The organism is Halopseudomonas laoshanensis (assembly GCF_008365385.1).
In the GTDB taxonomy this organism is placed as follows: Bacteria; Pseudomonadota; Gammaproteobacteria; order Pseudomonadales; family Pseudomonadaceae; genus Halopseudomonas; species Halopseudomonas laoshanensis.
Map to the genome: position 1 here is coordinate 1,204,834 of NZ_QOVF01000001.1, position 230,686 is coordinate 1,435,519.

The 230,686-nt window shown below is 57.6% G+C and carries 213 protein-coding genes and 1 pseudogene (2 of these 214 running past the window's edge); 82 read left to right on the forward strand and 132 right to left on the reverse strand.

Going from position 1 to position 230,686, the window contains the following annotated elements:
* Window positions 1-2,221 carry the 3' portion of a TonB-dependent receptor domain-containing protein gene (locus tag DT594_RS05535; protein WP_149331717.1) on the forward strand. Its footprint begins 38 nt before the window's first position, so only the last 2,221 of its 2,259 coding nucleotides appear in the window; its start codon lies off the left edge, out of view; its stop codon occupies window positions 2,219-2,221.
* Window positions 2,222-2,274: 53 nt separating this feature from the next.
* On the opposite strand, the gene DT594_RS05540 is transcribed toward DT594_RS05535, so the two are convergent.
* Together DT594_RS05540 and DT594_RS05545 are read right to left on the reverse strand one after the other, a co-directional pair.
* On the reverse strand, window positions 2,275-3,327 hold the full coding sequence (locus DT594_RS05540) for an AraC family transcriptional regulator (protein ID WP_149331718.1): 1,053 nt from the start codon (window positions 3,325-3,327) through the stop codon (window positions 2,275-2,277).
* The gene (locus DT594_RS05545) at window positions 3,324-4,241 is read right to left on the reverse strand and encodes a GGDEF domain-containing protein (RefSeq protein WP_149331719.1); all 918 of its coding nucleotides are present in this window, start codon (window positions 4,239-4,241) and stop codon (window positions 3,324-3,326) included. Before DT594_RS05545 ends, DT594_RS05540 begins: the two co-directional genes overlap by 4 nt.
* Window positions 4,242-4,598: 357 nt before the next feature.
* Between DT594_RS05545 and DT594_RS05550 the strand changes: the two genes are divergently transcribed.
* The 9 genes from DT594_RS05550 (at window position 4,599) to DT594_RS05590 (ending at window position 15,798) form a co-directional block, all read left to right on the forward strand.
* On the forward strand, window positions 4,599-7,124 hold the full coding sequence (locus DT594_RS05550) for a TonB-dependent receptor (RefSeq protein ID WP_149331720.1): 2,526 nt from the start codon (window positions 4,599-4,601) through the stop codon (window positions 7,122-7,124).
* Window positions 7,125-7,180: 56 nt separating this feature from the next.
* Entirely contained in the window at window positions 7,181-9,175 is a 1,995-nt protein-coding gene (locus DT594_RS05555) for a phytase (RefSeq protein ID WP_149331721.1), read from the forward strand.
* An 82-nt stretch (window positions 9,176-9,257) separates the two neighbouring features.
* Window positions 9,258-9,944, forward strand: coding sequence for a protein TolQ (gene tolQ / locus DT594_RS05560; RefSeq protein ID WP_149331722.1), 687 nt, complete (start codon window positions 9,258-9,260; stop codon window positions 9,942-9,944).
* Between the two features lie 5 nt (window positions 9,945-9,949).
* Window positions 9,950-10,390: a protein TolR gene (gene tolR / locus DT594_RS05565; protein WP_149331723.1), complete on the forward strand. Its 441-nt coding sequence runs from the start codon at window positions 9,950-9,952 to the stop codon at window positions 10,388-10,390.
* Between the two features lie 4 nt (window positions 10,391-10,394).
* The gene (locus tag DT594_RS05570; RefSeq protein WP_149331724.1) at window positions 10,395-11,258 is read left to right on the forward strand and encodes an energy transducer TonB; all 864 of its coding nucleotides are present in this window, start codon (window positions 10,395-10,397) and stop codon (window positions 11,256-11,258) included.
* 3 nt (window positions 11,259-11,261) lie between these two features.
* Window positions 11,262-13,241: a PhoX family protein gene (locus tag DT594_RS05575; protein WP_149331725.1), complete on the forward strand. Its 1,980-nt coding sequence runs from the start codon at window positions 11,262-11,264 to the stop codon at window positions 13,239-13,241.
* A 70-nt stretch (window positions 13,242-13,311) separates the two neighbouring features.
* Window positions 13,312-14,196, forward strand: a complete 885-nt coding sequence (locus tag DT594_RS05580; protein ID WP_149331726.1) for a metallophosphoesterase family protein — start codon at window positions 13,312-13,314, stop codon at window positions 14,194-14,196.
* A gap of 124 nt (window positions 14,197-14,320) precedes the next feature.
* Window positions 14,321-15,601 (forward strand): benzoate/H(+) symporter BenE family transporter, encoded by a 1,281-nt coding sequence (locus tag DT594_RS05585; RefSeq protein ID WP_425460511.1) that lies wholly within the window; start codon window positions 14,321-14,323, stop codon window positions 15,599-15,601.
* Window positions 15,602-15,639: 38 nt separating this feature from the next.
* On the forward strand, window positions 15,640-15,798 hold the full coding sequence (locus DT594_RS05590; RefSeq protein WP_096345018.1) for a YqaE/Pmp3 family membrane protein: 159 nt from the start codon (window positions 15,640-15,642) through the stop codon (window positions 15,796-15,798).
* Window positions 15,799-15,820: 22 nt separating this feature from the next.
* Here DT594_RS05590 and DT594_RS05595 read toward each other — a convergent pair whose 3' ends face one another.
* On the reverse strand, window positions 15,821-16,594 hold the full coding sequence (locus DT594_RS05595; RefSeq protein ID WP_149331727.1) for a CHAD domain-containing protein: 774 nt from the start codon (window positions 16,592-16,594) through the stop codon (window positions 15,821-15,823).
* Between the two features lie 129 nt (window positions 16,595-16,723).
* Here DT594_RS05595 and DT594_RS05600 point away from each other — a divergent pair, with 129 nt between their 5' ends.
* Window positions 16,724-17,176, forward strand: coding sequence for a DUF411 domain-containing protein (locus tag DT594_RS05600; RefSeq protein WP_149331728.1), 453 nt, complete (start codon window positions 16,724-16,726; stop codon window positions 17,174-17,176).
* On the opposite strand, the gene DT594_RS05605 is transcribed toward DT594_RS05600, so the two are convergent.
* The 10 genes from DT594_RS05605 to DT594_RS05650 form a co-directional block, all read right to left on the reverse strand.
* Window positions 17,160-17,507, reverse strand: coding sequence for a YkvA family protein (locus tag DT594_RS05605; protein ID WP_218574477.1), 348 nt, complete (start codon window positions 17,505-17,507; stop codon window positions 17,160-17,162). The two genes, DT594_RS05600 and DT594_RS05605, sit on opposite strands and share 17 nt — an antisense overlap.
* Before the next feature lie 67 nt (window positions 17,508-17,574).
* Window positions 17,575-18,579, reverse strand: coding sequence for a GGDEF domain-containing protein (locus DT594_RS05610; RefSeq protein ID WP_149331729.1), 1,005 nt, complete (start codon window positions 18,577-18,579; stop codon window positions 17,575-17,577).
* A gap of 208 nt (window positions 18,580-18,787) precedes the next feature.
* Window positions 18,788-19,204 carry a SufE family protein gene (locus DT594_RS05615; RefSeq protein WP_096345014.1) on the reverse strand — a complete coding sequence of 139 codons (417 nt, stop codon included), beginning with the start codon at window positions 19,202-19,204 and terminating at the stop codon, window positions 18,788-18,790.
* A gap of 54 nt (window positions 19,205-19,258) precedes the next feature.
* The gene (gene sufT, locus DT594_RS05620) at window positions 19,259-19,792 is read right to left on the reverse strand and encodes a putative Fe-S cluster assembly protein SufT (RefSeq protein WP_178091429.1); all 534 of its coding nucleotides are present in this window, start codon (window positions 19,790-19,792) and stop codon (window positions 19,259-19,261) included.
* Window position 19,793: 1 nt separating this feature from the next.
* A complete protein-coding gene (locus DT594_RS05625; protein WP_149331730.1) occupies window positions 19,794-20,150 on the reverse strand; it encodes a HesB/IscA family protein in 357 nt (118 codons plus the stop codon).
* A 31-nt stretch (window positions 20,151-20,181) separates the two neighbouring features.
* Window positions 20,182-21,429 (reverse strand): aminotransferase class V-fold PLP-dependent enzyme, encoded by a 1,248-nt coding sequence (locus tag DT594_RS05630; protein ID WP_149331731.1) that lies wholly within the window; start codon window positions 21,427-21,429, stop codon window positions 20,182-20,184.
* Window positions 21,422-22,732: a Fe-S cluster assembly protein SufD gene (sufD, locus tag DT594_RS05635; RefSeq protein ID WP_149331732.1), complete on the reverse strand. Its 1,311-nt coding sequence runs from the start codon at window positions 22,730-22,732 to the stop codon at window positions 21,422-21,424. Before sufD ends, DT594_RS05630 begins: the two co-directional genes overlap by 8 nt.
* Window positions 22,733-22,736: 4 nt before the next feature.
* On the reverse strand, window positions 22,737-23,492 hold the full coding sequence (gene sufC / locus DT594_RS05640) for a Fe-S cluster assembly ATPase SufC (protein ID WP_096345009.1): 756 nt from the start codon (window positions 23,490-23,492) through the stop codon (window positions 22,737-22,739).
* Window positions 23,493-23,544: 52 nt separating this feature from the next.
* The gene (gene sufB, locus DT594_RS05645; protein WP_149331733.1) at window positions 23,545-24,981 is read right to left on the reverse strand and encodes a Fe-S cluster assembly protein SufB; all 1,437 of its coding nucleotides are present in this window, start codon (window positions 24,979-24,981) and stop codon (window positions 23,545-23,547) included.
* Between the two features lie 126 nt (window positions 24,982-25,107).
* Window positions 25,108-25,590 carry an Rrf2 family transcriptional regulator gene (locus DT594_RS05650; RefSeq protein WP_096345007.1) on the reverse strand — a complete coding sequence of 161 codons (483 nt, stop codon included), beginning with the start codon at window positions 25,588-25,590 and terminating at the stop codon, window positions 25,108-25,110.
* A gap of 271 nt (window positions 25,591-25,861) precedes the next feature.
* On the opposite strand from DT594_RS05650, the gene DT594_RS05655 reads away from it, so the two are divergent.
* The gene (locus DT594_RS05655) at window positions 25,862-27,298 is read left to right on the forward strand and encodes an aldehyde dehydrogenase family protein (RefSeq protein ID WP_149331734.1); all 1,437 of its coding nucleotides are present in this window, start codon (window positions 25,862-25,864) and stop codon (window positions 27,296-27,298) included.
* A 120-nt stretch (window positions 27,299-27,418) separates the two neighbouring features.
* Here the strand turns inward: DT594_RS05655 and DT594_RS05660 are convergent, their stop codons facing one another.
* The 5 genes from DT594_RS05660 to DT594_RS05680 all read right to left on the reverse strand — a co-directional run bounded on the left by DT594_RS05660 (window position 27,419) and on the right by DT594_RS05680 (window position 32,249).
* On the reverse strand, window positions 27,419-28,843 hold the full coding sequence (locus DT594_RS05660) for an NAD(P)(+) transhydrogenase (Re/Si-specific) subunit beta (RefSeq protein ID WP_149331735.1): 1,425 nt from the start codon (window positions 28,841-28,843) through the stop codon (window positions 27,419-27,421).
* Between the two features lie 2 nt (window positions 28,844-28,845).
* A complete protein-coding gene (locus DT594_RS05665; protein WP_149331736.1) occupies window positions 28,846-29,178 on the reverse strand; it encodes an NAD(P) transhydrogenase subunit alpha part 2 in 333 nt (110 codons plus the stop codon).
* A gap of 2 nt (window positions 29,179-29,180) precedes the next feature.
* Window positions 29,181-30,308: an NAD(P) transhydrogenase subunit alpha gene (locus DT594_RS05670; protein ID WP_149331737.1), complete on the reverse strand. Its 1,128-nt coding sequence runs from the start codon at window positions 30,306-30,308 to the stop codon at window positions 29,181-29,183.
* Between the two features lie 82 nt (window positions 30,309-30,390).
* On the reverse strand, window positions 30,391-31,299 hold the full coding sequence (locus tag DT594_RS05675) for an AEC family transporter (RefSeq protein WP_149331738.1): 909 nt from the start codon (window positions 31,297-31,299) through the stop codon (window positions 30,391-30,393).
* A gap of 125 nt (window positions 31,300-31,424) precedes the next feature.
* Window positions 31,425-32,249 carry a metal-dependent hydrolase gene (locus tag DT594_RS05680; RefSeq protein ID WP_149331739.1) on the reverse strand — a complete coding sequence of 275 codons (825 nt, stop codon included), beginning with the start codon at window positions 32,247-32,249 and terminating at the stop codon, window positions 31,425-31,427.
* 211 nt (window positions 32,250-32,460) lie between these two features.
* Between DT594_RS05680 and DT594_RS05685 the strand changes: the two genes are divergently transcribed.
* Entirely contained in the window at window positions 32,461-33,873 is a 1,413-nt protein-coding gene (locus DT594_RS05685; protein WP_149331740.1) for an alanine/glycine:cation symporter family protein, read from the forward strand.
* A gap of 52 nt (window positions 33,874-33,925) precedes the next feature.
* On the opposite strand, the gene DT594_RS05690 is transcribed toward DT594_RS05685, so the two are convergent.
* From DT594_RS05690 to DT594_RS05700, 3 genes are read right to left on the reverse strand one after another with little or no spacing between them, the layout of a single operon-like run.
* Window positions 33,926-34,690: an SDR family NAD(P)-dependent oxidoreductase gene (locus DT594_RS05690; RefSeq protein WP_149331741.1), complete on the reverse strand. Its 765-nt coding sequence runs from the start codon at window positions 34,688-34,690 to the stop codon at window positions 33,926-33,928.
* Window positions 34,691-34,707: 17 nt separating this feature from the next.
* The gene (cysS, locus tag DT594_RS05695) at window positions 34,708-36,093 is read right to left on the reverse strand and encodes a cysteine--tRNA ligase (RefSeq protein WP_149331742.1); all 1,386 of its coding nucleotides are present in this window, start codon (window positions 36,091-36,093) and stop codon (window positions 34,708-34,710) included.
* On the reverse strand, window positions 36,093-37,760 hold the full coding sequence (locus DT594_RS05700; protein WP_149331743.1) for a glutamine--tRNA ligase/YqeY domain fusion protein: 1,668 nt from the start codon (window positions 37,758-37,760) through the stop codon (window positions 36,093-36,095). Before DT594_RS05700 ends, cysS begins: the two co-directional genes overlap by 1 nt.
* Window positions 37,761-37,926: 166 nt before the next feature.
* Here DT594_RS05700 and DT594_RS05705 point away from each other — a divergent pair, with 166 nt between their 5' ends.
* Entirely contained in the window at window positions 37,927-38,421 is a 495-nt protein-coding gene (locus DT594_RS05705; protein ID WP_149331744.1) for a peptidylprolyl isomerase, read from the forward strand.
* A gap of 11 nt (window positions 38,422-38,432) precedes the next feature.
* The gene (locus DT594_RS05710) at window positions 38,433-39,155 is read left to right on the forward strand and encodes a UDP-2,3-diacylglucosamine diphosphatase (protein WP_149331745.1); all 723 of its coding nucleotides are present in this window, start codon (window positions 38,433-38,435) and stop codon (window positions 39,153-39,155) included.
* A 583-nt stretch (window positions 39,156-39,738) separates the two neighbouring features.
* On the opposite strand, the gene DT594_RS05715 is transcribed toward DT594_RS05710, so the two are convergent.
* A complete protein-coding gene (locus DT594_RS05715) occupies window positions 39,739-40,668 on the reverse strand; it encodes an electron transfer flavoprotein subunit alpha/FixB family protein (RefSeq protein ID WP_149331746.1) in 930 nt (309 codons plus the stop codon).
* Window position 40,669: 1 nt separating this feature from the next.
* Window positions 40,670-41,419, reverse strand: a complete 750-nt coding sequence (locus DT594_RS05720) for an electron transfer flavoprotein subunit beta/FixA family protein (protein WP_149331747.1) — start codon at window positions 41,417-41,419, stop codon at window positions 40,670-40,672.
* A gap of 300 nt (window positions 41,420-41,719) precedes the next feature.
* On the opposite strand from DT594_RS05720, the gene DT594_RS05725 reads away from it, so the two are divergent.
* A complete protein-coding gene (locus DT594_RS05725) occupies window positions 41,720-43,384 on the forward strand; it encodes an electron transfer flavoprotein-ubiquinone oxidoreductase (RefSeq protein WP_149331748.1) in 1,665 nt (554 codons plus the stop codon).
* Between the two features lie 399 nt (window positions 43,385-43,783).
* Here the strand turns inward: DT594_RS05725 and DT594_RS05730 are convergent, their stop codons facing one another.
* The 3 genes from DT594_RS05730 to DT594_RS05740 are packed head-to-tail and all read right to left on the reverse strand — an operon-like array spanning window position 43,784 to window position 50,693.
* The gene (locus DT594_RS05730) at window positions 43,784-44,695 is read right to left on the reverse strand and encodes a transglutaminase family protein (protein WP_149331749.1); all 912 of its coding nucleotides are present in this window, start codon (window positions 44,693-44,695) and stop codon (window positions 43,784-43,786) included.
* Window positions 44,696-44,709: 14 nt separating this feature from the next.
* Window positions 44,710-47,304 (reverse strand): circularly permuted type 2 ATP-grasp protein, encoded by a 2,595-nt coding sequence (locus DT594_RS05735; protein ID WP_149331750.1) that lies wholly within the window; start codon window positions 47,302-47,304, stop codon window positions 44,710-44,712.
* A 59-nt stretch (window positions 47,305-47,363) separates the two neighbouring features.
* Window positions 47,364-50,693 carry a transglutaminase family protein gene (locus tag DT594_RS05740; RefSeq protein WP_149331751.1) on the reverse strand — a complete coding sequence of 1,110 codons (3,330 nt, stop codon included), beginning with the start codon at window positions 50,691-50,693 and terminating at the stop codon, window positions 47,364-47,366.
* Window positions 50,694-50,947: 254 nt separating this feature from the next.
* Here DT594_RS05740 and DT594_RS05745 point away from each other — a divergent pair, with 254 nt between their 5' ends.
* Genes DT594_RS05745 through DT594_RS05755 form a run of 3 tightly spaced genes read left to right on the forward strand, consistent with a single transcriptional unit; the run spans window position 50,948 to window position 54,562 of the window.
* On the forward strand, window positions 50,948-52,402 hold the full coding sequence (locus DT594_RS05745; RefSeq protein WP_149331752.1) for a circularly permuted type 2 ATP-grasp protein: 1,455 nt from the start codon (window positions 50,948-50,950) through the stop codon (window positions 52,400-52,402).
* A gap of 2 nt (window positions 52,403-52,404) precedes the next feature.
* Window positions 52,405-53,367 carry an alpha-E domain-containing protein gene (locus DT594_RS05750; protein WP_149331753.1) on the forward strand — a complete coding sequence of 321 codons (963 nt, stop codon included), beginning with the start codon at window positions 52,405-52,407 and terminating at the stop codon, window positions 53,365-53,367.
* A 49-nt stretch (window positions 53,368-53,416) separates the two neighbouring features.
* Window positions 53,417-54,562, forward strand: coding sequence for a zinc-binding metallopeptidase family protein (locus DT594_RS05755; protein WP_178091431.1), 1,146 nt, complete (start codon window positions 53,417-53,419; stop codon window positions 54,560-54,562).
* On the opposite strand, the gene DT594_RS05760 is transcribed toward DT594_RS05755, so the two are convergent.
* Window positions 54,563-54,931: a YkgJ family cysteine cluster protein gene (locus tag DT594_RS05760; protein ID WP_149331755.1), complete on the reverse strand. Its 369-nt coding sequence runs from the start codon at window positions 54,929-54,931 to the stop codon at window positions 54,563-54,565.
* Window positions 54,932-55,138: 207 nt separating this feature from the next.
* Here DT594_RS05760 and DT594_RS05765 point away from each other — a divergent pair, with 207 nt between their 5' ends.
* The gene (locus DT594_RS05765; RefSeq protein WP_218574479.1) at window positions 55,139-56,368 is read left to right on the forward strand and encodes a serine hydrolase domain-containing protein; all 1,230 of its coding nucleotides are present in this window, start codon (window positions 55,139-55,141) and stop codon (window positions 56,366-56,368) included.
* Window positions 56,369-56,437: 69 nt separating this feature from the next.
* Here the strand turns inward: DT594_RS05765 and DT594_RS05770 are convergent, their stop codons facing one another.
* The 10 genes from DT594_RS05770 to DT594_RS05815 form a co-directional block, all read right to left on the reverse strand.
* Complete coding sequence (locus tag DT594_RS05770) at window positions 56,438-56,959, reverse strand: lipocalin family protein (RefSeq protein WP_149331756.1); 522 nt, start codon at window positions 56,957-56,959, stop codon at window positions 56,438-56,440.
* Complete coding sequence (locus tag DT594_RS05775; protein ID WP_149331757.1) at window positions 56,956-57,660, reverse strand: type 1 glutamine amidotransferase; 705 nt, start codon at window positions 57,658-57,660, stop codon at window positions 56,956-56,958. Before DT594_RS05775 ends, DT594_RS05770 begins: the two co-directional genes overlap by 4 nt.
* Before the next feature lie 71 nt (window positions 57,661-57,731).
* Complete coding sequence (corA, locus tag DT594_RS05780) at window positions 57,732-58,793, reverse strand: magnesium/cobalt transporter CorA (protein WP_149331758.1); 1,062 nt, start codon at window positions 58,791-58,793, stop codon at window positions 57,732-57,734.
* Between the two features lie 48 nt (window positions 58,794-58,841).
* On the reverse strand, window positions 58,842-60,647 hold the full coding sequence (locus DT594_RS05785; protein WP_149331759.1) for a diguanylate cyclase: 1,806 nt from the start codon (window positions 60,645-60,647) through the stop codon (window positions 58,842-58,844).
* Between the two features lie 218 nt (window positions 60,648-60,865).
* The gene (gene cysG, locus DT594_RS05790; protein ID WP_149331760.1) at window positions 60,866-62,308 is read right to left on the reverse strand and encodes a siroheme synthase CysG; all 1,443 of its coding nucleotides are present in this window, start codon (window positions 62,306-62,308) and stop codon (window positions 60,866-60,868) included.
* A 1-nt stretch (window position 62,309) separates the two neighbouring features.
* Window positions 62,310-63,593, reverse strand: coding sequence for a serine--tRNA ligase (serS, locus tag DT594_RS05795; protein WP_149331761.1), 1,284 nt, complete (start codon window positions 63,591-63,593; stop codon window positions 62,310-62,312).
* 38 nt (window positions 63,594-63,631) lie between these two features.
* Window positions 63,632-64,003 (reverse strand): fluoride efflux transporter CrcB, encoded by a 372-nt coding sequence (crcB, locus tag DT594_RS05800; protein WP_149331762.1) that lies wholly within the window; start codon window positions 64,001-64,003, stop codon window positions 63,632-63,634.
* Entirely contained in the window at window positions 63,993-65,285 is a 1,293-nt protein-coding gene (locus DT594_RS05805; protein WP_096346578.1) for a replication-associated recombination protein A, read from the reverse strand. Before DT594_RS05805 ends, crcB begins: the two co-directional genes overlap by 11 nt.
* 49 nt (window positions 65,286-65,334) lie before the next feature.
* Window positions 65,335-65,970 (reverse strand): outer membrane lipoprotein periplasmic chaperone LolA, encoded by a 636-nt coding sequence (gene lolA, locus DT594_RS05810; RefSeq protein ID WP_149331763.1) that lies wholly within the window; start codon window positions 65,968-65,970, stop codon window positions 65,335-65,337.
* Window positions 65,971-66,023: 53 nt separating this feature from the next.
* Window positions 66,024-68,441, reverse strand: a complete 2,418-nt coding sequence (locus DT594_RS05815; protein ID WP_149331764.1) for a DNA translocase FtsK — start codon at window positions 68,439-68,441, stop codon at window positions 66,024-66,026.
* 236 nt (window positions 68,442-68,677) lie between these two features.
* Between DT594_RS05815 and aat the strand changes: the two genes are divergently transcribed.
* From aat to DT594_RS05845, 6 genes are all read left to right on the forward strand, one after another.
* Window positions 68,678-69,388, forward strand: a complete 711-nt coding sequence (gene aat, locus DT594_RS05820) for a leucyl/phenylalanyl-tRNA--protein transferase (protein WP_149331765.1) — start codon at window positions 68,678-68,680, stop codon at window positions 69,386-69,388.
* A gap of 30 nt (window positions 69,389-69,418) precedes the next feature.
* Window positions 69,419-70,126, forward strand: coding sequence for an arginyltransferase (locus DT594_RS05825; protein ID WP_149331766.1), 708 nt, complete (start codon window positions 69,419-69,421; stop codon window positions 70,124-70,126).
* A gap of 155 nt (window positions 70,127-70,281) precedes the next feature.
* A complete protein-coding gene (gene infA, locus DT594_RS05830) occupies window positions 70,282-70,500 on the forward strand; it encodes a translation initiation factor IF-1 (RefSeq protein WP_036989719.1) in 219 nt (72 codons plus the stop codon).
* A gap of 166 nt (window positions 70,501-70,666) precedes the next feature.
* Complete coding sequence (modA, locus tag DT594_RS05835) at window positions 70,667-71,452, forward strand: molybdate ABC transporter substrate-binding protein (RefSeq protein WP_149331767.1); 786 nt, start codon at window positions 70,667-70,669, stop codon at window positions 71,450-71,452.
* 8 nt (window positions 71,453-71,460) lie between these two features.
* Window positions 71,461-72,135 (forward strand): molybdate ABC transporter permease subunit, encoded by a 675-nt coding sequence (gene modB / locus DT594_RS05840; protein ID WP_149331768.1) that lies wholly within the window; start codon window positions 71,461-71,463, stop codon window positions 72,133-72,135.
* On the forward strand, window positions 72,128-73,222 hold the full coding sequence (locus DT594_RS05845) for an ABC transporter ATP-binding protein (RefSeq protein ID WP_149331769.1): 1,095 nt from the start codon (window positions 72,128-72,130) through the stop codon (window positions 73,220-73,222). The genes modB and DT594_RS05845 overlap by 8 nt, the downstream gene beginning before the upstream one ends.
* 77 nt (window positions 73,223-73,299) lie before the next feature.
* Here the strand turns inward: DT594_RS05845 and DT594_RS05850 are convergent, their stop codons facing one another.
* Window positions 73,300-74,508 (reverse strand): acyl-CoA dehydrogenase family protein, encoded by a 1,209-nt coding sequence (locus tag DT594_RS05850; RefSeq protein ID WP_096346566.1) that lies wholly within the window; start codon window positions 74,506-74,508, stop codon window positions 73,300-73,302.
* Window positions 74,509-74,695: 187 nt separating this feature from the next.
* Between DT594_RS05850 and DT594_RS05855 the strand changes: the two genes are divergently transcribed.
* The 7 genes from DT594_RS05855 to DT594_RS05885 all read left to right on the forward strand — a co-directional run bounded on the left by DT594_RS05855 (window position 74,696) and on the right by DT594_RS05885 (window position 82,765).
* Window positions 74,696-75,637, forward strand: coding sequence for a LysR family transcriptional regulator (locus DT594_RS05855; protein WP_096346567.1), 942 nt, complete (start codon window positions 74,696-74,698; stop codon window positions 75,635-75,637).
* Window positions 75,638-75,812: 175 nt separating this feature from the next.
* Window positions 75,813-76,208, forward strand: coding sequence for a MerR family transcriptional regulator (locus DT594_RS05860; RefSeq protein WP_149331770.1), 396 nt, complete (start codon window positions 75,813-75,815; stop codon window positions 76,206-76,208).
* Between the two features lie 39 nt (window positions 76,209-76,247).
* Window positions 76,248-77,411 (forward strand): isovaleryl-CoA dehydrogenase, encoded by a 1,164-nt coding sequence (locus DT594_RS05865; protein ID WP_149331771.1) that lies wholly within the window; start codon window positions 76,248-76,250, stop codon window positions 77,409-77,411.
* Window positions 77,412-77,444: 33 nt separating this feature from the next.
* Window positions 77,445-79,052, forward strand: coding sequence for a carboxyl transferase domain-containing protein (locus tag DT594_RS05870; protein WP_149331772.1), 1,608 nt, complete (start codon window positions 77,445-77,447; stop codon window positions 79,050-79,052).
* 56 nt (window positions 79,053-79,108) lie between these two features.
* Window positions 79,109-79,909, forward strand: coding sequence for a gamma-carboxygeranoyl-CoA hydratase (locus tag DT594_RS05875; RefSeq protein ID WP_149331773.1), 801 nt, complete (start codon window positions 79,109-79,111; stop codon window positions 79,907-79,909).
* Between the two features lie 7 nt (window positions 79,910-79,916).
* Window positions 79,917-81,866 carry an acetyl/propionyl/methylcrotonyl-CoA carboxylase subunit alpha gene (locus DT594_RS05880; protein ID WP_149331774.1) on the forward strand — a complete coding sequence of 650 codons (1,950 nt, stop codon included), beginning with the start codon at window positions 79,917-79,919 and terminating at the stop codon, window positions 81,864-81,866.
* A complete protein-coding gene (locus DT594_RS05885) occupies window positions 81,863-82,765 on the forward strand; it encodes a hydroxymethylglutaryl-CoA lyase (RefSeq protein ID WP_149331775.1) in 903 nt (300 codons plus the stop codon). Before DT594_RS05880 ends, DT594_RS05885 begins: the two co-directional genes overlap by 4 nt.
* A gap of 67 nt (window positions 82,766-82,832) precedes the next feature.
* Here DT594_RS05885 and DT594_RS05890 read toward each other — a convergent pair whose 3' ends face one another.
* The 3 genes from DT594_RS05890 to DT594_RS05900 all read right to left on the reverse strand — a co-directional run bounded on the left by DT594_RS05890 (window position 82,833) and on the right by DT594_RS05900 (window position 86,010).
* Window positions 82,833-84,290, reverse strand: a complete 1,458-nt coding sequence (locus DT594_RS05890; protein WP_149331776.1) for an aminotransferase-like domain-containing protein — start codon at window positions 84,288-84,290, stop codon at window positions 82,833-82,835.
* A gap of 150 nt (window positions 84,291-84,440) precedes the next feature.
* Window positions 84,441-85,307: a substrate-binding periplasmic protein gene (locus DT594_RS05895; RefSeq protein WP_149331777.1), complete on the reverse strand. Its 867-nt coding sequence runs from the start codon at window positions 85,305-85,307 to the stop codon at window positions 84,441-84,443.
* 67 nt (window positions 85,308-85,374) lie between these two features.
* On the reverse strand, window positions 85,375-86,010 hold the full coding sequence (locus tag DT594_RS05900) for a MiaE family protein (RefSeq protein ID WP_149331778.1): 636 nt from the start codon (window positions 86,008-86,010) through the stop codon (window positions 85,375-85,377).
* Between the two features lie 174 nt (window positions 86,011-86,184).
* Between DT594_RS05900 and DT594_RS05905 the strand changes: the two genes are divergently transcribed.
* Window positions 86,185-87,045 (forward strand): universal stress protein, encoded by an 861-nt coding sequence (locus tag DT594_RS05905; protein WP_149331779.1) that lies wholly within the window; start codon window positions 86,185-86,187, stop codon window positions 87,043-87,045.
* A 20-nt stretch (window positions 87,046-87,065) separates the two neighbouring features.
* On the opposite strand, the gene DT594_RS05910 is transcribed toward DT594_RS05905, so the two are convergent.
* Window positions 87,066-87,527 (reverse strand): DUF1289 domain-containing protein, encoded by a 462-nt coding sequence (locus DT594_RS05910; RefSeq protein ID WP_149331780.1) that lies wholly within the window; start codon window positions 87,525-87,527, stop codon window positions 87,066-87,068.
* A gap of 370 nt (window positions 87,528-87,897) precedes the next feature.
* Here DT594_RS05910 and acnB point away from each other — a divergent pair, with 370 nt between their 5' ends.
* The 10 genes from acnB (at window position 87,898) to DT594_RS05960 (ending at window position 100,650) form a co-directional block, all read left to right on the forward strand.
* The gene (gene acnB / locus DT594_RS05915) at window positions 87,898-90,507 is read left to right on the forward strand and encodes a bifunctional aconitate hydratase 2/2-methylisocitrate dehydratase (protein WP_281290886.1); all 2,610 of its coding nucleotides are present in this window, start codon (window positions 87,898-87,900) and stop codon (window positions 90,505-90,507) included.
* A gap of 156 nt (window positions 90,508-90,663) precedes the next feature.
* Window positions 90,664-90,882: a YgdI/YgdR family lipoprotein gene (locus DT594_RS05920; RefSeq protein WP_149331781.1), complete on the forward strand. Its 219-nt coding sequence runs from the start codon at window positions 90,664-90,666 to the stop codon at window positions 90,880-90,882.
* A gap of 343 nt (window positions 90,883-91,225) precedes the next feature.
* Window positions 91,226-92,218, forward strand: coding sequence for an XdhC family protein (locus DT594_RS05925; RefSeq protein ID WP_149331782.1), 993 nt, complete (start codon window positions 91,226-91,228; stop codon window positions 92,216-92,218).
* Entirely contained in the window at window positions 92,215-92,820 is a 606-nt protein-coding gene (locus DT594_RS05930; RefSeq protein ID WP_149331783.1) for a nucleotidyltransferase family protein, read from the forward strand. Before DT594_RS05925 ends, DT594_RS05930 begins: the two co-directional genes overlap by 4 nt.
* Window positions 92,821-92,939: 119 nt before the next feature.
* Entirely contained in the window at window positions 92,940-93,479 is a 540-nt protein-coding gene (locus DT594_RS05935) for a (2Fe-2S)-binding protein (protein ID WP_149331784.1), read from the forward strand.
* Window positions 93,476-94,459: an FAD binding domain-containing protein gene (locus DT594_RS05940; protein WP_149331785.1), complete on the forward strand. Its 984-nt coding sequence runs from the start codon at window positions 93,476-93,478 to the stop codon at window positions 94,457-94,459. The genes DT594_RS05935 and DT594_RS05940 overlap by 4 nt, the downstream gene beginning before the upstream one ends.
* A complete protein-coding gene (locus tag DT594_RS05945; RefSeq protein WP_149331967.1) occupies window positions 94,459-96,663 on the forward strand; it encodes a xanthine dehydrogenase family protein molybdopterin-binding subunit in 2,205 nt (734 codons plus the stop codon). The genes DT594_RS05940 and DT594_RS05945 overlap by 1 nt, the downstream gene beginning before the upstream one ends.
* A gap of 134 nt (window positions 96,664-96,797) precedes the next feature.
* Entirely contained in the window at window positions 96,798-98,129 is a 1,332-nt protein-coding gene (gene rimO, locus DT594_RS05950) for a 30S ribosomal protein S12 methylthiotransferase RimO (RefSeq protein ID WP_149331786.1), read from the forward strand.
* Between the two features lie 477 nt (window positions 98,130-98,606).
* Window positions 98,607-99,839 (forward strand): nuclease-related domain-containing protein, encoded by a 1,233-nt coding sequence (locus DT594_RS05955; protein WP_149331787.1) that lies wholly within the window; start codon window positions 98,607-98,609, stop codon window positions 99,837-99,839.
* 4 nt (window positions 99,840-99,843) lie between these two features.
* The gene (locus DT594_RS05960) at window positions 99,844-100,650 is read left to right on the forward strand and encodes a hypothetical protein (protein WP_149331788.1); all 807 of its coding nucleotides are present in this window, start codon (window positions 99,844-99,846) and stop codon (window positions 100,648-100,650) included.
* Window positions 100,651-101,017: 367 nt separating this feature from the next.
* Here DT594_RS05960 and DT594_RS05965 read toward each other — a convergent pair whose 3' ends face one another.
* Entirely contained in the window at window positions 101,018-101,461 is a 444-nt protein-coding gene (locus DT594_RS05965; protein ID WP_149331789.1) for a DUF3010 family protein, read from the reverse strand.
* Between the two features lie 179 nt (window positions 101,462-101,640).
* Between DT594_RS05965 and DT594_RS05970 the strand changes: the two genes are divergently transcribed.
* Together DT594_RS05970 and DT594_RS05975 are read left to right on the forward strand one after the other, a co-directional pair.
* Window positions 101,641-101,889, forward strand: a complete 249-nt coding sequence (locus DT594_RS05970; RefSeq protein WP_096346390.1) for a DUF3297 family protein — start codon at window positions 101,641-101,643, stop codon at window positions 101,887-101,889.
* A 64-nt stretch (window positions 101,890-101,953) separates the two neighbouring features.
* Entirely contained in the window at window positions 101,954-102,436 is a 483-nt protein-coding gene (locus DT594_RS05975) for a YehS family protein (RefSeq protein ID WP_149331790.1), read from the forward strand.
* A gap of 41 nt (window positions 102,437-102,477) precedes the next feature.
* On the opposite strand, the gene katG is transcribed toward DT594_RS05975, so the two are convergent.
* Window positions 102,478-104,709 carry a catalase/peroxidase HPI gene (gene katG / locus DT594_RS05980; protein ID WP_149331791.1) on the reverse strand — a complete coding sequence of 744 codons (2,232 nt, stop codon included), beginning with the start codon at window positions 104,707-104,709 and terminating at the stop codon, window positions 102,478-102,480.
* Window positions 104,710-105,148: 439 nt separating this feature from the next.
* Here katG and DT594_RS05985 point away from each other — a divergent pair, with 439 nt between their 5' ends.
* A complete protein-coding gene (locus DT594_RS05985; RefSeq protein WP_218574480.1) occupies window positions 105,149-105,568 on the forward strand; it encodes a P-loop NTPase family protein in 420 nt (139 codons plus the stop codon).
* Window positions 105,569-105,589: 21 nt separating this feature from the next.
* On the opposite strand, the gene DT594_RS05990 is transcribed toward DT594_RS05985, so the two are convergent.
* Window positions 105,590-106,153: an ATP-dependent Clp protease proteolytic subunit gene (locus DT594_RS05990; RefSeq protein ID WP_149331793.1), complete on the reverse strand. Its 564-nt coding sequence runs from the start codon at window positions 106,151-106,153 to the stop codon at window positions 105,590-105,592.
* A 264-nt stretch (window positions 106,154-106,417) separates the two neighbouring features.
* On the opposite strand from DT594_RS05990, the gene DT594_RS05995 reads away from it, so the two are divergent.
* The 7 genes from DT594_RS05995 to DT594_RS06025 all read left to right on the forward strand — a co-directional run bounded on the left by DT594_RS05995 (window position 106,418) and on the right by DT594_RS06025 (window position 110,217).
* A complete protein-coding gene (locus DT594_RS05995; protein ID WP_149331794.1) occupies window positions 106,418-106,813 on the forward strand; it encodes a VOC family protein in 396 nt (131 codons plus the stop codon).
* A gap of 33 nt (window positions 106,814-106,846) precedes the next feature.
* Entirely contained in the window at window positions 106,847-107,284 is a 438-nt protein-coding gene (locus DT594_RS06000) for an HIT family protein (protein WP_149331795.1), read from the forward strand.
* Between the two features lie 9 nt (window positions 107,285-107,293).
* A complete protein-coding gene (locus DT594_RS06005; RefSeq protein WP_149331796.1) occupies window positions 107,294-107,899 on the forward strand; it encodes a hypothetical protein in 606 nt (201 codons plus the stop codon).
* A 21-nt stretch (window positions 107,900-107,920) separates the two neighbouring features.
* Window positions 107,921-108,286 (forward strand): glyoxalase superfamily protein, encoded by a 366-nt coding sequence (locus DT594_RS06010; protein ID WP_149331797.1) that lies wholly within the window; start codon window positions 107,921-107,923, stop codon window positions 108,284-108,286.
* Between the two features lie 161 nt (window positions 108,287-108,447).
* Window positions 108,448-108,780, forward strand: a complete 333-nt coding sequence (locus tag DT594_RS06015; protein ID WP_149331798.1) for a DMT family transporter — start codon at window positions 108,448-108,450, stop codon at window positions 108,778-108,780.
* 23 nt (window positions 108,781-108,803) lie between these two features.
* A complete protein-coding gene (locus DT594_RS06020; protein ID WP_149331799.1) occupies window positions 108,804-109,202 on the forward strand; it encodes a DUF6632 domain-containing protein in 399 nt (132 codons plus the stop codon).
* A gap of 223 nt (window positions 109,203-109,425) precedes the next feature.
* The gene (locus tag DT594_RS06025; RefSeq protein ID WP_218574481.1) at window positions 109,426-110,217 is read left to right on the forward strand and encodes an AraC family transcriptional regulator; all 792 of its coding nucleotides are present in this window, start codon (window positions 109,426-109,428) and stop codon (window positions 110,215-110,217) included.
* Here the strand turns inward: DT594_RS06025 and DT594_RS06030 are convergent.
* On the reverse strand, window positions 110,203-110,796 hold the full coding sequence (locus tag DT594_RS06030; protein ID WP_149331801.1) for a LysE family translocator: 594 nt from the start codon (window positions 110,794-110,796) through the stop codon (window positions 110,203-110,205). The two genes, DT594_RS06025 and DT594_RS06030, sit on opposite strands and share 15 nt — an antisense overlap.
* Before the next feature lie 121 nt (window positions 110,797-110,917).
* Window positions 110,918-111,598, reverse strand: a complete 681-nt coding sequence (locus tag DT594_RS06035) for a TetR/AcrR family transcriptional regulator (RefSeq protein ID WP_218574482.1) — start codon at window positions 111,596-111,598, stop codon at window positions 110,918-110,920.
* 82 nt (window positions 111,599-111,680) lie between these two features.
* Between DT594_RS06035 and DT594_RS06040 the strand changes: the two genes are divergently transcribed.
* Genes DT594_RS06040 through DT594_RS06050 form a run of 3 tightly spaced genes read left to right on the forward strand, consistent with a single transcriptional unit; the run spans window position 111,681 to window position 114,971 of the window.
* Window positions 111,681-113,156, forward strand: a complete 1,476-nt coding sequence (locus DT594_RS06040; protein WP_149331802.1) for a flavin-containing monooxygenase — start codon at window positions 111,681-111,683, stop codon at window positions 113,154-113,156.
* A gap of 14 nt (window positions 113,157-113,170) precedes the next feature.
* Window positions 113,171-113,989: an SDR family NAD(P)-dependent oxidoreductase gene (locus DT594_RS06045; protein ID WP_149331803.1), complete on the forward strand. Its 819-nt coding sequence runs from the start codon at window positions 113,171-113,173 to the stop codon at window positions 113,987-113,989.
* 31 nt (window positions 113,990-114,020) lie between these two features.
* The gene (locus DT594_RS06050; protein WP_218574483.1) at window positions 114,021-114,971 is read left to right on the forward strand and encodes an alpha/beta fold hydrolase; all 951 of its coding nucleotides are present in this window, start codon (window positions 114,021-114,023) and stop codon (window positions 114,969-114,971) included.
* Here the strand turns inward: DT594_RS06050 and DT594_RS19060 are convergent.
* Window positions 114,968-117,181, reverse strand: coding sequence for a molybdopterin oxidoreductase family protein (locus tag DT594_RS19060; RefSeq protein ID WP_425460513.1), 2,214 nt, complete (start codon window positions 117,179-117,181; stop codon window positions 114,968-114,970). The genes DT594_RS06050 and DT594_RS19060 overlap by 4 nt on opposite strands.
* Before the next feature lie 777 nt (window positions 117,182-117,958).
* A pseudogene (locus DT594_RS19065) lies at window positions 117,959-119,041 on the reverse strand (FAD-dependent oxidoreductase); the annotation flags it as partial.
* Window positions 119,042-119,074: 33 nt separating this feature from the next.
* Here DT594_RS19065 and DT594_RS06060 point away from each other — a divergent pair.
* The gene (locus DT594_RS06060; protein ID WP_149331805.1) at window positions 119,075-120,067 is read left to right on the forward strand and encodes an AraC family transcriptional regulator; all 993 of its coding nucleotides are present in this window, start codon (window positions 119,075-119,077) and stop codon (window positions 120,065-120,067) included.
* A 6-nt stretch (window positions 120,068-120,073) separates the two neighbouring features.
* Here the strand turns inward: DT594_RS06060 and rarD are convergent, their stop codons facing one another.
* A complete protein-coding gene (gene rarD / locus DT594_RS06065) occupies window positions 120,074-120,982 on the reverse strand; it encodes an EamA family transporter RarD (RefSeq protein ID WP_149331806.1) in 909 nt (302 codons plus the stop codon).
* A gap of 162 nt (window positions 120,983-121,144) precedes the next feature.
* Here rarD and DT594_RS06070 point away from each other — a divergent pair, with 162 nt between their 5' ends.
* From DT594_RS06070 to DT594_RS06080, 3 genes are all read left to right on the forward strand, one after another.
* Window positions 121,145-121,804 (forward strand): glutathione S-transferase family protein, encoded by a 660-nt coding sequence (locus DT594_RS06070; protein ID WP_149331807.1) that lies wholly within the window; start codon window positions 121,145-121,147, stop codon window positions 121,802-121,804.
* 148 nt (window positions 121,805-121,952) lie between these two features.
* Complete coding sequence (locus DT594_RS06075) at window positions 121,953-123,101, forward strand: endonuclease/exonuclease/phosphatase family protein (protein WP_149331808.1); 1,149 nt, start codon at window positions 121,953-121,955, stop codon at window positions 123,099-123,101.
* Window positions 123,102-123,274: 173 nt separating this feature from the next.
* A complete protein-coding gene (locus DT594_RS06080) occupies window positions 123,275-124,195 on the forward strand; it encodes a transglutaminase-like domain-containing protein (protein WP_149331809.1) in 921 nt (306 codons plus the stop codon).
* A gap of 69 nt (window positions 124,196-124,264) precedes the next feature.
* On the opposite strand, the gene DT594_RS06085 is transcribed toward DT594_RS06080, so the two are convergent.
* The 3 genes from DT594_RS06085 to DT594_RS06095 form a co-directional block, all read right to left on the reverse strand.
* Entirely contained in the window at window positions 124,265-126,730 is a 2,466-nt protein-coding gene (locus DT594_RS06085; protein ID WP_178091433.1) for a S8 family peptidase, read from the reverse strand.
* A gap of 445 nt (window positions 126,731-127,175) precedes the next feature.
* Window positions 127,176-127,934, reverse strand: coding sequence for an alpha/beta fold hydrolase (locus DT594_RS06090; RefSeq protein WP_149331811.1), 759 nt, complete (start codon window positions 127,932-127,934; stop codon window positions 127,176-127,178).
* Between the two features lie 162 nt (window positions 127,935-128,096).
* Window positions 128,097-130,022, reverse strand: a complete 1,926-nt coding sequence (locus DT594_RS06095; protein WP_178091435.1) for an alpha/beta fold hydrolase — start codon at window positions 130,020-130,022, stop codon at window positions 128,097-128,099.
* 307 nt (window positions 130,023-130,329) lie between these two features.
* Here DT594_RS06095 and DT594_RS06100 point away from each other — a divergent pair, with 307 nt between their 5' ends.
* Window positions 130,330-131,589, forward strand: coding sequence for a DUF1835 domain-containing protein (locus DT594_RS06100; protein ID WP_149331813.1), 1,260 nt, complete (start codon window positions 130,330-130,332; stop codon window positions 131,587-131,589).
* Between the two features lie 257 nt (window positions 131,590-131,846).
* Entirely contained in the window at window positions 131,847-133,067 is a 1,221-nt protein-coding gene (locus tag DT594_RS06105; protein ID WP_149331814.1) for a GAF domain-containing sensor histidine kinase, read from the forward strand.
* 25 nt (window positions 133,068-133,092) lie between these two features.
* Here DT594_RS06105 and DT594_RS06110 read toward each other — a convergent pair whose 3' ends face one another.
* Both DT594_RS06110 and fusA read right to left on the reverse strand, forming a co-directional pair.
* The gene (locus DT594_RS06110) at window positions 133,093-133,956 is read right to left on the reverse strand and encodes an isocitrate lyase/PEP mutase family protein (RefSeq protein WP_149331815.1); all 864 of its coding nucleotides are present in this window, start codon (window positions 133,954-133,956) and stop codon (window positions 133,093-133,095) included.
* A 176-nt stretch (window positions 133,957-134,132) separates the two neighbouring features.
* Complete coding sequence (fusA, locus tag DT594_RS06115) at window positions 134,133-136,220, reverse strand: elongation factor G (protein ID WP_149331816.1); 2,088 nt, start codon at window positions 136,218-136,220, stop codon at window positions 134,133-134,135.
* Between the two features lie 211 nt (window positions 136,221-136,431).
* Between fusA and DT594_RS06120 the strand changes: the two genes are divergently transcribed.
* Together DT594_RS06120 and DT594_RS06125 are read left to right on the forward strand one after the other, a co-directional pair.
* Window positions 136,432-137,223, forward strand: a complete 792-nt coding sequence (locus DT594_RS06120) for a pseudouridine synthase (RefSeq protein ID WP_218574484.1) — start codon at window positions 136,432-136,434, stop codon at window positions 137,221-137,223.
* A gap of 51 nt (window positions 137,224-137,274) precedes the next feature.
* Window positions 137,275-137,469 carry a DUF3185 family protein gene (locus tag DT594_RS06125; protein WP_096347742.1) on the forward strand — a complete coding sequence of 65 codons (195 nt, stop codon included), beginning with the start codon at window positions 137,275-137,277 and terminating at the stop codon, window positions 137,467-137,469.
* A 58-nt stretch (window positions 137,470-137,527) separates the two neighbouring features.
* Here the strand turns inward: DT594_RS06125 and DT594_RS06130 are convergent, their stop codons facing one another.
* The gene (locus DT594_RS06130) at window positions 137,528-137,863 is read right to left on the reverse strand and encodes a hypothetical protein (RefSeq protein WP_149331817.1); all 336 of its coding nucleotides are present in this window, start codon (window positions 137,861-137,863) and stop codon (window positions 137,528-137,530) included.
* A 101-nt stretch (window positions 137,864-137,964) separates the two neighbouring features.
* Here DT594_RS06130 and DT594_RS06135 point away from each other — a divergent pair, with 101 nt between their 5' ends.
* The gene (locus DT594_RS06135; RefSeq protein ID WP_149331818.1) at window positions 137,965-138,570 is read left to right on the forward strand and encodes a DJ-1/PfpI family protein; all 606 of its coding nucleotides are present in this window, start codon (window positions 137,965-137,967) and stop codon (window positions 138,568-138,570) included.
* Window positions 138,571-138,645: 75 nt separating this feature from the next.
* Window positions 138,646-138,984, forward strand: a complete 339-nt coding sequence (locus tag DT594_RS06140; protein ID WP_149331819.1) for a zinc ribbon domain-containing protein YjdM — start codon at window positions 138,646-138,648, stop codon at window positions 138,982-138,984.
* Window positions 138,985-138,990: 6 nt separating this feature from the next.
* On the opposite strand, the gene DT594_RS06145 is transcribed toward DT594_RS06140, so the two are convergent.
* The 4 genes from DT594_RS06145 to DT594_RS06160 form a co-directional block, all read right to left on the reverse strand.
* Window positions 138,991-139,455, reverse strand: a complete 465-nt coding sequence (locus DT594_RS06145; RefSeq protein WP_149331820.1) for a DUF3429 domain-containing protein — start codon at window positions 139,453-139,455, stop codon at window positions 138,991-138,993.
* Between the two features lie 133 nt (window positions 139,456-139,588).
* Window positions 139,589-141,613, reverse strand: a complete 2,025-nt coding sequence (locus DT594_RS06150; protein ID WP_149331821.1) for a transglutaminase TgpA family protein — start codon at window positions 141,611-141,613, stop codon at window positions 139,589-139,591.
* Window positions 141,610-142,611 (reverse strand): DUF58 domain-containing protein, encoded by a 1,002-nt coding sequence (locus DT594_RS06155; RefSeq protein ID WP_149331822.1) that lies wholly within the window; start codon window positions 142,609-142,611, stop codon window positions 141,610-141,612. Before DT594_RS06155 ends, DT594_RS06150 begins: the two co-directional genes overlap by 4 nt.
* The gene (locus DT594_RS06160) at window positions 142,611-143,528 is read right to left on the reverse strand and encodes an AAA family ATPase (RefSeq protein ID WP_149331823.1); all 918 of its coding nucleotides are present in this window, start codon (window positions 143,526-143,528) and stop codon (window positions 142,611-142,613) included. The genes DT594_RS06155 and DT594_RS06160 overlap by 1 nt, the downstream gene beginning before the upstream one ends.
* 165 nt (window positions 143,529-143,693) lie before the next feature.
* Here DT594_RS06160 and DT594_RS06165 point away from each other — a divergent pair, with 165 nt between their 5' ends.
* The gene (locus DT594_RS06165) at window positions 143,694-144,575 is read left to right on the forward strand and encodes an alpha/beta hydrolase (protein ID WP_425460514.1); all 882 of its coding nucleotides are present in this window, start codon (window positions 143,694-143,696) and stop codon (window positions 144,573-144,575) included.
* Here DT594_RS06165 and DT594_RS06170 read toward each other — a convergent pair.
* The 10 genes from DT594_RS06170 to DT594_RS06215 all read right to left on the reverse strand — a co-directional run bounded on the left by DT594_RS06170 (window position 144,545) and on the right by DT594_RS06215 (window position 153,687).
* Window positions 144,545-146,056: a TAXI family TRAP transporter solute-binding subunit gene (locus tag DT594_RS06170; RefSeq protein WP_149331825.1), complete on the reverse strand. Its 1,512-nt coding sequence runs from the start codon at window positions 146,054-146,056 to the stop codon at window positions 144,545-144,547. The two genes, DT594_RS06165 and DT594_RS06170, sit on opposite strands and share 31 nt — an antisense overlap.
* Before the next feature lie 176 nt (window positions 146,057-146,232).
* Entirely contained in the window at window positions 146,233-146,820 is a 588-nt protein-coding gene (locus DT594_RS06175; protein WP_246164554.1) for a HupE/UreJ family protein, read from the reverse strand.
* 2 nt (window positions 146,821-146,822) lie between these two features.
* Entirely contained in the window at window positions 146,823-147,470 is a 648-nt protein-coding gene (gene ureG / locus DT594_RS06180) for an urease accessory protein UreG (RefSeq protein ID WP_096348136.1), read from the reverse strand.
* 39 nt (window positions 147,471-147,509) lie between these two features.
* Entirely contained in the window at window positions 147,510-148,190 is a 681-nt protein-coding gene (locus DT594_RS06185; RefSeq protein WP_149331826.1) for an urease accessory protein UreF, read from the reverse strand.
* Window positions 148,183-148,683: an urease accessory protein UreE gene (gene ureE / locus DT594_RS06190; RefSeq protein WP_149331827.1), complete on the reverse strand. Its 501-nt coding sequence runs from the start codon at window positions 148,681-148,683 to the stop codon at window positions 148,183-148,185. The genes DT594_RS06185 and ureE overlap by 8 nt, the downstream gene beginning before the upstream one ends.
* A gap of 9 nt (window positions 148,684-148,692) precedes the next feature.
* On the reverse strand, window positions 148,693-150,393 hold the full coding sequence (gene ureC, locus DT594_RS06195; RefSeq protein ID WP_149331828.1) for an urease subunit alpha: 1,701 nt from the start codon (window positions 150,391-150,393) through the stop codon (window positions 148,693-148,695).
* Window positions 150,394-150,421: 28 nt separating this feature from the next.
* The gene (locus DT594_RS06200) at window positions 150,422-150,727 is read right to left on the reverse strand and encodes an urease subunit beta (protein WP_149331829.1); all 306 of its coding nucleotides are present in this window, start codon (window positions 150,725-150,727) and stop codon (window positions 150,422-150,424) included.
* Between the two features lie 12 nt (window positions 150,728-150,739).
* Window positions 150,740-151,042: an urease subunit gamma gene (gene ureA, locus DT594_RS06205; RefSeq protein WP_022962440.1), complete on the reverse strand. Its 303-nt coding sequence runs from the start codon at window positions 151,040-151,042 to the stop codon at window positions 150,740-150,742.
* 13 nt (window positions 151,043-151,055) lie between these two features.
* Window positions 151,056-151,913 carry an urease accessory protein UreD gene (locus tag DT594_RS06210; RefSeq protein ID WP_149331830.1) on the reverse strand — a complete coding sequence of 286 codons (858 nt, stop codon included), beginning with the start codon at window positions 151,911-151,913 and terminating at the stop codon, window positions 151,056-151,058.
* A 181-nt stretch (window positions 151,914-152,094) separates the two neighbouring features.
* Window positions 152,095-153,687 (reverse strand): DNA recombination protein RmuC, encoded by a 1,593-nt coding sequence (locus DT594_RS06215; protein WP_149331831.1) that lies wholly within the window; start codon window positions 153,685-153,687, stop codon window positions 152,095-152,097.
* A gap of 191 nt (window positions 153,688-153,878) precedes the next feature.
* Here DT594_RS06215 and DT594_RS06220 point away from each other — a divergent pair, with 191 nt between their 5' ends.
* Both DT594_RS06220 and DT594_RS06225 read left to right on the forward strand, forming a co-directional pair.
* On the forward strand, window positions 153,879-155,693 hold the full coding sequence (locus DT594_RS06220; protein ID WP_149331832.1) for a DUF1302 domain-containing protein: 1,815 nt from the start codon (window positions 153,879-153,881) through the stop codon (window positions 155,691-155,693).
* Between the two features lie 17 nt (window positions 155,694-155,710).
* On the forward strand, window positions 155,711-157,084 hold the full coding sequence (locus DT594_RS06225; protein ID WP_149331833.1) for a DUF1329 domain-containing protein: 1,374 nt from the start codon (window positions 155,711-155,713) through the stop codon (window positions 157,082-157,084).
* A gap of 70 nt (window positions 157,085-157,154) precedes the next feature.
* Here the strand turns inward: DT594_RS06225 and DT594_RS06230 are convergent, their stop codons facing one another.
* Together DT594_RS06230 and DT594_RS06235 are read right to left on the reverse strand one after the other, a co-directional pair.
* Window positions 157,155-159,899 carry a LuxR C-terminal-related transcriptional regulator gene (locus tag DT594_RS06230; protein WP_178091437.1) on the reverse strand — a complete coding sequence of 915 codons (2,745 nt, stop codon included), beginning with the start codon at window positions 159,897-159,899 and terminating at the stop codon, window positions 157,155-157,157.
* A 203-nt stretch (window positions 159,900-160,102) separates the two neighbouring features.
* Window positions 160,103-162,184: a PQQ-dependent dehydrogenase, methanol/ethanol family gene (locus DT594_RS06235; RefSeq protein ID WP_149331835.1), complete on the reverse strand. Its 2,082-nt coding sequence runs from the start codon at window positions 162,182-162,184 to the stop codon at window positions 160,103-160,105.
* A 237-nt stretch (window positions 162,185-162,421) separates the two neighbouring features.
* Here DT594_RS06235 and DT594_RS06240 point away from each other — a divergent pair, with 237 nt between their 5' ends.
* The gene (locus tag DT594_RS06240; RefSeq protein WP_149331836.1) at window positions 162,422-163,753 is read left to right on the forward strand and encodes a sigma-54 dependent transcriptional regulator; all 1,332 of its coding nucleotides are present in this window, start codon (window positions 162,422-162,424) and stop codon (window positions 163,751-163,753) included.
* A 24-nt stretch (window positions 163,754-163,777) separates the two neighbouring features.
* Here DT594_RS06240 and DT594_RS06245 read toward each other — a convergent pair whose 3' ends face one another.
* The 30 genes from DT594_RS06245 to DT594_RS06390 form a co-directional block, all read right to left on the reverse strand.
* Window positions 163,778-165,058 carry a hypothetical protein gene (locus tag DT594_RS06245; RefSeq protein WP_394244296.1) on the reverse strand — a complete coding sequence of 427 codons (1,281 nt, stop codon included), beginning with the start codon at window positions 165,056-165,058 and terminating at the stop codon, window positions 163,778-163,780.
* Window positions 165,059-165,095: 37 nt separating this feature from the next.
* Window positions 165,096-165,827, reverse strand: a complete 732-nt coding sequence (locus DT594_RS06250) for a hypothetical protein (RefSeq protein WP_149331837.1) — start codon at window positions 165,825-165,827, stop codon at window positions 165,096-165,098.
* 38 nt (window positions 165,828-165,865) lie between these two features.
* A complete protein-coding gene (locus tag DT594_RS06255; RefSeq protein ID WP_149331838.1) occupies window positions 165,866-166,564 on the reverse strand; it encodes a C39 family peptidase in 699 nt (232 codons plus the stop codon).
* Window positions 166,565-166,644: 80 nt separating this feature from the next.
* Window positions 166,645-167,403: a hypothetical protein gene (locus DT594_RS06260; protein WP_149331839.1), complete on the reverse strand. Its 759-nt coding sequence runs from the start codon at window positions 167,401-167,403 to the stop codon at window positions 166,645-166,647.
* Window positions 167,404-167,456: 53 nt separating this feature from the next.
* Window positions 167,457-168,044, reverse strand: coding sequence for an adhesin (locus DT594_RS06265; protein WP_149331840.1), 588 nt, complete (start codon window positions 168,042-168,044; stop codon window positions 167,457-167,459).
* A 1-nt stretch (window position 168,045) separates the two neighbouring features.
* On the reverse strand, window positions 168,046-168,456 hold the full coding sequence (locus DT594_RS06270; RefSeq protein ID WP_149331841.1) for a hypothetical protein: 411 nt from the start codon (window positions 168,454-168,456) through the stop codon (window positions 168,046-168,048).
* Between the two features lie 407 nt (window positions 168,457-168,863).
* A complete protein-coding gene (locus tag DT594_RS06275) occupies window positions 168,864-169,565 on the reverse strand; it encodes a TSCPD domain-containing protein (RefSeq protein WP_149331842.1) in 702 nt (233 codons plus the stop codon).
* An 82-nt stretch (window positions 169,566-169,647) separates the two neighbouring features.
* Complete coding sequence (locus tag DT594_RS06280; protein WP_149331843.1) at window positions 169,648-171,801, reverse strand: adenosylcobalamin-dependent ribonucleoside-diphosphate reductase; 2,154 nt, start codon at window positions 171,799-171,801, stop codon at window positions 169,648-169,650.
* A 248-nt stretch (window positions 171,802-172,049) separates the two neighbouring features.
* Window positions 172,050-172,634 carry a DUF1285 domain-containing protein gene (locus tag DT594_RS06285; protein WP_149331844.1) on the reverse strand — a complete coding sequence of 195 codons (585 nt, stop codon included), beginning with the start codon at window positions 172,632-172,634 and terminating at the stop codon, window positions 172,050-172,052.
* Between the two features lie 10 nt (window positions 172,635-172,644).
* Window positions 172,645-173,241, reverse strand: coding sequence for a DUF4823 domain-containing protein (locus tag DT594_RS06290; protein ID WP_149331845.1), 597 nt, complete (start codon window positions 173,239-173,241; stop codon window positions 172,645-172,647).
* Window positions 173,242-173,263: 22 nt separating this feature from the next.
* Window positions 173,264-174,154, reverse strand: a complete 891-nt coding sequence (locus DT594_RS06295; RefSeq protein WP_149331846.1) for a radical SAM protein — start codon at window positions 174,152-174,154, stop codon at window positions 173,264-173,266.
* Window positions 174,154-175,119: an amidohydrolase family protein gene (locus DT594_RS06300; RefSeq protein WP_178091469.1), complete on the reverse strand. Its 966-nt coding sequence runs from the start codon at window positions 175,117-175,119 to the stop codon at window positions 174,154-174,156. The genes DT594_RS06295 and DT594_RS06300 overlap by 1 nt, the downstream gene beginning before the upstream one ends.
* 143 nt (window positions 175,120-175,262) lie before the next feature.
* Window positions 175,263-175,901: a TetR/AcrR family transcriptional regulator gene (locus tag DT594_RS06305; protein WP_149331848.1), complete on the reverse strand. Its 639-nt coding sequence runs from the start codon at window positions 175,899-175,901 to the stop codon at window positions 175,263-175,265.
* Window positions 175,902-175,986: 85 nt separating this feature from the next.
* Entirely contained in the window at window positions 175,987-176,838 is an 852-nt protein-coding gene (locus DT594_RS06310; RefSeq protein WP_149331849.1) for an ABC transporter permease, read from the reverse strand.
* Window positions 176,835-177,713 (reverse strand): ABC transporter permease, encoded by an 879-nt coding sequence (locus DT594_RS06315; RefSeq protein ID WP_096348107.1) that lies wholly within the window; start codon window positions 177,711-177,713, stop codon window positions 176,835-176,837. The genes DT594_RS06310 and DT594_RS06315 overlap by 4 nt, the downstream gene beginning before the upstream one ends.
* Before the next feature lie 2 nt (window positions 177,714-177,715).
* On the reverse strand, window positions 177,716-178,861 hold the full coding sequence (locus tag DT594_RS06320; RefSeq protein ID WP_149331850.1) for an ABC transporter ATP-binding protein: 1,146 nt from the start codon (window positions 178,859-178,861) through the stop codon (window positions 177,716-177,718).
* A gap of 94 nt (window positions 178,862-178,955) precedes the next feature.
* Window positions 178,956-180,017, reverse strand: coding sequence for an extracellular solute-binding protein (locus tag DT594_RS06325; RefSeq protein WP_149331851.1), 1,062 nt, complete (start codon window positions 180,015-180,017; stop codon window positions 178,956-178,958).
* Window positions 180,018-180,394: 377 nt separating this feature from the next.
* On the reverse strand, window positions 180,395-181,171 hold the full coding sequence (locus tag DT594_RS06330) for a TatD family hydrolase (RefSeq protein ID WP_149331852.1): 777 nt from the start codon (window positions 181,169-181,171) through the stop codon (window positions 180,395-180,397).
* 9 nt (window positions 181,172-181,180) lie between these two features.
* Window positions 181,181-181,537, reverse strand: coding sequence for a PilZ domain-containing protein (locus DT594_RS06335; RefSeq protein WP_096348103.1), 357 nt, complete (start codon window positions 181,535-181,537; stop codon window positions 181,181-181,183).
* Window positions 181,538-181,569: 32 nt separating this feature from the next.
* The gene (locus tag DT594_RS06340; RefSeq protein ID WP_149331853.1) at window positions 181,570-182,556 is read right to left on the reverse strand and encodes a DNA polymerase III subunit delta'; all 987 of its coding nucleotides are present in this window, start codon (window positions 182,554-182,556) and stop codon (window positions 181,570-181,572) included.
* Window positions 182,549-183,181: a dTMP kinase gene (gene tmk, locus DT594_RS06345; protein ID WP_149331854.1), complete on the reverse strand. Its 633-nt coding sequence runs from the start codon at window positions 183,179-183,181 to the stop codon at window positions 182,549-182,551. Before tmk ends, DT594_RS06340 begins: the two co-directional genes overlap by 8 nt.
* The gene (gene mltG / locus DT594_RS06350; protein WP_149331855.1) at window positions 183,181-184,311 is read right to left on the reverse strand and encodes an endolytic transglycosylase MltG; all 1,131 of its coding nucleotides are present in this window, start codon (window positions 184,309-184,311) and stop codon (window positions 183,181-183,183) included. The genes tmk and mltG overlap by 1 nt, the downstream gene beginning before the upstream one ends.
* On the reverse strand, window positions 184,251-185,081 hold the full coding sequence (gene pabC, locus DT594_RS06355) for an aminodeoxychorismate lyase (RefSeq protein ID WP_149331856.1): 831 nt from the start codon (window positions 185,079-185,081) through the stop codon (window positions 184,251-184,253). The genes mltG and pabC overlap by 61 nt, the downstream gene beginning before the upstream one ends.
* Before the next feature lie 5 nt (window positions 185,082-185,086).
* Window positions 185,087-186,325 carry a beta-ketoacyl-ACP synthase II gene (gene fabF, locus DT594_RS06360; RefSeq protein ID WP_149331857.1) on the reverse strand — a complete coding sequence of 413 codons (1,239 nt, stop codon included), beginning with the start codon at window positions 186,323-186,325 and terminating at the stop codon, window positions 185,087-185,089.
* Between the two features lie 211 nt (window positions 186,326-186,536).
* Window positions 186,537-186,773, reverse strand: coding sequence for an acyl carrier protein (acpP, locus tag DT594_RS06365; protein WP_096348098.1), 237 nt, complete (start codon window positions 186,771-186,773; stop codon window positions 186,537-186,539).
* A gap of 183 nt (window positions 186,774-186,956) precedes the next feature.
* Window positions 186,957-187,700: a 3-oxoacyl-ACP reductase FabG gene (fabG, locus tag DT594_RS06370; RefSeq protein ID WP_149331858.1), complete on the reverse strand. Its 744-nt coding sequence runs from the start codon at window positions 187,698-187,700 to the stop codon at window positions 186,957-186,959.
* A 2-nt stretch (window positions 187,701-187,702) separates the two neighbouring features.
* Window positions 187,703-188,650: an ACP S-malonyltransferase gene (fabD, locus tag DT594_RS06375; protein ID WP_149331859.1), complete on the reverse strand. Its 948-nt coding sequence runs from the start codon at window positions 188,648-188,650 to the stop codon at window positions 187,703-187,705.
* 108 nt (window positions 188,651-188,758) lie between these two features.
* On the reverse strand, window positions 188,759-189,781 hold the full coding sequence (gene plsX, locus DT594_RS06380; protein ID WP_149331860.1) for a phosphate acyltransferase PlsX: 1,023 nt from the start codon (window positions 189,779-189,781) through the stop codon (window positions 188,759-188,761).
* Between the two features lie 3 nt (window positions 189,782-189,784).
* Window positions 189,785-189,967 carry a 50S ribosomal protein L32 gene (gene rpmF, locus DT594_RS06385; protein ID WP_084671990.1) on the reverse strand — a complete coding sequence of 61 codons (183 nt, stop codon included), beginning with the start codon at window positions 189,965-189,967 and terminating at the stop codon, window positions 189,785-189,787.
* Between the two features lie 21 nt (window positions 189,968-189,988).
* Complete coding sequence (locus DT594_RS06390) at window positions 189,989-190,513, reverse strand: YceD family protein (RefSeq protein WP_149331861.1); 525 nt, start codon at window positions 190,511-190,513, stop codon at window positions 189,989-189,991.
* A gap of 112 nt (window positions 190,514-190,625) precedes the next feature.
* Here DT594_RS06390 and DT594_RS06395 point away from each other — a divergent pair, with 112 nt between their 5' ends.
* Window positions 190,626-191,204 (forward strand): Maf family protein, encoded by a 579-nt coding sequence (locus DT594_RS06395; protein ID WP_149331862.1) that lies wholly within the window; start codon window positions 190,626-190,628, stop codon window positions 191,202-191,204.
* Between the two features lie 11 nt (window positions 191,205-191,215).
* Here the strand turns inward: DT594_RS06395 and sppA are convergent, their stop codons facing one another.
* The 3 genes from sppA to rluC are packed head-to-tail and all read right to left on the reverse strand — an operon-like array spanning window position 191,216 to window position 193,871.
* Window positions 191,216-192,229, reverse strand: a complete 1,014-nt coding sequence (gene sppA / locus DT594_RS06400; protein ID WP_149331863.1) for a signal peptide peptidase SppA — start codon at window positions 192,227-192,229, stop codon at window positions 191,216-191,218.
* Window positions 192,230-192,232: 3 nt separating this feature from the next.
* The gene (locus DT594_RS06405) at window positions 192,233-192,940 is read right to left on the reverse strand and encodes an HAD-IA family hydrolase (RefSeq protein ID WP_149331864.1); all 708 of its coding nucleotides are present in this window, start codon (window positions 192,938-192,940) and stop codon (window positions 192,233-192,235) included.
* A complete protein-coding gene (gene rluC / locus DT594_RS06410; RefSeq protein ID WP_231703211.1) occupies window positions 192,933-193,871 on the reverse strand; it encodes a 23S rRNA pseudouridine(955/2504/2580) synthase RluC in 939 nt (312 codons plus the stop codon). Before rluC ends, DT594_RS06405 begins: the two co-directional genes overlap by 8 nt.
* Window positions 193,872-194,565: 694 nt before the next feature.
* On the opposite strand from rluC, the gene rne reads away from it, so the two are divergent.
* Window positions 194,566-197,802 carry a ribonuclease E gene (gene rne / locus DT594_RS06415; RefSeq protein ID WP_149331866.1) on the forward strand — a complete coding sequence of 1,079 codons (3,237 nt, stop codon included), beginning with the start codon at window positions 194,566-194,568 and terminating at the stop codon, window positions 197,800-197,802.
* Window positions 197,803-197,871: 69 nt separating this feature from the next.
* Here the strand turns inward: rne and murB are convergent, their stop codons facing one another.
* From murB to DT594_RS06455, 8 genes are all read right to left on the reverse strand, one after another.
* Window positions 197,872-198,891, reverse strand: a complete 1,020-nt coding sequence (gene murB, locus DT594_RS06420; RefSeq protein ID WP_149331867.1) for a UDP-N-acetylmuramate dehydrogenase — start codon at window positions 198,889-198,891, stop codon at window positions 197,872-197,874.
* A complete protein-coding gene (locus DT594_RS06425) occupies window positions 198,885-199,355 on the reverse strand; it encodes a low molecular weight protein-tyrosine-phosphatase (protein ID WP_149331868.1) in 471 nt (156 codons plus the stop codon). Before DT594_RS06425 ends, murB begins: the two co-directional genes overlap by 7 nt.
* On the reverse strand, window positions 199,352-200,110 hold the full coding sequence (kdsB, locus tag DT594_RS06430) for a 3-deoxy-manno-octulosonate cytidylyltransferase (protein WP_149331869.1): 759 nt from the start codon (window positions 200,108-200,110) through the stop codon (window positions 199,352-199,354). The genes DT594_RS06425 and kdsB overlap by 4 nt, the downstream gene beginning before the upstream one ends.
* A 2-nt stretch (window positions 200,111-200,112) precedes the next feature.
* Window positions 200,113-200,298 (reverse strand): Trm112 family protein, encoded by a 186-nt coding sequence (locus DT594_RS06435; RefSeq protein WP_096348086.1) that lies wholly within the window; start codon window positions 200,296-200,298, stop codon window positions 200,113-200,115.
* A gap of 29 nt (window positions 200,299-200,327) precedes the next feature.
* A complete protein-coding gene (gene lpxK, locus DT594_RS06440) occupies window positions 200,328-201,317 on the reverse strand; it encodes a tetraacyldisaccharide 4'-kinase (RefSeq protein WP_149331870.1) in 990 nt (329 codons plus the stop codon).
* Window positions 201,318-201,340: 23 nt separating this feature from the next.
* The gene (locus tag DT594_RS06445) at window positions 201,341-201,775 is read right to left on the reverse strand and encodes an ExbD/TolR family protein (protein WP_149331871.1); all 435 of its coding nucleotides are present in this window, start codon (window positions 201,773-201,775) and stop codon (window positions 201,341-201,343) included.
* Between the two features lie 2 nt (window positions 201,776-201,777).
* A complete protein-coding gene (locus DT594_RS06450) occupies window positions 201,778-202,446 on the reverse strand; it encodes a MotA/TolQ/ExbB proton channel family protein (protein WP_096348084.1) in 669 nt (222 codons plus the stop codon).
* A gap of 66 nt (window positions 202,447-202,512) precedes the next feature.
* Complete coding sequence (locus DT594_RS06455) at window positions 202,513-204,861, reverse strand: DNA internalization-related competence protein ComEC/Rec2 (RefSeq protein WP_149331872.1); 2,349 nt, start codon at window positions 204,859-204,861, stop codon at window positions 202,513-202,515.
* A 21-nt stretch (window positions 204,862-204,882) separates the two neighbouring features.
* Between DT594_RS06455 and DT594_RS06460 the strand changes: the two genes are divergently transcribed.
* Window positions 204,883-205,407, forward strand: a complete 525-nt coding sequence (locus DT594_RS06460; RefSeq protein WP_096348082.1) for a DUF2062 domain-containing protein — start codon at window positions 204,883-204,885, stop codon at window positions 205,405-205,407.
* A gap of 98 nt (window positions 205,408-205,505) precedes the next feature.
* On the opposite strand, the gene lolD is transcribed toward DT594_RS06460, so the two are convergent.
* The gene (gene lolD, locus DT594_RS06465) at window positions 205,506-206,192 is read right to left on the reverse strand and encodes a lipoprotein-releasing ABC transporter ATP-binding protein LolD (protein WP_149331873.1); all 687 of its coding nucleotides are present in this window, start codon (window positions 206,190-206,192) and stop codon (window positions 205,506-205,508) included.
* Window positions 206,185-207,429, reverse strand: a complete 1,245-nt coding sequence (locus DT594_RS06470; RefSeq protein ID WP_149331874.1) for a lipoprotein-releasing ABC transporter permease subunit — start codon at window positions 207,427-207,429, stop codon at window positions 206,185-206,187. The genes lolD and DT594_RS06470 overlap by 8 nt, the downstream gene beginning before the upstream one ends.
* Window positions 207,430-207,542: 113 nt before the next feature.
* Here DT594_RS06470 and DT594_RS06475 point away from each other — a divergent pair, with 113 nt between their 5' ends.
* The 3 genes from DT594_RS06475 to DT594_RS06485 are packed head-to-tail and all read left to right on the forward strand — an operon-like array spanning window position 207,543 to window position 209,185.
* Entirely contained in the window at window positions 207,543-208,133 is a 591-nt protein-coding gene (locus tag DT594_RS06475; RefSeq protein WP_149331875.1) for a PilZ domain-containing protein, read from the forward strand.
* A complete protein-coding gene (locus DT594_RS06480; RefSeq protein WP_246164556.1) occupies window positions 208,130-208,447 on the forward strand; it encodes a phosphodiesterase in 318 nt (105 codons plus the stop codon). The genes DT594_RS06475 and DT594_RS06480 overlap by 4 nt, the downstream gene beginning before the upstream one ends.
* Before the next feature lie 6 nt (window positions 208,448-208,453).
* The gene (locus DT594_RS06485; RefSeq protein WP_149331876.1) at window positions 208,454-209,185 is read left to right on the forward strand and encodes a glycerophosphodiester phosphodiesterase; all 732 of its coding nucleotides are present in this window, start codon (window positions 208,454-208,456) and stop codon (window positions 209,183-209,185) included.
* 59 nt (window positions 209,186-209,244) lie between these two features.
* Here DT594_RS06485 and sthA read toward each other — a convergent pair whose 3' ends face one another.
* The 9 genes from sthA to DT594_RS06530 all read right to left on the reverse strand — a co-directional run bounded on the left by sthA (window position 209,245) and on the right by DT594_RS06530 (window position 217,814).
* Window positions 209,245-210,642 carry a Si-specific NAD(P)(+) transhydrogenase gene (gene sthA / locus DT594_RS06490; protein ID WP_149331877.1) on the reverse strand — a complete coding sequence of 466 codons (1,398 nt, stop codon included), beginning with the start codon at window positions 210,640-210,642 and terminating at the stop codon, window positions 209,245-209,247.
* 55 nt (window positions 210,643-210,697) lie between these two features.
* Window positions 210,698-210,937, reverse strand: coding sequence for a (Na+)-NQR maturation NqrM (gene nqrM, locus DT594_RS06495; RefSeq protein WP_096348075.1), 240 nt, complete (start codon window positions 210,935-210,937; stop codon window positions 210,698-210,700).
* A gap of 4 nt (window positions 210,938-210,941) precedes the next feature.
* Window positions 210,942-211,874 (reverse strand): FAD:protein FMN transferase, encoded by a 933-nt coding sequence (locus tag DT594_RS06500; RefSeq protein WP_342780280.1) that lies wholly within the window; start codon window positions 211,872-211,874, stop codon window positions 210,942-210,944.
* 91 nt (window positions 211,875-211,965) lie between these two features.
* Window positions 211,966-213,189: an NADH:ubiquinone reductase (Na(+)-transporting) subunit F gene (gene nqrF, locus DT594_RS06505; RefSeq protein WP_149331878.1), complete on the reverse strand. Its 1,224-nt coding sequence runs from the start codon at window positions 213,187-213,189 to the stop codon at window positions 211,966-211,968.
* A 14-nt stretch (window positions 213,190-213,203) separates the two neighbouring features.
* Complete coding sequence (nqrE, locus tag DT594_RS06510) at window positions 213,204-213,812, reverse strand: NADH:ubiquinone reductase (Na(+)-transporting) subunit E (protein ID WP_149331975.1); 609 nt, start codon at window positions 213,810-213,812, stop codon at window positions 213,204-213,206.
* A 6-nt stretch (window positions 213,813-213,818) separates the two neighbouring features.
* Entirely contained in the window at window positions 213,819-214,490 is a 672-nt protein-coding gene (locus DT594_RS06515; RefSeq protein ID WP_096348073.1) for an NADH:ubiquinone reductase (Na(+)-transporting) subunit D, read from the reverse strand.
* Window positions 214,491-214,492: 2 nt separating this feature from the next.
* A complete protein-coding gene (locus DT594_RS06520) occupies window positions 214,493-215,269 on the reverse strand; it encodes a Na(+)-translocating NADH-quinone reductase subunit C (RefSeq protein ID WP_096348072.1) in 777 nt (258 codons plus the stop codon).
* Entirely contained in the window at window positions 215,259-216,473 is a 1,215-nt protein-coding gene (locus DT594_RS06525) for an NADH:ubiquinone reductase (Na(+)-transporting) subunit B (RefSeq protein ID WP_096348071.1), read from the reverse strand. The genes DT594_RS06520 and DT594_RS06525 overlap by 11 nt, the downstream gene beginning before the upstream one ends.
* A 3-nt stretch (window positions 216,474-216,476) precedes the next feature.
* Window positions 216,477-217,814 (reverse strand): Na(+)-translocating NADH-quinone reductase subunit A, encoded by a 1,338-nt coding sequence (locus DT594_RS06530; RefSeq protein WP_149331879.1) that lies wholly within the window; start codon window positions 217,812-217,814, stop codon window positions 216,477-216,479.
* Between the two features lie 278 nt (window positions 217,815-218,092).
* Here DT594_RS06530 and DT594_RS06535 point away from each other — a divergent pair, with 278 nt between their 5' ends.
* Window positions 218,093-218,653: a chalcone isomerase family protein gene (locus tag DT594_RS06535; RefSeq protein ID WP_149331880.1), complete on the forward strand. Its 561-nt coding sequence runs from the start codon at window positions 218,093-218,095 to the stop codon at window positions 218,651-218,653.
* A gap of 71 nt (window positions 218,654-218,724) precedes the next feature.
* Here DT594_RS06535 and DT594_RS06540 read toward each other — a convergent pair whose 3' ends face one another.
* A complete protein-coding gene (locus tag DT594_RS06540; RefSeq protein ID WP_149331881.1) occupies window positions 218,725-220,167 on the reverse strand; it encodes a glyceraldehyde-3-phosphate dehydrogenase in 1,443 nt (480 codons plus the stop codon).
* Between the two features lie 151 nt (window positions 220,168-220,318).
* Here DT594_RS06540 and mfd point away from each other — a divergent pair, with 151 nt between their 5' ends.
* Window positions 220,319-223,804 carry a transcription-repair coupling factor gene (gene mfd / locus DT594_RS06545; RefSeq protein WP_149331882.1) on the forward strand — a complete coding sequence of 1,162 codons (3,486 nt, stop codon included), beginning with the start codon at window positions 220,319-220,321 and terminating at the stop codon, window positions 223,802-223,804.
* A complete protein-coding gene (locus DT594_RS06550; RefSeq protein WP_149331883.1) occupies window positions 223,801-224,358 on the forward strand; it encodes a CsiV family protein in 558 nt (185 codons plus the stop codon). Before mfd ends, DT594_RS06550 begins: the two co-directional genes overlap by 4 nt.
* 11 nt (window positions 224,359-224,369) lie before the next feature.
* Here the strand turns inward: DT594_RS06550 and DT594_RS06555 are convergent, their stop codons facing one another.
* From DT594_RS06555 to DT594_RS06575, 5 genes are all read right to left on the reverse strand, one after another.
* Window positions 224,370-225,113: an S-methyl-5'-thioinosine phosphorylase gene (locus DT594_RS06555; protein ID WP_149331884.1), complete on the reverse strand. Its 744-nt coding sequence runs from the start codon at window positions 225,111-225,113 to the stop codon at window positions 224,370-224,372.
* Window positions 225,110-226,270: a mechanosensitive ion channel family protein gene (locus DT594_RS06560; RefSeq protein WP_149331885.1), complete on the reverse strand. Its 1,161-nt coding sequence runs from the start codon at window positions 226,268-226,270 to the stop codon at window positions 225,110-225,112. The genes DT594_RS06555 and DT594_RS06560 overlap by 4 nt, the downstream gene beginning before the upstream one ends.
* A 50-nt stretch (window positions 226,271-226,320) precedes the next feature.
* A complete protein-coding gene (nagZ, locus tag DT594_RS06565; protein WP_149331976.1) occupies window positions 226,321-227,307 on the reverse strand; it encodes a beta-N-acetylhexosaminidase in 987 nt (328 codons plus the stop codon).
* Between the two features lie 67 nt (window positions 227,308-227,374).
* A complete protein-coding gene (locus DT594_RS06570) occupies window positions 227,375-227,860 on the reverse strand; it encodes a L,D-transpeptidase (RefSeq protein WP_218574485.1) in 486 nt (161 codons plus the stop codon).
* 97 nt (window positions 227,861-227,957) lie between these two features.
* A complete protein-coding gene (locus tag DT594_RS06575) occupies window positions 227,958-228,647 on the reverse strand; it encodes a TetR/AcrR family transcriptional regulator (RefSeq protein ID WP_149331886.1) in 690 nt (229 codons plus the stop codon).
* A 237-nt stretch (window positions 228,648-228,884) separates the two neighbouring features.
* On the opposite strand from DT594_RS06575, the gene lexA reads away from it, so the two are divergent.
* Window positions 228,885-229,493 (forward strand): transcriptional repressor LexA, encoded by a 609-nt coding sequence (gene lexA, locus DT594_RS06580; RefSeq protein ID WP_149331887.1) that lies wholly within the window; start codon window positions 228,885-228,887, stop codon window positions 229,491-229,493.
* 11 nt (window positions 229,494-229,504) lie between these two features.
* Window positions 229,505-230,053, forward strand: a complete 549-nt coding sequence (sulA, locus tag DT594_RS06585; protein WP_149331888.1) for an SOS-induced cell division inhibitor SulA — start codon at window positions 229,505-229,507, stop codon at window positions 230,051-230,053.
* Between the two features lie 154 nt (window positions 230,054-230,207).
* Here sulA and DT594_RS06590 read toward each other — a convergent pair whose 3' ends face one another.
* Both DT594_RS06590 and DT594_RS06595 read right to left on the reverse strand, forming a co-directional pair.
* Complete coding sequence (locus DT594_RS06590; RefSeq protein WP_096347291.1) at window positions 230,208-230,441, reverse strand: hypothetical protein; 234 nt, start codon at window positions 230,439-230,441, stop codon at window positions 230,208-230,210.
* Window positions 230,442-230,503: 62 nt separating this feature from the next.
* Window positions 230,504-230,686 carry the final stretch of a DUF6586 family protein gene (locus DT594_RS06595; protein ID WP_149331889.1) on the reverse strand. The gene runs 327 nt beyond the window's last position, so only the last 183 of its 510 coding nucleotides appear in the window; its start codon lies beyond the right edge, outside the window; the stop codon is at window positions 230,504-230,506.

Sequence of the window (230,686 nt, forward strand, 5' to 3'; positions counted from 1 at the left end):
CGGGATTATTGCCGGGCTGTCATTGCTGGCCAGCAGCGTAGCCATTGCCAATGATGAGGCTATTCGGCTGGCTGATACCGTAGTGACAGCGTCAGGGTTTGAGCAAAAAATCACCGATGCCCCTGCCAGCATCAGCGTCATCAGTAATGAAGACCTGCAACAGAATCGCTATGCAAATCTAGCCCAGGCGCTGGACGGTGTTGAAGGCGTGGATATCCGTCAAGGCACAGGTAAAACGGGCGGCTTGGATATCAGCATCCGCGGCCTACCGAGCGAATACACACTGATACTCATCGATGGCCGCCGGCAGAATACCGCAGGCAACGTGACGCCGAACGGTTTCAACGACACTGCTACCAGCTTTATGCCGCCGTTATCGGCGATTGAGCGTATCGAGGTTATCCGCGGCCCAATGTCCACCTTGTATGGCTCTGATGCCATGGGCGGCGTGGTCAACATCATCACCAAAAAAGTCGGAACGCATTGGGGCAGCTCCGTCACCGTCGATCATACCTTCCAGGAAGATAGCGATTACGGCGCCACCAGCAATGCAAATCTGTACAGCAGCGGCCCGCTGATTGATGGCCTGCTAGGGCTTGCGGTGCGCGGCAGCATCTTTGACCGCCAGGAATCGGACCTGACTTTTGCTGACGACAGCACCGTCAGCAAGCGCGGCGCTTCACCTGTTGAGGGTGGCAACTACACCGTCGGTGCGCGCCTTAACTTGACGCCGACGGCTAACCACGATTTTTCACTGGATTTGGACCGCAGCATCCAGCGATATGAGAATGACGATTGCCAATTGGGCAATCTGGACGGCCGAACTGGTGGTAGCGCTGTCACCGGCTGTAACGTCGCGGCACCGACCCGAGCCAATGGCTATAGCGATGAGCTTCGCTTCGAGCGCGAGCAGGTTGCCCTCACCCACCAGGGACGCCTGGGTTTTGGCACGGCAACCAGCAGTCTGACGCACAGCACTACCGAAACCCTAGGGCGAACCATCCCAGGCACGCCCATTGGCGACAGTTACGACGGCTATCCGCAGATCGTCGTAGGCGATGACCGCGAACTGAAATCGCGTGATCTGGTTTTGGATACCAAGCTCGTCGCCCCGCTGGGACAGGCGCATATAGCCACCGTTGGCGCCCAGTGGTGGGATGCCGAAGTCACCGACGGCATTGCTGACGATACATTCCAGCAGACCTCGTGGGCGTTATTTGCTGAAGACGAATGGCGTATTCGCGACGACTTGGCGCTGACGTTGGGTGGCCGGTACGAAGATCACGAAGCCTTCGGCGGTAACTTCAGCCCACGCGCTTATTTGGTCTGGAATACCACTGATAGCTGGACCATGAAGGGCGGGGTAACCCAAGGCTATAAGACCCCCACATTGAACCAACTGCATGACGGTATAAGCGGTGTCACCGGCCAGGGTTCAACGCTGACGATCGGTAGTCCCGACCTAGAGCCTGAAACCACCACAAATACTGAATTCGGCGTGTACTACGACAACCTGAATAATTTCAGTGCCAACGTTACCGTATTCCATAACAAATTTGAGGATAAGATCGACGACGGCACGGCACTACCCAATTGCTTTTCAGCTGATGCCGACGTGCCCGCAGGCCAGCCTGGCTGCATTGAATTTGGACCCGGCTTCACCCAAGGTAGCTTCGCGCAAAGCACCAACATAGGCGAAGCAGAAACCCAGGGTATCGAACTGGGCAGCCGCTGGGAGTTCGCTCCGGCCTGGAGCCTGAGTGCCAACTACACCTATACCGATAGTGAGCAAAAGAGCGGCGATAACAAGGGTGCGCCCCTGACCAATACCCCGGACCATTTGCTATTCGCGCGTTTGAACTGGGCAGCCACTCAGCGGGTCAATCTTTGGCTCAAGGGTGAATATCGCAGTGAACGTGCTAGGTTTATTGACCGTTATGACAATTTGAGCGCAGGCAATCAGGCGCTACAGGACGCAGCGGGCGATCTCAAAGCCTACGAAGTCTTTCACCTCGGTGGTTCATTACAAGCGACCGATGATCTGACCCTGAACGCAACCATCTACAACGTGCTGGGGAAAGATTTCACCGAGGGCAGCTACTACACCACCAACACCGGTGCCACTGGCTGGGCATCAGATTACATCCAGAGCGGACGGTCAACTGACGGCACACTGGAAGAAGGTCGGCGCCTTTGGCTGTCTGCCACCTATCAATTCTAAACCTACGGTGACCAAAACGCCCCGTCTAACTTGGTTAGCCGGGGCGTTCTATTTTACGCCAGCCTACCAATCAAATCGCTAGGCAGGTGTCCGGTCCAACGTTTGAAGGAACGACGAAAATTGGCGCGGTCATTAAAGTTGAGGTAAGCGGCGACTTCATCACTGGAGAAGCCTTTGCTGAGATACAGGTCGAGCGCGATATAGGTTCGCACTTGATCGAGCTGCTGTTGAAACTGCGTATCGTGGCGTTTCAATTTGCGCTTAAGCGTCGCGGCGCTCATTCCATGCGCCTCGGCCAAACGTTCCAACCCCAATGGCTGGCGCATCCGAGATTGGCTGATGTGATCATGGATGTGATCGAACAGGGCATCAAGAATGCTTGGCGCCAGTTCATTGGCCGCAGCCAGTTCATGGAGACTGGCCTGCTCGGCGACTTGGCCAACTGTCACCGACGCATGTGGCCATGACTTGACCAGATACTCACGCGGCAAGCGCATCAGGTTCTGCGGGCAACTGAAACGCACGTCCTCCCCCAGATGGACCCAATACTGTTCAATGTAGCCCGGCTGTGTGTGTCGCAACTGGTACTGCCATGGCAGAGGCTCGCCGGAAAGCCACCGGCACATTGCGGTCACTGCGGTCATCGCCGCCTCTACCAGGAAGACTTCACGTGCTCCGGTGCCGCAACTGTCAAACCAATGCAGGTAGACGAACTTGTCGTCTAGTCTGACGCGCGGTGTAAGCAGAGGTGACACGCGCCGCCGCAGCAATACCAGGCGTTCCAGCGCCTGACTCAGGTTCTGCGCATGCCGCAGCGCGTGGCTGGCATGGCCGTAATGACCTGGCAGCAGTTGTTGGCCAAATAGAAAGCTGCAATCGTCACTACCTTGCAGTTGCTGGGCGTTGTCGATCAGGCGCAGGAATTGCTCGGTGCAGATGCGTTGTTGGCCGGTCAGAATATCCTGATAGAAAAGCCCGGTACCACGCAACAGACGATGGCTGTCTATACCGCGTGTCAGCGCCAGATCAATCAAGCATGCAGGCTGATGATGAGCCTGAATAAAGCGCTCGTCACGTTCGTACCAAGGGTTTGGCTGAGCACTCATGCGCTACGCGCCAACGGTGTTTGCTTGGCGCGCGCCATCGTCATGTTCAAACGCTCAAGCAGACGCTCCGCGCTCTCTTGCCGTGCCATAGCTGCCACGGTAGTCGCGCTAAGTATTAGCCGCTCGCCCTGGCCGGCAGTTCGGTAGGCAAGATGTGCGATAGCCATAGAAAGCTCAGTCGCCACGATCACGGCCTGAGACTCCAAGGTATTGGGCAGTACAACGACGAAACGGTCGCCCGCCAGACGGCAGAGCAAGTCATGCTCACGCAGGTTCAGCAACACCAGTTGGGTCACCACCTGCAATACGCGGTCCCCCTCCTTCTGGCCAAAATCGCGGTTGATCATATTGAAGCTGTCCATATCCAGCATGATCAGCGACAAGGGCTGCCGGTCTATCTCCGCTTGCTTGATGGTCAGTTCAATCTGGGTTTTGAGGTAGGCTGCGCCGCCTAGAGGCGTAAGTTTGTCGAACTGACGGTGCTCGCGGTAGAGCCGTTCTCGGTTGCGCATTTGCGCGCTGATGGCTAATTGCTCGCGATGCCAGTGATAAATCCCGAACGTCAGCAGGACAAACCCCACCGGCATTGGCCCTGACTCCAGCCAGGCGTCCCATCTGACGCTATCAGCCATCTGCACGAACTCATCGGTGACATCCATCCACAGCGAAAAGAACAGGCAAGCCAGCCCCAGAAACAGCAGATCCGTCACACGTCCTGCCGGCCGACTTTTCAGCAGCAGGCAGATCCAGATCAACACCAGAGCCGCAGAGCCGCCCTCGCCTGCTATATCCAGCCAGGCCCAGGCTGCAACGGACTTCACGTCACCGAGCGACAAATGCAGGATCAAGCCCAGATTCGATATCACCAGCAGTGACAACAGCTTGATACGGTGCAGCGCGAACAACGAGGGCATATTGGCCTCCGACTATAAGGGTCCGCCCAGAACAACAGATGCATATGACAGAGAGATGGCAGCCCCTGGGTCATTTCGGCTCAGGCCAGTGCAACACCTTTAGTTTAATTCGGCTGAATACCCCGCTTCGCTGCCGCAGGACCGCGTAAAACCGTTGGGGTAATCCGGGCTGAACGAGTCATATCAGCTCAAAACCGCCACCATATCGCTCCAGAACCCCCTGAATCCGCACCATGGCGGCGCAGCTGTAACCAAAGTGACATCTGCGCTCCCTAAGGTCCGTTAGCAGCTAAGCACGCCAGCCACGTTAGCTAACCACGTGATGCTCATAAGCAGCCAACCAGGGGAGAACGAATCATGTCAGGACCGAAGCAACCGATTAAAAGCAGAGGCTTCAGAATCAGCCTCATGGCGCTGGCGATCAGCACCTGCACTCAGGTGTGGGCAGCCGAGACTCAGCCAGAAGTTGTCGAGGTCATCGGTCAGGCCGCGCAACTGGAGAAGGCGCTCGAAGAGCAGCGTCAGTCCAGCTCGATCAAGAGCGTCGTGCATGCCGACGCCATCGGTCAATTGCCTGACGACAATGCGGCAGAAGCCCTGCAGCGCGTACCAGGCCTCTCGGTCGAACGCGACCAGGGCGAAGGACGCTTCGTTCGAGTACGCGGGCTGGGCTCTGATCTCAACAGCGTGACCATCAATGGCACGCTGGTGCCTGCTCCGGAGGACGACCGCCGCGCAGTGGCGCTGGACGTGTTGCCCAGTGAGTTGGTGCAATCACTCTCTGTGGTTAAAACGCTGACCCCGGACATGGACGCCAACTCCCTCGGCGGCACCATCGAAGTAGAGAGCCTCTCCGGCTTCGATCACGATGAGCTGTTCTACAGCCTGAATGCCGAAGGCAGTTACGACGACAACACCAGCCAGACCAGCCCGAAAGTCTCGGGGTCATTCAGCAATCGCTTCAGTCTCGGCGATGGGATTGACAACTTTGCGGTGGCAGCCGCGGTCAGTTGGCAAGACCGCGACTTCGGTTCGGATAACGTCGAAACCGGAGGCGCCTGGGATTTCGATAACGGCGCTGCGCTCGAGGAGATCGCCCAACGCCGCTATGACATTACCCGCGAGCGCTCTGGTGCCGGACTCAATTTCGATTACCGGCCTGATGAAGACACAGAAGTGTACTTGCGTACGCTGTACAGCCGGTTCAAGGACGATGAAGTACGTCAAGCGAGCATCGTCGAGTTTGCCGATCCCCAGCAGGCGGGTCAGATCGGTGAAGCCGAAGCAGTTCGTGAGCTTAAGGCCCGCGAAGACACCCAGGAGGTCAAGAGTCTGGTGCTCGGCGGCAAGCGCCGAATGGGTGATTGGACCCTCAGCGCCCAGGGCGGCTATAGCCAGGCCAGCGAGAAAAGCCCGGAGGGCATCGCCAACGCCGCCTTTGTAGGCAATACCGGCGATATTGATGCGGGCTTCAGCGACACCCGCAAGCCGCAGCTGAATATTGGCGACAGCTTCTACGATCCCGCCAGCTATACCCTCGAGGAAGTCGAGTGGGAAAAGCAGACGACCACAGATACCGAACGCAATATCCGTATTGATCTGACCCGTGATTTCTACGTCAACAACATGCCCTCACAGTTGCAGTTCGGCGGCAAAGCCAGCCGACGCAAGAAGGACAACGATCTGGATGTCTGGATCTACGAAGACTTTGCCGACCAGGGTTTCACCGACGAACAGCTGAACATGACCAATTTCACCAGCGGGGATGTCGATAGCGGGCTCGGACGCTTCGGGCCCGGAGCTTCTCCGGAGGCTGTGCGGAACCTGATAGGTGGGCTGGATCGCGACAGCTTTTACGCTGAAGAAGAGTCGCGCATCAATGACTTTGACATCAATGAAGACATCAACGCCGGCTACATCATGAACACCCTGGATATAGATGCTCTGCGCATCATTGCCGGGGTGCGTTATGAAAGCACCAAGCTCGATGCGCGTGGTACTGGTCTGACTGACGGGGTGTTTGAACAGAGCAACACGACCAACGGTTACCACCATTGGTTGCCGGGCCTGCATGCGATCTATCAGCTCAACGCCGATACGCAAATTCGCGCCGCCTGGACTAACAGCGTGGTACGACCCACCTTTGGTCAGCTATTCCCTGGCTTCGTACTGGACGGCGATGAAGCCGAGTTTGGCAATCCTGAACTCGATCCCCTCGAAGCGCGCAATTTCGACCTGGGCATTGAGCATTACATGGGCCGCGCGGGCGCCGTATCCGCGTTTGTGTTCTACAAGGATATTGAAAACTTCATCTATACCGCTGACGTAGCCGGCACGGGTGACTACGTCGGCTTTGATGAGGCATTCACCTCAGTCAATGGCGACAAAGCCGAAGTCTATGGCCTTGAGTTGGCCTACTCGCAAAAATTCAACTGGCTGCCCAGCCCTTGGAACGGTTTATTGCTCAATGCCAATTCCACCTTTACTCGCTCCAAGGCACGTATAGATCAGTTCGACCAAGACCTGGGCGCTCAGCGTGGCCGCACCATCAGCCTGCCTGGGCAGTCGGACGTCACCGGCAACCTGACGCTCGGCTGGGAGAACGACAAGCTCAGTCTGCGCCTGTCCAGCAACTACAAGTCTGACTACCTGGATGAAGTAGGCGATGTCCTGGATGAGCGTTACGACTATCAGGTCGACGACCAGTTGTTTATCGACTTCAGCGCCAGCTACTTCCTCACTGAGAGTCTTCAGGTGTTTTTCGAGGCGCAGAACCTGACCGACGAATCCTATTACGTCTACACCGGCAGCCGGCGCTTCAACGCCCAATACGAAGAGTACGGCCCGACCTACAAAGTCGGCCTGACGCTCAGCCAGTTCTGACCCTTTACCGCCCCGGTCGATGCAGGCCGGGGCCCATCCGATATTGGAAGCACATGATGACTAACAGTTTCACACTCTCATTGGCCGCTACATTGGTCTCTACGGGAATCCTGCTGAGCGGCTGCGCTCCGGCCGAAAGCCAGGCCAGCGGCGAGCAACAGCATGCTGCCGCACCAGTAGCCAGCAGCACTACCGCTGACGAACAACCGGCACTGGCGCTCACAGGCTGGGAACCCGATGCTGCGGGGAAAGCGGAAAGCTGGAAAATGCTGGCTATAGCGAACAACGATGCTGATATCGACCGCGCTGCTGCCAATAGTAAAGGTCTGTGGTTAATGAATGCCCAAGGCCAAGTACAAGCCCAGTTACCTGGTCGTTTTGCCGCCCTGGACGCTCGCGAGCACGCAGACGGTTTGACCCTGGCCACCGTTGACAGCCTCACAGCCAGGCCCATGCTGATCAGGTTCAATAGCGAAGACCTGAGCTTTGGCCAACCCCTGTATTTGCCCGCTACCGACTACAAGGTCGAAAACCTCTGCTTGTACCGCGACGAAAGCCAAAACCTTTTCGTCTTTCTGCTCGGCGAAGAGGGTATTGGCGAACAATGGCTGGTAGCGACTGATCAGCGCCTGCTCGACGCCGGTCTGCCGGTGCGACGACTGAGCATGCCGCCAGAAAGCGAGTTTTGCTCGGTTGATGAACAGCAGCATCTGTTGTTCGTTAACGAAGAATCCGTAGGGGTCTGGGCCTATGGAGCCCATCCGGAAGCCGAGCTGAGCCGCGAGGCGATCGATATGGTCGTTCCCTTTGGTTCGATAGCTGGAAGCGTTGCGGGAGTCTCATCCATTCCCGGCGGATTGCTGGTGCTGGATGCCGAAAGCCAGCAGCTGCACCGCTATCAGCAAACCGATGAGCGCTGGAATGCCCTGCCTTCGATTCTGCTCGACCAACTGGCAGAACCAGAGCGGATCAGCAGCAGAATCAACGATAGCGGCGTGGAGCTGCTGCTGGTCAACGACGGTGAATCAATGCTTAACGTGGGCGAGCTGCACTGGCAACCGGAGCCGTTCAAACAGCCCGCACCTTTGCCAGTGCTGGTATCCGCAGTGCACACCGACCCAGTGCCCAGCGCTGGCGATGCCGCAGATGATCCGGCGATCTGGGCGCATGCCAGCCAGCCTGAGCATAGCCGTGTACTAGGCACAGACAAGCGTGCAGGCCTGGGCGTCTATGACCTGCAGGGCAAGGAGCTGCAATTTCTGCCGGGGGGCAGGCTGAACAATGTCGATCTGCGTCACGACTTTGCCTTCGACGGTCGCACCGTCGACCTCGCCGTTGCCAGCAATCGCGATAAGAACAGCCTGCATCTGTTTGCCATTGACCAAGCTAGCGGTGAGTTGAGTGACATCGGCCAGATCGCCACGCCGCTCAGTGAGATCTACGGATTGTGCATGAGCCAGTCGCCCGACGGTGATATCTACGCCATCCCCAACGACAAAAGTGGCCGCTTCCTGCAATACCGGATCAGCTCCGAAGGCAAGCAGGTCAAGGGTGAACTGGTGCGCGAATTCGCCACGCAAAGCCAGCCAGAAGGCTGTGTTGCCGATGATCAACGCCAGATGTTGTTTATCGGTGAAGAGGATGTAGCGGTATGGGCGCTGGATGCCCGCGCTGATGCCCCGATCGATCTGCATCAGGTAGTCGGCATTGGTGGGTTGATCAAGGACGACATCGAAGGCCTGGCCTTTTATCAAGATCCCGAACATCCCTATCTGGTGATCTCCAGCCAGGGTAACAACAGTTACGTGGTATTGGACGGCGCAGCGCCTTATGCCTTACGCGGCGCTTTCCGAGTCGGGCTGAACGCCGAACAAGGCATCGATGGCGTTTCTGAAACCGATGGACTGGAAGTCAGCTCCCGCAATCTGGGCGGCGCATGGGGTGCCGGCATGCTGGTGCTTCAGGACGGCCGCAAACGCATGCCAGAGGGCAACCAGAACTACAAGTACGTGCCTTGGCAGGCTGTCGCAGAAGCGCTGAATCTGGACTGAACCCGCCACAAACCGTCATACAACCATCATTCAATAAGTGTACGGGCTGTCGACGACAGCCCCTTGCCGGAGAAACCAAGCCATGCCTACTACGGTAGACAGTATGTCCATTTGGGGATTAGTTGAAGAAGCCAGCGTGCTGGTGCAGATCGTCATGCTGATCCTGGTCGCAGCGTCTATCGCTTCCTGGTTCGTGATCGTCCAACGCACTGCGTTGATGGCGTCTGCCAGACGCTCGCTGCGCCAGTTCGAGAATCGCTTCAAGACTGAAGGCAGCCTCGATCAATTGTTCTCCACACCCGGCGAACAACACAGCGCCGCCGAGCAGGTGTTCCGGTCGGGCTTCAGTGAATACCGGCATCTGAGCCAGCATGCTGACACCGAGTCGACCGCGGTAATGGAAGGTAGTCAGCGCGCAATGATGACGGCCATCGCCCGGGAAGAGAAACGCCTGGAGAAGCAACTGCCGTTTCTCGCGACTGTCGGCTCAGTAAGCCCCTATATCGGCCTGTTCGGCACCGTATGGGGGATCATGAACTCCTTTATCGGTCTATCGCAGGTGCAGCAGGCAACCCTGGCCGCCGTTGCGCCAGGGATTGCCGAAGCGCTGATCGCCACCGCAATCGGCCTGTTCGCAGCGATACCCGCGGTCATCGCCTACAACCGCTTTGCCGCCAGCAGTGAAGATCTGATCGCCAGCTATTACACAGTGGCGGATGAACTCGCCACCTTGCTGCATCGTCGCCTGCACACCCCTGGCCAGAGGTAATCCGCATGCGCCCAGTCAGGCACAAACGCAAGCCAAAAGCGGAGATGAATGTGGTGCCCTATATCGATGTGATGCTGGTGCTGCTGGTGATCTTTATGGTCACGGCACCCATGCTGACCCAGGGCATTCAGATCGAGCTACCGAAAGTGGCCAGCGAAGCTCTGCCCAGCGAAGACACGCAGTCCATTGTCACGCTGTCGGTCGAGGCCGACGGCACCTACCACTGGAATCAGGGCGAGACGGTAGACACAGAGGAGTACAGCAATAGTGCTAGCAGCCTGCAGGACATGTCCGCACGCGTGTCCGGACTGGTTGCCGCCGATCCTGACACGCAGGTATTCATCCGTGCCGACAGCCAAGCTGGTTATGGGCTGGTAGTCGCCGGTATGGCCGCACTGCAGCAGAACGGTGTAACCCAGATAGGCCTGATAACGGAGGCGCCTTGAGCCGATGACTGCCATGCTCCCCCCTACCACGCCACTGCATTCTACTGCAGCGCAACCCGGAACAGTCGGCCATTATGTGTGGCCCGCCGTGACCACCGTCATTCTGCATGCTGCGGTTTTTGCGCTGCTGTTGGGCAACTGGTCGCCGGCAGCACCGGCTGTGGACAAGGAAAAGGTACTGAAAACACGACTGGTGACCCTTAGTGTTGAGCCGGTTGTCGAGCCCGCTCCTGCGCCAGTCCCAGAGCCAATATCAGTGGCGCCGATAACGCCCGCCGAACCGCCGCCCGCCCCTGTTCCGCCAGCAAAAGTGGCGCAACCAGCAGAGCCAGCCGAGCCGAGAGTCGATCAGGCGGCGATAGCTCGCAAGCGGGCCAAGGAGCAAGAGCGGTTGGAACAGCAGCGCGAAGCCCGGCTGGCGGAACAGAAACGCCAGGAACAAGCGCGCCTGGAAGAACTGCAGCGCCAAGCGCAAGAACAGGAGCGCGAGCGGCAACGCCAGGCATTGGCTGCCGAGCAGGCGCGCCAGCAGGCTGAGGCACAGCGCCTGCTTGCAGCACAGGCGAAACAAGCGGCTGAAGCCGCGAGCATCAGCCAGTATCAACCTGTCAGTAAAAAGCCGCCAGCCTATCCAAAGCGGGCGCTTGACCAACGTAAGGAAGGCGATTGTACCGTGGAGTACACGGTCACCGAACAGGGCAAGGTGGACAACCCAGTCGTGGTCGACGGCGGCTGTGATGACCCCGTGTTCGCCCGCCCCGCCCTGGCGTCGGCAAAAAGCTTTCGTTACAAACCGCGTGTCGTCGATGGCGTGGCAGTGGCCGTGCCTGGCGTACGCAATACCTTTCGTTTTCGTCTGGAGCACTAACCCATGCGACAGGAGCATCAGCTCTATCACGCCAGTCTTGAAGCAGTGGATGACCAGAGCATCAACCCCAGTACGGCCCCCAGCCTGGACAGCATGATCAATCAGAGCCGGCGCAACCTGCTGAAGGGCAGTCTCGCTGTAGCAGCGTTCGGCTTTTTTGGCGGTAATCTACTTCTGAGTCGGGAAGCCGTCGCGGGCACGTCTCCACTACTGGGTTTCAAGGGCGTCGCTGCGCAGACATCGTCTACTTTTGACCGGGTCATCGTCGCACCGGGGTACACCGCTAAAGCGTTTTTTAGCTGGGGTGATGCGGTATTGGCCGGAGCCCCGGCCTGGCAGCCAGATGCCTCGGATGATTGGCAGGCGCAATTGCAGCAGGCTGGCGACAATCACGACGGCATGCATTTTTTCCCCTTCGCCCAGGCGCCCAATAGCCACGGTCTGCTGGTCATCAACCACGAGTACATCAACCCTACGCTGCATCCCCAGGGACTGACCTTTACCCAGGACGCAACCGGCGCAAAACAGCGCCCAATCGATCAGGTGCGCAAGGAGCAGGCGGCGCACGGCATCAGCATTATCGAAGTTCGCCGTGACGCTCTTGGCGCTTGGCAGCGGGTCGCTACGTCAGCCTATAACCGCCGAATCAGCGGCATGACGCCGATCAACATTGCTGGCCCGCTCAAGGCCGACGCGCGGATGAAAACCCTGAGCGACCCGAGCGGTACTCAGGTTCTGGGCACGTTAAACAACTGTTCCATGGGCGTCACACCCTGGGGTACTTACCTGGCCTGCGAGGAAAATTTCCATAACTATTTCGTCAACCGCGATGCCGAGGATTATCAGCAGCGTGCCGAACACCGCCGTTACGGGATTGGCAACGGCGTCAGTAGTGTCTACTACGCCTGGGAATCAGTGGACGCACGCTTCGATGCCACTCCCTACGCGGGCCAGCAACATAATGGCCACTGCAACGAGCCCAATCGGTTTGGCTGGGTAGTAGAGATAGATCCCTTTGATCCAGACAGCACGCCGGTCAAGCGTACGGCCATGGGTCGTTTGGGTCGTGAGTGCTCAGTGCTTTCTCTACATGCCAACGGCAGCATGGCGCTCTATTCCGGAGACGACAGCCGCGGTGAATATGTCTACAAATTCGTTCCCCAAGGTCGGTTTGATCCGGCTCAACCACAAGCAAATCGCCAGTTGCTAGATGCTGGGACCCTCTATGCGGCGCGGTTCAATGCAGATGGATCCGGCGAGTGGCTGGCTCTGGTCTGGGGTGAGAATGGTCTGACCGCTGAGAATGGGTTTGCCGATCAGCAAGCGGTATTGCTGAACGCCCGGGGCGCGGCTGATGTATTGCAGGCGACGCCAATGGACCGTCCGGAGTGGGTGGCAGTGCACCCGCAGAGCCTGGAGGTCTACGTCACCCTGACCAACAACACCGAGCGCGGCGAGCGCTTTGCAGTAGATGCCGCCAACCCCCGGCCGGACAACCTGCACGGCCAGATTCTGCGCTGGAATGAAGCCGGCGGCGACCCTACAGCCACTCGTTTTACCTGGGAACTGTTCCTGCTCGCCGGGGACCAGCCTGGGGCCCTGGATAACGAAGGTCAGCCCATTCCCGAGCACCTGACGGGCACGATCAAGGGCGATATTTTTTCATCGCCGGATGGTTTGGCATTTGATGCCGGCGGCAGGCTGTGGATCCAGACCGACTCTGATGAGGATGCCGCGCACACCGCCAACACTGGCTGCAACCAATTGCTCTGCGCTGACCCGGTCAGCCGTGAGGTACGGCGTTTTCTGGTCGGCCCCTGGGGCGCCGAAATCACCGGCCTTACCTGGACGCCAGACTATCGCAGCATGTGGATCAATGTGCAGCACCCCGGCATCAGCTACCCCGCCAGCGACGGTAAGTCTCGCCCGCGAAGCACAACGGTGCTGATTACCAAGGACGATGGCGGCGTAATAGGGACCTGAGCCTAGACGCCACGTTATTTCCGCACCAGTAAATCAACATTAGGTCTCTGCCAACAAACCCTGGAGTCATATGAACATTTTTACCTACACGCGCACTTGCTCGATCGCTGCACTGTTGGCGATAGCTTCACCCCTGGTGAACGCTGATATCGCTGCGCACGCCGAGCCAGTGTTGAGCTTTGCTGTACTGGGGGATGCCGAGCCCAAGCCTTTAGCGGAGTTCCCACACCTGGCCAGGTCTGTCGATCATGTGAACGCACTGGCCGCCGTACAACCAATGGACTTCGTCGTCGGCGTAGGCGACATCGCCCACAAGGGCACGCTGGTACAATACGACAACGCCACCAAGGAACTGGAGCGTCTTGACTTACCCTTCTACCCCATCATGGGTAACGAGGAGCACGGTTCGAGCGTTGCTCGTTTTTTGCATTACGCAAACCTTTGGAATGCGGGCAAGGTGCATATCGCTGACGCCCGTTACGTCGTGGAGCAGGAGCAGGTCGCCCTGGTGTTTGCGTCACCGGATCACGGTCGTGATTTCGACAACAGTGGAGTTGATTGGATTGCCGAACAGATTTTCCGGCTGCATCCCAAGCCGGTCTTTCTGGTAGTGCATGGCGCCCAGGCTGGCGCCTTTCCAGAAAATGCCGAGAAAGGCATAACCAATACCACCTTTGAAAAGATCACGCGCATGGACAATCTTGCCGCGGTCATTTCCGGCGATCTGCATATGGATATGGACCGGGTCGATCATTCGAAAAGGATCGACGACGTGCATTATTTGCACATCCCGGCGCTGGAGCGCACCAAAATTCCGGATGAAAGCAACCACACAGCGATGTTTAGAGTGGTTTCTCTGTATAACAACGGCGAGGTAGTGGTAGACACCTTTGAAAGCGGTAGCGGCAATAGCCCACTCGAGCGCCATGATTACAGGTTTTCTCTGCACCGCTAAACCCGCTACCGGCGCAGCGTGTTTACAACTGTTGCTACCACTCCCGGTCTTGCTGTATCACCGCTTGGCCGGGCGTTCCCACTATCATGCAGTGAACCGCCCTCACCTTTTAGAGCTGTTCACTATGCGCCTGTCGAAACCATCCTCTACTGCTCGCCCGCTTCAGGTGTGGCGCGATCTCAATCTATCGACCCTGACCGCCGGCTTTGTTGCCATGCTGACCGGCTACAGCAGCTCGGTGGTGCTGATGGTGCAGGCCGGACAGGCAGCGGGTCTGAGCAATGCCCAGATCGCCTCATGGATCTGGGCTCTCTCCATCGGCATGGCAATCTGTACGCTGCTGCTGTCTCTGCGTTATCGTCTGCCGCTGGTGGTTGTCTGGTCTACGCCCGGTGCGGCTTTGTTGATCACCAGCCTGCCCGGCGTGTCATACAGTGACGCGATTGGCGCTTTTATATTCTGCGGGCTGCTGTTGCTACTCAGCGGAATCAGCTCAACCGTCGCCCGGCTGATGCGCTGGCTTCCCGCTTCTCTTGCTGCGGCCCTGTTAGCCGGCATCCTGTTTCGGATTGGCAGCCAGATTCTTCAGGCTGCGCAGGAGCAGATCGGCCTGGTGCTGGTGATGTTCGTCAGTTACCTGCTGGCCAAACGCTGGGCGCCGCGCTACGCCGTACTGTTAGCACTGTTCTGCGGCACTTTGATCGCCTGGGTGACCGGCATGCTGGATCTGCCTGAGGTGCAATGGCAAATCACGTTGCCAGAATGGACCACACCGAGCTTTTCCCTTAGCGCGATGATCAGCATCGGCTTGCCTTTGTATATCGTGGCCATGACCTCGCAGAACCTGCCAGGCCTGGCGATCCTCAAATCCGATGGCTACGAAGTGGACCCTGCACCGATCCTATCGCTGACCGGACTCATGTCCGTGTTGCTGGCCCCTTTTGGCTCTCACGGTCTGAATCTCGCGGCAATCAGTGCCGCGGTGTGTACCGGTCACGAAGCGCATCCTGATCCGGCCAAACGCTATACCGCAGCGCTCTGCTGCGGTGCATTGTTTGGCGCCATCGCCCTGTTTGCCGGGACCCTGACGGTGCTGTTCATGGCCCTGCCGCAAGCGCTGGTTATTTCTATTGCAGCCTTGGCGCTGTTAGGCTCGATTGCCAGTGGCCTGGCAAAAGCAATGGAAAGCCCAGGCGAGCGTGAGGCGGCATTGATTGCCTTTATGGTCGCAGCATCCGGCTTCACTCTGTTCTCGATCGGATCGGCTTTCTGGGGTCTGGTCGCGGGGGCCGCCACCTTGTTGCTTCTTCCCGGGACACCCCGGCAAACACCCGAACAGCCGCTGCAGAACCTGCCCCAACCGGCCATAGACGCTGAATTGGCTGGGGAACAAAAACAGCAATAACGCGTCGGAGGGGTGAAGCCAATGACAGGAGTAACCCTATGGATCTGATCCGCATTCTTATAGCAATCCTGCTGCCGCCGCTCGGCGTGTTTCTGCAAGTAGGCTTGGGTGGCGCATTCTGGCTGAATATTCTGCTCACGCTGCTCGGCTATATTCCGGGCATTGTTCACGCGGTATGGGTTATCGCCCGCCGCTAGGTTTCATGCTATGAGCCTTTTACTAACCTTTAGGGCTGCGCAGTAACTTGCGCAGTTTTTTAAGCCTTTTCCACGCACGCTCCGCCCTTTGATCAATCTGCGTCTGCCAGTGATCCCGACAACAGTACAGGTCAGTTTCACGCTCTGACATCATCAACCATTGCAGGTTATCGTGCCATTCGCCCAACTCATTCTGTGCACGCTTCAGCGCCTTGGTTAGCTCGGAACTGGGCAAAAGATATTCAGAATACGCTTGATATAAGTAACGCAGCTTTTTGATTTCCTTACGAACCTCATGCAAATCCGGGTTCTTTTTTCCCAGCGTTTTACGTAACTTTCGCGTCAGTTTGTAGGCGTAGTTGTCGAGCGTGTCAGACTCCAGCCGGTAATCATCCGACCCGACAGCCAACCGTTGCTCCAGATTGATGATCGCCAGCTGGAGCAGCCTGTAACGCAAGTCGCCAGCAAGCAACGCACAACTGGTCTGCATGGCTTCTTGGCGGCAGACGGCCTGATAATGCGCACCGCGCTTCTCCAGCTCCTGCACCAGCACCTGCCGATCCCGTAACGGCCCGGTCTCTCGACCTAACTCTGCCGAGAGGCTGTCAACACCGGAAAACCAATCGCCCTGCTCCCTCCATGGTCGCAACAAGCTGCGCAGCCTGCGCATCGCGATGCGAGTCTGATGTAAGGCTTCAGTGGCTGATGGATCCGCCAGCTGCGCAATATTCAGATCCAGAACACGATATTGATCTACCAGTGAGTCTTGTAAATACTGCAACACATTATCGCCCATGCAGCCCCACTCCAAAGGTATGATTCAACACAATAGCCTGCCCGTAGCGTGGCAGTGAAGGTGCCGAAATAGCGAAATTGTCAGTAAAAGTGTGACCAGGTAAACCGAAAAAAATTTGGGAGTAACTGCATGAAATCTTTGTTCGCATCGATCGCACTGGCCGCCAGCCTGTTCGTCGTTACCTTCTCTTCCGTACTCCAAGCGGCAGACCCAGTGGCGATTGACGTCTATCGCGACCCCAATTGTGGGTGCTGCAAGGCCTGGATAACGCATCTTGAAAATAATGGTTTCAACGTGACAGATCACGTCGAGAATAATATGAGTGCGCTCAAGAGCGAGCTGGGAGTACCACAGGAACTGGCTTCCTGTCATACCGCGGTGCTGGATGGTCGGTTTATAGAGGGACATGTTCCCGCCGCTGACATACTGAAAATGCGTCAGCAGCCGGACATCATTGGCTTGGCGGTTCCGGGGATGCCCGCGGGCTCACCCGGGATGGAGATGGGCGATCGGGTCGACGCCTATGATGTCATCAGTCTTGATGAAAATAACGACACTTCGGTGTTCAGCTCTTACCCTTGACCGGGCCAAACCAGCGCGCCAGCGTTTGGCGTGCGCGCTGTTTTACCTCGTCGTTGATATACAGCGAAACCAAGCCCAGCGCACCGGCCAAAGCGCCGAGGTCATCAGAATAACCCGCGAGCGGAATAAAGTCGGGGATTACGTCGATAGGCATAATGAAATAGGCCAGGGCGCCGTAGATGATGGTTTTCGCCCAGGCCGGTGTTTCGGGGCGTTGCGCGGCGTAATACAGGTACAAAGCGCGCTCCACCACTGCCAGTCCGGCCTTTTTGGCATAGTTGCCGAGTTTTAGCCAAAAACTTGCATCGGTATATTTGTCAGCCAGCGTCATGATTACACCTCCGCGTGAAGTCGAAAGCCTAACATGGAATGCACCCGCGCTCCGACGGAGTCGGCCCTCAACCCTTGGGGCTTATGATGTAGCGATTACGGCCCAGCTCTTTGGCCTTATACAAACATTGATCCGCTTCGTGCAGCCACTCATCGCTGTTGCCGTGTTGATGCAGCATGCATCCGCCGATGGATACGGTCACTGGGCCATCGGGCGTTTGTAACTGCTCTGCCACGGTGCCGCGAATGTGACTGGCGGCCTGCTCCAGCCCCGTGCGGTCTACCATCGGCAGCAAGAGTACGAATTCTTCCCCACCCATGCGAAACAACCGGTCAGACTGCCGACAACTGAGTTTAACGATCCGGGTAAACTCAGTCAGCACGTGGTCGCCGGCCTTGTGCCCATGTGCGTCGTTTACTTCCTTGAATAGATCCAGATCCAGCACCAGCAGACCGTAAGCGGTTTTATGTCGTTGATAATCGGCCATGGCGATATCCAGCTCCGCATCCATGGCTCTGCGGTTGCCGGCCCGTGTTAACGGATCCAGTGTCGCCAATTCGATCAGTTGCTCGCGCTGACGTCGGCCACGGTAGGCGAACACCGAGGCAAACAGGCTGGCGATCAAGCAGGTGACAGCGAAAGAGGTCATCTGATAATGGCTTTCAAAAACCAGACCTGGATTCAGATAGCCATAGGTACAAACCACGATCAAAGACGCGACCGTGGCCACCGCGCTTTGCAATGGCGGTACTACAAAGAAATTGAACAGAATCAGTGTGTAGAACCAGAACAGACCGTTGACGCCGAGCTTGATCGACACCAGTACCGCGCCTGCAGAGTAGATCAGTGCGAGAAACTGGCCAGGTCTGATGGTATCGCCGGTACGCCAGGCATAGAGAACCGCAAGCCCGGTACTGACAACGAGGAAAGCATCAACCAGCCCTACCCACAGATTCCCTTCAAGCAGCCGAAAGACAATATAGGGGGTAATACCAATCAGCGAGCACAGCCCGACCAGAGTGATGATGGAAAGTTGAAAGTCTTCTTTGAGACGTATCAAGATGCTCTGCATGGAATCCTGCGTAGAATTCTAAAGTGGCGCTATTATTGTTGTGCCCGAGACTCTCATCTGGGATAGCCCATCTCGGATTGCCCGCCCGGGACTTTCCGCCTGAGCCATCATCAGGATGGCCGCACTTTATAATCTGTTACCGCTGCCTACAATAGCTCAACGCCAGCATGGCACAATTGCCTGCACATCAATCCCTGATAGTCCTGTTTTAGACGGCCGCAGTCGCCTGGATGCGTTTGACCATAGCACGTAAACCGTTGCCGCGTGTCACGCTCAAATGCTTGATCAGATTCAATTGTTCAAAATAGTCTTCAATATCGAACTCACGGATAGCCGCGGGAGTCTTGCCGTTATAAGCCGCTAGCACCACGGCGAGCAAGCCCTTGACGATAAAAGCATCGCTGTCAGCGGCGAAATAGAGACGCCCGTCACGCTCTTCGCTGGCCAACCATACCTGGCTCTGACAGCCGCGCACAATATGCTCCTCGGTCCGCTGGCTGTCATCCATCGGCGGCAGCTCGCGACCCAGGTCGATAATGTACTTGTAGCGATCTTCCCAGCTGTCGAAGAATGCCAGCGTATCGACGATGTCTTCGCTACTGATGTCGGTACCAAACTCACTCATGCAACTTTTACCTTGAAGAAATCACCTTGAAAGAATCCCATTGAACAAACCAGATTAAAAGAACATTCCGGTTTCCAACTGGGCCTCTTCGCTCATCATGTCGCGGCTCCAGGGTGGATCAAATACCAGATCGACCTTGACCACATCCACATTGGGCACGCGACGCACGCGGTATTCGACATCACCGACCAGCACCGGGCCCATACCGCAGGCGGGCGCTGTCAGGGTCATGCGGATATCCACGCGCTTGGCCGCCTGATCAACCGCCACCGAGTAGATCAAGCCCAGATTCACCAGATCTACCGGAATCTCTGGATCATAGACCGTGCGCAGGGCTTCCCAGACCTGATCCTCGTTGATGGAATCGTCAGTCGGCTCCGGAAAGCTGAGCAATTCAGGCTCCAGGCCCAGGCTGGCCGCGTCAGTACCATCAACCCGCACCATCTGCCCGTGATAGGTCACGGTGTAGTTGCCACCCAGCGCCTGGGTAATGGTTACAAAGGTATCTTTGGGGATGGTCAACGGCGTGCCATCAGGAACCCGGCGCGCAGGACAATCTGCCTGCGCCACCACCATACGTCTTTCCATGTCAGCTCACACTAAAGCTTTCGCCGCAACCACACTGGTCTTTGACGTTGGGATTGATAAACCTGATCTGACGGTTGATACCCTCTTTGACCAGGTCGATTTCAGTGCCGGACAGCACGTTAAGGCTGTCGCGATCAATCAGCAGCTCAACCTGCTCATCGAGATGATAATGCAGGTCGCTGTCTGCGCCCTGCTCGACCATGTCGATCACGTACATAAAGCCGGTGCAGCCACTCTTCTTCACGCTCAGCCGCACGGACTTGCCGGCATCCGAGCCTAGCTGCCGACGGAAATGCTCCAGCGCTGCGGGTGTCACAGTGACTACCTGGCTGCCTGGATCGAAGGATTCAACGCTCATGCCATGACTCCTTTTGGAATGCAGATCCTGATCATAGAAACTGCCTGACCTTGGTCAGGGCTTCAAACAAACGATCAACGTCTGCGAAAGTATTGTAAATACTGAAACTGGCACGCACCGTACCGGGTATGCCGTACTGATCCATGATCGGCTGCGCGCAATGGTTACCAGTACGCACCGCCACACCTTGCTGGTCGAGCAGCATGCCGACATCATGCGGGTGCGCCCCTTCCAGCAGAAAGCTCATGACGGCGGTTTTGTTCGCCGCCGTACCCACCAGTTTCAAGCCGGGCGTGGCCCGTGCCTTGTCTTCAGCATACGCCAGCAACGCCTGCTCGTGGGCCGCTGCGGCTACGCGATCATAGCTGTTCACATAGTCCACCGCCGCGCCGAGGGCGATCACCCCGGCAATATCCGGCGTACCGGCTTCAAACTTGTAGGGCAACTGGTTATAAGTAGTGCCGGCGAAGCTGACGCTTTCGATCATCTCGCCACCGCCCTGGTAAGGCGGCATGCACTCGAGCAGCTCGACCTTGCCATACAGCACGCCCAGGCCAGTCGGGCCGAACAGCTTGTGCGCGGAAAACACGTAAAAATCACAGTCCAGCGCCTGTACGTCCACCGCCCAATGGCTGATCCCCTGCGCACCGTCAATCATGCAGAGCGCGCCGGCTTCATGGGCCAAGCGGATGATGTCCTGGATCGGATTGATAGTACCGAAGGCGTTGGAGACATGCCCGCAGGAGACCATCTTGACCCGCTCATCCAGCATCGCAGCGTAGGCGTCCATATCGATGGTGCCGGTCGCATCCACCGGGATGGCTTCCACTGTGGCGCCCTTCTCTGCCGCTACCATCTGCCAGGGCACGATATTCGAGTGGTGCTCCATGCCCGACACCAGCACCCGGTCACCCGGTTTCAGATTGGTCCGGCCCCAGGTAGCAGCGACAAGATTCAAGCCTTCTGTGGTGCCCTTGGTCCAGATCACCTGACGCGATTCGGCGGCGTTGATAAATGCCGCCACTTTGCTGCGTGCGTTCTCGAACTTCTCGGTCGCGCGCTCGGCCAGCGCATGCGCACCGCGGTGCACATTGCTGTTGTCGTGACGGTAATAATCAACAATTGCCTGAATCACCGCCTCGGGCTTCTGCGTCGTCGCCGCGTTATCCAGATACACCAGCGGGTGGCCATTGACCTGCTGATCGAGAATCGGAAAATCCGCGCGAATACGCTCGGCATCAAAAGCCGGAGCGCCTTTCAGCGACACCTGCTCACTCATAGGCCAACTGCCCCAGCTCGGTGTCTTCACGCCCGAACAGCGCCGCCAGACGTGGGCGCAGATAATGCTGAATCGCAGGCTCTGGCACATCGTTCAACAGTTCATTGATAAAGCCGAAACTGAGCATACTCATCGCATCGGCCTTGGACACACCGCGGCTCTGCAGATAGAACAGCGAGGTCTGATCCAACTGACTGATGGTTGCACCGTGGGCACAACGCACATCGTCAGCATAAATCTCCAGCTCAGGCTTGGTGTTGATCTCGGCCTGATGCGAGGTCAGCAGGTTCTTGTTGCTCAGCTCTGCCAGGGTTTTCTGCGCCTGCGGATGAATATGAATCCGCCCGTTGAATACCGCTTTGGACGCATCGCCAACGATGCCGCGGAACACTTCATTGGTAGTGCAGTGCGGTACGCAGTGCTCAACGTTGGTGTGATAGTCGATCAACTGCTTGTTGCGCGGCAGATAAACGCCGTGCAGCTCCAGGTGCGCGCCCTCGCCGCGGTGATTGACCTGATAATCAATGCGCTTGAGGCGGCTGCCCTGGGCCAGGGTAAAGCCGTAGAAGCGTGACGAGCGATGCAGGTCAACATGTACGCCACCCACATGCAGCAGGTCTTCCTGTTCCAGGTTGATGCGGTAATGCTGTACCTGCGCATTCGCACCCACCACCACTTCAGTCAGGGTGTTAACGAAGCCATTCTGCTGCTCGGTACTGGACAGAAAGTGTTCGATGACTTCAGCCTGGCTGTTGTCATCCAGCACCATCAGCAGCCGCTGGTTACTCACAGCAGGCTCCGCCTCAGGGGTGGATACATTGAGGACATACACCGGCTTGGCAAGTTTCTGGCCGGCCGCCACATGTACCAGGATACCGTCGGCGGCCCAGGCGTTGCTCAACGCAGCAAACAGATGGCGCTCGGCGTCAACAACCTTGCCCAGATGCTGTTTGATCAGTTCGCTTTGCGCGGCGTCAGCATCGGCGAAGCGCACCACACCGTCAGGCAAAGCGCTGGAATGCTCGGCAGAGAACTGCCCATTGATAAACACCAGGCGCGTGGCATCCAGTTCTTCAATCGGCTCGATACCCTGCTGCCAGTCGCCACTGGGCTTGACCGCCCATTGGCTGGGGCAGTCATTTTGCAGCGGCGTCAGCGGGGTGTATTTCCACATTTCCGTCTTGCGCGTCGGCCAGGCGGTCGCAGCCCAACGGGCAGCACCCTGCTCACGCAGCGGCGCTAGCCATTCGGGGCTGCTCTGCTGTTCTGCCAGTGCCAGCGCATGTCGTTGAAAATCTGTCATAGGTTCAAGCAACCTCGTTTTCCAGCCAGCCGTAGCCTTTGGCTTCCAACTCCAGAGCCAGGCTCTTGTCGCCGGATTTGACGATGCGGCCGCCGGCCAGCACATGTACGTAGTCCGGCACGATATAGTCGAGCAGACGCTGGTAGTGGGTAACGACGATAAAGCTGCGCTCGCTGTCACGCATGCTGTTCACGCCATCGGCGACTACCTGCAGGGCGTCGATATCCAGCCCTGAGTCGGTCTCGTCAAGAATGCACAGCGACGGCTCAAGCAGCATCATCTGCATGATCTCGTTGCGCTTCTTCTCGCCACCAGAAAAACCTTCATTGACGCCGCGCTTGAGGAAGCTCGCATCCAGATCTACGCGCTTGCTGGTCTCACGCGCGAGCTTCATGAACTCCACCGAAGACAGCTCCGGCAAACCCGCGTGCTTGCGCTTGGCATCCAGGGATACCTTGAGAAATTCCATGTTGCTAACGCCGGGGATCTCGACCGGGTACTGAAACGCCAGAAACAAGCCTTCACGAGCACGTTCTTCGGTATCCAGTTCCAGCAGGTTCTGGCCCTTGAACGTGATGGTACCGCCGGTGGCTTCGTAACCGGGGCGGCCAGACAATACATTGCCCAGCGTGCTCTTGCCTGAACCGTTAGGGCCCATGATGGCGTGCACTTCACCCGGTTTGATGTCGATACTCAAACCCTTGAGAATATCTTCATCCTTATCACCCACTTTCGCGTACAAATCCTTGATATGTAACATATTCACTGCCTGATAACTGTTGAATTAAAGGGAGGCCAGTCGTTGATTCGGGTTAACCCACCGAACCTTCCAGACTGACTTCCAGCAACTTGCCCGCTTCCACCGCAAACTCCATCGGCAACTCCTTGAACACCTCACGGCAGAAACCGTTGACGATCATGGAGATGGCCTTTTCCGCATCCAGGCCGCGTTGCTGGCACAAGAACATCTGGTCGTCGCTGACCTTGGAGGTGGTCGCTTCGTGCTCGACCACAGCCGTTGGATTGCGGCTTTCGATATACGGGAAGGTATGCGCACCACACTGATCGCCGATCAGCAGGGAATCGCACTGGGTGAAGTTACGCGCACCGTCCGCACCCGGGTTGAAACGCACCAACCCGCGGTAGGCACTGTTACTGCGACCCGCCGAAATACCCTTGGCGATGATCGTCGAGCGGGTGTTCTTGCCCAGGTGGATCATCTTGGTGCCGGTATCGGCCTGCTGAAAATTATTGGTCAGCGCCACCGAGTAGAACTCGCCGACGCTGTTATCACCCTTGAGAATGCAGCTGGGATACTTCCAGGTTACGGCAGAGCCGGTTTCAACCTGGGTCCAGGAAATTTTCGCGTTGGTGTGGCAGATCCCGCGCTTGGTCACGAAGTTGTAAATGCCGCCCTTGCCTTCCGCGTTACCCGGATACCAGTTCTGCACGGTCGAGTACTTGATGGTTGCGTTATCCAGCGCCACCAACTCGACGACCGCCGCGTGCAGCTGATTTTCATCGCGCATGGGGGCGGTACAGCCTTCGAGGTAGCTCACATGCGAGCCTTCCTCGGCAATGATCAGCGTGCGCTCGAACTGCCCGGTGTTCATTTCGTTGATGCGGAAGTAGGTTGAAAGCTCCATCGGGCAACGCACGCCCTTGGGGATGTAGACAAAGGAGCCGTCCGAAAACACCGCGGAGTTCAGGGCGGCGTAGTAGTTGTCTTTCTGCGGAACAACACTACCCAGGTACTTTTTCACCAATTCGGGGCAACGGTGTACTGCCTCGCTGATCGGGCAGAAGATAACGCCCGCTTCTTCCAGCTTGGCGCGAAAGGTGGTTACTACCGAGACTGAGTCGAATACCGCGTCGACGGCCACGCCAGCGAGCATTTCCTGCTCGTGCAACGGAATGCCCAGCTTTTCGTAGGTCGCGATCAGTTCAGGATCAACTTCGGCCAGGCTCTTGGGTTTGTCAGCCATGCTTTTCGGCGAGGAGAAGTACGAGACGGCCTGAAAATCGATCTCTGGGTAATGCACGTGGGCCCAGGTCGGTTCTTCCATTTCCTGCCAGGCGCGGAAGGCTTTCAATCGCCACTCGAGCAACCACTCCGGCTCACCCTTCTTCTCTGAGATGAAGCGCACAACGCTTTCATCCAGACCGGGCGGCAAAGTATCGGACTCGATGGCTGAATGAAATCCAGCCGCATAGTCCTTCTTGATAAGACTCTCGACTTGTTCAGTCACGGTATCACCTCAATCAGGCAGCCAGAGCAAACGGCTCGGCTGCTACGTCAAATCAGGCTTGCTGGCGCTACTGCCCCGGTGTCGGGGCTACCGCCAGCAAAGATAGAGCGGCTCTTGCAGGCCGCTTCAGATAATGCGCTGTAGCTCGGACACGGTCTGGCTACTGATCGCGCCTGCCCTGTCCTGACGATTGCGCACACGTTGAATATCTTCGCGAGACACCAGATCAGCCAGGCTGATATCGCTCAGAAATTGATGCAACCGGTCACTCAGATCGGACCACAGATGGTGTGTCAGGCAAACTTCACCCTGCTGGCAGTCACCCCGACCCAGGCAGCGGGTAGCGTCCATGGAGTCATTCACAGCTTCGACAATTTGCGCGACACTGATCGCAGCGGGACCACCAGCCAGTCGGTAACCACCACCCGGCCCTCTGACACTCTCCACCAAACGACAACGGCGCAGTTTGGCGAACAGCTGTTCGAGATAGGAGATGGACACGCCCTGACGCTGCGAAATATCGGCCAGGGTAATGGGGCCCTGATCTTCGTGCAGTGCCAGATCGAGCATCGCTGTCACCGCGTAGCGGCCTTTAGTGGTCAATCGCATTGGCAATCCCGAGCCGGTTGAACATGCTGGCCATGATGCAATAGCCAAGCAATTTAGTCAAGTATTCGACCGCCCCAGGAAGCGCTAAACGCGGGCATTATAAAGACATTTGGCTCTCGGCTGAACAGCCATTGCGCTGATAGCGACAGGCTATTTTCATCCAGAACACCGCTTAAAACATAAAATGCCTGATACTTAGGTGCAGGTATGCCGCAGGTAGTGCTATCGTTTTGGCTGAACTGCGAACAGTACAATAAGGAGTCTATTTAGCATGAGTCACTACACCGAGTTCTTTATCAACGGCCAATGGGTTAAACCCAAGGGCGAGCAGACCCTGGACGTTATCAATCCAGCCAATGAAGAAGTGGCTGCGACCATCGCCCTGGGCAACAAGGAAGATGTGGATCTGGCGGTCGAAGCCGCGCGCAAGGCGTTTGAAACCTATTCCCAGACCAGCCGCGAAGAGCGTATTGCGCTGCTGGAGAAAGTGCTGGCGGTGATGACCAAGCGTCAGCCCGATCTGGCCAAAGCCATCTCCATCGAGATGGGCGCACCCGCCAAGCTGGCGAAGGCCGCGCAAGCCCCATCAGGCATCGGGCATTTTTCCGCGGCGCTGGATGCATTGAAAGAGTTCAAGTTTGAAGAAGAGATCGGTACTACTCTGGTGGTCAAGGAGCCTATCGGTGTCTGCGGTCTGATCACCCCCTGGAACTGGCCGATGAACCAGATGGCCTGCAAAGTCGCTCCTGCCCTGGCCACCGGCTGCACCATGGTACTGAAGCCGTCCGAAGTGGCGCCGCTGTCCGCGCTGATTCTGGCCGAGATACTTGAGGAAGCGGGCGTTCCCGCCGGCGTATTCAACCTGGTGAATGGCGATGGCCCAACCGTGGGCGCGGCCATGTCTTCGCACCCGGGTATCGATATGATGTCCTTCACTGGCTCCACCGGTGCGGGTCGTCAGGTGATGAAATCCGGTGCAGACACCATCAAGCGTGTGGCCCTGGAACTGGGCGGCAAGTCAGCCAATATTCTGCTGGATGACGTCAACTTCGAGAAAATGGTTGGTCACGCGGTCATGTCTTGCATGAACAACAGCGGCCAATCCTGCAACGCTCCTACCCGTCTGCTGGTGCCTAACAGCCGTATGGAAGAAGTCGCAGAAATCGCCAAGACCGTCGCTGCCAAGGTGAAGGCTGGCGATCCCGATGCAGAAGATACCGTGATCGGTCCAGTGGTTTCCAAGGCGCAGTGGAGCAAGATCCAGGGTTTGATCCAGGATGGCATTGCGGAAAACGCCAAGCTGATTGTCGGTGGTCCGGATCGTCCTGAGGGTCTGACCAAGGGCTATTACGTCAAGCCGACCATCTTCAGCCACGTGACCAACGATATGACCATCGCCCGGGAAGAAGTTTTCGGCCCGGTGTTGGTAATCATCGGTTATGAGAATGACGATGAAGCCGTGCGCATTGCCAATGACACCAATTACGGCCTGTCTGGCTATGTGTCGTCGGCAAATCTGGATCGCGCACGCAATGTGGCCCGCCGCATCCGTACCGGCATGGTTCACCTCAACGGAGCCCCGCTGGACAACAAGGCACCCTTCGGTGGTTACAAGGAGTCAGGCAATGGCCGCGAGTGGGGTCACTATGGCTTTGAGGACTTCCTGGAAGTTAAATCCATCTATGGGTATAACGTGAAGCAGGCTTAAGGGCCTAACGACCAGCTTCATGCGATAACCTGCAAGCGAGACCCGAACCCCGGCTTAATGCCGGGGTTTTTGCGTTTGGCCTACGACGGGATACCTGCAGCTTGCCGCCAGGGTGGCAAGCTAGCCCAGCGACTTCACCGCTTCGATCATCTGCGCCATGACCTTCTGCGCATCGCCGTAGACCATCGAAGTATTTTCGGCATAGAACAGCTCGTTCTCGACCCCGGAATAGCCTTTGCCTTGCCCGCGTTTAACCACGTAAGCCTGATGCGCCATGTCGACATTGAGAATCGGCATACCATAGATCGGGCTGGATTTGCGCGTGCGAGCGGCGGGATTGACCACATCGTTGGCACCTAGCACGATGGCGACGTCGGCCTGGGCGAAGTCTTCGTTGATGTCTTCCAGGTCGTGGATGATGTCGTAGGGCACGCCGGCTTCCGCCAGCAATACGTTCATATGCCCAGGCATGCGTCCTGCAACCGGGTGAATAGCGAATTTGACGTCCACGCCCTGTTTTTGCAGCAACTTAACGAACTCGTACAGCTTATGCTGAGCCTGTGCTACAGCCAGGCCATAGCCAGGCACGATGATTACCTTGCTCGCGTAGTACATGGCAATGGCTGCATCGGAGGCTTCGGCCGCCTTCATGCTGCCTTCGATATCCGAGTCACCTTCCCCGCCGCTTTCACCAAACTGGCTGAAGATCACATTCGACACCGGGCGGTTCATGGCTTTGGCCATCATTAGCGTCAGCAAGGTACCAGCCGAACCCACTACAGTACCGGCAATGATCATCGCCGGGTTCTGCAATACAAAACCCTCGAAAGCGACTGCCAGGCCGGTAAAGGCGTTATACAGAGAAATGACCACGGGCATATCGGCGCCGCCGATGGGTGTGGTCAGCATTACGCCCAGCACCAGCGCAAGAATGAAAAACAGCGAGATCAACAGCATGGACACTTCACCACCGGTCACGCCTGCCGTGGTGATGGCTGCGCCCAACCCCAGAGCCGCGAAAAACAGCACCGCATTGATCAACTGTTGCCCAGGTAGTCGTATGGTTTTGCTCATGCGCCCATCGAGTTTGGCCCAGGCGACCAGCGAACCGGACAGCGCAACAGCGCCTATCAAACCGCCGAGTACCGCCAGCACACTCACCACCACGCCATGCGACTGGGCATTGCCCGAGAACAGCTCAATGGCCGCAATCGCCGCGGCGGCGCCGCCGCCCATACCGTTATAAAGCGCAACCATCTGCGGCATGTCAGTCATCGCGACTTTCTTGCCGCTATACCAGGCCCAGCCGACGCCAAGCCCGAGAGCAATCATCACCAGGCCCAGATTCAAGGCCACATGCGGCTGTGCCCGCTCATTGACGTCCAGGCCGTATAGAAAGGCCACCACCACAGCCAGCACCATGCCCCAGCCCGCGACAACAATGCCCGAACGCGCGGTTTTTGGGCTGGCCATGCGCTTCAGACCATAGATAAACAACAATGCGGCTATGAAATACGCCCCTTCGATAATCAGACTGGTATCCATAACTACTCCTTGTCTGCCGAAGAGGATTGATCCGCTTTCTTGTCACTGGACTTGAACATCTCCAGCATGCGTTCGGTAACGACATAGCCGCCAGCGGCGTTGCCGGCACCCAGAAGCACGCCGAAGAAGCCGATCACCTGTTCTAGTGGAGTGGCCGCGTTGAGCAACGCCCACATGGCGCCGACGACGACGATGCCGTGGATAAAATTCGAACCGGACATGAGTGGCGTGTGCAGAATCGCCGGCACCCGGCCGATGATTTCGTAGCCGGTAAAGGCCGCCAGCATAAAGATGTAGAGTGCAACGAAACCGGTAATGGTTGTGGTCACGTCCATGGTCATTCTCCCCCTGATTCGGCAGCCTTTCTGGCTGTCTCGTTTTTAATCTGGCCTTCGTGCGTGAGTACTGCGCCGGCGAGAATCTCGTCCTCCCAGTCCAGCGTCAGCGTGCCCTCCTTGACCATCAGCCCCACCAGCGCCAGCAGATTGCGGGCATAGAGTTCGGAGGCGTGTTCGGCCAGGTGGCTGGGAATATTCAGCGGCGCGACTATGGTGGTTGGGCCTATTTCTACCGTATCGCCTGGCTGCGTGAGCGGCGTATTACCGCCACCCTCCGCTGCTAGGTCGATGATGACGGATCCAGGCTTCATGCCCATGATCTGCGCCTCGCTGATGATTTTTGGGCTGGGCCTGCCGGGGATCGATGCGGTGGTAATCACCGCATCGGCACTCTGAATATGCCGGGTCAATACTTCCGCTACCTTGGTCTGCTCTTCTTCGGTCAGCTCGCGGGCATACCCACCCTGACCACTGGCAGACACGCCGGTGTCAACAAACTTGCCGCCGACCGATTCCACCTGCTCTTTGACCTCAGGACGCACGTCGTAGCCTTCGACCATCGCACCCAGGCGCTTGGCAGTAGCCAGCGCCTGCAAACCGGCGACGCCAGCGCCCATCACCAGCACACGCGCCGGGCGCAAGGAGCCTACCGCAGTAGTCATCATCGGCAGGATGCGATTCAAGTTGGTGGCGGCCAACAGCGCAGCGTAATAACCTGCCAGCGCCGCCTGGGAAGATAGTGCATCCATCGCCTGGGCACGGGTGATACGCGGCACCAGCTCCATGGCAAAGCAGGTAATATTGCCGTCGCGCAGCGCGCGGACTGTGGCTAGCTCCCTATGCGCGTAGACGAAGCAGCAAAGCACAGTGCCTGGCTTCATCTGCCCGATTTCCGCAATTGAAGGGGGCTGCACGCTGAAGATCAGGTCTATTTCGCCTTCTGGATTAGCTAGGGTCACCCCGGTAGTTTCGTAGGCGGCGTCAGGAATGCGTGCGGCCAAACCGGCTCCCGGTTGCAGGCTTATATCGATTCCTAGTTTCTGAAGTTTTTCTACTACGGCGGGAACCAGGGCAACGCGCTTTTCATGCAGGCGGGTTTCTCTGGGGACGTACAGCTTGACTGGCATGGAGGCTCCTTTGACGAGTCTTGTTTTGTCCCAGCATAGACCAAGACTGCACACAAAGGCACCTCAACGGCAACAACGGCGGCTATCCCCCCAACAACACCAACCACAAAGGTAACGTCACCGCAGAGAGCAGTGTTGACATGAAAATGACCGAGCTGATGATACGGTTGTCCTGCTGACCCATATGGAAGGCCAGCACGTTTACGCCGGTCGGGCACGCAGCCATGATCACCAGCACGGTGCGGGCTTCCGGCTCCAGCCCGGGTATGGCGATACCAGCGATCAGCACCCCTATCGGAAACAGCACCAGCTTGCTCAGGGTCAGCAGGCTCATGCTCGCACTCAAGTGCAAACGGTAGTGGGACAGGCTCAGGCCCAGCACCAGGAGCGCACAGGGCAATGCGGCCGATGCCAGCCACTCTACCGCCTTCCACAGCGGCGAAGGCACTTGCCAACCGGACAGGTTCAACAGCGCACCCAGCAGCAAGCCGATGATCAGCGGATTGGCCAGGCTCCTGAGCGTACTACGCAGATCAAACCCCTTGCCGTCCTCCTTGGCCCAGAACGCGTTGTAGAGACTCTGCGCTGTGAACAACACCAGACTATGGAAAATCAGAATGGCGAATAGATACACCAGATAGTCAGACCCCAGCACCAGCGTCACCACCGGAATACCCACCAGCACATTATTGGAGTAGCTGGCAGCCAGACCCATGCTGGTCGGGTGACCGATCCTGCGATGCATGATCAGATTGACCACGCTGAAGACCGCCAGAGCAGGTAAAAAGTAGACCAGCACCAGCAAGGGCGATAGCGCCTGACCCAAATCGGCCTTGGCCAATCCAGAGAACAGCAGCACCGGCATGAACAGTTTGAAGGTCACTGCGTTGAGGGAGCCGCCCGCATCACTTGGCACCCAACGACGCCAGCCGAGCAAATAGCCAAGCAGGATCAGACCAAAAACGGGAATAAGGGCGTGGATGACGACCATGCTGCGCTCCTGAAAGGCGGGTTGCGAAAGGCAACACCGCCAAGCGCGCAGTCTACCAGTGCATTCCCCCTGGAGCGCTTACGTCATGGGGAACACACCGTTGCATCTAGGATGCAACCACTTGCTCAGGCCGGATGGCCCTGAAACTCCTCTGCTACAGACGCCATCAATTGGGCATTGTCATGCTGCCAGGGGTGAAAATCTTCCTTGTAGAAATCCCGGTAATCGCTGATCAGGTGGGAGAAAAAACCCTGGGGCCCCCAAAGCCAGTACATGCCTTTGCACCAGGTCTTCACACTCAAGGCGCCATCTTTTCTCAGCATGTGCCAGGTGCCCACGGTAACGTCTTTGAGAAAGAAGAAGGTCGCCTGGCGCATGGCCTTGCGCAGAATGCTGCGGTCACCACAGACCTGCATATACACGTCAAACGCGACGGCCTTGTGCTCGGTCTCCTCCAGTGCATGCCAACGCCATAGTTGGCGCAATTGCGGGGTGGCACCCTGGATCCACTGTGGGTCGCGCAGCATGGCGTTGGCCATGATCGCGGTAAAGTGCTCCATGGCCACGGTGCCGGCCAGTTGCCTCTCAGCGGAAAACTGCTTCTGCACAAAACGAATACGCTTCTTCACCGTGATCTCTAAGCGGTCTATGTCATACCCCAGATCGCGCAAGCGATTGTTATACTCCACATGTTCACGGCTGTGATGGCCTTCCTGACCGATAAAACCGCGAATCTGCTCTTTGAGCGCAGGGTCGGTAACCTGGTCGCGGAACTGCCTCACTGACTCGATAAAGTAGCGCTCGCCATCGGGAAACAACACCGACATGGCGTTGAAAAAATGCGTCTTGAATGGGTCATTACTGTGCCAATGCCGCGGTAGCGGATTGGGCAGATCAAAATCCATATGGCGCGGTCGTATGCTCAGGTTCGCGGGCGTCAGACTGGACATGGGAGCTCCGGTTGCTTAATTCGGCATGGCACCTCGGACGGGTGCCTAGGCTAAATATAAGCTGCGCAGTTGCCTGGCAACAGGTCGGATACAGCCAATTAACAGGCTGTTTCTGGCTCGATTCGAGGATGTTTGACGCTCAGGCTGGCGCTTTAGCCGTGCACAACTAATATTGGTTCAAATCCTTACCTCAACTTACGCAGGACGCTACATGACGGCGATCATCGACTTTCTGAATAATATCTTCTGGGGCTATGTGCTCATTTACGGGCTACTGGCAGTGGGTGTGTTCTTCACCATCAGGCTGGGGTTTCTGCAGTTCCTGCATTTCGGCGAAATGATCAAGGCCATTCGTGGCTCGCGAGAGAGCGACGAATCGGGTATCTCGCCCTTTCAGGCGCTCTGTACCAGCCTGGCTTCGCGGGTGGGTACGGGCAACATCGCCGGCGTAGCCGTTGCGCTCTACTTGGGTGGCGCAGGCGCGATTTTCTGGATGTGGATGGTAGCATTGGTGGGTATGGCCACAGCCTACTCGGAAAGCACCCTGGCGCAGCTGTACAAGGTCCGTGATGGCAAGGGCCAGTACCGCGGGGGGCCGGCTTTTTATATTTCCAGTGGCCTCAAGGCGCCCTGGGCTGGTGGCATATTTTCCGTCTGCCTGATCATTTCCTTCGGGTTGGTATTCAACGCGGTGCAGGCCAATTCCATTGCAGATGCCATGGAAGGTGCTTTCGGCTTCTCGAAAATGTGGGTCGGTTTGGCAATTGCTTTCTTTGCCGGATTGGTCATCTTTGGCGGGCTGCGCTCAATCGCACGCTTCGCCGAATTGATTGTGCCTTTCATGGCAGCCGCCTATGTGCTGATGGCGCTGGTGGTCATGGCGTTGCACTTTACCGAGGTGCCCGGCGTCCTGGCGATGATCGTCAAGAGTGCCTTTGGCCTTGAAGAAGCAGCAGGTGGCGCGGCAGGCTCCGTTACAGCGGCGATGCTCAACGGCATCAAGCGCGGTCTGTTTTCCAACGAAGCGGGCATGGGTTCTGCACCCAACGTCGCTGCGACGGCCACGCCCGCCCCGCACCATCCTTCTTCACAAGGTCTGGTGCAGGCGATGGGCGTCTTTATCGACACCATCGTCATCTGTACCGCGACCGCGGTGATGATTCTGCTCTCCGGCGTGCTTGAGCCTGGCTCCGGCATCACCGGCACCCAGCTGACCCAGCAAGCCATGGAGTCGCATATCGGTGTTGCAGGTACTTACTTTATCGCCATTGCGATCCTGTTTTTCGCCTTCACGTCGATTGTTGCCAACTACTCCTATGCCGAAAACGCGATGATCTTTCTCGGCGTCGGCAACACTGCCGGCCTTACCGTATTGCGCGTTGCGGCACTGGGCATGGTGATCTGGGGCGCGATGCAGGCGGTGGCCACAGTGTTCAATGCGGCGGATGCGTCCATGGGCCTGATGGCAACCATCAACCTGATCGCTATCGTGATGCTCTCGGGCACCGTAGTGAAGCTGACCAAGGATTATATGGCGCAGCGCAAAGCAGGCGTGGTGCCGAAGTTCAAGGCAACCGACTATCCTGAGTTGAAAGAGAAAATCAAGAACGATATCTGGCGTTAATCCAGTTGGGCGGACTCAGGAGTAGAGCCATCTAAAACATCAAGGGCTGAAATCAGCCCTTGATTTCCTGCAGGCTGTTCCCGCCATCCACTACCAGCATTTGCCCGGTCAGATAGCTGCAACCCTCACTCGCCAAGAACACCACCACACGCGCTATTTCCTCCGGCGTGCCTGGTCGCCCTACCGGCGTATGCAAACCCGCTGCTATCTCCTCCGGCTGACTGGAATGAGTCGCTATCCAGCCTGGCGCCACGGCGTTCACCGTTACACCCTGCCCTGCTACTTCATGCGCCACCGCACGCGTCAACCCGACCATGCCGGATTTAGCTGCGCTGTAACCGGCAGTACCGGGGAAAGTCACCAGGGGCCCGGTGACCGATGCGATATTGACGATGCGTCCGTAGCCGCTTTGCAGCATATGCGGCACCACCGCGCGGGTTACGTGAAAGCAGGTATTCAGGTTCAGATCGAATTCGCGCTGCCATTGCAGAAAAGGCAGTTTATGAAACAGTTCGGGTAGCGGTGTGTCGACACCGGTTTGCGTCATCCCGGCATTGTTGATCAGGATATCGATGCGGCCAAACTGCTGCATTGCCCGCTGGACCAATTCCTCCACCTGATCGGCATCTGTCAGATCGGCGACGTGCGCCAGACAGCGCTCACCACTGTCATCCAGCGCTCGCTGGCGATCAAATATCCGGTTGGTGGTAGAGGTCAGCACCAGACTGGCACCGGCCTCAAACAGCAACCGCGCGGTAGCGAAGCCAATCCCCTCGGCACTCCCGGCGCCGGTGACCAATGCTACCTTGCCTTGCATGTTGTGCGTCGCCACAGTCAGTCCGCCAGTCGCCAGGTAGTACCGCCCTTGCCGTCTTCCAGCACCACACCCATCGCAGTCAGCTCATCGCGAATACGGTCTGATTCGGCCCAGTTCTTGTCCGCGCGCGCCTGCAGGCGTTGCTTGATCAATAGCTCGACCGAGTCAGCATCAACTCGGCCTTCGGCGCCGGCACGCAGGAAGGTATCCGGCTCCAATTGCAGCAACCCAAGGCTTTCGGCCAGCTCACGCAGGCGCGCAGCCAAGCCAGCCGCTGCCTCCATATCCGTGTCCTTGAGGCGGTTAACCTCGCGGACCATATCAAAGAGGACCGCACAGGCCTCAGGACTGTTGAAGTCATCATCCATGGCCGCGCCGAAGCGCTCGGCAAAAGCCTCGCCGCCAGCGGCAGGCGCCTGGGGCAAGCCTTTCAGTGCGTGATAGAAACGCTCCAAGGCGCCCTTGGCTTCCTTGAGGTTGTCTTCGGAGTAATTGATCGCGCTGCGGTAGTGGCTGGATACCAGCAGATAACGCACCACCTCAGGGTGATACTTCTCCAGCACCTCGCGAATGGTGAAGAAGTTACCCAGAGACTTGGACATCTTCTCGCCATCTACACGCACCGCACCGGCATGCATCCAGGCCATGGCGTAGGGCTTTTCGTTGGCCGCTTCACTCTGGGCGATCTCGTTTTCATGGTGCGGGAACACCAGATCCGGCCCGCCACCGTGAATATCGAAGGTATCGCCCAGACAGCAATTGGACATCACCGAGCACTCGATATGCCAACCCGGACGCCCGTCGCCCCAGGGTGACGGCCAGCTCGGCTCGCCAGGCTTGACGCCTTTCCAGAGTACGAAATCCAGCGGATCTTCCTTGGCTTCGTCGACTTCCACCCGCGCACCGATGCGCAGGTCTTCAATCTTCTTGCGCGACAGCTTGCCGTAGCCGACGAACTTGGCCACACGATAGTAAACGTCACCGTTTCCCGGTGCGTAAGCGTACCCCTTGTCGATCAGCGTCTGAATCATCGCATGCATGCCCGGCACATGGTCACTGGCCTTGGGCTCCATGTCCGGGCGCAGCACGTTCAGCCGCGCCTCGTCCTCGTGCATGGCAGCGATCATGCGTCCGGTCAGATCAAGGAAGCCCTCACCGTTCTCGTTGGCGCGGCGGATGATCTTGTCGTCAATATCAGTGATATTGCGCACATAGGTCAGCTTGTAACCGCGAAAGCGCAACCAGCGAGCAACTACATCAAAGGCCACCATGACGCGGGCATGACCGATATGGCAGTAGTCATAAACAGTCATGCCGCACACGTACAGGCGTACGTGGTTGTCTTCCAGCGGCTTGAGTGGAGCTTTGGTCTTGCTCAGGGTGTTGTAGATCGACAGCGTCATTATTGGCCCCAGGAGTCTCTGAGTGTCACGGTACGATTGAATACCGGCTGGCCCGGTTTGGAATCCTTGCGATCAACACAGAAATAGCCTTCACGCTCGAACTGGAAGCGCTCTTCCGCTTCGGCACTGGCTAATGACGGCTCCGCGCGGCAGCCCTTGAGCACCAACAGGGAATCGGGATTGATGTTCTCTAGGAAGGTATTGCCCTCCTCGTTCTTGTCCGGATTCGGCGCGCGGAACAGACGGTCGTACAGCCGCACTTCGCATTCAACGCTTTGCGCTGCCGGCACCCAGTGAATCACGCCTTTGACCTTGCGGCCTTCGGGGTTCTTGCCCAGCGTTTCCGGATCGTATGAGCACAATAGCTCAACAATATTGCCCTGCTCGTCGGTTACCGCTTCATCAGCACGGATCACGTAACTGCCGCGCAGGCGCACTTCGCCGCCTGGCAGCAAGCGCTTGTAGCCCTTCGGCGGATCGACCATGAAATCGTCCTGATCAATATATAGCTCGCGGCTGAACGGCAGCTCGCGTACGCCCATATCGTCCTTGGGATGACGCGGCAGATGCAGTTGCTCGGTCTGGCCTTCCGGGTAGTTGGTGATGGTCACTTTCAACGGGCGCAAGACGCACATGGCGCGTGGTGCGCTGGCATCCAGATCCTCACGAATACAGAACTCGAGTACGCCCATATCCACAACCGCATCGGAGCGGGTAACACCGATACGCTCACAAAACTCGCGCAGCGAGCCAGGGGTATAGCCACGGCGGCGGAAGGCGCTCAGGGTCGACATGCGCGGATCATCCCAGCCATCCACATGACCTTCGTCGACCAATTGCTTGAGCTTGCGCTTGCTGGTCACGGTGTAATTCAGATTCAGGCGCGCGAATTCGTACTGACGCGGCGTGGCCGGCACCGGCAGATTGCTCAGGCACCACTCATACAACGGCCGGTGATCTTCGAACTCCAGAGTACAGATGGAGTGGGTAACCCCTTCCAGCGCATCAGACTGACCATGGGTAAAGTCATAGCTGGGGTACACGCACCACTTGTCACCGGTCTGGTGATGATGCGCGTGGCGGATGCGATACAGGATCGGATCACGCAGGTTCATGTTTGGCGCAGCCATATCGATCTTGGCGCGCAGCACCTTGGCGCCATCGGCAAACTCACCCGCTGTCATGCGCGCGAACAGATCCAGGTTTTCATCCACACCGCGATCACGGAACGGGCTGTTGCGGCCCGGCTCGGTCAGATTGCCGCGGTATTCGCGCGCCTGCTCCGGCGTCAGATCACAGACGTAGGCCTTGCCAGCCTTGATCAGCTCAATGGCCCAGGCATGCAGTTGGTCGAAATAGTCCGAGGCGTAGCGCACGTTGCCGGCCCACTGGAACCCCAACCACTCCACATCCTGCTTGATCGCATCGATGTACTCCTGCTCTTCCTTGGCCGGGTTGGTGTCATCGAAGCGCAGATGACAATCGCCACCGAACTCCTGAGCTAGGCCGAAGTTCAGGCAGATGGATTTGGCGTGACCAATGTGCAGATAGCCGTTTGGCTCAGGCGGGAAACGGGTCACTATTTTGCTGTGCTTGCCGCTGTCCAGGTCAGCCCGAACGATCTGCCTGAGGAAGTGGGCGGGTGCGGTAGTTTCCGGTTTGTTCATAAGGTGTGCGAGGCTCGTTACGGGTGACGCCATCGGGCATCACGGATTTTGGCTAGGCCATAGTGGCCAAAACGCTTATCATACCGCAAAGTGTCAAGCGCCTGAACGCGGTCTGTGCCTCAGTCGCTGGATTCATTCAACTTTATTTGTCCGAGGATTGCCTTACATGGTCAAGCTGCATACCAACCACGGTGTCATCACCCTGGAACTCTTTGCCGACAAGGCGCCGGAAACTGTCGCAAACTTCGAGCAGTACGTGCGTGACGGTCATTACGACAACACCATCTTCCACCGCGTCATTTCCAACTTCATGGTCCAGGGCGGTGGTTTTGAGCCGGGCATGAAGCAGAAAGAAGCGCGCGCGCCAATCAAGAACGAAGCCGACAATGGCGTAGCCAACGCGATGGGCACCGTCGCCATGGCCCGCACCATGGAGCCGCACTCCGCCAGTGCGCAATTCTTTATCAACGTGGCCGACAACGATTTCCTCAACCACAGCGCGCCTACTGTTCAAGGCTGGGGTTACACGGTATTCGGCAAGGTGGTTGAAGGCATGGACGTGGTCAACAAGATCAAGGCCGTTCCTACTACCATGCGCGCCGGCCATCAGGATGTTCCCGCTGACGATGTGATCATCGAACGCGCCGAACTGACCGAGTAAAGCCGCTACTGATGCGCTATCTGTTTATTTCAGACCTGCATCTTGAAACAGAACGCCCGGACATTACCCGGGCGTTTCTGTATTGTCTGGAACATCGTGCCCGCCAGGTCGACGAGCTGTATATCCTCGGCGATTTTTTTGAAGTCTGGCTCGGTGACGATGACCCTAACCCCCTCGCCGCTCAGGTGATCCGTGTGCTTGCCGAGCTGGCTGAAGCCGGGGTTAACGTTTTTGTGATGCATGGCAATCGCGACTTTCTGATTGGCAAACGCTTTTGCCGTGCCGCACGCTGCACCCTGCTCCCCGACCCCTATGTCGCCAATCTCAATGGCGAGCGCGTGCTGCTGATGCATGGCGACAGCCTGTGCATTGATGACCTGGGCTATATGAAGATGCGCCGGCTGCTGCGTAATCCGCTGAGCCTGTTCATTCTGCGCAACCTGTCGCTCAAACAGCGACACAAGATCGGCCGCAAGCTACGCTCGGAAAGCCAGATCCAGACCCGCCAAAAACCCAGCGACATTACCGACGTCAACCTCGGCCAGGTCGCGAAAGTCATGCGCGAACATCAGGTTCGCACGCTGATTCATGGCCATACCCACAGACCCGCGGTGCATACGCTGATGATTGATGGCGAGCCTGCCGAACGGATTGTGCTGGGGGATTGGGATAAGGCTGGCTGGGTGCTGGAAGTGGATGAGGATGGTAAACGGCTGGAGAGTTTTCCGCTCTAGGCAGACGGTTTAATGATTCCGGGACAAAGGTCAACGTGGATTCCCGCTTTCGCGGGAATGACGGTATCCGTGCTCAGGGGATCAAATCTGCGGCGGTGATGTTGATCTGAAAGTCCGCCTGGATTCCCGCCTGCGCGGGAATGACGCTGTGGGAGCGGCAAGCCGCAAATTACAAGCATTCAAAATCGAGTCAGACTTTTCCCGACCCGGGTCTGGGTCTGAAAAGCCAAATGGATTCCCGCTTTCGCGCGAATGACGTAGTTTGGGATATCGGTATTATCCTGCTACGCCTTTCTTACGGCCCCGTTCCCACTCCTCCATATCTTCAACACCTCTGTCATTCCCGCACAGGCGGGAATCCAATCGGACTCATGCCCAGAATCACTAAACCCAATCCACACTCCTGTCCGAGTCGTTCAGGCTAGCCCTTACGCCTACAAACCCACAAACCCACCCCAATCCGGTCATTCCCGCGCAGGCGGGAATCCATTTTGACTGTGACTTTGACTTTCCAAAAGCCCAATAAAAAACCCCGGCTCTCGCGAACCGGGGTTTTCTTAAGGCGTGTAGCGTTAAGCGGCTATTACACCTTGCTTTCCAACTCCGGAATCGCTTCAAACAGATCCGCAACCAGACCGTAATCGGCAACCGAGAAGATCGGCGCTTCTTCGTCCTTGTTGATCGCGACGATCACTTTGGAGTCTTTCATACCGGCCAAGTGCTGAATCGCACCGGAGATACCGACAGCGATATACAGGTTCGGCGCAACGATCTTGCCGGTCTGACCGACCTGCATGTCGTTGGGCACAAAGCCTGCGTCAACCGCGGCACGCGAAGCGCCCACAGCCGCGCCAAGCTTGTCGGCCAGCGAGTACAGGTGCTTGAAGTTGTCACCGTTCTGCATGCCACGGCCGCCGGAGATAACGATCTTGGCACCGGCCAGTTCTGGACGGTCGGACTTGGCCAGCTCTTCGCCAACAAAGCTCGATACACCGGCATCCTGGGCGCTAGAAACTGCCTCGACGCTGGCGCTGCCGCCTTCGGCGGCAACGGCGTCAAAGCCGGTAGCACGCACGGTGATGACCTTGACCGCAGCGCTGGACTGCACGGTGGCAATCGCGTTACCGGCATAGATCGGGCGCTTGAAGGTATCAGCGCTATCGACCGCAATGATCTCGGAGATCTGATCCACGTCCAGCAGCGCAGCCACGCGAGGGGCGTAGTTTTTGCCGTTGGTGCTGGCAGCGCAGAGGATGTGGCTGTGGCTCTTGCCGACTTCGGCAATCAGCAGCGCCAGGTTTTCTGGCAACTGGTGGCCATAGGCAGCATTATCCGCCAGCAGCACCTTGGTCACGCCTTCAGCCTTGGCCACTTGATCAGCGACCGCAGAGCAGCCTTCACCAGCAACCAGTACGTCGATATCACCACCGATCGCTTTAGCGGCAGCCAGGGTGTTCAGCGTCGCGGCGTTCAGTTCGGCGTTGTTGTGTTCAGCAATAACTAGAATCGTCATCTCAGATCACCTTGGCTTCGTTCTTGAGTTTGTCGACCAGCTCGTCGACGCTCTTGACCTTGATACCCGCGCTGCGGGCAGCCGGCGCTTCGACCTTGATGGTCTTGACGGTAGAGGACACGCTCACGCCGAGATCTTCCGGCTTGAGGTTTTCCATCGGCTTTTTCTTGGCCTTCATGATGTTCGGCAGCGACGCGTAGCGTGGCTCGTTCAGGCGCAGGTCGGTGGTGACGATCGCCGGCAATTTCAGGTCGACTGTCTGCAGGCCGCCATCGATTTCACGGGTGACCTTGACGCTCTCGCCGGAGACTTCAACAGCAGAGGCGAAGGTGCCCTGGCCGTAGCCGCTCAGCGCAGCCAGCATCTGGCCGGTCTGGTTGTTGTCGGAATCAATCGCCTGCTTGCCGAGGATCACCAGCTGGGGCTGTTCTTTATCGACAACAGCCTTGAGCAGCTTGGCAATCGCCAGCGAGCTCAGGTCATCGGCGGACTCGACCAGAATGGCGCGGTCAGCACCCAGAGCCAGTGCAGTACGCAGTTGCTCCTGAGCAGCCACGGGGCCGACGGAAACGGCGATTACTTCAGTCGCAACGCCTTTTTCTTTCAGGCGCACGGCCTCTTCCACGGCGATTTCGCAGAAGGGGTTCATGGACATCTTGACGTTGGCGAGATCGACACCGGAATGGTCCGCTTTGACGCGAACCTTGACGTTGTAATCGACCACGCGCTTAACGGCGACGAGTATCTTCACAGGGGCCTCTCTATTGATAGATGACTAAACGAGACACGGTCGATCGTGACCATATTTAAAATATTGTTCACGTTTCGACCATTAAAATAGCTCGCGTACGGATCGTGATCTTGCCCCGCCCGCCGCGTCGGGTCAATATTGGCATACATGCATCTGCGCATAAAGTCGCATTGTCAAAGCTGATGAGACATATCTATGCATTGGAGCATGCCCTGCAGACTGTTATACTCGCGGGTTACACGATCACGGAAGATCACTCACACAATCGATTCAGATTAGGCCTAGAGTAGGAGATACATAGTGGAACGCGAATTCATGGAGTTTGACGTTGTCATCGTAGGCGCCGGGCCTTCTGGTCTTGCCGCCGCTTGTCGCATCAAGAAACAAGCCGCCGAAACCGGCCAGGAAGTCAGCGTTTGCGTTGTAGAGAAAGGTTCCGAAGTCGGCGCTCACATCCTCTCTGGGGCAATCTTCGAGCCGCGCGCTCTGGAAGAGCTCTTCCCCGATTGGAAAGAGCTGGGTGCTCCGCTGAACACTCCCGTCACCCGTGACGACATTTACATGCTGACCAGCGAAGAGAAATCCAGCAAAGTGCCCGGTCTGTTCGTACCCAAGACCATGCACAACGAAGGCAACTACATCATCTCCCTGGGCAATCTGTGCCGGTGGATGGCTCAGCAGGCCGAGAACCTTGGCGTAGAAGTCTACCCGGGCTTTGCCGCCCAGGAAGCGCTGATCGATGAGAACGGCGTTGTTACCGGTATCCTCACTGGCGACCTGGGTGTCGACCGTGAAGGCAATCCGAAGGAAGGCTTTTACACTCCCGGCATGGAACTGCGTGCCAAGTACACTTTGTTCGCTGAAGGTTGCCGCGGCCACATCGGCAAGCAACTGATCAAGCGCTTCAATCTCGATTCCGACGCGGATGCCCAGCATTACGGTATCGGCATCAAGGAAATCTGGGACATTGATCCCTCCAAGCACGAAGAAGGCCTGGTAGTGCACACCGCCGGCTGGCCGCTGGATATCACCAAGAATGAAAACACCGGCGGTTCTTTCCTGTATCACATCGAAGGCAATCAGATTGTTGTCGGCCTGATCGTTGATCTGTCCTACAGCAACCCGCACCTGTCCCCCTTCGATGAGTTCCAGCGTTACAAGCATCACCCAGTGATCAAGCAGTACCTGGAAGGCGGCAAGCGCGTTTCCTACGGTGCCCGTGCGATCTGCAAAGGTGGTTTGAACTCCCTGCCGAAAATGGTCTTCCCCGGTGGCGCACTGATCGGTTGCGATCTGGGCACTTTGAACTTTGCCAAGATCAAGGGCAGCCACACCGCCATGAAGTCCGGCATGCTTGCAGCAGACGCCGTGCTCGAAGCACTGAAAGCGGGTCGCACTGGTGGTGATGAGTTGACCGGTTATGTTGACGGCTTCAAGTCCAGCTGGCTGTACGATGAGCTGTTCGGTTCACGCAACTTCGGTCCGGCGATTCACAAGTTCGGTCCGTTGCTGGGTGGCGCGTTCAACTTTGTCGACCAGAACCTGTTCGGCGGCAAGATCCCGATGACCCTGCACGACACCACGCCGGATTATGCCTGCATGAAAAAGGCAGCCGACGCACCCAAGATCGCCTATCCGAAGCCGGACGGCGTGATCAGCTTCGACAAGCTGTCCTCGGTATTTCTGTCCAATACCAACCACGAAGAGGATCAGCCGGTTCACCTGAAGCTCAAGGATCCGAGCATTCCGATCGAGAAAAACCTGCCGCTATACGATGAGCCTGCTCAGCGTTACTGCCCGGCCGGTGTTTACGAGGTCGTCACCGCTGATAACGGCGACAAGCGCTTCCAGATCAATGCTCAGAACTGTGTTCACTGCAAGACCTGTGACATCAAGGATCCTTCGCAGAACATCAACTGGGTAGCGCCTGAAGGTACTGGCGGGCCGAATTACCCTAATATGTAAACGGCACGTGCAAGCGTCTAGCTTGATGAAAACCCGGCTCGCGAGAGCCGGGTTTTTTATGCGCTGCTGGAAAGTCAAAGTCAAAATGGATTCCCGCTTTCGCGGGAATGACGGGACAGGTTGGATGAGCGGGTGTTGGCGGGTTTGAATGAAGCGGGAGCAATCAATATGTTTCGTTAGCGGGTCATAAGTCCGCTTGGATTCCCGCCTGCGCGGGAATGACAAGGGTGCCGAAAATGGGGAGGTGTAGGAACGGAGCAGTAGAAAGGGAGTGGCAGAAAAAACCGATATCCCAAAATACGTCATTCCCGCGAAGGCGGGAATCCAAGCGGTGTCAGGAAGACCCCAACCCTTTACATCCACGACCACGACTGGCTTGTAACTTATAGCTTGCAGCTGCTAAATCGGCAAAGACACCAACGCCTCATCCCGCACCGGCAACACATCCACCGCCACTGTCAGCTTATGCTCACCACCACCGGTCATCACCCCCTTGAGCGGAGTCACATCGGCAAAATCCCGGCCCCAGCCGAGCACAATGTAGCGCTCATCCGGCACACAGCCGTTGGTGGGATCGATCTCCAGCCAGCCCCAACCGGGAATAAATACCGCCAACCAGGCATGGGTCGCGTCGGCGCCGAGCAGCTTTTCCTGGCCTGCTGGGGGCATGGTTTCCATATAGCCGCTGATATAGCGTGCAGCAAGCCCCAGCGACCGCAGACAGCCAATGGCCAGATGAGCGAAATCCTGGCAAACACCGCGCCTGCTGGCGAGCACTTCCTTGAGCGGCGTGGCCACTGTGGTGAAGTCCGGGTCGTAGACGAACTCGTTGAATATCCGCTGATTGAGATCCAGCACCGCATCGAGCAAATTGCGCCCTGCAGCAAAGCTGCTCAGCGCATAGTTGGCCAGACTCTCGTGCTGATGGATAAAGGGCGAGTCGAGCATGAACAGCCGCGCTTCCAGACAATCACGATTGCTGTAGCGAATATCGGCTGCGGTTTCGCGCACGGCCTGTTCCCAGGCTATGGTAGAAAAGAAATCCTGCGTCGGCCGCGGTCGAGTTTCGATCTCGCTGGTGACGTTTACCTGCAACTCTTCATGTAGCGATTCGAGGGAAAAATACACCACTCGATTACCGAAGAAATCAATACGCTCACGCATCCTCACCGGATTCGGTGAGATTTCCAGCTTGGCGTTGGTACACCATTGCCAGGGCAGATTGCGTGGCAGAATGCGCGCCTCGTTATGGCTCAGGCTGACGGGGCCGCTGTATTCATAGAGCGTGCTGTGGCGTAACTGGTATTTCATTTGCCGGAGCCCTATTAGGAGTTGTTGCTGTATTGCATGGTGACCAACTGGCGAGGCGGTTCCACGTGGCTGAAATGACTGTGCGACAAGGCGTTGGACAATTCAGACATTGGCTCAATCAGTTGATCCAGTAGCTGAGCAAGGAGCTCGCGTGCCTCTTCGGAAGTCTCCAGATCCGCCAGCATGCTGATATCCACCAGATGCAGCTTGCTGGTCGCCTCGATGATCAGGCGCTTTTCCAGGTTGCGGTAAGGCGAGCTGCCCTGGGACGGCAACCGGGTGATCTGCCGTTCCAGACGTTTGAGCATATAACCGACCGAGCGCGGATTGGTTTCATCGAACAGCAGCAGATCGAGAATCGCCGCGGGATGCAGCTGGGACCGATAGCGGCGACGGTACACGGTAAAGTTGTCGGTAGACGCGAGCACCACTTCCCATAATGGAATGCCCGGTTGAGTCGCAGTCAGCAGCGCCAGCTTGAGCAATTGCAGACTGCCCAGCGTGCGTTCGATAAAACGCCCCATGTCCAGAAAGCGCCAGCCGTAATGGTGCGGCATGGTTTCATTGCACAGGCCGAAAAACGCCGAAAGATCCAGCACCATGGCCTCCAGCAAACGCTGGCCAACCACTACGCCACGGGTTCTGGGCATGCTGTTGAAACGCTGACGCAGGCTGTTGATCGCGCGCCAGCTGTCATCGCCCAGATGATCGCGCACTGCTCTGCTGTTGCGCACGAAATGACCGAAAAGCATCGGCAGCCCTTCTGGCTGATCATCGGCGAACAACAGCAACAGACGATCCCGCGTGAGGATGTGTTCAGGTGAAAACCGGGAATGGCCGCGGGCCGCATCCAGCTCCTCTTCCAGGGTCTCTGGATCCAGGCTGATGTCCAGCGCCGCCAACAAGTCAGGCAGGATATTACTGTTACTCTCGTGCCGATCATCCTGCAGCAGCCGCCCCAGGGCTTCGCGCAACAGGCGCGCACGGGTATCCAGACGTTCGCCATAGCGGCCCATCCAGAACAGGCTCTCCGCTACTCGGCAAGGCAGATCTTTGCCATCCCGGGTCACCACTATGGGTCCCTGAGCCTGGCGCAACATACTGATATGCGGTTGCGGTACCGGCGCCAGCACCCACACATCCTTGACCGTACGGCTTTGCATCAGCGGCGCGCCAGGCTCGCCAACCCAGGCCAGCCCGCCGGGCATCACACGGAAATGCCGTTCGTGTACCGGTTTGCCCAGATCCTCCGGCTCGACCAGACTGAAAAACCGCAGCGTCGTATGTTGCCGCTCCAGCTTTCTGGTCTGCGGATTAAAGCCTGGGGTAACCGAAGACACCACCGGACGCTGCGCGGTAAAGAGATAGGGACGCTGCTGCAGATCACGGCGCAGTCCCTGGATAGCTTCCAGACTCATCTGCCCTGCCCTGAAAACTTTCCCGGGCTGGCTGATGTCGCGCAGTATCCACTCATCCAACGACTGGTTAACCTGCGCCAGGCCTTCGCTATTCCCGCACCAGAGCGTCTCACGGCAGCGTAACAGCAGGGTTTCACCCAACAGCCGTTGGCATAGACCCGGCAGGAACGCAGCGAGTGCCGGATGCTCAAGGATTCCGGCGCCCAGGGCGTTGGCAATCCGCACTTCACCATTGCGCGCCGCCTGCAGCAAGCCCGGCACGCCAAGCAAGGAGTCGGGGCGCAGCTCCAGCGGGTCGCACCAGGGGTCATTGATCTGCCGAACGATCACGTCAACCTGGGTCAAACCGCCCAGCGTACGTACTGATACCTGCCCCTCGCGCACGACCAGATCATCACCCTCGACCAGCGCAAAGTTCATATAGTTGGCCAGCCAGGCATGCTCGAAGTAACCAGGGCTGCCCGGACCGGGTGACAACAGCACGATATTCGGCTGTTCGCGACCGGAACCGGCCAGACCGGCAAGACAGCGATGCTGGGCCTGATGAAAGCCGGCCAGACGGTTGATCGGTGCTTCCCGGTAGATACTCGGCAACGCACGGGCCAGCGTAATTCGGTTTTCCAATGCATAGCCGGCACCGGACGGTGACTGCGTCCAGTCGCCCAGCACCTGCCACTGCCCCTGCTCATCGCGGATCAGGTCAGTACCATGAAAAATCAGCAGCGGGCGGTCCAGCTGGGACGGCGAATCGGCAGCGGCAAACAGAAAGCCGGGATGGGTAAATACCAGCTCCGGCGGCAATAGCCCTTCATTGATGACGTTACGGTCACCGTAAAGATCATCGAGCAAGTGTTCCAGCAGCCGGCTGCGCTGCTTCAACCCGGCTTCAAGAGTCTGCCATTCATGGGTATTGATCACCCATGGCAAGCAATCCAGCTGCCAGGAGCGCAGTTGGCCAGGGTCGTCCTCGTAGGGATTGAAAGTAACGCCGTTCTCATGCAGCAGGTTCTGCGCTTCTTCGCTGCGGCTGACCAGAAAGTCCGGACCCAGCGCAGAGAACTCCTCGATAAGGGCTTGCCAATGGCTGCGCGGCTGCTGATCGCTGCCCAGCAGTTCGTCATGCTCTTCATGTCCGGGATAATCCCCGAGAAGCGATTTAAGCGATGGATCCAGATTACCCGATAACAGCATGAGTTAGTTCCTGAGCGGCGCTCGAAGCGAGCGCCGGTGTGCGCTGCAGCAAAAAACTATTATAGACCAGAGGCAGGCACGGCAGCACGTCGCAGGTCGAGTGTATGCGGGTATTCCTGGCCGGGAGCCTGCTCAATTCGTTTCATCTCTCCCTGGGTATGTCCATGCGACCAGAAACGCGCCATACGGCGAGCTTCAGCTTCATTGGCATTCACCGGGAAGGTTTCATAATTGCGCCCTGCCGGATGCACTACGTGATAGGTGCAGCCGCCCAGGGAACGGTTGTTCCAGCTGTCGACCAGGTCGAATACCAGGGGCGCATGTACCTCAATCATCGGATGCATAGCCGAAGGCGGCTGCCAGGCACGATAGCGTACTGCAGCCACGCCCTCCCCAGGGATGCCGGTAAACTGCAATGGCACCTTGTAACCATTGCAGGTCAGTACGTGGCGTGAAGGATTGAAGTCGCTGACTTTCACTTCCATACGTTCGACCGACGAATCCACATAGCGGGCAGTACCGCCCCCGCTGACCTCCTCCCCCAACACGTGCCAAGGCTCGATAGCCTGGCGCAACTCCATACCCACACCGTCGTAGCGCACTTCGCCGCAATGCGGGAAGCGGAACTCCAGGAAGGGTGCAAACCAGTCAGCTTCAAAGGCAAAGCCATGCGCATTCAGATCGGCAATCACATCGCGCAGATCCTGCCAGATAAAGTGCGGCATCATCCAGCGATCGTGCAGTGCTGTACCCCAGCGCACCAGTGGCTTGCGGTAGGGTTTGGCGTAGAAGCGAGCGACCAGCGCCCTGATCAACAATTGCTGCATCAGACTCATTTGCGCGTGCGGCGGCATTTCGAAACCGCGCAGCTCAAGCAGCCCCAACCGCCCGGTAGCGGTGTCGGGCGAATAGAGCTTGTCGATGCAGAACTCCGCGCGGTGGGTATTGCCGGTGATATCAGTCAGCAAATGCCGCAGCAGGCGGTCCACCAGCCAGGGCTGGGGCACTTCGCCCTCGGGCATCTGCGAGAGCGCGATCTCCAGCTCGTACAAAGCTTCATGGCGTGCTTCATCGACCCGGGGTGCCTGGCTGGTCGGGCCGATAAACAGCCCGGAAAACAGGTAAGACAGGCTCGGGTGGTGCTGCCAGAAGGTCAACATACTGGCGAGCAAGTCCGGGCGGCGCAGAAACGGCGAATCCGCAGGCGTTTTACCGCCCAGCGTGACATGGTTGCCACCGCCAGTACCGGTATGCCGACCATCGAGCATGAATTTCTCGGTACCCAGCCGGGTCAGGCGCGCTTCTTCGTAGAGGATATGCGTATTGTCGACCAGATCGCGCCAGTTGGATGCCGGCATCACGTTGACTTCAATCACACCCGGATCAGGCGTAATCATGAACTTCTCGATGCGCGAATCCGAAGGCGGAGCATAACCCTCAATGCACACGGGCATCTTCAGGTGAGCAGCGGTCTGCTCGATAGAGGCCAGCAGCTCGAGGTATTCCTCAAGTTGAGCCAATGGCGGCAGGAAGATAAACAGTTTGCCGTCACGCTCTTCCAGACACAGCGCCGTGCCGATAACACCCTCTTCACTCAGATCGGTCAACTGCTCCTGCCAATCCTGGCCAACTGACTGATGATGGCGGCCGTCTGTCTGGTTGCTGGCCGCCTGCACTTCGCTGTAGCGGCTGGCCACTTCACCATGAACATCCGACAGTGCCGGCGGCGTGTCGAACAACGAGCGCGGCTGTGGCTCATCAAGCTTGCGCAGCGGCAAAGCGGAAAGTGGTAAACGCAGGCCCATGGGCGAGTCGCCGGGAACCAGGTACAGATTCTGCCGGCGGATCGGCCAGCGGCTGCTTTGCCAGCGATCGGTGCTCAGATCACGGGCCAATGGCAACGCCAGGCCGGTCATCTTGTCCAGGCCGCGTTCAAGCAACCGCACCAGTCTGGCGCGGCCCTCGTCATCCTGCAGCTCGTCATCACTGAGTTTCACGTCGCTGGGCTGTTGCTGCTCGAGCCACAGGTAATAGTAGGTATCTTCAAAACAGGGAATCAGATAGCGCTCATCCAATTCCAATCGCTTGGTCAGCTCAGCAGCAAAACGCTGCACGTCCTTTTCGCCGAACTGGTAGTCTTTTTCCACATCTGCCAGCCACTGGTCATCCTGCCACATGGGCTTGCCGTCGCGGCGCCAGTAGCAGGCCAGGGCCCAGCGCGGCAGCGGCTCACCTGGGTACCATTTGCCCTGCTGGTAGTGCATCAGGGAATGTGGCGCGTAATGCGGGCGCAGACGCCGCAGCAATTTCTCGGCGAGCCCTCTTTTGGTCGGCCCTTGCGCGGCGATGGTCCATTCTGGTGCATCCATGTCGTCAACTGATACAAAAGTGGGCTCGCCGCCCATGGTCAGACGCACGTCAAGCTCTTCAAGTTGCTGATCAACCTGATCGCCCAGCGCATCAATTCGTGCCCACTGGTCTTCGGTATAGGGTTTGGTCACGCGCGGATCTTCATGCACGCGCGTGACGCTCATCTTGAAGTCGAACTCCACCTTGCACGGCTCGGAAGCACCGGTGATAGGTGCCGCACTGGAAGGCTCTGGTGTCGCCGCCAAGGGAATATGCCCTTCCCCAGCAAACAGGCCGGATGTGGGATCCAGACCAATCCAGCCCGCACCGGGAATGAATACTTCGGTCCAGGCATGCAGATCGGTAAAGTCCACTTCGGTCCCTGAGGGACCGTCGAGCGCTTTTACATCAGCGGTTAGCTGAATCAGATAGCCCGACACGAAGCGCGCTGCCAGACCCAACTGGCGAAATATCTCCACCAGCAGCCAGGACGAATCACGGCATGAACCACGCTGCAGGGTCAGGGTTTCCTCCGCGCTCTGCACGCCCGGTTCCATGCGGATCAGGTATTCGATGTCCTGCGACAAACGCTGATTGATCGATACCAGGAAGTCCGCCACGGACCTGGGCTCTTTGCTGACGGTGGTCAACCATGCCGCAAGCAAGGGGCCTGGCTCATTCTTTTCCAGGTACGGCCCCAACTCCTTGCTCAACGCCTTGGGATATTCGAAGGGGATCTGCTCGGCGTAATCCTCGACGAAAAAATCGAAGGGATTGACCACCGTCATCGGTACCACCAGCTCTACGTCCACATACAGATGGTCGATCTTGTCCGGAAACACGACGCGGGCCACATGATTGCCGAAGGGGTCCTGCTGCCAGTTGATAAAGTGCTGACCACCCTCTATTTTCAAGCTGTAGGCGTCAATCGGCGTGCGGCAGTGTGGCGCGGGCTTCAGACGAATATGGTGAGCTCCAACCGCTACCGTTCTATCGAAGTCATAACGAGTGGAATGTTTAAGCGCTACACGAATAGTCATGAATCGTTTCCCGGAGCAATGGCAAGGTTAGCCCAAGAGCATAGCAACGCCTGTGCCAAGCGCCCTGGGTAAACTCTTTTGAATATAGCTGGTCTGTGTTGAGGATAACTCTTTTGGCATCCAGCAGTATGACAATCATGGACCAGCACATATCTACTAACATCAATCCTAATGGCTAAAGCGGCAAATGCGTATTAGGCTGGTATAGCAATTGCAGCGTTTCGTCCCATCACCCAGCACACAAGAGTGGCTTAATGAGCAAAGTTAATTGGGAAGACTACGCCTCTAAGGGTTTTTTTGACGAACTCATCTCTGCTTCCGGACAGGCAAGACCGGAAGCAGCCATGCTTTGCCAGTATCTCGCCGATCTGGACGCGCGCGAGCTGAGCGAGCATAAAACGGCGGCTGAGGTCGCCATCCAGCTGATGGGCATCACCTTCACGGTGTATACCGAAGGCAACATGATCGACCGCGCCTGGCCGTTCGACATCGTGCCCCGCATCATACCGCTGGCCGAATGGCAGAAGACCGAAGCCGGTTTGAAGCAGCGGGTACAAGCGCTGAACATGTTTATCGATGATTTATACCACGATCAGAAGATCATCAAGGACAAGGTCTTCCCTGCCGAAATCCTCGCCAAGTCAGTGAACTTCCGCAAACAATGCGTCGGCGTCCACCCCCCGCACAATATCTGGGCGCATATCTGCGGCTCTGACCTGGTGCGCGACAAGGACGGCACGCTCTATGTGCTCGAAGACAACCTGCGCATACCCTCTGGCGTGTCGTACATGCTGGAGAATCGCAACGTCACCAAACGGGTGTTGCCCGATCTCTTTGCTACCGGCCGCATCCAACCGGTGGATGATTACACCTCGCAGCTGTATGACATGCTCGCCTCCATGTCCCCGCGCCCCGGCGACGACCCCTGTATCGTCATTTTGACGCCGGGCATCTACAACTCCGCCTATTACGAGCACGCCTACCTGGCGCAGCAAATGGGCATTGAGGTGGTTGAGGGCTCCGACCTGGTGGTCGGTGAAGACGACTGTGTATATATGCGCCGTATCGACGGCCTGAGCCGCGTCGACGTGATCTACCGCCGTGTTGATGATCTGTTTATTGATCCCGAGGTGTTCAATCCGGACTCAGCCCTGGGCGTCAAAGGCCTGATGCGCGCCTGGCGCAAGGGTAAGGTAGCGCTGGCCAACGCGCCGGGTGCTGGCGTAGCCGACGACAAGGTGGTCTACGCCTTCGTGCCAGCGATCATCAAATACTATCTCGACCAGGAACCGCTGTTGCCGAACGTCCCCAGCTACCTGTGCATGTTCGACGACGACCGCAAGTACGTGCTCGACAACCTCGACAAGTTGGTGGTCAAACCGGCCAATGAGTCTGGTGGCTACGGCATGCTGATCGGGCCGCATTCAACGAAAAAGGAACGCGATAAATTCGCTGAATTGATCAAGGCAGATCCGCGCAACTATATGGCCCAGCCTACTCTGGCCCTCTCTACCTCACCTACCCTGTGCGAAAACGGCGTTGAGCCGCGCCATGTTGATCTACGCCCATTCATCCTCTCCGGCGAGACCCCGTGGGTAACCACCGGCGGCTTGACCCGCGTTGCCCTGACCAAAGGTTCACTGGTGGTCAATTCGTCCCAGGGTGGCGGCAGTAAAGACACCTGGATCGTCGACATGGCGGGGAACTGATTATGCTTTCAAGAGTTGCGGAAAATATCTACTGGTTGGCTCGCTACATTGAAAGAGCTGAAGACACTGCCCGACTGCTGAGCGTCAACAGTCACCTACTGCTCGACCTGCCCCGCTCTACCAAACTCGGCTGGTCTGAAATCATCGCCATCACCGGTAATGACGAATTGTTCGATGAGCACTACGAGACCCGTGATGAAGCCAGCGTGCTGTTGTTCATGTGCGGCGACCGGCGCTATTCAGGTTCGATCATCAGTTCACTGGCGGGCGCCCGGGAGAATTTGCGCACCACACGCGAGGTGATTCCGAGGGAAATATGGGAAGAAATCAACCAGTTATATCTGAACGTTCAGGAACAAGTTGAAGCCGGGATTACACCACGACGGCGCGATGCGTTTCTCAACCGGGTGATTCGTAGTTGCCAGACGGTGAATGGACTGGTCGAAGGTATGCTCAGCTATACCACTGCCCGCACCTTCCTGATGATTGGCCGCCAGCTGGAACGCGCGGACATGACCACGCGCATCATCGACGTGCGTTCGGCCAACCTGCTGCCACGCAGTCCCGAAGAACTGACTCCGTTCGAAAATCTGCAGTGGATGAGTGTACTCAAATCACTCAGCGGTTTTCAGATGTACCGCCAGCATGTTCGCTTGCGCATCCGTGGCCCGGATGTGCTGCAATTTCTTCTACAGGATCGGATGTTCCCCCGCGCGGTAGCCTGCAGCCTTGAGCGTCTGGCCATTGCGTTGAAGAATCTGCCGATGCACGAGCTGGCTTTGGAAGAAGTTGAAACTTGCAGGAAACATATTGCCGAAGCAGAGATCATACGTATGGCAGCAGAGCCGGATCTGCTGCATGCATTCGTGGACGAGATCCAGATAGATTTCACCGAATTGCACGATGCCATTCGCAAGACCTATTTTGCCGAACCGGAAGAGGCAACCCAATCACAGGAGCAATGACCTGCCCGCTCCGGCGCAGGTCGGAGCGTCCCTTCATGGATATTCACCCATGAGCTATTTTGATCAGTTGGTTCAGCGCAGCGATGGTAGTCAGCTATTTGATTACCATCCCAACGGCCATGTGCAGCGCTGCCAGTGCGGCCAGACGGTGTTCTTCGACAACCAGTTTTGTCTGCGTTGCGGTTCGGCGCTGGCCTATCATCCAGAGCAGGGCAAGCTCTGCAGCATTGAGCAGGAGCCCAACAGCGACAAATGGGTAATCCGCTCTGATGGGCCTTTGGCAGGCCAATCCTTCAGGCTCTGCCAGCATCGCCAGAGCGCGGCTCAATGCAACTGGCTGGTCAGCAAGGAAGAGAACGCGCCTTACTGTGTAGCCTGCGCTCTGAACCTGACCATCCCCGACCTGAGCATTCCAACCAATGCCGATTACTGGCTTACCACTGAGCAAGCCAAACGTCGGCTGATAGCCCAGCTGACCATGCTTGGTTTGCCCACGGTGTCCAAAAACCTGGACGCGAAACAGGGCCTTGGCTTCAAGCTGCTACGTCCCATTCCCGAAGGCCCCGCAGTGCTTACCGGGCATATGGACGGCGTGATTACGCTGAATATAGAAGAAGCTGACCCCGCGCATCGCGAATCGGTCAGGCAGAACATGCACGAACCCTACCGCACCATGCTCGGGCATTTTCGCCACGAGTCCGGGCATTACTACTGGGATCGCCTGGTTATGGATACGCCCTGGCTGCCAGTATTCCGGGACCTGTTTGGTGACGAGCGCCTGGATTACAAACAAGCGCTGGAAACACATTACTACCAGGGCCCGCCGGCAGATTGGTTTCACACCTTTATCAGCAGCTATGCCGCATCGCATCCCTGGGAAGACTGGGCAGAAACCTGGGCGCATTACCTGCATATGACCGACACGCTGAATGTGGCGCTGGATTTCGGCATCCGCCTAGACACCCTCAAGCTGCATATCGATGAATTCAACGCTAGCCATTTGCAGGGCTGCCCCAGAGGTAACGACGATCAGGAGGTGTTCCTGGCCTTTATCAATCGCTGGGTGCAGCTGAGCAGTGTGCTGAACGTGTTGGCCCGCAGCATGGGTCAGGCCGATATCTATCCTTTCGTGCTGACCACCCCCAGTTTGCGCAAGCTCTATCTTGTGCACAGCATCGTGGCGGATGTCGGCTAATCAGGCCGCCACAATCGGAATACGCTCCAATACGTCCGGCAAGGGTGGTAACCCATGTCGGGCGCGAGCCCGCTGACAGTCCTCATTGCCCAACCCGTTTTCGCCATGCCAGGCGAACTCGCGGCAACTCGTTGAGCGTTTTTCATAAATATTGCAACGCACGCCTTCGCCCACCTGCCCCATCAGTGCAGTGCAGCGAGGGATCGGTTGGTTGGTGCCTTGCATACAGCTCAAAAAGGGAGAGATCTGCTCCGTCAGATGTTGCGGGACCAGCCCGCCGGGGGAGTCGTCCGTCTCGCCCCAGTAAAACGAAACCCTGAATGTAGCGCAACACGCGCCGCAGTTCAGACAGGGTGATGGTTGGCTCATTTAATTGCTGTACTCACATGGCTTCGGAGCATGACTTGTACAACCTCTGCAGGCGCCGCACAAGAGGGGCTCCAGCGCTTTTACAAGTATTTTTTCCGGGCACTATTCATTGCCTTATGAAAAGACATAGCCAGCATCATTGCAGCCACCCCTGCGAGGCGTTAACAGGTAAGATCGAGGTTTGTCAGTACAGCCAATGGATAGCTCATGAACAGCCAGACGCCCCCCTCTACCGTGATTGCCGGAATGGACACCCAGCGCCTCGAGCGCATAGCCACACACCTGGACCGGGCTTATCTGCAGCCGGGCAAACTGCCTGGCGCAATGACCCTGGTCGCCCGTCGCGGGGAAATCACTTACCTGCACTCCCAGGGTTTGATGGACGTGGAGCGCAACAAGCCAGTGCAGCGCGACACCCTGTTCCGTATCTATTCAATGACCAAGCCGGTCACCTCCATTGCGTTGATGCAGTTGTACGAACAAGGCCGCTTTCTACTCGATGATCCGGTGCACAAGTACATTCCCTCCTGGGCAAAGTTGCGCGTTTACAAGTCCGGCATTCACCCGCAGTTTCTCACCACCGCACCTGAGCGGCCGATGAGCATCCGTGACCTGCTGACTCACCAGTCCGGCCTGACCTACGGCTTTATGAACCGCACCAATGTGGACGCGGCTTACCGGGCACTGAAACTCGACGGCGGCACCGGGCATACCCTGGAGCGGCTGGTAGATGAGTTATCGCGCCTGCCGCTGGAATTCTCTCCCGGCAGCGCCTGGAATTACTCCGTGTCCACCGATGTGGTCGGCTATCTGGTTCAGGTATTGTCGGGTATGACCCTGGATGAGTATCTGGCGGAACATGTGTTCAAACCCCTCGGCATGATCGATACCGCCTTTACCGTACCTACCGACAAGATTGAGCGGCTGGCAGCCTGTTACCAATACCAGCCAGGGGATCAGTTCAGCTTGCAGGACGATCCAGCGCATTCCGCGTTTACCCGTGCACACGGTTATTTATCTGGCGGCGGCGGCCTGGTCAGCAGCATGGATGATTACTACCGTTTTGCGCAGGCGCTGGCTAACCGCGGCGAGTATCAGGGCGCGCGGATCATCGGGCGCAAGACGCTGGAGTTCATGCGCATGAATCACTTGCCAGGCAATCAGGACCTGCCGGGTGTGTCCGTGGGTGCGTTCAGTGAAACGCCCTACGAAGGCTCCGGTTTTGGACTGGGTTTCTCGGTGAAGACCGATGTCGCGAAGTCACAAACTAACGGCTCGGTGGGGGAATACGGTTGGGGCGGCATGGCCAGCACCAACTTCTTTATCGATCCGCAGGAAGACCTGCTGATGATCTTCCTGACCCAACTGATACCTTCGTCGAGTTATCAGATACGCCAGGAACTGCGGGCCATCATCAACGGCGCATTGGTAGACTAAAAATTGCCAGGCTAGAAATTGCCAGGCTGGAAAATCGACCGGGCTACGCCATCAGCGCAGCCCGGTCTATCATTCGTGTTCTACCCAGATCAACTCATCGGTATCAAAACCCAGTGCCGCGGCACGCTCGACAAACGCCTGCTTGTCTTCCTCGGCCACTTCCGGCTCGCGGGCCAGAAGCCACAGATAATCGGTATTGGGGCCGGAAACCCAGGAGTATTGATAGTTTTCCTTGTCCAGACCGAAGATGCCATAAGCACCATAAAACGGGCCAAAGAACGACACTTTCAAATAGCCGGTCTGCTCGTCCTCAACAAAGTAAGCCTTGCCTTCAGCCTCGTTCCACTCGCCCTTTTCTTCCGAGTAGCCCTTGTTCAGTACCTTGATGCCACCATCTTCGCGCAGACTGTATTCAGCCGTCACTCTGCTCAGACCCTCTTCGAAGGAATGGTCCAGGCGGGCAATTTCATACCAGGTGCCCAGGTAGCGATTGGGCTCAAAGCCGGTGACCGGCTCTACGTTATCCGGCAGTTTTACGCAGCCGGCCAATACCAATGCCAACAAGCCGACTAATACGCCTATTTTCTTCAAGTGCCGCTCCTTTTCTGGTGCAGATACTCCAGCACCTCGCCCATTAATACCGTTGCCTGTTCAAGTTCATCCTCGGGGATGCTCAGCAGGCGTTCGGCAGATTGGACCCATTCTTCAGGTTCCAGTTCAGCGGCGGGTGTCGCCTCGACAAAGGCCTTTACTTGCGCTGGAGTAGATTCGAGGTGGCATTGCAGTCCTATGACCCGGTCGCCGAGCTGAAACGCCTGATGGTCGCATGCGGGGCTGCTGGCCAGAAGCACGGCACCGACCGGCAGCTCGAAGGTTTCGCCATGCCAATGCAGCACCTTTGTCTGTGCCGGAAAGCGAAAAACATCGCTACGTCCATGATCAGTGGCCTGGATCGGGAACCAGCCGATTTCGCGCACGCTATTGGGCATGACCCGGCTGCCCATTACATTGGCGATCAATTGCGCCCCCAGGCAAACGCCCAACACAGGCAGGCCATGGTCGATTGCGCTGCGTATAAAGGCTTTCTCAGGCACGAGCCAGGGATGCTCCTGCTCGTCGTTCACACTCATGACGCCGCCCATGATCACCAGCAGGTCGATGTCGCCCAGCGGAGGCAGCTCCTCGTCCAGATGCAGTCGCGTGCAGGTGATGTGGTAACCCCGGCTTTCCAGCCAGGGACGGATACTGCCAAGACGTTCAAAGTCAGCATGTTGAAGATAATGCGCGCGCATGAAGCCCCCCAATTTCTAATCCAACGCGTGTGGCCGGCTGGCCTGCACCCGAGTCTAAAATACCGCCCGATTTATATCCATCCGCGGCGGCGGAACGTAAACAGCAACGCAGCTGACACGCCCAACATCAACAGCAGCACTGCCGGATAGCCCCAACGCCACCCCAGTTCTGGCATAAATTCGAAATTCATCCCATACACGCCAGCGATAAAGGTCAGCGGCATGAACACCGTGGCAATGATGGTCAGAACCTTCATCACTTCATTCATCCGATTGCTGACACTGGAAAGATACAGATCAAGCATGCCCACCAGCAGCTCGCGCAGGGTATCAATGGTGTCCATCACATGGATGGTATGGTCGTAGACATCGCGCAGGAATACTTGGGTTTCCGCGCTGATCAATGGGCTTTCATCGCGGGACAGCCGGCTTAATACCTCGCGCAATGGCCAGACCGCCTTGCGAAACATCAGCATCTCGCGCTTGTAATGATGAATCCGTTTCAAGGTGGCAGGCTCGGGCCGGTCAATCAGCTCATCTTCAAGCGCTTCAATCTCATCACCCAAGGCTTCCAGCGTCAGGAAGTAATGGTCCACCACCGCGTCGAGAAGGGCGTAAGCGAGATAATCGGCCGGCATTGAACGGATCTGCCGGCCATCTTCCAGGCGACTGCGCACGCCATCGAACAGGTCACTGGGCAGCTCTTGCAGGGAGAGTACGAAATGATCACCGAGGATCAGACTAAGCTGCTCTGACTGAACTTCCCGAGTCGCTTCGTCATAGCGCAGAATGCGCAAAACCAAGTACAGATAGCCGTCATAATCCTCGACCTTGGGCCGCTGATCGACGCTAAGAATATCCTCCATTACCAGGGGATGCAGGTTGAACGCCTGACCAACCGCCTCGACCACCTCCACCTGATGCACGCCATCGACATTCAACCAGGCAACGTGCTTGCCTTTGCTAACCCTGTAATCGCCCGCTGTTTCGATAAGCCGGTCAGAGATCTCGTGCTGGTCATATTCAATGACCCGAATGGCCGGCTGCTCCGCACGCGGTGTACCAAGATGAATCAGCGTACCTGGCTCGGAACCGGCCTTGCGGCCGCGCTTGACCACTAGCTTGCGCGCCATTCCCTTCCCTCCCAGCGTGATATTGAAGCCATCATGCCAGAGCGAGGGTTATCTGGCACTCATCGGAGGTACTGGCTTGGCTGAATACATCGCGCGATCGGCCACGCTGACCAGCAACTCGATATCCTGAGCATCCTCCGGGTACATCGCCACCCCGATACTCATGCCGATCGACACCCAGATATCATCGGTCAGATGTATCGGCTGCAGCACCGCGTGCGACAGCTTGTGGCGAATGACTGACAGAGCCGCGCGATTGGATACCGACTCGATAACCAGCACAAATTCGTCACCGCCCACCCGCGCTACCGTATCCACCTCGCGCAGGCTAGCCTTGAGCCTGTCAGCCACTTCAATCAGCACCCGATCACCCGCCTGATGGCCGTGCTGGTCATTGATCGCCTTGAACCAGTCCAGGTCAATCATCATCAGGGCAAAACTGCTGTCATTGCGCTTGGCTCTGAGCAACGCTCCTTCCAGACGGTCATTCAGCAATTTGCGATTGGCCAGACCGGTCAAGGCATCGTGGTTAGCCTGCTGCTCCAGCAGTTGCTTGCTGAGCTGCAGCTGCACGTTCGCCGCTTCCAGAGCCAAGGTACGCTCGGCCACCCGGCTCTCAAGCAGGCGCTCATTGTCACGCAGCGCCGCGAGCATCTCGCGATTGACCGCCAGGGCATCCTGCTGGGCCTGATCCTGGGCATGCTGAATACTGTTGATACGATCAGCCAAGGCCAGCGACAGCAGGAGCATTTCCGCAGCCGAACCGAACAGCAAGGCATTGGCGGTAAAGGCGTTGGACGGCAGTGTGCCGAGATTGTGCAGCGCCATGACCAGAATGCTCAACAACAACGAGATCCACGCCAATACGAAGAAACGTGCACCGGGATGCCGTCGGTACAGGCTCACGCCGCCCATGATCAGCGCGGTAAAAGCGAACACCAGCGAAGTGAGATTCACTACCACCGCGGCGATGAAATAGGACACAAATACCGTACACAGGAACGTCAGAGCGTAGATCACCCCGATCAGGGGCATGACCCACTGCATCTTCATGCTACGCGGCGTACCTGCCAGAAAACGCTGCACGAATATTGCGCCAAACAATCCCGCCAGCGAAACGCTGGCGGTGGGTGAAAGATGCGTCAGCAATGCATTATCTGGCCAGATAAATTGCCCGACCAACCCCGCCAGCCCGGCTTGACCGAATGCGAGGAAGGCTACAAAAGGGACGTAGATGAGGTACAACTTTTCGCGCAGGGAAAAGTACAGAAACAGGTTGTAGATCAGCAGCCCCAGGGCTAGCCCGTAGTACAGACTCAGGAACGAATAGCTGAGCTGGTCACTGGCCCAAAGTGCGTCTGGCTGCCACAGCGTGACCGGCACAGACAGGGTGCCTTGCGAGGTCACACGCAGGTAGAGGCTGTGTTCGGTATCCGGTTTGAGCGACAGCTCAAAGAGATGATGACGATGCTTCAGCGCCTTGGCTGAAAAGGGCAATAAATCACCGGCATGCTCATGGCGGTATTCAGCATTCTGCTCGGCAATATATAAATCTATGTTATCCAGCGAGGCATGGCCTACTTCCAGCAACCAGCGTTCAGGCAACATACGGGCGGTCTTGAAGCTGAGTCGCAACCAGACTTCATCCCGGGTCAGCCCAAAATTGGTTGCGGACACCGAGTGCGGCTCAGGGGCATTGAACTGGTCGCTTTGCATCAGGACTTGAGTCAGCGTCAGCCCTGGCCCGGCATTCTGCAGCGAGGCAAAATGCCTCGACAGTGCGTAGCTGCTTTCATCGCCAATGCGCAGCTCAGCGGAAAAAGCGGTAGTGCTCAGGAAAAAACTGGCCAACAAACAGAAAAGCCACCACCTCACACGAGCGGCCGCTTTGTTGGTGAGTCGAAAGCCACCGGAGGTTGTCACTGAATTCAACACGGTAACTGAATTCAACAAACTAAGAGTAGACAGGGCAGGAACTCCGTTTCGATTGCGGCGCCATAGCCGTACCTTCCAGGGCGGAAAATGATATCAAACCGCCATGCGAACCTGTCTACTACTTTAGTTGATTTTTATTAGTTGTCAGCCTGCCCGCCAGTCTGGTCGAGTACGCCGCCGCTGGCATTTTGCACTTGCTCGGGCGCAAACCATTTCAGTTTATCGTGGAGTTTCACCACTTCGCCGACAATCAATAACGTCGGCGGCTTGATCTCAGTGCTTTCAACTAACGCTGGCAGAGTGGCCAAAGTACCAATAAGCACCTTCTGGTTTGCCGTCGTACCCTGCTGAATAAGCGCCATGGGCGTATCCGCAGCGCGTCCGTGTTTGATCAGCTGCTGGCAGATATCCGGCAAACCCACCAGGCCCATATAGAACACCAGCGTTTGGCCCGGCGCCACCAGATCAGCCCAGGGTAGATTGGTGGTGCCATCCTTGAGATGCCCGGTTACGAAGCGTACGGACTGGGCATGATCGCGGTGAGTCAGGGGGATACCTGCATAGGCCGAACAACCGTTAGCCGCAGTGATGCCCGGCACCACCTGGAACGGTATGCCATGCGCCGCCAACTCTTCGATTTCTTCCCCGCCGCGCCCGAAAATAAACGGGTCGCCACCTTTAAGCCGCAATACGCGCTTGCCTTCGCGGGCGAGGCGCACCAACAACTGGTTTATCTGTTCCTGCGGCACTGCATGCTCTGCACGCGCTTTACCGACATAAATACGCTCAGCATCGCGGCGGCAAAGATCAATGATTGGCGTCGGCACCAGACGGTCATACAGCACCACGTCCGCCTGCTGCATCAGTCGCAGTGCGCGGAAGGTCAGCAGGTCCGGATCACCAGGACCGGCGCCGACCAGATAGACTTCACCAACGTAATGCTGCCCGGCCTGCTCAGCCAACCGTCTTGCAAGCAGATCCTCGGCGGCCTGATCCTGGCCGGCGAAAATACGTTCGGCGATATCGCCCTGAAACACATTTTCCCAGAATACCCGGCGTTGATTGATTTGCGGAAAGCTGGCCTTCACCTGACTGCGAAATCGCTTGGCCAGTTGCGCCAACTTGCCATAGGTATGCGGGAATAGCGTCTCGATTCGCGCCCGGGTCAAGCGTGCCAACACGGGCGCGTGGCTGCCACTGGACACGGCAATAATCAGCGGCGAGCGATCGACAATCGCCGGGAAGATCACCGTACACAGATCCGGTGCATCCACCGCGTTGACCGGCAGGAAGCGTGCTTGCGCATCGGCGGAGACACGAGCATTAAGCGGCTCGTCGTCGGTGGCTGCGATGACCAGATGAACACCGTTCAGATCCTCGGACTGATAGCCGCGCAGCACACATTCACCGCCGCCCTGCTCCACCAGCAAACGCAACGGCTCCTCGATCTCCGGTGCGACCACGCGCAACACCGCGCCGGATTCGGACAGCAGCCGCGATTTGCGCAGCGCAATCTCGCCACCGCCAATGACCAGCACCCAGCGGCCCTGGAGGTTATGAAACAGCGGTAGATATTCCATATCAGCCGATGGTCTCGAGGCCAGCCATATAAGGGCGCAATACCTCAGGCACGCTGATGCTGCCATCGGCCTGCTGGTAGTTCTCGAGAATGGCTACCAGGGTGCGACCCACGGCCAAACCGGAACCGTTCAGGGTATGCACCAACTCCGGCTTGCCGGTTTCCGGATTACGCCAGCGGGCCTGCATGCGCCGCGCCTGGAAGTCGCCACAGCTGGAGCACGACGAAATCTCCCGATACTTGTCCTGGGTCGGAATCCACACTTCCAGATCATAGGTACGGGTAGCACTGAAGCCCATATCACCGGTGCACAAGGCCAGCACCCGATACGGCAGATTGAGCAGCTTGAGAATATTTTCCGCATGCCCGGTCAGCTCTTCCAGCGCAGCTGCGGAATCCTCTGGGCGCACTATCTGGACCATCTCGACCTTGTCGAACTGGTGCTGGCGGATCATACCGCGCGTATCACGACCGGCCGAACCGGCTTCGCTGCGAAAGCAGGCGGTGTGTGCGGTCATTTTCATCGGCAGTTGGTCAGCAGCGAGAATGCTCTGGCTAACAATATTGGTCAGGGTGACCTCAGCCGTCGGGATCAGGTACAGATCGCTCTGCCCTTCCCCACGCGGCACCTTGAACAGGTCCGCCTCGAATTTAGGCAACTGCCCGGTGCCTTGCAGCGCTTCAGCCTGGACCAGGTAAGGTGTAGAGACTTCCTCGTAACCGTGCTCATTAACGTGCAGGTCGAGCATGAACTGCGCCAGCGCCCGGTGCAGCCGAGCGATAGGTCCACGCATCAAGGCAAAGCGCGCACCCGACAGCTTGGCCGCCGTTTCAAAGTCCAGATAGCCGTGCTGCTCGCCCAGAGCGACGTGGTCCTTGACTGCAAAATCGAATTCACGCGGCGTCCCCCAGCGGCGGACTTCGACGTTGTCGTCTTCATCCTTGCCGGCGGGCACGTCTTCTTCTGGCAGATTGGGCATGGTCAGCATCAAGGCATCGAGTTCGGCCTGAATGCTTTCCAGCTCCTGTTTGGCGTCGTTCAGCTCGCTGCCCATGCGCTCGACATCAGCCAGCAAAGGTTGAATATCTTCGCCTTTGGCCTTGGCGTGACCGATCGCCTTGGAGCGGCTATTACGCTCGGCTTGCAGTGTTTCGGTACGGGTTTGAACCGACTTGCGGCGCGATTCGAGTGCTTCCAACTGCGCGACGTCCAGGGTAAAGCCGCGGCTGGCGAGGCGCTCAGCGACCAATTGGGGTTGGCTACGAACCAGTTTTGCATCAAGCATGGGGCATCATCTTATGGTTGCGGGTTGCAGCCTGGTGACTATCGAGTCAATGCCAGGCCGGCCCAGGTGGCGAGCAGGCAAACGCACACGCTGAGCAGAATATATCCAATGGCCAATAAGGCCTCACCGTTCTCCATCAGCCGCAAGGCGTCGAGGGAAAAGGTCGAAAACGTGGTAAAGGCGCCAAGGAAACCGATAAACAGACCTTGGCGCAGCAGCGGCGAAAATTCCGGGCGATGCAGCCACAGGCCGTAAAGTATACCTATCAGCAGACAACCAATCAGGTTGACCGCAAAGGTAGCGAGCGGAAAGGCCTTAGGCCAGGCAGTCATGGTCCAATGCGCCACACCGAATCGCGCTAGTGCACCGACGGATCCACCCACTGCAATAGCTAAGACGCTACTCAACATCCTTTGGCTGCCTCCTTTGCATCGGGCTTGCCGCATCCAGACTGCGCAAGTACTGCAACTTTTGCCCGATCTTTAGCTCAAGCCCTCGATTGACCGGATTATAATAACGTCTCGGCTCCAAGGCTTCAGGAAAATAATCCTCTCCGGCGGCGTAGGCTTCCGGCTCATTGTGCGCGTAGCGATAGCCCTGGCTATATCCCAGCTCTTTCATCAGTTTGGTCGGCGCGTTCCGCAGGTGCAGCGGCGGCTCGTGGGAGGTCTGGCTGGCGACGTCCTTCATTGCCGCGTTGAAGGCGTTGTAAACCGCATTGCTCTTCGGCGCGCAGGCCAGATAGACGATGGCCTGTGCTACCGCCAACTCGCCCTCCGGACTGCCCAGTCGCTCTTGCACATCCCAGGCATTCAGGCACAGGGTCAGCGCCCGCGGATCGGCATTACCGATATCCTCGCTGGCCATACGTACCACTCGGCGGGCGATATACAGCGGATCACAACCACCGTCGAGCATGCGCGCGAACCAATACAGCGACGCATCAGGATTGGAGCCGCGCACGGACTTGTGCAGCGCGGAAATCTGGTCGTAAAAGGCTTCACCGCCCTTGTCGAAGCGCCGGCGCGTGTCATTCAGCAGATCGCTCACCAATGCGGTATCAATGGTGCCGCCGTCCTCGACCAGGTCAGCGGCAATTTCCAGCAGATTCAGTACCCGGCGCGCATCACCGTCGGCAGCTTCAAGCAGGATATGCTTGGCCTCGCTGCTGATTGTCAGCCGGTGGTTACCCAACCCTCTTTCGCTATCGGCCAGCGCACGCTCAAGCAAGTCGCCCAGCGCCTCCGCATCCAAGGATTTGAGCACGTAGACCCGAGCCCGTGAGAGCAAGGCGTTGTTCAATTCAAACGAAGGGTTTTCGGTGGTCGCACCGATGAAAAGTAGCGTGCCGTCTTCAACGTAAGGCAGGAAGGCGTCCTGCTGCGCCTTGTTGAAGCGATGCACCTCGTCGACAAACAGGATCGTCTGACGACCATTCTGCGAGGCTTGCTGCCGCGCCAGATCCACCGCCTGGCGGATATCCTTGACCCCGGCCATCACCGCCGACAACGTAACGAAGTGCGCATCGGCCAGCGTGGCAATCAAGCGCGCGAGTGTGGTCTTGCCGACACCGGGAGGGCCCCAGAAGATCATCGAGTGCAGCGCGCCCTGTTCCAGCGCGACTCGCAACGGCCGGCCGGCAGCCAGGAGATGCGCCTGCCCGGCGTACTCTTCCAGATTCGCCGGCCGCATGCGTGCAGCCAGCGGTTGGTGAGATTTTTGCTCCGGAAACAGCCCGCCCTTACTCACTGATGACGTCGATCCCGTCAGGAATATCGAAAGTAAACTGCTCCTCGTTCATGCTCTGATTCAGCTGCACGTCCTGGAACAGGATGTTGGTGCGTTGGCCAACGGCATCGCTCATCTGCATGTCGTTGATAACGCCATCACGGAACGACAGACGCAGGCTGTCGAACAGCGTGTCACTGACTTTGGGCGTCAAGGTGAAGTCGATCACATTGCCCGAATCTTCCCAGGTAATAGTGAAGTTTTCCTGCAGCTTGCTGACATCGCCCGAGAGCAACAAAGCGGGTGTATGGGTCAGACGCTGGTCCATTTCCTGAATGGTGACCTGCTCCAGATCCGGATCGTAGAGCCAAATTGTCTGGCCGTTGGATACCAGCTCCTGTTCGGCGGGTGCATCGGTATGCCAGCGGAACATGCCTGGACGCTTCAGCGCCAGATTACCGGTGGTTTCCTGCATGCTCGCGCCATTGGCGCTGAGGGTCATCTGGGAAAAATCCGCGGTCATGGTGCTGGCGTTAGACAGCAAGGTGTTCAAGCGCTGCGCGGCAGCGTCTTCGTCAGCCATGACCATGGCTGGCAGGCTGAACAGGCAAAGCGCTGCGAGGCTGTGACGAAAAAGGCTTTTCAACATGGCAGAGTGGGTTCTCCGAGTGCTCTATCGAGCTTCATTGGGCGTCGGCCCGCTCAGTCACGCACCGGTGGCGGTGCAATGACCTCACGCGAGCCATTGGTATTCATCGAGGTTACGACCCCGGCCATCTCCATGGCTTCGATCATCCTTGCGGCACGGTTATAACCGATCTTCAGCTTGCGCTGCACGGCCGAAATCGAGGCTCTTCTGCTTTCACAGACAAAGCGTACTGCTTCGTCATACAGCGCATCTTCTTCGCTGTCACCGCCGCCCATGCCACCAGATGTGTCAAAACCGCTACCGGCGCCATCATCCGCGCCATCGAGGATGTCCTGAATATAATTCGGCTCACCGCGCTTTTTCCATTCATCGACCAGACGATGAACCTCTTCGTCGGAAACGAAAGCGCCGTGCACCCGTACTGGCAAGCTGGTCCCTGGCGGCATATAGAGCATATCGCCATGGCCCAACAGTTGTTCGGCACCACCCTGATCAAGGATGGTCCTGGAATCGATCTTGCTCGATACCTGGAAAGCCATACGTGTCGGGATGTTGGCCTTGATCAGACCGGTAATGACGTCAACCGACGGCCGCTGGGTTGCCAGGATCAGGTGAATACCGGCGGCACGCGCCTTTTGCGCGATCCGTGCAATCAACTCTTCAACCTTCTTGCCGACAATCATCATCATGTCAGCAAATTCGTCGATCACTACTACGATCACCGGCAGCGTTTCTAGTTCCGGGGCGACATCCTCCATGGATTCGCGGCGGTACAGCGGATCAGTCAGGGGTGTACCGGCCTTTTCCGCATCCTTGACCTTGCGGTTGTAGCCGGCAAGGTTACGCACGCCCATCGCAGCCATCAGCTTATAGCGACGCTCCATCTCCGCCACGCACCAGCGCAATGCATTAGCGGCTTCTTTCATGTCGGTTACGACCGGCGCCAACAGATGCGGGATGCCCTCATAGATAGACAGTTCGAGCATCTTCGGGTCAATCATGATCAGGCGCACTTCTTCCGGCGGCGACTTGAACAGAATGCTTAGCAGCATGGCGTTCACGCCCACCGATTTACCCGAGCCTGTAGTACCGGCTACGAGCAGGTGCGGCATCTTGGCCAGGTCAGCCATCACTGGATTGCCGCCAATATCATGGCCCAGCGCCAGGGTTACCGGCGACGTAGCCTCGTCGAACTCGCGGGTCTGCAGTACTTCCGAGAGCCGCACTATCTCGCGGTCCTCGTTGGGAATCTCGATACCTACGGTGGTCTTGCCGGGAATGACTTCGACCACGCGCACGCTGATAACCGCCAGCGAGCGCGCCAGATCCTTGGCCAGATTGGAAATCTTGCTGACTTTTACACCAGCGGCCGGCTGAATTTCGAAACGGGTAATCACCGGGCCTGGTTGGACTTTCTCGACCTCGGCCTCTACGCCAAAGTCCTTGAGCTTGAGCTCCAGCAGGCGCGACATGCCTTCCAGTGACTCGGCGGAAAAACCCTTCTGTTTCTTGCTCGCAGGATCCAGCAGCGAGATCGGCGGCAGTGAACCGGGCTCGACTGACTCACTGAACAACTTGGATTGTTTTTCCTTGTTCAGGCGCACGCTCGGCTCTACCGGCTTGGTATCCAACGGCACGATTTCCGGCGGCTGGCGATTCTCCTGGGAAGCCACATGCTTGGCAAGCGACTCGTGGCGCTGTGCCCGCGATGCTTCAGCCTGCCGCTGCTCTGCCGGGCTGAACACCGGCTCGTTACGTGGCGGGCTCTTCTGCGGGCGGCCAGGCAAATCGCGCTCTACTGCGGAAGAGGCCCGGCGGGCACGCCAGCTGTGCCAGGCACGCTTGAGCAAATCGAGCAGATCCAGGGTGATGCGTCCAGTCAGCTCCATGACCTTGAACCAGGACAGGTTGGTAAACAGCGTCAAACCGAACAGGAACAATGTCAGGAACAGCAAGGTACTGCCTTGCATGTTAAGTACTGGCTGGGACAAATCGGACAACAGCTCGCCCAGCACCCCGCCCGCTTCGGCGCCTTCAGGGAATGTTTCCGGCGGCGTACCGTGCAATGCAGCCAACGCGGTACCGGCGAACAAGGTGAGGAAGAAGCCAATCAGGCGCCAGGAAAATAACCAGCCGTTCCAGATGAACGGCAGATGACGGCGGCGAAACATCTGCACAGCCTTGACGATCACGATGATCGGGAACAGATAGGCGAGATACCCGAGACTCAGCAACAGCACATCGGCAATCCACGCGCCCATGCTGCCGGCAGCATTGCCAACCTGGTCCACATCGCCACTGCGGGTCCAACCGGGATCCGACGTCTGATAAGTAAACAGCGCCATACACAGGTATAAACACAGGGCAACCATGGCCAGCAACGCGCCTTCGCGAAGACGCAATGTTAACTGTTCACGCCATAGGGGCAGCGCTGTTCGGGCTTTGGTATCCTTCAAAACGGGTGTATCCATCGTTGGTCAGCCGGTCATTGTACGAGTCCGGCAGGAAAATTCACAATCACTGCCGACAGACTGAAGGCAGATGATTACCAGAAGTCGCTAGATTGACTACCTAAACAAGTTTGCGTTCCATTGTATTATGGAACTATATTCATAAATGACAATAACTTATATCAGCTTCTTGATAAACCTTTTAAATCTTGCGATTGGCTTGACCGACCCTTTCGCTTAACACCACCAGGCGCAACATGCTTCAACTGACTTGGCTTGATGAACAGGATCTGGAGTTCCCCTCCGCTGATCTGGCGCTGGATGAGCCGCCTGGCCTGCTGGCCGTGGGTGGCGACCTTTCGCCTGCGCGCCTGGTGAAAGCCTACCGCTCCGGCATCTTCCCCTGGTATCAGGATGGTCAGCCACTGCTCTGGTGGTGCCCCGATCCGCGCACGGTGCTGCAGCCGTCACAACTGCACGTTTCGCGGAGCATGCGCAAATTCCTCAGGCAAACGGATTTTCGCGTGTCGCTCAACAGCGCCTTCGCCGATGTAATGCAAGGCTGCGCCGAGCCGCGAGATTACACCTCTGCCACCTGGATTACCCAGGATATGCAACAGGCCTACCGCGAACTGCATCGGCTCGGCATTGCTCACTCGGTAGAAGTCTGGGAAGCTGACCAACTGGTTGGCGGGCTCTACGGCCTGGCACTGGGAAGGGTTTTTTTTGGCGAATCCATGTTCAGCCGGCGAACCAATGCCTCAAAAATGGCATTTATCCATCTGGCAGACCAGTTGGCGCACTGGGGTTTCGAACTGATCGACTGTCAGATGCCCACCGATCACCTGTTCAGCTTCGGCGCTCAAAGCCTGGACAGGAGCCAATTTATCCAGCGTTTGTCCACTCTTTGCCCGGAAGGAAGCGAGAGCGCATGGGGAACTTCATCAGGTGAAAAACTGCCCCTATAATGAATACAGCAATTTGTAGAGCCCGCGATCATGACTAACCTTGCCCACCTCAAGTTTTATGCGACGCAGCCGCATGCGTGCAGTTACTTGCCGGAGCAGCGGGCAACCACCCTGTTTCTCGATCCGCAACAGCCGATTGATCTGGAGACCTACAGCCAATTGTCCGAGCTGGGTTTCCGGCGCAGCGGCGATCACCTCTATCGCCCGCACTGCCAGGCTTGTTCGGCCTGTATTGCCTCGCGCATTGCCGTCGACGACTTCATTCCCAACCGTCAGCAGGCGCGCATTCTCAAGCGCAACAGTGATCTGCGCGTCAGCGCGCACCCACCCGCCCTGACCGAAGAGAATTATCAGCTGTATGCACGTTACATAGAATCGCGCCATCGGGACGGCGACATGTATCCCCCCAGCCGCGAGCAGTTTGCTTCCTTCCTGGTGCGTGACTGGTCGTTCAGTCAGTTTCATGAATTTCGCCTGGGTGATGAACTCGTCGCGATCGCCGTGACCGACCAGATGCAAAACGGCCTATCCGCGGTATACACCTTCTACGCACCCGAGCACGCTCGCCGGAGCCTGGGGCGTTACGCGATTCTCTGGCAGATTGAGCAAGCGCGGCGCCAGCAATTGCATGCCGTGTATCTTGGCTACTGGATCAAGGGCTGCCGGAAAATGAATTACAAGACCGAATACCGCCCGCTGGAGATGTTGGTCAACCAGCGTTGGGTGCGGCTCAACTGAGAATGCTCTTGGCAAGATTGCCCGCCAGATAGCGATATTTGCCAGTTTTTATCAATGAAACTTGGCTGTTGTGCTCTTTTCAGGCACAATTGCTCACCTTTTTTGCGGGCACGACTTGAATCGCCCGCTGATTTTCCGACATGTGAGAGGCCTTAATGGCGAAAGAAGACAGTATTGAAATGGAAGGCACCATTGTAGACACATTGCCGAATACCATGTTCCGCGTCGAACTGGAGAACGGTCACGTTGTTACTGCCCACATTTCAGGCAAGATGCGCAAGAACTACATCCGCATCCTGACCGGTGACAAGGTTCGCGTTGAATTGACGCCCTATGACCTGACCAAGGGTCGTATCACCTACCGCGCTCGTTAATCCGGGCTGTTTCTGCCCGGTTGCCCTGGCCACCCCTGGCCAACATCAACGCCAGCTTGTATCGCATCCGAATAACATTCGGGTGGGCGTTGTTATGTCTGCCGAAAGCCGGAAAATTGTGGAAGAATGGTAGCGCTTCACCCTCTCTCCTTCCACGGCAGCTTTTATGCTTAAACTCAGTACCTGGCGCACCCTGATAACGGCATCGATCCTTCTGATCTCCGGGTCCGTTTCAGCCGCTAGCAGTCCCCCAGTCATCGCCGCAGCATCAGATCTTCAATTTGCCTTGACTGAGATTGCCGAGGACTTTACCCGGGAGTCAGGCCAGCGGGTCAAGCTAGCCTTCGGATCATCCGGCGTTTTCTATCGTCAGATCATGCAGGGCGGCCCCTTCGAGCTGTATCTCTCCGCGGACGAAGCCTATGTCGAACGTTTAGCCACCAATGGCATGACGCAAGATGCCGGCACCCTGTATGCGCTAGGTCGACTCGCACTGGTGATACCGGATACTGCCGCGCGCAACGCAGACAAACAGCTGGGTGATATGCGCGAAGGAAACGTCGACAGCAGCATTCAGCGCTTTGCGATAGCCAATCCGGAGCATGCGCCTTACGGCCAGCGGGCCGAAGAAGCCCTTCGTCATATCCGGCTCTGGGACATTCTGAAAGATCGCCTGGTACTCGGCGAAAACGTCTCCCAAGCCGCTCAGTTTGTCGCCAGCGGCAACGCTCAGGCAGGCATAGTGGCGTACTCGCTGGCCCTTGCACCGGCACTGCAGGAACACACCAGCATGGCGCTGTTGCCGGCCGCTTGGCACCAACCGCTGCGCCAGCGTATGGTTCTGACGAACAAGGCTGGCCCGGTCAGCGAAGCTTTCTATCAATATATGCAGACGCCTGCGGCCAGGGCGGTGATGCAGCGCTACGGCTTTGATTTGAACAACGGAGAATAAACACACCCATGGATTGGTCGGCTCTCAGATTGTCGCTGGAACTGGCGTTCTGGACACTGGTGATACTGCTGCCCGCCGGTATTCTGATCGGCCGCGCGCTGGCCTGGCACCAGTTCCGCGGCAAGATTCTGGTCGAAGCCTTGCTTGCCCTGCCCCTGGTGTTGCCACCGACGGTGCTGGGTTTTTACCTGCTGCTAGCGATGAGCGCGGACTCACCAGTCGGGCGTCTCTGGCAATCGCTGTTTGGCGCGCAACTGACTTTCTCCTTCAGCAGCCTGCTGATCGCCTCAGTCATCTTCAATTTACCCTTTGCCATCCAGCCAATGCAGCGAGCGTTCGAATCCATACCCCGGGATGTGCGCGAAGCCGCTCGGTGCTGCGGCATGTCGCGCTGGCGCGCGCTGCGCCGCATCGAGCTGCCGCTGGCGTGGCCGGGTATTCTCTCCGCATTGGTGTTGACGTTCGCGCATACGCTAGGCGAATTTGGCGTAGTGCTAATGGTCGGCGGCAATATTCCCGACGAAACCCGCACCATCGCTATCGCCATTTATGATCGGGTCCAGGCCTTTGATGATCTGGGCGCCGGCAGGATGTCAGCCGTTCTACTGTTGATCTCGATTTTGGCCATCAGTCTTTCCTACCTGGCCACGGCGCGGCTTTATCGAGGCCAACGGCATGACTGACGGATTACGTCTGAGCCTGAGCCAGCAGAACGAGATACCGCTTAACGCGACGATCAGTTGCGAACCGGGCAAAGTGACCGCACTGATCGGCCCTTCCGGCAGCGGGAAATCCACCCTGTTACGCAGCATTGCCGGGCTGAACCAGCCACAGGCCGGGACCATCATGTGCGCCGGAGAAACCTGGTTCGACAGCCAAAACCAGATCAACCTGCCGACGCAGGCCCGCAGGATCGGTATGGTTTTTCAGCACTTTGCGTTATTTCCCCACCTAAGTGCCCGGGCCAACATTATCGAAGCCTTGCAGGATCACCCGCGCGCTCAGCGACAGGCCATCGCCGAGTCCTGGCTTGAGCGCGTGCATCTGCATGGTCTGGGTGATCGACTGCCGCACCAGCTGTCCGGCGGGCAGCAACAGCGTGTCGCAGTGGCCCGGGCGCTAGCCCGAGAACCCAAGGTGCTGCTGCTGGATGAGCCTTTCTCGGCGGTGGATCGGCGTACCCGCGAGGCTCTGTACCTTGAGCTGGCAGAGTTGCGCGGCGAGCTACGCATGCCGGTGCTGCTAGTTACCCACGATGTTCAGGAAGCAACCTTGCTGGCTGATCAGATGTGCATCATTTCAGCCGGTAACTGCCTGCAAACCGGCACACCCAACCAGCTATTGCAGGCGCCAGCCAGCGCGCAAGTGGCTCAACTGCTGGGCGCACGAAACCTGTTTCCTGCGCAGATTATCAGTCACACAGCAGACCACAGCCTGCTGCGCTGGCAAAACCTGAGCATCAAGACAAAGCCCTGCCATGAACTTGCCAACGGCGAGCCAGTGGACTGGTTCATACCTGAGACCGGCATACTGCTGATGCCCCTGAATGAAAGACCCGGCACCGCGCTGGACAATCCGGTGGAAGTGATCGTCGAGAGTATCTTGCTGTTGGGTGATGAGTGTCGCGTCACTCTCAAAGCGGGTGACTTCGAGCTGGCCATGCGCGTACCCCAGCATGTCGCCCAGCGCTATGCGTTGGCTGCCGGTCAGCGCCTCCAGGTGCGACTGCGCGGTGAAACGATTCACGCCATGCCGCGCCAGCCTGGTTAACAAAACTACCGTCAGCAGACAGCAAAAAGCCGCCCCCAGGATGTCCCGGGGGCGGCTTTTTTATTGCTATGGCTGTATCAGCGAGCCATGTACTTGCCCAGCTCGTGCTTGCCAATCGCGGCGCGGTGCACTTCATCCGGACCATCGGCCAGACGCAGAGTACGCTGCATGGCGTACATGTGTGCCAGCGGAGTATCTTCCGATACGCCAGCACCACCGTGCATCTGAATCGCACGGTCGATCACGCGCAGCGCAATGTTCGGCGCCACTACCTTGATCTGTGCGATGTCGCTCTTGGCGACCTTGTTGCCCACGGTATCCATCATGTAGGCAGCGTTCAGGGTCAGCAGGCGAGCCTGGTTGATTTCGATACGTGATTCAGCGATCAGGTCGATGTTGCCACCCAGCTGAGCCAGACGCTTACCGAAAGCTTCACGCTCTACCGAGCGACGGCACATCAGTTCAAGCGCACGCTCAGCGGCGCCGATGGAGCGCATGCAGTGGTGAATCCGGCCTGGCCCAAGGCGACCCTGAGCAATTTCAAAACCACGACCTTCACCCAGCAGCACGTTTTCGTAGGGAACGCGCACGTTCTCCAGCAACACTTCAGCGTGGCCGTGCGGAGCATCGTCATAGCCGAATACAGGCAGCGGACGAATCACTTTCAGACCGGGGGAATCCATGGGTACCAGGATCATCGAGTGCTGCTGGTGACGCGGCGCATCGGGATTGGTCAGACCCATGAAGATCATGATCTTGCAGCGCGGATCGCAGGCGCCGGAGGTCCACCACTTGCGGCCGTTGATGACCCACTCGTCACCTTCGCGACGGGCGTTGGCCTGCATGTTGGTTGCATCGGAAGACGCCACGCCCGGCTCGGTCATACCGAAGCAGGAGCGGATCTCGCCAGCCAGCAGCGGCTTGACCCAGCGCTCTTTCTGCTCTTCGTTGCCGTAGCGAACGATGGTTTCCATGTTGCCGGTATCCGGCGCGCTGCAGTTGAAGGCTTCGGAAGCCAGACCGGAACGGCCCATCAGCTCGGCCAGCGGTGCGTATTCCAGGTTGGTCAGGCCGGCGCCCAGCTCGGACTCGGGAAGAAACAGGTTCCACAGGCCAGCAGCGCGGGCCTTGACCTTGAGTTCTTCGACAATGGCGGTAGGCTGCCAGCGATCACCTTCATTTACCTGTTGGTGAAAGATGTGCTCGGCGGGGAACACGTGCTCCTGCATGAATGCGTCAACGCGTTCGCGGAGGTCATTAACCTTGGGTGAGTATCCAAAATCCATAGTTGCGGGCCTTTTTTGATGACGATGGTGTAGCGACCCTGATGATGCTAGATGAGGCTCCCCGAATTATCTAACCTATTTTCTGCGTGTATAAAGCCGTATAAGCAATATATACTTCACTTATTATGATTGGGTGATGTCTCGAAGTGAGTCACCTTGCCGAAGCCCTACCGAAGGACACGTTGCGATGAACCTCAGTAAAGTCGACTTGAACCTGTTCATTGTATTTGATGCCATCTATACCGAAGCCAATCTGACCCGCGCCGGACAGATTGTTGGCATCACCCAGCCTGCAGTGAGCAACGCCCTCGCCCGTCTGCGCGAGACCTTCAATGATCCGTTGTTCGTCAGAACCGCCCAGGGCATGGTGCCTACACCCATGGCGCAGAACATCATCACGCCGGTGCGCCACGCCCTGCAATTGCTGCGCGTATCTGTGCAAGAAAGCCGAAGCTTCAATCCCGATCAGGCGACCAAGACCTACCGTATCAGCATGACCGATTTGACCGAGGCGGTAATTTTGCCTCACCTGGCGTCACGTATTCGCCGCCTGGCTGCCAACATCAACATCGACAGCTTCCTGACCAAGCGCCGTGAAACGACCAAGGAACTGGCTGCAGGTCGCCTGGATTTCGCTATCGATGCGCCGCTGAATACCGATACCCAGGTGCGTCACGTCAAACTGTTCGAAGACCGCTACGTCTGCGTTATGCGCCGCGACCATCCGCTGACCGCAAAAACCAAGATCACTCTGGATGATTACCTCAGCCAATCGCACATCCATATCTCCAGCCGCCGCAATGGCTTGGGGCATGTGGATCTGTCGTTGGGCAAAATCGGCCTGCAGCGCCGCGTGGTATTGCGCTCGCAGCATTACCAGATGGCGCCACTGGTGCTGGAATCAACCGACATGGTCATGACGGTGCCCGAGCGCTTCGCCCGCCGGCATCAGCTGCATTACTCCGAGCTGCCAATCGACGACGTGCCACCGATCGAAACGCACCTGTTCTGGCACGAAAGCACCGACCAGGATCCGGCCAACCGCTGGATGCGTGAACAGATCATAGAGCTGTCGCAGCAGCTGGAACGCAAGATCATGCGCGAGCGCGAAGCCGCCGCCACCGAGTAATTTTCAAGCAGAGCCGCAGGTGTTTAGCCTGCGGTTCTGACAACTGCCTCCCCCATTTTCTGCCTCCCCATTCAATTTCGTCATTCAGCATCGACATCCCCCACCAATGATCAATTGACAGAGTTCGCACGCTTCTTTACGTTAACGTAAAGGTTAACCAAAGGACTGTCCGCCCATGACCAGCTACTCCATCTCCGATCTCGCCCGCGAACTGGATATCACCACCCGTGCGATACGTTTCTACGAGGAACAAGGGCTGTTAAGCCCAGAGCGCCGCGGTCAGGAAAGAATCTACGCCGCCCGCGACAAGGTCACTTTGAAATTGATTCTGCGGGGCAAACGCATTGGCTTTTCTCTGGCCGAGTGCCGTGAACTGATCAGCCTCTATGACCCGGCCGGCGGCAACCATAAGCAGTTGCAAACCATGCTCGACAAGATTACCGAACGCCGCGCGCAGCTGGACCAGCAAATGCTCGATATTCAGCAGATGCAGATCGAACTCGACACCGCCGAAGAACGCTGCCACGCGGCACTGATCAGCGCCCGCGCTGGCCAACCGGTTAGCGCTTGAGCCTCGCCCCGACAACAACAATGCTGCACAGGTGACCACATGCATTACAGCTCTTTGAACTTCGGCCTGGACGATACCGTGAACATGCTCCGGGAGCAGGTCCAGGCCTTCTGCCGCAGTGAACTTGCACCGCGCGCCGCGCAGATCGACAAGGACAATCTGTTCCCCGCCGAGATGTGGCGCCGATTTGGTGACATGGGATTACTCGGCATTACCGTCAGCGAAGAGTTTGGCGGTGCCGGCCTGGGCTACCTGGCGCATGTGGTGGCCATGGAGGAAATCAGTCGCGCCTCTGCCTCCGTCGGGCTTTCCTACGGCGCCCACTCCAATTTGTGCGTGAACCAGATCAATCGCAATGGCAGCCAGGAGCAGAAAGCCCGCTACCTGCCCGGACTGATCAGCGGTGAGTATATCGGCGCGCTGGCGATGAGTGAACCGAACGCCGGCTCGGATGTGGTGAGCATGAAACTGCGCGCCGACAAGCGTGGCGAGAATTACGTGCTAAACGGCACCAAAATGTGGATCACCAACGGACCGGATGCGCATGTGTATGTGATCTACGCCAAGACCGAGCCGGAAAAGGGCCCCCACGGCATCACCGCCTTTATTGTCGAACGCGATTGGGCTGGCTTCTCCCGCGGGCCCAAATTGGACAAACTGGGCATGCGCGGCTCCAACACCTGCGAACTGATCTTCGACAACGTCGAAGTGCCCGCGGAAAACGTGCTGGGCACTGTCAATGCAGGCGTCAAGGTGCTGATGAGCGGCCTGGACTACGAGCGCGTGGTGCTGTCCGGCGGCCCGGTTGGCATCATGCAGGCCTGCATGGACGAAGTGGTGCCCTATATCCACGACCGCAAACAGTTCGGCCAGAGCATCGGCGAATTCCAGCTGATCCAGGGCAAGGTGGCGGACATGTATACCCAACTCAACGCCAGCCGCGCTTACCTCTATGCGGTGGCCCAGGCCTGTGACCGCGGCGAAGCGACACGCAAGGACGCCGCCGGGGTGATTCTCTATACCGCCGAGCGCGCCACTCAGATGGCCCTGGAAGCGATCCAGATTCTCGGCGGCAATGGCTATATCAATGACTACCCCACCGGCCGATTACTGCGTGACGCCAAGCTCTATGAAATTGGTGCTGGCACCAGCGAGATACGGCGGATGTTGATTGGCCGGGAGCTGTTTAATGAAACGCGCTGAGTTCAGCGGCAAGCAGCTTCGGGAGGCAGTGCTATGAGTGTACTGCGTACCCAGCTCAACCCAGCGGCGGCGGATTTTGCCAGCAACCGTGATGCCATGCGCCAACTGGTGGACAATCTGCAAAGCCTGTTGAACAAGGTCGCTGAAGGCGGTGGCGCAATGGCGCAGGAGCGGCACTTGTCGCGCGGTAAGCTGCTGCCGCGCCAGCGTATCGATACATTGCTGGATGCCGGCTCGCCCTTTCTGGAAATCGGTCAGTTGGCCGCGCATGAGGTTTACGGCGAAGACGTACCAGCGGCGGGGATCATTGCTGGCATCGGCCTGGTGGAAGGCGTGGAATGCATGATCGTCGCTAACGATGCCACGGTCAAAGGTGGCTCCTACTATCCGCTGACGGTAAAGAAACACCTGCGCGCACAGACCATCGCCCAGCAGAACCGCTTGCCCTGTATCTATCTGGTTGATTCGGGGGGTGCCAACCTGCCCCGTCAGGATGAAGTCTTTCCGGACCGCGAACATTTCGGCCGCATCTTTTTCAACCAGGCCAATATGAGTGCTCAGGGCATTGCGCAGATTGCCGTGGTCATGGGCTCCTGCACCGCCGGTGGCGCCTATGTGCCGGCGATGGCGGATGAAGCCATCATGGTCCGTGATCAGGCAACCATCTTTCTCGCTGGCCCACCGCTGGTCAAAGCCGCGACCGGTGAAGTGGTCAGCGCCGAAGAGTTAGGCGGCGCCGATGTGCATTGCAGAACCTCAGGTGTGGCCGACCATTACGCCGAGAATGACGAACACGCCCTCGCCCTCGCCCGCCGCTGTATTGCCAATCTGAACTGGCGTAAACAGGGCGAACTGAATCTGCGCGCGACCATCGAGCCACGCTACCCGGCAGAAGATCTATACGCGATAATCCCAGCCGATCCCAAGCAGCCCTTCGATGTGCGTGAAGTGATCGCCAGGCTGGTGGATGACAGCCAGTTCGATGAATTCAAAGCGCTGTATGGCACCACGCTGGTGTGCGGTTTCGCGCATTTGCATGGGCATCCAGTAGCGATTCTGGCCAACAACGGCATCCTGTTTGCCGAGTCGGCGCAAAAAGGCGCGCACTTTATTGAGCTAGCCTGCCAGCGCGGCATTCCGCTGGTGTTCCTGCAGAACATCACCGGTTTTATGGTCGGACAGAAATACGAAGCTGGCGGTATTGCCAAGCACGGCGCCAAGCTGGTGACCGCTGTTGCCTGTGCTCAGGTGCCGAAATTTACCGTGATCATTGGTGGCAGCTTCGGTGCCGGGAACTACGGCATGTGTGGCCGCGCCTATGATCCGCGCTTCCTGTGGATGTGGCCCAACGCACGGATCTCGGTGATGGGAGCCGAACAGGCCGCCGGTGTGCTGGTGCAGGTCAAGCAGGAACAGGCCGAGCGCAGCGGTACTACCTTCACTGAAGAACAGCAGGCACAGCTGCGCGACCCGATTCTGGAGCAATACGAGCGCCAGGGGCATCCTTATTATTCCAGCGCCCGGCTCTGGGATGACGGCGTGATCGACCCGGCCCAGACCCGTGACATACTCGGGCTTGCGCTGTCCGCCTCATTGAACGCGCCAATAGCCCAGACCCGCTTTGGGGTCTTCAGGATATAAGCGCGGCTGAAACGTCCAGCTTCAGACCAAAAACACCCTATTACACAGAGAACCACATGCCCGACTTCAATACCCTGCAACTTGAGTTCTCCACCAGCGGCATCGCCACGCTCTGGCTTAATCGGCCGGAGAAGAACAATGCGTTCAACGCCGAGATGATTCGCGAGCTGCTGTTGGCCTTTGACGAAGTCGAAGCGCGACCGGAGCTGCGTTTTATGTTGCTGCGCGGCCGCGGCAAACACTTTTCCGCGGGGGCAGATCTGACCTGGATGCAGGAAAGCGCCAAGCTGGATTACAACGCCAATCTGAACGACTCGCGTGAACTGGCGCAAGTAATGGCCAGCCTCTATCAGCTGAAACTGCCAACGTTGGCGGTAGTGCAAGGTGCGGCCTTTGGCGGCGCGTTGGGGCTGATCAGCTGCTGCGATATGGCTATCGGCAGTAAAGATGCGCTGTTTTCTCTCTCGGAAGTGCGCATTGGCATTCTCCCGGCGGTGATCAGCCCTTATGTGGTCAAGGCGATTGGCGAACGTGCCGCGCGACGTTACGCTCTGACCGCCGAACGCTTCGACGGCCTGCGTGCAGAACAGCTTGGATTACTCGCCGCCACCTACCCCGCTGACGCCTTGGACCAAGCAGTAGCAGACTGGACGGCCAACCTGCTACTCAACGGCCCCGCCGCGATGCGCGCGACCAAAGCGCTGATGCAGGAGGTCAAACACGGCGAACTGACCACGGCTCTACGCCGCTATACCGAAGCCTCCATCGCTCGGGTGCGCGTTAGCCCTGAAGGGCAGGAAGGGCTGACGGCGTTCCTCGACAAGCGCAAGCCGAGCTGGCAACAGAATCAGGAATAGGCCCACGATGAGCACACCCATCACCACGTTGTTGGTCGCTAACCGCGGCGAAATCGCCTGCCGCATCATGCGCACCGCCAAGGCCATGGGTATTCGTACCGTGGCCGTGCACAGCGAGATAGACCGCCACGCAAGACATGTACGTGAAGCGGATATGGCTATCAATCTCGGCGGCGCCAAACCCGCTGACAGCTATCTACGCACCGAGCTGATTCTGGCGGCGGCGCTCACATCCGGAGCTCAGGCAATACACCCAGGCTATGGCTTTTTGTCCGAGAACGCCGATTTTGCGAGGGCGTGCGAAAGCCAAGGGCTGATCTTTATCGGCCCGCCGGCCAGCGCCATCGATGCCATGGGCAGCAAATCTGCCGCGAAGAATCTAATGGAGAAAGCTGGCGTGCCGTTGGTGCCCGGCTACCATGGCGAAGACCAAAGCCTGGAGTGCTTCCGCCGTGAAGTTGCATCGATGGGCTATCCGGTGCTGCTCAAGGCGGTGGCGGGCGGCGGCGGCAAAGGCATGAAAGTAGTGGAAAGCGATGCCGAGCTGGCTGATGCGCTCGAGTCCGCTCAACGTGAGGCCCAGGCCAGTTTTGGCGATAGTCGGATGCTGGTTGAGCGCTATCTGATCAAGCCCCGGCATATCGAGATCCAGGTATTCGCTGATCAGCATGGCCACTGTATTCACCTGAATGAACGTGACTGCTCGATCCAGCGCCGCCACCAGAAAGTCATTGAAGAAGCGCCAGCCCCTGGGCTAAGCCCGGAGTTGCGCGAAGCCATGGGCGACGCTGCAGTAAAAGCCGCACAGGCGATTGGTTATGTAGGCGCCGGCACGGTCGAGTTTCTGTTGGACGAGCAACAACGCTTTTATTTTATGGAAATGAATACCCGGCTGCAGGTCGAGCATCCCGTCACGGAAGCGATCACCGGGCAGGATCTGGTTGCCTGGCAATTGAGTGTTGCCCAGGGCAAGCCGCTGCCATTGGAGCAGGCTCAGGTGCCGCTCAATGGTCATGCGATCGAAGCGCGGCTGTACGCCGAGGATCCCTCCAACGGCTTTCTACCCGCCAGCGGGCGTTTGGCACTTTACCGTGAACCGGCTGACGGGCCCGGTCGACGTATGGATAGCGGCGTGGACCAAGGCGATGACGTCTCCCCCTTCTACGATCCAATGCTGGCGAAACTGATTGCCTGGGGTGAAACCCGCGAAGCGGCTCGCCTCAACCTGCTTGGCATGTTGCGGGAAACGGCCATTGGGGGCTTGCAGACCAATCTGAGCTTCCTGACGGGCATTATCGAACACCCGGCCTTTGCCGACGCGCAGCTGGATACCGGCTTTATTCCGCGCCATGAAACTGCTCTGATCCCTGATCGCCCGACGTTGGACGACGACTTCTGGGCTCTGGCCGGCTGCTCCTGGCTGCTGAGCAAGCGGAAAACACAGCCCATGCCCTCCCCCTGGCAAACACTAAACTCTGGCTGGCGTAGCGGCCTGCGAGCAATCAGCCGACTGCACCTGCGTTGTGGTGAGCAAGATCGACAGCTGGATGTGAATATCACGCCGGACTGTCAGTTTGATCACACAGAGCAAGTGCTGACTGTGATGCAGGATGGCGTCACCCAACGTCACCCCCTGCTGGTCACCGAGCAATCGGTGTTTCTGCGCTGGCATGGCCAGTGGCAGCAACTCGAGGCCTTCGATCCCATCTCCGAAGCAGAGCAGGCTCATCACCACAGCGGTGGTCTTCAGGCGCCGATGAATGGCAGTATTGTGCGCCTGATGGTCCAGGTGGGCGATCAGGTCGAAGCCGGCAGCGTACTGCTGGTACTCGAAGCAATGAAGATGGAGCACAGTATCCGCGCGCCGCACGCAGGCAATATCACCATGCTGTTCTGCAGCGAAGGTGATCTGGTCGCCGAGGGTGCCGTACTGGTCGAGTTGGAGGAGAGCCAATGACATTGCCGCAAAAGGTGCGCCTGGTCGATGTCGGCCCGCGTGATGGCCTGCAGAATGAATCTCAGCCGATCAGCGTGGCCGACAAGGTGCGCCTGGTTGACGATCTGACCGCCGCCGGGCTCAGCCATATTGAGGTAGGCAGCTTTGTATCTCCCAAATGGGTGCCGCAAATGGCCGGCTCGGCTGAGGTGTTCGCGGGTATTCAGCAACGTGCCGGTGTGTCCTATTCGGCACTCACGCCCAATCTCAAGGGCCTGGAAGCCGCCCTTGAGGCTGGCGTGCGAGAAGTCGCCGTATTTGCTGCCGCTTCCGAAGCGTTCTCCCAGCGCAATATCAATTGCTCTATCGCCGAAAGCATCGAGCGCTTCACACCGGTGCTCGAAGCTGCGCAGGCTGCAGGAATCAAAGTGCGCGGTTATATCTCCTGCGTGCTGGGTTGCCCTTATGAGGGCGAGGTCGGTGCAGACCAGGTCGCCGGTATCGCGCGCGATTTGCACGCGATGGGCTGTTATGAGGTGTCGCTGGGAGACACCATCGGCACCGGTACGCCAGGCGCGACGCGTAAAATGATTGAAGCCTGCGCAGTGCATGTTCCGCGTGACCGCCTGGCCGGGCATTTTCATGATACCTACGGCCAGGCGCTGGCGAATATTTATGCCAGCCTGCTCGAAGGTGTCAGCGTGTTCGACAGTTCGGTCGCGGGATTGGGCGGCTGCCCCTACGCCAAGGGCGCGACAGGTAATGTGGCTACCGAAGATGTGCTCTATATGCTCAATGGGCTGGACATTGAAACCGGGATTGATCTGGACTTGCTGGTTGATGCGGGTGCGCGAATCAGCCAGGTGATTGGGCGGGAGAATGGTTCGAGAGTGGCGCGGGCTATATTGGCTGCTCGGTAGTCTACTGAATCTCACGGTTGCACTTTCGCGGCGCCGCCGCCGCGAAAGGCTCTATAATACAAAAATCTTAAGCCACTTCCTCATCAACCTTCTCTACTGCTCTGTTTTTACTCAGCAATCCCTTGGCCAAAACACCCAGCGTCATCACCGCCCGCTCGGTTTCCTGATTCCACGGCACGCCACAGTTCAGCCGCAAGCAATGGTTGAATTGATCGGAATTACTGAACACCGCACCCGGCGCAATGCTGATGCCATGTGCCAGCGCCTGGGTAAACAGCAGCTGAGCATCGATATTACCCGGCAGGCTGACCCACAGAATAAACCCGCCGCGGGGCCGAGTGATCTGCGTGCCTTCAGGAAAGTACTGCTGCACTGCCAGCTGGAAATGGCTGAGATTGCGCCGGTATTCCTGGCGTATATAGCGCAGGTGTCTGTCGTACCCACCGTTCTCCAGGTACGCGGCCACCGCCATCTGGCTGACGCTACAGGCGGACAGCGTGGTAAAGGTCTGCAGCTTCTCGATGGTGTCCTGATGCTTGCCGGCAATCACCCATCCGGTACGTACACCCGGGGAGATGGTTTTGGAGAAGCTTGAGCAATACAGCACGGTATCCGAGCAATCGAACGCCTTGAGCGCTTTGGAGCGGCCCGGGTCGAACATCAGCTCACCATAGATATCGTCTTCCACCACCGGAATACCGCGTTGCGCCATCATGCTCACCAGCTTGCGCTGGCGGTTTTCAGACATGGTAGCGCCCATCGGGTTACCGGCGCGGGTGGTCACTACCAGCGCCTTGATCGGCCATTTTTCCGCAGCTTTTTCCAGCGACTCCAGGCTCAAGCCAGTCTCAGGATCGGTAGGAATTTCGATTACTTTCAAGCCCAGCAATTGGCACAACTGCACCAGGCCGTAGTAACTAGGCGACTCACTGGCAATCAGATCGCCGGGGCTGGTCAGCGCGCGCAGGCACAGTTGCAAGGCTTCCACGCAGCCGTTGGTAATCACGATCTCAGATGGATCAACCACCGCGCCGGCATCACGCATGCGAATCGCAATCTGGCGTCGTAACGGCTCATAACCTGGGCTGAAGATATAGCTATAGGCCTGCCTGCTATGAAAGCGCGTGACCTTGCTCATCTGTTGGTGCAGCGCACGCAGCGGTAAAAATTCGCTCGAGGGTACGGCGGCGCCAAGCGGCATCATATCGCCGCGGCGCGAGAGGCTGAGAATCTCACTGATAATGCCGCTGCGGGTAACCGCGTAAGGCGGCTCGACGCGCGAAATGGGTGGCGTCGGGGCTGTCAATGCGGGGGTCTGATGCACGTAATACCCGGACTGTGGGCGTGCACGAATCAGGCCCTGGTCTTCGAGGGTGGCGTAGGCATGCAGAACCGTGGCGTGACTGACGCCCTTCTGCGTGCTCAGCTTGCGTACTGAGGGCACGCGCTCACCGGGCTGATAAAAACCTTTGTGAATATCGTCGGCCAGCTGACGGGCTATCTGCTGGTATAAAAGGCTGGTCATGGCGTCTCTCCCTGCGTCACTGAATACCCTAACGCAGGGAGGGAACAGTGATCACCGTACAGTTGCTCGAGAATGAGCCTGTACAGAATAGCAAAGCCACCAAGTGTGCAGGTGCAAAAGCTTTAGAAACAAACTGTTCTGCTTAGCAACCTATTCCGCTAACGGCTCCTCTGTAATCGACCCAGGGTCTGGGGCGAACTGACCAGCCCATAGCTCCCGGTATTTTTCCAGCAACCGTCGTGGCTCACCTTTACTGGTAAGGTCCTGCATGTTCTGCGCAAGAATCGCGCGCAATTGCGGTGAGTTGCAGGCCGAATTGTGCGACAGCGTGTAATACAACTGCTCATTGATCAGCGAGCCTTCGAGAATTTCCAGCTCACCTTCGATACCCAGTTGCTGCGCCAGGGCCAATCCCTGGTAGCGCTCATAGATCACGTAATCCACCCGTCCGCGCACCAGCGTCTGAAAGGACTGCTCGATGGACGAGACCTTGTCGATCTGCAAATGGTCACGAGAAAAGGTATCGAAGGCCATGCCGTAGCTGTTATTCAACAGGGTGCTGCCCTTCTTGTCGCGCAGGTCATCCCACCCGCTGTAAGGGAACACCTCCCCTCGCTTGACGAACAGCACGCTCGGTACTTCGACATAGGGCGGGTAAACATAATCCATGAAACCCAGCCGCTCACGGGTCAGAAAGGCTCCTGCGAGCATATCCACCCGGCCGCTGCGAACTTCTTCCTGCGCGCGGGACCAGGGGCCAACATTCAACACTTCCGCCTTGACGCCGGTACCCTCCAACGCCATATCCAGCAGCTCGACGGCAGCACCGGTGAGGTGCTTATCGTCCGCGGGATCAACCCAGAGAATCGGTGGATACTGCGGGTTACCGGTAACGACAATACGCTCACAAACGCCGTTGGCTGCCTGCGCTGCGCCAGCGCTCAGCAGCCCGAGTAACAAGGTGGGCAGTACTAGTGTGCGATGAATCCCAGCTTTGGCCGTTCGCTTGATCGCCATCTGAACTCCTTAAATTGGGGTCTGGAATTCGTATCCAATGCCTCAGTATAGACACTTCACGGCTGATTTATAGCGCTGTGCCTGCCGCGTTCTTCGCAGGTGCATCCAGCGCGCCGCTATGAAATCGGAACTCGGTATCATTTTCCATTACCGCCTGACCTTCCAGCTGCGCAAACAGGGCGATGCGGTCATCAATCGGCCCCTCGGCAAACTGCCGGGCAAGGCCCAGATAGTCCTGATAATGCCGCGCTTCCGACTTCAATAACGAACGATAGAAATCGCCCAGTTCGGCATCCAGGTGTGGCGCCAGACAGGCAAAACGCTCGCAGGAACGTGCCTCGATAAAAGCGCCAACGATGAGCGTATCCACCAACCTGCCGGGCTCGACGGTGCGCACATGCTGGCGCAGTCGCTGGGCGTAATGGCTGGCAGACAGCCCGCGATAAACCACGCCGCGTTTCTGCATAAGCGCAGTCACCTGCTCAAAATGCCGTAGCTCCTCGCGCGCCAGTCGCGACATTTTCTGTAGCAGCACAGGTTTGTCGATGTAACGGAACATCAGGTTGAGCGCCGTTGAAGCCGCCTTCTTTTCGCAATTAGCGTGATCAATCAACAGTTCTTCCGGATGCGCCAGCGCCTGATCGACCCAGGCATCAGGTGTACGGCAGGGCAAAAAATCAATTAATTCTTGCGGCAAATTCATCAGCGTAATCAGGTCTCAAGCAGCGGTAACGGGGGATAAGGGTTTGATTATCCATGACAACTGCAGCGAACGCACCTACCTGGATTGATCCATATCAACAGCGGATACGCGAAAACAGGCTACATTTAAGGAAGAAATCAAAATAGCAACTCACGCGCAGTAACGGAGAAAGCCATGCAAGCGATCAAACGAATTCTCGTCGTCATCGATCCTACCCAGACGGATCAACTGGCACTCAATCGAGCCAAGCTCATAGCCGGCGTTATCGATGCGGAATTGCACCTGTTGGTCTGCGAAGACCGTGACGATCACGTGCGCACTCTGGACAAGCACTGTGCCGACCTCAAGGCCGCAGGCCTAGAGGCCACCTCCAGCCAAGCCTGGCACGGCAACCTTACCGATACCGTCATTCATGTACTGAGCAGCCAGGGCTGCGAGCTGGTGGTGAAACAACATCTGCCGGACAACCCGCTGAAAAAGGCGCTGCTGACACCCGATGACTGGAAGCTGCTGCGCTACTGCCCTGCCCCGGTCCTGCTGGTGAAAACCACTGCGTCCTGGATGAAGGGCAACGTACTGGCGGCGGTGGATGTGGGTAATCACGATGATCAGCACCATGTGCTGCACGACACCATCGTCAGCCACGCCGCTGACATAGTCGAGATGATCAACGGTGATCTGCACCTGGTCAGCGCCCACCCCGCGCCGATGCTCTCTGCGGCCGACCCGATCTATCAGTTACGCGAAAACATTGCCACGCGCTACCGCGATCAGGCCCAACGTTACGCCGAGGCAAACGGGCTGGATCTGGAGCACATGCACATTGCTGAAGGCCCGGCAGACACCTTGATTCCCAAGGTAGCCCGGCAGATTGGCGCCAGCGTCACGGTCATTGGCACGGTCGCACGCAAGGGCATTGCCGGCGCCTTGATTGGCAATACCGCCGAGGTGATCCTCGATCAACTGGATTCAGACATTCTGGTGCTCAAGCCGGAAGATACCCTGGCTCATCTGGAACGGATTCTGGAAAAATAACGGCTCGTCTCCAGCCAGGCTCAGTCGCAGGAGCCTGGCTGGGGAGTAACATGCCGCTGGTAATAGGCCAGCGAAAGATCGAAGAAGGTCTGGTCGATGTCATCGCGCAATTGCTTGAGACTGACGCTGGCATAGGCCGGACGCAACCGTAGCCCGGTACCCTGAACCCCCTCCTCCATGCATCGTGTCAACAAGCGGTACGCCTGGCACGCCAACGGCTGTTCGCTCCAATACACCACCTTGCGTTCGCTCAGCGCCTGATGCAGCGCCAGGCTGGATACAATCTCGATCCGCGCATTTACCACCCGCTCCAGCAACTGCTCCAGGCGCTGCCATACCGCAGCCTTCTCATCGCTGGCGTAGCCATTCCACAGGATGATTTCATGGCTGAAACGCTTGCAGCCCCTGCATACCTGATCGCCGTAAACGGTCGAACACAGCCCGATGCAGGGTGTTTTATCGGTATAGGCGGGGTCAGACATGCACTCTCTCCAGCAGGCAGGACGCACAGGGTAAACCAGGCGGCGCTCTACTTGAACTCTATCAAGGCCGTTTAAACTAAGGTCAAAGGACTTGGCCGCTTAACTTTACCCGGCGCTTACTGTAGAATCAGCCCGCCGTTAGGGCTGTGTGTCAGGCGTCACCGCAACCCCATCCGTATCTGCCGCGCCACCATCAGGTCAGTTACCGGGTTGCCCGCCACCCGCACCAGGCTCATGCCTGCACCCAGCCGTATCCGGCACGTAAGGGGAAGCACTGAATAACTCCCTTCATCAAGCTGTTCAAAGATGCTTATTCAGTGCTTCTCTGGGTCCGTGAGGATGACCGTTCCGCCACAAGCAGAACAGACTGATGAGGGTAATAATTGTGCTTGAAGCCTATCGCAAACACGTAGAAGAACGCGCAGCACAGGGCATCGTGCCCCAGCCGCTGAACGCCGAACAAACCGCCGGTCTGGTTGACCTGCTGAAAAATCCACCGGCTGGCGAAGAAGAGTTTCTGCTCGATCTGCTGACCAACCGTGTACCCCCGGGCGTAGACGAAGCTGCCTACGTCAAGGCTGGCTTCCTGTCCGCCGTCGCCAAGGGCGAAGTCTCCTCTCCACTGCTGACCAAACTGCGTGCCGTTGAGCTGCTGGGTACCATGCAGGGTGGCTACAACATCGTCACCATGGTTGAGCTACTGGACAATGAAGAGCTGGCCGCAGCCGCTGCCAAGGAACTCAAGCACACGTTGCTGATGTTCGATGCCTTCCATGACGTTGCCGACCGCGCGAAAAAGGGCAATGCCCACGCCAAGGAAGTGCTGCAATCCTGGGCCGATGGCGAGTGGTTCACCAACCGCCCCGCCGTAGCCGAGAAAATCAGCCTGAGCGTATTCAAGGTGCCTGGCGAAACCAACACCGACGACCTGTCACCCGCTCCGGATGCCTGGTCACGCCCTGACATCCCGCTGCACGCTCTGGCCATGCTGAAAATGGCCCGTGACGGTATCGTGCCGGACGAGCAAGGCGCCATCGGTCCGCTGAAGATGATCGAAGAGGTCAAATCCAAAGGCTTCCCGGTTGCTTACGTCGGTGACGTAGTCGGTACTGGCTCCTCGCGTAAATCTGCCACCAACTCGGTATTGTGGTTCTTCGGCGACGACGTTCCTTACGTGCCGAACAAGCGCGCAGGCGGCTTCTGCTTTGGTAACAAGATCGCTCCTATCTTCTACAACACCATGGAAGATGCCGGCGCACTGCCGATCGAGTTCGATGTCAACGACATGAACACCGGCGACGTTATCGACGTCTACGTTTATGACGGCAAGGTATGCAAGCACGGTACTGACGAAGTCATCACTACTTTCGAACTCAAGACTCAGGTTCTGCTCGATGAAGTACGCGCCGGTGGCCGTATTCCGCTGATCATTGGCCGTGGCCTGACCGACAAGGCTCGCGCCGAACTGGGTCTGCCGCAAGCTAACCTGTTCCGCATGCCCGACGTACCCGCTGCCAGCACCAAGGGTTTCACCCTGGCGCAGAAGATGGTCGGCAAGGCTTGTGGCGTAGAAGGCGTTCGCCCTGGCACGTACTGCGAGCCGAAGATGACCACTGTGGGTTCACAGGACACCACTGGCCCGATGACCCGTGACGAGCTGAAAGACCTGGCTTGCCTGGGCTTCTCCGCTGACCTGGTAATGCAGTCGTTCTGTCACACCGCGGCTTACCCCAAGCCCATCGACGTGACCACGCACCACACGTTGCCTGACTTCATCCACAACCGTGGTGGTGTTGCACTGCGTCCTGGCGACGGCATCATCCACAGCTGGTTGAACCGCATGCTGCTGCCTGACACCGTCGGCACCGGTGGCGATTCGCACACCCGCTTCCCGATGGGCATTTCCTTCCCGGCCGGTTCCGGCCTGGTTGCCTTTGCTGCGGCCACTGGCGTTATGCCGTTGGACATGCCGGAATCCGTTCTGGTGCGCTTCAAGGGTGAAATGCAGCCCGGTATCACCCTGCGTGATCTGGTGCATGCAATCCCCTACTACGCAATTCAGGAAGGTCACCTGACCGTTGAGAAGAAAGGCAAGAAGAACGTCTTCTCTGGCCGTATTCTCGAGATCGAAGGTCTGGACCACCTGACTGCCGAGCAGGCATTCGAACTGTCTGATGCGTCTGCCGAGCGTTCTGCTGCCGGCTGTACCATCAACCTGAGCGAAGAGTCGGTTGCCGAGTACCTGAAGTCCAACATCGTCCTGCTGCGCTGGATGATTGCCAACGGTTATCAGGACCCACGTACCCTGGAGCGTCGCGCCCAGGCCATGGAAGCCTGGCTGGCTGAGCCGAAGCTGATGAAAGCTGACGCCGACGCCGAATACGCCGCCGTGATTGAAATCGATCTGGCCGACGTAAAAGAGCCCGTTCTGTGTGCGCCGAACGATCCGGACGATGCCCGTCTGTTGTCTCAGGTAGCTGGCGAGAAGATTGATGAAGTCTTCATCGGCTCCTGCATGACCAACATCGGTCACTTCCGCGCCGCCGGTAAACTGCTGGAGAAAAACAAGGGTGCCTTGCCGACCCGTCTGTGGCTGGCTCCGCCAACCAAAATGGATCAGTTCCAGCTGACCGAAGAAGGCTACTACGGCATCTACGGCAAAGCTGGTGCGCGCATGGAAATGCCTGGCTGCTCGCTGTGCATGGGTAACCAGGCACGTGTGGCTGCCAAGTCCACCGTGGTTTCCACCTCCACACGGAACTTCCCGAACCGTCTGGGTGATGGCGCCGATGTGTACCTGGCCTCTGCCGAGCTGGCTTCGGTTGCTTCGATTCTGGGTCGCCTGCCGACCGTTGAGGAATACATGGGCTACGCTGCTGAACTCAACAGCATGTCCGCCGATATCTATCGCTACATGAACTTCAACGAAATCGAGTCTTACCAGAAAGCCGCAGCGTCCATTCCGGTCGCTCAGCTGTAAGCAACAAGCAAGTCAAAAACCCCGCCTCGTGCGGGGTTTTTTTATGCCTGCAAGGCCCTGCCAAAGGGCCTACAGAGCAACTCGATTGAACGTTTTAAAATCTCTTGGGTCAATAATTCTGACAATTTGGAACAACCTAATGTGAGAGAACACGATATGAAGAAATCCATTCTGGCGAGTATTTGCGCTCTTGGCATGCTGACCCTGGTTGGTTGTGCCAGCGATTATGTAATCAGCACCAACGATGGCCGCATGATCGATAGCCAGGACAAGCCCGAGATCGACGAAGACACCGGCATGATCATGTACGAGGACGAAGAAGGCCGGGAAAATCAGATCCCGCAATCTGACGTCAAGGAAATCAAGGAGCGCTGAGTTTCGCCAGCCTTCTCAACCGCCGCCCACTCAGTGGCCGGCGGTTTTTTGTTCTTTACGGTTTAGGAAATGGCAGCAACATGAAGGTCAAAATAGATTCCCGCCTGCGCGGGAATGACGGGGTTTGGAGTACCCTTGGGTACAGGAGTGAGGCACGCTAGATATCCTGGGGGCGATGCGGCCGCAACCTCGTCATCCTCGCGAACGCGGGGACCCATTTTTCGAGCTTAAGGGCCTGGAGCCGAACCTATGATGCAGCTCGGAGTCGATTTCCGCATGAGCATTAATAATGCTGAACGGCTTTAATGATGAACCTACCAACCATCTTGAACGGAGCACCAGCGTGGATAGCGTAGATCTCGCAGTACTCAAGCGCGCCAGTGACTGGCTACATGACGGTCACGCTGTGAAGTTGTACACCGTCATTCAGACCTGGGGCAGCGCGCCACGGCCGGTCGGGTCATTGCTCGCCCTGCGTGCCGACGGTCGTATCGAAGGCTCGGTATCCGGCGGCTGCATAGAAGATGACCTACTTGCCCGTCAGGCTGACGCAGATGCACGCCCTGCAGGCTGCGAACTCATTACCTACGGCATCACCCGTGAGGAATCGGCGCGCTTCGGCTTGCCCTGTGGCGGCACCTTGCGTCTGGTTAGCGAGCCGCTGAAGTCTTCCGAGTGGATAGACGCACTACTCGCCAGCTGCACGCAGCATCAACGTGTGTGTCGAGAGCTGCAATTATCCACCGGCGCAGTGCAGCTGCACCCGGTAACGCGGGATGAAACCTTCCAGTTTGACGGAGAAACCCTGCGTGCGCCCTTTGGCCCGGGTTGGCGCATTCTGATGATCGGCGCCGGCCAATTATCACGCTACGCAGCCGATCTGGCGATAGGTTTGGGTTTTGAAGTGCTGATCTGCGATCCACGCGAAGCCTACAATCAGGATTGGCCAGTAGCCGGTGTGCGCTTTGTTGATGGCATGCCTGATGACGCGGTGCTGGCCATCCAGCCGGACGCACACACCGCCATCGTCGCGCTGACCCACGATCCACGCCTGGACGACATGGCACTGCTCACCGCGCTCGAATCGGATGCTTTTTACGTGGGCGCATTGGGCTCACGCGGCAACAGTGCCAAGCGCAAGGAACGGCTGATCTCGTTGGGCATCTCCAGTGCCAAGGTTGAGCGGTTGCACGGCCCTATCGGCCTGGCGATTGGCAGCCGTACCCCGGCGGAAATTGCGTTGTCGATGATGGCTGAGGTAGTCGCCATCAAGAATGCCATCCTGGCTGGCGAACGCGAAAATCAGGCCGATCAACAGCAGCGTAGCTGCGCGTGAGTTCCTGGACTCCGGTTGCCGGCTGCACCTTGATTCTAGCGGCGGGCCAGGGCGAGCGTTATCGCCAGCACCGCGGCGAAGACAAGCTTCTGGCTCCCAGCCGAGCTAATGATGCCAGCGCCGCTCCCATTTTATTAGCCACTCTGCGGGCCTGCGCCGGACTCACTGAGCGCTGCGTGCTGGTGCTATCGGACGATCAGCCAGAGCGTATCGCACTGGCGCAGCAACATGCGCCGGCATTGGGAATCGAGTTGCTGTGCATCAGCTCCCACGGCCTGGGCCACAGCCTCGCCCAGGCGACTGAAGCAACCGAGTCCGCGCCCGGCTGGCTGGTCGCGCTGGCGGATATGCCCTACTTACAAGCTTCTACCTGGCAGCGGATGGCTCAGGCCATTCAGCCAGACGCTTTAGTGTTGCCTACATTCCAGGGCCAGCGCGGACACCCGCGCGTCATCGGCAGCCGGTACGCCCGCCAGCTACGCGAACTGGACAGCGATCAAGGCGCTCAGCACCTGTTCAGACTGCCAACGGTGCAAGAAATTGAAATAGATGACCGCGGCATACTGCTGGATGTCGACGTCCCAACTGATCGCATTCAGTAATAACCGCCGTCAGAAATTCCTGAACGATTTGCTCCCCTCCCAGTCGTAATTTCTAGACGCACACACTGCGCAACTTTCGGCGCGCCGCCTTTGGCGCCCACCCCTACCGTGAGGCACGCATGAGTTCAACAACCGACCCCCAGGGCGCAACGACCGTTGCGACCTGCCCCATGATCATTGAAATCAACGGCGAAACTCGTCAACTGGACGTCTACCCCTGGACCACCCTGCTGGACCTGCTCCGCGAGCAGATCGGCCTGACCGGCACCAAGAAGGGTTGCGACCACGGCCAGTGTGGCGCCTGTACCGTGCTGCTGAATGGCACCCGCATCAATTCCTGCCTGACTCTGGCGGTCATGCATGACGGCGCCAAGCTGACCACAGTGGAAGGTCTCGCCAACGGCGATGAGCTGCATCCCATGCAGGCCGCCTTTATCAAGCGCGACGCCTTCCAATGTGGTTATTGCACCCCCGGGCAGATCTGCTCCGCCATCGGCATGACAGCCGAAGGCCGCGCGGAAACGCCGGATGAATTACGCGAACAAATGAGCGGCAACCTGTGCCGCTGCGGTGCCTACCCGAACATTCTCTCCGCCATTGAAGACGCCATGCCGGAAACGCGTAAGCAATTGGCCGACAGCACCGAGGTGAGCCGATGAACCCGTTCAACTACGCACGCCCCGCCGGGGTGGATGAAGCCATCGGTCTATTCAAGGCCAACAGCCGCTATATCGCCGGCGGCACCAACTTGCTGGACCTGATGAAAGAGAATGTCACGCGCCCAGAGCAACTGATCGACATCACCCGCTTGCCGCTTAAAGACATAGAAGAAACTGAAGACGGCGGCCTGCGTATCGGCGCATTGGTCAGCAACTCCGACCTGGCCTGGGACGAGCGCATCGAACAGCGTTACCCACTCCTATCCAAGGCTATTCTCGCCGGTGCATCACCACAGTTGCGCAATATGGCTACCACCGGTGGCAACCTGCTGCAACGCACCCGCTGCTATTACTTTTACGACGCCGGCACGCCCTGCAACAAGCGCGAGCCCGGCTCCGGTTGCCCGGCGCGGGACGGCCTGAACCGCATCCATGCGATCCTGGGTCACAGCGCGCAATGCATCGCCGTGCACCCCTCTGATATGTGCGTAGCGCTGGCTGCATTGGAAGCTACCGTGATCGTCAAAGGTCGCCAGGGCGAACGACGCATCACCTTTGCGGACTTCCATCGTCTGCCCGGCAGCGCACCCGAGCTGGACAACACCATGGCTGATGGCGAGCTGATTACCGCTATTGAGCTGCCCGCAGAAAACTATGCCACTCACTACTCCTACCTGAAGATTCGCGACCGCGCCTCCTACGCCTTTGCACTGGTGTCAGTCGCCGCTGCCCTGGAGATGGATGGCCAGGTTATTCGCAGTGCCCGTGTGGCACTCGGTGGCGTGGCACATAAGCCATGGCGCAGCGAGGAAGCCGAAGCGCTATTGGTGGGTAAGACCGCCGGTGCGGCAGCATTTGGCGAACTGGCCGACGCATTACTCGCCGGTGCCAGTGCCTTCAGTGATAACGAATTCAAAATCGAGCTGGCCCGCCGCGCCATTGTGCGCGCGCTGAGCGACGCCGTAGAAGGAGCCGCATGATGAACGCCAAAACCTCCCCCGTCGGCAAGCCGCTGGACCGTGTAGATGGTCCGCTGAAGGTCCAGGGCCAGGCGCAATACGCCGCTGAATTTTCTCTGCCAGGCCTGCTCTATGGCAGCGTAGTCAACAGCACCATTGCCCGCGGCCGTATCGCGCATATTCATACCCGCGCGGCAGAAGCCGTACCCGGCGTTGAGCTGGTACTGACCCACGATAATCGTCCGCCGATTGCCGGCTATGACAAACCCTATGAAGACGACGACGCTGCAGACGGCTCGCCGTTTCGACCGCTTTTCAATGACCGCATCCTCTACAGCGGCCAACCGATAGCGCTGGTAGTGGCAGAAAACCTGGAGCTGGCACGTTATGCTGGCAGCCTGATCAAGGTCGAGTACGAGAAAGAAAATCACGCCACCGACCTGATGGCCAATCTCGAACAGATGCACAAAGCCCCGGCTGACCTGCCCGACCCGCGCGGTGATACCCAGCAGGCGCTGAATAGCGCTGCGGTCAAGGTCGAGGTCGAATACACCACGCCGGTCGAGCATCACAACCCGATGGAACCGCACGCCTCCACCGTGCATTACCTGGTCGATGGCAAGCTGGAAATCTACGACAAGACCCAGGGCGTGCAGAACTGCATGCGGTATCTGGAAGACGTGTTCGGCATGAAAGACCAGATCCGCATCCTCTCGCCCTATGTAGGCGGCGCTTTCGGCTCTGGTCTGCGGCCGCAATACCAGTTGCCGCTGGCAGTCATGGCTGCGCTCAAACTCAAGCGCTCGGTGCGGGTTACGCTCAAACGCCAACAGATGTTCACCTTCGGCTATCGCCCGCGCAGCGTTCAGCGTTTGACTATTGGCGCTTCCAGCGACGGTCAGTTGCAAGCGATTTACCACCAGGCTATCGCCCAGACTTCCTCCTTCGAGGACTTCACCGAGCAGGAAGTCGAATGGTCCGGCATGCTCTACAAATGCCCCAACGTTAAGCTGGATTACCAACTGGTGCCGCTGGACGTGTACACACCACTGGATATGCGTGCACCCGGCGCGACCATCGGCGTGTATGCGCTGGAATGCGCAATGGATGAACTGGCCTACGCCGCCAATATCGACCCGGTCGAGCTTCGCCTGAAGAACTTCACCGCGCACAACGCCAATGAAGACAAGCCCTACTCCAGCAAAGCCCTGCGCGAATGCTACGAGCAAGGCGCCGAGCGCTTCGGTTGGTCCAAGCGCAGCATGCAGCCACGCAGCATGCAGGACGGTCATCAACTGGTCGGCTGGGGCATGGCCAGCGGTGTATGGGAGGCCATGCAAATGCCCGCCAGCGCCAAGGCCTGCATCGACGCCACCGGCAAGCTGATCGTCAGCAGCGCGACCACGGATATCGGCACCGGCACCTATACCGTCATGACCCAGATCGCCGCCGAGGCTATGGGCTTCCCGATGGAGCAGGTGGAGTTCAAGCTGGGCGATTCAAGCATGTCTGAAGCGCCATTGCAGGGCGGCTCATTCACCGTGTCTTCAGTCGGCAGTGCAGTACAGAAAGCTTGCCTGGAGCTGCGCCGCAAGCTGCTGGATACCGTGCAGCAAAGCCCGGCCTCCCCGTTCAGCGGCAAGACGCTGGAAGAAATCGACTTTGCCGACGGTTGGCTGTTCGTCAAAAACGACCCCGAGCAGAAGGTCAAACTGACGGATATCGCCGCCGAAACCGGCGCGATGGAAGCCGAGGCCAGCGTCAAGCCAGGTGAAGAGCGCGATGGTTACGCCACCGGCACGCACTCGGCGGTATTCGTCGAAGTGAAAGTGGATGAAGATACCGGCATGGTCAAGGTCAGCCGCGTGGTCAGCGCCATCGCTGCTGGGCGCATCGTCAACCCGAAGACCGCAGGCAACCAGATTGTCGGCGGCGTGGTCTGGGGCGTCGGTCAGGCCCTGCATGAAGAAACCCAGATGGATCATCACCTGGGCCGTTTCATGAACCACAATTTTGCCGAGTACCACATACCAGTACAGGCGGACATTGGCGATATCGATGTGATCTTCGTTGAAGAACACGACGAGATCGTCAACGCGCTGGGCTCCAAGGGCGTGGGTGAAATTGGCATTGTCGGCGTCGCCGCTGCGGTGTCCAACGCCATCTTCCACGCCACCGGCAAGCGCGTGCGCGACCTGCCGATTACCCTGGATAAACTGATGTAACGCCGGCCCGACAAACCTCTTCCTCATGCGCACCTGACCAGCGGCAACACCCGCTGCTGGTCAGTCAGCGACCTCGCCGCTAGAATACGCCGTCTTTATTCTGTGGCCACGGCCGCGCGCCCCTGAGGAGCAATATGTCTACTTCCGCATCGATCAACCCCAAAGTCGGGTTCGTATCACTCGGCTGCCCCAAGGCGTTAGTGGATTCGGAACGCATCCTCACTCAGCTGCGTATGGAAGGCTATGACGTAGTCGGCTCCTATGAAGACGCCGATGTGGTAGTGGTTAACACCTGCGGCTTTATCGACACCGCCAAGGCCGAATCCCTCGACGCCATCGGCGAAGCCATCGCTGCCAACGGCCGGGTTATCGTCACCGGTTGCATGGGCGTGGAAGAAAGCGTCATCCGCGATGTGCACCCCAGCGTGATGGCTGTCACCGGCCCGCAGCAATACGAGCAAGTGGTCAATGCCGTGCACGAAGTCGTGCCGCCGCGCGCTGATCACAACCCCTTGATCGATCTGGTACCACCGCAAGGCATCAAGCTCACGCCCCGCCACTACGCCTACCTGAAAATATCCGAAGGCTGTAACCACAGCTGCAGCTTCTGCATCATCCCCAGCATGCGCGGCAAACTGGTCAGCCGCCCGATTGGCGATGTGCTGGGTGAAGCCGAGCGCCTGGCCAAGGCCGGCGTGAAGGAACTGCTGGTTATCTCCCAGGACACCAGCGCCTACGGCGTTGATATCAAATACCGCACCGGTTTCTGGAACGGCCGCCCGGTCAAATCACGCATGACCGAAATGTGCGAAGCGCTTAGCGAGCTGGGCATCTGGGTACGCCTGCACTACGTTTACCCCTACCCGCACGTAGATGAACTGATTCCGCTGATGGCCCAAGGCAAGATCCTGCCGTACCTGGATATCCCCTTCCAGCACGCCAGCCCGAAAGTGCTCAAGGCCATGAAACGCCCTGCCTTTGAAGACAAGACCCTGGCGCGCATCAAGAAATGGCGCGAGATCTGCCCGGAGCTGACCATCCGTTCGACCTTTATTGTCGGCTTCCCCGGTGAAACCGAAGAAGACTTCCAGTACCTGCTCGACTGGCTGACCGAAGCCCAGCTCGACCGCGTCGGCTGCTTCAAATACTCCGCCGTCGAAGGCGCCCCCGCCAACCTGTTGGCCGACTCAGTACCTGAAGAGGTCAAGGAAGAACGCTGGGAACGCTTTATGGCTCACCAGCAAGTGATCAGCAGCGCGCGCCTGCAGCAGAAGATCGGCAACGTGATTCAGGTAGTGATCGACGAAGTGGACGAAGACGGTCCTATCGGCCGCTCCATGGCCGACGCCCCGGAGATCGACGGCAACGTCTATATCGACACCGAACAAGACCTGCAGCCAGGCGATATGATCACCGTCAGAGTCACCGACGCTGATGAATATGATCTTTGGGCTGAGCAGATCTAACCAACACCGCCCCGCGTCAACGGCTCCCTGCAAATGGCCGAGCCCCTCGGCCATTAATCAGTTCCACGACGCCCGACATTTTCCCCGACACAAACCTTGGCACCACCAAAAAACTCCGGCACTATCCAGTGACTGCAAGCCCGCTTGTCAGCACCCTTCCCCTCTCGGCACGGATGCCCGATAAACCCGCCTGCACACAGTTTTTGCATAACCCTGCCATTGCAGGTTCCTGAAGCTGTGCAGAACGGGCGGTAGCGTGCTTGAACAACGATTACAAGAGCAATTGGCTCGCAAACCGGGATAGAGAGCGAACTCGGTACGGCCATAATGGAGTTATATCGAATGCAGTCTAAGGTGCTTAATATAGTAGAGAACGCGTGATGTACGTTGTGGTTTTTATTATAAATTCCTTAAAATAATAAGAACATTAAAACGCTTATTAATGATGCGCTCGATCTAATCACCGTTAGGAGCAACATGCATATACCAAGTGAACGAGTCTACTCTGAGATGCGCTCCGAAGCCGCTTCACTTTGGATAGTGCCTGCTAATGAAGGTGAAGAAATCGCGATTCTAATTAAAGCACCAAGCTCATCCATAAAAGCATTGATTGCTGGCTGTACCTTAGAGTTTTTATTTGGAAAGCATAATGAATATCTATGTAACGGTGTGAGAATTCACGATATGCCCGATGCGCCAATATTGATATCTGGTGCACAGCGAAATAATGAAGAGCATCGAGCATTATTAAGGCTACTAAACGACCTTACAGGTCCAGTATTTCTTTTCAATGAAATGGATGTATGTCTTGCCTGGACAAATCTAACAATAACTGAATCTGATGCAAGCAGGCTAAAGGAAAGTATTGGAGAGAGTTCTTCCATATATACAGGTAATTTTACAAGCGATTGCTCGCATGCACTTGATTGCTTCTGTTACTCAGCTGATCAAACAAAAACATATCCAGGTGCTTCATTAATTCCCCTTGAGCTTGTAGGGCCTGGCCTAGAGCCGTGGAGGATTAATAATAATAGCTTTATTGGTATTCGCGAGAACCACTCCCTAGTAATAGACGAGAAAAATGAAGGTGAAATTTTCGAGCGTGCTATATGGGCATCACTTGAATCAGTATTTCCATTCAATATATATAAAAACCCGAAAGTTATAATTGGTAAAAAAACCAGAGAATTAACCGACATTCTAGCATTTCATCAATATGGCAGCATTTTAATAGAAGCAAAAGATCTGTCCGTATTTCAGGCGGGGTTTGTACGAGACCAAGAAAGAAGAACAAATGGGGTAAAAAAGCAGATATCGAAAGCAATTAAACAACTCATTGGCTCAATTAATGCTGTAAAAAGCGGAAGCGATATTTTTGATTCAAGAGGAGATTCAGTAGATATCGTTCGCGACCAACCATTTCACTGCATAATTCTTATTACTGAAATGATGCACTGGGGTGAATGGAATGAAATAGAGAAAGAAATTGTGGAGGCAATGAGATCAACCGGCTCATTTTTTAATCTATTAGATTTGCGTGAATTTATTACCTTGTTAAAAGGCAGCTCTGGTCGCGCAGAGTTGCTCGATTATAATCTAATGGAGCGATGTAAAGCCTTTGTCGAATGCGGCTCTGTTCATTTGAGAAGCCAGATCGCTCCTAACAATACACTGCAGCCGACGCCAAAAAGCGGCGCGTCTGAGCTTTAACGTTATGGATAAGAAAGTTGAGCAGGCATACAAGGAAATGACACTTTTATACCTGAAAGACGAGATCTTCTCTTGGTACCCGCGTACAGAATCCGGAGATTACGCGAAGCAAGATGGCTGGAATAGACCGTACGACTATCTTGATATCGCATACAAGATCATCGAGACGCACTCCTCATCGTTCGAGCTAATCGACTGCGTCTCCAACCTGAAAAGAGCAATCGATCACCGCATAAAGAAAATATCGACTGACTATCAATTCAAAAGCATGAACCGGTTTGGTCTACCCAAAGAGAGCTTGCAAAAGCTTGAAGCATTGGGTTTGGCTAAACCCGCGATCATTAAGACCATTACCAGCATCAGAAACGTCGTCGAGCATCAATTTGAAGATCCTCCGGGAGTAGACAGATGTTCAGAATTGGCTGACTTCACTTGGTATTTCCTTAAATCCACCGATGGCGTGTCCAGAAACATTCCAAACACATTCTTGCTAAGCAATGACTTTGTGAGCGGATACGACGACGAATTTTGGCTTTGTTTTTCCATTGGCGACGACAAGCTATGGCAAGGTGTCAGTGTCTACGGGTGGGTAAAGGCTTCTCACCTTTCATTGCAGCAAACATCGGAGCTCAAGATCAATCTTGAGACTCTCCAGATACGAGGGGAAAGTGAAAGAACTGAAATCGATCACCAAGTGCTGGCGGGGCTTAACGGCGATGCACCGCTCTTTGTTCGGGGCCAATGCTGCTTTACAGATTCAGCCTATGTCAGGCTCATTCATTCCTACTTCTCGGCCGACCGGCATCTTTAATTAACTTTGCAGGAGCAGGTCTTGTCTTTCGCTACCACTTCAACCGCTTATGCCCCTAACCAATCGTTAATCAATCAAGGAAGCGCATGAGGTACTACGACGATATTCTCTCGGGCGAGGTTATAACGCTTGGACCGCGACAAATCACCAAGGAGGCCTCTTTGCGGTTCTGCAATGAATTCGATCGTCTTCCGGTTCACCTAGAAAAACCAGAAAGAGCTACGGTGTCGTCAGGTGCAAGCTTGAAACCTTAGGCCAGGATCGCGGCTTAGTCATGTCGGCAACGGTCGATTATCTCCTGGCGTCAAAGCCACCCAGCTCCGAAACGGCTGATTAGCGCGGCCGGCCGCACTGGGTAGTGCCTCTATTATTCCTTGGCGGCGTATTTGTCTTTCATCAGATAGGCATAAGCCGTATTAAACGCAACCTCCTGATAGACCTTCAGATCAGTTTCGGCATAATCAATCTGTATCGGATTGCGCTTCAGTGATTCCTTGATATCGGTCGTGGACATGATGATCACGTCCAGGTCGCTGATCAGCTCGATGGCCGCTTCCAGCTTGAAACCCACTGCGCCGCCGGCAAACTTACCCTTCATCGGTCGCTGGCGAATAACCACCCGGTCAACCTTGTAATCTTCCATCAATTTGGCAAAGGTCTGCTGAAAGTAGCGCAGCTCGCGGGTGCTGTTGATGTCTGTCAACGTCAGCCGCCGGGAGCGAAAATCAGGCAGCTCAAAAATTTCGTCTGTCAGCGATAACAAACATACGTTCACGTCATTACTGTTGATTTCAACACCACACACTTTCATAGAGCACCCGATTTGGCTAGATGCGCGTATTGTAGCGCAAAATGCCTGGGCATTAGGCTGTCGCCAGCAAAACGCCGCCCAGCGTCGTTGGCGAGCGCTGAAAACCTTGCGTCCGTTCTTGAGTGCGGATTCTTTACTGTCTAAGATGGTCGCCTTTATTTCCGACTCAGGGCCACCGCATGACCGATACCAAATCGCTACCACCTCTACCGGATCGACTCTCGAGCAATCCCCGTAGCCCACATTATGTAGAAGCGATTTTCGAGAATGATGTTGGCATCATGCTGAACGGCAAAGAGCGCACCAACGTTGAGGAATACTGCATCAGCGAAGGTTGGATCAAGACCCCCTCCCCTAAAGCATTGGACCGCCGCGGCCAGCCGCTGCTGATCACGCTGAAGGGCACGGTTGAAGCCTTTTACAGATAACTAGAACCCGTACTGCAGTTAGCCTTTGAACACGTTTGGCTTATCTGAAACCAGGAATTGCAACTTGACCAACAACGATATTTTACGCCGCGTACGTTATACCTTTGACCTGAAAGACAGCACTGTGATCGACATACTCGCCTTGGCCGATACGGAGGTGACCGCAGAGCAGGTAGCTGGCTGGTTGAAGAGAGAGGACGACGATGGCTTTCTGAAGATGAAAGACGTTGAAATGGTCGCTTTTCTGAATGGTTTTATTAACTTCAAGCGTGGCAAGCGTGATGGCGCGCAGCCGCCGCTGGAAGAACGCCTTAACAATAATATGGTGCTGCAAAAACTCAAGATCGCTCTGAATTTGCAGGCCGAAGGCGTTTTGCACCTGTTGGAGCTGGCCGACTTCCGGCTGAGCAAGCACGAACTAAGTGCTTTTTTCCGCAAGCCCGGCAACAAGAACTACCGGGAATGCAAAGATCAGATCCTGCGCAAGTTCTTGCTCGGTATGCAACTGCAAGCAAGACCCGGTGAGACTGACCCAGAGTTAGAGTAAAGCTGATCGTCGGCGGCACCCAGAGGGCGCCGCCGCGAGCATTATGCCGAGAGTTTTTGACTGAACTTATCCGCCGGTTTGCCGATGTCCATTCTGTCGGCGTTCATCACCTTGTCCCAGGCCTTCACGAAGTCCTTCACGAATTTCTCGTTACCATCGGTCATGCCGTAAACCTCAGCCTGCCCACGTAACTCCGATTGCGCACCAAAGATCAGGTCCACACGAGTAGCAGTCCAGGTCGGTTGGTGGGTTGTGCGGTCGCGGCCCTGGAAGCGATTCTTGTGCTCGGTCGCGACCCACTCATTCTGCATGTTCAGCAGGTTGATGAAGAAGTCATTCGAGAGGGTACCCACGCGGTGGGTGAAGACGCCATCCTGGCTGCCATCAGCGTTGGTGCCGAGTACGCGCATGCCACCCACCAGCACGGTCATTTCCGGTGCGCTGAGGCGTAGCAGGTGCGCCTTGTCGACGAGTGCTTCTTCCGGCGCCATGAAGTGGGACTCGTGGTAGTAGTTGCGGAAACCGTCTGCAACCGGGCGCAGCGCTTCAAACGAGTGCGGATCGGTCCACTCTTCCTCCGCATCCATTCGCCCTGGCGTGAACGGCACCTGGATAGTGACACCGCCATCCTTCGCTGCCTTTTCGATAGCGGCGCAGCCAGCCAGCACGATCAGGTCCGCCATTGAGACCTTTTTGCCGCCGGTGGCCGAGGCATTAAACTGGTTCTGAATATCAGTCAGCTTTTCCAGCACGCGGGCCAGCAGGGCCGGGTTGTTGATATCCCAATCCTTCTGCGGCGCAAAGCGGATGCGCGCGCCATTGGCACCGCCACGTTTGTCCGAGCCGCGATAGGTCGCCGCGGAGGACCAGGCTACTGACACCAGTTCCGACACGGAAAAGCCCATGTCCAGCATCTTCTGCTTGAGCGCTGAGATATCTGCTTCGTCAATTACCGGGTGGTCGCACTCGGGAATCGGATCTTGCCAGATGAGTTTTTCCTTGGGCACAAGCGGGCCCAGGTAGCGACCGGTGGGGCCCATGTCGCGATGGGTCAGCTTGAACCACGTCCGAGCAAAGGCATCAGCGAACTCCTCTGGATTTTCGAGGAAGTGGCGCGAAATCGGTTCGTAGACTGGATCGAAGCGTAACGCCAAGTCAGAGGTCAGCATGGTCGGCTTGCGCTTCTTGCTCGGGTCGAACGGGTCAGGAACCATCTCGGGCGCGTCCTTGGCTTCCCACTGGAAAGCACCGGCAGGGCTCTTGGTAAGCTCCCATTCAAAGTTAAACAGGTTTTCAAAATAGTTGTTGGACCATTTTGTTGGGGTCTGGCTCCAGATGACTTCCAGCCCTGAGGTGATGGCGTGTGCACCTATACCGCTCTCGAACTTGCTACGCCAGCCCAGACCTTGATCTTCGATAGCGGTGGCCTCCGGCTCCGGTCCAATGAAGGACGGATCGCCCGCGCCGTGGGTCTTGCCGAACGTGTGGCCGCCGGCGATCAGCGCTACCGTTTCATAATCGTTCATCGCCATACGGGCGAAGGTCTCACGGATGTCGATGGCTGAGGCTTTGGGATCAGGCTTGCCGCCTGGGCCCTCAGGGTTGACGTAAATCAGCCCCATCTGCACTGCGCCCAGCCCCGGGTGCAATTGCCGCTCGCCGCTGTAACGCTCATCGCCCAGCCAGGTGCCTTCTGGCCCCCAGAACAATTCTTCCGGTTCCCAGGTGTCCGCACGGCCGCCAGCGAAACCAAAGGTTTTCAGGCCCATGGATTCCAGTGCCACATTGCCGACCAGCACGAAAAGGTCAGCCCAGGAAATCTTGCGCCCGTACTTCTGTTTGATCGGCCATAGCAAGCGCCGAGCCTTGTCCAGGGAGGCATTGTCCGGCCAGCTGTTGAGCGGGGCAAAACGTTGTTGCCCGCCGCCAGCGCCGCCTCGGCCGTCGGTGATGCGGTAGGTGCCCGCGCTGTGCCACGCCAGTCGAATGAATAGCCCGCCGTAGTGACCAAAATCCGCCGGCCACCAGTCTTGCGAATCCGTCATCAGTGCGTGCAGATCGGCGATGACCGCATCCAGATCGAGTGACTCGAACTCGGCCGCGTAATTAAAATCGCCCCCGTACGGATTGGAGCGTGGTGAGTGTTGGTTGAGTGACGTCAGGCTAAGTGCTTCCGGCCACCAATCGCGGTTTCCGGGGCGTTTGCGGGGTTTACCGGCGTCGTGACCAAACGGGCATCCACCACCTGCATTTTCTCCAGATTCAGCGCTCATGTTCTGTTCCTCATATGATTGTCATTGTTGCGGTCAGGCGCCGCTGCATTGAAATTAGCACCGAGATGCGGACTCGACAAAAACCACAGGTCGGGCGTTCAACGGATCAGAAACTGCCGAATAATTCTGAAAACCCAGATATTAGAAGGGTTTGAACGCTTGGCTGCGCCCAAAAAATGGTCCAATACCCAGACATGGTATTTATTTATAGGCATGATAGGTCGCGCTAATGCTGGTCCTGACTAGAGCTTTCCTGATCTGCTTTCTACACAGGATCGTCGCTTGGCTCGCTGGCTTGGTAACGCTGATCGTCTTTAATTTGAGACAACCACCACGAATACGAAATCCCAGACAGCCAGCTGAGGTTCGAGCAGTGAAAATGGTCATACTTGGTAATGCAGGGTCGGGTAAGAGCACACTCTCGAAAAAACTCATTGCCATGGAACCAGCTGCGCGCCTGTCATTGGATGACGTGGCGTTTGACGCCGGCCCTGAAAGGCGTCAGCTGCAAGACAGCATCAACCAGGTTAAGCGCTTCATTGCTGATAACGATAGCTGGATAATCGAAGGTTGTTACGCGGATATTATCGAAGCCATTTTGGCGGATTGTGATGAGCTGATTTTCCTTAACCCCGGAGTTGATGTGTGCATTGCGCACTGCCGCTCCCGACCTTGGGAGCCCGATAAGTTCAGCTCCAAACAGGAACAGGATGACTACCTGGCCAACCTTCTCGTCTGGGTGCGCACCTATGAGACCCGCGCAGACGAGTATGGGCTACACCAACACCGGGCGCTGTATGAGTCTTTCGATGGCAAGAAGCGGGAGCTCAACCACCCAAGCGAGTACTCAATGGTGTAGCCATCGCAACCGCAGCGCAGCTCAGATCACAGCGTGGACCAGCCCGAGCTCGAGCGCCTCGTTGCTATCGATATACCAATTTTCAGGAGCTCGGTCGCGGATCGTTTTGAAATTGACCTTCAAGCCCTTGATGATTGCCCGGAAGCCCTCCTCCTCGATGGATATCGAATGTTCGATCTCGTGCAGCGTGGCCTTGAGCGCCGCAACGCAGGTTCGCAGTGGCCCGTCGACAAGCAACTTCTTGTGCATCTGGCGCTCGTGGATCATCAGCCAGGTCGTTTCGGTCAGGAAGCGGCATTCGACCGGGAAGGACGACATGAAGGTCGCACCCGCCGAATAGACCGCAACTTTGCCGAGGAAGATCATCTCGCGCCCCTTCTGCTCACGCAGCAAACGCACATCGTCACCCATCGTGCGCGCCACCTCAGGATCGCCGCCAAGAGTTGTGATCGCAACAATGATCGGCCCGGTGGCCGAGCAACCGTCAAGCTGCTGCCGGAAGCTGTCATACATGTCCTGATCGACAGTGCCGGACAGTCGTATGTGCGGGCTGGCAAGTTGGGCGTGACGTTTGGAATCGGGCATCAGAAAGCTCCGGAGTCTAGGGATAGGTTGGTCGGATAAGTTGATCAGGTCGTCTTGGAGTATAGAGAGAATAAACAGGTGTACCTGCCGTCGGGACTAATTGCCGCGACCGCATCGTTCGTGATCTATGCTTGCCTGTATGCTCCGTCGGCCGCCCTACTCCCAAGCTTAGACCCATCGTGGTGATGGTAATCGGGCCGATTGGAGGCTGCTCTGAGCAGCAAATGTTGGCCATTACCACCCACCATTCACAGGAGAAGTTTGATGAAAAGCAATCCTGTTGTGCATTTTGAGATTTACGTACAAGACATGGCCCGCGCCAAGGCGTTCTATGAGGCTGTGCTGGAGACCAAGCTTGAGCAAATGCCCAATCCCACTCCCGAGGTGGAGATGGATATGTGGTTCTTCCCTATGGATAAAGAGCACGGCATGAGCAGCTACGGTGCAGGCGGCATGCTGGTGAAAATGGAAGGATTTACTCCGGGCGGCGGTGGCACCCTGGTGTATTTTGGCTGCGATGACTGCGGCGTGCAGGCTGCCCGAGCTGCAGCGTCAGGGGGAAGTGTATCCCAGGAAAAAACAGCCATCGGTGAACATGGCTTCTGCGCGCTGGCCAAGGATACCGAAGGCAATCTGATTGGATTTCATTCAATGGCGTAGTGCCTGATCGTCATATTTTTCTGAGGTCTATTTATGGCTGAGTGCCCTTTTTGCGACATTATCCAAGGCAATCTCGAAGCAAGTGTCATTTATGAGGATGATCTGGTTCTGGCCATCGTGCCTCTGCATGCGCCTTACCCAGAATCAGCGCTGGTTTTCCCCAAGGAGCATATCGATCACTTTACTGATCTGCCCAGGGATTTGGCCACGCATGTCATGAGCGTCGGCTTCGATCTGAGCAAAAAGATCATGAGTGAGTATCAGCCGGGGCGCATGGGTATGGGGGTACATGGGTATGGTGTTCCCCATGCCCACTTCAACGTCTTCCCACAGAACCATCCGATGGATGTTGTATTCAGAAAAATGGCTTATATCAAGGACGGTGAAGTCAGATTCGGCTTCAAGAATTTGCCTGTTCCATCCCGTGAACAAATGGATGAAATAGCACGAACTTTAAGAGAGAAAACATAAGGAGAGCGTGTGAGCTCTGGGCACGATTTTGAGATCTCTGGAAAAACCCCGGTTGCTGAAGAAGTAAAGCGGCTCGGATTTAATCGTTTTATGGCACTCGCCGAGTATGTCCGCGACCTGCCGTACGGTAGACCCTTAGACAGCGAAGACATTTTGGCGCCGCTGAAAGAAAAGCGCGGCACATGTAGCTTCAAACACCGCCTGCTCAGTACCGTGGCCGATGACTGTGACCATAGCGAGGTCAAACTGATTGTGGGTCTTTATGAGATGTCTGAGCGTAATACACCCGGCGTTGCAGCCGTTCTGGATCGTGCAGGCATTGCCTGGATTCCCGAGGCACACTGCTATCTTCAGATTGATGGCCAGAGATACGACTTTACGGGTTTGAGCAGCGGAGGCAGCTCCCCTTTTGAGTCATTGCTGCAAGAGCATATCGTCGCCCCGGCCCAGCTTCACGATGAAAAAGCCCAGCTGCATCAGGACGTAATAAGCAGGTGGGCCAAGAGCTATGATTGGTCTTTTGAGGAAGCATGGGCACTGCGAGAGGACTGTATTAAAGCGTTAGGATCTAACAAAGCACACCAGCCACCCGCGGACTTCCGCCACTCCAGTTGACCCGCAGACCGAGTAACGAGCATGGAATTTCAAACAATACCTATTTTGCGAATTTTCGATGAGCAAAAAGCCAGGGAGTTCTACGTTGAATTTCTTGGTATGAAGGTGGATTGGGAGCACCGTTTTGAAGCGGATTTTCCTATTTACATGCAAGTATCGATGGGTAACCTTGTATTCCATCTTAGTGAGCACTCCGGAGACTGTACTCCGGGCGGCAAGGTATTCGTTAATGTCAGCGATCTTGACTCGCTCTACCAGGACATCGCCTCCAGACCTTACAAGTACAGCAAGCCGTCTATTGAGCAGGCACCCTGGGGTGACCGATGCTTTACCGTGACTGATCCATTTTCGAACCGGGTGCTCTTCAATGAGCCACAAAAGGTCTAAGCGATCCATCGTTGATCGTCAGGTGCCAAGCGTGAACGGTCTGTTCGAGAAGCAGATCTGTCTTACGAACTTTGCTCACAGCTATACCGTTATAACAAGACTGCACCACACCCGGCTCCTCCCGTAAAATGCGGCTTACGGTTTTATTGGAGGGCTTGGTAATGAAAAACTGGCTGTTTCTTGGCGTTGCCATTTTCGCTGAAGTGATTGCAACTTCGAGCTTGAAAGCCAGCGCCGGCTTCACAAAATTCTGGCCGAGCCTTCTCGTTGTTCTAGGGTACGCGATCGCTTTCTATTGCCTGTCGCTGACCATAAGGACCATCCCGATTGGTATTGCCTATGCCATCTGGGCGGGCTTGGGAATCGTCTTGATCTCGCTGGCCGGCTGGCTAATATTTAACCAGAAGCTGGATTTGCCCAGCATCATCGGCATGGCGTTGATTATCGCTGGCGTGGTTGTGATCAATGTCTACTCCAAGGTGAGTGCCCATTAGTGCTCGTTAAAGAGGCTGCAGCTATGACTGTTGTCGACCGTCTTAGATATTTGCGCATCGTTTTAGTCTTGACCGGCATCGCTTGCCTGGCTCTCTACCCACTTATGCTGTTCTGGCCATCCGGATGGGCCTGGCACACCGGCCATTCAAACTACCCGATGATGATCGTTGGCATCTATGCCACGCTGGGCGTGTTCTTGCTCCTGGCCGCGCGAGACCCAATGGCCCATCTAAGCCTGATCTGGTTCACTGTTTGGTCTAGCGCCGTGCACGGGGGAATCATGACTGTTCAGGCAGTTACTCAACCCGAGCATATGGGGCACTTAGCCGGTGACGTGCCGGCGCTCTTTATCGTGGCGATTGCCTTGGCATTCCTTACACCGCGCTCGGAATCCAGCAATTTGACGCAGGTGCCGCACTGAAACCAGGTATCAGACGGTTGAGCTTTATATCAACGAAGCAATAACGGAGAATTTGGAGATGTACCCAAACCTCGCTAAGCGGTAGAAGAGCAGCAAGATTTAACTAGGTACTGTTCCGCAAACCGCTCCTTGGTGAGGGGCCTTCAAAACCAGTGGCGCCTGACAAATGCATCCAGCAGACATGACTAATCCAAGCAAACCTATCTTCTGGCGGGACCCGCGCATGCCGCACCTGGAGCTACGCAAGGTAGAGGACGGGCGCAAAGTTTGTTATGCGCTTCACAGCCATACCCAATGGTCCCTGGGTGCGATTACTGAGGGTGAGAGTACGTTCATCTATCGTGATGATCAGTATCAGATCAACGCCGGGACTCTGGTACTGATGAACCCAGGCTGGGTGCACGCTTGCAATCCCATCGCTGACCAGCCTTGGGCTTACCTGATGCTGTATGTGGATGTCGATTGGCTTAGCCGACTGCGGTATGAGGCGGGATTGCTGGATGAGGTCCAATGGCAAGATATCTCGACCGCCGTGATTTCAGATACAGGTTGGTATAGCGGGTACCTCCGAATGGTTTCCTGTTTGCTGGACCCACTAAGCACCCTGCTCGAAAAGCAATCCGAAGCGGTCGAATACCTCTCCGCCTTGATGCTCGATCTAGCTGGACAGCAAGCCCGGTCATTTACCAAGGCACCTGGCATTCTGCGGGAGTTGGCTGCCTATCTGGATGACAACGCCGCCGAGGAGATTTCCTTGGACGCATTATGTGAGCGCTCTGGTTACAGCCCCGGACACCTCATTCGTGCTTTCAAGCAGTATTTCGGGCTCACCCCGCATGCTTACCTGATCAACCGCCGAATCCAGCTTGGTCAGCTTGAACTCAAAGTTGGCAGGCCAATCGCCGAGGCCGCATTGAATGCCGGTTTTACCGATCAACCGCACTTCCAGCGCACCTTTAAACGCTTGGTCGCGGCCACACCAAGGCAGTATCAACAAGCTTCACTCAAGCACTAGGTACACACAACTGGCCAATAATAACGCCGCCAGTATCCGGTTGATTGCCTTGAGAACCTGTGGACGCTGTACATACCGGCGAAGAAAAGCGCCGGCATACACCCAACTGGCCAATGACAACCAACAGATAGGCATATAAAGCGATGCGAAGATCAGGACCTGCTGCAGGTCGTTCCCGCTGGTGTAAGCGCCTATGCCTGACGCCGACGCAAGCCAAGCCTTTGGGTTGAGCCACTGCATCACCGCACCGGTCATAAAGCCAGGTGCTTTGTGGGTATCCCCTTCTGTCAGCCGGCCATCATCTACTGCCAGTCGATAGCTTAAGTAGACTAGAAAAGCGACACCTGCCCATCGCAATAGTGCCTGCAAGCCTGGCATAACATTCATTGCCGAATATAGGCCCAGGCCGATAGCGATAAACAGCGCGATAAAGCCCAGGGTAGCGCCGGTGACAAAGATCAAACCCTGGGACAGGCGATAGCGGGTACCACTGCTCAGGCATACCAGATTCACCGGGCCTGGTGAAATGGATGCGGCTAGGGCGAATGCCGACATCGGCAGAATCATCGAAAGGCTCATGGTCATTCTCTTGAGGCTGGGCAATGGCCAAAGTCTGCGGTAATAATCAACATGGTTATTGAACAAAATTGCGCTGTCCGACGTCCCCTCGTGGCGGATGAATACGACCGTTCAGCGGTGCTCACTCATCATCAAGCAAAGACACACCCAGCTTGAGCGCAGTATCCGTGACCACATCCACCGGCGTGCTGTATCCATTGGCCATCCAGTGCAAAGCGATGTGGATGACACCACCGAGGATGCCGGCCTGAAGTAACTCATCAAAGTGTTTACCGGGGCGCGCGAGTACGCGGGCGATATCGTCACTGGTGGCCTTGAGTGCTTTTTCGATTGCCTGGTCAACCGCTGGGCTGATGCCGCGAATTTCGATTAGTAGCAATCGGCCGATGGTGGGGTTTTCTTTGAGCTGTTGAAAGTACGACTGCAGCATCGCCCTGCTGCGCAAAACCGGATCCTTCCCCGCGGCCTTGGCCGCCGCCATGTTGTCTTCACGCATCCAGCGCGCCGCCTGCTCGTAACAGGCAATGAGCAGCTCGTCGCTGTGGCCAAAGGATTCGTAGAAGTAGCGTTGGGTCAGGCCCGCTGCATCACACACCTGCTTGACGCCAGAGTGGCGGTAGCCGTTCTCGCCGTAGACTTGAATCGCCGCATCAATCAGCTGTTGGCGGCGTTGCGCCCGGCGCTCTTCAACCGCCGAGCCGCGATAGCGCCTTTTGCTTACGGGCGTGGCCGCTGCTGCAGTCGGGGTTTTAGCCGCTTTGCTGCTGGGAGCTTTGTCCGACTTGGTGGTTGTCATATTCATCAATTTAATTCTGACAATAGGGATTGCCAAATCTTATATGACAATTTAGATTGTCACCACCACCCATCGTCGGGATATGAGCATGAGCACAGCACAACAACAATTCGAACCCACGCCCCTGAACGTTCTCATCATCGGCGCCGGGCTCTCCGGCATTGGCGCTGCCCGCGCGCTAACCGATCAATGCCCGGACAAACGCTACCTGATTCTTGAGCGCCGCGCGGCCATGGGTGGCACCTGGGATCTGTTCCAGTATCCCGGCATTCGCTCCGATTCGGACATGTACACCCTGAGCTACAGCTACAAGCCCTGGACTCATCGCAAGGCGATTGCCGATGGCGCAGACATCAAGCGCTATATTGAAGACATCGCCGAAGAATCGGGCATCACCAGCCATATTCGCTTCCAGCGCAAAGTGGTTTCCGCCAGTTGGTCGAGCGAACAGGCACTCTGGACAGTTACTTCGCTGGCGACAGACAGCCAGGGTCAGGAGCATGAAGAAGTCACCCAGGCGCGCCTGCTGTCTGTCTGCGCCGGCTATTACAGTTACGACGAAGGCTACCGGCCGGACTTCCCCAATGAGGCCGACTTCAAAGGTCAGATTGTTCACCCGCAGTTCTGGCCAACGGATCTGGATTACAGCGGTAAGCGCATTGTGGTTATCGGCAGCGGCGCGACCGCGGTAACGCTGGTACCGGCGCTGGCGCAGACTGCCGCGCATGTCACCATGCTGCAGCGCTCGCCCAGTTATGTGGTGTCACGGCCGCTGGAAGATGGCTTTGCTCAAAAACTGCAGAAGTGGCTGCCAATGTCGGCGGCGCATTCCCTCACCCGCTGGAAGAATGTGCTACTGGGGTCGTTCTTTTATCGCATCGCCCGAAACAAGCCGGAAATGTTCGCCCAGCGGCTGTTGCATATGGTTAAAACACAGGTCGGCCCCGAGCTGGATATGAAGCACTTCACCCCGGCGTACAAGCCCTGGGATCAGCGTGTGTGTGCGGTGCCGGACGGCGACCTGTTCCACGATCTGCGTGCCGGGCGCGCCTCGGTAGTGACCGATACCATTGAAAGATTCACCGCCGACGGCATTCGCCTGGCGTCCGGCGAGGAACTGCCGGCAGATATCATCATCACCGCCACTGGATTGAAGTTGAACGCCCTGGGCGACGTGCAAGTGAGTGTCGACGGTCAGCCCATCGCCTTTGGTGAACAAACCGCTTACAAGGGCATGATGCTCAGCGACATCCCCAACCTGATCCTCACCTTTGGTTATACCAACGCATCCTGGACGTTAAAGGCCGAGTTGACCTCCAACTATACCTGCCGCCTGCTGCGTTATATGGACACCAAGGGCTACAAGGTGGCAGTGCCCCGCCGTGGTGCTGAGGTGCAGGATGAGCCCTTCCTCAACTTTACCTCTGGCTACGTGCAACGCGCCGAAGGCATGCTGCCCAAACAGGGCGACCGTAAACCCTGGCAGGTGCACCAGAACTACCTGCAGGACAAGCTGACCATTCAATACGGCCGGCTAGATGACGGCGTAATGCAGTTCCAATAACAAGGATAAAAACCATGCAAGTAAACGATTGCGTTGCGGTATTGACCGGCGCCGGCAGTGGCATAGGCCGGGCCCTAGCCGTGGCTCTGGCGCAGCGCGGCTGCCACTTGGCATTGGCTGATGTGAATGCCGCGGCGCTAGCGCAAACCGCTGAGCAGGTCCGCGCAGAGGGCGTGCGCGTGAGCGAGCACCCGCTGGACGTCGCCAACCGCGCCTCTGTCGCCGCCCTGCCCCAGGCCGTTATGGCTCAGCACGGTCAGGTAGATCTGCTGATCAACAATGCTGGCGTCGCGCTGGGTGGCAACTTCGATCAGGTCAAGACAGAAGATTTTGACTGGTTGATGGCGATCAACTTCGACGCTGTGGTGTGCATGACCCGCGCCTTCCTGCCGCTGCTCAAGCAGCGTCAGGCGGCGAGAATCGTCAATGTATCGAGCCTGTTTGGGTTGATCACGCCAGCCGGGCAAACTGCCTATTGCGCGAGCAAATTTGCCGTGCGCGGATTCTCCAATGCGCTGCGTCTGGAACTGCAAGGCGGCCCGGTCGGCGTCACCGTGGTACATCCGGGCGGCGTTGCCACGGCTATCGCCACTAGCGCGCGGCCGCCGGCAGGCGTTGACGAGGCAGAGCATGCGCGCAAACTGAAACAGGCTGAGAAGCTGCTGCGCATGCCGCCGCCCAGGGCCGCCGAGATTATTCTCAACGGCATCGAGCGTGACAAGCCGCGAGTGGTTGTTGGTAATGATGCACGCATATTATCTTGGCTGGAGCGTTTGATGCCGGTCAACTACTGGCGCCTGTTGCCCGGCATAGCTACGCAGAAAACCAATTGATCACCCTTCCAGCCCTAAAAGGAATTTCACGGTGAATTATTTCTTTAGCGTAATCATGATTGGCCTGTTCATGTTCCTTGGCGGGCTGTTTCTGTTCACCCTGTTTATCACCATGCGCGTGCAGATGGGTCTGCCTGCCGAAGGCCGGTTTGTGACCGTGATGGGTAACCGCATTCATTACCTTGAACAGGGGAAAAAGCAGAATAGCGAATCGACCATTCTGATGATTCACAGCCTGGGTGGTGTATCGCAGAACTTCAGCTATAGCGTGCTCGGTCAGCTGGCCAAAGACCACCGGGTGGTCGCAATTGATCGCCCTGGTAGCGGCTATTCCGAGCGCCACCCGCGCTCCTCCGCATCGCTTGCGGTGCAGGCCGATGTCGTCGCCGGCGTGATAGATACACTCGGCTTGGGCAAGCCACTGATCGTCGGTCATTCTCTCGGCGGCGCCGTCGCGCTGGCTACTGCACTACGCCACCCGGACAAAGTCGCCGGCCTGGCGCTGGTAGCCCCGCTCACGCATATGCCGAAAGATACACCCAAGGCTTTTGCTGCTCTGGGCATTACCTGGCCGTGGCTGCGCAAGTTGGTGGCCTGGACGCTGGCAACACCCATGTCGATTCTGCAGAAAGACAAGGTGATGGATATCGTCTTTGGCCCCGAAAGCGTACCCAAGGACTTTCCCATACGCGGCGGCGGCCTGCTGGGCCTGCGCCCCAGCCAGTTCATCAGCGCCTCGGCCGACATGAACGCCCTGCCGGATACCTTGCCGATGATGCAGCAGCAATACCCGACACTGACGCTACCGGTTGCTGTGCTCTATGGCCGTCAGGACCGCATTCTGAACCACATTGAGCAGGGCCAGGGCCTGGCTGATGTAGCACCCACCGCCGAGCTGGAGCTGATCGATGGCGGGCATATGTTGCCGATTACCCAGCCCGACGTTACCGCTGAGTTTATCCGGCGCCGCGCGGCGCTCTAAAGCCGCTGCAAGGTTACCGGCACGCCGTTCAGCACCGCGTTACCAGACAGTTCATCGACAAACTGCTCATCGGTAATATCGTTGATGCTGACGCCTGGATTGGCCTCGGCGGTGCTGATACGCATGCCGGGGCGGTGGTGGCCCCAGCCATGGGGCAAACTGACCACGCCGCGCATGATGTCTTCGGTGATCTTCACCGTCACCAGCAACTCGCCCTTGTTGGATGCCAGGCGTGCCTGGTCGCGATTGTTCAGACCATAGGCTGCCGCATCGTCGGGGTGCAGAAATAGCGCGCAGCGGTCTTTGCCTTTCACCAGCCGGTAACTGTTATGCATCCAGGAATTGTTGGTGCGCAGGTCGCGACGGCCAATCAGCAAAAGACCGGATTCAGCCACTTCACCGCCAAAGCGCCGACACAGCCGGTCCAGGTCGCCAACCAGCACTGCTGGTGCCAGATCGATTTTCTTGTCATCGGTGAACAGGCGGCTCGGCAGCGACGGCTTTAGCGACCCCAGATCCAGGCCGTGTGGATGCTCCTTGAGCTTGGCCAGGGTCAGCCCTTTGCGACCAAAGGGATTGAGCCTGGTCAGCAGCTTGCCGCCGTCGCCATAAGCACTCTTGCGCAGGGCCTGGTCGAGGATACGCTGGGGCGTCATCAGCTCACCCAGGCGCGCGTTAAGTTGATACTGCAACCGCTGCTTCAACGGTCTGTTGGCGATTTTACGAGTCTCGATGCGCTTACACAGATCGGAGAAGATATCCCAATCTGAGCGCGTACCCTGCGGGTGCGGAAACAATGGCTCGGCAAACTTGGCGGTGTTGTGCACCGCGAACAGGTTGAAAATCAGGTCGTACTGTTCATGCTCCATCGGCCCGGTGGGCGGCAGAATGATATGCGCATGGCGGGTGGTCTCGTTGAGGTAGAAGTCCACCGACACCATAAAGTCCAGTTGCTCCAAAGCCTGGTCAAGCTGCCGGCCGTTAGGCGATGTCAGTACCGGATTACCCGCCACCGTCACAAAGGCTTTTATCTGGCCCTTGCCTGGCGTGAGCATTTCCTCCGCCATTACCGGCGCGGGAAACTCGCGACTGAACTCCGGCAGCCCACGCACGCGGCTACGGTAACGGTCGAAGCCGCCACGCCCGGAGATTTGCAACAGATCCACCGCTGGGGTGGTAAACATCATGCCGCCTGCGCTGTCGAAGTTGCCGGTGAGAATGTTAAGCAGATTGGTCAACCAATGGTTCAGAGCGCCAAACTCCTGCGTTGAGATACCCATGCGCCCGTAGCACACGGCCCTCTCGGCGCTGGCGTATTCCACCGCGATGCGCTCAATGTCCGCCTCAGCGATGCCGGTCTGCTCGGCAATCCGGGTCAATGGAATACGGTTGAGCAACACTGCCAGTTGTTCCCAGCCCTTGGCCAGCTCCAGTAGCCGGCCCGGTTTGGTTAACCGGCGATCAATGATCACCTGCAGCAGGCCGAGCAGAAAGAGCGCGTCGGTGCCCGGTTTGATGAACTGATGCTCACTGACGTAAAGCGCAGTTTCCGTACGCCGCGGGTCGATCAGTACGATCTTGCCGCCGCGCTCGGTGATAGCTTCCAACCGGCCGAGTACATCACCGGCGGACATCAGGCTGCCGTTCGAGGCAGCCGGGTTGGCGCCCAGGATCAGCATGTAGTCGGTGCGGTCGATGTCCGGGATGGTGAACAGCTGACTGTGGCCGTACATCAGGTAGGACACCAATTGGTGTGGCATCTGATCCAGGGTCGACGCGGAAAACAGGTTGCGAGTGGATAGCGCCTTACGGAATCGGCCCATAGTCAGCATGATGCCCATATTGTGCGACGTTGGATTGCCCCAGTAAGCGCCCACAGTGTCATTGCCGTGCTCGGACTGGATAGCCACCAGGCGGCTGGCCACTTCCTCCAAAGCATCGTCCCAGGAGATTGGCAGCCATTGATCGCCGACCCGCTTCATCGGTGTTTTCAGGCGCTCCGGATCATTATGCAAATCCTGCAGGGCATACCCCTTGGGACAAATATGGCCACGGCTGTGATGGTCGTCCAGGTCACCGGCAATCGAGAGAATCTTGTCGCCCTGGTACTCGATCTTGATGCCGCACATGGCTTCGCACAGAGTGCAGGTGCGGAAATGGGTTTTAACCTCCGCCGCCGCACGGCTTGCTTCGCTAGCGATCTGCTCCAGCTTGGGCGCTACGCTGGCAGCGGTTTTTTGCCTGCTCTCCACCTCAGCACGCCGGCTGCGGATAATCTCCAGCATGCGCTCGACTTCCACTTCCTTGCGCCGCGGCCGACCATGCGGTTCACCCTGCTCACGCTCGTGCTGATCGAGCAGCAACCAGTCGTCGAAGGTAACGTAGTGGCAGGCGCGTTCCGTCAGTAGAAGCCCGACATCCTGACTCACCTTTATGGCAGACGCTTGCTCGGACGCATCCAGGTCGGCCAACAACTGCGCCACGGTATCCACCGCACATTGTTTGTTGCTGCCAATCACTCCGCTGGCGCCGCGTTTGATCCAGCCCGCCGCATATTCCCGGCCGGCTATCTCGTTGGGCTCAACATGGGCATGCACCCGACCGCTCTGATTCGCGATCACGCCCCGGTCCTGGTCAAACGCCACGCCCGGAATCGCCACACCACGGTAACCGGTGGCGTTGATGACCAGGCCCACCTTGATTGCACGTTGCTCGTCGGTCGCCAGTGCCGAGACCGAGCCCTTGCCGTCGCCGCTCAGGCTATTGCGCACACCGGTCATAACGGCGACCTGATCGTTTTCGCTTGTAAAGCCGGTGGGCGACAGCTTGAACATAAACCGAATGGTCTTGCCACCCTGGTGCTTGCGGGTCTGGGCTTCCTGCAACAGGGTCATGTTATGCCGCGCTTCGGTATTCAGCGGCTCGGCAAGCTCCGCTTCACTGGCGGCGTCAAGCAGCATGTCATCGGCATCCACCTGAATATCCACGCCACGGGTGTCGAGCAGCTGCTGCAGTTCTTTGGGCGTAAAGGCGGCTTGAACTGGGCCGCGACGAGCCACCATGCAAACCTCACGAATCTTGCTGTGGCGCAATGCTTCCAGTGCGTAGTCGGCTATGTCGGTACGCTCGAGCTCCTCAATCGGCATGGTCAAAATACGCGCAATATCCAGCGCGACGTTGCCCATACCGACGACCACAGCGGTTTCACCGGAGAGATCGACTGACAGGTTTCTGAAATCCGGGTGGCCGTTGTACCAGCCGACAAAAGCCGAGGCGCCATGGATGCTGGCCAAGTCTGCACCGGGCAGCCCCAAATGGCGGCTGACCGCGCCGCCGGTGGCATAGAGCACCGCATCGTATTGGTCCAGCAGCTCGGTACGGGTCAGATCTTTGCCAATCTCGACATTGCCGAAAAAGCGCACCCTGGGTGAGCGCGCGGTCTTCTCGAAACTGCTGACCACCGATTTGATCTTCGGATGATCCGGGGCGACACCGTAACGCACCAGCCCGAACGGCGTGGGCAGGCGCTCGAAGATATCCACCTTGGCATTCGGTAACTTCTTGAGCATCTCTTCGGCAGCGTAGAAGCCCGAGGGCCCTGCCCCGATCACCGCCAGACGGCGAGCGAGACTACGGCTAGCGGCGGCGCCCTGTTTGCCGGCCGCCGCAATATCGTCGGGGTCACGGCTTTCGGTGATGGGCGGATATTCCCTGGCCTTAAGTGCATTCAGCTCAATGAATTCCTGCATGGACTCCGGCACGGCGGACTCCGGGTAGATCGCGCGCACCGGGCACTCGGTCAGGCAGGCGTTGCAGTCAATGCACACCTCGGGATCGATATAGAGCATCTCCGGGCCTTCGCGAAAAGCATCCACCGGGCACACGTCTACACACTGGGTGTATTTGTCACCAATACAGCTTTGCGTTACGACGTATGCCATTTGACTCTCCTCATCGCCAGCAATCGCCAGCTCCCGTCGTGGAAGGCCCTGGATGCTGGACCTTGACTGACTGGGAAAGGTAATGGCTTGGCGTACACCCGTCTTGACACCACCGCACGCTTTTGACATTTTGTGCCAGGATTTTCGCCATTCGGATTGCCCATGTCCAAGGACGTCTATATCTCCTGCGCTTTGACTGAGACGCTGCGGGACTACGTGGAAAAGAATGATATGGACGCACCCGACGTCCTTGACGCGCTGGCGCCCTACTCCAGCAGCCAGCGGATGCCGATATTGTTGTTCTGGAAGCAGCTGAAGCGGCTGCAAGCTTTGCATCCGGTACCGGCACTGGGTCTGCGCATCGGCCGCTGTGCCAAACCCCAGCATTTTGGTGTGGTGGGATATTTAGCTGCCTCTTGCAGCAATTTGGGCCAGGCGCTGATGCGCTACCGCCGTTTTCAGACCCTGCTGGTGAGCAATCTGGATGTGCAGGTCACTCGGCAAGGCGATGTGATCCGTTACAGCTGGGGGTTGGGTGAGCACCATACGACGCCGCTGGCCAGCGAGTTCGGCGTCGCCGCATTCGTCAATCTGTACCAGGCATTGATTGGCCAGGCCATCCCACCCACCGCCATCGAGATTCCCTACGCGCGGCCGGCGCAGCCGTCGATTTATGAGGCACTGATGGGCTGCCCGGTCCGTTTTGAAGCCGCCTGCCACGCTCTGGAGATGCCGGTCAGTCTGCTGGCCATGCGCATTACCACCAGCGACTCCTACATGCGCGGGTTGTTCGACCAGCAGGCGCTGGCGATGCTAAGCCAGCAGCCCCGGCCCGACCGTTTTTTGCAGCAGCTGCAACAGCAGATGATGGAGGCACTACAGGAAGGAGAACCCTCTGCGACAAATATTGCTGAGCGCATGGGTTATTCGCTGCGGTCGTTTTACCGAAATCTGGCCGAGCATGACCTGCGCTACCGCGCCGTATTGGGCGATGTGCGCTTCAAGCTGGCGCGCATTTATCTCGCCGATCCCCGACTTTCTCTGGCGGAAATTGCGCTGTTGCTGGGTTATTCGGAACAGAGCGCCTTTACCCGAGCTTTCCGCAGCTGGACCGCGAGTACACCTCAGGATTACCGCCGGCAGCTGGATAAATAAACGGCGTTAGGTCGCCACCTTATTGGCTCTGCTCGTCTGCAGCGTACGCCAGGCCGACCAGGAGTAGAGCGCCAGGGCAAGCCAGATCAACGCAAAACTGGCGAGCTGTACCGCGCTGATTGCTTCCTTGAAAACAAAGATCGCAATCAGAAACTGCATGCTCGGATTGATATACATAAGAAAGCCCACGGTGGCCAGGCGCAAACGCCGGGCCGCCCCGGCAAAGGCAAGCAGCGGGATCGCAGTCACCACGCCACTGGCGACAAGCAGCATTACCGTACGCGAATCCTGCGTGAAGTTTGATAGCTCCAGCTGGGTCATCGCCGCCAGTGCGAGCAAGGCCAGCGGCAACAGCAGCAAGGTCTCGACAAACAAACCTGACAAGCCATCAAGCAGTATCTGTTTGCGCAGCAAGCCATAAGTGCCAAAGCTCAGCGCCAGAATCAGAGCAATCCAGGGCATGGTCCCGAGCAGCACGAGCTGCACCATAATGCCCGCCGCAGCCAAGGCCACGGCCACACCCTGCAGGCGCGCCATGCGTTCACGCAGAATCAGCATACCCAGCGCGACGTTGATCAGCGGCGTCAGGAAGTAGCCCAGGCTGGCCTGAAGTACGTGATGGGTCTCAACCGAATAGATGTAGACGCCCCAGTTAAGCGCAATCAACACCGCACACCCGAGCACCCTGCCCAACCGCCGCGGATGCGCTAAAGCGTCCCTGACCGGCGCCCAACGACGCATCAGGGTAATCACCAGCGCCAGAAATACACAGGACCAGATAATGCGGTGGACCAGCACTTCATAGGCCGGCACGCCCTGGAACAACGCAAAGAACAGCGGAAAGCAGCCCCACATCATGTAGGCACTGACGCCGTAAGCAATGCCCTGACTGTTTTCGGTAAGTTTTGCGGGCATGAGGTGCTCGGTTCAGGACGGTTCTGTTTAAAGGGTGCAAAGCCCGGTCAATTCTACAGCCCCCCAAGCCGAGGCCGCCAGGTATCTGAGGAACGCACCCGCAGCAGACCTTTGCTATATTTTTAATCGACTGCTCTGCGAAGGGCGAACTGGAGTCTGCCAATGATTCCCACCATCAGTGTCTTTGAACACTCACCCGATAGAGGGCAAGGGCTGGCGCGGGACATGAGCGTGCGCTGGGCCTTTGAAGAAGTGGGTCAGGCGTATGAGGTCAGGCAGGTTTCTCTCAGTGCGATCAAGCAGCCGGCGCATCAGGCCCTTCACCCCTTTGGGCAGATTCCCACCTATGAAGAAGGCGATCTCGCCTTGTTCGAATCCGGGGCAATCGTGCTGCATATTGCCGAGCACCATGTGGGCCTCCTGCCAGCCGACCCCAATGGCCGGGCGCGCGCCATCATGTGGATGTTTGCCGCGCTCAGCACCGTGGAGCCACCGATCGTTCAGCGCGAAATCGCCATGTACATGGAGCACGACAAGACCTGGTATGAGAAGCGCCTGCCTTTGCTCGAAGATGGCATTCGCGTGCGACTACACCAACTATCAAGCCGGCTTGGAAAAGCCGACTGGCTGGAAGAAGCCTTCAGCGCCGGAGACCTGATGATGGTGCAGGTGCTGCGTAGGCTGAAAACCTCGAGCGTGCTGGGAGAGTTTCCGAACCTGTGCGCCTACATCACCCGCGGCGAAGCGCGGCCGGCCTTCAAACGTGCTTATGATGCACAGCTGGCAGCGTTCATCGGCAAGCCGCCTAAACAGGCCAATTAACAGAGCATTGCCTTAAACTCTGCCGCTCAAGAACGTTATACTGAACGGAAGTAAGCAAATATTTCCGATTACTGTCAGGTATAACAATGAGAATCAGAACTTTAGCGACCATTTTTGGCCATAGGGCCTATTCTACCTTGTCTGTATTATGTCGATAAAACCCATTAGTAAGACGCATCTTCTCTGTCGCATCGCTGTCGGCCTTTTCTCGTTTGCGCTGATATGCGCTACCGCCATCCCACTACTGCGCACCGACGAATGGTGGATTCGCATCTTTGACTTTCCGCGCATACAGATTTCTGTACTGATAGGACTCACGTTCGTAGGCTATTTGGCCCTGCGTATATATTGGCGATTGCGAAGCTGGGAATACGGGCTTGCTACGCTGCTTGGGCTTGCGCTGGTTTGGCAGATTATTTCGATCGCGCCCTACACGGCTTATTACCCCGAAGAGATGGCGGCCAGCAACACGGAGGATGATTCCAATCGCATCACGCTCTTGGTGTACAACGTGCTGGCTGACAATCGTGAGGTGGATGCGCTACGCGTACTCATCCGCGAAACCAACCCAGATGTCATCCTGCTAAGTGAACCTAACCAGTGGTGGTTTGAACAGCTTGACGGCTTGGAGGACGACTACCCCTACACCTTGCAACAGCCGCAGGAGAACAATTACGGGCTGCTGCTATATTCCCGGCTGGAGCTGGTGAATCCAGAGATACGTTTTTTGATTGAGTCAGAGGTGCCTTCCATTCGCTCCCAGGTGCGCTTACGTTCGGGGGAGCTGGTGACCCTTTACGGTGTGCATCCACGCCCGCCAGGCCTCAAACCTCCAGGAGATGACGACGCAAAGCAACAGGATGACGAAGACGACGACCGCGAAGACTCGGGCAAGCGTGACGCAGAATTAATGCTGGTTGCCAAAGAAGTGAAGGAGCTCGGCAACGTTCCGGTGATCGTCGCTGGCGACTTCAACGATGTGGCCTGGTCGCATACCACACATCTATTCCAACGGACCGGCGGTTTGCTTGACCCGCGGGTTGGCCGAGGTCTGCTCAATACCTACGACACCAGAAACCGCCTGCTGCGCTATCCACTGGATCACACCTTCGCCTCCGAGCATTTTCTTTTAGCCGACCTACAGCGTCTTCCTGACATCGGATCCGATCACTTCCCCCTGCTCGTCGTCTTTGATTTCGATCCAGAAGCTTCCGTGGCAAACGACGAGCCGCAGCCAGATGCGGGCGATGCGGAAGAAGCTGAAGAGGCTATTGAAGAAGGCAAGTCCGACGCCTGAACCAGCGGGCATCCGGGAGGCCGGATTTCCCGTCCGGTTTTGAACACCCGCCGCCTGCTGTAGTCCTACCTGTATACCTTATCCACTTAAGGGCGCCATCCGGGCCGCGGATGGCTATTTGCTGCACGGCGTTCAACGCCGCCTCCCTTCTGTACTACAGAGACTACGCCATCATGGTTCGATTAAAGTTTTCGATAGAGCTGGGCTACACCATCCTGGATGAGTCTTGTGATTTCCTGTTCAACATCCACCCTGCTCTAACGGAAAGCCAGCATGTCGTGAGTGAGACGGTAACCATCAGCCAACCGGTGGAACAGCACTTGTTTGTGCAAAAGGATGACGGCACACGGTGGCTGAAGATCCGTGGCAACAATGGGCCACTGGTGGTTCGTTATGACGGTGTCGTCGAGATACGCCATACCGTAGCTCAGCCGGCAGCCCTCGAAGAGACGCCCATGGTCGACCTGCCGATGGATCTGTTCTGCTATATCTACCCGAGCCGGTACTGTGAGTCAGACCGTTTTCAAGCACTAGCGAACCACGAGTTCGGTGAAATGCCCCCAGGGTATAACCGTGTGGTCGCGATCCGCGACTGGGTCAACAAGCGAACCAAATTTACCTCGGGCAGCTCTGGTGCCAGTACCTCGGCACTTGACACACTCACCGACCATGTCGGGGTGTGCCGCGATTTTGCCCATTTGATGATTGCCACTTGCCGGGCGCTAAATATGCCTGCGCGCTTTGTTTCAGGCATTGATTACGGCGCGGACCCTGCGATGGGACCGTCGGACTTCCATGCCTACGTTGAGGTATTTTTAAGTGGCCGCTGGTATCTGTTCGACCCCAGCGGTGTATCGCCAACCATGGGGCTGCTGCGCCTTGGTACCGGCAGAGACGCGGCAGATGTGTCCTTCGCCAACATATTTGGCGCTGCAACTTCAGCGATACCGGTAATTACCATTGAGGCTATCGAAGACCCGCAGCACGGACTTGTGCTGCCAGTGCATCAGGCCAACGCGTTATCAACCGCGGGGGCGCCCGAGTCACTTTTTACTGCCGCTGATGAGGCCGTAGATATGCCCTCCCACACTTAAAACATCTACCTTCAACCTCTCTTGGCGGTGCTCGTTGTCACCACCAGGAGCTGCCGATCGGCGCGGTCCTTAGAAGCGCTGTTGCCACTGGGCCATGACGACCTGCATCGCCTCAGCTTGCGCCTGGTGTCCGGGCTCGCGAATACCCAGCCAAGATAGTTTCACCGTGCTGTCTTGCCATAATGGCCTTTGCCAGAACGCCTCCAGATTGAGCTGGCGACCATCAGGCGTCAGGTCTAGCGTCAAAGCCTGCATATCAAACAGATTACCGGCATAGCCCGTCGCCACATTGACCCTGGTCTCGGCAGACTCCACTCGCAGGGGTTGCTGCAGCACCAAACCTAGCGTAGCGCGGTCCAAGGCATAGCGACCGGCGAACGTCCAACTGCTGGTGGTAACCTTGCCCAGGTCGCTGAATAATCCATCGGCATCAGCTTGGCTTTGTCCGACGTAAGCAGAATGTCCGAGTGTCAGAGCTCCCCGCTGGGCTTCGCCGCGAACGCCGGCATACAGCGTCTGGCTGACATCGTCCAGCGCAAAGGCTCCACGACCATGGCTATCGAACAGGCCGTCATCACTACGGATGTAGCCGAGCTCGATCGTCGAGGCGTAACTACCCATTGCTGGCATGTTCAGGCCCACCGCTACGCCTTGACGGAAAGCGTTCGCGGTGCTGATCAGATCCAGGCTGAACCCACCCAGTGGCAGCCGTTGGCGGATGCCCATGGTCTGCTCGCCGGGACTTTGCAACCACAGAGCCGACGCCATACTGGTATGCAGTTGGCTATACCCTGCCCAACTTGGGCGGGCGTAGAGCATATCCAGATCATCTACTTGGCCGAAGCTCAGTGAACGCCCTGCACCCTGGTCAAAATGCATCACCTGGCTGGTTGAGCCGTTTCCAGTCGAGACGGTCCAGCTCATGGTCCCGCTGCCCTCGCTCTGGCTCTTCCAGATACGTCCAAGCCTCTGCCACGCGGCCCGGGTGTCGTAACGGAAGCGGCGGTTGCTGACCTGAGCGCCCAGGTTCACAGCAAAGCCTGCATCCAGGGAGTCTGTCGCCATAACCTGCAGATTTGCCAAGGGGTTGGCATAACCGAAGGCCCCGCCGAGCACCAACGCCGCGTCGTCGACAGACAATGTCTGGCCACTGTCACTGACCACAGCCAAGGGGCCGACCGGACGAGTGGCCCGCTCCAGATCCATCAGACCTTGCCCATACAGGCTCTGATTGGCATAGATGCCGTCTTTATTCGCAGTAACAAGCAACCGCTGGACTACCTGCTCCGGCGCCAGAGTGGGAAAGGCCTGACGGATCACGGCGAGACCGCCGGTTACGGCTGGCGTTGCCATTGAGGTTCCCGAGGCGATGGCAAAGGTGTTGTTGGCACCAATATAACTGGAAACGATGTTGGTGCCGGGAGCAGCGACACACCACTCGGCAGCGGCACCACAGGCATTGGCAAAACTGCTGAGCGTACCGGTATCTGAATCGACGCTGGTTACCGCTACCCAGTTATACTGCAACTCCGGATAGAGTTGCGGCAGTGCTGCAAAGACCAAGGGTTGGTCCCTCCCCTCGTTCCCGGTTGCCCAAACGTAAATGCGTCCGTCCTCGGCGCCAGCTTGCCATTCGGCCTGGAGCGTTGGGAAATTCGTTTCCACCGCGCCTCTACCGAACTCGGCGACCGTCGCATCTATTCCCCAACTGTTGTTGAACCAGGTGGCACCACCGGCCCTGGCCCAAGCGAAGCCATTTGCCAGTTGCTGGTCAGTCGCGGTGATGTTGTCGCTGGCATCGGTGAACCGGACGTTAAGAAGTTGTGCTCCATGTGCGTAACCAACAACACCAAAGTCATTCCTGCGAGCCACGAGAGTGCCTGCGACATGTGTTCCATGGCCGCCAGTATCCTGGGCGTCGGCCTCGGTCGTGCTGCCCGTCAAGACATTGTAGTGCCCGGCTGTCTGGCCTTGTAACTCGATATGGCTGGTGTTGATGCCACTGTCGATAATGGCAATGCGTTGTCCCTGGCCGGTATAACCACGATCATGCGCGACATGCCCAAAGGTGAGATCGTAGCCATTGGTGTTGACATGCTCGTTCGACAGAACAAGCGATTTGGCTGAATCATCGCCGCCGGGAAGTGGACCCGGATCAGGCGCAGTGCCCGGATCACCGGTTACCGGCTGTTCGACTACAGGCCCGGTGGCCGGAGGATTCAATATTGGTAGCGATCCCGCGCCGGGATCTCCATCGACCGGGTCTTCAACCCCGTCACCCGGTGCCGGAGCGCCTGCGCCATCGTCACCGCCGCCTCCACCTCCACCGCCGCCCGCCGCAGCGGCAACGCCTACAACCAACGCTCCCCCAGCAATCCAACCAAGGGTGCTTTTGCTTGTCCGTACACTGGTCGAGTCTGCGGTCTCGCGAAGACGCTGCGTGAGCATATCCTCGAGCATTGCCGATTGCTCGGCGGTAATGAGGCCGAGGGTTTCCGTGTAAACCGACTGAGCGACAGCGTTGCTTTGGTTCATCAGCTCGCCAGCACGACGACGTAATGCTGAGTCTGACCGGATAGCAGCATCGAGAAGGCTTTGGACCTGCTGCTGACTGAGAGCATTGGTATAAGCGGCCGATGCTGAAGCCACTGTACTCTGCGCATGGACGACGGTGGGAAGCAGCGCCAGCGGCGAACTGGCGATGAGAGCGACGAGGCAAACAGGACGGGCGTGATAGCTGAATAGTGGCATGGCGATCTGTTCTCGATTCGAGGTGGACTGTAAGCACCGTAGCCGACCTGTTCTGCTCGGTTGTCAGCTATCGAAAATTAATTATCGGCAGATCCGAGCACAAATTGAGTGTTTTATATACAACAAGATGTAAGCAGATCAGCCAAAAATCGCGATGGTTTAACACAGGTATAAATTGCCGTAAGCCGGCCAATCGGCTCATTCAGGGCGTGTACGGGTAAGATGCAGATCACCCGAGAAACTTCACCAATGCCGACTTAAATCGCAAACTCATCAAGGCGGTAGTGTGGTTGCCTGGAGTAATACAAAGCTGTGCATCAGGTAACGCGGCCTGTAATTTCTCCGGATGAATCGCCAGCGGGTCGTTGCGCCCCGCGATGATCAATGTTGGGTTAGTAATGCGCTCAAACGGAATTTTCTTGGAGTGAAAGGCTAACGCCTGGGCGGCCATCGCGTTGCGATCGGCGCGCATAAAGTCGGCAAATAAGCGAAAGGCAAGTAACGCCGGATGCTTTATTGACCGGCGGTTGGTAGCCAGCAGGGCTGCAGCCAATTTTTTCTTGACCTGGCCGTGGTGGGAGCCCCCCAGACTGAGCGTATGAGCACCGATGCCGCCGATGATCAGCCTGCGGATGCGCTTATCCTCAGCGGCAGCAAGCAGCGCAACCGTTGCACCCATGGAGTAGCCGACCAGATCCACTTCTTCCAACCCCAGCTCATCTATCAGGCAGGAAATATCCTGGGCCATGCGGCTTTCTCCATAAGAGGCGGTATCATGTGGTCTATCTGAGCGCCCATGACCGCGCGCATCCAAAGCTATTACCCGATGGCCCGTGATAGTGAGTCTGAAGACAATGCCTGGCAGGATCCAGTTCACCCGCGCATTGGCGATATACCCGTGCTGCAATATGACGGGAACGCCTTTAGCTCTGCTGTTCCATTGTCGATAGCGTATTTCGACCCCGTCGAATGATGTGAAGCTTTTCATGGAAGTCTCCTGCAGAAGTGAGAACTACTGGCGTACAACGATAGGTCCTGTTGGTGAGAAAGGCGCATGAGACAAAGGTTCATTATGTATCGATCAGAACAGGTGCTGCATAAAAAAGGCCGCCCTCTGCGGCGGCCTTCTACTACGCGATAAATCGGACGGTCAGTCCACATAGTCCTTGAAATGGACCGAGATAGTGCGGATCTGGTTAGAGGGCCAGTTGGGTACGTTGACTATCTGCGTGGTGTCACTGCCCTCTTCCCCGCGCGGAGTGAGTTCAAGGCTGATGACCCCATTGGGTCCGCCCGCCGCTGGCAAATACATATCCAGCCCGGAGATAAACGGAATCCGGTTGAGCACCGGGTCTGGCGTGCCCAAATTGCTTACGCCGTCCGCACCCCGATCATGCAGGAACAGCGAGCTGAGACGCTTGAGCAGCGGCGCCGTCTGCTCGATGATGACGTTGGTACCCTTCACTTCCAGGATATCACTACCCTCTTCCAGATAACCCCAGAACTCCTTGTCACGGCTGATACCGATGTTGCTGTGATTTGCGCTGCGCGTCAGCAATGCGCCTACGCCGCTACCGGGCAGCGAGGTGTTCAAGCGCACATTGTAGCTATCAGTGGTGAACGGCTCGCGGTAGAAGTAATGATCGTTACCCGCACCTTCACGAACCAGCGCAAATTCATAACTGCCACCCTTGTTCAGGCGCGCAGGACCCCACTGGCCAGAGCTGTCGAGGACCATCTGGTAGCTCGGGGTATCACTCAGACGCGCGCCGGTGTCCGGACTGATTTCACTGATGCGCAGCTCGGCACCTTCTGCCCCAATATTGCGCGGAAAGATACTCGCTCGCCCGGCAACCCAAACCTCTGCGCCCTCTGCCTGGGGCACTTGAACGACGGCGGGAGATTGCGCATTGAAGAATGCGTACATGCGCTCAAAGGAACTGGCCGAGGTAGCGACTTCGATATGCCCGACCGGAGCTTCAACCGGCGGATAAACGTTCTCGGCACCCACCACTTCCCGATCAATATACTGCCCCCAGAGCGCCAAAGTGCGTACACCGCCTGGTGGGCTGGCTGCGGGTGTGCCGTCGATGCTGATGTAGTTGGCAACCTTGGCGGCTCGTTGCGGATCACTCAGATAGGTAAGACTAACGCGGGTACCGTTGGAGTGCCCCATCAGATCGACCTTGTCCGCGCCGGAAATAGCCAACAGCTGATCGACGATGGCGTCGATACCGGCATTGCGCGCGTCGGTCATGGCCAGATACTCATCGCTGTCGATGGCGGAGGTGTCGTACTCAAAGGTCGCCAGATAGTCTCGCGGGTAGCCATTGGTAATAAACCGCTGAGCCTGTGACTCGAATTGGGAAGCAGATCCTGCACCGCCGTGGATAAACACCACTGGTCGCACATCGTAGTCGATGTCCCGACCATCCAGAGCATCGAGCGAGTCTTGCAGGTGTTGCCAGGCCTGCAATGTGCTGCGGGCGACGCGCGATTTGCCATCGGCGTTCTCAGCAAAAACCGCTGTTTCATTCAACGCCGCCAGCAGCGCCGCCAGGGCCGAATCAAACGCGGCGGTGTCAGCAAAATCAATGCTGGTACCGGGATTGTCGGCGAGGTACTGGTCGATCTGGTTAACGATCGCATCAGTCAGCTCAATGCCATTGTTCAAATTGCCATCGGCGTCGAGCGTCTGTAGCAGACGGGAAATATTCAGCACCGCTGGGTCGCTGGAATCGGCCGCATCCGTCACCAGACTGGTCGGCGTCATGATGCTCTCACCCATCCCCTCGCCCAGTTTCAACTCACCCAGGTGAAAACTGACGATCTCGCCTTCGCGGTATTGAAAGCGCCCGGTTTCATTGGTCTCGCCCTCCTGGCTGGGGGTTTCGTAGCGCAGCCCAGCCACAGGGCTATCGACGAAAGTGCCTTGCTGTACATCGGAGGATTCATCGGAGCTAGAGCTGGAGCCGGATCCGGAAAAACAGCCGGCACTCATCGCCGCGACCAGACTCAGCAAAGGAAGTCCAGCCAGACGCCAGGCGCTGCTGATACGTGGGAGGATTTTGTTCATCATATGCCTCATTATTGGATTTATTCTAAGGAGCAAACCCTTATTCCGGCTTGCACTGGAGACATAGTACGGAAGTGATCATCCAATGAAATAGCACGATGCCAAATATGAATGATCGTTCGTTCATTTTTGTGATGACTCCCCGGTCGCGGCGCGTCTTGACAGAAAACCACTGTCGCTCCAATCTAAGCCTCAACGCCGCCAGGCGTCCCGTCCGCGGAAAGGGCTGCGCCCACAGCAATACCCAATTCATGTTCCATACGAATCCCAGCCTGCTGGGCGGACACAGGCCTGTGAGGGAGTTCGTATGTCTGCAGATAACAGCCCGATCGGCCACGGCCGACTTAATCTTGAGCAACAACGCAAGCGTGCGAAGGAACTGCTCAAAGGGGCAATTCACCAACAACCCGACGCTATCACCCGCCTGCTCGCACATCTGCCTGCTCGAGAAACACCCCCCAGACTCAGCGACGCGCAATGGGTGATCGCCCGGGAGAACGGCTTTGGTAGTTGGCCAAAGCTGAAGGCGCATATCGACGCGCTGGATTTTGCCAGCCGCCATGCTGGGTTGCATGGCGATCAGGACGCACGCACCCTGCATATCCGCTGCGGCTCTGATATCCAACACAGCCTCAAGGTGGCGGGGTTCACCGGCGACTTTTTAGAGTTCTCTGATCCCCTGTGTATTGGTCCGGTGACCACTACCGACTATTCCGCGCTGCTGCCAGTGCGGGCGGCGTTTCTTGCTGGCGCCTTCAACATCACGGCCGATGATTCCCTCGCACGCTTACAGCAGAGTTGGTCTGTGTTGGCGCAGCTGGATACGTATGAGCGCCTGGTATTGTGGTTCGAGCATGACAGTTACGACCAGTTGATTCTCGCCTGTCTGCTGCATCACCTGAACCAGCAGAAATCCAGCGCACGGATCGAACTGCTAGCCGTAGATGCCGTTCCCGGAGTTGAACGCTTTATTGGCATCGGTCAGCTAGCGCCTGACGTGCTGGCCTGGCTGTGGCCACAGCGCAAGCCGGTCACGCCAGCTCTGCTGCAACTGGGCGCGGATGCTTGGGAGGCGCTCTGTGCAGAAACCCCAGAGCCGCTTATGGCGCTCACCAGGAGCGGTACTCCCGCGCTTCCGATGCTGGGCAGAGCACTGAAACGTCACCTGCTGGAACTGCCTGCGAGTAACAATGGCTTGGGCTTGAGTGAACGACTGGCATTGGAAGCATTGCGCGATCATGGACCCATGTCGGCCGGCAAGGTGTTCGCTGAGCTAATGCGCGAACGTGAACCACTGCCCTACCTGGGTGACATGATGTTCTGGTGGTTAATCCAGCCTTTGTTGAACGCGGCTGAGCCCGCGATAGCCATCATTGCCAACGCCGAAGCGCAATGGACCGAGCGCGTACTGCAGCTGACAGCAACCGGAGTGGCGCTGCTGCGCGATGAACGTGACTGGCTTGATTGTGGTCCGGGTGAGCGCTGGGTAGGAGGAATAAACGTCTGCCCAGAGCAGCCACAATGGCGTTATGACCACGCGGCTGACCGACTCCACTGCTCGCGATAAATATGTTATTTGTCAAATGCTTAGCAGACTATATTACAGCTCGACATCAAGCCTAAGCCCGGGAAATCCGGGCTTGGCGTCTTATCAGCGGATAGGAAAACCTGTAAAGTGATGTTGAATGTAGAGGCGCAAACGATAGCTGAACCCCCTATATGCGACTCATCCAGATGGAGAGCGCGAGGAGGCGTCGCAGAGTCAGCTAACGCGTTGGCATCATGATAATCAGATCATGACGTGGCGCCATGAAAAGGACAGTGATGCCTGACGTCTCAGACTTCTCCGATGATATCGACACCGTCAGCCGGATCGAGGCGGTGCCGAGCATTCTCAGTATGGTCAAACAGGCCACCGGCATGCGTTTTGCCGCCATCGCCCGAGTCACGGAAAGCCGCTGGGTCGCCTGCGCGGTAGATGACGACATCGAGTTCGGTCTGGCACCCGGCGGCGAGCTGCCGGTGGAAACCACCCTCTGCCATGAGATCCGTCAGCATCTGACGCCGGTCGTCTTCACGCACGCCAGTGAACACCCGGTTTACTCGCGACACCACACGCCCTTGACCTACCAGCTGGAAAGTTACGTGTCGCTACCGATCATCACTGCCAAGGGTGATTTTTTCGGCACGCTCTGCGCGATAGATACGGTGCCAGCGCACTTTGATGAAGCCGTGGTGCTCGAAACGCTGAAGCTCTATGCACAGCTGATCGCGATGAACCTGGATTTGCAGAATGACCTGCGAGTGTCCAATCAGGCCCTGGCTGATGCGAATGAGATTGCGCATTTTCGTGACCAGTTTGTCGCGGTGCTGGGGCATGACCTGCGCTCGCCACTGACCGCCGTGCGCCTGAGCGCTGATCTACTGGCCAGCAGAATGACCAATGAACGTGATTTGCTGCTGACCCAGGCCATTCAACAAAGCTCCGTACGGATGGGCACCCTGATCGAGAACGTGCTTGATTTTGCCCGGGGCAAATTGGGTGGCGGCATTACCGTCGAACCACGATGGGTTGAGGACCTGATGAGCCCACTACGGGGGGTGATCGATGAGGTCTGCTCGGCACACCCGCAAGCATCGGTCGTGGAAACGCTGAGTCTCCCTGGGGATCATGAGTGCAGCAGGGCTTATTGCGATCCTGTCCGGGTCTGCCAGTTGTTATCAAACCTGCTCGAGAATGCCATTACCCACGGTCGTGAGGGGGCTCCAGTAGAGCTGCAGATTCTAGTCGCCCGAGATGAATTGGCGATCAGTGTCATCAACCAGGGTTCGCCTATCCCACCAGAGCTTATCCCCATGCTGTTCCAACCGTTCAGCCGCTCGCAGGGCAAGCAGCGCGGAGAAGGCCTGGGACTGGGTCTCTATATCGCCAGCGAGATCTGTTCCGGTCACGGTGGCACACTCGAGGTTGTCTCCACCGAACTATCAGGTACCCGCTTTACTGCTTTAATCCCCTGCGGCGGCACGGCCCAACCAGGCAATTAACTCGAACTGATTGCCTGCTCCCACCTCAATCATGCACATCCATAAACCGGACTGCCCATTCGCGGTTTTCTTCCAATGTGGAGTAACGGGTAGATAGCTCCGATGCGCTCAGTGTACCTTCAGCAATGCCGCGCTGCGCGCGCAGGCAGTCGTAGGTTGCCTTGATCGCGGCGAAGTAGGCAGCGTGGCCATTTACCACAATACGCACGCCATTGGCTGCCAGGCGCTCGCGATCGCGCAGCTCCGGGTTGTCGTAGGCGACCAACATCAGCGGAATCGACAGATGCTGGCTGATTTGCTCAAGATGCTCGAAGTCGCGAATACCCACCACACAGATGCCGTCGGCGCCAGCCGCCTGATAGGCCTTGACCCGCGCTATGGTGTCCTCAATGCTGAGTTGACCGGCATTGGTGCGAGCGAAGATCGACATGACCGGATCGATGCGCGCGTCCAGCGCAGCTTCTATCTTGCCAACGGCCTCTTCCAGGGAAATCAGATCGGTGGATTTGTGCCCGTATTTGGCTGGCAGCAGCGTGTCTTCAATAGTCAGCGCCGCCACCCCTGCCCGCTCCAGCTCGGTCACCGTGCGCATCACGTTCAAGGCATTGCCGTAGCCGTGGTCGGCATCGGCGATGATCGGCAGCCGCGCGACCCGACCGATACGCGTGGCCTGCTCGGTGAACTCACTCAAGGTGATCAAAGCGAAATCCGGCGCCGCCAGCACCTGCAGTGACGCTACCGAGCCGCCGAGAATACCTACCTCGAAACCGATATCCGCAGCGATGCGTGCGGACATTGGGTCGAAGGTCGAAGCCGTGTAATAACAGCGGTTGCTGGCCATTAAAGCGCGAAGATCCTTGCGAAGATCATGTTGTGACGGCGTTGCCATACCTTTACTCCTGGGAACAGGCGGTTAGCTGACGGGAAGTTTGAGTTTGAGATTACACCAACTGGCTTGCTAGCAGCTGTCAACCAGGCTGATCAATTAGTAGCAGATGTTGTAATACCGGCAATAAAAAACCCCGCCAGCTTGCACTGGCGGGGTTGTGTCACTGCAAGGACAACTTAGGCCTTGGCAGCTTTCTTCTCTTTCTCTTTTGCGATCACTGTTTCAGCAACGTTGGCAGGACATGGAGCGTAGTGAGCAAACTCCATGGAGAACTGACCACGGCCTGAAGTCATGGTACGCAGGGTGCTGATGTAGCCGAACATTTCTGCCAGCGGAACATCGGCCTTGACGCGTACGCCAGTGGCGCTGATTTCCTGACCCAGGATAATGCCGCGACGACGGTTCAGGTCACCAATCACGTCACCTACGTGATCTTCCGGCGCATAAACGTCAACCTTCATCATCGGCTCCAACAGCTGTGGGCCAGCCTTCGGCATGGTCTGACGGAAGGCGCCCTTGGCCGCGATTTCGAACGCGATGGCCGAGGAGTCAACGGCGTGGAAGCCACCGTCTTTCAGCTCGACGACGACGTCCAGCACCGGGAAACCAGCCAGAGGACCGATGCCCATCATCGACGCAAAGCCCTTCTCGATGGCCGGGAAGAATTCCTTGGGAACGTTGCCGCCAGTAACAGTCGATTTGAAGGTGAAGCCAGTGTTCGGCTCGCCGGGCTTAATGACGTAGTCGATCTTACCGTACTGACCGGAACCACCAGACTGCTTCTTGTGCGTGTAGCTGTCTTCCACATCCTTGGTGATAGTTTCGCGGTAGGCAACCTGTGGCTGACCAACCAGCAGATCAACACCGTAGGTGCGACGCAGGATGTCGACCTTGATGTCCAGGTGCAGTTCGCCCATGCCGCGCAGGATGGTTTCGCCGGAATCGATATCGGTTTCAACGCGGAAGGTAGGATCTTCAGCAACCATCTTGCCGATAGCAACGCCCATCTTCTCAGTGGAACCCTTGTCTTTCGGGGTAACCGAGATGGAGATAACGGGCTCAGGGAACACCATCGCTTCCAGAGTACAAGGATGCTTGGGATCACACAGGGTGTGACCGGTCTGCACGTTCTTCATGCCGACGATGGCGATAATGTCGCCAGCGGTAGCGAAACTCAGTTCGTTACGCTCGTTGGCCTGCATCTCAACCATACGGCCAACGCGCTCGGATTTGCCAGTGAACGAGTTGAGGATGGTGTCACCCTTGCTCAGAGTACCGGAGTAGATACGAACGAAGGTCAGGGCGCCGAAACGGTCATCCATGATCTTGAACGCCAGCGCGCGGAAGGGCTCTTCAGCGGAGACGATAGCGTATTCGCCATTGGCGTTGCCTTCTTCGTCGGTCAGCGGCTGAGGGTTAACTTCGTGTGGCGCAGGCAAGTAATCAACGACGGCGTCCAGCAACAGCTGCATGCCTTTGTTCTTGAACGCAGAACCACAGTAAGTCGGGAAGAATGCCAGTTCCAGAGTACCTTTACGGATGCAACGCTGAATGTCTTCGATGGAAGCTTCTTCGCCTTCCATGTAGGCCATCAACAGCTCGTCGTCCATCTCCAGAGCGCCTTCGACCAGACGGTCGCGGTAGGTCTCTACGTCGTCAACCATATCGGCTGGTACGTCAGTGACGGTGTAGTTCTCTGGCTGCCCGGTTTCATCCCAGATGTAGGCTTTACGGGTCAGCAGATCCACAACGCCGGAGAAGGTGTCTTCACGGCCGATGGGCAGAGTCATGATCAGCGGCTTGGCGCCCAGTACTTTCTCGACCTGAGCGGTTACACGCAGGAAGTCGGCACCGATACGGTCCAGCTTGTTGACGAAGATCAGACGGGATACTTTCGAGTCGTTCGCGTAGCGCCAGTTGGTTTCTGACTGGGGCTCAACACCGCCAGAACCACAGAATACGCCGATGCCGCCGTCGAGTACTTTCAGCGAACGATAAACTTCTACGGTGAAGTCTACGTGGCCGGGGGTGTCGATGACGTTGAAGCGGTGGCCTTTCCAGAAGCAGCTAACGGCCGCTGACTGAATGGTAATACCGCGCTCGGCTTCCTGTTCCATGAAGTCGGTAGTGGATTCGCCTTCGTGAACTTCGCCGAGCTTGTGAATACGGCCGGTCAGCTTGAGGATACGCTCGGTTGTGGTGGTCTTGCCAGCATCAACGTGGGCGAAGATACCGATGTTTCTGTAAAGATTAAGGTCAGTCATAGCGCTCTCTGCATAAGCCGGGTTGGAAATAGGCCGCTACTATACAGGATTGTGGCTGGATTTGGCCAAAGAATAAGCAGCAAAAATGGCCAGCATCGCCGGATAATGTTGTGCCTACAGCAGTTACTGGTACTGCGGTGCCTTCGCTAACTGGTATAAAGCCCGTCTGGCCGCATAAATACGGCAAACAGCAGCCTTCTCAGGAGCTCCAGTGTCCGATACAGATCTGCCCGCACCCTGCCCTGCTCATGCTGTCAATCCGCTGACCGAGGTCTACCGCGACCAATGGTTGCTGGCGGTTCACAAGCCCGCAGGCCTGCTGGTGCACCGCAGTCCGATTGACCGGCATGAAACCGAGTTTGCGCTGCAATACGCGCGGGCATTGAATGGCGGCGAGCATGTCTACCCTGTGCATCGGCTGGACCGACCCACCTCAGGCCTACTGGTCTTCGCCCGCGACCCAGGCACGGCGAGCATCCTCGGCAAGGCGCTGATGGCCGGTGAAGTGCGCAAGACCTACCTGGCCATGGTGCGCGGCTGGCCGCAGGAAGAAGGTGTGATTGACCATCCGCTGCGCGAACACCCAACGGACAGGCGTTGCAAGGATGAGCCGCAGCCGATACGCGAGGCACTCACCCATTACCACCGGCTGGCGACCACCGAAATACCGGTAGAGATCGAAGGTTACCCGGTCAGCCGCTACAGCCTGGTCGCCTTGCACCCGGCAACCGGCCGCAAGCACCAATTGCGTCGCCATATGCAGCACATTAGCCACCCTATTATTGGCGACACCAATTATGGGCGTACCAAACACAATCATTACTTTGCTCAGCGGTTTGGCCAAGGCCGGTTGATGCTGACAGCAACTGCCATGGCCTTTACCCACCCGGTCACAGGCAAGGCTCTGGAACTGCGGACAAAACCGGAGGTCAGTTTTATGCGCGTCCTGTCAGCTTTTGACGATGCCGACCTGGCAAGCGCAAAACTGGATTTTGTACTCTAGAGGGGATTACTCTGGCAGTGCGGAACAATAAGAAGATAACAAGGAGATGCTATGAAACCACTCGGGATCGTTTTACTGGTAGTAGGTGTGTTGCTGTTGGTGTTTGGCTTTCAGTCGTCCCAGTCACTGGGTGACCAGGTAACTGAAACCTTCACAGGTCGCTTTACAGACGGAACCATGTTCATGATCATCGGCGGCGCTGCTGCCCTTGCCGCTGGCGCGTTCATGACCTTTGTCCGCAAGTGAACTGTAATCGCTGATTGATGCAGCGCCGGATAACCTACTGCCCGGCGCTGAATTCAAATCAGTCTCCTGGATAAGTAGTGTTATCCGGTCCGTCATCCTGCCCCGTCTCGAAATCACTCCCGTCGGCATTAGTACGTTTCTCTTGCCCCGTGCGGTGCACGGTGGAGTCATTGCTATAACCACCATCATTATTGCTACTCGGGCTGGTACGAGGAGTGCTACGCATTGAGCTGCCGGTATTGGGCGCTGTGCCCTGCTGCCCATTTGGCTGCCCTGCTGAGGGTCGCGGGCTGTTGGCACCTGCTGCGGGATTGTCGGCGGCCAGCACCAGCGGTGTGGCGACAGCCAGCGTGGCGAACATGAGAAGTGAAGGTAATAATCGAATGCGCTTCATTAAGTGCTCCCTGGAGTAATATCAGCTTGTAGCTTGTCTTATATCTGCCTTGTAACAGTTCTGATAAACAGCCCGCCACAAAGTTCATACAGGAAGACCTCATGACCATCAGCATTGGCATCTATGTGTTCGATCAAGTGGAAGTACTCGATTTTGCCGGTCCCTATAAGGTATTCACTACCGCTACCCGCGTAGCCAAGGCGAGCCAGGGCGAAAATTCTCGGGTGTTCGAAGTATTTACCATCAGCCGCGACGGCAACCCAATCAAGGCGCGGGCCGGACTGGTAGTGCAACCGGATTACAGCTTTGACGATCAGCCACTGATAGATGTGCTGCTGATTCCCGGCGGCGTGGTCTCAGCCGAACTGGCGCGCCCGAAGGTGATCAAATGGATTCAGCGCACCAATGCCGGTACGCAATTGACGGCGTCGGTGTGTACCGGTTCAATGCTGCTGGGCAAGGCCGGCTTGCTGGACGGGCTTAGTGCTACCACCCACTGGGAAGATACCGCGGAACTGCAGAGCATGTTCACCAACGTCAAGGTGGTCACGGGTGTGCGCTGGGTGGACCAGGATGCAATCGTAACCTCTGCCGGCATCTCTGCCGGCATCGACATGAGTTTGCACCTGGTAGAACGGCTGGCGAGTCGCGAACTGGCCGAACTGACCGCACGACAGATGGAGTTTGATTGGACAGAGAATCACTGAGGCGGCATCATTCCGCGCCTTGCTGATTAACCAAGTGATATCGACATTCAACTGTAATTGAAACAAGGCCTCGTTATGACATTGCCCCACTGCCCCGAATGCAATTCCGAATTTACCTATGAGGATGGCGAGATGTTCGTCTGCCCGGAATGCGCCAACGAGTGGGCAAAATCTGGCGAGGCTGAAACCACCGGTGACGCCAAGGTGGTAACGGACGCCAATGGCAATCCGTTGCAGGACGGCGACAGCGTCACCGTGATCAAGGATCTGAAAGTCAAAGGCTCGTCACTGGTAGTCAAGGTGGGCACCAGGGTCAAAAGCATCCGCCTGGTGGATGGCGACCATGACATTGACTGCAAGATAGATGGCATCGGGGCAATGAAGCTCAAGTCGGAATTCGTCAAGAAATCCTGAACCCGCTCAGTGCTCGATCCATGTGGCCACCCAGGCCACCGCCAGCGAGAGCACTACGACAATACTGAGCGGCTTGCGCAACGCCGGATACCAGACCGGCGCCAGACCGTGGTTTACCGCCCACAGATCAGCGAAATACAGACAGGCAAAGGCCAGAAAAAATACTGGCAAGCCCAGATTGATCGGCAGACTGAGTGCAAACCAACCCAGCAATGGCGGAATAACCGACAAGCCCAGCTGTATCGGCGCCTTGTCACTCGATTCATCGGCGCGCATGGCCAGCCCCCAGTGGATGGCGCCCATGAATGCCAGAATCACCGCGGCGTAGCTCAGCAGTTCTTCCATCACGCGTCCACGCCAGGCATCGGGTATGACCCACAAGCCCAGAGCGCCGCCTACAAAGGGCACCAATCCTGCCATGCCAAGACCAACAGCCAGAGGGGGTGGTCGAATTGCGCTGAAAGGATGCATGGAAACTCCGTGACTGTCAGGGTAAAAAAGCGTTAATCAGGGCTACCGGCGATGTCAGTATAGCCACGGCCAGTCTGGCACGGTCAGTTAAGACACAGTCATTATAGGCGTACTGGTGCGCCCGACAAACCAGCTATTCCAGCAATACCCCCGCTCTGGCTGGGCGTTTGCGCGGCAGTTGCCGGATCAGGGTCTGCAGATGACCGCGTAATCGGCCCTGCTGTTGACGATCGGGCAATTCAGCGCCCAGCACATACATCTGCTCGACATACTCGTCAAAGAATGCGGCCAAGGCTGTACGCTGGTTGGGCAAGGCGATTTCCAGACGCGCCTGCCAGGCACGCGGGCCTTCGCCACGGTGGGCATTCAGCCCCAGACGTAACAACCTGCGATCCAGTAACTGCCAGGCACGCTGACGCGGATCGCGGTGCAGCCGGCCCGGCCGCAAGGTCCACAGCGCCAAAGGAATCATCACCAGCGCCGCCGCAAGCAGAAGTATAACGCCAACACGCTGCCAGTCAGTGGTACCCAGCCAGCGCTGGAAAAGTGCCATCTGCCGCTCGCTTTCAAAGCCGAGCACGCGCAGCTGCCACTGGTAGTTCACATCATCCCATCCCAGACGCAGTGCATTGATCCAGCTGATGTTGCGATAGCGCGCCGAAGACATCAACGAGTCTTCAAGAAAGCTGCCCTCCTCCTGCATGGCAGCCTGCAAGCCGCGTTCGATGCGCTCCGGTGCGACCTGAAAGGTCGGATCCACCGAGACCCAACCCTGCCCCGGCAACCAGGCTTCGACCCAGGCATGGGCATCGAACTGATGCACCAGCACATAGTTGCCGCGCGGATTCTGTTCGCCACCCTGATACCCCGCCACAACGCGAGCGGGAATACCGGCGGCGCGCAGCACAAAGGTCATGGCGCCGGCAAAGTGCGCGCAGAAGCCCCGCTGACTATCGAACAGAAACTCATCATTGCTGTGCTCACCCAGGGTCGGCGGACGCAGGGTGTAATGGAAAGGCTCACGGTTGAAATGCCGCAGCAGCGCCTGAACCAGATCGCTATCTTTCGGGTATTCCGCGCGCAGTTCAGCAGCCCAGGCACGGCTACGCGGGTCAAAGCCTTCGGGTAGCCCGGTATATAGCCTGAGCTGCAGCGGATCCAGTTCGGTGGGTTGCATCAGGCTGTCAGGATAGGAAACCGCCGTATAACTGGTGGTCTGGCTCACTGGGCGCTTGGACTGCAGCATGAAATCGCGCGTGAGCCACAAGTCTTCATCTTCGGTAGTCGCACCGCGCAAGCTGAAAACCCAGGGCTGCTGGGTGGCGCGGATCATGACCTGGTACTCGACCGCCTCACCCTGCTGCTTCCACTCGCCAGCGCCGCCATTGGACGCCAGGCTGGAATGACTCCAGCGCCGGCCATCGAAGTTGCTCAGCGTCAGCGCGCGCCAGTAAAGATCGCTGTGAGCTGGGATCTCCCCGCTGAAACTGGCGCGGAAGGCCAGCTCGCCGGAGCGTGCCAGGTTGGCGATATCCGCCGGGGCCATGCTCTCTGCCAACCCGGTCGCAGCATTCTGGCCGGGCGCGTTGACCGACCACAGCGGCCCGATGCGCGGAAATAGCAGGAACAGCACCAACATCAACGGCACCGCTTGCATAAGCAGAACGCTACCGGTTTTGAATGCGCGGGCCGGATCATTGCGCCCCGGCGTCTGATGCAACCCCACCAGGGCCGCAACCAGCACCAGCAGGGAAAAACACTGATAGAGCGCGAGCACGATGCTCTGGTCGAACAGAAAGGCAGTCGCGACGATAAAAAAGCCCAGGTAGATCACTACCATGGCGTCACGCGGGTTACGCATTTCCAATAGCTTGAGCATGAACAGCAGTAGCAGCAGCATCACCGCCGCATCAAGGCCAATCAGCGTACCCTGGGAGGTGAATACGCCCAATACCGTCAGGCCAATGGCCGCGGCTTTGAATAGCGTGCCCGGGTAGCGCCAGCGCATGCGCTGAATCTGTACGCGCCATAGCGCGCAACCAAGCCACAGGACCGCGACCCAGATCGGCAAGCGCGGCAATTGCGGCAGCAACACCACAATCTGCGCAATCAGCAGCCAGGCCAGGCTGTTACGCGGAATCAGCGCGTGCGCGCTCATGCTGGCCTGCCGTACAGCGCCAGTGCGCGCAGGCATTGATCCCGCTGCTGCTCACCGACTGCCGGGCCGAAGCTGGTGCCGCCAATCAGCAAGCCATAGGGCCGCGATTGCTGCTCAAGCTGCATTACCCATCCACAAAGGTAGCTCAGGCGCTGCTCCAGATCAGCTCCTGGGGTCTGGTCCAAATCCAGCCAGAGGGTGTCCTGCACCGGCTCGGCGAAGACTTTGCTGTGCAGGCCCTGACCACGGGAATAGGCCCGCCAGTCCAGCCGCCTGCGTGAGTCGCCCGGCTGGTAATTGCGCAAACCTTGAAAGTCATCCACACCCTCACCCAACGGCTGATCGCCCTCCTCTGCGCCAGCTCGGCGTCTCGGCGGCAACGGCACACTTAATGGCTTGGGGTAGACCAGCACTTTCCAATCCAGATCCACCAGACTCCAGGCAACAAACCAGCCGAGTGGATAGCGGGTTTCTATCCTCAGGCGCCCAGGGCTGAACCAGCCCCGCTGCTGCGTGGGGTGATAGAGATCCACGCGGGTGTCGCTGTCCTTGCCCACATCCAGCCTTTGCGGCTGGGTCTGCGGCCAACTAAGAGTCAGCGCCTGGTGTTCATGGCGTGGGGCCAACAGGCGAATATGCAGAGGCGCAGCTTCGCCGGCGAATACCGCGTGGCTGCCGGACGCATGCAGTTCCAGACTGGCGAGGTTGCGATAGGTGTGATGCAGGGATACCCAGAACAGGCTGCCTAGCAGGAAGGTCACTGCGTACACCAGGCTGTTCTGATAGTTGATCGCGCCAATCAACATCACGCCGAGTAAAAGCAGCAGCGCCAGCCCAGCGCGGGTAGGAATGATGAAGATCTGCCGGTGATTCAGGCGTACCTGGCTCGCCGCCGGAATGCGGCGTTTGAGCCAGCGCTGAAAAAGGCCGGAAAAACGTCCGCGCGTCGCCACGCCGGACGTATCCACGCGGGCCGCATCCACGCCTGACGGCCGCATCAGACCGCCTCCACCTCATTGAGCAGCCACTGCGCCAGACCGCCACCACCGTGGCCGGCAGGATCTTCGCTGGCGCGCAGGCGATGGCTGACCACTGCGGGCAAGACCGCCTGCACATCTTCGGGTATCACATAATGCCGGTGTTCCAGCATCGCCCAAGCCCGCGCAGCGGCCAGCAAGCCCAAACTGGCACGCGGCGACAAACCCCAGGCGCAGACCTGGCTTTCCCGTGTGCGATTTACCAGGCGCAAGATGTAATCGATGATCGCTGGACTCGCGGTGATCTCCGGCACGGCCTTCTGCAACGCTTGCAAGTTGTTGCGATTGAGCACGGCTTCGATGCCATCCAGCCGGGTATTGCGGTCTTCGCCCATCAGCAGTGATTTCTCGGCGGCGGGTGACGGATAACCCAGCGACAGGCGCATCAGGAAACGGTCCAGTTGCGACTCGGGCAACGCAAAAGTACCCGCCTGGGACACCGGGTTCTGCGTGGCAATGACAAAGAATGGATTAGGTAGCGGCCGGGTGGAACCGTCCACGGTGACCTGGCCCTCCTCCATCGCTTCCAGCAGCGCACTCTGGCTTTTCGGCGTGGCGCGGTTGATCTCGTCCGCGAGGATCAATTCGGCAAAGATAGGACCGGGGTGAAACACGAACTGTGCCGTGTTGCGATCAAATACCGAGGTACCCAGAATGTCACCGGGCAGCAGGTCACTGGTAAATTGGATACGCTGGTAGCTCATGCCCATGACCCGCGCCAGCGCTTGCGAGAGAGTGGTCTTGCCCATACCCGGCAAGTCCTCAATCAACAAATGCCCCCGTGCCAGAATGCAGGCTACTGCGAGCTTGACCGCGTGATGTTTGCCCAGCAGAACCTGATCCACTGCGTCCAATGCACGATTGAGCACATCCTTCATGTTTTCCCCTTGTCTGCTCTTAACTGCTTATGCAGGCATGTTAGGTTCTACGGCGCGCGCACGAAAGCGAAATGCAACGACTTGTAACAGCTTGTGGTGTTTACTCGCCGGCGCTTGCGGCATCATCGATACTTACTTTTTTGTGGGATCCAGCCTATGCCTTTCATCGTGCCGTCTGTAAAACAGAGTCTGATTCTTGCCGCAATGGCGCTGGCTCTGGTCGGTTGTTCGCCGCTGGCACCCTTGAATTTCGTTATCTCCGACAAGCATTACACTCTGCTGGCGGATCAGGCCTATGGTGACAACCAGCGTCAGAAGCTGGATGTGTATTTTCCGAAGGAGAATATCCAGAGCGCACCGGTGGTAGTGTTTTACTACGGCGGCAGCTGGCGTGGTGGTGAGCGGGGCAATTATGCCTTTGTCGGCGAGGCCCTGGCTGCGCATGGCATGATCGCAGTGGTGGTGGATTATCGCGTTTATCCGGAAGTGACCTACCCGGCCTTCCTACAGGACAGCGCCTCTGCGGTTGCCTGGGTTGAGAAGGAGCGCCAGCAGTGGCAGGACCAACCGCAACCGCTCTTTGTCATGGGCCACAGCGCCGGAGCTTACAATGCTGCCATGCTCGCGCTGGATGACCGCTGGTTGGCGGAGCAGAACCTGTCGCGCGATATTCTCAGCGGCTGGATCGGCCTGTCGGGTCCTTATGATTTCATCCCCATCGTCAATCCCCAGGTAAAACCGGTATTTCACCACCCGGATACGCCCGAGGACTCGCAGCCGCTATTTCATGCCAGCGCCAGCAGCCCGCCCGCCTTACTGCTCGCGGCAACGCCGGACAAGTTGGTTGACCCGAAGCGCAACACGCTGCAACTGGCAGAAAAGCTGCGCGATGATGGCGTCAGTGTAGAAACAGACACATTCGAGTCGCTCAACCATTACACCATACTGCTGGCGATGGCCCGGCCGTTCCAGGGCTGGGAGCCCATCATCCAGCAAGTACAGGCCTTCACCTTCGATCAGGCCGGCACCACAGTGCCGTCTGACTGATTATCCTGCCCCTCGGGACGCATCGCCTCGAGGCGGTTGATCATGTAGCGGATATGCAGGTGCAGCTCATACAGCTCGTGGGCGTATGATAAGGGCACCTCGACACGGGTCAGCTCGTCTTCAAGCTCATGCAGGCCCTGAATCTCCTGATCAAGGCGGTCCTTGATCTCGCCCTTGACGATCAAGTGGTCGATACGCCGCAGCTGCTCGTACCAGCGATACACCCGCGAGCGGATACGCCAGATATAGATCGGGCCCATGCTGCGTATCAGCGGCATCATGATCACGATCAGCGGGATCACCAGCACGATGTAGCGGTCGACGATGGAAGCAATCCAGAACGGCAGATAACGTTGCAGAAACGGCGTGCCACTCTCGTGGTAATACTCGGCTTCGGCGCTCATATCCAGATCCATCGGCAAGGCCGCAGGATACTGGCCAGGCGCGTCCAGCAGATTGCCGTCACGCAGCACTTCCTTGGCCGCGCTGAGCACCAGCGCGGTCAGAGCCGGATGGAAATGTTCGTTACCCACCAGGGTCGCGACGGGCGACAACAGGCTGATGTCCTGATCGGGCACGTTGCGGCGGATATTCAGCAAACCTTCGGGGATGGTAAGGTCTTCGAGATAAGGCAAGCGTGCAGCGAACGCGCGCGCCTGGCTCAAATGCACCAGCTCCACATTCGGCGCGTTGATCAGCTCGCGAATCAGCGCATTGTCCGCTGGCAATACGAAAAAGGCAGCGTCCAGCTCACCAGCGTAAAGTGCGTCGGCAGCAGCGCGACCGGCCAGCGACTGCCATTGGCCGTCACCTTGTGAATCCCAACTGGCCATATCGCCCTGGACCTGGAACAGGCTTCTGACAACAGCCCAGGTGCCGCTGCCCTCACTACCCAGCGACACGCGTCGGCCGACCAGATCGGTCAGGCGACGGATTTCAGTAACGTTGCTAGCAGTACTGTTACTAGCAGTACTGTTACTAGCAGTACTATCGGCGGTGTCGGTGTCGCCGTCAGTCGTTTCCTCGCCGCTATTCTCGTCTTCTCCAGCATCGGCCTGAGCATCGGTCTGCGAGCTGGGAGCCGGTTCTGAGTCCGTGCGCTGAAACAGCCACAGCGGTTCATGGTAAAGCGTTGCCAGGCCTTCCAGTTGATCGCGCTCACGGCGGTCGACCAGTTTCTCGATGCCGCTCTGAATAATACCCAGCTGCACATCACCGGAACCGTCAGTCAGCCGCTCGATGTTATCCAGCGAACCGCGGCTGGTCACCAGCTTTACCTCCAGCCCCTCTTCAGCCAGGCGTTCCTTTAGCGCCAAGCCGAATTGGTGATAGCCACCGTTCTCGGTGCCGGTAGTCATGACTATCGAGCGTGGCGGTGCGGGATCAAGGAAGCGAAACAATACCCAGACAATCAGGGCGACCAGGGGGACTATCCATAGATTGGCGCGAACAAACAGACCGGCCTGTTTCAGAACATGCATGCGGATCCTCCGACGTTGTAATACTACTTTGAGTCTAAACGGCGAAAGAGTTCATAGCTATGTAAAGGCTGGGACGGAATTTTCCGCAAAGTTTGCCGTTAGAGAGGACTGGTCAGGAAGACCAAGAGCTTTTGTGGGAGCGCCGGCCCGGCGCTCCCACATTGCTGAAACAACGCTTACATACCTGCAACCATGCTCAGGCCAATAGCGCCGATGGCCGCACCCATGATCCGGGAGACCACCGGCAAGGAACGCTGCTGCAGCCAGCCGCCCGCCAGCAGGCCAGCCAGATGCAACCCGGCGGTCGCCACGGCAAAGCCCAGCGCATAGGTCAAGGCGCTGGCGGCAAGGGGCATTTCCGCACCGTGCGCTACACCATGGAAGAGTGCAAAGATTGATACCACAGCTGCACTGATCAGCAGCGGTACCTGGCGCGCCCAGAGCAGGAACAAACCCAGCACTACAACAGAGGCGACAATACCCGGCTCTACCGCGGGCACGGACAAGCCAACCATGGCCAGACCACCACCTATCAGCATGACGCCAACAAACAGCGCCGGCAGCAACCAGCGAGCCTTGCCGCCCAGCTGAGCGCCCCACAGGCCGACGGCAACCATTGCCAACAAGTGGTCAAGACCAAACAGCGGATGACCCAGGCCACTGAGCAGCCCGCTCACGTTCTCATGCCCCGGATGCGCGTGAGCCAGCCCAGGAATGGCGAACACGCCGACCAGTAACATCAAACGACTTGAAAACCCGTGCATGCTCAAACTCCTTTCGCCTGTTGAGTGTTCTCGGGCAGCGGTTTGAGCATGCCCTGACGAACGATAAAGGCAATGATGTCCTCGACACCCTTGCCACTTTTCAGATTGGAAAACACAAAGGGCCGCTCGCCGCGCATCTTCGCTGCGTCGCGGTCCATCACGCCCAGATCGGCTCCCACCAGTGGCGCCAGATCGGTCTTGTTGATGATCAGCAGATCCGAGCGGGTAATGCCCGGCCCGCCCTTGCGCGGAATCTTGTCGCCAGCGGACACGTCGATCACGTAGAGGGTCAGGTCCGAGAGTTCAGGACTGAAGGTCGCTGCCAGGTTGTCGCCACCGCTTTCGACAAAGATCAATTCCACCGCTGGAAAGCGTTCCTGCAGTTCGGCAATCGCTGCCAAATTCATCGACGCGTCTTCGCGGATCGCGGTGTGCGGGCAGCCGCCGGTTTCCACACCGAGAATACGGTCTGCCGGCAATGCCTCATGGCGCAGCAGAAAGTCAGCATCTTCACGGGTGTAGATGTCGTTGGTGATTACCGCCAGATCGTAGTGCGGGTACAGGCGCTCGCAGAGTATGCGCACCAATGCGGTCTTGCCGGAGCCGACCGGGCCGCCGATGCCGACGCGCAGGGCTGGTTTGGAACTCATTGTGGTACTCCTTATTAAAAATCGAGTAAGAAAAACGGATCAGGATCGAAACAATCGTGTGTATTGGTGTTCATGCCGGGCGCTGGCAAAGGCCAGCCCCGGCAGGCCCGCGCCCAGCTCGTCATCAGCCAGGCCGGCCGCCAGTTCGACGATCGGCGGCAGCGCTGGCAGCAAGCGGTCAAGCAAACGCTGGGCGTCGGTCTGCCCCAGCGGAATCAGTTTTGTCGCAGCGCCAGTCTGATTCTCCAGCCAACTCCAGAGCACACCGAGTGCCAGCGCACTGGGCCCGGTACGCCAGTGTTGCCCGGCCATGGCGAAGGCGCTGATCAGCGCCAGCGGTTCACCTGTTGGCCAGTCCTGCGCCGCCGGAATCAGCAGCGATTTCATCAGTCGCAGCAGCGCCCCGCCCTGCTGGCTGTCTTCCAGATACAGCTCGGCGGTTTCGCGGCTGGCCAGTAACCAGTCATTCCAGGCGGCAAAGCCGGTTTCATCCTGCTGCTCGAGCGCCGCGTATTGCCGCAGCAGCAGCGGAATATCCAGCCGTCCGAGCGAGCGCGAGGCCAGTGCCGTCAGCCAGCCAGCGGCGGAGTCCAGGTCGGTCACCCAGTCCTGCTCGATGGCATACTCCAGTCCCTGGGAATAGGCATAGCCGCCAATCGGCAACGCCGGGCTGGCCAGTTGCAGCACTCTCAGCAGCGCTGCATCGGCAATATCAGCCATGTTCGTGGCCACTCAAGCGTAAAAAGGGTGCGTTCTGAATCGGCCCTGCCGGCGTGGCAACGCTGTGGCCGTGGCTGTGGTAGGCGCCGGGCTCGGGGTTGAACGGCGCGAAGATCTCCTCCACCTCCAGACCGAAGCCGCGCAGCATGCTGTCTAGTACGTGGTCACGCAGATAGCGCAACTGACCCGGCTGGATCTCCAGCGGCACATGCCGGTTGCCCATGTGGTAGGCCGCACGGGAAAGCAGCAACGCGTCATCACAGAACACCCGCGACAGGGACTCGGATTCGGCATGGATCACCACCACGCTGCCATCGTCACCCTGCAGCCGATCACCCTCGGCAAGCATCCGTCCGCGCGGCAGAAACAGGCCCACCTCGACGCCGCCCTGGCTCTGCGCGCGCAAGCGACTGCGGGTACGCAATTCATAGGTCAGCTCCAGCACATGGTCGGCTGGGCCGGGCTCTTCCAGCCATTGATGGCATTCGATCATCAAATACTCCTAAAACAGGTAATAACGCTGGGCCAGCGGCAGGGATTCGGCCGGCTCGCACAACAGCTCGACGCCATCGGCCTTGACCACATAGGTTTGCGAATCAACGCTGATCACTGGCTGGTAATCGTTGAGTTTCATGTCCGCCTTGCTGATGGTGCGCGTTTTGCTCACAGCTTCCAGCCTGCGCTTCAGCCCGAGCTTGCTGCCAATGTCGGCATCCAGCGCGGCCTGACTGACAAAGGTCAGGCAGGTGCTGTTCATGGCACTGCCAAAGGCGCCGAACATCGGCCGGTAATGCACTGGCTGCGGCGTGGGTATGGACGCATTCGGGTCGCCCATGGGCGCTGCAGCAATGGAACCACCCTTGAGGATCAGACTGGGCTTGGTGGCAAAGAAGGCAGGCTTCCACAACACCAGATCAGCCAGCTTGCCGACCTCGACCGAGCCGACCACATGGGAAATGCCCATGGTGATTGCCGGATTGATGGTGTACTTGGCGATATAGCGCTTGGCGCGGAAGTTGTCCGACCAGTCATCGTCCTCGGGTAACGGCCCACGCTGTACTTTCATCTTGTGCGCGGTTTGCCAGGTACGGGTGACCACTTCGCCGACCCGGCCCATGGCCTGGGAGTCGGAGGAGATCATGCTGAAGGCGCCCAGATCATGCAGGATATCTTCGGCGGCAATGGTTTCGCGGCGGATACGCGAGTCAGCAAAGGCCACGTCTTCGGCAATCGCCGGGTCCAGGTGGTGGCAGACCATCAACATGTCCAGATGCTCGTCCACGGTATTGATGGTGTAGGGCCGTGTCGGGTTGGTCGACGAGGGCAGTACATTCGGCTCGCCACAGGCCTTGATGATGTCCGGCGCGTGACCGCCGCCTGCACCTTCGGTGTGGTAGGTGTGAATCACCCGGCCCTTGATCGCCGCCAGGGTATCTTCAACGAAGCCGGACTCGTTCAAGGTGTCGGTATGGATAGCCACTTGCACGTCATAGGCTTCGGCCACGCTCAGGCAGCAATCGATGGCCGCCGGTGTGGTACCCCAGTCCTCGTGCAACTTCAGGCCCATCGCTCCCGCTTCCAACTGCTCCTCGAGCGCATCCGGCAGGCTGGCATTACCCTTGCCGAGAAAGCCCAGATTCATCGGGAAGGATTCGGCCGACTGCAGCATTCGCGCGATATGCCAGGCACCCGGTGTGCAGGTAGTGGCATTGGTGCCGGTTGCCGGGCCAGTGCCGCCGCCAAGCATGGTGGTAACGCCGGAGGTGAGCGCCTCTTCGATCTGCTGCGGACAGATAAAGTGGATATGCGCATCAATGCCGCCGGCAGTGAGGATCATGCCCTCCCCGGCAATAACTTCGGTACCGGGCCCGACGATGATGTCCACGCCTGGCTGAATATCCGGGTTGCCGGCCTTGCCGATCTGGCTGATCATGCCGTTCTTGATCGCCACATCGGCCTTGATCACGCCCCACCAGTCCAGAATCAGGGCGTTGGTTATCAGGGTGTCCGGGGTCTCCGCGCGTACCCGCTGGCTTTGCCCCATCCCGTCGCGAATCACTTTGCCGCCGCCAAACTTGACCTCTTCACCGTAGCGGGTCAGGTCCTTCTCGACGCTGATCCACAGCTCGGTATCACCCAGGCGTACGCGGTCGCCCTTGGTCGGGCCATACATCTCGGCATAGGCTTCTCTGCTGATTTCCATCTAGTGCTCCTTATTCACTGTTCGCACTTCACAGGCTGCCCATAACCAGGCCGCGAAAACCGTAGACCTTGCGCTCGCCGGCCAAGGCCACCAGTTCGATCTCGCGGCTTTGGCCGGGCTCGAAGCGTACGGCGGTGCCAGCGGCAATATTCAGGCGAAAGCCGCGCGCAGCGTCGCGATCGAAGTGCAAGGCGGCGTTGGTTTCAGCAAAGTGGTAATGCGAGCCGACCTGGATCGGCCGGTCACCACTGTTGGCCACACTGATGGTGATGGTCTCGCGCTTTTCGTTGAGCGTCAGGCTACCGGGGCGGGTCTGGATTTCTCCGGGAATCATGGTCAGCTCCTGTCAGGGAATCGGGTTGTGAACGGTGACCAGCTTGGTGCCGTCCGGGAAAGTCGCTTCCACCTGCACTTCGGCGACCATTTCCGGTACGCCGGGCATCACCTGTTCACGGGTCAGCAGCGTGCGGCCATAGCTCATCATCTCTGCCACGCTGCGACCGTCACGGGCGCCCTCCATGATCGCGGCACTGATATAGGCCACCGCCTCCGGGTAGTTGAGGATCACGCCTCGAGCCAGCCGCCGCTCGGCCACCAGTGCTGCGGTGAACAGCAGCAGCTTGTCTTTTTCGCGGGGAGTCAACTCCATGCAAACACTCCTGTCAGGTAGTCCAGATACGCGGCAAACAGGTTTCCCGGCCGTTGATCAACGGTCGCAGCTGCTGCCACAGACGAATAAAACTGTTGCGCGCATGTTCGGCGTGCTGCCCGAGATAACGGGCGATCAACAAACCATGGCGTTGGGTAAAAGCCAGTTGCGGGTAATCGGCAAAATCCTCGCGCAGCCTGTCGAGCTGATCGCGATCCAGCGTCAGGGTGGCCAACCAGGTGCCGCTGACACCGGCGTTACCCAGGCCCCAGCGAGCAGACAACAGCTCGTCACCGCCCTCAAAACGATTGCGCTCGATATACAGCGGCCGACCGTCACGCCACACATCCAGGTGCTGATCTACCCGGCCCCGCTGAAAGCCTTCGCCGGATGCCGGACGGCCCAGACACAGCAGATCCCAGGCGCAGAAGCGTGCGTCCTTGGCCATGTCGATGCGGGTAATCATCCGCGCGTTGCAGCCTTCGAAAGCGATCGTATCCTGCGGCAGATACTCCAGGCTGGCACCAGAGCTGACGCTGAAACGGTTGTGCTGCACCTGCAGAGTGCCGTTGTCGCGCGCTCGATAGAATTTGCCGGAAGACGGTGTGGTCAGTAGCACGCAGCTGCCCTCGCCGGCTGACACCTGCAGGCGTAATGAATCGCCGCTGACCATGCCGCCGGGGGGATGCAGAATGTACAAATGCGGGCAGTCTGCCCCTTCAGGGAGCAGCGGCCGCTGAATGCGTAAAGGTCCACGGTGACTGACATGCTCGAGCACCGAGCGGCCACCCTGACGGACCACGCCAAGGTTCAGACCTGCCTGCCAGTTGATGGCGCTGTCGTGCTGTTCAAGATGCCAAGCGGCAGTCATGCTCTGCCTATCCTTTACCGGTTTATCTGGTAAAGCCTGAGCAAATGACGTGCCAGCATGGGCGAACGAAGTTAGGGGGATGCACCGCAATCGAGCGCCCTGTTTTAGGGCGCCGATCAAGATCGATCAAATACGTGCGCTTTTATGGTGCACCAACGGTGAGCGCAATTCGTGACAGGCTCTAGCGATCTTCGTTTGGCAGGTCGGCCGTATCGCTGCGCTGATGCCCTAACTCCAGCGCCGCACGATCGGTCCAGTCTTCATTCAACTCTGCTTTAACAGATACGCCTAATTCCTTGAAATCAGTAATCTGTTTAACCAGATTGCCCCGCCCGTTGACCAGTTGATCGCGCGCTTTTTGATAAGCATCGGTGGCCTTCTCCAGACTCTTCTCGATGCCATCCATGCTGCCCAGAAAGGTGCGCAACTTGTCATAGACCTTGCCAGCACGCTCTGCCAGTTCAGCGGTGTGCTTGTTCTGATCTTCAAAGCGCCAGAGCTGGCGGACAATGTTCAGGCTGGTCAGCAAGGTGGTGGGTGTGGCCACCAGCACGTTCTGCTCGATGGCCTTCTGGAACAGGCCCTCATCAGCCTTCAAGGCTTCGACAAAGGCAGATTCGATCGGGATGAACATAAAGACCATTTCCGGTGCATTCAGCCCCGGCAACTCGAAGTAGTTGCGATCCGACAGCTCCCGAATCCGCTGACTGATGGCCTGCACATGCTCGGCCAGCGCAACCCGACGTTCGGTCTCGTCTTCGCTGTTGATATAGCGTGTATAGGCATTCAGCGAGACCTTGGCATCGATGATCAGATGCTTCTCCTGCGGCAGGTACACCAGTACGTCTGGCCGCTGACGCTGGCCGTCGGCGGTGGTCATGCTGACCTCGCGCTTGAAGTCCTTGCCGGCGATCAGGCCGGAGCGCTCCAGTACGTTCTCCAGAATCAGCTCGCCCCAGTTGCCCTGAGTTTTCTTCTGCCCGCGCAGCGCGGTGCTCAGGTCGTGAGCTTCCTGGGTAATCTGCCGATTCAGCTCCTTCAAGTGGTTCAGCTCGCTGGCCAGTGTCGCCTGCTGTTGCGTGTCCTTGTGGTGAATGTCCTCGACCTTGAGGCGGAACTGATCAATCTGCTCCCGGAAAGGTTTCAGCAGGCTATCCAGCGACTGCTGACTCTGCTGCGAGAACGCCTGGCCCTTGGCCTCAAAAATCTTGCTGGCGAGTTGCTCGAATTCCATTTTCAACTGGTCACGGCTGTCTTTCAGCAACTGTTGCTGCTCGGTGAAATGCTGCTGACGGTGCTCCAGCGTGTTTTTCAGCGTGCTGTGCTCCAGCCCGAGCTGTTCATGGGTGCCTTGCAGGCTTAGCAGGCGTTCGTTCAGCCCCTGCCGCTCCTGACGCAGTTCATCGATCTGCCGTGCCTGTTCCTGGCTCAGCGTCTGCGCCCGCTCGGCTTTCAGCTGCCAATCATGGCTCTGCTGTTCGAACTGGGTCAGTTGGGTGCTGCGTTGTTCAAGCTGCTGGCGCAGAGTATCCAGGCTCTCCTGTTGATGCTCGATGCGCACTTCCAAACCGGCATGACGTGCCTGCTGCTGATGTATTTCCTGTTGCAGCTGCTGAGTTTCATGTCGCTGTGACTCAAGCAGTTGACGGCTCAAAGCCAGCTCCTGCTGCAATTGGCTGGCGCGGCGCACCGCCAACCAGGCGGTGACGGCCCAGCCCAGCAACAGCACCAACGAAATACCGGCCAACAAGGTCTGCACGTCAGATACGGGCATTGAATCTCTCCTTTCTGTGAAGCGGCATTATCGCTTTGTTGGCGATGCTTTGTAACCCGCAGCGGGCTCTCCCCCATTAGGGGGGTGCATCATTTGGTTGCAGGGGAATAGTGTCGGTCGGGTGCAATGCTGGCCATCTGCATAAGCCAAGGATTCCCAATAACAACAAGCGCAGGCGCGCGAGGAATACCATGACCAGAATAATAACAAACCCTCCATTGAATACGCTGCTCAAACCGCTGGCTGTGGCCGTTGCGGTCTTGGCCAGTTTTCCCGCGAATGCCGCCCGCTTCGATATAGGCGAAATCCAGGGCCAGTTCGACTCGCAGATCTCGGTCGGCACCAGTATCGGCACCAGCGAGATCGACGATGATCTGGTCTGGGTGAATAACGGCGGGAACGCCAACGCCGCCAATTCGGACGATGGCCGACTTAATTTTGAGAAAGGTGAAGCCTTCTCCACCATCTTCAAGGGCACCCATGACCTGTCCCTGCAGTATGAGGACACCGGAGTGTTCGTCCGCGGCAAGTACTGGTACGACTTCGAGACCAAGGACGGCAGCCGTGAGCTCTACGACATCAATGACAGTGGCCGGCGGCAGGCCGCCAAATCCTCAGGTGGCCAGATACTCGACGCTTTCATTTATCACAACTACAACATCGGCAACCTCCCCGGCTCGGTCCGGGTGGGCAAGCAGGTAGTCAGTTGGGGTGAGAGTACCTTCATCCAGAACAGCATCAATAGCATCAACCCGATCGACGTCGCGGCATTCCGCCGTCCAGGTGCTGAAATCAAGGAAGGCCTGATACCGGTAAATATGCTCTTCGTCTCCCAGAGCCTGACCGACAACCTGGGTATGGAAGCCTTCTATCAGCTGGAGTGGGATCCGACCGTACTGGATAACTGCGGCACCTTCTTTTCCTTTACCGATTCGGTCGCCAAGGGTTGCGGCCAGGTCGGCATCGGCGGCTCACAAACGGATGCCAACTCAGCAGCCAATCCCTTTGTTTACGTACCCCGCACGGACAATCGTGAAGCCCGCGACAGCGGCCAGTTCGGCGTTGCCTTCCGGCTCTACGTGGACAGCCTGAACCAGACAGAATTCGGCCTGTTCGCAATGAACTTTCACAGCCGCAATCCTATTTTCAGCACCACTGCGGGCACCGGGGCGCCGAATTTCGCCGGCTTCGGCTTCAACAACGACACCAACGTATTCGACCTGCCAGTGGACGCCGGCTACTACGTCGAATATCCCGAGGATATTCGCCTGTATGGGGTCAGCTTCCAGACCAACCTGGGCGGTATGTCAGTCTCGGGTGAAGTCAGCTACCGCCCGAACCAGCCGCTGCAGATCAGCACCAATGATCTGGTTGGCGCAGCACTTGGCGCAGCCGGCAATCCCGTTTCGCCAGTCAACGCCCAGGGCGTGGGCGGAACGATATTTGGTATCCCGGCCGCCCCCGGCACTGACCTGTCTGGCTACAAGCGCATGCCGGTCACCCAGGCTCAACTGACCGTGATCAACTTTGTTGATAACGTCTGGGGTGCTGACCGCCTGACCATGGTTGGCGAGGTGGGCTACAACCATATCGGCGGGCTCAAGAGTAGCCCCACAGACCTGCGCTTTGGACGAGATTCACTATACGGCTCCGGCGAACTGCCGATTCCCGGGCTTTGCGAGACCGCACTTAACGCCGCGCAACCCGAGTACTGCAACGACGAGGGCTTCTATACCCAGCATTCCTGGGGCTTGCGTACCGTGGCGTCGCTTGAATACCGCGGCTTTGCCGGCGTACAGCTGACCCCCAATGTCGCCTTTGCCTGGGATGTGGAAGGTTATGGTCCGAACTTCAACGAAGGGTCCAAGGCCGCCAGCCTCGGCGTGAATGCCCTATACAACAACAAATACAACGCCAGCATCAATTACACGAACTTCTTCGACGGTGATTACAACGCCATGGTTGATCGTGACTTTGTAGCCCTGAGCGTTGGCGTGAACTTCTGACCTGGATGGAGAACAATATGAAATCAATCAAAACCCTGGGTCGCCAAACCTTTGCCGTGCTGGCTTTGAGCAGCCTGGCGATGGCGGTGTCGGCGGCGGTTTCACCTGAGGAAGCAGCAACCCTGCAAACCACACTGACGCCGATGGGCGCTGAGCGCGCCGGCAACGCCGAGGGCACCATTCCCGAATGGACCGGCGGCCTGCCAACCGATGCAGCCCCGGTGTCGGACAACGGATTTTTCTCGGATCCCTTTGCCGACGACCAGATGCTATTCACAGTAACCGCCGATAACATGGAGCAATACGCCGACCAGATCAGCCCGGGTCAGAAAGCGATGTTTGCGCGCTATCCTGAAACCTACCGCATGCATGTGTATCCCTCACGGCGCAGCAACACCGTACCCGATGAGGTCTTCGCGGCAGTCGCACGCAACGCGGTGAACACCGTTACCGTTGAGGGTGGCAACGGTCTGCAGAATTTTGATACCGCGTATCCCTTCCCGATTCCGAAATCCGGGGTCGAGGCCGTGTGGAACCACATCACCCGATACCGTGGCGGCAGCTTCAGCCGTACCATCGCCCAGGCCACCCCCCAGGCCAATGGCTCCAACACCATGGTTGTGTTCAAGGACGAATTTACCTTCGCTACTGCGCTGACCGATTTCGGCCCGGCGACCAGTGACAACCTGATGTTCTATTTCACCCAGCGTGTGCTGTCGCCATCGCGTCTGGCCGGTGACGTGCTGCTGGTACACGAATTTATCAACCAGGTAAAAGAACCGCGCCTGGCGTGGATCTACAATGCCGGCCAGCGCCGCGTTCGTCGTGCACCTCAGGTGGCCTATGATGGCCCGGCATTCGGCTCAGACGGTACCCGCACTTCTGACAACTATGACTTTTATAACGGCTCTCCCGACCGCTATAACTGGAAGCTCATAGGTAAGCGCGAGATGTTGATCCCTTACAACAACTACAAGATCGCCTCTCCGGATATCAAGTACGACGAGATCATCCAGGCCGGCCACATCAACCAGGATCTGGTGCGCTACGAGAAACATCGGGTGTGGGAGGTCGAGGCGACCCTGATGGAAGGTCAGCGCCACGTCTACGCCAAGCGGCACTTCTTCATTAACGAAGACAACTGGCAGGTGGCGGTATTGGATCACTACGATGGCCGCGGCGGTCTCTGGCGCGTAGCCGAGGCCATCGCGCTGCAGCGTTACGACGAGAAGATCCCCAGCTATGCGATCGAAACCTTGTATGACGTACAGAATGGCCGCTACGTAGCTTTGGGGATGACCAACGAAGAGCGTGAGAACTACGACACTGACTTCCAGGCATCTTCTGCCGACTACACACCCAACGCATTGCGTGCTTCGGGTATCCGCTAACCACCACCGCCTCTGACCGAGGCGGACTCACGCACCACCACCGCATCGGCCGAAGCCGGCGGTGGTTTTTTTATGCCCGCGCGACCTGCAATGGCGGAGCGTTCTGCAGCATCACCGCAGCCTGGGCGCGGCTTTCGACTTTCAGCTTGGCGAATATGCTCTTCATATGCGACTTGATAGTTTCCGGCGTGACATTCAGGTCGCGGGCAATCTGCTTGTTCGACTTGCCCTCTGCCACCAGTTGCACCACCTGCCGCTCTTTGACTGTAAGCCCTAACAAGGCGGCATTGCAGCTGTGCGCAGACGGCCCAAGCCGCTGGCCTGCCGAGAACAGCGCATCCACACCCGCCTTCCATTGCGCAGAGACGTAGTCCGCCAGTCGCTCGCAGGCTTGACCGAGCGGCAGGTCCTGCAACAGGCTGATCGCGCCGCTGCCTTGTATACGCAGCAGCACCTCATCCAACAACGGCTGTCCCTGCTCCGGCAGCCCGCGCAGACAATGATAGGCACCCAACGCCAGGGCGATGTCGCAATACATCAGTTCCAGTTGTCGCTCTTGCAACAACGCCAACAACGCCTCGATGTTCTCGACCAGTATAGGGGTCTCTTCAATGCCACAGAGCGCCAGCCAGAGCAGGCTTAACTGGGCGTAAACTCGCTTATCCAGAGTCGCCTCGGTATCAGCCTGCGACGCCAGCTCAACCAACGCATGGCTGCAGGACACGGCTTCACGGATCTTGTTGTCCTGCAGATTCAGCCACACCCGCTCAAGCAGTACCCGCGCCCGCAGCCGTTGCCAGGCGTGGCGCGTCGCCAGCACATCCAATTGTTCCAGAGTACGCCGAGCTCGGGTCGCGGCACCCTGGTGCCATTGCAATCGCGCCTGGGTGCAATAGCCTGCAGCTAAGCAATCGAGAAAGCCGCCCATGGCGATAAAGTCCATGCATTTGGCCAGATGGGTTTCACTCGTCGCATGATCGCCCCGCCAATAATGCAACTGCGCCAGCAGCGCATTTGGCAATGCCAGCAACGCCGGGTTGGGACTTTCCATCCGCGCGTGAAAGCTGTGCTCGATCCGCTCCAGCACATGTTCCAGGCCGCTTTGCGCATCCTGCAGACGCCCCTGCGCGCATTCGCCCAGCGCATTGATCGACTGCCGATAGCAGTCATGGAACAGCAGACCTGGACCTTGTCTTCCGTCGACAAAGGTTGGCGGCACGGTATAGAAGGCATCCCAGCGGCCGGCGTGATAATGGCTACAACTGATCAGGTTGAGCAGCACGTTGGTAATCCACGGGCGGTGCTGCATCGCCTGATAACAGCGGGCCGCCAAAGCCCCGGATGTTTCATTATGATCTGCGAGGCCGAGCAACATCGCACGCAAGGACTGCATCTCCCAATAATCGCGTGATGCCGGCCCGTTCTGTTGTCGGCCCGCAAGGTCAGATTCCAGCTCGTTGAGCAGGGTTTCCGCGACATTCACCTCCAACGCCAGCCCCATGGCCCAGGCGCGCGCCATCCGCAAGGGCAGTGACACGTCTCCCGCTTCCAGCTTCCAGCGCTTTTCCAGCATCACCAGCGTGCTGAAGTCACCCCGCTCAAGCAATTCCATTGCGCATCGATTGATCCACTCACGCACCTGCTCCACCTGCTCTGCCTCCAGGCCAAGCTTGATCGCGTCCAGCCAGTGGCCGCGCTTGGCAAACCACTGGGCGGCGCGAAAACGGAAGTCTGCGACAACATCTGGCTGCTGATCCAGGCAGGACCTCTTCAGGTGCCGGCGGAACAGGGGGTGCAGCTTGAACCAGTGCTCATGCTCACCCAGGCTGCTGATGAACAGTTGCCGGCGCTGTAGCTCTCCCATCAGCTGTCTGGCGGGCTGGGCACCGATAAGCTCGCAGATTAAAGCGGTACTGAACTTGTCGAGCAAACCCAGTTGGCACAGATAGTCGCGACTCGGCCCATCCAGGCTATTAAGCAGATCATCAAACAGCAGACAGATACCCCGGCTGGTGGCCCGCGGCTCGCCGCGGACATCGAACTGCGGGGCCAGCAAGAAGGCTCTCAATGCGGCGATCCAGCCATCGGTTTCCTGGTGGATCGCACTCAGGTCTCCGGCCTGCTCCAGTTCCAGGCCAGCCTTTCTGAGCAGGTCTCGGGTCTCTTCCAGGCTGAAACGCAGCTGGCAGGAGTCCAACTCAAGCAGATCATCCACGTAGCGCTTTTCCAATAGCGCCACTGGCAGCTCCCGCCGGCTGATCAGCACCATGTGCAAATGCTGCGGCGCACGCTCGATAAAAAAGCGCAGCGCATTGACCAGTACGGGATCATCGATGCGATGGCAATCATCCACAAAAAGCACCAGGGGACGATCAAAGCCGATCAGCTCATTGATCAGCAAGCTGGCCAGCGTTTCCATGCTGAAAAACGTCAGTTCGGTCTGCAAGCCAAGGCAGCTACGACCCAGACACGGATCTGCATGATTCAGGGCCGCAGCCAGATAGAACAGCAGCCGTTGTACCGACTCATCCTGTTCATCCAAAGATAGCCAGGCCACCGCAACCCCCTGGGCCGCAAGGCTATCTGCCCAGATACTCGCCAGCGTGGTCTTGCCGAACCCGGGCGGCGCCTTGAGCACGGTAATACTGCGCTCGGTTACCTGCTCGGCAAGTCGCTCCAGTCTCGGGCGCGGAAGAATGCCGCGCGCCAGGCGCGGAGGGCTGAGTTTGGTGGCTAGTAGGAGAGGAACATCATTACCGGACGAAGAAACAATATTGGGCACAGGCGGAGTAAGAGCACGGCTTTTCATGATCATGGCGTCAATCATCCTGATACGCGCGAGCCAGCTTTCTGCTGACCTCTTGTTATTTGCCGGAAACCGCTACCTGCCGACAAATGCGCAGACAGGCTCGAAAAGGTATCCGACCTTTTCGAGCCTAACATAGGAATTCAGGAATTAGAGTAATTGCTCTTTAATAATTTTGTAACCTTGGGCGCGGCCTGGGCTCCACCCAGGGATTACTCCTGTGCGGGCTGCATTGCCTGCATGTGCGTGTCGTACTCGCGCTTCATGACGTACAACAGCAGATTGTTGACCTGCGTCTCATCCAGGCTATGGGCGAAATTCGGCATACCCAGGGGCTCAAGTGCCCCGCCGCGCAGAATCGCCTGATAGGAGTCACGTATGGCCGAGGACGAGTAGCGCAGGTCCGGCAGCACGCCACCACCGACCACTCCGGTACCGTGGCAGACCGCGCAGTACTGGCTGTATAGCTGCAACCCCTGCGCAATGTCCTGCTCCGCAGCCAGCACCGGCTGGGGAACCCGGCCGGCATTGGCTTTGACCGGCTCACTCAAGGTCGGCAGGCTGGCGCTTGCGCCCAACTTGAATACCAGCATGCGGCTGACGTTACGCACACCCGTTGCCACAGCTGCATCGCCGCCAAATAGAGCTGCAGAGCCACCCCAGCCTGCCATCAGCGCGACGTACTGTTCCCCCTGGTGCTGATAAGTCATGGGCGCAGCGATCACCCCGGTCTGCGCATCAAAGCTCCAGAGTTTGGCGCCCGCATCTGCGCTGTAAGCGGCGAACTCCCCTGCCGCTGTGCCCTGAAATACCAGATTCCCGGCTGTGCTCAGTGTGCCGCCGTTCCAGTGGTTCGGGTATTCCACCCGCCAGGCTGCGGACTGTTTCACCGGGTCCCAGGCCACCAACGCGCCAGCGGTGTACTCACGGGGCAGTTCCAGAATCTCCGAGGAGCCAGAGCCGGTATTGAAAGCCTCACGGCGCACAAAGCTCTTGCCCTCGTTACTGTAGGTGCCCGGCACTTCCTGATACGGGATATACACCAGACCGGTTTGCGGGTTGAACGACATCGGATGCCAGTTGTGCGCGCCAAAGGGGCTCGGCCATATCACCACGGGCTCCTTTTCATAACGTGCACCGGGCACTTCCACCGGCCGCCCTGTAGCCAGGTCAATGCGCTCGGCCCAGGTCACCTTGCCAAATTTTTCCGCAGACAGCAGCTCGCCGGTTGCTCTATCCAGCACATAGAAAAAGCCATTCTTTGGCGCCTGCATCAATACCTTGCGCTCTTTTCCGCCTATCTCCAGTTCGGCCAGAATCATGTGCTGGGTGGCGGTGAAATCCCAGGTATCACCCGGGTTGACCTGGTAGTACCAGACCAGCTTGCCGGTATCCGGACGGATTGCCAGGATGGAAGAAAGAAACAGATTGTCGCCGCCGCCGGGGCTGCGCACTTCACGGTTCCAGGGCGAGCCATTACCGGTGCCGACGTACAGTAGATCCAGTTCTGGATCGTAGGCCATGCTGTCCCAGGCCGTACCGCCACCACCAAGCGACCAATCGGTTTGCTCGCTCCAGGTCTTGGCCGCCTCGGCCAACTCGGGATGTTCGACCGGTTTGGATGGGTCTGCTGGCACGGTATAAAAACGCCACTTCATTTCACCAGTCTCGGCGTCATACGCCGAGAAGTACCCGCGCACGCCAAACTCGGCACCGCCGTTGCCGATCATGACCATGCCTTTGACGATGCGCGGCGCCGCCGTAATGGTGTAAGGCTGGGTGTTATCCGTCGTCTGCTCAGTCCACACCGGCTTGCCGGTTTTGGCATCCAGCGCAATCAGACGACCGTCCAGGGTGCCGACATAAACCTTGCCATTCCACAGGGCGACACCACGATTCACCGCATCACAGCAAGCATGCCGGCCCTTGGCCTTGTTGACCTGAGGATCAAAGCTCCAAAGAATCTTGCCGCTGCTGGCATCGACTGCCAGCACGCGACTCCAGGACAACGAGGTGTACAACACACCATCGCTATACAGGGGGGTGGCTTCCAGACCACGGTTATTATCCAGATCAATCGACCAGGCCAGACCGAGCTTGTCCACCGATTCGGCATCGATGTCCGTCAGCGGGCTGTAGCGCTGCTCGGACCAGGTACGCCCATGACTTAGCCATTGCGTTGGTTCAGCTGGCGCAGCGAGTAAGACGGCCTGATCCACACCGGCGCCCTGCGCGCTCTGCCAACCCAACAGGCCCGCCATGAGAGTGCTCGCCCACAACAGTGAAGGTTTCATTATTATTGTTGTCCTTGTGATCTGGAGATTTTCTGAAAAATCTAGCCTATACCTGATCCTAGGGCTAACCAGGGGACTCTTTTACCCCCCGCTTGGGGGATAGAGGATCGACGGACGGCAGCGGAATATTGTTCCAGCTACTGCAACCCTTGTTCGTCCATGTGCTAGGCTTTTAGCACACCACGCTTTGCTCTGCCCCAAGTTAACGGACCAATTTAGGAGCGTGAAGGAGCTGTGATGCTCGATAAAATTGATACAGGTGCTAGGAAGCTTCTGGTGGTGGAAACATTCGCCGAATGGAGCTGTTTACTGAACAACTTGACTCAAACCGGCTGGCGCATTGTAAACACCAGCCTGAACCATGCTGCCGGCAAAGAGTGCGATGTCGGCGTCATCCATTTGCTCGACAGCCACCTGCAACAGCAAGAGATGCTCAAGCGGGTGATCCGTCAAAGCGGCGGAGAATGGATTGCAGTCATTGATCAGGATGTGAAGGACAAGACCGCCATGCGCTCATTCATCAGCGAATGGTTTTTTGACTTTTACACTCTCCCCTTCGATTTCCAACGCATGCAGGCTGCTCTCGGCCGTGCCTACGGCATGTCGCGCTTACGCAACCTCACTCGGCATTTCGCACTAAAGGAAGATCACGAATTTCTTGGCAGCAGCGCCCAGGCCAAGACACTGCGCAAGCTGGTGACACGCTGCGCAACCACTGACTCGCCGGTGTTGATACGCGGCGAAAGCGGTACGGGTAAAGAGCTAGTCGCGCGCGCATTGCACTGGAAATCCCGCCGCGCAAACAAGCCCTTTGTCGCGGTCAACTGTGGCGCGATACCTGAGCAACTGATTCAATCAGAAATGTTTGGCCATGAAAAGGGTGCTTTTACCGGTGCCCACCAGCGCAAGATCGGTCGCATCGAAGCGGCCAACGGCGGCACTCTGTTTCTTGATGAGATAGGTGATCTGCCGCTGGAACTGCAGGCCAACATGCTGCGTTTTCTTCAGGAAATGCAGATTGAGCGGGTCGGCAGCACTCAGCCGATTCAGGTGGATGTGCGTGTGGTGGCAGCTACCCACATTGACCTTGAAGCGGCCATTGTAGAAGGCGGGTTTCGCGAAGACCTGTACTACCGGTTGAATGTGCTTGAAATACAGACCGCCCCCTTACGTGACCGCCATGCAGACATTCCCATTCTGGCTCAGCATTTTGCCCAGTTGTACGCAGGAGAAGTAGGCCGAAAGCCTCGCCCGTTCAGCGAGGCGAGTATAAAAGCCATGCTGCAACATGGCTGGCCGGGCAATGTGCGCGAACTGGCCAACCGCGTACGACGAGGCATGGTTCTCGCCGAGGGTCGCACAATAGAACCATCAGATCTGGGTCTGGCGGCGGCGCAGGAACGGGTCAAAGTGGCTGAACGCCTGGAGAACTACATCTTGCGCGCAGAGAAGCAGGCGCTGCAGGATGCGCTAACACTGAATCCCGACAACATGTGCCGCGTGGCAGAAACCCTGGGAATCTCGCGACCAACCCTCTACCGCATGCTGCACCGCCATCAGATCATCTGATGGCGGGTTTTGCGGCATGAGCTCTCAATAGTAGTAAGGGAATTTCACACTGACGCTGAAGTCTGGCGCATCCGGGGTCAAACCTATGGCCAGACTGGGTACAACCGTCAACCGATCGGTCGCCGCGAAGGTCGCTCCCAGATTGAAGTAAGCCGCGTTAACGTCGCTGCCGTTGACTGTTTGCCAGCCACTGCCGTCCGGTCTGATACGACTTGAGCGGCTGATCAGTTCGGAGAACGACATCGACATACTCATCCGTTCGTTAAGCGCAAACGCCATCCCCACACCCAACTGAAAATAATTGCCCAGCTGGACCTTGCCTGGCACTTTGACACCGATCTGCGGGCTGATATCGGAGAAGTCACCTTCCAGGTGGTAGGTGTACGAGAGATTGCCGAACAACACCGCAGGATCGACCGTCTTGACCAGGGAAATACCCGGCGTCACCGACCAGACGCCGTTACCGGTGGGCAGGTCTTCAGGTACGCTGAGGTTATCGTTACCAGGCACTGTGTCCAGCTTGATGCCATACGGATCCTTACCGGTCGGCATCCGGACCCGCAGGCTGGCCACCGCATCGGGTACGCCAGGTGACTCGTCAAGAAACTTGTAAGCCACACCTACACTGATATCCCCCAGGCGCGGATCTCCGGTCACCTTCTCTTCGCTGAACTCCGCGCTGGAACCACCGGCTCCCGCGGATTGGTAAGTGGTTTGCCGGTACACCACGGGGATGTTTGCATCAAACTGCCAGCGCTGACGCCAGTTGTAGCGTCCGGTCAGATCGAAGGTAAAGGTATCGGCGTTAATTTCATCGATCCCCAGGTTACCCAGAAAAATCGCATCCAGCGCCAGAAACCCATTCAGGAACAACTGCCTGGTGTCGTAATGGCTGTAGGTGATGCCCGGTTCGAGGCTGAAGGTGCCGCCACCGAAAAAGCCACTGGCTTCCTGATATAGCGCTTCCACGCTCGGCGCCGGTTCGGACGACTCTTTCAGCGATTCGCCATAACCTGAGCCGGCCCTGGCCGTCTGAGTTGGCTGGCTTGACTGGGTGGACTGCGCCGTCTGGGTAGGAGGCGAGACCGGTACATTCCGTTGATTGGCTTCGGCGACGGCTTCAGCGCGACGCCCTTCTACCTGCCGGATCCGCTGTTCAAGAATCATCAACGCGTTTTGCTGCGCTTCATAGCGCTTTTGCAACTCTTCCAGTTGTCGGCGCAGATCTACCTCCTCCGGTTGTGCGAAGGCGACTGAACTGACTCCGATCAAGCCCCATACTAAACCGCGTCCAGAATATTGCATGATGCGCTTCCTTATTGTTATGAACTGAATGACTCCTTCAATACCCTGCTGGTCGTAAGGCTCTAAGCTGTTCCCAGGTACAATTTGCCAGGTCCATATTCAGCGGCCGATCACGCAGTGCGATGTTCAATGCAGCAAGGTTTCGCACGCTGTTCAAACTGCTGTTTATATTTGCTTGCTGCAGTACATTGCCACCACCAATATGCTGTTGCGCGAGGCCCTGCCCATTCGCGTCAAGCGCCAGGCGCAGGCCGCCAGCCTGGTTGGTGATCTGCACGCTACCCGCTTCGTTGGAGTACTGGGTATTACCGCTCCATGCCTGACCTTCCGGTGTTGGCAGGCTTTCCATAGTGTTACTGATAGATATGCTCAAATCATTCAACGCATCGTTGTAATCACCCGCGCTGCGTACGCTCTGGCTGATACCCTGGACCTGCGCAAGGCCGTTACCACCGAGAACCTGACCGACGCCAGGCACTACTGCATTACCTCCGCTTTCAGCTTGCCCAACATAACTGACATGCAAGCTGGGCTGCGCTTGGCCGCTCACTTGCAGAGTGACATTCGCGCCAATCGATTGCCCGGCGTTGTTCTGCCAGAAGGTACTCATGGTGACCCCAAAATGAATGACCCGGTCTGGCAGCACGTAACGACCACGCAGCTGTGACAGCTCCGCATCGCTGATCTCTACCGGCTGAAAAAGACTGGCCGCATTGACGGGTAGGCTGAGACTTATCACGCCTACCACCCACCAATGTTTCCTGTTCATGTGTCGCTCCCGGAACCTAGGGTTCCCAGCGCTGTGCGCTAAAAAAAATCACTTTGAATAAAACCGAAGTCGAGCAGCTCTGCATCAGGTACCGGTCTGAACCGATCCAGCCTGTGTTTGGCAGTCAAGGGCTCTGGGGGAGACAACAAGGCATTGTCCCGATCATAGCCCGGTCCAATCACCGCAAAGATGATGCCGTTCCACCCCTGGGTGAAATCCTCGAGGGTCATTTTTTTATGACCCAGGACCGGATCGCCGATATACACCCAGCCGTCACTGCTGGTTTGCATAACGACAAAATGCTTGTAACCACGCACATCGATCAGCACGATAGCGGGTACCTTTACCTGTTCCAGTTGCTCGGGCGGAATGCGATAGCCGCGTGCGCGCAGGCCGATTGTTTCGGCAAACCGTTTCATGTCGAGCATGGAGAAGCCTTGGGTGCGCACCAGCTCCATATCAGCTTCGGCAAGCATGCCCTGAATCACGTCCGCTTCGGTAAACTCCCAGCCATAGGCCTGATTCAATACGGTGGCAAGTGCCGCTGCCCCGCAACTGAAGTCAGTCTCCTGCTCCACCAGATTAATGAAGCGCCGCTCACGCATACTGGTGACGGGCTTATAAATGAGAGCACCATTGGGTAAAGCAGCGAAGGGTTTGGGCGCCGTTTGCGCCTGCACAGTGATCAGCGGCGCCGCAAGTGAGGCCAGCGCTATAGCCAGACCGATCCCTTTCATCACGCCTCCCATTGCCCAACGGTATACCAGAACCAGAAACGGTGAAGCCCAGGCACTGAGTGCCTGGGCTAGGCTTGCTATTACAAGCTAGGGCAAGCAGTACACCCTGCTGCGATAGCCAGCGAGTTGCTTTGCTGGTTACCACTACCTGCTGCGATGTTAGCCCCAACGTTGCCGGAAACGTTGACCAGCGAACTGCCCAGAACAGCGCTGTTGACTACCGGAACACTGGGCTGGCCGCCACCGCCATAACCATAGCCCCAGCCACCGTGGCTTCCGCCGAGGGACTCATTGGAGACGAGGTTGTCATGCGAATTCTGATAGACATTCACAGAAGCGTTAGCGGTATAAGCAGTTTCTGATGAGGCGACAGCCATATCATTTTTCTGCTGATTGCTGTTGCCTGCGGCGACGTTGATACCCATGTTACCGCTGGTGCCATTGGCCGAATTGGTCAGAGCAGCAGTATTTGGCACGCCATGGTTTTCAACTTCATTGTGGTGGTTAGCCTGATCCACATCAATGCTGGCCTGGGCAGAAGTGCCTGTCCCAATGAAGCCGAATACAAAAGCGGAATCAGCTGTAGCAATAGCAGCAGCGTTGGCTTGCTGGTTATTGTCGCCAGCTGCAACGTTGACGCCAACGTTACCTGATGCGCCACCCAGCGAACCGTCAACCAGAGCGTTATTGGTAACGCTGTCATTTACAGCTTCGTTACCTTCATTGTTCTGAGCATCGACGATACTGGCATTTGCACCAGAACTATCCGCGTGAGCGCCAACAGACAGCATTGCAACCATGGCCAGAGCCAGAGGTGTCAGCAGTTTTTGAGTCTTCATGGTAAATCTCCTTTCGATTAATATATCCTTGCGTTTAGCAGGCAGTATTTGGATCAGTCCATGATCCGGATGCCGAGGTTATTAACCATGCGGTTCCCTACCCCGGCACTCTGGTTCAGCTGCACCACACCACGACTGTCGGCAAAAGCCTGATCATCAATGCTGACCTGGCGTTGGCCACTCTGAGGCGCTACTGCTCCCGAGTTAATAGATGACGGTGCGACACTCTGTGCCAGACCACTGTCATCCAGGCTTTCCGGCATCGAACCCACTTCGATGCGGAAAGCGTTAATCTGCTGATTGCCGATACCGGCACTCTGATTGATCCCTAACACGCCATCTCCCTGGCTGAACGCATCTCCGCCGATCCGGGCGTTGGCATCAAGCTGAATCTGCTCTTCAAGAATGATGTCGCGGATCTGTTCAACCTTGATTCGCGCTTGCGCATTATCGCCGGCAGCCAATGCCCGGACATTGACCTGCTGCTGGCCGTCGCCGACTGCCTGGTTGATCATCACTACGCCGTTATAGCCTTTACCACTGGATTGAATATCAGCGTTGGCGGACATTTCACCCAAAGCAGCAGCGGAACCGAGTAACGAGGCGATGGCGACAGCAACAACTAGATTGGCGGAATTCATTTCATTGCCTCTGGAGGATCTGTAAAGGCCGCAAGCCTTGCTGGATGCTGCGATTGACATTGCTGTCTATCTTGCCGAGCGACCCGCCGGCATGCCCCACAGGGTTGTTACCTGCTACGCTTGAGGGATTGCCCAGCCTGGACGTGGCGGAATGTACACCCTGCGCCGTGGGTGACAGAAGTTGCTGGGTCATGCGTGCACCGCTGGTGACGGCGGCAAAATCGCCGTCGTCCAGTTCCCCAGGGACGCTGCGCATTTGCAGATCTTCACCTACATAGGTGCTTGGCTTGGGATTGACGACCCGGGGATTAGGGTCGGGTACCAGGGGTTCGCGTGTTGCGGCGCGGGGCTGAACCTCGCGAGAAAGAAGAATGTCGCCGCCGGCTGCCAGTAACGAGGTAGGCGCAATCATAGTCGCCATCCCAAGCAAGACTGCACACCAGCTCCCCACCCGTTCTGAATCCTTCATGTCCGTTGTCCCTGTTGCGACTGCACGGCAGCGATACATGAATAAAGCAGATTCCATGCCGCCTTGCGCGACACGTTAGTTAACAAGGACTTGGCTGGTTCGGGTGTATATAGCTTCTGCCAACTGTCTCAAGCAGGTTACATAATGGGTGGCAAGAGGTGATTACCAGGGCGCTTCTAGAGCCTTCTTCATCATCATAGGGTGTTGCAAAAATGATACAAAAAGTACTGCAGCGTATATTCGAGGTGTTATCTGTTTCATCCCCGTTACATATGCCTTCGAGGTATAAAAAAAGCCCCTAAAAAGGGGCTTGGTTATTGCGAGTTTGTCAGAACGTCACTGCCGAAACTTCAACCGCATTTGCTATCGCCACAGTTGAGACAGGTCATGCAACCGTCCATCTGCACTGCCGCCTGGGTGTGGCATTTGCCGCACATCTGCGCGCCCGGCGGATAAGCCGCGGTGCTGTCATCGCAATCGGCAGCCGCCTGACCCTGTGGCTTGATCGCCACAAATTCGGCACGCTTCTGCTCCAGATAAGCCCGCTGGTGCTCGTCCATCTCGTCCACCATCATGCCGATGCGCTTGAGATGCTGCTCCAGCACGTCACCAATTTCAGCGACCAAGGATGGCATCCAACGGCCGCCACGCTTCATGTAGCCACCCTTGGGATCGAATACGCTACGCAGTTCCTCAACCAGGAAGGTGCAATCACCGCCTTTACGGAACACGGCGGAGATAATCAGCGTAAGCGCTGAAATCCACTGGTAGTGCTCCATATTCTTGGAGTTGATGAAGATCTCGAATGGCCGGCGGATCTCATGGTCACTACCGTGATTGAGAATCACGTCATTGATCGTGACGTAGATCGCATGCTCGGAGGTCGGCGTCTTGATCTTGTAGGTAGAGCCCTCGAGAAACTCGGGGCGCTTGAGTTTCTCATGCATTTCTTCCAGTTGGATCTCGGCCTCGGTAGGCTCGACCGTCTGGGCCGGCTCATCGGCTTTTACCACCGAGTAGTCGACAATTTTGCTGCTGATTTTCAGTGCCATGGTACTTTATCCTCACCCCGCAGCGCGGGGCTTCTTGCTGTTCATGTTATTGGGCGGCGGTTGCGACTTATAGCCAGCCGGCTCAGAACTTACCGTAGTAGCCTTCTTTCAGCGCGTCGTAGAGATTGGCAGCGCTGTGCATCTCGCCATCATACTCAATCTCGTCACCGCCCTTGGCCTCCACAAAACTGCCATCTTCCAGCTTGAAGCGGTAGGTGGTGTTGGCCAGATCCTGCTCCTTGACCAATACACCCTGGAAAGCTTCAGGGTTGAAGCGGAAGGTGGTGCAACCCTTCAGGCCCTTCTCGAACGCATAGCGATAAATATCCTTGAAGTCTTCATAGGGATAATCGGTCGGTACGTTGGCGGTTTTGGAGATAGATGAATCTATCCACTTCTGCGCAGCAGCCTGCACGTCCACATGCTCAGTGGGCTTCACATCGTCTGCAGCAATAAAGTAATCGGGTAGGTTGCGGCTGGCCGCTTCCATGCTCGGTAAGGCTTCCGGGTTAACAAAGTGACGGTAAGCCAGCAATTCGAAGCTGAACACGTCGACCTTTTCCTTGGACTTCTTGCCTTCACGGATCACGTTACGGAAATAGTGATGAGCAAAACTCGGCTCAATGCCGTTGGAGGCATTATTGGCCAGCGACAGGGAGATGGTGCCCGTGGGTGCGATGGAACTGTGATGAGTGAAGCGACCACCCTTCTCGATCAGCGCCTTGACCAGATCGGCGTCCTCGCCGGCTACTTGCTGCATGTAGCGGCTGTACTTGGCCCACAGGACCTTGCCCTTGATCTTCTGGCCAGCTTTGATGCCGTCCTTGCGCATTTCCGGACGTTTGACCAGCATCGCTTCGGTCACGGTGAAGTCTTCATCCATGATCGGCGCGGCGCCCTTCTCTTCTGCCAGCTGCAGCGCTGTACGCCAGCCTTGAACAGCCATTTCCTTGGACACCTGCTCGGTGAAATCCAATGACTTGGCTTCGCCATATTTCATGCACAACATGGTCATGGTTGAGCCCAGACCCAGAAAGCCCATGCCGTGGCGGCGCTTGCGGAAAATCTCGTTACGCTGCTGCTCCAGTGGCAGGCCGTTGATCTCCACCACGTTATCGAGCATACGGGTAAAGATATCCACGACCTTGCGATATTCATCCCAGTCGAAACGCGCCTTGTCGGTAAAGGGATCGCGTACAAACAGTGTCAGGTTGATCGAGCCCAGCAGGCAGGCGCCGTGCGGCGGCAATGGCTGCTCACCACAGGGGTTGGTGGCGCGGATCTCTTCACAGAACCAGTTGTTGTTCATCTGGTTGACGCGGTCGATCAGAATAAAGCCCGGCTCGGCGAAGTCGTACGTCGAGGTCATGATCATGTCCCAGATACGTCGGGCCTTGATCACCTTCGACACCCGGCAGGCTACACGTCCATCTTTCCGGGTCAGGTAGCGCTGGGTAGCGGGCAGCTCGCGCCAGATCACCTGATCGTCGTTATCCAGATCAAGCTTGTCGGCATCGACTTCAGCCTGGGTCAGCGGGAAGGACAGTTTCCAATCCGAATCGGCAGCAACGGCGGCCATAAAGTCTTCAGTGATCAGCAGCGACAGGTTGAACTGGCGCAAGCGGCCGCCCTCGCGCTTGGCGCGAATAAAGTCCATTACATCCGGATGGCCGACATCGAAAGTCGCCATCTGCGCGCCACGACGGCCACCGGCAGAAGATACGGTAAAGCACATCTTGTCGTAGATATCCATGAACGACAGCGGGCCGGAGGTGTATGCACCCGCGCCGGAGACGTAGGCGCCCTTGGGCCGCAAGGTGGAAAATTCATAACCGATACCGCAACCAGCCTTCAACGTCAGACCGGCTTCGTGCAGCTTGGACAGAATATCGTCCATCGAGTCACCGATGGTCGCACTGACTGTGCAGTTGATGGTCGATGTCGCAGGTTTATGCTCAAGGGCGCCGGCGTTGGAAGTGATACGGCCCGCGGGGATGGCGCCATGGCGCAAAGCCCAGAGAAACTGCTCGTACCAATGCTCACGCAGTTCGGGAGCCTCAACATCGGCTATGGCCCGGGCAACGCGCTGGTAGGTCTCGTCAACGGTTTTGTCGAGAGCTACACCGTCCTTGGTTTTAAGGCGGTATTTGGTATCCCAGATGTCCAATGATGCTGGCTGCATGGGAATATCGTTTACCACATTGTGCAAGCGCTGCACCTTGGCTGTCTGGTTCATTCTTATCCTCCTGAAACACCGTCTATGCCCCGCGCAATAAGCCATTCAGACGAAATGAACCGTACTGAGGACCGCGGGAAAGAAAACACTACGTATTGTGCATTGGAGGCAATGCTAGACCCAGATATGGTAAATATCAATATGCTGGAGGGTAGAAAAAAATGCTTTTTTACTTGACTTGACGCTGCCAGAAAGGATGCCGCGATTGGCACCCTTGAACTGCCCGTTTGGTGGGCACGGCAGACTGTTCAGGCAGCACTACCGTCTATCGGAAAGAAACATTCCTGGCTCCAAACGCCCAGGCAGGTTTTGCCGTTATGTTGGCGGTCGACTGCCAACTCTGCCAGCTCGTAAAACAGATTACGATTGATCAAGGCTTCGAGGTTGGTGCGAACCAGCACGTAGGGTGACGGTTCCTGAGTCTCAGGATCTACCGTGACGCGAATAGGGTGATCCTTTCCTGCCGCAAAGCTGTCTTGCAGATTGGTGGTGAATACCAGCTTCTGCTGTTCGCCCTGCCCTTCTACTTTCAACTGGGTGGCGACAAAAGGTGCATCGTCGACCTTGATCGCCCAGCGTTCGACTGGCGTCACCAGGTAGTAACGGCCATCGTCATCGTACTTGAGGATGCCGGCAAACAGCTGGACCAGCGCCTTGCGGCCAATAGGGTCACCCTCGTGATACCAAGTACCGTCGCGGGCAATCTGCATATCCATTTCGCCACTCAGCGGCGGATTCCACAAATGCACCGGAGCCGGCTCGCGGGCCTCGCCCGCAGCTCCGCCGGGAATACTGTCGATCAACGATTGCGGGGGTAATTGACGCTTGGACATGAATAACTCCTCAGCGACCGAGCAGGCGACGGGTGTAGTCTTCCAGTGGAGGACGCAACAGGTCCTCGGGCTCGGCCTGGTAAAATTGCATAAAGCCGCCACGGGTTTCGACAACAGCAAAGTCCACCAGTTGCCTCGTTGAAGTTTCCATCAGCATCATTTGCAATACCGCTCGATCCAGCCCGACATCGCCTAGGTCGCGGGACTCGTTCCAGTGCTCGGCGTCACCCACCGCATCGTCGGCCCGGGCGAAGCGGGTATAGAGTAGGTAATCGGACCGGTGCAGGTAGGCCTGCTCCAGGGATTCTTCCAGCCCCAGGGGCTGCTCAGCCTGGCGTGTCAGGGGGAATACCTGAACAGCTGCGGCGAAGGCTTCTTCGGCTACCACGTTCGGGCGAGCATAGGGATGGCCCACAGGAACGAAATGCCCTTGGGCAATATAGAGGCTTGAATCCGGCTGCAAGCGCCATGTGGCATTGCGTTTGATCTCGTAATGGTTCATCAGCCCGGCATCGCCGAGATAATAACGCGCACTTTTTTGCATATCCGATGGCTTCATGCAGCCAGCCAACAAGCCCAGCACAACCAGCAATCCAATCCAACGCATGGTGACTCCCCTATGCAACTTGCTATAAGCCGCGCATCCATTCCGGTCGCAGTCGCGCCTGCTCTGGCCGGCTGATAGCAGCCTGCACCTGAGCCAGCATGCGCTCTTTGTCGGCCCCCAGCACGCCTTTTAGCACCAGGGCATTGGAGGCATGGTCGCTGCGAAACACGGTATTGTCCAGTTCAAGCATGCCGATCAGACTTTCCAGTTCGCGGAACAGGCTGGGCTGATCAAGCGGCTCGAAATCCGGGAAGCGCTCGCGATAACGTGCGAGGCCTTGCGGAAAGCTGACCACCAGCGTGGACAGAAACTCCGGCTGAGTGGCATTCATCAACCGTGCCGAATTCAAGGCGTGCTGCTCACTCAGGCCTTTGCCGCCCAGGCCATTGAGAATCATCACCGAGCGCTGTATGCCGGCTTCGCCGGACTTGCTCAAGGCCTCTTCGGTACTGGCATAAGTCTCGCCCTTATTGACCCGCTCAAGCACCTGGTCATCGCCGGACTCGGCGCCTACATACAGCATCGCCAGACCCGCTTCGCGCAACTGCCGAAGCTCCTCCACCGATTTGCGTTTGAGATTGCGCGGCAAGCAATAGGAGGTCACGCGCTCGACACTGGGCATATGCTCGCGAATCGCCTCGAGAATGCGCAGCAGGCGTTTGGTCGGCAGGATCATCGCATCGCCGTCAGCCAGGAATACGCGCTGGACGATCAGTTGTTCGCCACTCTTGCGAATCTCTTCCAGCACCTGGTTTTCATCACGGGCACGGAATTTTTTCTGCGGCGCAGTGTACATTTCACAGAAAGTGCAATTGTTCCACGAACAGCCGTTGGTGACCGGCAAGATCAGTGAGTGGGCCTCACTCGGCGGGCGAAACACCGGTTCAATATAGTCGATCGGAAAAGCTGACATCAGTCCTGCTCCTTCTCACTGGGCAGCACCGCAAGGAAATTATCCCGCGCTACCTTGTGCGCCACCTCTTCCGGCAGCGCGTCCAGAAATGGAATGAATGCGTCCAGGTATTTGTCCATATTCTTGAAGCTGCCAACCACATCAGAGCCGAGCATAAACCGGTCCGGGTAGTCGGTTACCAGCTTAACCCACTGCGCATTCGCCTCCCCGTCCTTGTTCAACAGATACGGATCCAGAACCGTCCAGGACAGGTCGATATACAGATTGGGATAGGTTTCCAGCATGCGCTTGACCGTATCGAACAGGAATTCGAGCTTTTCCTGGTGCCGGTGCAGCTCCATGCTGGTGCCGGCATGCGCCCAGATGAAACGCACGTTGGGGAAATAACGCAGCGGGTCCTCGATCTCTTCCAGGTACAGCGGCATGCGCTCGCGCTTGGACGTAATGTTGCTATGCACCATCACCGGAAGATCGAACTCCTCGGCCAGCGCATAGATACGGTACATGGCTTCATTGTTGGCCCGGGGCACATCACCGCTGATCAATGCAGTCAGGTCGTCGTGGCGGGTAAATACCTCGCCCAACCCCTTCCACACACCGGGATTCATCTCCAGCAGGCGGCGGATATGCGCGTCGGCGTTCTTGTCGTTGGGGTTGAAGCCTGAGAGAAACGGATGAAAACGCTTGCGCTGGTCGGGTGTCAGATGCTCAAGGGCTCTGAGGATGATGAAATCTGTCGCGCTATACCAGTACGCTGCGGCATCATCACCAGCGTAATAGCGCGGGCGCTGCGGTTCATTCTCATGCCATTTTTTCGCTACGGGAATCCCGGAGAACATGATGTGATCGATGTTCGACTCATCCATTTTTTCCAGCAAGGCCTTGATACCCTCACTTTCCTGGAAAAAGTCCACATAATGGAAATGGGCGTCACTGAAGGCATAGTCACGCGCTTGAGCATTCATGACGAGCAAGCTCAACAACAGACCCAGGGCTAAATGGATAGATGGCACGGCAATTCTCTCTCGGCAGTAACGGAATAACGGGTAAAAAACACGCTACCCGGCAGTGCACAACAGACCCGCTTCACCCCGAGTAGTTTCGTGGCTCACAGCGTTTCGGTGTCTTTCCTGCGTTTTGATTTGTTGCCCATGCGCACACCGATATCCATCAGAAACTGCATGTAACCCTCCTTGTCTTCAATCACCTCCTGCCAGAACGGCGAGTGATACATCGCCATCGCGCCATGCACCAAAGCCCAGGCCGCGCAATAATGGAAATAGGCTGGCACGTTCTCCAGCTTTTCATCATCAATGCGTTCCTGAATCACGCCGGTGAGGTGATTGAAGTTGGAAGCACGTATCTTGTGTAGTTCCTCAACAAGCTCTGGTAACTGATTGGATTTAACCAGTTTTTCCTCCAAGCGATCGAACAGCCGGTAGCGCTCAGGATCGCTCATACGGAACTCGAAATAATCTCGGGACAGGGCCTCACGGTCCCGTTCGATGCCTTCGGAGTTGAGCAGTGTCGACAGGTCACGCTCATAGTCCAGCATCAAGCGCAGGTAGATCTCCGCCTTGGATTTGAAGTGCTTATAGATGGTGCCCTTCCCGATGCCTACTTCATCGGCGATCATTTCCACGGTAACGCTGTCTTCACCCTGTTCCAGAAACAGGCGCAACGCGGTGTCGAGGATTTCCTGCTCGCGGCGTCGGAACTCGCGAAGCTTGCGTGATTCTTTCTGCATATTGACTGTGTTTTCCATACCGGCAAAGCACAGCATTATGCCAACTTCATGACCAATTGCCCATGCATTGATTCAAAGCTGACCGTCAGGCCTTTTTTTGAACCCGAATACTGATCAGCGCCAGCAGCATGGAGCCCAGCATCAGCAATAGCGACACGGCGTTAAGCACCGGAGTGGCGCCCTCGCGCAGGCGGCTGAACAGCGTGATGGTCAGCGGCGCATCGGAACCCACCAACATCAGCGTGGTATTGAAATTCTCGAAGGACATCAGAAAACACACCAGGGCGGCACCGATAATTGCCGGTGCAAGAAACGGCAAGGTCACGGTCCGCACTGCGGTAAACGGGCTGGCGCCGAGATTGCAGGCGGCCTCCTCCAACTGCGTATCAAAGGTCCGCAGTCGCGCCGAAATCACCAAAGTGGCAATGGTGGTCAGAAACGCGAACTGACCGAGCACCACCAGCAGCAAGCCAGGGCGAAGCATGTCGAGCATGATGTCGTGGTTGAAGTCGAAGTAATTGGCAATGCGGCTGGCGAAGATCAAAATCGAGATCCCTAGAATTACTCCCGGAATCACCAGCGGCAACAGCATCAGGATAAACAGCAGGTTCTTGCCGGGAAACACATGCCGCTCGAACAGAAAGGCATTCATGGTCGCCAGGCTCACCGATAGCACAGTGACACAACTGGCCACTAGTGCACTGGTACCGACACTGCGCAGAATCGCACGGTCATGAAACAGCCCGGTGCGTCCGCCACCCTCCGCGATAAACCAGTCCAGAGTAAAACCTTGCCAGGGCAAGGCCGGGAATCGACTGTCGTTGAAGGCAAATACGCCCACCACCAGCAAGGGGGCTGCCAGATAGACAAAGAAGATCAGCACATAGGCCGCGTAGGTCCATTGGAAGCGGCGGCTGAGGGGTAGCGATGCAATCATTTCATCGTCTCGGCGAAGGACTGCCCGCTGAGCTTCAGTCCTAACCAGACAATCAGGGACGAGAGAACCAGCAACAACACGCCGAATGCGGCGCCCTGCTCCCAGTTGAAGCGGGTGATGAACTGAGTGAATATCTGCTCGGTAAACCAGAGGCTGTCTTTGCCGCCGAGCAGGACCGGCGTCAGATAGTTACCCAGTGAGAGCATGAACACCACGATAGAGCCCGATACGATACCGGGCATCGCGTGCGGGATAATAATGTCGCGGGTGACGGTAAAGTGATTGCCGCCCAGATCATAGGCCGCCTCCACCAGGCTGTTATCCAGACTGTCGAGCGTGGTGACCAGCGGTACCAGCATAAACAGCATCGAGGCATAAATGAGCCCCACCATGATGGCCACGTCGTTATACAACATCTCGACCGGCGCATCGGCCAGCCCGCTCCATTGCAGTACGCCGCTGATGACCCCACTTTCACGCAACAGAATCATCCAGCCGTAAGTACGCACCAGTTCGCTGACCCAGAACGGGATCAGGCACGCCATAAACAGCAGGGAGCGGACGCGGCCGCGCACCAGTTTGGCGATATACCAGGCGATCGGCAGCGCGATTATCAGCGTCAACAAGGTGGTCAGCATGGACATCACCGCGGTGCGCAGAAAGGTACGCCAATACAGTGATTCGGAGAAAAACAGCTCGAAGTGCATCCAGCTGAAACGGTATTCGCCAAACCCTACCCGTTCACGCAGGGCGACGGCAAACATGTCCAGATGCGGCAAGAAAATCAGCAGAAACAGCCAGAGCAGTAACGGCAGCATCAACAATAGCGTGCTCATGCCGACCAACCTGCGTGCAGCCACCTTAGGCGCGGCCATGCTTATGTCGGCTCCGCAGCAAAGTACAACGCCTGATCTGCCATCCAGCCAATGTGCAAACGGTCACCCTCGCGCAGCCGTGCGTACTCCGGGGTTTGTGGCAGGCGCACGGTGAGTTCCGGCCCGCCATGCATACCGCTAACGCTGATTCGGCTATTGGCGCCGTCAAACAAAAGCGTGTCTATTTGCACCTCCAGCAGATTGTCTGCCTGAGCAGAGGTACCTGGCAAAAAAGGCGTGATGCTCTCCGGACGGACAAACAGGCTCACCGCTTTGCCAACAGAAGCCACTTCCGAGCCCGCTGCCCGCGCACTGAATTCCTGGCCAGAGGGGATGCGGACGAGACCCTCACGCTGCAAAGTACCCTGCAGACGATTCGAATCGCCGACAAAGCCGGCAACAAAAGGGGTCGCTGGTTGGTAATACAGGGTTTGCGGGCTACCTACCTGCTCGAACCGGCCCTGATTCATCACTGCCACCTGGTCGGACATCACAAGCGCTTCGGACTGATCATGAGTGATATAGACGAAAGTGGTGCCGAAGGTTTGCTGTAGTTGCTTAAGCTCCACCTTCATCTGCTCGCGCAATTTGAGATCGAGTGCGCCGAGGGGTTCATCCAGCAGCAGCACCGCTGGCTCCAGCACCAGACAGCGAGCGATGGCAATACGCTGCTTCTGGCCGCCCGATAGCGCATCGGGCTTGCGCTTGCCCACATCCGGCAGACCGACCCGCTCCAGCACATCGCCTACGCGATGGCGAATCTCGGCCTTGTCAGCACCACGGCGTTTGAGGCCGTAAGCGATGTTGTCTTCAACGCTCATCATCGGAAACAACGCCAGATGCTGAAAGACCATATTCAACGGGCGCTTGTTCGGCGGTATTCCCAACATCGACTGACCCTTGATACGAATATCGCCGCTGTCGGGTTCAAGGAACCCAGCGAGCATGCGCAGCAAGGTTGTCTTGCCGCAACCGGATGGCCCGAGGATGGAAAAGAAAGAACCCGATGGAATACCGAAGGAAACATCCGCGACCGCCGACTGGCCGGCGAACTGCTTGTGCAGGCCGCGGCATTCGAGGTCAAGGGTCTCGAGATCAAGGGAGTTCAGGTCACGAGATTCGAAAATAGTATCTGGGTTTGCAGGCATGGACAGTCCGTTACCAGAGCATGGCGCGACCAGAGGCCGCGCCATGCTGAAGTCATGTAGCGAATAACCGAGTGATTACCCGGTTGCCGGCATCTCAGTTGGCCGCTTTGACTCGGTCAAGTATCTGACCTTCCAGGGTCTCAAGCCCGGCTGGGACCGGCGGATACCATTTGATGTTATCCAGCGCCTGCTGGTCAAAACTACTTTCAAAGCTGGCCTTGAGCTTGTCATCAACAAATTCTTCAGCGCCCTTGGCCGCAGTGAAGTTGCCCGCGGATTGAGTGATCTTGGCTGCCACTTCCGGCTGCATGACAAAGTTGATCCACTTGTAGGCCGCCTCGTCATTTTCACCACGGCGCGGCAAGGCGAAGGTATCAATCCAGCCCAGTGCACCGCTGGCAGGGGCGACAAAACGAATCTGCGGATTCTCTGCCTGCAGTTTCCAGCCTCCGGCATCCCAGCCTTTGGCTGCTACCACTTCGCCGGAAGCGACCAGATTGATTAGTTCGTCGCCGCCACTCCAGTAGGCTTTGACGTTCGGCTTGCAGGCAATCAGCTTCTCTTCGACCTTGGCCATCATCGCAGCGTAGGCATCTTCATCGTCATAGGCGGCGAAGGGATCCTCGCCCATGGAAAAGGCCATACCGATGAGAATCGGACGGCGCAACCGATAGGACACCTTCCCAGCCAGCTCTGGTTTACACAGGTCAGCAAAGTCTTTCACCTGATCAGCAACACTATCGTGCACGATCAGGCCGGTAGTGCCCCAGACGTGGGGTACGGCATAGACATCATCACCAATGCTGGTATTTCGGCGAGTCGCCGCCAGCATGGAGTCGATAAAAAGCGCAGAGTCGACCTTGCTCAAGTCCATCGGTTTGTAGATACGAAACTCTTGCTGAGCGCTGGTAATACGGTCCTGGCTGGGCTGCACCAGATCAAAGCCTGCACCACCGGTAGCGCGCAGCTTGGAAATCATGTCTTCGTTATTGGACAGGGTAACCTGCACCTCAATACCGGTTTCTTCCTCAAATTGGTTCACAACTTCTTCGGGGGCATAGCCACCCCAGGTCAGCAGGCGCAGTTCTTCTGCCATGGCTGTCAGCGGTAGGGTGAGAGTCAAAACGGCGGGAACGAGAATCTGCTTCAAGCGCATGGCGGCAATCCTTTTGATGTCAGTCTCTGTGGTGTCAGTTACAACACAAATCAGTCGAACCTTAAGTCCAACCAATGACAGTATAGTGACAGCTCGCTATTTTGCCGGGAGATACCCTGCTAACAACCGATCACGATAAGTTGCCTTCCACGTATTCCAAATCAGTTTATAAATCGGGAGCGGATGCGCTGGCATGTTGAGCAGTTTGAACAATACTTAAGGCATCAGGTCAGCGACGTCCCCCCCAGACATAGCTGCCTGTCAGGACAGGCACCCCGCCTGTCCTCGCAACACTCCTAATGGTCTTGACCCGAATTCTCCCCCCAGAATTCGGGTTTTTTTTGCCCGAATATCTGCTCGCATTGCTAACGGATCAGCTAGAGCGTCAGTGGAAAGAGTCGATGGAAATTCTCTGTGGTGTTCTGCCACAACTGCTCCAGAGCCTCCCCGCGTACCTCGGCGAGAAAGGCCGCGACATCGCAGACATATTGCGGCTCGTTAGGCTTGCCGCGGTGCGGTACCGGGGCCAGATAGGGAGAGTCGGTTTCAACCAATAGACGGTCTGCAGGGACCTTACGCGCTACATCACGCAGCGCTTCAGCATTGCGGAAGGTGACAATACCCGAGAGGGAAATGTAGTAACCCATATCCAGCGCAGCACGGGCCATATCCCAGTCTTCGGTAAAACAGTGCAGCACGCCGGCGTTCGCCAGATCGGCCTCACGCAACAGCGCCAGCGTGTCGGCGCGCGCCTCGCGGGTGTGGATGATAACCGGTTTGCCGGTTTGCTCGGCCGCCTGCAAATGATAGCGAAAGGAAATTTGCTGCTGCGCGGCCATCTCGGGTTCGTAGTGATAATCCAGACCGGTTTCACCGATGGCAACTACCCGCGGGTGGTCCAGTGCGGTGAGCAGCCAGTCAAGATCCGTAGGGGCCTCACGGGACAGGTCCAGCGGATGAATCCCGACACTACAGAATACGTCCGAATGCTGCTCGGCGATCTGTTTGACCGTGGGCGCGTTTGCAGCGTCGACGCCGATGCACAGGAATTTGCCAACGCCACGCTGTCTCGCTGCATCCAGAGCAGCGTCCAGCGAGCCGTCATGGGCAGTCAGATCCAGGCGATCCAGATGGCAGTGGGAGTCGATCAGCATAGCGGCAGATTACATGGTGTGAGTTGGACGATCTGACTTCAGCGCACCGGCCAGATAGGTTTCGATTTTACTGCGGGCCGTGTTGTCCTGATCGCTGAACTGTACGCCAATACCAGCGGCCCGATTGCCTTGAGCGCCCTTGGGGGTGACCCAGATCACCTTGCCGGCGACCGGAATTTTTTCCGGCTCATCCATCAGATTCAACAACATGAATACTTCGTCACCCAGGCCATAGTTTTTATTGGTCGGGATGAAAAGGCCGCCATGTTTGACGAAGGGCATATAAGCGGCATACAGAACCGACTTATCCTTGATGGTCAGGGATAAAATACCGTTACGCGGGCTTGGTGCCGTAGGGTTACTCATAGCTCACTCATCCTGATCTAGATGCTGGCAGGTTAACGCTTTTCCAGCAGTTTTTTCCACTCAATCAACAACGCTTCGACAAACAGCCCGCGATTCAGGTTGGCCTTGCCCTGCACCATAGCACGATGCGCCAACAACCAGCCCTGCCAATCCATCAACTGCCCGGCGGTGGGAAAGCGCACCACATAGCCGAGCACTTTATCCATATCCTGGTTGCTGGCGACTGGCTGAGCCCCGGTGTGCAGTTTGAGCAAATCCAGCGTCCAACTGCAAAACCAGTCCAGCAGCAGTTCAAGGGGGTATTTGGACCAGGCGTCTGAGACCTGGCTAGGCGAGCGTTCCTGCTTGATCAGCGCTTTGATATCGGCCACCACCTGCTGACGCATGGCTATGGCATCCAACTGATGCAGCTCCAGCGCGCGCAAGGGCGCTCCTCCGGACATGATCAACAGGGCCTGATGCTGCTCTGCCTGCAACTCGGGCACGGCGGTGGCCAGCCAGTCCAGCGCATCCGCTTGCGAGGGCGCCGCCAGGGTCTGTACTCGGCAGCGGCTGCGGATGGTCGCCAGCAAACGGCTGGGCTGGTCACTGACCAACAGCAGGAAAGTGTCACGGGTAGGTTCTTCCAGCGATTTCAGCAGCGCGTTAGCGGCGTTCTGATTCATCGCTTCGGCCGGGTGGAGCACGATCACCTTGCGCCCACCCTGCTGCGCTGTCTGGCCGATAAAATCCACCAGTTGCCGCACGGCATCGACGCGAATCGCTTTGCCCTCTTCCTCCGGCTCCAGCAATAACAGATCAGGATGGCTTCCCGCCTCGCGCAACAGACAGGCACGACAATGACCACAGGCCATAGCATGTTCCGGAGTATCGCAAAGCAGAAAAGCCGCAAACGCGTTGGCAAAGCGCCGCTTGCCAACGCCAGGCAGGCCGCTGAACAAATAGGCATGCGCATGCTGAGTCTGACTGGTCAGGCTGCTCCAGATCGGCGCGTGCCAGGGGCAGACAACCTCAAGCATGCCAGCGCTCCAGCACTTCATTGATCACCGGCTGCATGGCAGCGGCCACCTGTTGCAGATCGCCGCTGGCATCAATTACCCGGTAACGCTGCGGCTCGGCAGCGGCACGCGACAGATAGGTGTTGCGCACCGCTTCAAAAAAGGACTGCTCTTCAACCTCGAACCGATCCAGCTCGCTGCGCGCCCGAGCACGCGCCATGCCTACCTCGACCGGCACGTCGAAGATAACCGTGATATCAGGGCGCAGTTCACCCTGCACCCAGGTTTCCAGGCTGGCGATACGTTCCACCGGTATTCCCCGCCCCCCCCCCTGATAGGCATAGGTCGCGTCGGTAAAGCGATCACTGATGACCACCCGCCCGGCGTCCAATGCGGGCTTTATCAGAGCATGCAGATGTTGCGCGCGCGCAGCGAACATCAACAACAGTTCGGCATCGGAGCACATACGTTCTTCATGGTGGCTGAGCAACACATCACGAATCCGCTCAGCGACCGACGTGCCACCGGGTTCACGAGTCAACAGCGGCTGGCATCCGGCAGCGTTTAGAGCCTGGGCGAAGACCTGCAAATTAGTCGACTTGCCAGCCCCTTCCGGGCCTTCAAAGGTGATAAAAAGTCCGCTCACTACTCGGCTTCCTCAATCTGGGCTGCCGGAGCAGGACTGGATCGGTAATCGGCCGCTCGCTGTTCGATCTGAAAACGACGCACTGCCTGATTATGCTCCTGCAGGCTGTTGGAAAACACGTGGCTGCCATCCCCCTTGGCGACGAAGTAAAGGCTCGAGCCTTTCTTTGGCGTCACTGCGGCGATCAAGGCTTCACGTCCGGGCATGGCGATCGGCGTCGGCGGCAATCCATCTATCGTATAGGTGTTATATGCGGTGGGTTCGCGCAGATGGCGCAGACGAATACGACCCTCGTAGTCATCGCCCATGCCGTAGATAACGGTTGGATCGGTTTGCAAGCGCATGCCGATCTGCAACCGGCGAGTAAAGACACCGGCGATTTCATCGCGCTCATGAGGCACCCCGGTCTCCCGCTCGATAATCGATGCCAGAATCAAGGCTTCGTAGGGCGTTTTGATCGGCAGGTTCTCAGCACGGGAGGCCCATGCCTCTTCCAGGACGCGTTGCATACGCTCGTAGGCCCTGAGCAGAATATCCCGGTCACTCATACCGAAGGTGTACTGGTAGGTATCGGGAAAGAACTGACCTTCGGCATGCACGCCTTTCAGGTCCAGTTCGTCCATGACCTTTTCCATCGACCAGTCCGGGTCCAGCGTCTGCTGCAGGCGCTCGGCGCGGGATAACTGATCGCGCACCTGCTTGAACGTCCATCCTTCCACCAGGGTTACGCTGCGTTGCAGCACCTCGGCATTAGCCAGCCGCTGGAGCAGATCTTGCGCGGTCATGCCAGGCTCCATGACGTATTCGCCTACCTGCAGAACTGCGTCGGGTTTCTGCCATTGCCAGTAGCGGCGTAGCCACTCGGAACTGTGCAGAATCCCGTCCTGCTCGAGCCGGGAGAAAATCCGCGCCGGGCTGCTGCCGGATGGCACATCCAGATTCTGTACCTGCTCAACCTGCAAGGGCTGGTCCAGCGCCGACTGCAGGGTGAAATATCCCCACAGCGCCACTCCACCAACAAGAAATATTGTTAAAACAATGAGTAATCGGAAAAAACTAAGAATCGACTTCACTTTATTACCTGCTCCGCCAATGCTTGGGCGTATCTGGAATGGGGGCCAACTGGCCATTGATGCCGGTCTAGCGCAATGATTGGCCACACACCAAAAAGACTGTTGCAACAGAATAACTCTGAGGCATTTAACAACGCGGAGTGTTGCAGCTCTACTTCTTCAACCTGCTCGCCATGGGCGCGCATTTCGTTCATCAGGTACTCGCGCATCACTCCGCTTACCCCGCACTGAGCGAGAGAGGGTGTCAGCCAGATGCCGTCCTGCCGGGCAAATAGATTGCTCATGGTGCATTCAACCACCAGGCCTTGAATATCACATACCAGGCCCTCGGCATATTGCGGGTCGTTCCATTCACTGCGCGCCAACACCTGCTCCAGCCGGTTGAGGTGTTTGATGCCAGCCAACAATGGCTGGTGGGCCAATCGGGTAGCGCAGGAAAACAGGCGGATACCTTCTCTGGCGTGTGCTTCAGGGTAATTGGCCGGAGGAAAGCACTGCTGAATGCGTACTGTCCGGACATCGGCGGGAATGGCATAACCACGCTGCCCACTGCCACGAGTCAGGGTCAGCTTGATCACCCCCGCGCCCATGCGCGCAGCCAGATCCCGCCATTCTTCGGCAATCAGCTCAATGTCAGCCTGTAGTCGCAGCGCCTGAATACCGCGCTGCAGGCGGGCAAGATGATAATCGATAAGGGCGATGCTGCCTTGGCTGACCCGCAGGGTTTCAAACAGGCCATCGCCGTAACTCAGACCACGATCCGTCACCCGGACCTGATTGGCCGGCTGACCGTCAATCAGGCACTCGGGCACAGCGTTACTGGTCATCCCCATCAGATACGACGGAATACCAGACTGCCGTTGGTACCACCGAAGCCAAAGGAGTTGGAAACCGTGAACTCCAGACTTCTTGCCTGCGCCTCATGCGCAACATAGTCCAGATCGCAGTCAGTGTCGGGGTTATCCAGGTTGATGGTCGGTGGCGCAACCTGATCGCGCAAAGCCAACACGCTGAAAATAGCTTCGACTGCCCCGGCCGCACCGAGCAAGTGCCCGGTCATGGACTTGGTAGAGCTGATCGCCAGCTTGGCGGCATGCTCACCAAATACGGTTTTGACCGCGCGGGTCTCGGCCAGGTCGCCAGCGGAGGTGGACGTGCCATGGGCATTGATGTAGCCCACTTGGTCGGCATTCAGCCCCGCGTCATTCAGCGCGTTCTGCATACACTTGGCTCCACCGCGGCCATCTTCCGGCGGTGCGGTCATGTGGTAAGCATCCCCACTCATCCCAAAACCGATCAGCTCGGCATAGATGGTCGCGCCCCGTGCCTTGGCGTGCTCGTACTCCTCCAGCACCATGGCGCCGGAGCCGTCGGACAGCACAAAACCATCGCGGTCCTTGTCCCAGGGGCGACTGGCCGCTTGAGGATCGTCATTGCGGGTCGAGAGCGCGCGTGCCGCGCTGAAGCCGCCCAGACCAAGACCGCTGGTAGCCATTTCCGAGCCGCCGGTGACCATTACGTCAGCTTCGCCATAGGCAATGTTGCGCGCCGCCATGCCGATGCTGTGCGTACCGGTGGTGCAGGCGGTGGTCAAAGCGTAATTGGGGCCTTGCAAACCATATTGAATAGAGAAATAGCCGGCCACCATGTTGATGATGGAGCCCGGTACAAAAAATGGGGAAATGCGCCGCGGACCACTGTTAAGCAATAACTCGTGGTTTTTTTCAATATTGGTCAGGCCGCCAATGCCGGAGCCCATGGAGACCCCAATGCGATCACGATTGGCCTCTGTCACCTCCAGACCCGAATCGGTTAGCGCCTGCATACAAGCGGCAATGCCGTACTGAATGAACAGATCCAGTTTGCGCGCTTCTTTCGCAGCCATGTATGGCTCGATGTCGAAGTTGCGGATGGAGCCGCCGAAGCGCGTGCCGAAGGCACTGACATCCATATGCTCTATCGGGCCAATACCGCTTTTGCCCGCCAGGGCTGCCTGCCAACTGCTGTCGACCGTATTACCGAGGGGGGTCAACATACCCAAGCCAGTTACCACGACGCGTCTGCGCGACACAGGATGCTCCTTATTCAACTCTTCGGGACGATACAAAACCGGGTATTAAAGCCATCCCGGCTTGCGTCAGTCGGGTATTGTCCGCATAAAGCAGCTACTCGGCAATATAAGCCGCTCAGATTGCCGGGCCCACGCACACTTTCGATACACAAAAAAGCCGCAGATCCCGAAAGATCTGCGGCTTTTTCAGTACAGTCAACTAACCGCGTGATTACTTCTGGTGAGAATTCACGTAGTCGATAGCTTCCTGAACGGTGGTGATTTTCTCGGCATCTTCATCCGGAATCTCGGTCTCGAATTCTTCTTCGAGAGCCATGACCAGCTCAACGGTATCAAGCGAGTCAGCGCCAAGGTCTTCAACAAAAGAAGCACTGTTGGTCACTTCTTCTTCTTTGACGCCGAGCTGCTCGGCAACGATTTTCTTGACGCGTTCTTCGATGGTACTCATACCTTGTTCTCACTCCTGGTTGCAGTTCCGGGAAGCCGGACTGCGGGTAGTTTATAGAAACAATTTGCGTCATTTCAAGCACGAATCGTTTCTATCTCAAAGAGGTCAAGGCCACCGGGCCTTCACCGCGTAAAAATTCTTCTCTCCTTTTGAGCCAATAGGCCCATTCCAGAGAGATACAGCTTAGCTCATAAACATCCCGCCATTCACCGGAATGATAGCACCGGTGATGTACCCAGCGGAGTCGCCGGCCAGAAATTCGACCACTGCGGCGATTTCGTCTGCCTGTCCGAGGCGACCAAGCGGAATCTGCTCCAGCATTGCAGAGCGCTGGCCTTCATTCAAGGCTTTGGTCATATCAGTATCAATAAAGCCAGGGGCTACTGCGTTGACGGTGATCGAACGCGAACCGACTTCACGGGCCAGGGCGCGGGTAAATCCCTCCATCCCCGCCTTGGAAGCAGCATAGTTGGATTGACCAGCGTTACCCATACCGGCAACAACGGAACTGATGTTGATAATACGCCCCCAGCGGGCTTTGGTCATGCCGCGCAGCACCGCCTTGGACAGGCGGTAAGCCGAGCCCAGGTTGGTATTGATCACATCCTCCCACTCTGCGTCTTTCATACGCATTAGCAGATTATCGCCCGTGATGCCGGCATTATTAACCAAAATAGCGGGTGCGCCATATTGCTCGGTAATCTGCTCAAGCACCTCCGCAACGGATGCAGGATCACGCACATCCAGCTTCAATCCAGTACCAGTGTAGCCGGCCTGGGAGAGTTTTTCGGCTATCGCCGCAGCGCCACTATCACTGGTGGCAGTGCCGACCACGATGGCACCTTTGGCTGCCAATGCGTGCGCTATTGCCTGCCCGATACCCCGGCTGGCGCCGGTGATCAGGGCTACTTTTCCCTCAAGACTCATATTCAAACCCCTTGTGTAAAATGGCTCAGGGCAGCGGCGAAACCGTCTGCTGATTCCAGATTATGGGTATTTACACCCTTCGCGCAGCGCTTGTTAAGACCCGAAAGCACTTTACCCGGACCACATTCAACCAGATCGGTCACACCCTGCTCGGCCATCCAGGTGATGCTTTCCACCCAGCGCACCGGATTATATAATTGCTCTACCAGCAGATGGCGCATGCCATCCAGATCGGCAGCTGGACGCGCTGATACATTCTGCACCAGGATCATCTGCGGCGCCTGCCACTGCAAACCGGCAAAATCCTTGCCCAATTGTTCGGCTGCGGACTGCATCAACGCACAATGTGAGGGCACGCTGACCGGCAAGGCAATTGCGCGTTTGGCTCCAGCCGCCTTGCAGCCGACTATCGCACGCTCAACCGCTGCGGCCTGGCCGGCGATCACCACCTGCCCCGGCGCATTGAAATTCACGGCACTGACCACGTCACCCTGGGCCGCTTCAGCGCATATATCGATGATCTGCTGATCTTCTAACCCGAGTATCGCAGCCATACCGCCCTGCCCTTGCGGCACAGCCTGCTGCATCAACTGCCCACGGCGCTCGACCAGACGCAGGGCATCAGCAAAACCGATCACGTTCGCAGCTACCAGTGCGGAGTATTCTCCCAGACTGTGGCCGGCCACATAACCCGGACGTACATCGGTCTGCGCGCACCAGAGCCGCCACAGCGCCACTGAAGCAGCGAGAATCGCCGGTTGGGTAATATCAGTACGGTTGAGGTCGGTCTCAGGCCCCTGCTGGCAAATCTTCCACAGGTCATAACCGAGAGCGTCGGACGCTTCAGCGAAGGTCTGGGCAATCAGGTCGTGCTGTTCGGCCTGGCCGGCGAGCATGCCCAAAGCTTGGGAGCCCTGTCCCGGAAACACGAACGCGAGGGTTTGATTCATACCATCTTCCTCATTTTATTATCAAAATCGGTGTGCTTGGTGATGCGCGCAAGCGCTGCACGAATTGCAGCTTGGATGGCCGCGATCACCTACAGGTCACAATCGCGCTCAAGCCGCCGGCCAGCTCAAGCCATCAAGCCTCGCGGCGATACGCTGCGGCAACCCCGCTCGACTGACCCGCACCGCCTGTTGAATAGCCGCGCTAAAAGCTTTCTCATCGGCGTTGCCATGGCTCTTGACCACCACGCCATTGAGACCCAGTAAACTGGCTCCATTGTAGCAGCCCGGATCATGCCTGCTGATCGTCGGCTTCAGCGCACCCCGCAGCAGCGGCGCCAGGCAACGTAACAGCAGGCTGGCGCGCAAAGCATTGCGAATCTCACCCTGCAAATAGCCTGCAAGCCCTTCACTGGCCTTGAGCACGACATTACCGACAAAGCCATCGCAGACCACCACGTCGGCATCGCCGCGAAAAAGCGCGTCGCCCTCGATATGACCGACATAGTTGACCAGGTCGCTTTCGCGTAACAGCTTGGCGGCCTCGCGCACATTGTGCGAGCCCTTGTTGACCTCGCTGCCGATATTCAAAAGCGCCACCCGCGGCCTGTCGATGCCCGAGACCTCGCTGGCCGCTTCAGAGCCCATCACGGCAAATTCGAACAACTGCCGCGCGGAACAATCCACATTGGCGCCCAGGTCGAGCAAAAAACAGGATTTCCCCGCCACCGGCAGCGCTGCCATGATGGCCGGTCGCTCTATCCCCTCCAGGGTACCCAGCAGCGACCGCGACAGCACCATCAGCGCACCGGTATTACCGGCGCTCAAACAGCCGTCAGCATGCCCGTCGCGCACTTGCTGAATAGCCACGCGCATGGACGCATCCTTCTTGCCGCGCAAAACGCTGGCAGGCGGATCATCGGCGAGAATGACTTCAGTTGTGGGAATAAGCTGGAAACGCTCGGGGGGCAAGCGGTGTTGCTGGCATAGCTGAGCAACGGGGTCGGTAGCACCAACCAGAATGACATGCAGATCAGGGGTCATCTGCAAACTGCGGGCAACCGCAGGAATAATGCAACGGGGACCGAAGTCCCCGCCCATCACATCAATCGCAAGACGGACTGACGTGGACAAGACTTACTCGTCGTTGTCCTTGTTAACTATCTGACGGCCACGGTAGAAGCCATCGGGAGTCATGTGGTGACGAAGGTGAGTCTCACCGGTGGTGCTGTCCACTGACAGAGCCGCTGAGGTCAGTGAATCATGTGAACGACGCATTCCGCGCGCGGAACGAGACTTTTTGTTCTGCTGTACAGCCATGGCGATAAGCTCCTAAGCTTTTCAGGTATCACGTTTTAACGATGCCAACACACTAAAGGGATTAGGCTTCTCAGTCTTTTCCGCTTCAGGTTCCTCCGGATCGGGTTGGTAGCCCGGGGGATGCTGACATGTTTCCATTGGATGCATTGGAACTGCAGGCAGAGCCAAGAGCAGTTCATCCTCGATCAGCGCATGCAGATCCAGGGGTTCATCATCCATAATAACCGGTTCGTAGTGCCGCGGCAGTTGTTTGGCTGCTTCGTCACTTGTTACAAAACCCACGTCACACTGACTATCGAGCGGTACCACTACTTGCTCAAGGCAACGCTGACAAATCAGTGCCACCTCAACCGCGTAGTGTCCGTGCAGGGTAGCAATACCCTGCTCGTCCCGCGCAAAAGCGAGTTCAACCTGAACGTCCCCGGCAGGAGCGTCCAACAGGGCACTCAGGCGTGGCATCTTGACGGCAGCAACGGTTCCTTTCAGAACGATTTCGCGGTCAACCAGCTTGCGTGGCTCTATGTGTGCAGGTATGGGTCCAGACATAAGCGCGCAATTCTAGGCATCATGCGCCCCGCTGTCAAAACTATTTGCAGTTTAATCCCAACAGCGCGCGCCGGGGTTAGAATGCCCCCTTCACACTCATCAGGCCTATAGCATGCTGCCCATTGTACTTGCCTCAAGCTCACCCTATAGACGCGCCCTGCTCGAGCGACTAGGGCTGCCTTTCACCTGGGCAGCGCCGGAGGTGGACGAAACAGCACAGCCCGGTGAGAGCGCTGCCGCGCTGACCCTGCGTCTGGCGCAAGCCAAAGCACTGGCATTGGTCGAGCGCTATCCCCAGCACCTGATAATCGGCTCGGATCAGGTGCTGTTGCTCAATGGCGTTGCGGTGAGCAAGCCCGGCACTCATGAGGCTGCCCGCGAACAACTATCAGCTTGTAGCGGCAGGACCCTGACATTTCACACATCACTGTGCCTGCTGAACAGCCTGAGCGGTGAGAGCCAATCCGTGGTCGAGCCCTTCGAGGTGGTCTTCAGGACGTTGAACGCCGAGCGCATCGAGCGTTATCTACGCACAGAGCAGCCTTACGACTGCGCTGGCAGTTTCAAAATGGAGGGACTGGGGATCACGCTGTTTCACGCCCTGCGCGGGGATGACCCCAACAGCCTGATCGGGCTTCCGCTGATCAGACTGTGCGACATGCTTATAAAGGAAGGAATCGATTTACCCTGAGCGCTAGCGGCTCAGCGCAGCACCGGGGCACTCAAACCCAGGTGCGTTGCCAGGGTATTGCCGATGCTGGTTCCCAGCTGACGCGAGAAGCGCTGGAAGGGAGATTCGCGATGGGTGAAATCAACCACCTCTTCAGCACCGATGATGTCCCGTGCTACCGCCGAGGTGCTAGACAAACCATCAACCAGACCCAGTTCTACCGCCTGCTCGCCTGACCATACCAGGCCGCTGAACATATCCGGATGCTCCTTGAGACGATCACCCCGGCCAGCTTTTACCTGCTCGATAAATTGCTGGTGGGTGGTTTGCAGAACGTCCTGCCAGAACGCCCGCTCTTCCGGCTTCTCTGGCTGGAAGGGATCGAGAAATGCCTTATGCTCGCCGGCAGTATAAGTGCGGCGTTCGATCCCCAGCTTATCCAAGGTCTCGACGAAACCGAAACCGGCGGCGGTGACGCCAATCGACCCCACCAGACTGGCTTTGTCCGCGTAAATTTCATCTGCGGCCGCGGCAATATAGTAAGCACCTGACGCACCCAGATCGGTAATCACCGCATAAAGCTTCTTGTCTGGATACAACCCACGCAAACGCTTGATTTCGTCATACACATAGCCTGACTGCACCGGGCTGCCACCTGGGCTGTTGATGCGTAGAATCACGCCGCGAGTGTTTTCGTCTTCGAACGCGCTGCGCAGGCTGGTGACCAGATTGTCTGCACTGGCTTCCTGCTGGTCAGCAATCAGCCCGCGCAATTCGATTACTGCAGTGTGGGGCTCACCGACGGAACCAGCCCCTTCCATCGACGAGAAATCCGAAAACAGCATGATCGCGCCAAACAGATAAACAAAGGTCAGCGTTTTGAAGAAAATACCCCAGCGGCGCGAACGACGTTGCTCCTGAACCGAAGCCAGTAAACCTTTCTCCAGCAACTCCCAGGCCTTTCTGTCTTCACGACTTTTCAACGCCGCCGCCCGAGTTTGCTCAGGATCCTGCTGAGGACCTTCGGTCCACTTATCCGATGACATGCTCTAACCTCTGCTTACGGGAATACTGATTGTCTTACTGACGGGTGCCGAGTTCACCGGCGACAGAATCCAGCTACGGAACTCGCTGAAAGCATCAATACAATGCTCCGGCTGGCTTTGCAACAGGTGCTCCCGCGACTGCGCGCCATAGGTCACGGCGATAGCGCGCACCCGCGCATTGTGAGCCATGCGGATGTCGTACTCGCTGTCACCCAGCATTACCGCATTGGTGGCTGGGGTTTCCAGGCGATTGAGGATTTCTTCCAGCATCCTTGGATGCGGCTTGCTCAGGCTTTCATCGGCGCAACGAGTAGCATCGAAAAAATTCGTCAGATCATGTGACTTGAGTACTCGATCCAGCCCCCGGCGACTCTTGCCGGTAGCCACTGCCAACTTGTAACCGGATTGACGCAGCTCAGCCAAGGTATCCAGCACACCGTCGAACAGCGGCGAGGGTGTTTGTTCCTGAGCAACGAAATACTGGCTGTAGGCTTCGGTCAGACGCCGGGTTAAAGACGGGTCGTCGATATCGGGAAACAGCACCGCCACCGCTTCGGGCAAACCCAGGCCAATAATGTCTCGCACCTGCTGCTCGGCTGGCAAAGGCACACCAATCAGTTCGGCGGCGCCACGCATGCACTCGACAATACGCGAGATGGAATCGGACAGTGTGCCATCCCAATCAAAAATAACCGTTCGGATTTCACGCATGATCTAGCTTTCTCAAAGTTTCGTCCCACATCCGGCCCGGCTCCGCGGCTATTTCCAGACGCGTACCATCAGGCAACTCGGTCGTCAGCGACGCCGCATGCAAGAACAGGCGCTTGCCACCCATCTCACGAATCTGCTGGGAGAAGTCATCATCACCGTATTTGGGGTCACCCGCTATCGGATGCCCCGCGTGCCGCGCATGCACCCGTATCTGATGCGTACGGCCGGTAATAGGCCGAGCTTCGACGAGCGTGGCGAAATCGCCGAAGCGTTTGACCACACTGAACTCGGTCAGGGACTCTTTACCCTCCGGATTGACTTCCACCATCCGCTCACCGGAGCGCAAGTTATTCTTCTGCAGCGGCGCGTGCACGCGTTTGGTGGTCGCGGGCCAGTGCCCACGCACCAGCGCCAGATAGCGCTTGCGAACGCCATCACCGCGCAACGCTGCGTGCAGATGCCGCAGCATGCTGCGCTTTTTTGCAATCATCAGGCAGCCGGAGGTATCCCGGTCCAGGCGGTGCACCAGCTCCAGTTGCGGACAGTCCGGACGAAGCTGACGCATGGCTTCGATAACCCCAAAATTCAGCCCGCTACCACCGTGCACAGCCAGGCCGGCTGGCTTGTTGACCACAATCAGGCCTTTGTCTTCATAGACGATATTGCTTTCCAGCGCCTGCAAAATGCCCTGCCCGACCAACACCGGCTCGTTTGGCTCTGGCAGTCTGACCGGCGGGATACGCACGTTATCGCCGGCCTGAAGCCGGTATTCTGGCTTGATCCGGCCTTTATTAACGCGCACCTCACCCTTGCGCAAAATGCGGTAGACGAAGGTGCGTGGAGCACCCTTGAGACGGGTCAGCAGATAGTTGTCGATACGTTGACCGGCCTGGTCTTCGGTAATCAGATCAATCTGGACTTTGGGGGGCATATCGGAGGCGCTTGTATTCATCCGCGCATGATACATTTTTTCTTGCAATTGAAGCACTTAAAAAATGCTGTTATATTCGGACGAGCTGCGTAACAGGCAGCCGGGGATACCGCTAGCGCAAGATGATGCCGCAGCCCCCAGAAACACCGATATAGAGGCCTCGCCAGGCTATTATAGATTTTGCCAGGCGGCCTTATTGATCGACACACTGGTTGCCATGTGGCAGCCAGAATATAAACCCGCTCCCCGCAAGACGATGAGCGGCACCCGATTAAGATGGGTATGTGTTAGGTGGAGATGCACAGCTTCAGGATCATGTGACGAGCGTCGATACGTGTTTTATGTGTCCCCGTTCCCAGTCCGGCTGATTCCTCCCGAAGGAACCTTTGAACACGCCAGCAGGTGATCCGATCCTCTGCCGGTGGTAAAGCACAATTCGACGCCGGCATTTCTGGTTCGAGTTATTCACCAGGTCGCGCTGTGACAGGATCACGCCAGCCCGTCTTTGAAGGTTCTCTGAAATAGTTTCTCTGTACTCGCCGTAGACAGATGCCGTTATCACCGCCCTGGCTGTGATGATCACTCTGAACAAGGGCAAGGTTGGCCCAAGCAGAAACACGCCTGACACCTGACATAAGAGTCGCAGGTGCCGTCATTGTGTAATCCGGGAGCACTGGAAACACAACGGTACTTCATGAAAAGAATGCTGATCAACGCAACTCAACCCGAAGAGTTGCGCGTCGCCCTGGTAGATGGCCAGCGCCTGTACGATCTGGATATTGAATCCGGAGCCCGTGAACAGAAGAAAGCCAACATCTATAAAGGCCGGATCACCCGGGTCGAGCCTAGCCTCGAAGCCGCTTTCGTCGACTTCGGATCTGATCGTCACGGCTTTCTCCCCCTCAAGGAAATCTCCCGCGAATACTTCTCCAAGCAGCCTGAAGGCCGCGTCAACATCAAGGAAGTACTGCGCGAAGGCCAGGAAGTCATTGTCCAGGTAGACAAGGAAGAACGTGGCAACAAGGGCGCCGCCCTGACCACTTTCATCAGTCTGGCTGGCCGTTACCTGGTACTGATGCCAAACAATCCCCGTGCCGGTGGTATCTCACGCCGCATCGAAGGCGATGAGCGCAACGATCTGCGCGAAGCTATTAATAGCCTGAACGTGCCCGCCGATATGGGCATGATCGTGCGTACTGCCGGCCTGGGCCGCAGCGCCGAAGAACTGCAATGGGATCTGGATTACCTGCTGCAACTCTGGGGTGCCATCAAAGGCGCCTCCACCGAGCGCCCCTCCCCGTTCCTGATCTATCAGGAAAGCAACGTCATCATCCGCGCGATCCGCGACTATCTGCGCCAGGACATCGGCGAAGTGCTGATCGACAGCGAAACGGTCAAGGAAGAAGCGCTGAACTTCATCAGTCAGGTCATGCCGCAGTACGCGAGCAAGGTCAAACTGTATGAAGACACAGTGCCCCTGTTCAACCGTTTCCAGATTGAAAGCCAGATTGAAACCGCCTTTGAACGTGAAGTGAAACTGCCCTCCGGCGGCTCCATCGTCATCGATCACACGGAAGCTCTGGTATCAGTCGACATCAACTCCTCGCGCGCCACCAAAGGTAGCGATATCGAGGAAACTGCGCTGCAGACCAACCTGGAAGCGGCTGAAGAAATCGCCCGCCAGCTGCGCCTGCGTGATATCGGCGGCCTGATCGTTATCGACTTTATCGACATGACGCCAGCGAAGAACCAGCGCGCCGTGGAAGAACGCGTCAAGGAAAGCCTCGAAGCCGACCGTGCCCGTGTTCAGGTTGGTCGCATCTCACGCTTTGGCCTGCTGGAAATGTCGCGTCAGCGCCTGCGTCCGTCTCTGGGTGAAACCAGCGGTATCGTCTGCCCACGCTGTAACGGTCGCGGCACCATCCGCGACGTTGAATCCCTGTCGCTCTCCGTTTTGCGACTGATTGAAGAGGAAGCGCTCAAGGAGCGTACCGCTGAAGTGCGCGCACACGTGCCGATCGCCGTGGCTACCTTCCTGCTCAACGAGAAGCGTGATGCGCTGGCCAAGACCGAAGAGCGTACCAAGGTCCGCCTGCTGATCCTGCCCAGCGAACACATGGAAACGCCGCACTTTGACGTACAGCGCCTGCGTGATGATCACGAGTCGGTCCTGAACGGCGAAACCAGCTACACCATGAGCAGTGACATCGTTGCTGAAGAGCCAACGCCGGTCAGCCAGACCAAAGCCATTGTGCGTCAGGAAGCAGCGGTCAAGACCATTGCCCCTTCACGCCCTGCGCCCTCCCCGGTAGCCGCAGCAGCCCAGGCAATCCAGGAAGCCCAACCGGGCATCTTCAAAGGTCTGATCAAATCCCTGGTCAGCTTGTTTGCCACCGATGAGCAGCCTGCGGAAGAAGCCAAGCCGGCGAAGTCGGAAGCTCGCCCTGCTGCACGTGACAACAAGCGCAACGACGAGCGGCGCAATGGCCGCAACCGTCGCCCGCGCAACGAGCGCAGTGATCGTCCAGAACGCGCTGAAAAGCCCGAACGCAGCGAGCGAACTGAAAAGCCTGAGCGTGCCGAGCGCCCCGAGCGCAAGCCGCAGGCGCCGCGTAACGAGCCGCAGGCCGAGAAGCGTGATCAGCAGCCTGCTGCCGCCGCCGCCGCAGTCATCGATAGCAGCGCATCTACCGAGGCGCCAACCACCCGTCGCCGTCGCCGCGCTCCTAGCGACGCCGGCACTGACACGCGTCCGGTCAATCAGGAAAGCAACAGCGCCGCACCTGCTGAACGCCGTCCTCGCCGTAACGAGGAGAAGCTGGAGAGCGAAGAGGTCGATCTGGACCAGGTAGATCAACCCGTTGCAGAGGAAGGCACTGAGGGCGATCGTCCGAAGCGTCGCTCACGCAACAGCCAGCGCCGCCGAAACAATCGTCGCAGCCGCGTGAATCAGGATGAAACCCAAAGCGTCGATGGCGAACAGAGCAGTCAGCAAAATGCTGACCAGCAGTCCACCGTGGCTGCCGATCAAGATGCAGACCAGAGTGTTAAAGAAGGTGCGGCGCAATCAGGCTCTGAGCCGAGCAAGATTGCTGCAGCTGCAGTGTCTGCGACCGCAGCATTGCCTGAACACAATACCGAGCAGCAGCCAGCTGAAGCCTCGGCCCGTGCTGACGTCAGCGACATCAGTGCTCCGGTTGAAGCCGGACTGACACAAGCTGCCGTTGAGCTGGAAGCCTCTATCGAGCATGCCGTTGAAGCCTTCAGCCACTCGCAGCCCCGCGAGCAGCAAGAGGAAACGAGCGTAGCTGATACTGCATCCGAGCCCAGCACAGCATCAGCGGACGTTACCGACACGCCAGAGACGACCGAGACTCTGACGCCAGTCATTCAGTCCGTAAACGAAACCACTACCGAGCCTACCAAGGTCGAAACACCTGTCGCTGCAACAGCACAGGCCGAGCCTGAAGCGGCCGTGGAAGCACCTGCCGAATCTGCGCCGGAACCGGTAGTAGCGACGCCTGAGCCGGCCGCCGAGCCAGCTCCTGAGCCAGTTCCTGCGGTAACAGAAAGCGGTCGTGCCTATAACGATCCTCGGGAAATTCGCCGCCGCCAGCTGGAAGCCAAGCGACTTGCCGAACAGGCAGAAGCATCTGCGCCAGCGCAAGAAGCTGTCACAGCGCCGGAGCTCGTTGCGCAACCAGCTGTAGAGCAAGAAGCGGCAGCAGAGCCACAGCAGTCAACCGTCGAGACTGACGTTGCCGACGTGCAGGAGCCAGCGCCGCGCGCCAACTCCATGTCCGAACAGGCTGCGCTGGCCATCGAGCCCGAGGACACGTCTACTGAAGACGAGAAATCGGCCGAAGCAGCGCAAGACGAAAGCGAAAGCAAAGCTGACAACGCTGACGAAGAAGACAAGAACCCTCGCTAACGGGGTTCAAGACAAAAAAAGGGGATGCTTCGGCATCCCCTTTTTTATGGCGCTGGTTTTTTTGTCAGATCAACCGATTCGCTGCGGCTCCATCTCCAGTTCCAGGCCGAAACGGGTAAGTATGTCCTGCCGTACCCGGTCCGCCAGGGCCAGTATTTCAGCGCCCCTGGCTGCGGCCAGATTCACCAGCACCAGCGCCTGCTCGCTATGCACACCAACGCTGCCTTGCTGATAGCCCTTCCATCCAGCCTTCTCGATCAGCCAGCCCGCAGCCACCTTGAACTGGCCATCAGGCTGTGGGTAATGCGGCAATTGTGGATGCTCCACCAGCAATTGCTGCAACTTGACCGCCGATACCAGCGGGTTCTTGAAAAAACTCCCGGCGTTACCCAGGTGCGCAGGATCCGGCAGCTTGCTGCTACGGATCTGACAGACCAGCTCGCTGACTACCCGAGCATCAGGGCGTTGCAGCCCGGTGAACTGCCAGGCTGCTGCCAATGGTGCATATTCGATCTTTAACTGCGGCCGCAGCGACAGGCGCAAACGTACCCGCAGAATGACATAGCGCCCTGCCGCTTGTTTGAATAACGAATCGCGGTAGGCGAAGCGGCAGTCAGCTAACGTAAAACGGGTCACCTGACCACTTTCACGATCCAGCGCATCCAGGCTTTCAAAGCTGTCCTTGAGCTCGACGCCATAGGCGCCAATATTCTGCACTGGCGCGGCGCCCAACGTGCCGGGAATCAGCGACAGATTCTCCAGACCGGACAGACCCTGATCCAGGGTCCAGTTGACCAGCGCATGCCAGTTCTCCCCCGCCTCACCTTCGACAACAACCTCAGAGCCGTTGCGCGTGATAACACGGCGGCCGCGGGTGCGCATGGCAATCACCAGACCATCCACGGGGCCGGACAGCACTACGTTACTGCCACCGCCGAGCAGGGTCACAGGCCACTTGTGCGTACTGGCCAATGCCAACGCCTCGCGCAGGTCGGTTTCAGTTTCCACGCAGATCAGGCGACGCGCCTTTTCGCTGATGCCGAAGCTATTGAACGTACGCAGATCGGCATGTTCGGCAATCGTCAGCATGAGGTTCGAGCCAGATCTTCCAGCAATCCCCGGCTAGCCGCTTCGAGCATATCGAGCACCTGCTCAAAACCGGCTTCGCCACCGAAATACGGATCCGGCACTTCCTGGGGCCAATCCGGGGCATAGTCCATCAGTAAACCGATACGCGCGCGAGCGTTGGCAGGAGCTCGTGCAAGCAGGTTATCCAGGTTGCTCTGATCCATGGCGAGAATGAGGTCAAATTGCTCGAAGTCCTCGTCAGCCACTGCCCGCGCACGTTGCATGCGCAAATCGTAGCCGCGTTTCAAGGCTGCGGCAGTGGCGCGCTGGTCTGGCGGCTCGCCGGTGTGATAACCACCGGTGCCGGCGGAGTCGATACTGATTTCATGCTGCAAGGCGCTAGCTTGCAACTGGCTCGCAAAAACACCCTGCGCCGTCGGCGAACGACAGATGTTGCCCAGGCAAACGAACAGCACGCGAGTCATACCGCCCCCAGCAGCGCCCGAACGCGATCCAGATCCGCCTGGGTATCCACTCCCGCCGGTGGCACTTCGCAGGCATCGGCTACCTGAATGCGGCAGCCGAACCACAGCGCGCGCAACTGCTCCAGAGACTCGGCCTGCTCCAGTGGGCTGCACGGCCAGGTGACATAATCATGTAGAAAGCTGACTTTATAGGCGTAGAGGCCAATGTGCCGCCGGAACGGCAGATCCGCAGGGAGTTGTTTCGGCTCCTGGGCAAAGGCGTCCCGGCACCAGGGCATGGGTGCACGGCTGAAATACAAGGCGTAGCCCTGGTGATCGGTCACCAGCTTGACCACATTCGGATTGAACAGACTCTGCAGATCCTCAAGCGGCTCGGCCAGGGTCGCCATACTGGCCTTAGGGTGGGCCAGCAGGTTTGCCGCCACCTGATTAATCAATGCAGGCGGGATCAGCGGCTCGTCACCCTGGACGTTGACCACGCAGGCGCCGGGCTCCAGGCCCAGGTGCGTGACCACCTCCTGCAGACGATCAGTCCCCGAGGGGTGGTCAGCGCGGGTCAGCACCACCTTGGCATCGAACGTCGCGCAGGCATCGGCGATACGCTGATCGTCAGTTGCAATAGTGACGCTGGCGGCGTCGCTCTTGCACGCCTGCTCCCAGACATGCTGAATCATCGGCTTGCCAGCGATGTCCAGCAGCGGCTTGCCGGGCAAGCGTGTCGATGCAAAACGGGCGGGAATAATGACGTGGAACATGTTCAGCGGTCCAACCGCTCGTCCGCGTCCAGCGCTCGCGTTTCATTTTCCAGCATCACCGGAATACCGTCGCGCACGGGAAAAGCTAGGCCATCAGCCCTGCACCAGAGCTCGGTCTTGTCGGCATTTTGTACCAGAGGTCCTTTGCACAGAGGGCATGCAAGAATATCAAGCAGTTTGGGATCCATCGGGTGACTCCTGAAAACGAATGGGAACCTCAGCGTTGCCGCAATGCCGTCTCCAGGCACTGTTGCAGGCGCGAGGCGAAAGCGTCGCTGAGCGACGCATCAATACTCAGATACCACCAGTTGTCACGGGCAAACCCGGTGCACTTGACGGCATCTTTTTCGGTCATGATCAGCGGCTTGCCGGGATCACAACGGACAAAGCTCGCAGGTGTATATTGCGCATGATCAGCAAAGGCGTGACCGTTCGGCTGCAAGGATAACCCTTTCAAGGTGTTAAAAAAACGCTGCGGATTACCAATACCTGCGACCGCTTCTACCTCTTGCCCACCCTGCCACTGTGCAGCAGGAATCCGGTCGCCGGTGCACATGTTGACCAGCGCTACAGGAGCCAGGGTCATGGCGAAGGCGTTGGCGTCGTCAGCCGCCTGACCGTTGCTCACCACTATATCAACCGAGCGCAAACGGGCTGCGGGTTCGCGCAGCGGGCCTTCGGGTAGACAGCGGGCATTACCCAGGCCGCGCGCTGCATCAAGGATGAGAATTTCCAGATCGCGGCCCAAGGCGTAGTGCTGCAGACCGTCATCACTGATGATCACATCTACCTGAGCGCTAGCAAGCAGGTACTGGGCAGCGCGCGGTCGATCAGGGTCAATCACCACCGGCACCGCGCAACGACGCGCGATTAACAATGGCTCGTCACCCGTCTGCTCGGGCGTATCCACCAGCGGATCGACCAGGTGCGGAAACTCCGTACCTTCAGCGCCATAGCCACGACTGATGACGCCGGGTTTCAGACCGATGGATTGCAGATAGGAGATCAGCCAGATACACATAGGCGTCTTGCCGGTGCCGCCCAGGGTGATATTCCCCACCACAATGACCGGGATCGGCGCCAACCATACACGTTCAGGGTCATTCAGGTAGCGATGCCGTCGGCGCACCACGGCAGAGGCATATACAGCCGACAAGGGTCTGAGCAGCTTCAACCACGGGCTTGATTGGTACCAGGCCCGCAGCATGAACTGTTCCAGCGAAAAGCCCCTCACTGGCTGTCGTCCGCCCCCATCTCACTGGTGGTCAGCCGCAGCCGGGTGAAACCCAATTGACCCGCGGCGTCCATCGCCATGATAACCGCCTGATGCGGGGTTTGCGCGTCTGCCGTAATGATCAACGGCAGGCTGTTATCGCCCGCCGATTCGCGCTCCAACGCGGTCTTCAACGTGTCCATGGAGGGTGCGGCCAAGGCCTTCTGATTGATGGCGATGTCACCCGTGGCGGAAATGACCAGTTCGATCTGCTGGGTCTCCGCACTATCTACCTGCTGACCAGAAGCGGCTTGCGGAAGATCAAGTTTCAGCTGTGTTTCCCGGGTAAAGGTGGTCGAAACCATAAAGAAGATCAGCAACAGAAACACCACATCAATCAGCGGCGTCAGGTTTACGCTGGCCTCATCAGGCTTCTTGCGTCTGAAGTTCACGGTCAGGCTCCCTTGCGCGTGCTGCCGACATGGGAGACTTTGACTTGCTGCTCGGCGCCTTCCACTTCACGATTGCCTTGCATGACCTCCACCAGCTTGGTGGCTTCCTGCTCCATGGCGATGACCAGTTCTTCCACCCGGCGAACAAAGAAGCGGTGGAAAAACAGTGCAGGGATAGCCACAGTCAAGCCAGCAGCCGTGGTGATCAACGCTTTGGAGATACCCCCTGCGAGAACGCCGGTATTGCCAGTACCCTGCGCCATGATGGCGCTGAACACGTCGATCATGCCGATCACCGTACCCAACAGCCCCAATAGCGGCGTAATGGCAGCGATGGTGCCAAGCGTATTCAGGTAACGCTCCAACTCGTGGATGACCTTGCCGGCGGCTTCCTGAATGCACTCCTTCATGATTTCGCGGCCGTGGCGGGAATTGGCCAGACCTGCAGCAAGGATTTCCCCCAGTGGCGAATCAGCCCGCAGGCTCTTGAGTTTGGCAGCGTCCAGTTCGCCATCCTTGACCCAGCGCCAGACCTGGCCAAGCAAACTGGGGGGAGCAATCCGGCTGGTCCGCAATGTCCATAACCGTTCAATGACGATGGCCACAGCAATGACCGAAAACAACACTATTGGCAGCATTAGCCAGCCGCCCGCACTGATCAATTCCCACACACGCGTTCCCTCCCCCAAATGTTGGCTAACTCTAGCACAGGCAAAACCCTTGCCCGCGCAATCTTGTTATTCATGCCAGAATCGCCGGGCCTTATCGCGCCACGACCATTTCCGGTAGCTGCCTCCCGCCTCATCCAGCACAAAGCGGATGGCACCCGAGGCGCTAGTATAAACAGGTTCCACGCCCAATTCCCGGTAGCGATCCACAACCTTGGGATGAGGATGATTGAATGCGTTACCTGCGCCGGCGCTGAACACGGCCCATCGGGGATCGACCGCACGAATAAAGGCGTAGGACGATGACGTGCGACTGCCATGATGCGGGGCCAGCAACAGTTGCGCCGCAAGTGTCTCACGCAACATCTGGTATTCGCCGCGGATGCCCAGGTCACCGGGAAGCAACACGCTCGCAGCACCTATGCCGGCGCGCAAGACGCAAGAGCGTTCGTTTGCTGGCGCGGGTGGTGGCGCGCTGTAAATCACCGCAAAGCTTATACCATTCCATTCCCATGTCTCCCCGGGCTCGCAGGGCCTGACCGGCAACGCCGGCGGTAACGCTTCGTGCTGCCCGGCCAGCACTTCGGTTACCGGCATCCGGGTAACCATGGCCATGGCACCGCCTGCGTGATCGTTGTCCGCATGGCTGATTAACATTCTGTCCAGTCGCTCAACGCCCAGCTCAACCAGCGCCGGGTGCACAACCGCCTCGCCCAGATCGAAGCCGCTGGATAGCCGTGCCCCGGCATCATAGAGCAGGTTGTGCTCGCGGGTTTGCAACAACACCGCCAGGCCCTGGCCAACATCCAGCACCGTCACCCACAGCTGTCGCTCCTGTGGCCGCGCCTGGGGGTTGCTCAGCAAAACCGGCAGACACACCAGAGCGGGCACACATAACAATCTTGCTAACGGGCTGAGCAACGCCAACGCCGCCAACGTTCCCAGCGACCAGTTGAACCACCCGGGAAAAGCCAGATAGCTGGGCAAATGCCACTGCGCAGCCCAACTCAGCATGGCGAAAAGAGCGGCCAACGCCTTGCCCGCACCGATCAGTAACCAGGTAGCACCAAACACCAGCTCCAACACCGTGCCGAGCAACGCAGCCGGCACTACAATCAGGCTCACCCAGGGGATCGCCAGCACATTGACCAGAGGGGAAATAATACTGCCAGGCATTCCCCATAGCAGCAGCCAGGGCCAGAGCCCAATGAACACCACCCACTGCGCACGTCCCCAGCGCCACCATAAACCCTTGGTTTGCAAACGCCCATGCATGCCCAGAATCAACAACCCGACCGCCATGAAGGACAACCAGAAGCCCGCCAACAACGGAGCTGCCGGGTTCAATAGCGTCACTGAGCAAAGGGCGGCAGACCAGAAAATCCAGGGGCCTGGCTGGCGATAAATCAGCTTGGCGAGCAACACCAGTGCCACCATCAGCAACGCCCGCTGGGTAGGCACTGCAAACCCGGCAAGTCCCGCATACAGGGCCGCCGCCAGTACCGCCAGGGGCGCAGCCAGCCATAGCCGCGGCCAGGTAAAGGGCAGCAACCCCATACGGCCGGCCAGGGCTGCCAGACCAAATATGGCCGCGGCGAACATGCCCACGTGCAAACCTGATATGACCATTAAGTGACTGGTACCCGTGGCCTGCAAGACATTCCAATCAGCTTTGTCCAGCACACTGCGGTCGCCGACCACCAAGGCTGTCAAGCGGGAATGTCCAGGACTCTCCCCCAGCACCCTTTGCAAGCGCTGACGAATATAATCGCGCACCGGCCCCAACCCGGACGTATTCGGGCGCTGCATACGCTCGCCCGAGCTGATACTGGCGACCGCGCCCACACCATTGGCGTATAGCCAGGCTTCGTAGTCGAACCGTCCGGGATTGGACATACCCCTGGGGCGGCGCAAACGCGCCTCGAAGCGCCAATGCTCGCCGGGGAACACCTGCTCACCCGCGTACCAATGAGCGCGAATAGATGGCAAAGCCTGGCCCACGCCCTCTGGGCTGTCCTGCAACCGGGCATCGGCAATTCTGAACCGCCAGCCTGTATCGGTAGCCTCCGGCAGACCCTGGACGCGCCCCTCCAACACGACCCGTTGCATATCCAGCGCAGAGTGCAACCGTTGCTCCATTTGTTGATGGTGAAACAGACAGGCCCATACCACACCGGCCACGAGCAAGCCGATATGCCGGCCCGCGGATCGCCATAATCCAACGAGGGGTATCAGGCACGTGAGGCAAAATAGCCATGGCAGAGACGGCAAGGATTCTAGAGTCAGTGGCAGCAGCAGCCCTAGCCACAGGACCAGCAACCGGCTCACCAGCGATGAGAAAAAACCCACTTCCTGTGCACCTCCATTGCCGCCAGGCAGTAGTGTCGCCCTGACATTCCATGCATAATTGGTCCACATTTCCCAGATCGAATATTCGCGATGCCGCGTAGGCTCCTGAAACGCTACATGCCCAGCCCTGAACGGATAAAGCAGAGCAAGTCGCTGCGCTTTATGGGCACCATGCTGCACGATCCGAATCTATGGCATCTCAACCGCCATAGTGTGGCCCGAGCCATGGCGGTGGGCCTGTTTGTTGCCATGTTGCCGATTCCGATGCAGATGCTGCTGTCAGCTGCTATTGCGATGCCGCTGCGGGCGAACCTGCCGATTTCGATCGGGCTGGTCTGGCTGACCAACCCGGTGACCATGCCTGCCGTGTTCTTCACCCAATACAAGATCGGCACCTTGCTGCTGGGCGCACCCGAGCGCAGCATCCCCATGGAGCTGTCACTAACCTGGCTGATGTCGGAAATTCATCACATCTGGCAGCCGCTGTTGCTCGGCGCGCTGCTGACCGGCACCGTCCTGGCAATAGTGGGCTACGCTGCGACCATGTTGTATTGGCGGATATGGGTGGGGCGCAACTGGCAAAAGCGCAAACTGCGACGTCGTCGGCATATCTGAGCAAACATCAGGGGAATTTGAATCGAGGGGTTGAACCCGGGTGCAGACCATCAGCGCTCCGGGTAACCGGAACAGCCGATAGTCCGTCCCTGTTAAGCTCAGTGTTCCAAGGCGGCGAGATGGCCTTGTTGCAGGGTTAGCACGCGATCCATCTGCGATGCCAGGACCAGATCGTGAGTCACTACCATAAAGGCGGTATTCAGGCTCTGGCTTAGCTCCAGCATCAGTTGCTGGATGCTTTTGGCAGTAGTCTGATCCAGGTTACCGGTCGGCTCATCGAGCAAGACACAGGCTGGCTGATTGATCAGCGCACGGGCAATAGCCACCCGTTGCCGCTCACCGCCGGAAAGCTCTGCGGGCTTGTGCCCGGCACGCTCGGTCAACCCGACGCGACGCAGCATCTCCACACCACGCTCACGCGCCTGAGCAATCGGCATCCTGCCGATCAGCAGGGGCATGCACACGTTTTCCAGCGCAGTGAATTCTGCCAGCAGATGGTGAAACTGGTAGACGAAGCCCAGCCCGCTGTTTCTCAACTCGCCCCGCTCGGACTCCTTGAGTGCGGACATCTGACGCCCGGCCAGCCAGACTTCACCCTCAGTCGGCGTATCCAGCCCCCCGAGCAAATTAAGCAGGGTGGTCTTGCCCGAGCCCGAACTGCCGACAATCGCGATCCGCTCACCGGCAAGCAGATGAAAATTGATCGAGTCCAGCACCCGCAGGCGCTGTGGACCTATCGCATATTCCATACTCAGCTGGCGACATTCCAGCACCACTTCAGTCATAACGCAAAGCCTCCGCCGGCTCGGTTCGCGATGCCCGCCAGGCGGGATAAAGAGTCGCTGCAAAGCTCATTCCCAACGCGGTCAGGCAGATCAGAGCGACATCGCTCCAGATCAGCTGCGAAGGAAGGTAGCTGATGAAATACACATCGGAACTGAGAAACTGAATACCGAACAAGCTTTCCAGCCCAGCAACCATAGCCGACACATTCCATGCTGCCAGCACGCCGAGCACGCCACCGGCCAGGGTACCTATCACGCCGATCACCGAGCCCTGAACCATGAAGATGCCCATGATGGTGCCCGGCGATGCGCCCAGCGTGCGCAAAATGGCGATATCAGCTTTCTTGTCGGTGACCACCATTACCAGCGTGGAAATGATATTGAACGCAGCCACAGCCACGATCAGCAGCAGCAACAAGCCAATCATGGTCTTTTCCATCCGGATGGCGGCAAACAGGTTGCCATGGGTGCGCGTCCAATCCTGAGCGTAATAATTGCCCGGCAGCGTCAACGCCAGATCCCAGGCGACTTTCGGCGCCTGGAACAGATCGTCCAGCTTGACGCGCAAACCCTGCATCTGGCCCGGCTGCCAGCGCGACAGTCGAGCGGCATCACCGGCGTGGATCATTGCCAGCGAGCTGTCGAGCTCAGCCCCGACCTTGAACACGCCAGCAACGGTGAAGCGTTTCAGCCGGGGAAACACCCCGGCAGGCGTGACCGAGGCTTCAGGCAGCACAAAGGTCAGCTTGTCACCGACTTGAACGCCAAATCGCTTGGCAATCAATTCGCCGATAATGATACCGAACTCACCGTCCTGTAGATCGCTCAGGGCACCTTGAGTCATGTGTTGCTCAATGATCGATACGTGCTTCTCGGCCTCCGGTATCACGCCGCTGACGAGAACTGGGGCAACGCTGCCGTTATGCGTCAGCATGCCCTGCAACTGAATAAAGGGCGCGGCCGCGACCACCTGCGGATGCTCCTCCAGCCGGGTCGCCAGCGTTTGCCAATCGTCCATGGGCTGCTCGGAACTGATGGTTGCATGCGGCACCATACCGAGAATCCGGGTACGCAACTCGCGGTCAAACCCATTCATGACTGACAACACCAGAATCATGACCATGACGCCCAGAGTGAGGCCAAGCATGGAGATCAGTGATATAAATGAAATGAAGTGATTGCGACGTTTGGCCCGCGTATAACGCAAGCCAATAAAAAAGGGCAAAGGTCTGAACATGGAATACCGATTACCTGATGGGCAATGCCCGGTTGAGTGGCGGTTCGGACTGCATGGTACACTGATTCCAGACGATTGTTCAGCGCTTCAGACCGGCATATACGAGTAATCTCATGCAAACAGATGATGGCGACACGGAAGACAAACGGGATTTTTTTCGTATCCGCGACCAACTGGCGCTGGAGGTCAAACCGATCGACGGGCCAGACCTCGAGAATGTCGTTGCAGATGATGAATCACCGCTATTCAGTCTGCTCAGTGATCTGCATATGCTCGACTACGAATCCCAACATCTGCTCAGGCAAATCGCCGAACGCGATCGAGCGCTCGCCCAGTATCTGAAGATAATCAACAAGCGCGTCGACCTGGTCGGCAAGGCGCTGGCCATGCAACTGGCTGGCAACTTGAGCGAACCGCAGGAGGTCACGCTGAGCGAAGGCGGCATGTCTTTCCGCTCTGCCCAGCCTTACCCGATTGGTTCCTGGCTGATGTTACGCATGGTGTTGATGCCCTCGCCACTGGGGCTGGTACTGCCCGCTCGGGTAACGCATTGCGACAACAGAGAGGAGCCCGGCCAGTGGGCTCTCGGCGTCAGCTTCGACAATCTCAGCGACGCGCAACGCCAGTTGCTGGCCCGCCATATTCTGCAAAAACAGGCACAGGAAATCCGTGCCGCCAAAACATCAGAAAGGATGCCGACATGACAGTACTGCGGACCATTGCCTCACTCGCCTCTTCAACTGCACTGGCAGGCGGTCTGATACTGACCACCCTGCCTGCACAGGCAGACACGCTGGTTATTCCGTTGGGCCAGCAGGCCGGGCAAGCCGCAGTCACACTACCCCAGCGCGGCATGACTACCACCAGCGTAACTCAACGCCACGGCGAACCATCCCGCCGCCATGGCGCCGTAGGGGATCCGCCAATCAGCCGTTGGGATTATGCGGATTTCAGTGTTTACTTCGAACATGGCAAAGTCATACACAGCGTTCGCCAGCACCGTCAACAGGGTAACTGATTGCCCATGACGCTGATTTACGGCCATCGCGGCGCCCGGGGTGAAGCCCCGGAAAATACCCTGCCCAGTTTTCGCCGGGCTCTGGATGCCGGTGTAAAGCGTGTCGAGCTCGATCTGCACCTGTCCTCCGACCGGCAGTTGATGGTGATCCACGACCCGACTCTGCGCAGAACCACCGGCCTTGGTGGCAAGGTAGCGCACCATAGCGCGGCCGACCTGATGCGCATTGATGCACGGCGTGGCGGGCCCGATTGGCCAGAGCTCTGCCCTATTCCCAGCCTGGAGCAGTTGTTCACAGCCTGTCCGGAATTCGAGCATTATCAGCTTGAGGTCAAAAGCGGCTCTGCCGGGCAGTCGCGCATCGTGCTGGACGCGGTCACCAAACTGGTCGAGCGCTTCGGCCTGCAGGACAAAGTGGTTTTGACCTCCAGCAGTCGCACGCTACTGAAAACCGCACGCGACAGCGGTTTCAGCCTGCCTACCGGCCTGGTGGAAGAGTATGGTTTGATCGACTGGATAAAAAGCTGCAAGCGCTACGGCTGCGACTATCTGATTCTGAACTGGAAGCTCTGCTCGGCCCAGCGTGTGGCCAGCGCCAAGGCTCAAGGCCTGCACGTGTCGGTCTGGACCGTAAACGAGCCGGCACTGATGCAACGCCTGGTCGATATGGGCGTAGACAGCATCATCACTGACTTTCCGCACCTGGCGGTGGATACCCTGGCCGACTCGAGAGGTTGATCTGTAGCTATTAAAAAGCCCTGCATCGCAGGGCTTCAGGTCGCACGGGCTACCAACACTTAGAACAAGCGGTTCAAACCATCCAGCGCGGCCACACGATAAGCCTCCGCCATGGTCGGGTAGTTGAAAGTGGTGTTGACGAAGTACTTGATGGTATTCGCCTCCCCTTTCTGGTTCATGATTGCCTGACCAATGTGCACAATCTCCGATGCCTGGTCACCGAAACAGTGAATCCCTAATACCTGCAGGCTCTCACGGTGAAACAGAATTTTCAGCATGCCTACCGGCTCATCGGTAATCTGCGCCCGCGCCATGCTTTTGAAAAACGCCTGGCCGATTTCATAAGGCACATGAGCGTCGGTCAATTCCCGCTCGGTTTTACCCAGCGAGCTGATTTCCGGAATGGTATAGATACCGGTAGGCACATCATCCACAAAGCGCCAGGCATCGTTGCTGACGATATTGCCGGCGGCTGAACGCCCCTGGTCAAAAGCCGCGCTGGCCAGACTGGGCCAGCCAATGACATCACCCACCGCATAAATATTCGCTACCTGGGTGCGGTAGTTCTCATCGACGTCCAACTGGCCGCGGCCATTAGGGCGCAGACCGACATTCTCCAGACCCATGCCGTCAGTATTACCCGAACGACCGTTACACCAGAGCAACGCGTCAGCCTTGAGCTTTTTGCCGGATTTGAGGTTGAGCACCACACCGTGCTTGTCCAGCCCCTCGATACTTTCGTATTCCTCGTTATGCCGAATCAACACGCTGTTGTTGCGCAGGTGATAGCTCAGGGCATCGGAAATCTCGTTATCAAGAAAGCTCAGCAGACGATCGCGGTTATCGATCAGATCCACCTTGACCCCAAGCCCACAGAAAATCGACGCATATTCGCAGCCGATAACACCCGCACCATAGATGATCAATGTGCGCGGGGTGTGATTGAGTTTGAGAATGGTGTCGCTGTCATAAATGCGCGGGTGGCTGAAGTTCACATCGGCTGGGCGGTAGGGCCGCGACCCGGTAGCAATGATGATTTCCTTGGCTATCAGCTTTTCAACCACACCGGACTGATTGACCAGCTCGATAGTATTTTCATCGGCAAAACTACCCTTGCCAAAAAATACGTCGACCCGGTTGCGCGCGTAATAGCTGGTACGCGACGAAACCTGCTTGCCCATGACCTTTTCGGCGCTTTTCAACACGTCCGGAAAGGAAAACCAGCGCGGCTCACCGATTGAGCGGAACATCTTGTTGGTGTTGAAGTGGATGATCTGCTTGACCGAATAACGCAATGCCTTGGAGGGAATGGTCCCCAGGTGAGTGCAATTACCGCCAACCATGGTCCGTTCTTCCACCACGGCGACCTTGCGGCCATGCTTCGCCGCGTTCATTGCAGCGCCCTCACCCGCCGGACCAGAGCCCAGCACCACAACATCATAGTTATATACAGCCATTCAGCGATTTCCTTATAAATTTCGACGGGATACTGTCACAGGCACCCGATTACAGCTAGTCGACCTTGGTCGCGTCGTAGCTCAGATCTTTAGCCTTGCGCGGCTCCACACCAGCATTGGTGCTGGCTTCCTCGCACTTGGTGACGTCACCGCCGCAGATACCGCAGGACTTCTCCACACCTGTAGCGCCGATACCGCCACAGGAGCCTGCGATAGGTTTACGGCCCATCATGACCCCAACCGACATGCCGACAACCACCAGCACCATCAATGAAAATGCCAGAACCCAAACCATGACTCTACTCCTCGCTCTGCGTCAGAGCTGTGAATGAGGGAGTGGGCCTGGACACAAACTGCGTACCGTCGCGCAGCACAAACAGCGCGGCTACGTCATGTTCCAGTGCGAACTCCCAACCCTTTTCCGGGCCTTTAACCAACAAAACTGTCGACAACCCATCGGCTTTGGCCGCCGAGTTGTGCAAAACCGTCACCGCCGCCAGCTCATGCATCACCGGCCTGCCGCTGCGCGGATCGAAGGTATGCGAATAACGCTTGCCCTCATATTCGAAATAATTCCGGTAATCGCCTGAAGTGGATACCGCCTGGCCGTCCAGCTTGACGATCAGATGCGCCATCCGTTCGTCATCCCGCGGCTCTTCAATGGCAATTTTCCAGTGTGTCTGTCCAGGTTTCATGCCGGCAGCCTTCAGCTCGCCGGTAATTTCCACCATATAGCTATTGATACCACGTGCCAGCAGATGATCAACCACCTTATCGACCATATACCCTGCTGCAATGGCGCTGACATCGACCTGCACGTTGGCAGACTTGCACAACTGCTTGCCCTCAACGCGTAAATTCTGTTGCCCGACTGTCAGCAAAACCGCCTGCAATTCCTCGGCATCAGGAACAACCTGCCCACCATCACCGCCATGAAAACCCCAGAGCTCGAGCAGCGGCCCGAGCGTCAGGTCAAAGTCACCCGTGCTCTCTTCAGCCAGTATATGCCCCAGGCCGACCAACTCCAGCACCGATGCTGGCATCTCTCTGCAGCTGTCAGCGGGCATGGCATTGAACTGTGCCAGATCAGAGTCATCGCGCCAGGTCGATACCTCGCTGTCAAAATCGCTGAGCAAGGTTTCGATTTCTTCGTGCAAGGTCTCTGTTGCCGGCGTGCCTTCGGCACTCACCCACTTGATCGAGTAGGTACTGCCCATAGTGGAACCGGTCACTTCCGAAACCGACTCCATAGAATTGAAACAGCCCGTTAGGGCTGCTGCCAAGGCAACAGCGATAACGGGCTGGACGATACGCAAAAACACGCTAGCCGCCAAAATCATCAAGCATGATATTTTCTGGCTCTACACCCATGTCCTGCAGCATCTTGATCACCGAGGCATTCATCATCGGCGGCCCACACATGTAGTACTCGCAATCCTCTGGCGCAGGATGATCCTTGAGGTAGTTCTCCATCAGAACATTGTGGATAAAGCCTGTTGGGCCTTCCCAGTTGTCTTCAGGCAGCGGATCGGACAGCGCCAGATGCCACTCGAAGTTCTCGTTCTCTTCCGCCAGCTTGTCGAACTCTTCGACATAGAAGGCTTCACGCAGCGAGCGAGCACCGTACCAGAAACTGATCTTGCGCTTGGTCTTGATCCGGCCCAACTGGTCGAAGATGTGCGAGCGCATCGGCGCCATACCGGCACCGCCGCCGACGAACACCATCTCGGCATCGGTATCCTTGGCAAAGAACTCACCAAAGGGACCGTACACCGTCACCTTGTCACCGGGCTTCAGCGCAAAACACCAGGAGGACATCTTGCCCGGTGGCAGGTCGTCACGGCCTGGTGGCGGTGAAGCCACACGCAGGTTGAACTTGACCACGCCGCGCTCTTCCGGATAGTTCGCCATGGAGTAGGCACGAATCACGGTCTCGTCGACCTTGGAGACAAAGCGCCACATGTCGAACTTGTCCCAGTCACCGCGGAATTCCGGCTGAATGTCGAAATCCTTGTAGTTCACGGTATGCGGTGGGCATTCCAACTGCACATAACCACCAGCGCGGAAATCGACGTTCTCGCCTTCCGGCAACTTCAGCGTCAGCTCCTTGATAAAGGTTGCGACGTTGGGGTTGGCCTCTACGGTGCATTCCCACTTCTTCACACCGAACACTTCTTCCGGCACTTCGATTTTCATATCCTGCTTGACCGGAACCTGGCAAGACAGGCGCCAGCCTTCCTTCGCTTCACGCTTGGTGAAGTGACTCTCCTCGGTGGGCAGCATTTCACCGCCGCCCTCTTCGACGATGCACTTGCACTGCGCGCAGGTACCGCCGCCACCGCAGGCGGAAGACAGGAAGATACCGTTGGCAGACAGCGTATTCAGCAGTTTACTGCCGGCAGCCACGTTAACGGTGCGCTCACCATTGATTTCGATAGCTACATCGCCACTGCTGACGAGCTTTGCACGAGCGATCAGGATCACGGATACCAGCGTCAGAACGATCGCGGTAAACATGCCTACGCCCAAATAAATTTCCATGTTCATCTGAGAAAGCTCCTTTACAGTTGCACGCCGGAGAACGACATGAAACCGAGGGACATCAGACCCACGGTGATGAACGTGATACCCAGACCGCGCAAGCCATCTGGAACATCACTGTATTTGAGCTTCTCGCGGATACCCGCCAGGGCAACGATAGCCAGTGCCCAGCCAGTACCGGCGCCAAACCCGTAAGCCACACTTTCACCCAGGTTGTAATCGCGCTCGACCATGAACAAGGCCGCGCCCATGATGGCGCAGTTCACAGTGATCAGCGGCAGAAACACACCCAGAGCGTTGTAAAGTGCCGGCACGAACTTGTCGAGCAGCATCTCCATGATCTGCACGATAGCGGCAATCACACCGATATAGCTGAGCAGACCGAGGAAGCTCAGATCGACATTGGGTAAGCCAGCCCAGGCCAAAGCACCGTCCTTGAGCAGGTAGGTATAGATCAGGTTGTTCGCCGGCACCGTGATGGTCAGCACCACGATTACAGCAATACCCAGACCGATAGCCGTCTGTACCTTTTTCGAAATGGCGATAAAGGTACACATGCCCAGGAAGAAGGCCAATGCCATGTTTTCAACGAAAATAGCCCGAACCAGCAGGCTGATGTAATGTTCAATCATGGCTTACATAGCCTCCTTCAATGCGCGGCTTTGCGGAGCCATCTTGAAATCGGGCTCTTCAACCTGCTCGGTTTTCCAGGAGCGCAGGCCCCAGATGATCAGACCGATAATGAAGAACGCCGAGGGCGGCAGTAACAACAGACCATTGGGTTGATACCAGCCACCTTCATTCACTACCGGCAGAATCTCGATACCAAACAGCTTACCGGCACCGAGCAACTCACGAACGGTAGCTACGACGATCAGGATGAAGCTGTAACCCAGACCGTTACCGATGCCATCCAGGAAGCTCATATGCGGCGGGTTCTGCATGGCAAAGGCCTCGGCACGACCCATCACGATACAGTTGGTAATGATCAAGCCAACGAATACAGACAGCTGCTTGCTGATGTCATAGGCATAAGCCTTGAGCACCTGGTCAACCACGATTACCAGCGAGGCAATGATCACCATTTGTACGATCATACGGATCGAACTGGGGATCTGATTGCGAATCACCGAAATGAAGAGGTTCGACAGTGCCGTTACCGAGGTCAGTGCCAGACACATCACCATGGTGACATTCAGGCTGGTGGTCACTGCCAATGCAGAACAGATACCCAGAATCTGCAAAGCGATCGGGTTGTTACTGAAGATAGGATCGAACAGCACCTGCTTGGCGCTTGCTTTAGCCATGATTAAGCCTCCCCTGCATCAATGTTCTCGAGGAATGGACCAAAGCCATTCTCACCTAGCCAGAAACGCACCAGCGCCTGCACACCACGGCTGGTCAGCGTCGCACCGGCCAACCCGTCAACCTGGTGTTCTGCGTCGGGGTTGCTGCTGTCCACGCTGCCTTTGACGACAGTCACGGCGACTTCGCCATCGTCGTCATAAACGACTTTGCCAGACCACTGCTGACGCCAGTTGGGGTTATCCACTTCACCGCCCAGACCGGGGGTCTCAGCATGCTGATAGAAGCCCAGACCGACTACAGTCTTCAGGTCACCTTCCAGCGCGATAAAGCCGTACAAGGTAGACCACAAGCCATAGCCATGAATTGGCAGGATCATGGTTTCAATCCCGCCTTCATTTTCGACCATATAGACAGTGGCGAAATCTTCACGACGGCGGATGCTGGCGATATCTTCCGAAGGCTCCAGGCGTTTCGACATCTCCGGATTCTTCGCCGCCTGTTGCTGGTCATAGGTCAGCGGGTCCATTTCGTCACTGAACTCACCGGTCCGCAGATCAACCAGACGTGCAGTTACCTGCTCGAACTGGGCTTCTACATCGCCACCTTCTTCCAGCAAACCAGCGATGGACAGAATGTTGCGTTTCTTGTCGAGCAGTTGGTTGGTGATCTGCACCGGCTTGAGCGCGACAGCGGCAGCGGATACCACCACCGAGCACACCAGGCAGACCAGCAGCGCAACGATAATCGTGCGGCTGACTGTTTCTTTTTTACTGGACATGACGTGCGAGCCTCCGCTTTATGTTGGCCTGGACGACAAAATGGTCGATCAGGGGAGCAAAGAGGTTGGCGAACAGAATAGCCAGCATCATGCCCTCTGGGAACGCCGGGTTGACCACGCGAATCAGCAGTACCATCACACCGATCAGCGCCCCGAATATCCACTTGCCCTGGTTGGTCATCGACGCTGATACCGGATCGGTAGCCATATAGATCATGCCGAACGCAAAACCACCGACCACCATGTGCCAGTACCACGGCATGGCGAACATAGGATTGGTGTCCGACCCAATGGCGTTGAACAGCAGGCTCATCGCAATCATGCCAAGCATGACACCGGCGACGATGCGCCAGTTGGCAATCTTGGTAGTCAGCAATACTGCGCCACCTAGGAAAATCGCCAGGGTAGAGACTTCACCCATGGAACCGTGGATATTGCCGATGAAGGCATCCATCCAGGTAATGCCGCCATTGATGATCGCATCGACGCCACCGGAAGCCGCCAGGCTCAGAGCCGTAGCGCCGGCATAACCGTCAACTGCAGTCCAGACCGCATCACCCGAAATCTCCGCTGGGTAAGCAAAGAACAGGAAAGCACGACCGGTCAGCGCCGGATTAAGGAAGTTCTTGCCGGTACCACCAAACACTTCCTTGCCGATCACGATACCGAAGCTGATACCCAGGGCTACCTGCCACAAGGGGATATCCGGCGGCAGAATCAGCGCAAACAGGATCGAAGTAACAAAGAAGCCTTCGTTGACTTCGTGCTTACGGATGGAAGCGAACAGCACTTCCCAGAAACCACCCACAATAAAGGTCACCGCATAGACCGGCAGGAAGTAGGCAGCGCCGTGGACAAAGTTGTCCCACAGGCTCCCTGCATCAAACCCGGCAAACATCGCGATCAGACCAATGCGCCAGCTTTCCTGGGCATCCAGCAGCTCAGGGTTGGCAGCATAGATGCTGTTAGCCTGGAAGCCGATGTTGTACATCCCGTAAAAAATCACCGGGAAGGTACACAGCCACACAGTGATCATCATCCGCTTCAGGTCGAGACCATCGCGCACGTGTGCGGTGGTTCTGGTCACGCTGCCTGGACGGTAGAAGAAAGTATCGACCGCTTCGTACAGGGCGTAGAACTTTTCGTGCTTGCCGCCCTTCTCGAAGTTATGTTCGATCTTGTCCAAAAATGTACGCAAACCCATGGCTTAACCCTCCTTCTCGATTCGGGCGAGGTTATCGCGCAGAATCGGGCCATACTCGTATTTGCCGGCACACACGTAGCTGCACAAAGCCAGATCTTCTTCGTCCAGCTCCAGACAACCCAGTTTCTGGGCCATCTCGGTGTCGCCAACGATCAGGTAGCGCAAGAGTTGCGTGGGCAAAATATCCAGCGGCATGACCATCTCGTAGTTCCCCAGGGGAACCATTGCCCGCGGGCTGCCATTGGTTGTTGTAGTGAAGTTGAACAACTTGCTCGATTTGAGCTTGGAGACAAATATGTTCAGTACAGAATGCTTGTCTACACCGGCGCGCAGGTAGTGCAGCATTTGCCGCTCGCTACCTTCAGCCAGTACAGAAATCTGCGAATGGAAGCGACCCAGATAGCCGACCGGGCCCTGAGCGTTACGACCACCAAATACCGAACCGGAAATGACGCGATTGGTGCCCTGCTTAAGTTCGCCTGCGGTCAGCTCGTCCAGGTTCGCACCCAGTCGGGTTTTCAACAGCCGGGGCCGTTCAACCTGCGGGCCACCCAGAGCGACAACACGTTCAGTCCACAGCTTGCCATCGGTAAACAGCTTGCCGATCGCTACCACGTCCTGATAGTTGATTTGCCAGACCGTCTTGGTTTCATTGACCGGGTCGAGCAAATGGATGTGCGTGCCTGGCAAACCAGCAGGATGCGGACCAGCGAAGCTCTCGCTGCGCACGCCATCCAGGTTTTCGCCAGGAATGCTGACGCCGTCAGCCTTGCACAACCAGATGTTGCCCAACCGCGCCAACACCTTCAGACCATTCTCGAACTCAGCCGCGTACTCCTTGAGCACGACGGCCGGATCCGCAGCCAGAGGATTGGTATCGATGGCAGTAACAAAGATCGAATGCGGCTCGCTGTCTACCGCTGGTGTCTTGCTATAAGGACGAGTCCGCAACGCAGTCCAGAGCCCGGACTGAATCAACTGCTCGCGAACCTTTTGCGGCTCCAGAGATCCTAGAGAAGCGGCGTCATGGCTGTCGAAGCTGACAAACTCGTCACCATCCACATCAATAACCACTGATTGCAGAACGCGCTTTTCACCACGATTGACCGCACTGACTACGCCAGCCGCCGGGGCGGTATAAATCACGCCAGGTGTTTTTTTGTCGCTGAACAGGATCTGGCCAAGTTTGACCCGGTCCCCCTCCTGCACTTCCATGGTCGGTTTCATACCATGGTAGTCGAAGCCGACAATTGCAACGCTACGCGCGGGGCGTGCATCTTCGATCGTCTGCTCGGGGGAGCCGGTGATTGGCAGATCCAAGCCCCGTTTGATTTTTATCATACGTATAGCCTAATCACTGGTTGGAATCGTCAAGGGCGAGCCGGCATCCGGCAAACGGAAATCCCAAGAAACAGCTCTGGGCAACAGACGCGGAAACGTTGGGAAAGGGCCACAAACCCTCATCAAAAATCCCGCTAAGTATAAAGACCATGGCCTGCCAATGCTACTCAAGCACTTGGTTTTTTCAGGTTTTTTGCTGTTACACATTGGCCGCCACGGTCAATTGACCCGGCGCCGCGAAGCAGCGGTAATAGGCTTTTCAAGCAATGGTGAAGGTCATGTTGAGAGTCGCTATCATTACCCTGTTGTGCGCCCTCCCGCTTATCGGCAATGCAGACGAGAAACGACTGGAGCAGGCCAACTTCCCCGACCAGCTAACGGTCGACGGCGAGCAACTGGTGCTGCGTAACGCCAGCGTGCTGAACTACCTGTTTGTGGACGTCTACAGCGCCGCTTTGCTCGCGCCCGCCGACGAGCCATTGGCTGATATCGCCGAATCGCCTCGGCCGCTGCATCTGGAGCTTTTCTATTATCGCGAAATAGACCGCAGTGACGTAATCAAGGCGGCATGGGTAGCACTGGAACGCCAATATGATCAGGCCCGACTGGACAGCTTGCGGCCGGGCATCGACAAGCTGCATGCGACCTTTACCGATATTCAGCCGCAGGACCGCTACAGCCTGACACTCGACCGCAATCAGGCGCTGAGTCTGAAATATAACGGTAAAGAGATATTTCAGTCGGACGATGCGCAGCTGGCGCGTGCTTACGTCGGTATATGGCTGAAGGATAACGGCCTGTCAGACAAATTGCGCAAGCGTCTACTTGCCGAGCGCTAAGCCACTCGCCTGCCCTGCACTCAAATGTCAGACACAAAAAAAGGCGCCGAAGCGCCTTTTTTATTGCCTGGTCAAAACTCCGGAAAAGCCGGAGGATTGACGTGGGCCATATCTTCGAGGATACGCACCACCTGGCAGCTGTAACCGAACTCGTTGTCGTACCACACGTACAGGATCAGCCGAGTGTCGTTGCAGATAGTTGCCTCAGCATCGACCACACCGGCGTGGCGCGAGCCAACGAAGTCAGTGGAAACCACTTCCAGCGAGTTGGTAAAGTCGATCTGCTTGTGCAGATCAGAGTGCAGCGCCATATAGCGCAGGTACTCGTTAACCTCATCACGGTTGGTGGCGGCATTCAAATTCAGGTTCAGAATCGCCATGGATACGTTTGGCGTAGGTACGCGAATCGCGTTACCGCTGAGCTTGCCTTCCAGCTCCGGCAAAGCCTTGGCCACAGCCTTGGCCGCACCTGTTTCGGTGATAACCATGTTCAGGGCGGCGCTACGGCCACGACGATTGCCCTTGTGGAAGTTATCGATCAGGTTCTGGTCGTTGGTGTAGGAGTGAACAGTCTCAACGTGACCGTTGGCGATCCCGTATTTGTCATTGATCGCCTTGAGCACCGGCACGATCGCATTGGTAGTACAGGAGGCAGCCGAAACGATCTTGTCTTCGGGCGTGATCGCCGCGTGATTGATGCCGTGCACGATATTCTTGATATCACCCTTGCCTGGCGCGGTCAGCACCACTTGGGAAGCGCCGGGGCACTTCAGATGCTGGGACAGGCCTTCGGCATCGCGCCATACACCGGTGTTGTCGACGATCAATGCGTCCTTGATGCCGTATTGGGTGTAATCGACGCTGGTCGGGTCGCTGGCGTAGATCACCTGGATGACGGTGCCATTGGCGGTCAGGGTATTGTTCTCTTCGTCGATCTTGATGGTGCCCTGGAAGGAGCCATGCACCGAATCACGACGCAGCAGGCTGGCACGCTTGGACAGATCGTTGCTGGCACCCTTGCGCACGACTATGGCGCGCAGACGCAGGCCATCACCGGCGCCGGCCTTCTCGACCATGATGCGGGCCAGCAAACGGCCAATCCGACCAAAACCGTAGAGCACGACATCGCGGCCCTGGCGGCGCTCGCCCTTGTGACCAATCACGCTGGCCAGTTCTTCGCGCAGGAACGCATCCAGATCATCGCCGTCAGACTTGCGGAACTTGTCGACCAGACGGGCCAGATCAATAGAGGCCGGCCCCAGGTTCAGTTCAAGCAAGGCGTTGATCAGCGGGAAAGTGTCATGTACAGACAATTCGGTGTCATCAATCTGCCGCGCAAAACGGTGCGACTTCAAAATACTGATGACCGAACGATTGACCAGACCCCGACCGTAAATGGAGGTCACGACATTATGCTCACGGTACAGACGCCCGATCAGCGGAATCATCGCCTCGGCGGTTGATTCACGATCCGTCCAGTTTTCCAGACATTGCTCATATTGGTCTTGGGTCACGGCTGTTCCTTCCAGGTCTTGGGATCAAAAGGGCCAATATTATGCGGCCGTTGGGCCGCAGAGGCAATCACTGCGCGAAAACCACATGACTGCGGCACAGTCCGGCAGACAGGGGTACACTATCGGCTTTTTGCAGAAGGACCCCCGTTCCATGCCCGCAAATACGCGCCTTCTTTCCGTGCCCCCGGTCGCCCGCGACCAGGCTAGAAGCACCTGGGGCAATCTGGCCGGTGCCGCGCGGGCCCTGGCGATTGCCGAGGCCGCCGCCGAGCATGCTGGCCTGAGCCTGGTGATTACCCGCGACACCGCCTCTGCAGATCAACTTGAGCAGGAGCTGCGGTTTTTCGCCCCGGCTCTGCCGGTACTGAGCTTCCCCGACTGGGAAACCCTGCCCTACGATCGCTTTTCACCGCACCAGGACATCATCTCTCAGCGCCTGAAAAGCCTGCATCTGCTGCCACAGGTAACCCAGGGCATTCTCGTAGTGCCGATGACCACCCTGCTGCATCGGATTGCGCCACGCAGCTTTCTGGGCGGTTCGGTACTGATGCTGGAACTTGGCCAGAAGCTCGACATCGAGCGCATGCGCCTGAATCTGGATGCGGCCGGTTATCGCTGCGTGGATACCGTTTACGAGCACGGCGACTATGCGGTACGCGGCGCGCTGCTGGACCTGTTTCCGATGGGCAGCCCGGAACCGATCCGTATCGACCTGTTTGATGACGAAATCGAAACCCTGCGTACCTTTGATCCGGACACTCAGCGCTCGGTCGACAAGGTCGACAGCATCCAACTGCTGCCGGCCAAGGAATTCCCGCTGGATAAATCGGCGCTGACCGGTTTCCGCGCGCGCTTTCGTGAACACTTCGACGTCGATTACCGCCGTTGCCCGGTCTATCAGGACCTGAGCGAAGGCATGGTGCCGCCCGGCATCGAATATTACCTGCCGCTGTTTTTTGACGAGCTGAGCAGCCTGTTTGATTACCTGCCGGACAACACCCTGCTGTTCAGCCTGCCGGATATCGAGGGCAGCGCCGAGCACTTCTGGCAGGATGTACGCCACCGTTATGAAGAGCAGCGCGTCGACAAGACGCGGCCACTGCTCGCCCCCGCCAGCCTGTTTCTCAGCGTCGAAGACTGCTTTGCGCAGATCAAGCGCTTCCCGCGCATTATCTGCCATCAAGAGGCGCTGCCGGCCAAGGCGGGCACGACCAATTTCAATGGTCAGGCGAGCCCGGAACTGGCCATCGACAACCGGCTTGATCAACCGCTGACCGCGCTCCAGACCTTTATCAAAGGTTTTGAAGGCAAAGTGCTCTTCGTGGTCGAAAGTGCCGGCCGCCGCGAAGCGCTGCTGGAGCTGTTGGCGCGTATCGAGATTAAGCCCGACACCTTCGAAAGCTGGCCCGAGTTTGTTGCCGGCAAGGCCGCCATCGGGGTCATCATTGCCGGAATCGACCAGAGCATGCTCTGTGGTCATCCGCCGGTGGCACTGATCACCGAAAACCAGTTGTTCGGTCAGCGGGTGATGCAACGTCGGCGGCGCGGAAAAGCGACTGATCTGGGCGATGCGGTCATCCGCAACCTCACCGAACTGCGCGAGGGCGCACCGGTCGTACATATCGACCACGGCGTCGGCCGCTTCCTTGGCCTGGTCAATCTGACCGTCGAAGACCAGCAGGCCGAGTTTCTCACCCTGGCCTACGCAGACGACGCCAAGCTCTATGTGCCGGTATCCAACCTGCATCTGATCGCCCGCTACACCGGCGGCGAAGACGACAGCGCACCGCTGCATCGTCTCGGCTCCGAGCAATGGCAGAAAGCCAAGCGCAAGGCCGCGGAAAAAGTCCGGGACGTCGCCGCCGAGCTGCTGGATGTCTATGCCCGCCGCGGCGCCCGCAAAGGTTTCAGCTTCAGCGCCCCCGAACGCGACTACCAACTGTTTTCCGAGGCCTTCCCGTTCGAGGAAACCGCCGATCAGGAAGCGGCGATCCAGGCCGTGGTCGAAGATATGGTCAAACCCCAGCCGATGGATCGCCTGGTGTGCGGTGACGTGGGCTTCGGCAAGACGGAAGTGGCCATGCGCGCGGCCTTCCTCGCCGTGCACGGCGGCAAGCAGGTCGCGGTACTGGTGCCCACCACCCTGCTCGCCCAGCAGCACTATAACAGCTTCCGTGACCGCTTTGCCGATTGGCCGGTCAAGGTTGAGGTGATGTCGCGCTTCAAATCGACCAAGGAGATCAAGGCCGCGGCGGAAGATCTGGCCGAGGGCAAGGTCGACATTATGATCGGCACACACAAGCTGCTGCAGGGTGATATTCAGTTCAAGGACCTGGGGCTGATGATCATCGACGAGGAGCACCGTTTCGGCGTACGCCAGAAGGAGCAGCTTAAAGCGCTGCGTAGCGAGGTCGATGTACTGACCCTGACCGCAACGCCCATCCCGCGCACGCTGAACATGGCCATGTCCGGCATGCGCGAACTGTCGATCATCGCCACGCCACCCGCACGCCGCCTATCGGTACGGACCTTTGTCATGCAGCAGCAGGCGCCGGTGATCAAGGAAGCGATCCTGCGTGAGTTGCTGCGCGGTGGGCAGGTCTACTACCTGCACAACGAAGTCTCAAGCATCGAGAAATGTGCTGCTGATCTGGCCGAACTGGTACCTGAGGCGCGCATCGGCATTAGCCACGGGCAGATGCCGGAACGCGCGCTTGAACAGGTCATGGGCGATTTCTATCACCGCCGTTTCAATGTGCTGGTGACCACCACCATTATCGAAACCGGTATCGACGTCCCCAACGCCAACACCATTATTCTGGAGCGCGCCGACAAGTTCGGTCTGGCCCAACTGCACCAGTTGCGCGGTCGCGTCGGCCGTAGTCACCACCAGGCCTATGCCTACCTGCTGACGCCGCACGGCAAGAAGCTCACCAGCGATGCGGAAAAACGCCTGGAAGCCATCGCCGCGGCTCAGGACCTGGGCGCCGGCTTTACCCTGGCCACCCACGACCTGGAAATTCGCGGTGCCGGCGAACTGCTCGGCGAAGGCCAGAGCGGCCAGATCCAGGCGATTGGCTTCACGCTGTATATGGATATGCTTGAGCGCGCAATCAAGGCGATCAAACAAGGCAAGCAACCCGAACTGGATACACCGCTGGGCGGCGGACCGGACATCAACCTGCGCCTGCCAGCATTGATTCCGGACGATTATCTGCCGGATGTTCACAGCAGGCTGATTCTCTACAAACGCATCGCCAATGCCGCCGATGACGAAGCCTTGAAGGACCTGCAAGTTGAAATGATCGACCGCTTCGGCCTGCTGCCCGATGCGGCCAAGACCCTGTTCCGGGTAACGGCTTTGAAACTGCGCTGCGAGCCGCTGGGCATCAGCAAGGTGGATGTGGGGCCGGAGCACGGCAGGGTGGAATTTGCCGCACACACCAGTGTGGATCCGATGACACTGGTCAGACTGATTCAGGATCAACCCAACCGTTACAAGCTTGAAGGCGCCACACTATTCCGATTCAATGCACCCATGGGTGCCGCTGAACTGCGTCTGAATACCGTTGAAGCACTGATAGAACGGCTGGAAACACCCCAATTACCTACCCAAGGCAAAGGAAAACGCCCATGACATCTCTTCGCTCACTGCAACTGCTGGCAATCCTCGCTCTCAGCGGCTGGATGGGTCTGGCTCAAGCCCAGAGCCAGAATACCTACCAGGTGGAAGTAGTGATCTTCTCCCAGCCTTCTGCCCAGCTGACGCCCGGCACCGCCCCCAGTTACGGGTGGGCTGATCAGGCCACCGACCTGACCGTCACCACTCGCAGCGACGTGCGTAGTCTGGACAGCAGCCGCCTTGCGCTCAGCAGTGATGCGGGCAAGTTGAGCGCACAGGGGTACAAGGTTGTACTGCACAAGGCCTGGACTCAACCAGACGACAGTAGCCTGGCAGTCGCCGTACATGAGGGTCAGGAAATGGGCGGGATCTATCCGGTCCAGGCGCTGGTCAGCCTTGGCCAGGAGCGGCTGCTGGAAGTCGACATCACCGCCTGGATCAATAACCAGACCCAGAACGGCGAGATAGTCAGCGAGCGCATCAAGCAGATCCGCCGTCTGCGTCTGGATGAAACCCATTATCTGGATCACCAGAGCATGGGCATGCTGGTCCGTATCAGCCGCAGCTAAGCGGCGTGCCTTCAGGCGCCGGCGGCCACCAGTTGACTGATGACCGTTCGCGCCTGCGCCATACCCTGCTGCATCACCTGCTCGATCGCCTCCATGGTGATCAACCCCTGGCCCTTCCCTGCCGCTGGGTTAACCACCAGAGACAAACTCGCGTACGCCAGATCCAGTTCACGAGCCAGTGCCGCTTCAGGCATGCCGGTCATGCCGACGATATCGCAACCATCACGCTCCAGCAGGCTGATTTCAGCCGCCGTTTCCAGGCGTGGCCCCTGGGTCGCGCCATAGACGCCATAAGCGCTGTGCGCCATGCCCAGCCGCGCCAGAACCCCGATAACACGCTGACGCAAGCCCTCGTCATAGGGGTGGGTGAAATCGATGTGCGTGACCTGCTGCAAATCATCCTCGAAGAAAGTGCTGGAACGGCCCCAGGTGTAATCCACCAACTGATGCGGCACGCAAAAGTGACCGACACCCATGGCAGGGTGGATGCCGCCCACAGCGTTGACCGCCAGCACCGCATCCGCGCCCGCCTGTTTCAGCGCCCAGAGATTAGCTCGATAATTGACCCGGTGCGGTGGAATGCGATGCGGATCGCCATGACGTGCGAGAAACAGCAATTCACGGCCTGACATCAAGCCCTTTACCACCGGTGTAGACGCGGGCCCGTAGGGCGTATCCGCACTCGACTCGCCGGTGATCTGGAAACCGGGCAACCGGGTCAAACCGCTACCGCCAATGATCGCCAGAGCGTTCATAGGTTACTCCCCTGCTGACGCTTGAATTCCGCCTCGGATCCCGGCGTCGCTTGCTCTTGTGAGCCATCTGCCAATGTTTTTGCCGACTGCCCGGCGGATGCTTGCGCAGGCGCGCGTAATGAAAGCCCATCCGGAACATGCAATGTCGACGTAGGAAAGGCCACCTGCGCCCCATGCTCATCAACTATAGCCAGAATTTTCAATAGCACATCTTCCTTGACCCGATGGAATTCGGCCCATACCGGGCTGGTAAAGCAATAGACGAAAAAGTCTACCGACGACGCTGCACAGCGATCGAAATACACCATCTGCGTCTGATCCTGAGCAATGTCCGGATGCTCCTTGAGCATCTCGCGCACCGCCTTGACCACCGGCTCCATCTGCGCGATGTCGTCGTAGCGCATACCGATATGCTCGAAAATGCGTCGATGACTCATGCGTGATGGATTTTCCAGCACAACGCTGGTGAAAATTGCGTTTGGCACATAGATCGGGCGTTTGTCGAAGGTGCGAATCCGCGTCAGCCGCCAGCCGATGTGCTCGACCGTGCCTTCAATCTCCTTATCCGGCGACCGTACCCACTCGCCTACAGAGAATGGACGGTCCAGATAGACCATCAGCCCACCGAAAAAGTTGGCAAGCAAATCCTTGGCGGCAAAGCCCACCGCGATGCCGCCAATACCGCCAAAGGCCAGTACGCCGGATACGCTATAGCCGAGGGTCTGCAGAATAACCAGGCCGGCGGTAATGAAAATGGAAATGCGTAGCAACTTGCCGATGGCACTGACGGTGGTTTGATCCATCGGCTTTTCGCGGTAACGCGGGTCAACCAGGCGGTCTTCAACACGCTGGGCCAGACGCACCAGAAACCAACCCAGGAGCACGATCAACAGCACATCCTGAAGCCGGTTCAGCGCACTGGCGAAATCTTCATCCATCTCAGCGGCGGTGATTTGCGCAGCCCAGAGCAGGCCCATACTCCAGATCAGCACCCACAGCGGGCGCCGAGCCGAGATCACCAGCGCATCATCCCAGACGCTGCGCGTTTTCTCCGCTCGAGCTTCGAGGCGATCGAGCAGCAGCTTGCCGATATAAGCCACAATCAGCGACGCAAAAATGATCGCGAAGACCTGGTATATCCACATTTCGCTGCTCATTGGTAAATATTCCAACGGCAAGCGTTCAACAAGGTCGTTTATCAAGTCACTCAAACCAGCTCTAACTCCCTCATCACGTTCAGGTGGGCTGCCCAGTCAGGGTTGGCCTTGTAATCAACGCCGGGCTTTTGCCGGGCGAGAATACCAGTGACGTGCGGTGGCCGTTTCATCCCCAGCTTCTGGGTGTGTACCAAGGCTTCTTCGGCGGCAGCGCGATCATTGCACACCAGCAACATATCGCAGCCCGATGCCAGTGCCGCGTCTACTCGCTGCGGCATTCCGCCCACAGCATGCGCGCCGGCCATGGTCAGGTCATCGCTGAAAATAACGCCGTTGAAACCCAACTCCTTGCGCAGAATATCCTGCAGCCAGCGCCGGGAAAAACCGGCTGGCAACGGGTCGATCGCCGGATACACCACATGTGCCGGCATGATGCCGTCCAGCTCAGCCGCCAGCCCCGCAAACGGCAGCAGATCGGTACGGCGAATGGCCTCTTCACTGCGCTCATCCACCGGCAAGGCAAAGTGCGAATCGGCTTCTGCCCAGCCATGACCGGGAAAGTGCTTTCCCGTGGCGGCCATGCCGGCAGCATGCAGGCCGGCAATATAGGCGCGCCCCAGGCGAATGACCTGTTGCGGATCGCCGCCCAGCGAGCGGTCGCCGATAACCTGACTGCGGCCATAGTCCAGATCGAGCACCGGCGCGAAACTGATGTCCAGCCCACAGGAGAGCATCTCCCAGGCCATCAGCCAGGCGGCGCTGTAGGCCGCCCGTTCGGCATGCTCAGCATCGAGCGCGGCGATACGGCCCAGCGCCGGCAGCTTGAGCACATCGCGACGCAAGCGCTGAACACGCCCGCCCTCCTGGTCGATCGCCATCAGCATGTCGGGTCGCACGGCCCTGACAGACTTGATCAACTCGCGTACCTGACCGGGCGATTCGGTATTGCGGGCAAATAGAATCATGCCACCCACTTCCGGCTGTCGCAGCAACTGACGATCAGTGGAATCCAGCGTGGTACCGGCGAAATCAAGCATCAGGGTGCCAATGTTCAACAGGGGTTTCTCCAGCAGTTCAAAGGGGGCTCAGGCAGGGCTAATCACACTACCCAGTAATCGTTACCTGACATCCCGCGGGAGTCAGATCGAAAAGTTCCAACACATCGGCGTTGCGCATGCGCACACACCCATGTGACAGCGGCACGCCCATAGGTTGGTCGTCAGGCGTACCGTGGATATAGATATAACGTCGTTGCGAGTCGCAATTGCCGCCGCGATTGAAGCCAGGCTGCTCGCCGCACAACCAGAGGATACGACTCAGTATCCAGTCCCGCTGCGGATGCTGCTCGGCCAATGCCGGGGTCCAGACCTCACCGGTAGGGCGGCGGCCAATAAACACAGAACCCTCAGGCTGCCCTGCCCCGATGCGCGCGCGCACTCTATGGCGGCCACGCGGAGTGCAGCCAGAGCCATTCAACTCGCCGGCGCCGTTAAGCGCTGTGGACACAGGAAATTCACACAGAACGCAATCGCCCGCGTAACCGGTGAGCCGCTGCGCGGCAATTGAGATGTCGATGAGGTCCAGCATCATAAGCAACTCCGCTCAAAGAGTGCACACGATAACGGATCAGCGATTTGGAAGGAACATGCAATCAGCAGCGCGTCGGCACGCTAGGGTGGGGAATAACTCAGGCGCCCTCCAGTTCGGTGCCACGCGGGGCTGCACTGGCAAGACCCGCCATACCGCTATCAGCGCGCATGCCCGCGGCCAGGAAAGGCACCATCAACTTGAGAACATCATCAATGCCGGTATGCACATCGAATTCGGCTTCGGCAATGGCCCGCAGGGCTTTCATGCTCGACATGGTAAAGGCCGCGCTACCCAGCATGAAATGCACACGCCAGAACAGCTCACGGGGCGGCAACTGCGGAGCAGCGGCCAATACCAGTTGCATGTAACGCTGAAATACCTTGCCGTAGACCTCACTCAGGTATTTACGCAGATGCCCCTGGCTCTGGCTGAACGCCAGGCCCAGTAAGCGCATGAAAATCGACAGATCGTTGCCGCTACGTGGTTTGACAGTCAACGCCTGACGCACCAGCATTTCCAGCAGTTGCTCAAGACTGAGCTCAGCCAGGTCGCCTTCCCTCTGATGCCGGTCCAGTTGCTGCTCCAGACTGCCAACAAAGGGATTGAGGAAACGCACAAATACCGCCTGAATCAACGCTTTCTTCGAGCCGAAGTGGTAATTCACCGCCGCCAGGTTAACGCCGGCCTTGCTGGTAATTAGCCTAAGTGAAGTTTCCGCAAAACCCTTCTCGGCGAACAACTGCTCGGCGGCGTCTAGAATACGTTCTACAGTTTCAGATTGGGCCATGTGCTGACATCCACGAATAAACAATTGTTTGAAACATACGTTTCAAACGCATTGGGTGTCAAGCATCACGGTCATTCGGGGCAAACGGCGTGAACTGCCAGTGGTCGTGCCCACTCACCCTTGTTTGTATAACCTTCCCATTTCGTTAAAACAACAGCAAATTGTGCGCAAGGTCTTGCTCAACCAAAACAACTGTATATAATCACAGCTACTGTATAAAAACACAGGTAGGAACGGATGCAAAAACTGACCGCACGTCAACAGCAGATACTGGCCTTCATCAAAGAGTATATGGATGCCAACGGCTATCCACCTACCCGTGTCGATATCGCCAAGGTGTTGGGCTTCAAATCGCCCAATGCGGCAGAGGATCACTTGCGCGCCTTGGCCCGCAAGGGTGCGATTGAAATGATCCCCGGCGCATCACGCGGCATCCGCCTGCCCGATCAGGATGACGAAGCCCCTGAGGACCGTCTTCCGGTTATAGGTCGTGTGGCAGCGGGTGCCCCTGTCCTGGCGCTGGAAAATATCGAAGATCACTGCCAGATCGATCCCGGCTTCTTTCAGCCCCGCGCAGACTACTTGCTCCGCGTACAGGGCATGAGTATGCGCGACATCGGCATTCTGGATGGCGATCTGCTCGCGGTACACCGCACGGCCGTCGCGCGCAATGGCCAGATCGTTGTCGCCCGTATTGGTGATGAGGTCACGGTAAAACGCTTTCACAAGCAGGGCCGCAAGGTCTCGCTGTTTGCCGAAAATCCGGATTTCGCCCCGATTGAAGTCGACCTGGGCGAACAGGAACTTACTATCGAAGGCTTGAGTGTCGGCGTCATACGCCGCTAAAGGGGTTCATCATGCAATATTCCCGTCATCCTCATCATCCCGGCCCGCTGGTTCAGGCAGAACTGTTTCACAACGCCCTGATGGCATCGCGTTACGCCGGGCCAGCCAAGGTGGTTTCTGCGAAAAAGCCTGCCGAAGCGGCGACGGTAGAAAGTGCCGCAGTGGAGACTGCCGCAGTGGAAACTGGCTTCAGCGAAATAGCCCTCAATGGCGCCCCGGGGCAATGCCTGCAATGGCTGGCACCTGTACTGCGTGATCTGAGTCAGGCACAAGCTCCTGGCTGGCTGACACTGCTTGATCCGCCAGAAGCAGTCAGCCATCACTGGCTGCGCAATGCCGGTCTGGATCCTGAGCGCATTTTGATTGTGCGGGCGAAGCGCGGGATGGACAGCCTGGAGTTGTGCTGCGAACTACTGCGTCTGGGCTGTAGCCATACGGTAGTCAGCTGGATGTCGGATGAGGGTCAGCAGGTTGTGACCAATAACAGACTCACCCGTGCCGCGCGCGATGGCCAGTGCCGTAGCCTGAACATTCGCCTGGGCATGTGTTTGGCGGCTTGAGCAGTAGTAAAGAATAGATAGAGACATGGGCAGCGGCCGTGCTGGCCGCGCAGGACCCAGGCATTGCCAGACATGACCAGCTAGACTTAGGCCACACCCAGCTAAGCTGCTTGGCTAGCTATTTAGCCAGCTGTTTTTAGCTAGCAGCTTCGGCTCAGTGCAGAATGCGATTTTCATCGTGCGGCTCGCCATCTTCCATCACCTGGCCAGCGACCTGCATGCCGGCACTGATCATGGCTTTGGCCACGTCTATATGATGACCCTGCAGATATTCGCGGGCGTCGGCAGAGAACTCGATGATCACCAGTGGTTCGGCATCTTCATCCGAGCGGCGTAAGGCTACCTTGCCGTTAGCCAATTCCACGATTTCGAGAAAAGGTGAAGGCATTTCGGGTCTCCTGTTAAATGGCCGCGCAGTTTATCACAGACGATGAACTGTCACAGTTCGAGCTACCACTCCAGCATACCCTCCCGGTAACAACTCAACCGCTCAGCCAGTGCTGCATGCGCTTCGCGCGCATCCTGCAGATCCCATTGTCGGTCACTCTTGACGGCACTGCTGGCAATCAGACTGCTGTCTTGCGGCTTGCTCTCTTCAGGCTTCGGCGGCATATGCAGCTGCTGCCAGCCCTC

Excerpts from the sequence above, each read along its gene's own strand:
- DT594_RS05540 (WP_149331718.1), bottom strand. The coding sequence starts at position 3,327 with ATGAGTGCTCAGCCAAACCCTTGGTACGAACGTGACGAGCGCTTTATT.
- DT594_RS05545 (WP_149331719.1), bottom strand. The coding sequence starts at position 4,241 with ATGCCCTCGTTGTTCGCGCTGCACCGTATCAAGCTGTTGTCACTGCTG.
- DT594_RS05550 (WP_149331720.1), top strand. The coding sequence starts at position 4,599 with ATGTCAGGACCGAAGCAACCGATTAAAAGCAGAGGCTTCAGAATCAGC.
- DT594_RS05555 (WP_149331721.1), top strand. The coding sequence starts at position 7,181 with ATGACTAACAGTTTCACACTCTCATTGGCCGCTACATTGGTCTCTACG.
- tolQ (WP_149331722.1), top strand. The coding sequence starts at position 9,258 with ATGCCTACTACGGTAGACAGTATGTCCATTTGGGGATTAGTTGAAGAA.
- tolR (WP_149331723.1), top strand. The coding sequence starts at position 9,950 with ATGCGCCCAGTCAGGCACAAACGCAAGCCAAAAGCGGAGATGAATGTG.
- DT594_RS05570 (WP_149331724.1), top strand. The coding sequence starts at position 10,395 with ATGACTGCCATGCTCCCCCCTACCACGCCACTGCATTCTACTGCAGCG.
- DT594_RS05575 (WP_149331725.1), top strand. The coding sequence starts at position 11,262 with ATGCGACAGGAGCATCAGCTCTATCACGCCAGTCTTGAAGCAGTGGAT.
- DT594_RS05580 (WP_149331726.1), top strand. The coding sequence starts at position 13,312 with ATGAACATTTTTACCTACACGCGCACTTGCTCGATCGCTGCACTGTTG.
- DT594_RS05585 (WP_425460511.1), top strand. The coding sequence starts at position 14,321 with ATGCGCCTGTCGAAACCATCCTCTACTGCTCGCCCGCTTCAGGTGTGG.
- DT594_RS05590 (WP_096345018.1), top strand. The coding sequence starts at position 15,640 with ATGGATCTGATCCGCATTCTTATAGCAATCCTGCTGCCGCCGCTCGGC.
- DT594_RS05595 (WP_149331727.1), bottom strand. The coding sequence starts at position 16,594 with ATGGGCGATAATGTGTTGCAGTATTTACAAGACTCACTGGTAGATCAA.
- DT594_RS05600 (WP_149331728.1), top strand. The coding sequence starts at position 16,724 with ATGAAATCTTTGTTCGCATCGATCGCACTGGCCGCCAGCCTGTTCGTC.
- DT594_RS05605 (WP_218574477.1), bottom strand. The coding sequence starts at position 17,507 with ATGACGCTGGCTGACAAATATACCGATGCAAGTTTTTGGCTAAAACTC.
- DT594_RS05610 (WP_149331729.1), bottom strand. The coding sequence starts at position 18,579 with ATGCAGAGCATCTTGATACGTCTCAAAGAAGACTTTCAACTTTCCATC.
- DT594_RS05615 (WP_096345014.1), bottom strand. The coding sequence starts at position 19,204 with ATGAGTGAGTTTGGTACCGACATCAGTAGCGAAGACATCGTCGATACG.
- sufT (WP_178091429.1), bottom strand. The coding sequence starts at position 19,792 with ATGGAAAGACGTATGGTGGTGGCGCAGGCAGATTGTCCTGCGCGCCGG.
- DT594_RS05625 (WP_149331730.1), bottom strand. The coding sequence starts at position 20,150 with ATGAGCGTTGAATCCTTCGATCCAGGCAGCCAGGTAGTCACTGTGACA.
- DT594_RS05630 (WP_149331731.1), bottom strand. The coding sequence starts at position 21,429 with ATGAGTGAGCAGGTGTCGCTGAAAGGCGCTCCGGCTTTTGATGCCGAG.
- sufD (WP_149331732.1), bottom strand. The coding sequence starts at position 22,732 with ATGACAGATTTTCAACGACATGCGCTGGCACTGGCAGAACAGCAGAGC.
- sufC (WP_096345009.1), bottom strand. The coding sequence starts at position 23,492 with ATGTTACATATCAAGGATTTGTACGCGAAAGTGGGTGATAAGGATGAA.
- DT594_RS05650 (WP_096345007.1), bottom strand. The coding sequence starts at position 25,590 with ATGCGATTGACCACTAAAGGCCGCTACGCGGTGACAGCGATGCTCGAT.
- DT594_RS05655 (WP_149331734.1), top strand. The coding sequence starts at position 25,862 with ATGAGTCACTACACCGAGTTCTTTATCAACGGCCAATGGGTTAAACCC.
- DT594_RS05660 (WP_149331735.1), bottom strand. The coding sequence starts at position 28,843 with ATGGATACCAGTCTGATTATCGAAGGGGCGTATTTCATAGCCGCATTG.
- DT594_RS05665 (WP_149331736.1), bottom strand. The coding sequence starts at position 29,178 with ATGGACGTGACCACAACCATTACCGGTTTCGTTGCACTCTACATCTTT.
- DT594_RS05670 (WP_149331737.1), bottom strand. The coding sequence starts at position 30,308 with ATGCCAGTCAAGCTGTACGTCCCCAGAGAAACCCGCCTGCATGAAAAG.
- DT594_RS05675 (WP_149331738.1), bottom strand. The coding sequence starts at position 31,299 with ATGGTCGTCATCCACGCCCTTATTCCCGTTTTTGGTCTGATCCTGCTT.
- DT594_RS05680 (WP_149331739.1), bottom strand. The coding sequence starts at position 32,249 with ATGTCCAGTCTGACGCCCGCGAACCTGAGCATACGACCGCGCCATATG.
- DT594_RS05685 (WP_149331740.1), top strand. The coding sequence starts at position 32,461 with ATGACGGCGATCATCGACTTTCTGAATAATATCTTCTGGGGCTATGTG.
- DT594_RS05690 (WP_149331741.1), bottom strand. The coding sequence starts at position 34,690 with ATGCAAGGCAAGGTAGCATTGGTCACCGGCGCCGGGAGTGCCGAGGGG.
- cysS (WP_149331742.1), bottom strand. The coding sequence starts at position 36,093 with ATGACGCTGTCGATCTACAACACCCTGAGCAAGACCAAAGCTCCACTC.
- DT594_RS05700 (WP_149331743.1), bottom strand. The coding sequence starts at position 37,760 with ATGAACAAACCGGAAACTACCGCACCCGCCCACTTCCTCAGGCAGATC.
- DT594_RS05705 (WP_149331744.1), top strand. The coding sequence starts at position 37,927 with ATGGTCAAGCTGCATACCAACCACGGTGTCATCACCCTGGAACTCTTT.
- DT594_RS05710 (WP_149331745.1), top strand. The coding sequence starts at position 38,433 with ATGCGCTATCTGTTTATTTCAGACCTGCATCTTGAAACAGAACGCCCG.
- DT594_RS05715 (WP_149331746.1), bottom strand. The coding sequence starts at position 40,668 with ATGACGATTCTAGTTATTGCTGAACACAACAACGCCGAACTGAACGCC.
- DT594_RS05730 (WP_149331749.1), bottom strand. The coding sequence starts at position 44,695 with ATGAAATACCAGTTACGCCACAGCACGCTCTATGAATACAGCGGCCCC.
- DT594_RS05735 (WP_149331750.1), bottom strand. The coding sequence starts at position 47,304 with ATGCTGTTATCGGGTAATCTGGATCCATCGCTTAAATCGCTTCTCGGG.
- DT594_RS05740 (WP_149331751.1), bottom strand. The coding sequence starts at position 50,693 with ATGACTATTCGTGTAGCGCTTAAACATTCCACTCGTTATGACTTCGAT.
- DT594_RS05745 (WP_149331752.1), top strand. The coding sequence starts at position 50,948 with ATGAGCAAAGTTAATTGGGAAGACTACGCCTCTAAGGGTTTTTTTGAC.
- DT594_RS05750 (WP_149331753.1), top strand. The coding sequence starts at position 52,405 with ATGCTTTCAAGAGTTGCGGAAAATATCTACTGGTTGGCTCGCTACATT.
- DT594_RS05755 (WP_178091431.1), top strand. The coding sequence starts at position 53,417 with ATGAGCTATTTTGATCAGTTGGTTCAGCGCAGCGATGGTAGTCAGCTA.
- DT594_RS05760 (WP_149331755.1), bottom strand. The coding sequence starts at position 54,931 with ATGAGCCAACCATCACCCTGTCTGAACTGCGGCGCGTGTTGCGCTACA.
- DT594_RS05765 (WP_218574479.1), top strand. The coding sequence starts at position 55,139 with ATGAACAGCCAGACGCCCCCCTCTACCGTGATTGCCGGAATGGACACC.
- DT594_RS05775 (WP_149331757.1), bottom strand. The coding sequence starts at position 57,660 with ATGCGCGCGCATTATCTTCAACATGCTGACTTTGAACGTCTTGGCAGT.
- corA (WP_149331758.1), bottom strand. The coding sequence starts at position 58,793 with ATGGCGCGCAAGCTAGTGGTCAAGCGCGGCCGCAAGGCCGGTTCCGAG.
- cysG (WP_149331760.1), bottom strand. The coding sequence starts at position 62,308 with ATGGAATATCTACCGCTGTTTCATAACCTCCAGGGCCGCTGGGTGCTG.
- serS (WP_149331761.1), bottom strand. The coding sequence starts at position 63,593 with ATGCTTGATGCAAAACTGGTTCGTAGCCAACCCCAATTGGTCGCTGAG.
- crcB (WP_149331762.1), bottom strand. The coding sequence starts at position 64,003 with ATGTTGAGTAGCGTCTTAGCTATTGCAGTGGGTGGATCCGTCGGTGCA.
- DT594_RS05805 (WP_096346578.1), bottom strand. The coding sequence starts at position 65,285 with ATGCGGCCGGCGAATCTGGAAGAGTACGCCGGGCAGGCGCATCTCCTG.
- lolA (WP_149331763.1), bottom strand. The coding sequence starts at position 65,970 with ATGTTGAAAAGCCTTTTTCGTCACAGCCTCGCAGCGCTTTGCCTGTTC.
- DT594_RS05815 (WP_149331764.1), bottom strand. The coding sequence starts at position 68,441 with ATGGATACACCCGTTTTGAAGGATACCAAAGCCCGAACAGCGCTGCCC.
- aat (WP_149331765.1), top strand. The coding sequence starts at position 68,678 with ATGCTTCAACTGACTTGGCTTGATGAACAGGATCTGGAGTTCCCCTCC.
- DT594_RS05825 (WP_149331766.1), top strand. The coding sequence starts at position 69,419 with ATGACTAACCTTGCCCACCTCAAGTTTTATGCGACGCAGCCGCATGCG.
- infA (WP_036989719.1), top strand. The coding sequence starts at position 70,282 with ATGGCGAAAGAAGACAGTATTGAAATGGAAGGCACCATTGTAGACACA.
- modA (WP_149331767.1), top strand. The coding sequence starts at position 70,667 with ATGCTTAAACTCAGTACCTGGCGCACCCTGATAACGGCATCGATCCTT.
- modB (WP_149331768.1), top strand. The coding sequence starts at position 71,461 with ATGGATTGGTCGGCTCTCAGATTGTCGCTGGAACTGGCGTTCTGGACA.
- DT594_RS05845 (WP_149331769.1), top strand. The coding sequence starts at position 72,128 with ATGACTGACGGATTACGTCTGAGCCTGAGCCAGCAGAACGAGATACCG.
- DT594_RS05850 (WP_096346566.1), bottom strand. The coding sequence starts at position 74,508 with ATGGATTTTGGATACTCACCCAAGGTTAATGACCTCCGCGAACGCGTT.
- DT594_RS05855 (WP_096346567.1), top strand. The coding sequence starts at position 74,696 with ATGAACCTCAGTAAAGTCGACTTGAACCTGTTCATTGTATTTGATGCC.
- DT594_RS05860 (WP_149331770.1), top strand. The coding sequence starts at position 75,813 with ATGACCAGCTACTCCATCTCCGATCTCGCCCGCGAACTGGATATCACC.
- DT594_RS05865 (WP_149331771.1), top strand. The coding sequence starts at position 76,248 with ATGCATTACAGCTCTTTGAACTTCGGCCTGGACGATACCGTGAACATG.
- DT594_RS05870 (WP_149331772.1), top strand. The coding sequence starts at position 77,445 with ATGAGTGTACTGCGTACCCAGCTCAACCCAGCGGCGGCGGATTTTGCC.
- DT594_RS05875 (WP_149331773.1), top strand. The coding sequence starts at position 79,109 with ATGCCCGACTTCAATACCCTGCAACTTGAGTTCTCCACCAGCGGCATC.
- DT594_RS05880 (WP_149331774.1), top strand. The coding sequence starts at position 79,917 with ATGAGCACACCCATCACCACGTTGTTGGTCGCTAACCGCGGCGAAATC.
- DT594_RS05885 (WP_149331775.1), top strand. The coding sequence starts at position 81,863 with ATGACATTGCCGCAAAAGGTGCGCCTGGTCGATGTCGGCCCGCGTGAT.
- DT594_RS05890 (WP_149331776.1), bottom strand. The coding sequence starts at position 84,290 with ATGACCAGCCTTTTATACCAGCAGATAGCCCGTCAGCTGGCCGACGAT.
- DT594_RS05895 (WP_149331777.1), bottom strand. The coding sequence starts at position 85,307 with ATGGCGATCAAGCGAACGGCCAAAGCTGGGATTCATCGCACACTAGTA.
- DT594_RS05900 (WP_149331778.1), bottom strand. The coding sequence starts at position 86,010 with ATGAATTTGCCGCAAGAATTAATTGATTTTTTGCCCTGCCGTACACCT.
- DT594_RS05905 (WP_149331779.1), top strand. The coding sequence starts at position 86,185 with ATGCAAGCGATCAAACGAATTCTCGTCGTCATCGATCCTACCCAGACG.
- DT594_RS05910 (WP_149331780.1), bottom strand. The coding sequence starts at position 87,527 with ATGTCTGACCCCGCCTATACCGATAAAACACCCTGCATCGGGCTGTGT.
- acnB (WP_281290886.1), top strand. The coding sequence starts at position 87,898 with ATGAGGGTAATAATTGTGCTTGAAGCCTATCGCAAACACGTAGAAGAA.
- DT594_RS05920 (WP_149331781.1), top strand. The coding sequence starts at position 90,664 with ATGAAGAAATCCATTCTGGCGAGTATTTGCGCTCTTGGCATGCTGACC.
- DT594_RS05935 (WP_149331784.1), top strand. The coding sequence starts at position 92,940 with ATGAGTTCAACAACCGACCCCCAGGGCGCAACGACCGTTGCGACCTGC.
- DT594_RS05940 (WP_149331785.1), top strand. The coding sequence starts at position 93,476 with ATGAACCCGTTCAACTACGCACGCCCCGCCGGGGTGGATGAAGCCATC.
- DT594_RS05945 (WP_149331967.1), top strand. The coding sequence starts at position 94,459 with ATGAACGCCAAAACCTCCCCCGTCGGCAAGCCGCTGGACCGTGTAGAT.
- rimO (WP_149331786.1), top strand. The coding sequence starts at position 96,798 with ATGTCTACTTCCGCATCGATCAACCCCAAAGTCGGGTTCGTATCACTC.
- DT594_RS05955 (WP_149331787.1), top strand. The coding sequence starts at position 98,607 with ATGCATATACCAAGTGAACGAGTCTACTCTGAGATGCGCTCCGAAGCC.
- DT594_RS05960 (WP_149331788.1), top strand. The coding sequence starts at position 99,844 with ATGGATAAGAAAGTTGAGCAGGCATACAAGGAAATGACACTTTTATAC.
- DT594_RS05965 (WP_149331789.1), bottom strand. The coding sequence starts at position 101,461 with ATGAAAGTGTGTGGTGTTGAAATCAACAGTAATGACGTGAACGTATGT.
- DT594_RS05970 (WP_096346390.1), top strand. The coding sequence starts at position 101,641 with ATGACCGATACCAAATCGCTACCACCTCTACCGGATCGACTCTCGAGC.
- katG (WP_149331791.1), bottom strand. The coding sequence starts at position 104,709 with ATGAGCGCTGAATCTGGAGAAAATGCAGGTGGTGGATGCCCGTTTGGT.
- DT594_RS05985 (WP_218574480.1), top strand. The coding sequence starts at position 105,149 with ATGGAACCAGCTGCGCGCCTGTCATTGGATGACGTGGCGTTTGACGCC.
- DT594_RS05990 (WP_149331793.1), bottom strand. The coding sequence starts at position 106,153 with ATGCCCGATTCCAAACGTCACGCCCAACTTGCCAGCCCGCACATACGA.
- DT594_RS05995 (WP_149331794.1), top strand. The coding sequence starts at position 106,418 with ATGAAAAGCAATCCTGTTGTGCATTTTGAGATTTACGTACAAGACATG.
- DT594_RS06000 (WP_149331795.1), top strand. The coding sequence starts at position 106,847 with ATGGCTGAGTGCCCTTTTTGCGACATTATCCAAGGCAATCTCGAAGCA.
- DT594_RS06010 (WP_149331797.1), top strand. The coding sequence starts at position 107,921 with ATGGAATTTCAAACAATACCTATTTTGCGAATTTTCGATGAGCAAAAA.
- DT594_RS06015 (WP_149331798.1), top strand. The coding sequence starts at position 108,448 with ATGAAAAACTGGCTGTTTCTTGGCGTTGCCATTTTCGCTGAAGTGATT.
- DT594_RS06020 (WP_149331799.1), top strand. The coding sequence starts at position 108,804 with ATGACTGTTGTCGACCGTCTTAGATATTTGCGCATCGTTTTAGTCTTG.
- DT594_RS06025 (WP_218574481.1), top strand. The coding sequence starts at position 109,426 with ATGCCGCACCTGGAGCTACGCAAGGTAGAGGACGGGCGCAAAGTTTGT.
- DT594_RS06030 (WP_149331801.1), bottom strand. The coding sequence starts at position 110,796 with ATGAGCCTTTCGATGATTCTGCCGATGTCGGCATTCGCCCTAGCCGCA.
- DT594_RS06035 (WP_218574482.1), bottom strand. The coding sequence starts at position 111,598 with ATGAATATGACAACCACCAAGTCGGACAAAGCTCCCAGCAGCAAAGCG.
- DT594_RS06040 (WP_149331802.1), top strand. The coding sequence starts at position 111,681 with ATGAGCACAGCACAACAACAATTCGAACCCACGCCCCTGAACGTTCTC.
- DT594_RS06045 (WP_149331803.1), top strand. The coding sequence starts at position 113,171 with ATGCAAGTAAACGATTGCGTTGCGGTATTGACCGGCGCCGGCAGTGGC.
- DT594_RS06060 (WP_149331805.1), top strand. The coding sequence starts at position 119,075 with ATGTCCAAGGACGTCTATATCTCCTGCGCTTTGACTGAGACGCTGCGG.
- rarD (WP_149331806.1), bottom strand. The coding sequence starts at position 120,982 with ATGCCCGCAAAACTTACCGAAAACAGTCAGGGCATTGCTTACGGCGTC.
- DT594_RS06070 (WP_149331807.1), top strand. The coding sequence starts at position 121,145 with ATGATTCCCACCATCAGTGTCTTTGAACACTCACCCGATAGAGGGCAA.
- DT594_RS06075 (WP_149331808.1), top strand. The coding sequence starts at position 121,953 with ATGTCGATAAAACCCATTAGTAAGACGCATCTTCTCTGTCGCATCGCT.
- DT594_RS06080 (WP_149331809.1), top strand. The coding sequence starts at position 123,275 with ATGGTTCGATTAAAGTTTTCGATAGAGCTGGGCTACACCATCCTGGAT.
- DT594_RS06085 (WP_178091433.1), bottom strand. The coding sequence starts at position 126,730 with ATGAACCAAAGCAACGCTGTCGCTCAGTCGGTTTACACGGAAACCCTC.
- DT594_RS06090 (WP_149331811.1), bottom strand. The coding sequence starts at position 127,934 with ATGAAAAGCTTCACATCATTCGACGGGGTCGAAATACGCTATCGACAA.
- DT594_RS06095 (WP_178091435.1), bottom strand. The coding sequence starts at position 130,022 with ATGAACAAAATCCTCCCACGTATCAGCAGCGCCTGGCGTCTGGCTGGA.
- DT594_RS06100 (WP_149331813.1), top strand. The coding sequence starts at position 130,330 with ATGTCTGCAGATAACAGCCCGATCGGCCACGGCCGACTTAATCTTGAG.
- DT594_RS06105 (WP_149331814.1), top strand. The coding sequence starts at position 131,847 with ATGCCTGACGTCTCAGACTTCTCCGATGATATCGACACCGTCAGCCGG.
- DT594_RS06110 (WP_149331815.1), bottom strand. The coding sequence starts at position 133,956 with ATGGCAACGCCGTCACAACATGATCTTCGCAAGGATCTTCGCGCTTTA.
- fusA (WP_149331816.1), bottom strand. The coding sequence starts at position 136,220 with ATGACTGACCTTAATCTTTACAGAAACATCGGTATCTTCGCCCACGTT.
- DT594_RS06125 (WP_096347742.1), top strand. The coding sequence starts at position 137,275 with ATGAAACCACTCGGGATCGTTTTACTGGTAGTAGGTGTGTTGCTGTTG.
- DT594_RS06130 (WP_149331817.1), bottom strand. The coding sequence starts at position 137,863 with ATGAAGCGCATTCGATTATTACCTTCACTTCTCATGTTCGCCACGCTG.
- DT594_RS06135 (WP_149331818.1), top strand. The coding sequence starts at position 137,965 with ATGACCATCAGCATTGGCATCTATGTGTTCGATCAAGTGGAAGTACTC.
- DT594_RS06140 (WP_149331819.1), top strand. The coding sequence starts at position 138,646 with ATGACATTGCCCCACTGCCCCGAATGCAATTCCGAATTTACCTATGAG.
- DT594_RS06145 (WP_149331820.1), bottom strand. The coding sequence starts at position 139,455 with ATGCATCCTTTCAGCGCAATTCGACCACCCCCTCTGGCTGTTGGTCTT.
- DT594_RS06150 (WP_149331821.1), bottom strand. The coding sequence starts at position 141,613 with ATGAGCGCGCACGCGCTGATTCCGCGTAACAGCCTGGCCTGGCTGCTG.
- DT594_RS06155 (WP_149331822.1), bottom strand. The coding sequence starts at position 142,611 with ATGCGGCCGTCAGGCGTGGATGCGGCCCGCGTGGATACGTCCGGCGTG.
- DT594_RS06160 (WP_149331823.1), bottom strand. The coding sequence starts at position 143,528 with ATGAAGGATGTGCTCAATCGTGCATTGGACGCAGTGGATCAGGTTCTG.
- DT594_RS06170 (WP_149331825.1), bottom strand. The coding sequence starts at position 146,056 with ATGCATGTTCTGAAACAGGCCGGTCTGTTTGTTCGCGCCAATCTATGG.
- DT594_RS06175 (WP_246164554.1), bottom strand. The coding sequence starts at position 146,820 with ATGCACGGGTTTTCAAGTCGTTTGATGTTACTGGTCGGCGTGTTCGCC.
- ureG (WP_096348136.1), bottom strand. The coding sequence starts at position 147,470 with ATGAGTTCCAAACCAGCCCTGCGCGTCGGCATCGGCGGCCCGGTCGGC.
- DT594_RS06185 (WP_149331826.1), bottom strand. The coding sequence starts at position 148,190 with ATGGCTGATATTGCCGATGCAGCGCTGCTGAGAGTGCTGCAACTGGCC.
- ureE (WP_149331827.1), bottom strand. The coding sequence starts at position 148,683 with ATGATCGAATGCCATCAATGGCTGGAAGAGCCCGGCCCAGCCGACCAT.
- ureC (WP_149331828.1), bottom strand. The coding sequence starts at position 150,393 with ATGGAAATCAGCAGAGAAGCCTATGCCGAGATGTATGGCCCGACCAAG.
- DT594_RS06200 (WP_149331829.1), bottom strand. The coding sequence starts at position 150,727 with ATGATTCCCGGAGAAATCCAGACCCGCCCCGGTAGCCTGACGCTCAAC.
- ureA (WP_022962440.1), bottom strand. The coding sequence starts at position 151,042 with ATGGAGTTGACTCCCCGCGAAAAAGACAAGCTGCTGCTGTTCACCGCA.
- DT594_RS06210 (WP_149331830.1), bottom strand. The coding sequence starts at position 151,913 with ATGACTGCCGCTTGGCATCTTGAACAGCACGACAGCGCCATCAACTGG.
- DT594_RS06215 (WP_149331831.1), bottom strand. The coding sequence starts at position 153,687 with ATGCCCGTATCTGACGTGCAGACCTTGTTGGCCGGTATTTCGTTGGTG.
- DT594_RS06220 (WP_149331832.1), top strand. The coding sequence starts at position 153,879 with ATGACCAGAATAATAACAAACCCTCCATTGAATACGCTGCTCAAACCG.
- DT594_RS06225 (WP_149331833.1), top strand. The coding sequence starts at position 155,711 with ATGAAATCAATCAAAACCCTGGGTCGCCAAACCTTTGCCGTGCTGGCT.
- DT594_RS06230 (WP_178091437.1), bottom strand. The coding sequence starts at position 159,899 with ATGATCATGAAAAGCCGTGCTCTTACTCCGCCTGTGCCCAATATTGTT.
- DT594_RS06235 (WP_149331835.1), bottom strand. The coding sequence starts at position 162,184 with ATGAAACCTTCACTGTTGTGGGCGAGCACTCTCATGGCGGGCCTGTTG.
- DT594_RS06240 (WP_149331836.1), top strand. The coding sequence starts at position 162,422 with ATGCTCGATAAAATTGATACAGGTGCTAGGAAGCTTCTGGTGGTGGAA.
- DT594_RS06245 (WP_394244296.1), bottom strand. The coding sequence starts at position 165,058 with ATGCAATATTCTGGACGCGGTTTAGTATGGGGCTTGATCGGAGTCAGT.
- DT594_RS06250 (WP_149331837.1), bottom strand. The coding sequence starts at position 165,827 with ATGAACAGGAAACATTGGTGGGTGGTAGGCGTGATAAGTCTCAGCCTA.
- DT594_RS06255 (WP_149331838.1), bottom strand. The coding sequence starts at position 166,564 with ATGAAAGGGATCGGTCTGGCTATAGCGCTGGCCTCACTTGCGGCGCCG.
- DT594_RS06260 (WP_149331839.1), bottom strand. The coding sequence starts at position 167,403 with ATGAAGACTCAAAAACTGCTGACACCTCTGGCTCTGGCCATGGTTGCA.
- DT594_RS06265 (WP_149331840.1), bottom strand. The coding sequence starts at position 168,044 with ATGAATTCCGCCAATCTAGTTGTTGCTGTCGCCATCGCCTCGTTACTC.
- DT594_RS06270 (WP_149331841.1), bottom strand. The coding sequence starts at position 168,456 with ATGATTGCGCCTACCTCGTTACTGGCAGCCGGCGGCGACATTCTTCTT.
- DT594_RS06275 (WP_149331842.1), bottom strand. The coding sequence starts at position 169,565 with ATGGCACTGAAAATCAGCAGCAAAATTGTCGACTACTCGGTGGTAAAA.
- DT594_RS06280 (WP_149331843.1), bottom strand. The coding sequence starts at position 171,801 with ATGAACCAGACAGCCAAGGTGCAGCGCTTGCACAATGTGGTAAACGAT.
- DT594_RS06285 (WP_149331844.1), bottom strand. The coding sequence starts at position 172,634 with ATGTCCAAGCGTCAATTACCCCCGCAATCGTTGATCGACAGTATTCCC.
- DT594_RS06290 (WP_149331845.1), bottom strand. The coding sequence starts at position 173,241 with ATGCGTTGGATTGGATTGCTGGTTGTGCTGGGCTTGTTGGCTGGCTGC.
- DT594_RS06295 (WP_149331846.1), bottom strand. The coding sequence starts at position 174,154 with ATGTCAGCTTTTCCGATCGACTATATTGAACCGGTGTTTCGCCCGCCG.
- DT594_RS06300 (WP_178091469.1), bottom strand. The coding sequence starts at position 175,119 with ATGAATGCTCAAGCGCGTGACTATGCCTTCAGTGACGCCCATTTCCAT.
- DT594_RS06305 (WP_149331848.1), bottom strand. The coding sequence starts at position 175,901 with ATGCAGAAAGAATCACGCAAGCTTCGCGAGTTCCGACGCCGCGAGCAG.
- DT594_RS06310 (WP_149331849.1), bottom strand. The coding sequence starts at position 176,838 with ATGATTGCATCGCTACCCCTCAGCCGCCGCTTCCAATGGACCTACGCG.
- DT594_RS06315 (WP_096348107.1), bottom strand. The coding sequence starts at position 177,713 with ATGGCCGCGCCTAAGGTGGCTGCACGCAGGTTGGTCGGCATGAGCACG.
- DT594_RS06320 (WP_149331850.1), bottom strand. The coding sequence starts at position 178,861 with ATGCCTGCAAACCCAGATACTATTTTCGAATCTCGTGACCTGAACTCC.
- DT594_RS06325 (WP_149331851.1), bottom strand. The coding sequence starts at position 180,017 with ATGCGCTTGAAGCAGATTCTCGTTCCCGCCGTTTTGACTCTCACCCTA.
- DT594_RS06330 (WP_149331852.1), bottom strand. The coding sequence starts at position 181,171 with ATGCTGATCGACTCCCACTGCCATCTGGATCGCCTGGATCTGACTGCC.
- DT594_RS06335 (WP_096348103.1), bottom strand. The coding sequence starts at position 181,537 with ATGAGTAACCCTACGGCACCAAGCCCGCGTAACGGTATTTTATCCCTG.
- DT594_RS06340 (WP_149331853.1), bottom strand. The coding sequence starts at position 182,556 with ATGCTTGAGGTTGTCTGCCCCTGGCACGCGCCGATCTGGAGCAGCCTG.
- mltG (WP_149331855.1), bottom strand. The coding sequence starts at position 184,311 with ATGGCCAGTTGGCCCCCATTCCAGATACGCCCAAGCATTGGCGGAGCA.
- pabC (WP_149331856.1), bottom strand. The coding sequence starts at position 185,081 with ATGACCAGTAACGCTGTGCCCGAGTGCCTGATTGACGGTCAGCCGGCC.
- acpP (WP_096348098.1), bottom strand. The coding sequence starts at position 186,773 with ATGAGTACCATCGAAGAACGCGTCAAGAAAATCGTTGCCGAGCAGCTC.
- fabG (WP_149331858.1), bottom strand. The coding sequence starts at position 187,700 with ATGAGTCTTGAGGGAAAAGTAGCCCTGATCACCGGCGCCAGCCGGGGT.
- fabD (WP_149331859.1), bottom strand. The coding sequence starts at position 188,650 with ATGAATCAAACCCTCGCGTTCGTGTTTCCGGGACAGGGCTCCCAAGCT.
- rpmF (WP_084671990.1), bottom strand. The coding sequence starts at position 189,967 with ATGGCTGTACAGCAGAACAAAAAGTCTCGTTCCGCGCGCGGAATGCGT.
- DT594_RS06390 (WP_149331861.1), bottom strand. The coding sequence starts at position 190,513 with ATGTCTGGACCCATACCTGCACACATAGAGCCACGCAAGCTGGTTGAC.
- DT594_RS06395 (WP_149331862.1), top strand. The coding sequence starts at position 190,626 with ATGCTGCCCATTGTACTTGCCTCAAGCTCACCCTATAGACGCGCCCTG.
- sppA (WP_149331863.1), bottom strand. The coding sequence starts at position 192,229 with ATGTCATCGGATAAGTGGACCGAAGGTCCTCAGCAGGATCCTGAGCAA.
- DT594_RS06405 (WP_149331864.1), bottom strand. The coding sequence starts at position 192,940 with ATGCGTGAAATCCGAACGGTTATTTTTGATTGGGATGGCACACTGTCC.
- rluC (WP_231703211.1), bottom strand. The coding sequence starts at position 193,871 with ATGCCCCCCAAAGTCCAGATTGATCTGATTACCGAAGACCAGGCCGGT.
- rne (WP_149331866.1), top strand. The coding sequence starts at position 194,566 with ATGAAAAGAATGCTGATCAACGCAACTCAACCCGAAGAGTTGCGCGTC.
- murB (WP_149331867.1), bottom strand. The coding sequence starts at position 198,891 with ATGCTGACGATTGCCGAACATGCCGATCTGCGTACGTTCAATAGCTTC.
- DT594_RS06425 (WP_149331868.1), bottom strand. The coding sequence starts at position 199,355 with ATGACTCGCGTGCTGTTCGTTTGCCTGGGCAACATCTGTCGTTCGCCG.
- kdsB (WP_149331869.1), bottom strand. The coding sequence starts at position 200,110 with ATGTTCCACGTCATTATTCCCGCCCGTTTTGCATCGACACGCTTGCCC.
- DT594_RS06435 (WP_096348086.1), bottom strand. The coding sequence starts at position 200,298 with ATGGATCCCAAACTGCTTGATATTCTTGCATGCCCTCTGTGCAAAGGA.
- lpxK (WP_149331870.1), bottom strand. The coding sequence starts at position 201,317 with ATGCTGCGGGCCTGGTACCAATCAAGCCCGTGGTTGAAGCTGCTCAGA.
- DT594_RS06455 (WP_149331872.1), bottom strand. The coding sequence starts at position 204,861 with ATGTGGACCAATTATGCATGGAATGTCAGGGCGACACTACTGCCTGGC.
- DT594_RS06460 (WP_096348082.1), top strand. The coding sequence starts at position 204,883 with ATGCCGCGTAGGCTCCTGAAACGCTACATGCCCAGCCCTGAACGGATA.
- lolD (WP_149331873.1), bottom strand. The coding sequence starts at position 206,192 with ATGACTGAAGTGGTGCTGGAATGTCGCCAGCTGAGTATGGAATATGCG.
- DT594_RS06470 (WP_149331874.1), bottom strand. The coding sequence starts at position 207,429 with ATGTTCAGACCTTTGCCCTTTTTTATTGGCTTGCGTTATACGCGGGCC.
- DT594_RS06475 (WP_149331875.1), top strand. The coding sequence starts at position 207,543 with ATGCAAACAGATGATGGCGACACGGAAGACAAACGGGATTTTTTTCGT.
- DT594_RS06480 (WP_246164556.1), top strand. The coding sequence starts at position 208,130 with ATGACAGTACTGCGGACCATTGCCTCACTCGCCTCTTCAACTGCACTG.
- DT594_RS06485 (WP_149331876.1), top strand. The coding sequence starts at position 208,454 with ATGACGCTGATTTACGGCCATCGCGGCGCCCGGGGTGAAGCCCCGGAA.
- sthA (WP_149331877.1), bottom strand. The coding sequence starts at position 210,642 with ATGGCTGTATATAACTATGATGTTGTGGTGCTGGGCTCTGGTCCGGCG.
- nqrM (WP_096348075.1), bottom strand. The coding sequence starts at position 210,937 with ATGGTTTGGGTTCTGGCATTTTCATTGATGGTGCTGGTGGTTGTCGGC.
- nqrF (WP_149331878.1), bottom strand. The coding sequence starts at position 213,189 with ATGAACATGGAAATTTATTTGGGCGTAGGCATGTTTACCGCGATCGTT.
- DT594_RS06515 (WP_096348073.1), bottom strand. The coding sequence starts at position 214,490 with ATGGCTAAAGCAAGCGCCAAGCAGGTGCTGTTCGATCCTATCTTCAGT.
- DT594_RS06520 (WP_096348072.1), bottom strand. The coding sequence starts at position 215,269 with ATGTCCAGTAAAAAAGAAACAGTCAGCCGCACGATTATCGTTGCGCTG.
- DT594_RS06525 (WP_096348071.1), bottom strand. The coding sequence starts at position 216,473 with ATGGGTTTGCGTACATTTTTGGACAAGATCGAACATAACTTCGAGAAG.
- DT594_RS06530 (WP_149331879.1), bottom strand. The coding sequence starts at position 217,814 with ATGATAAAAATCAAACGGGGCTTGGATCTGCCAATCACCGGCTCCCCC.
- DT594_RS06535 (WP_149331880.1), top strand. The coding sequence starts at position 218,093 with ATGTTGAGAGTCGCTATCATTACCCTGTTGTGCGCCCTCCCGCTTATC.
- mfd (WP_149331882.1), top strand. The coding sequence starts at position 220,319 with ATGCCCGCAAATACGCGCCTTCTTTCCGTGCCCCCGGTCGCCCGCGAC.
- DT594_RS06550 (WP_149331883.1), top strand. The coding sequence starts at position 223,801 with ATGACATCTCTTCGCTCACTGCAACTGCTGGCAATCCTCGCTCTCAGC.
- DT594_RS06555 (WP_149331884.1), bottom strand. The coding sequence starts at position 225,113 with ATGAACGCTCTGGCGATCATTGGCGGTAGCGGTTTGACCCGGTTGCCC.
- DT594_RS06560 (WP_149331885.1), bottom strand. The coding sequence starts at position 226,270 with ATGAGCAGCGAAATGTGGATATACCAGGTCTTCGCGATCATTTTTGCG.
- nagZ (WP_149331976.1), bottom strand. The coding sequence starts at position 227,307 with ATGCTTGATTTCGCCGGTACCACGCTGGATTCCACTGATCGTCAGTTG.
- DT594_RS06570 (WP_218574485.1), bottom strand. The coding sequence starts at position 227,860 with ATGATGCTGGACCTCATCGACATCTCAATTGCCGCGCAGCGGCTCACC.
- DT594_RS06575 (WP_149331886.1), bottom strand. The coding sequence starts at position 228,647 with ATGGCCCAATCTGAAACTGTAGAACGTATTCTAGACGCCGCCGAGCAG.
- lexA (WP_149331887.1), top strand. The coding sequence starts at position 228,885 with ATGCAAAAACTGACCGCACGTCAACAGCAGATACTGGCCTTCATCAAA.
- sulA (WP_149331888.1), top strand. The coding sequence starts at position 229,505 with ATGCAATATTCCCGTCATCCTCATCATCCCGGCCCGCTGGTTCAGGCA.
- DT594_RS06590 (WP_096347291.1), bottom strand. The coding sequence starts at position 230,441 with ATGCCTTCACCTTTTCTCGAAATCGTGGAATTGGCTAACGGCAAGGTA.